A 230,686-nucleotide genomic window follows, 5' to 3' on the forward strand; every position below is an offset into this window, starting at 1 on the left:
CGCTTTAACGAAGTCTTCGTTATCCCAGGCGTTGATTTCGCCTTTACGTGCGACGTATTGCGCATGGGGCGCATTTGCGTGGATCTCAGGGATCAATGGACCGTTAGGTCCCTGCGGGACGGAAGCGGTCGTAATCACCGGCATCTTCGCCAGGCTAGCCATTTTTGCCAGTGCGGCGGCGCGAGCACGCAGTTCTGGCATCGGCATATCTCCAACAGTCTGGAAAAGCCCGCTCTGGTGGTCGATAAGTAACATCACTGAATCATTCACGTCGATGACCGGGCGTGAACCATTAAAATTTGCAGGACTGGACATAGTATTCTCCTTCAATTCAGATTTGGCCAAAACGGCCGGAGTTAAAATCGCGTACGGCTTCGGCGATTTCTTGCTTTGTATTCATGACAAACGGACCGTAACCAACAATCGGCTCATTCAACGGTTCGCCGGACAGCAGCAGCACGCTGGCATCGCTACTGGCTTCGATGTGTAGCGTTTTACCCTGCTGGCTCAGCACCACCAGTTGCGCTTCACTGACGGGGGTCATCCCGTTTACGGTGATATTCCCTTTCAGAACAACCAGCGCAGTGCTCCATCCTTCTGGCTGGGACAGCGTGACCTGGCGGTTAGCGTGTAAACGCATATCCCAGACGTTCAGCGGGGAAAAGGTGTGCGCCGGACCTTTGGTATCCTGATAACTACCCGCGATGACACGAACGTTACCGGCTTCATCGGGCAGGGCGACATCAGGGATAACGTCGCTGCGAATGCCCTGATAACCAGGTGCGGCCATTTTGTCTTTTGCTGGCAGATTCACCCACAGTTGCACCATTTCCAGTTCGCCGCCTTTTTGGGTAAATGCTGGCGAATGAAACTCTTCGTGTAAGATCCCCGCGCCAGCGGTCATCCACTGCACATCGCCTGGGCCGATAACGCCGCCACGCCCGGTGGAGTCGCGGTGTTCGACTTCGCCACTGTAAACAATGGTTACCGTCTCAAAACCACGATGCGGATGCTCGCCGACGCCGCGTTTTTCGCTACCCGGCGTGAAGGTATGTGGGCCGGCGTAATCCAGCAGCAGGAACGGACTTAACTGTTCGGCATGAGACTGGTAAGAGAACATCGAACGAACCGGGAACCCATCGCCAACCCAGTGGGGACGCGGTGCTGTGTAGACGCCTGTGACTTGTTTCATATTGCTCTCCTCAGTGGCGTTGTCTTGATGTGAATAAGCTTATATTCATGACAGCGAGCTGGGTAGTCGCTAAAATAGCTCTCACAGTCTCATAAATAGGACAATGAAATGACAAAGCTGGATCTCAATGATTTTGCGTGGTTTGTTCATGTTGTCGAAGAGGGGGGATTCGCGGCGGCCGGGCGAGCGCTCGATGAACCTAAATCAAAACTCAGCCGACGCATTGCACAACTGGAGGAGAGACTGGGTGTGCGCTTGATCCAGCGAACAACCCGACAGTTTAACGTGACAGAGGTCGGGCAGACATTTTATGAACACTGTAAGGCGATGCTGGTGGAAGCGCAGGCCGCGCAGGATGCCATTGCCGCATTGCAGGTTGAGCCGCGTGGCATTGTAAAACTGACTTGCCCGGTCACGTTGCTGCATGTGCATGTTGGCCCTATGCTGGCCAGATTTATGGCGCGCTATCCGGATGTATCGGTACAGCTTGAGGCCACGAACCGCCGGGTGGATGTGGTTGGAGAAGGTCTTGACGTGGCGATTCGCGTCAGGCCCCGTCCTTTTGAAGATAGCGACCTGGTCATGCGGGTACTGGCTGATAGGGGGCATCGGCTGTATGCCAGCCCGAAGCTGATTGATAAAATGGGGGAGCTACACGCGCCTGCCGAGTTGACCCAATGGCCGGGGCTGAGCCTGGCGGCAGGTAAACATCTGCATCGCTGGGAGTTGTTTGGCCCACAGGGCGCGCGTGCGGAAGTGCATTTTACGCCCCGCATGATCACCACCGATATGCTGGCATTACGTGAGGCCGCGGTAGCCGGTGTCGGCGTTGTTCAACTTCCGCAACTGATGGTCAAAGAGCAATTAGCGGCGGGGGAACTGGTGGCATTACTGGATGGCTGGGAACCTAAGCGAGAGATCATTCACGCTGTTTTTCCGTCCCGTAGAGGGTTGTTGCCCTCGGTTCGCGCATTGGTGGATTTCCTGACGGAAGAATATGCGCGAATGATCGAGGATTAAATACATAATTACGGCGCACAAAAAAGGCCGGTTAAACCGACCTTTTATTATCTGGACGCCAGTCTGGCGTGAAAACAATCAGCGACTACGGAAGACAATGCGGCCTTTGCTCAGGTCGTACGGGGTCAGTTCAACAGTCACTTTGTCGCCCGTCAGGATGCGGATATAGTTTTTACGCATTTTACCGGAGATGTGTGCAGTAACCACGTGACCGTTTTCTAACTCTACGCGGAACATGGTATTAGGTAACGTATCGAGAACGGTACCCTGCATTTCAATATTGTCTTCTTTGGCCATCTAATCCTCTGGGGTATCACTACCGTAATTTGAACCGGCAAGATAATGCCGAAGTTCTTTTAATAAGTAAAGATTTGTGCGTTTAAAACACAGCAAATCGGGTTTGGCGCATTACTCTAATCACACACGGCAAAGCCGCACTAAAAGCGCAACGTGTAAGGGAACGATGAGATAAACGATAGGCGTTGCCTGGCGCGAACTGTTCCTTAACGGCGGCGGGGTAATGGGCTAAACCAACTCTGCGGCACAATTATAACACCCCGACAAAAAATGTGCCGAAAACATTCACTCCTGAAGTGAAAATAACGTCCTGGGCACCCAAAAATGGCTGGGTAGCCGCTGTTGGCGCAGTCTGCTCAAGTGTTCAAGGTACTCCCGGCGGGGTGTTTCAATGGCACCCAGCGACGCTGTGTGGCTGTTTAGCACCTGGCAGTCGATAAGTTTTCCACCCTGACGGATAAATTCAGCGCAAAAAACAAGCAGGGCGGTTTTGGAAGCATTTTCCTGACGACTGAACATCGATTCACCACAGAAAAGCGTACCTTGCGACACGCCGTACATACCGCCCACTAATTCATTTTGTCGCCATACTTCAATGGAGTGCGCATGCCCCAGTTCATGCAGACGATGGTAAGCATCCACCACATCATGGGTAATCCAGGTACCTTCTTCCCGATCGTTTGCACAACCTTCAATCACTTGACCAAATGCGTAATTGAGCGTTACGCGGTAAGGTGAGTTTTTATGAAAGCGCTTCATGCTACGACTCACATGAAATGTCTCCGGCCACAGAATGGCGCGTGGATCGGGCGACCACCAGAGAATCGGGTCGCCTGGCGAAAACCACGGGAAGATCCCGCGCTGGTACGCCATTAGCAGTCGGGCAGGGCTGAGATCGCCGCCAAGCGCTAACAGACCGTTAGGTTCGCGTAGAGCGCCTTCCGGTGAGGGGAAGGCGATAGAATGACGAGATAGTTGCACCAGGCGCATGACAGCGAAACTCCACTACGCGAGTCGGATCGTTCAATAATAGCTTACAGACGTTGCTTAAACTGGTAATAACGACCCTGCCTGGCTAACAGATCTGCGTGATTACCTTGCTCAATAATTTGTCCGTTGTCCATCACTATTATTTGATCAAAACGCGACAGTCCGCGCAGGCGATGCGTGACCATCAGTACGGTTTTATCTCGCATCACATCGCTAATTAATTCAAGCATTTGGCTTTCTGTTGTCGCATCCAGACCTTCGGTGGGTTCATCCAACAGCATCAGCGGGGCATCGTGCAACAGGGCGCGAGCGATAGCCAGACGGCGTAACTCGCCTCCCGATAACTGACGACCACCTTCGCCTAACCAGGCGTTCAGTCCATCATCTTCCAGTAATTTTTCCAGACCCACGCGGCAGAGCATGCTGGACAACACCTCATCACTGGCGTGCGGCGCTGCCAGTAGCAGGTTATCGCGTAATGTCGCGCTGAACAGATGCACACGTTGCGGGACAACGCTGATGCTTTGACGCAGCGTGGATTCACTCAGGGTTGAAAGCGGGTGATCGTTGATCAGAATTTCGCCGCTTTGTGGGTCCCAGGCGCGTGTCAGCAACTGCAGAAGCGTGGACTTTCCGCAGCCAGTGCGCCCCAGAATCGCAATGTGTTCACCGGGCCTGGCCTGTAGGGAAAGGGTATCCAGCGCGTTTTGCGCCTGACCAGGATAGCGGAAAGAAACGTCACGCAGCGTGAGCGTGATCTGCTCCGAAACCGTAGACCCTGCTTCAGGGAAGGTGACTTCCGGCTGCTGTTCGGTGAGTTCGGTGATACGCAGAGCCGACGCGATCACCTGGCCGAGATGCTGAAACGCGCCGGTCACGGGAGCCAGGGCTTCGAAGGCGGCGAGCGCACAGAAAACAAACAGCGCAATCAGCGCGCCTGGTTGGGGATTCCCCCCCACGCCACCGGAGGCCATCCAGAGCATGACGATGACCGCAAAGGCACCAATCAGCAGCATCACGGCCTGGGATAACGCCGTTAATTCAGACTGGCGACGTTGCGCTTCATGCCACTGCAATTCGGTGGCTTCCATCTGTGCCCGATAACGCTCGCTGGCGCCAAAAATGGTCAATTCAGCCTGCCCCTGCAACCACGCGGTAAGCTGTTGTCGGTATTGTCCGCGTAGATGAGTCAGGTTTTGCCCGGTGCTTTTTCCGGCACGATAAAACACCGGCGGCAAAATAAATAATGTGAGCAGCATAATGCCGCCGAGTGTCATCGCAAGATACAGGTCAAGGACACTCAGCCCCAGCGTGACGACAACGATAACCACAAATGCGCCTACCAATGGCGAGATGACTCGCAGGTAGAGGTGATCCAGCGTATCGACATCCGCGACTACACGGTTAAGTAACTCGCCTTGCTGAAAACGAGCCAGTCCCGCAGGAGAGAGCGGCAGGAGTTTGCTAAACGTATAAATACGCAGGTGCTGCAGCACGCGGAATGTCGCGTCGTGGCTGACCAGTCGCTCGAAATAACGGCCTGCCGTTCGGGTGATCGCCGCGCCGCGAACGCCTGCGGCCGGGAGCATGTAGTTAAAACTGTAAATTCCGGTCACGCCGACGACAGCGGAGGCGGAGAGGAACCAACCTGAAAGCGTCAACAAACCGATACTTGCCAGCAATGTGACGATCGCCAGAACGATTCCCAGCGTTAACATCCATTTGTGACGTTTATACAGCGTCAGATAGGGTAGCAATGCGCGCATTTAGATATCCTCCAGACGGTGAGCCAGTAACGTCGCAAAAGCCCCGTTGGCTGCGCTAAGTTGAGCATAGGTACCTTGCTCGACGATTTGTCCGTCCTGCATGACCCAAATTGTGTCCCACTCGGCAAGATCTTCGAGTTGATGGGTGACCATCAGCGTGGTCTGGCGACGTGATGCCGCATTCAACGCCTGCATCACACGCTGTTCACTGTGCGCATCAAGGCTGGCCGCGGGTTCATCCAGCAGCAGTAACTGGCATGGATGAAGCAGGGCGCGGGCAACGGCGACACGCTGCGCTTGCCCGACAGAAAGTCGAGCCGCCTGATCGCCGACTGGCGTATCCACACCTTGAGGTAGCAGAGGTAAAAACTCACTGACCCAGGCGCTATCGAGTGCGGCCTGAAGCTGCTGCTCGCTGGCATCCGGGCGAGCCAGCAGCACATTATCCCGTAATGTTGCGGCAGGAAGTTGTGGGTTTTGGCCTACCCATGAGAGCTGTTTACGCCAGGAATCAGGCGACAAATCGCGAAGTTCAAAACCGTTAATCCGCAATGACCCCTGATAGGAGAGAAAACCGGACAGCACATTCAGAAGCGAACTCTTACCGGAGCCACTACGGCCAACCAACACCGCCCGCTGGCCGGCTGGCAGCGAAAAGTTGAGGGGGCCTGCAAGCACTTTCCCTTCCGGCGAGGTGATGATCAGATCTTCTGCTTCAATCGAGACTGACTCTTTTACCGCCAGTTCAATGTCGCCCCGCTCAGGGTGAGCCAGCGGTTTTTCCATGAACGTTTTCAGACTGTCCGCTGCGCCTATCGCTTGCGCTTTAGCATGATAAAACGTACCCAGGTCGCGCAGAGGCTGGAAAAACTCAGGTGCGAGAATGAGCGCCAGGAAGCCCGCAGCCAGCGTAACGCCAGTGCCATAGTGGCCGAAGTTGAGTTCGCCAAGGTAAGAAAAACCGAAATAAACGGCCACCAGAGCAATGGACAGCGACGTGAAAAACTCCAGTACGCCAGAGGAAAGGAACGCAAGGCGCAGTACTTCCATTGTGCGCTGGCGAAAATCTTGTGATGCCGCGCGGATGCTTTCTGTTTCCGCTTCACCGCGCCCAAATATTCTCAGCGTTTCCATTCCGCGCAAACGATCGAGAAAATGACCACTGAGTCGGGCAAGCGCCTGAAAATTACGGCGGTTAGCATCTGCAGCCCCCATACCGACCATCGCCATAAACAAAGGGATCAGCGGTGCGGTGCCAAGCAGGATAAGCGCAGCGACCCAGTTTGATGGGAAAATCGCCGCCACAATCAATAAGGGAACGCACACGGCAAGCGCCATTTGCGGCAGATAACGTGCATAGTAATCATGCATATCATCAATCTGTTCCAGTACCAGCGTAGCCCAGCTTCCGGCAGGTTTACCCTGAATCCATGCAGGGCCAGCCTGTTGCAGTCGGTCCAGAACCTGACGACGAATCTCAAAGCGAATGTGTTGCCCTGCGTGAAACCCTATCCGTTCACGTAACCAGACAACCCAGGCCCGCAGAATAAAAATCAAGACCAGCACGATAAACGGGAAAAGCAGGGCCTCACGTGGAATGTTTTCCATGATCATATGCTGCAGAATGCGAGCCATGAGCCAGGCCTGCGCGACAATTAACAGGCCGCTGACGAACCCCAACAGGCGTGAAATATTCAGCCAGCGTTGAGAAATGACACTTTGCTGTTTTAACCAGCGGGTAAGCTCTTTTTGACGGGTTTTATTCATTGCACGCTTAGCAGGTGAGTTATTGGAATTTTTGGGCAGGACAATGTTACAACGGGGCAAAAATAAAGGCGACTTATAGTCGCCTTTTTTACTTTTGTTACTGATTTGTAAAACTATTTGCAGGCGTCAGCCAGACCGTCGAGGTAACGCTCCGCATCAAGCGCTGCCATACAACCTGTACCGGCAGAGGTGATCGCCTGGCGGTAAATGTGGTCCATCACGTCACCGGCTGCGAACACGCCAGGGACACTGGTTTGCGTTGCATTACCGTGAATGCCGGACTGGACTTTGATATAGCCGTTTTCCAGTTCAAGCTGACCGTCAAAAATGGCCGTGTTCGGGCTGTGGCCGATCGCGACGAATAACCCTGCGACCTCGAGAGACTCAATGTTATCCGCGTTTTGGGTATCACGAAGACGCAGTCCGGTTACACCCATTTGATCGCCAGTCACTTCTTCCAGCGTGCGGTGGGTGTGCAACACGATGTTGCCGTTTTCGACTTTATCCATCAGACGTTTGATAAGGATTTTCTCTGCCCGGAAACTGTCGCGACGGTGGATTAAATGCACCTCAGAGGCAATATTCGCCAGGTACAATGCTTCCTCGACTGCGGTATTGCCGCCGCCGATAACCGCAACTTTTTGGTTGCGGTAGAAGAAGCCGTCACAGGTTGCACAGGCGGAAACGCCACGGCCTTTAAATGCTTCTTCCGAAGGCAGACCAAGGTAACGTGCTGAAGCGCCAGTCGCAATAATCAGCGCATCACAGGTGTATTCACCACTGTCGCCGGTCAAACGGAACGGACGGTTTTGCAGATCAACTTTGCTGATGTGATCAAAAATGATCTCCGTTTCAAATTTCGTCGCATGCTCGTGCATACGCTCCATCAGCGAAGGACCGGTGAGATCGTGCGGATCGCCAGGCCAGTTCTCTACTTCGGTCGTGGTCGTCAGCTGACCCCCTTTTTCCATACCAGTAATCAGTACCGGTTGCAGGTTCGCACGCGCAGCGTAGACCGCGGCGGTATATCCCGCAGGACCTGAGCCCAGAATAAGAAGTTTACTGTGTTTGGTCGTGCCCATGAGATCCCCATAGTTGTTGGCAGGCAATGAGCAGGATTGTAGGGAATTTGCCGACGTAAAAAAAGAGTATGACGATTTTGTTAACAATCTGTGTAATAGCGGAAACCGATGAGCGCGAAAATTGGCGACGCTGCGATAACGATTTCTACTTAAAATGGGTCACTTATAAGGTGATAAAATGACGATTTTCCATCACTCCCAATGAATAACTGGCATGTTGTACTAAAAATCGATGTTTTGCTTTGACAATCCCCTGCTGTTTTGCGAAAACATTCAAGGAAGAAAAAAACTGTGTCATGTGTATGCTGCATAATCATGCATGTAGATACCATGTTTACCGGGTTAGTGAAATCTACGCATGGTGTGGACAGATGCCATTCGTGATGTCGATAGCCGCCGACAGGCAACGGTCTTCTCACCGTAAACCCAGGCATTGCGCACCGTAAATCCACCTGGGTTTCGGGTTAATTATGATGGGTAGCGACTCTGAACATTGATGTTAATAGAGTCAGGCAGGAGTAGGGAAGGAATACAGAGAGACAATAATAATGGTAGATAGTAAGAAGCGCCCTGGCAAAGATCTCGACCGTATCGATCGTAACATTCTTAATGAGCTGCAAAAGGATGGGCGTATTTCTAACGTCGAGCTTTCTAAACGTGTGGGACTTTCACCAACGCCTTGCCTTGAGCGTGTGCGTCGGTTGGAAAGACAGGGTTTTATTCAGGGCTATACAGCGCTGTTGAACCCGCATTATCTGGATGCATCACTTCTGGTTTTTGTTGAGATTACTCTGAATCGTGGCGCACCGGATGTGTTTGAGCAATTTAACTCCGCAGTACAAAAACTTGAAGAAATTCAAGAGTGTCATTTGGTTTCCGGTGATTTCGACTATCTGCTGAAAACGCGCGTACCGGATATGTCAGCGTACCGTAAGCTATTAGGGGAAACCCTGCTGCGTCTGCCTGGCGTGAATGACACACGTACTTACGTGGTAATGGAAGAAGTCAAACAGAGCAATCGTCTGGTAATTAAGACGCGCTAACACGGAACAGGTGCAAAATCGACGCAGTTTGATTACACTCCTGTTAATCCATACAGCAACAGTGCCGGGGCGACCCGGTGCTGTTGTCCGTTTTAGCATCGGGCAGGAAAAGCCTGAAACCTGGAGAGCCGTTTTTGAGCCAGGAATACACTGAAGACAAAGACGTCACATTGACGAAGTTAAGCAGCGGGCGCCGCCTTCTGGAAGCGCTACTGATCCTTATTGCCCTTTTTGCCGTCTGGTTGATGGCTGCCTTACTCAGCTTTAACCCTTCGGATCCCAGTTGGTCACAAACCGCATGGCACGAGCCTATCCATAATCTGGGGGGAATCCCTGGCGCATGGCTGGCTGATACGCTGTTCTTTATTTTTGGCGTCATGGCCTACACCATTCCCGTCATTATTGTCGGCGGCTGTTGGTTTGCCTGGCGACACCAGGCCAGCGACGAATATGTCGATTATTTTGCCGTATCGCTACGCATTATTGGCGTACTGGCGCTTATTTTAACGTCATGTGGTCTGGCGGCGATCAATGCCGATGACATCTGGTATTTCGCTTCTGGCGGCGTGATTGGCAGTCTGCTCAGTACAACGCTGCAACCTCTGCTGCACAGCAGTGGTGGAACGCTCACGCTCCTGTGCATCTGGGCCGCAGGGCTGACGCTGTTTACCGGCTGGTCGTGGGTGAGCATCGCGGAAAAACTGGGTGGTTGGTTACTCAATATCCTGACGTTTGCCAGCAACCGTACTCGCCGTGACGACACCTGGGTCGATGATGATGAGTATGAAGACGACGAAGAGTCTGCCGATGCAGGTAACGTTAAACAGCATGAGTCGCGTCGGGCACGTATTCTCCGTGGCGCATTAGCGCGTCGTAAACGTCTGGCTGAGAAATTTACTAATCCGCTTGGGCGTCATACCGATGCGGCGCTGTTCTCTGGCAAACGCATGGATGATGAAGATGACATTCAATACAGCGCCCGTGGCGTTGCCGCCGATCCGAACGATGTCCTGTTTTCAGGCAATCGTGCGACAGTGCCGGAATATGATGAATTCGACCCGCTGTTAAATGGTCATTCTGTCACTGAACCTGTGGCAGCCGCTGCTGCGGCAACAGTGGCAGCACAAGCCTGGAGCGCGCCTGTTGATCCGCTGATGCAGACGCCGTCAGTACCCGACGCTATGCCTGTGCAACCTTCTCCTGCTGCAGCATGGCAACCCGTGACTGGACCACAAACGGCGGAACCCGCTGTCGTACCTGCGCCAGAAGGTTATCCGCAGCCAACCCAGTACGCCCATCCGGCGGTGCAACCTTATGAAGCGTGGCAACAGCCTGCACCGGTTGAGCCTCAGCCACAGTACGCTGTGCCGCCAGTTGCTGAACAACCGGTGATGCCGCAATCGCAAATGCCATGGCAGACGCAAGAAACCCCTGTGGCGGAACAAACCTGGCAACCCGAACCTGTTTATCAGCAAAACGCGCCTCTCCAGACGCAACCTGTCTATCAACCGGAAGTGGTTCAGCAGCAGCCTGTCGTTCACCAACAACCCGTTGTTGAGCAACCGCCTGTTGTGGAGCCAGAACCTGTCGTTGAAGAGACTAAACCCGCTCGCCCGCCACTTTATTATTTTGAAGAAGTGGAAGAAAAACGCGCGCGTGAACGTGAACAGCTTGCGGCCTGGTATCAGCCTATTCCTGAGCCTGTAAAAGAGCCGGAGCGGGTGAAACCTTCCATGCCATCAATGCCGACTCCAGCCGCCATACCACCGATTGAATCGGTCGCTGCCGTCGCACCGTTGGCTGCAGGTGTGAAAACCGCAGCGCTGGGGGCCGGGGCAGCGGCAAGCGCTGCTGCAGCGCCGGTGTTTAGCCTTGCGGGCAGCGGTGCGCCGCGCCCACAGGTGAAAGAGGGGATTGGTCCGCAACTGCCGCGTCCGAATCGTGTGCGTGTTCCGACGCGTCGTGAGCTGGCATCGTACGGTATAAAATTACCGTCGCAACGGATGGCTGAAGAGAAGGCGCGTGAAGAGCAGCTTGATACAGATGCGCAATATACTGACGACGAAATTGATGCCATGCAGCAGGATGAGCTGGCGCGTCAGTTTGCGCAGTCACAGCAGCATCGTTATGGAGAAGAGTATCAGGACGATACGAATCAGGATGAAGACGAAGATTCCGCGGCAGAAGCGGAACTGGCTCGTCAGTTTGCCTCTTCTCAGCAGCAGCGTTATTCCGGTGAGCAGCCCGCAGGGGCCAATCCATTCTCGCTTGATGACTTTGCATTTTCGCCGATGAAAGCGCTGGTGGATGACGGCCCGCATGAGCCGCTGTTCACGCCAGGCGTGATGCCTGAGGCGACGCCTGCGCCGCAATATCAGCAGCCGTCGCAGCCTGTCGCGCCGCAGCAGCACTATCAGCAACCGCCACAGCCTGTTGCACCGCAGCAGCACTATCAGCAGCCGCCACAGCCTGTCGCACCGCAGCAGCATTATCAGCAGCCGCCACAGCCTGTCGCACCGCAGCAGCATTATCAGCAGCCGTCACAGCCTGTCGCACCGCAGCCGCAGGACAGCTTGATCCATCCGTTATTGATGCGTAATGGTGATAGCCGCCCTGTGCAGCGCCCAACTACGCCGTTGCCATCGCTGGATCTGCTGACGCCGCCGCCGAGTGAAGTTGAACCCGTGGATACTTTTGCGCTGGAGCAAATGGCTCGTTTGGTGGAAGCGCGACTGGCGGATTTCCGGATTAAAGCGGATGTGGTGAACTATTCGCCAGGTCCGGTGATTACCCGTTTCGAACTGAACCTGGCGCCGGGCGTGAAAGCCGCGCGTATTTCTAACCTTTCACGTGACCTGGCGCGTTCGCTGTCAACCGTTGCGGTGCGTGTGGTGGAAGTGATTCCGGGTAAACCGTATGTAGGCCTGGAACTGCCGAACAAAAAACGTCAGACCGTGTATTTACGCGAAGTGCTGGATAACGCGAAATTCCGCGAAAACCCTTCTCCGCTGACCGTTGTACTGGGGAAAGATATCGCGGGCGAACCGGTTGTTGCCGATCTGGCTAAGATGCCTCACCTGCTGGTTGCGGGGACCACGGGTTCCGGTAAGTCCGTTGGGGTTAACGCCATGATCCTCAGTATGCTGTACAAGGCGCAACCGGAAGACGTTCGTTTCATCATGATTGACCCGAAAATGCTGGAACTTTCCGTTTATGAAGGGATCCCGCATCTGCTGACTGAAGTCGTTACGGACATGAAAGATGCGGCCAATGCCTTGCGCTGGAGCGTCAATGAAATGGAACGTCGCTATAAGCTGATGTCGGCGCTGGGTGTGCGTAACCTCGCGGGTTATAACGAAAAAATCGCTGAAGCAGCCCGTATGGGGCGTCCGATTCCTGACCCGTACTGGAAACCTGGCGATAGTATGGATGTCCAGCATCCCGTTCTGGAAAAACTGCCGTATATCGTCGTGCTGGTGGATGAGTTCGCTGACCTGATGATGACCGTCGGTAAAAAAGTTGAAGAACTGATCGCGCGTCTGGCGCAAAAAGCGCGTGCGGCAGGGATTCATCTGGTGCTGGCAACCCAGCGTCCATCGGTTGACGTGATTACCGGGTTGATTAAAGCCAATATTCCGACCCGTATCGCCTTTACTGTATCCAGTAAGATTGATTCACGCACCATACTCGATCAGAGTGGCGCAGAGTCGTTGCTGGGCATGGGGGATATGCTTTATTCGGGACCAAACTCCACCATGCCGGTGCGTGTACATGGCGCGTTTGTGCGTGACCAGGAAGTACATGCGGTTGTTCAGGACTGGAAAGCGCGTGGGCGTCCACAATATGTTGATGGCATCACCTCCGACAGCGAAAGTGAAGGCGGTTGTGGTGGCTTTGATGGTGGGGAAGAGCTGGATCCCTTGTTCGACCAGGCCGTCAAGTTCGTCACAGAAAAACGTAAAGCCTCAATCTCCGGCGTCCAGCGTCAGTTCCGTATTGGTTACAACCGTGCAGCACGCATCATTGAACAAATGGAAGCGCAGGGTATTGTCAGTGAGCAGGGGCATAATGGTAATCGTGAAGTGCTGGCTCCGCCGCCCTTTGATTGATTGCAAAGTTAAGTAATTCAGTATTTTCTACTTTCCTCATGCTGATTTTTGGCCTGGAATGGATAGCAGAGGGATCTCCCCGTCGGGAGTGACGTATTTTGAGGAATAACGATGAAAAGAATCGCAATCACCTGTGCATTACTGTCGAGCTTTGTGGTGAGTAGCGTTTGGGCTGACGCCGCCAGCGACCTGAAAAGCCGTCTGGATAAAGTCAGCAGCTTCCACGCCAGCTTTACCCAAAAGGTGACGGATGGCAGCGGCGCGGCAGTGCAGGAAGGTCAGGGTGATTTATGGGTTAAACGTCCAAATCTGTTTAACTGGCATATGACGCAGCCTGACGAGAGCATTCTGGTTTCCGACGGCAAAACGCTGTGGTTCTTTAACCCGTTTGTCGAGCAGGCGACTGCAACCTGGCTGAAAGATGCTACGGGAAATACACCGTTTATGCTGATTGCGCGTAACCAGTCCAGCGACTGGCAGCAATACAACATCAAACAAAACGGTGATGATTTTGTGCTGACCCCGAAAACCAGCAGCGGTAATCTGAAGCAGTTCACCATTAATGTCGGACGTGATGGGACTATCCATCAGTTCAGCGCTGTTGAGCAAGATGACCAGCGCAGCAGCTATCAGCTGAAATCTCAGCAGAATGGTGCAATTGAACCTTCGAAATTCACCTTTACCCCGCCACAAGGTGTAACGGTGGACGATCAACGTAAGTAGAGGCGTGTGAGTGGGCAATCTGTCGCTCGATTTTTCTGATAACACCTTTCAGCCCCTGGCCGCGCGAATGCGGCCAGAAAATTTAGCGCAGTATATCGGCCAGCAGCATTTGCTGGCTGCAGGGAAACCCTTGCCGCGCGCCATTGAGGCCGGACACCTGCACTCCATGATTTTATGGGGGCCGCCGGGAACGGGCAAAACGACGCTGGCTGAAGTGATTGCGCGTTATGCGAACGCCGATGTTGAACGCATTTCGGCGGTCACTTCAGGCGTGAAAGAAATTCGTGAAGCCATAGAGCGCGCACGTCAGAACCGCAACGCGGGTCGGCGTACTATCTTGTTTGTGGACGAAGTTCACCGGTTTAATAAAAGCCAGCAGGATGCGTTTCTTCCGCATATTGAAGATGGCACGATTACATTTATTGGCGCCACCACAGAAAATCCCTCTTTTGAACTCAACTCAGCATTATTGTCACGTGCGCGTGTCTATTTACTGAAATCGCTAACCACTGACGATATCGAGCAGGTGCTGGATCAGGCGATGGAAGATAAAGCCCGTGGTTACGGCGGCCAGGATATTGTTCTGCCGAATGAAACCCGTCGGGCGATTGCTGAGCTGGTGAATGGTGATGCGCGGCGGGCGTTAAATACGCTGGAAATGATGGCCGATATGGCCGAAGTGGACGGCAGTGGAAAACGCGTTTTACAGCCCGCGTTGCTGACGGAGATTGCCGGCGAGCGTAGTGCGCGCTTCGATAATAAAGGCGATCGTTTTTATGATCTTATCTCCGCATTGCACAAGTCGGTACGCGGCAGTGCGCCGGATGCGGCGCTTTACTGGTATGCCCGCATCATTACTGCGGGGGGCGATCCGTTGTATGTTGCACGCCGCTGTCTGGCAATTGCGTCTGAAGATGTAGGCAACGCCGATCCCCGTGCAATGCAGGTAGCGATTTCGGCATGGGATTGTTTCACTCGCGTTGGGCCAGCTGAAGGTGAGCGGGCCATTGCGCAGGCGATTGTTTATCTGGCTTGCGCGCCGAAAAGTAATGCGGTTTACACCGCCTTTAAAGCTGCACTGGCGGATGCCCGCGAACGCCCGGATTACGATGTGCCGGTACATCTGCGCAATGCGCCGACCAAACTGATGAAAGAGATGGGTTACGGTCAGGAATATCGCTATGCCCACGATGAGCCGAATGCCTATGCTGCCGGGGAGGAATACTTCCCACAGGAAATGGCACAAACGCGCTATTATCACCCTACAAACAGAGGTCTTGAGGGTAAGATTGGCGAAAAGCTCGCCTGGCTTGCCGGACAGGATCAAAATAGCCCTATAAAACGCTACCGTTAGTGTTATCGTTGCGGTAATGTTGTCGATGTATCCCTGTGACCGCAGGCTGTGGTCACTACCTCCTATTTTAATTCGATAAGCACAGGATAAGCATGCTCGATCCCAATCTGCTGCGTAATGAGCCAGACGCAGTCGCAGAAAAACTGGCAAGCCGGGGCTTTAAGCTGGATGTAGATAAGCTGCGCGCTCTTGAAGAGCGTCGTAAAGTTCTGCAGGTACAAACAGAAAACCTGCAGGCAGAGCGTAACTCTCGATCGAAATCCATCGGCCAGGCAAAAGCGCGCGGGGAAGATATCGAGTCTTTACGTCTGGAAGTGAACAAACTGGGCGAAGAGCTGGATGCCGCGAAAGCTGAACTTGATGCCCTGCAGGCTGAGATTCGTGATATTGCGCTGACCATTCCTAACCTGCCAGCGGACGAAGTGCCGGTGGGTAAAGATGAAAATGACAACATCGAAGTCAGCCGTTGGGGTACCCCACGTGAGTTTGATTTTGAAGTACGCGATCACGTTACCCTGGGTGAAATGCATACCGGGCTCGATTTTGCTGCGGCTGTTAAGCTGACCGGATCCCGTTTCGTCGTCATGAAAGGGCAGATTGCGCGTATGCATCGTGCGCTGTCTCAATTCATGCTGGATCTGCATACTGAACAGCACGGTTACAGCGAAAACTACGTTCCGTATCTGGTTAACCATGACACGCTCTACGGTACGGGTCAGTTGCCGAAGTTTGCCGGTGATTTGTTCCATACGCGCCCGCTGGATGAAGAAGCCGACAGCAGCAATTATGCGCTGATCCCAACGGCCGAAGTTCCGCTGACCAACCTGGTTCGCGATGAAATCATCGACGAAGACGCGCTGCCAATCAAAATGACTGCGCATACGCCATGTTTCCGTTCTGAAGCTGGCTCTTACGGTCGTGATACCCGTGGTCTGATCCGTATGCACCAGTTCGACAAAGTTGAGATGGTGCAGATTGTACGTCCTGAAGATTCCATGGACGCACTGGAAGAGATGACCGGTCATGCTGAAAAAGTGCTTCAGCTGCTGGGTCTGCCGTATCGTAAGATCATTCTGTGCACAGGTGACATGGGCTTCGGCGCATGCAAAACCTACGATCTGGAAGTCTGGATCCCGGCGCAGAATACCTATCGCGAAATCTCTTCCTGCTCTAACGTGTGGGATTTCCAGGCTCGTCGTATGCAGGCGCGTTGCCGCAGCAAATCCGACAAAAAGACCCGTCTGGTGCATACACTGAACGGTTCTGGTCTGGCGGTAGGTCGTACGCTGGTTGCTGTAATGGAAAACTACCAGCAGGCTGATGGCCGCATTCAGGTACCGGAAGTATTACGTCCGTACATGAATGGTCTGGAATACATCGGTTAAGTCATCTTTTCCTGTTAAAAAAGCGCCTGCGGGCGCTTTTTTTGTGCCTGATTGATACCGGACAATAACCCTTACCTCGTTAGTGGTAATACTACCTTCGAATGAAGGACAGTATTTATCTCTGTCTTTCCGCAAATTCACTATATACCAATCTTTATAACGACAGTATCGATATATAAATATCTATACAACGAGTTTTTCTTTTTGTTTATTGTGAGCAGCAGAGTGAGCCACTATGAAAACTAAGATCCCCGATGCCGTCCTGGCAGCTGAGGTGAGTCGTCGCGGTTTAGTCAAAACGACGGCGATAGGCGGACTGGCGATGGCCAGTAGCGCGTTTACCCTGCCATTTACCCGTATTGCAAATGCCGCAGAAGCCATCAATCCCGCACAGATTAATGAGAAAGTGATCTGGAGCGCGTGTACGGTGAACTGTGGTAGCCGCTGTCCTTTGCGAATGCATGTGGTGGACGGTGAAATAAAGTATGTGGAAACCGATAATACTGGCGATGACAATTACGACGGTTTGCACCAGGTTCGCGCTTGTCTGCGTGGTCGCTCCATGCGTCGTCGTGTCTATAATCCCGACCGTCTGAAATATCCGATGAAGCGGGTTGGTAAGCGCGGTGAGGGTAAATTTGAGCGTATCAGCTGGGATGAAGCCTACGACATCATCGCCAGCAATATGCAGCGTCTGATTAAAGACTACGGTAACGAGTCGATCTACCTCAACTACGGTACCGGTACGTTGGGCGGCACGATGACGCGCTCATGGCCACCGGGAAAAACGCTGGTTGCTCGTCTGATGAACTGCTGTGGCGGCTACCTGAATCACTACGGTGATTACTCTTCTGCGCAAATTGCGGCCGGTCTGAATTATACCTACGGTGGTTGGGCTGATGGTAACAGCCCGTCTGATATTGAAAACAGCAAGTTGGTTGTTCTGTTTGGTAATAACCCCGGTGAAACCCGCATGAGCGGTGGTGGGGTAACCTATTACCTGGAGCAGGCTCGACAGAAGTCAAATGCCCGTATGATCATTATCGATCCTCGTTATACGGATACGGGCGCGGGGCGTGAAGATGAATGGATCCCGATTCGCCCGGGGACGGATGCGGCGCTCGTCAATGGTCTGGCGTATGTGTTGATCACAGAGAATATGGTTGATCAGCCATTCCTCGATAAATACTGCGTGGGGTATGACGAGAAAACCCTACCGGCAGGCGCACCGAAGAATGGTCACTATAAAGCTTACATTCTGGGTCAGGGTAAAGATGGTATCGCGAAGACCCCGGAATGGGCGGCGCAGATAACCGGTATTCCGGCAGAGCGCATTGTTAAACTGGCGCGTGAAATTGGCAGTGCCAAACCGGCTTACATCAGCCAGGGCTGGGGACCACAGCGTCACGCTAACGGTGAAATTGCCACTCGTGCCATTTCTATGCTGGCTATTCTGACCGGTAACGTGGGTATAAATGGCGGTAACAGCGGCGCGCGCGAGGGATCTTACGATTTGCCGTTTGAACGTATGCCTACGCTGGAAAACCCTGTTGAAACCAGCATTTCGATGTTTATGTGGACAGATGCGATTGAGCGTGGCCCGGAAATGACGGCGCTACGTGATGGCGTTCGTGGAAAAGATAAGCTCGATGTTCCGATTAAAATGATCTGGAACTATGCCGGTAACTGCATCATTAACCAGCACTCTGATATCAACCGCACTCACGAAATCCTGCAGGATGATAAGAAGTGCGAAATGATCGTTGTCATCGACTGTCATATGACCTCTTCGGCGAAATATGCCGATATCCTGCTACCGGATTGCACGGCTTCTGAACAGATGGACTTTGCGTTGGATGCATCCTGCGGGAATATGTCCTATGTGATTTTCACCGATCAAGCCATTAAACCGCGTTTTGAATGCAAGACTATCTATCAAATGACCAGTGAACTGGCGAAACGCCTTGGCGTAGAGCAGCAGTTTACCGAAGGACGTACCCAGGAAGAGTGGATGCGTCATTTGTACGAACAGTCACGTAAAGCGATACCTGAACTGCCGACGTTTGAAGTCTTCCGTCAGCAAGGGATCTTTAAACAACGTGACCCGGAAGGGCATCACGTGGCGTACAAAGCGTTCCGTGAGGATCCGAAAGCCAATCCGCTCACCACGCCGTCGGGTAAGATCGAAATTTATTCTCAGGCACTGGCAGAGATCGCTGCGACCTGGGAACTTCCTGAAGACGATGTGATCGATCCCTTACCGATTTATACCCCGGGCTTTGAAAGCTTAAACGATCCGCTGGTAGAGAAATTCCCTCTGCAATTGACGGGATTCCACTATAAGTCTCGTGTTCACTCAACCTATGGCAACGTCGATGTCCTGAAAGCGTCCTGCCGTCAGGAGATGTGGATCAACCCGATGGATGCGCAAAGGCGTGGGATTAACAACGGCGACAAGGTCCGCATTTTTAACGACCGCGGAGAGGTGCATATCGAGGCGAAAGTCACGCCGCGTATGATGCCAGGTGTCGTGGCACTCGGTGAAGGTGCGTGGTATGACCCGGATGTGAAGCGTGTGGATCAGGGCGGCTGTATTAACGTGCTGACGACCCAGCGTCCTTCTCCTCTCGCCAAGGGGAACCCGTCACATACAAACCTTGTTCAGGTTGAAAAGGTGTAAGGAGTAACCGATGACAACCCAGTATGGATTTTTTATTGATTCCAGCCGTTGCACCGGTTGCAAAACCTGCGAACTGGCCTGCAAAGACTACAAAAATTTAACCCCTGACGTCAGTTTCCGTCGTATCTACGAATACGCTGGCGGCGACTGGCAAGAAGACAATGGTGTCTGGCATCAGAACGTTTTTGCCTATTACCTCTCCATTGCATGTAACCATTGCGAAGATCCGGCCTGTACCAAGGTTTGTCCAAGCGGTGCGATGCACAAGCGTGAAGATGGTTTTGTCGTTGTCGATGAGGATGTGTGCATTGGTTGTCGCTATTGCCACATGGCCTGTCCTTACGGTGCGCCGCAGTACAATGCTGCGAAAGGGCATATGACCAAGTGTGATGGCTGTCATGACCGCGTTGCCGAAGGTAAAAAACCGATCTGTGTCGAGTCTTGCCCGTTACGTGCACTGGATTTTGGTCCGATTGACGAGCTGCGCAAAAAGCACGGGAATCTGGCTGCCGTTGCGCCACTGCCAGGTGCGCACTTCACCAAGCCAAGCATCGTTATTAAACCTAATGCCAATAGCCGCCCTACCGGGGATACCACGGGTTATCTGGCCAATCCGAAGGAGGTGTAAGATGGGAAGTGGATGGCATGAGTGGCCGCTGATGATCTTCACTGTTTTCGGACAGTGTGTGGTAGGTGGTTTTATTGTCCTGGCGCTTGCGTTGATGAAAGGGGAGTTACGCGCTGAATCACAACAGCGTGTGATTGCCTGCATGTTTGGGCTGTGGGTGCTGATGGGTATCGGTTTTATTGCCTCGATGTTGCACCTGGGCTCGCCGATGCGTGCCTTTAACTCGCTTAACCGCGTAGGCGCTTCTTCGCTGAGTAATGAAATCGCCAGCGGCTCGATCTTTTTTGCCGTGGGGGGGATTGGCTGGTTATTGGCGATGATGAAAAAAATGTCGCCAGCGCTGCGTAATCTGTGGTTGTGCGCCACCATGGTTCTGGGCGTGCTTTTCGTCTGGATGATGGTGCGTGTGTATAACACCATTGATACCGTACCAACCTGGTACAGTGTTTGGACCCCGATCGGTTTCTTCCTGACGCTGTTTATGGGCGGGCCGTTGCTCGGTTATTTGCTCCTGCGCGTGGCAGGGATTGACGGGTGGGCAATGCGTCTGCTGCCTGCGATCTCCGTTCTTGCGCTGGTCGTAAGCGGTATCATGTCTGTCATGCAGGGAGCTGAACTGGCTACTATCCACAGTTCGATTCAACAGGCGTCTGCGCTGGTACCAGACTATGGTTCGTTGATGGCATGGCGTATTGTGGCACTGGCTTTAGCACTGTGCTTCTGGATTGTGCCGCAAGTGAAAGGCTACCAGCCTGCGATACCGCTACTTTCTGTTGCCTTTATTCTGCTGCTGGTGGGCGAACTGATTGGTCGCGGTGTGTTCTACGGTCTGCACATGACCGTTGGCATGGCGGTTGCCAGTTAAGATGAAAATACCGGATGGTGAGGGGGTATTCCCGCGCCATCCGGTGAATAAAAAATGCGGTTCATCCATGAAATTTTTCAACTGAACGCAGCGGGACATTTTTGTTTTAGATCAATTAAAACAAACAGATGTCCTTTTCTCTTTTTTATCCATTCACGTTAAGAATCAGTAATACAAATCGATAGTCCCGAAAGCACCTCAGCGCTCTAATTACGCCGATTGACAATGTTTTTGGCAGTGGCATGATGCGCATGAAATTTGAACTTCCTCACGGTTTTTATTCATGTCCACCTACACCCGACCCGTCATGCTGTTGCTGTGCGGGCTGCTTCTGCTGACTTTAGCGATCGCCGTTTTAAACACGCTCGTTCCGCTTTGGCTCGCCCATGAAAATCTGCCAACCTGGCAGGTGGGGATTGTTAGCTCGTCTTATTTCACCGGAAACCTGGTGGGGACGTTGTTAACCGGGTATTTAATTAAACACCTTGGCTTTAACCGCAGCTACTACATCGCATCGCTCATTTTCGCCGCAGGCTGCGTCGGGTTAGGCGTCATGGTCGGTTTCTGGAGCTGGATGAGCTGGCGTTTTATCGCGGGCGTCGGCTGCGCCATGATTTGGGTGGTGGTGGAAAGCGCGTTGATGTGCAGCGGGACTTCGCGCAATCGTGGACGCTTACTTGCCGCTTATATGATGGTCTATTACGTGGGGACGTTTTTAGGGCAGCTGTTGGTCAGTAAAGTCTCGACTGAGCTAATGAACGTTTTGCCGTGGGTCACGGGGATCGTTTTGGCGGGCATTTTACCTTTGCTGTTTACGCGGATCGTGAATCAGCAACCAGACGATCATAACCCGACCCCGATTGTATCAATGCTAAAACTTCGACAAGCCCGATTGGGCGTGAATGGCTGCATTATCTCGGGCATTGTGCTGGGTTCTTTGTATGGCTTGATGCCGCTTTACCTCAACCATCAGGGCGTCAGTAATGCCAGTATTGGTTTCTGGATGGCGGTTCTGGTCAGTGCCGGTATTCTGGGGCAATGGCCGATCGGGCGGCTGGCGGACAAGTTGGGTCGCCTGCTAGTACTCCGTGTTCAGGTATTTGTAGTGATCCTCGGCAGTATTGCGATGCTGAATCAGGCGGCAATGGCACCAGCGCTGTTCATGCTGGGCGCGGCGGGTTTTACCCTCTATCCGGTGGCGATGGCCTGGGCCTGTGAAAAAGTGGAACATCATCAACTGGTCGCCATGAATCAGGCATTGCTATTAAGTTATACCGTGGGCAGTTTGCTGGGGCCGTCATTTACAGCGATGCTGATGCAGAATTACTCGGATAGCCTGTTATTTATCATGATTGCCAGCGTATCGTTTATTTATTTGCTGATGTTGTTGCGTAAAACTGGGCGCACCCCGAATTCCGTGGCGCATATCTGAGTTCTAATCATCGAAGGCAACAGGTTCCCGTGTATACGTCACTGGACGTTTTATGAGAATCTATTGCCTCTGATAATCCACCGCCTTTCCTGAAAAATAAACTGTGCAGAAGGTTATAGTTTTGCACTCTGCTATTTCCGCTCCCTCATTTTACCGCGCATAATCCTTCGCCTCATTTTATTCATAATCAAAATAGTTTCCACGAAGGATCGCGTCATGGCGGGTGTGCAGGAAAAACAATTGCGATGGTACAACATCGCATTGATGTCGTTTATTACAGTTTGGGGATTTGGCAACGTTGTTAACAACTATGCTAATCAGGGATTGGTCGTTGTCTCCTCGTGGATCTTTATTTTTGCGCTCTATTTTATTCCCTACGCGCTGATCGTCGGACAACTGGGTTCAACGTTTAAAGATGGCAAAGGTGGTGTCAGTACCTGGATTAAACACACCATGGGTCCCGGGCTGGCTTATCTTGCCGCATGGACTTATTGGGTTGTGCATATCCCTTATCTGGCACAGAAGCCGCAGGCTATTCTGATTGCGCTCGGATGGGCACTGAAGGGAGATGGGTCTTTAATTAAGGAATACACCGTAGTGGCGTTACAGGGACTGACGCTGGTACTGTTCATCTTTTTTATGTGGATAGCATCCCGTGGCATGAAGTCGCTGAAAATCGTCGGTTCCGTTGCGGGTATCGCGATGTTCGTGATGTCTATTTTGTATGTTGTGATGGCGGTAACCGCGCCGGCAATCACCGATGTTCAGATGGCCACGACAAATATCACCTGGGAATCGTTCATTCCACACATTGATTTCACTTATATTACGACGATCTCAATGCTGGTATTTGCGGTCGGTGGTGCCGAGAAAATTTCGCCTTATGTCAACCAGACACGTAACCCGGGCAGGGAGTTCCCGAAAGGAATGCTTGTCCTGGCTGTCATGGTGGCGGTGTGCGCAATCCTTGGATCGCTGGCAATGGGAATGATGTTTGATTCCCAGCATATTCCTGATGATTTAATGACCAATGGTCAGTATTACGCGTTTCAGAAACTTGGCGAATATTATGGTATGGGCAACTCGCTGATGGTTATTTACGCGATAGCCAACACGCTGGGACAGATTGCCGCTTTAGTATTTTCAATTGATGCGCCACTTAAAGTTTTACTGGGTGATGCAGATAACAAGTATATTCCTGCCCGTTTGTGCCGTACGAATGCATCGGGTACGCCGGTGAACGGCTATATACTGACGCTGGTGTTAGTGGCGATTCTGATTATGTTGCCGACGCTGGGAATTGGTGACATGAACAATCTGTATAAATGGTTGCTGAATCTTAACTCAGTTGTTATGCCATTGCGTTATTTATGGGTGTTTGTGGCGTTTATTGCGGTCATTCGTCTGGCGCAGAAATATAAGCCAGAATATGTTTTTATCCGTAACAAGACGTTGGCGTTAACCGTCGGGGTATGGTGTTTTGTCTTTACTGCGTTTGCCTGTATTACCGGCATTTTCCCAAAAATGGAAGCGTTTACGCCTGAGTGGACATTCCAGCTGGCGCTGAATATAGCAACACCGTTTGTGCTGGTCGGATTGGGCTTAATTTTCCCGCTGCTGGCGAGAAGAGGGCGATAAGACGAAATAGGGTGGGTAACGGATAAGTTACCCACCGGAAGGATCAATACATTACTTTGTGACCGTATTGCTCAAGAATACCTTTCACGCGTTCCATGGTCTCTTTTTTCGGCGGCTTCACGCCATCCAGTTTGTACTCTTCACCCATTGCCACCCATTTGTGTTTACCCAACTCGTGGTACGGCAGCAATTCGATTTTTTCGACATTGCCCATATCGCGGGTAAATTCGCCCAGGCGGTGTGCGGAGTCGTCATCGTCAGACCAGCCAGGAACGACGACGTAGCGGATCCACACTTTGATGTCTTTGTTGGACAAGTAGCGCGCAAATTCCAGCGTACGATGGTTAGATACACCCACCAGATTCTGGTGAATTTCATCGTTCATCTGTTTGAGATCGAGCATGACCAGGTCAGTCACTTCCAGCAGTTCATCGATTACCGGATCGTAACGGCGGACGAAACCGTTGGTATCGAGACAAGTATGAATACCTTCTTTCTTACAAGCACGGAACCAGTCACGAACAAATTCAGCCTGTAGAATGGCCTCGCCGCCGGATGCCGTTACACCACCGCCGGATGCGTTCATAAAGTGACGATAGGTCACGACTTCTTTCATTAACTCTTCGACGGTCACTTCTTTGCCGCCGTGCGTATCCCACGTATCACGGTTATGGCAATACAGGCAGCGCATCAGGCAGCCCTGGAAGAAAGTAATAAAACGGATACCTGGGCCGTCTACGGTGCCACAGGATTCAAAGGAGTGAATGCGACCAATAACTGCCTTTTCAGGTGCAGTGATTGCTGTATTTTCTGTATCTTTACAATGGGTTAAGTTGCTCATATCGCTTTAAGTAACTCTAGTTAACTCTGGTTTATGGACACATTATGGACATTCTGGACACCGGATTCAGGGTGATTGCGTCCTGTAAAAAATCAGGGGCAAAGTGCGCATAGACCATTGTTTGCTGGATGGTCGAATGCCCAAGTATGCGTTGCAATGTGATTATGTTACCTCCATTCATTATAAAATGTGTGGCAAATGTGTGCCTCATTACATGAACGGCCTGCCCATCAGGTAGATCCGGTTTTACTTCCTTCAGGATTCGACGGACTGTGCTGTACTTGGCTTTAAACAAAAGCCCGGATTTCTTTCCCTTGATACGTAAAGCCAGCTCTGCAGAGATAGGAACAGTTCGCCGTTTGCCGTTCTTGGTTTTCATGAACGTCACCATGTTTTGAATAATATGCTCAGCCTTCAAACGGGATACCTCTCCCCATCGTCCACCAGTAGCCAGGCAGACCAGAGCAATATTCAGCTCATCTCCATCGAGTCTGGCCAGCAGTTCCTGAATTTCATCATCAGTCAGAAATGCCATTTCTGCTTCAGCTTCTTTCAGGCGCTTCACTTCACGCATGGGGTTATGGCCATGATATTCACCGGCATCAATCAGTTTGGTGAATAGACCGCTTAATATCGCCACATGTCGGTTCACACTAGCCGGCTTTAAACCTTCACCCATCAGTATGACGCGGTAGTCGATAATTGCCTTTTTCGTTAGCTGGTCCGCACGATATACACCCATTTCTGCAAAACGGTTGAGAATTGTGGTTAACCTGCCGCGCTCAATGTCGCCTCGCTCATGCAGTTTTCCATGATAGATCCACCATAAGTCCAGCAGTTCGTTCAGCTTTCTCCGGTCTGCAGGTTTTTCCAGCCAATCTTTATTGTGAAAATTAACCAGGATGTGACGCTCAAAGAGTTGGGCTTCACCCTTGGTGTTAAACTTCCGTCGGATACGTTTTCCATCTGCACCCTGCGGTCTTACGTCCACTTCATATCGACCATCATCAAGCTTTTTAACAGACATAAAGCCCTCCGATGATGCGTGTTTCTACGTCTTGTTTCTGTTCATGACAAAAGGTAACCGTACATTTACTGCATAGATAAGCGGCGTGAATGCTTAGCCAATCTTTTTGCCTGAGTGCTGCAAGGTTGTTTCGTCTTGCCCAGAGTGTGCGAGAACCGGTGCGATTTGCCCGGATGCGGGATCTGTTTCATCGAACAGAAACCAGTCGCGGTATTTTCGAAAACGAGGATGTTTAAGAAGCTTCATTCCAGCCTCTAGGGGCATCTTAGATTTTCCAGATTCGTAACCATGATAGGTTGTGTAATTAATATTAATTAAATCAGCAACTTCCTTGGTTTTCATTCGTTCTGACTCACGAATGAGCTTTAATTTTTCAGACTGGGCTATTGACATAAAATCCATAATCTCCAATTATATACAAAAGTTCCATATTTAGCCTTGTGTGGCTTAGTTTGGCTCTAGGTAAACAATTGGAGAATACCAAATTGACTCGTAAATCAGAATCGCCAGCGCAGGTTAAACCGCCGATTGAGGGATCGAAAACTCGCCGCAGAACGAAGGATGTGACCGAGGAAACTGCACTGAACTTATCGAACGTTGCCGCCCTGGTATCGAAGGAGGTGTTTGCAGCCTCTATTGGCAAAACACCGAAGGCAGTTGTTGAGATGGCCAAACAGGGGAAGCTGCCGGCGTTCTACATGTCAGATCCGCAAAAGCCGAACGGCAATGCTGAGTTATGGATAAATCTTGAGGAATGGAACAAATACGCTGCCCATCTTGTAGAGCAGGCTCCGGCAGAGTGGCATAACTGGAAAAACCGTATCAGCCATAGCAAATCAACGCATAAATAAAATCATCGTTGGATAACATCATGAAAACAAAATATGCCACGCTTATTCGTAATTTGTTGCAGAGCTATCAGGCTCAGGTAACGGTAATCGAAAAAGAAAATTATTCTGTCCACAGTGACGGTATTCAGTTAATGGAATTAAACCTCCAGTTAGCTAAATGTCTGGAGGGGATTTCAGCAACGGCACGATTCAATAACGATACGGTTGATTTCGAGGAATTGCATAAAATTACCCTGATGGCGTTTAAAGGTGACATTCCGACTGAACATAATATTCCGGCGCTTTCTTCATTGGCCTCCGGTGAAATACGTAAAAACAATTCTAACCTTAAACCACTTACTGCTGTTCAACGTTAAGGGAATACTATGAAACATTTAATGATTGACCTGGAAGCAATGGATGATAAATCCACTGCAGCAATTACAGCTATCGCAGCGATTTTCTTTAATCCAGAAACGGGGGAAGTTGGTAAAACATTTTATCGCCGTATCAGTCTGGAAGATGCAATGAGCAACGGCGGGACAGTCAGTGCGGAGGCTATTGAGTGGTGGTTGCGTCAGTCTTCTGAAATACGTTGTCAGTTGCTTGATGAGGATTGTCAGGATTTAGAATTAGCCATCTGTGATTTTTACGCGTTTGTCAGTGAGAATGCTGAACCATCGGCTGTTAAGCTATGGAACGGGTGCCCGTCGCTTCACAGTTCGGTATTGCGTCACGCCCTGAATAAGTTTGCAGGGCCGTGTTTCTCTTACGGTAATGAGCAATCTGTTATTACTGTTGTTGAACTGGCATCGACGCTGGGGCTTAATATGGATAATATTATTCCGTATACCTTCACTCGCAATGCGTATAATCATGCAATACATAACGTAAAAATAGTCTCTTATGTGTATGCTTATCTTATAAAAATAGCCAGTGTGAAATAACTATGCTCACAGTGACCTCTCATGCAAGTGAATGTGTCATAAATAAAGCGTTCACTCTGCTAAGCGAATATTACAGCGGCAAAAAGAATTATCAGCTTGTTAAACCACATTTTTATATAAAGATGAATGTATCTCTGCGCTGGCGCTTGCTCAGTAAAGATGATGGTAAAAGTTGGGAATTAATGACCCATGAACGTTATAACAAGCAATTCAGAATATAACTTTTTGCCTTGATGGCTGCTTTAATTACTGGGATTTCTATGAACGTCACCATTCAACAGGAAGTTGTCAGACGGTTAATTAATGACTTCTCCTTTAAAGAACGTGAACAGTATTTACAGCAGGGCGTTTGCCCTGCATGTCACAAGAAAGAACTGTTTACCAGTATCGAAAAGCCCTGGATGTTGAAGTGTGGCCGCGAGAATAAATGCGGTAAAGAAATACTGGTCAAAGAGTTGTACCGGGACATTTTTGAGGACTGGTCAAAGCGTTATCAGCCCACACCCGAAACACCAAATGCCACTGCAGAAGCCTATCTCCGCGAAGCCAGGGGACTGGATACTACGAAACTGGCTGGTTGCTATACCCAGGGTACTTTCCTCAAGAATGGTCTCGGCAGCGCCACGGTGAAATTTAAGCTGGCGAACGGCAGAGGCTGGGAGCGCATCATTGATCAACCAGACCGTTTTAACCAGAAAGCCAATTTTATTGGTAATTATGCTGGCTACTGGTGGGAATATCCCGGTCTGGATTTGTCCGGGCAGAAAGAGATTTGGATCACCGAGGGTATTTTTAATGCCATTGCGCTTAATGAAGCGGGAAAGGCCGCAGTGGCCACCCTCAGCAGCGTTAATTATCCGAAGGCATTGCTCGATATGCTGACTGAAATCCTCGGCGATAAGCCCCGTCCACGGCTGGTATGGGCATTTGATGATGATAAAGCCGGTCGCAGCCATATCATAAAATTTGCACGTCGCGCCCGGGATGCTGGCTGGGAAGTCTCTGCAGCGTTGCCTTCGGAAAATGGGTCATCCCTTGACTGGAATGACCTGCATCTGCGTGAACGGCTAGAACCACACAATATTACCCAGTATCGCCATTACGGACGTCTACTACTGGCAGAAAGCCCGGCAGCGAAGGCGCTGGAGATGTACAACCATAACAGCTGGCGCAGCTTTTATTTTACCTTTGGTTTTCGCACTTACTGGTTTGAACTGGACTTTGAAAAATACTCCAGGGCATACGACCGCATACAGGAGCTGGAGGGGATATTTGACGAGGAACTTGCCAAAGAAAAAGCCATTAAGGAATCGGGAAGCCTTGAAGAAATCGCGAATTGCGTGATGCAACCGCTGTATTACCAGGTATCAAAACCCACCGATGAGGCGTGGTATTACCTGCGTGTTATGGCTCCCAATATGCCAACTGTAAAAAGCACGTTTACCGCCAGTCAGTTGACCAGTTCTGCAGAGTTTAAAAAGCGTCTGTTGCATATGGCCAAAGGTGCACTCTTTACCGGCACTACTAAGCAGTTGGATATCATTTTTCGTTCTCTGCAAAACATCAAAGAGGTGAATACCATGAACTGGCTCGGGTTCAATAAAGACCATAATGCATGGATATTTAATGATGTGGCCATCAGTAAAGGACGTGTTTTCACGCTGAATGAGGAGGACTATTTTGATATTGAAAAGCTATCCATCAAAAGCCTGAGCCTGACCCCCTCATTAAACCTGAATGTGGATCTGCGTGATTTTGAAACGAACTGGGTTAATGACATCTGGACGGCGTTCGGAACCAAAGGCTATATCGCGCTGGCGTTCTGGCTGGGGTCTTTTTTTGCTGAGCAGCTGCGCCAGCGTAATAAGTCCTATCCATTCCTTGAGATAGTGGGCGAGCCGGGAACCGGTAAATCCACGCTGATAGAATTTCTGTGGAAGCTCTGCGGCCGTGAGGATTACGAGGGTTTTGATCCATCGAAATCAACGGCTGCCGCGCGTGGCCGTAACTTCTCTCAGGTATCAAATCTGCCTGTTGTTCTGATTGAAGGTGATCGCCAGTCGGTTGAAGGGAAGTCCAAAAACCTCCGGGCGTTTGATTATGACGAGCTGAAATCCCTCTATAACGGACGCGCATCCCGCGCCCTCGGCATCAAGACCAACAATAACGAGACATACGAACCACCGTTCAAAGGTGCAATAGTCATCGCGCAGAACGCCGATGTTGATGGCTCAGAGGCGCTGTTATCCCGTCTGATTCATATTGCAACTGACCGTTCTGGCCAGACGCCTGAGACAACAGCTGCTGCTGTACGTCTTGAGCAGATGCCGGTTCAGGCAGTATCAGGTTTTTTGATAAAAGCGACATCGATGGCTGATGAACTGCTGGCAGAGTACGACAAGCATCTGGCTATAGCTCAGCAGCAATTTAAGGCGCAGGGCATCATTAAATCTAACCGTATCAGTCTCAATCACGCGCAAATTCAGGCAATGCTGGCCGTTTTGCCACTGGTTGTGCCGGTACCTACTGATCGCATTCAGCAGACCTGGAAATACGCAGTAACGCTGGCAGAAGAACGTCAGAGAGCGCTCAATCAGGATCACCCACTGGTGCAGGAATTCTGGGAAATGTTTGATTACCTGGACGGTCAGGAATCAGCAGGAATGAACCACTCCGCCATATCTGAACCGAACGAAATTGCTGTCAACTTTAACCATTTTGAAGAGGTGGCCGCGCACTACCGGCAGCGCCTCAACTTTACGATGGTTGATATCAAAAAGCTGCTTAAGAACGGGAGTAAACGCAAATATCTGCGTACCTGCTCTGTGCGTAGTGACGTCAGCAAACAGTTCAATCAAGGAAAAGACACTGCATATCGGCGTTCTGAAACGTATTACTGTTGGGTATTTAGTCGGGAAAAATAATGGGGATATTATGAATATTTTTTGCAAACTTTATGAGGTTGGTAGTTTTCAGGTGCTTGTTGAAAAAATCATTGATGATGAAGATAAACCGGCGATTTTATTTCGCTGGCATCCTGAAGACGGATTAATTAAATCTACTGATTATAAAATCAGCTTTAATTCATTGCAGGCCAGAAATGTTGTTTTCCATAATATGAATTTAACATTTATCCGATTGATGATTGAGAAATGTCAACATCATATTGATTTGCTTAATGGGGGAAGTACGACACTAAACGATATTAACGTTGGCTGGATGGGGTTTGATCCAGCACAGGTTAGCGAGGATAAATAATGGACGAAATAACGAAAGAACGGCTGATTGACCTATATTCATTTGAAATGAATATATCGCCTGAAGAGGTGCAGAAACTCGCGAGAATGGCGTTAAGATTGTCAGACGAGCTACAGAAACGTTGCAAGGTTGATAACGCCGAACCTGTATATCAAATCAGAATGCGTCCGCCAGGGGATAGCCTATGGTTTTCATGGATTGATTGCGCGGAGGGTGCATATAATGCCGCGCTGCGTTATACCACTGAACCTGATATTGATGGATGTATTTATCAGGCACGTAAACTCTACGCCGCACAGCCGCCAGTTGGTAATTCCTGAGACTCTGCCATGCTCCGTTGCATTAAAGCCAGGGCTTATCATTGGCAAGGGCTGCAAAACAGAGACTTTGCTGACTGCGTTGCAGCGTTGGTGACCATAAATCGAAATTGACGTTTTGACGCCGGAAGAGCGTACAAAGCAGGAATTATAACATTGCTGGCCTGTCCAGTCCCTTCAGCCTTCCCATCAGCTCGACCTTTTTCTTTGGGTCGAGTGAGCCAATTAGCCCCACCAGTAAGTCATCTAATGATTTTCTGCTGGGGCTGAGAGTATGTTTAAACGATACCTGCAGAACGTATGTATGGCCGCAATTCACGTCACTGCAGGCACAATACGCTTCAGTGAGTTGAGGGTGAATGGGATTGGTTGATTTAATCACCGCTCTGGCCCCGCATTCTGGACACTTAATCCGCATTTTACGCTCCTTGCTATCACCAGATTTAATATTCATTTGCGCTTAAAATTTACCCCATTATGCATCAACTTGTTCCGATTGTGTAAAGATAATGCGCAAACTTGCGGGGATGTCACTGTCATTATTCACGGCGTCCCGGATGAGTTTTTGTATCGGGGTAACCTCATCCCGCTGGTATGCGTCCCGTGTTTTTGTGATATCCGGGAATGAGCTGTTGTTGTTCGGCATCATCCCGGCCAGTCCGGGCGGGAAACGATGGGCATTCAGGATGTCCTGCATCGAGATATTCTTGATGTTCACAAACTCATCTTTTGCGGTCATGTCACTGACGGGTAAAAGCTGTACACCTTTTTCTTTCCCGCCCGGGATGTTGATCATCATGGATTTGAAGTTGCCTACACCTTTGCCAGCCGCAATTTGTTGTTTCATCTCATCTTCCATTTCGTCCGTCATGTTCGGGTCAGTGGTGTACAGGATGTATCCGAGATGAGCGCCGTTTTTGTAATAACGGCGTCGGAAAATAGTGGCTTCATTGTTGAGCATGGCACTGTGGATGCCCCCGAGATAATCGGGTTTACCGTATACCTGCTGACGTGTGTCATAGAGTTTGATAAAGACAATATCTTTCTCGGCATACGTCAGCGCTCCGCTTTTCTGCAGGATGTAAAATTTCTGGTCCTTGCCGCGGCGCAGATAAAGTGAGGGCAGGGGATGCAGGCCAATCACTTTACCAAAAGCATTACGCAGTTTGAGCAACGCAACATCGCCAAATGTGAGCAGATTCATCACTGCAGCCTGAATATTTTCCTGCATCATGCCGCCACCGCTGACAAAATCGGCGGTGATCATGTTGGTTCTGGCTCGCAAAATACCACCATGCTGGCCGTTGATATCTGGCAATTCAGCAAGCGCCAGCCGGTTGACTGGCAGGGTGTAGAACTGGCTCGAACTGTCGTAATACACCGGTTTATATTCCAGCGGGTTGAGGATAGCCCGCTCCGGGTTGCCAAAGGTGATCATGCTCATTTTCTGCTGCGCCGGCGCGGTGTTTTCTGCCGTTACGGGTTTACGGTTCTTTTTGCTCATCCCAGAATCCATCTTGATTTGCGTTTATGTTCGGTATTCAGCGGCTCGTTCTGCATAGCGTGTGATATCGCCCAGAATGAGTCGGCGTGCCCGGTTTCCTGTGACCGCGTAGCGACGAACGTCATGGCGTTACCGCTGGCGGTGGTGGTGCGTTTGATGGCCATAAAGCTGGCCGCGATGTCCTTGTCTTCCCGGTCCCACTCGATGCGATTGCCGCCAACCACGTCGATCATCTTCAGTACCAGACGGTTTTTACTTTCCACGCTGTAGTGGATAGGTACGGCCTCCCGGGGCGCGAATGCGCTGACAATATCGAATACACCGGCACCGATGCCCGTGACGTCGATCCCGATGTAGGTGAGGTTGTACGCCTCTTTAATTTTTTTGATTTGCTCGGCCTGGAACTTGAATGACAGACCTGTCCAGACCCATTTTCGTAATACCCGATATTTTTCGGCGGCATACAGTGGCACTGCGATAACCACAAATGTGGCGTTGTCGGTAGTGCGGCTGGGGTCATAGCCTCCCCAGACTTCCCGGTTGCCGAAGGGGCGCGGGTCATCTGGCTTAAAGTCCTGCCACATTGCCGGGTCGGTACCGCATTTCATCAGCTGGTCGAAGCCAAAAACGGCATCTTTATCGTCAACGAACACACACATAAACAGCATGTCGAAGGCGGGGCCGCTGTAGCGGTCACGCAGGTCATCAATATTTGCCAGATTAAATCCGGCTTTTACCGCGTCTTCGATGGTGACAATCAAGCGCCATTGTTTATCCGGGCATAGCCTGCCACCGTCACGCAGTTCGGCCTCGGTCGGGAACTCAATGTGTTTACGTTCCGGGCGACCCCTACGCCATTCGTCCCCGGTCCAGAACGGATACGCCTCATGCGCTTTTGAGCTGGGTGTAGAGAAATAGGTGATGCGCCAGTGGTCATGCGTGGCCATCGCTGATGCAACGTCATTCAGTTTGCGGAATTTCGGGATCCAGAAATACTCATCGATATAGACGTTGGCGCTTTCTGACTGGGCTGTATTGCTGTTTGTTCCCAGAAAACTCATTTCTGCGCCGTTGCTCAGGCGTATCGGGTTACCGGTCAGTTCGATACCGAGAAATTTATGTGCTATCTGTACGATATAGCGTCGAAACACTTCGGCCTGACGTTTTGATGCGGACAGAAAAACCTGTGGCTTTCCATTGAGGATCGCGTCTTCCAATGCCTCACCGGCAAAATACCAGGTGGCACCGAGCTGTCGGGCTTTAAGGACATTACGGATTTTCTGATGCAGGTTTTCGCGCAGTGTCAGCTGGTACCCAAACAGTACCGACACCCACTCGTTAAAGCTGTCAGCGGTTATCTCACTGACATCATTTTTGCGCTTACGGCCTTTGCGTTGCTGGATGGTACCTTCATCTGTGAGGGTACCATCCGCGCATGATTTGCCACTCTCCTGCAGGTGCTGCAGCTGCAGCAGCTTCTCTTCCCGCTTTGCGCGCTGAGCCAGCAGTTTTACGTGATGGCCAACGAGCTGATCCAGCTCCTGCAGCTCGAGCTGCGATTTGCCGTCACGGTCTGTCAGTACCTGGATACGGCGTGATAATGCGGCCTCTACACCTTCCTCGCTCAGCAGGTCACGCCAGCTGAACTTCTCGGCCCAGTAGTAGATGATGCGCACGCTGGGTAGCCGTAGCTCCTCTTTGATCTCCTGCGGTGTCCACCGTTTGAGATACAGGGCGCGGGCGACGTCCCTGATTTCCTCAGAATATTTCTGCGCCATATTCCCTCTGGCTATTGTTCCTTTTTGACCATTCTGACGGGATGGCAAGAGATTACATTCCGCTAAATTCCGCTGCGTCCCGCTATCAATACGTAGCGAAACTCCCCGAGATCCCACTAAGTGAATTTCTTTTCTCGTTCCGTTTTACTGGTGTCCAGGGACGAAAAGGGACAGGGACGTTATGCCACGTTTACGCACAGACTGGATTTGTGTTGCTACCGCAGGGAAAACAGCGGACGGACGCGAAATCAAGGAAGAATGGCTGCAGGAAGCGGCCGATACCTATAACCCACAAACTTATACCGCTCTTATCTGGCCACGCCACGACACACTTGAGGCGCGAGCGTGGAGCTATAACTACGGTGAAGTTGCTGGGCTGAAAGCAGAACGTGTGGATGGTGTTCTCAAATTGTTTGCCCAGCTCATGCCAAATGACTGGCTGATTGCCACCAACGAATCCGGGCAGAAACTTTTTACATCTATTGAAGTTGTCGAGAACTTTGCCGGCACCGGGAAATATTATTTGTTTGGGCTGGCGGTTACAGATATTCCGGCCTCTCTGGGTACTGATCGCCTGATGTTTAGTATGGGCAGTACGCAATCTGCGCTGGAACAGGGAGGAGCAGAAATGTTTTCTCTCGGTGAACTCAGTGAAGTTAGCGAAGAAGCCAAAGCCCGGGAGAAGAACTTCCTCCAGCGCTTCTTCAGCCGCAACAAAGACAACCCACCTCAAACCAAGGACGAGGACGAAATGACCAAGGAACAGTTCGATGCGCTGATGGGGCGCATGGATACGCAGGATGCGGCGATTACCGGCATTCAGGAACAGGTGAAAGCGTTCAGTGCCGGTAATCAACCCGCCGATCCTCAAAAGCAGGAAATTAAGCCGGAAGACAAACCGACCACGGTTATCACGGCCGAGCAGTTTACTCAGTTGGAAGGGAAGCTGGATGGCCTTGTGCAGAAGTTTGAGCAGGTGGCCAGCGCGAACACCACCAAAAAACCGGATGAAAATCCAGGCGAAGAAAACAAAGTCTGGCTGTAAGGAACAGGGATGAAACCACAAACCGAAAAGCTCGTACAACAGGTACGTGACATTCTGGCCAAACAGTATGGCGCTGATCCAGCCGTGATTCTGGCGGGTAAATCATTTGCCATTACCGGGCCACAGGAAGAGCGTCTGCTGGGGGCGGTTCAGGAATCTGTTGATTTCATGAGCCTGATTAATATGCCTTTGGTGACTGATATTCAGGGGGAAAAGGTCTTTTCTGGTATGCAACAGACCATCACCGGTCGCAAAGCATCTGGCCGCTACCGCCGTAATATTAATCCTGCTGGTGCAAAATACACCTGCGCACCTACTGATAGTGGAGTGATTGTGCCATGGCATCAGGCTGATACCTGGGCGCGTATGGGCGATCAGTTCATGGCGCTGTATGCGCAGTTTGTGCAGCGCCAGATTGCACTCGACCAGTTGATGATCGCCTGGAATGGTACGTCTGTTGCTGACAGTTCTGATCCGGCCACCAACAAGCTGCTGCAGGATGTGAACACCGGCTGGCTGCAGTGGATGCGAACCAATCTGGCCAAAAATATTCTGACTGGCGGTAAGACTGCCGACAAAATCAAAGTCGGGACCGATGCAACGGCTGACTATACCAGTCTCGATCATCTTGCTTATGACCTGCGTCAGGGACTTGACCCCGTACACCGTCAGCGTACTGACCTGGTACTGATGGTCGGTGCTGACATTATCGCTAAAGAAGCGGATGCTGCCGGCAAGATGCATGGTCGTACTCCGACCGAACGTGCGGCCATGAAACAAATGGATCTGATGGGGTCATTCGGTGGTCTGCCGGCTGTCATTCCTCCACAGTTCCCAGCGCGTGGGTGTGTCATCACCACTTACTCTAACCTGTCGATTTATACCCAGACGGATTCGATGCGTCGTGGCTTCAAAGACGATGATGAGCTGGCAGGCCTGGTGGACTCCTACTACCGCAACGAAGCGTACGTGGTGGAAGACGAAACCCTGTTTGTGGGTATCGAACCGGCGAACGTCGTGCTGGAAGGCGACAAAGGCACAACCACTAATCCGTAAGGGGTGTTATGAGCCTGTTTCGTGATCATCAGCGCCGTGTTGAAGCGGCGCAGGCAATGGCTGCGGGTAACGTTGAGGCAGCAACCAATGCCCCTAACAGCCTGCATCTGCTGGTCACGGCACTGGCGGTGGATGTGCAACGGTTGCGCAGCCTGTCGCAGATTGGGCAGCGGATTGTGATGAAGCGTGACGAACTGCTACCACGATGGATGCCGTATGTGCGGGAATATCTTGCAGGCGACTCCGTCCATCTGCACCCGGTGTTCTCGTACTGTGTGATCTGGCTGTTCGACGTGGAAGATTTCAGCCTGGCACTGGACTGGGCTGACCTCGCCATTGAACAGGGGCAGGACACACCGACAAATATCCGCAGCGATTTTCCGCATTTTGTGGCGGATACAATGCTGGCATGGGCTGAGCGTGAAGCGGATAACGGCCGCGCGGTAGAACCGTACTTTTCACGCGTCAGTCAACGTGTCCTGGAGGAATGGCCGGTCAACGAGATTGTCAAAGCCAAGTATCTGCGGTTCTCTGGCCTGCAGCTGTTGCGCGGGAAAGATGGCAGACCATTAGCATCTGCCATCGATGATGATGCGCAGTTGGCCAAAGCAGATACGTTTCTGGCAGCGGCGCAGGATATGTACCCACAAATTCAGGTTCGTACGCTTCGGGACAAAATTGCACAGCGCCGGCGCAAGCTGACGCTGTAACGAGCACCGACCCACGGCGGCTCGCAGGGGAGACAACAGGCATCAGCCTAAATAGTCGTGGAGCCTGGTCTGAGCCGTCTTTTCCAGGGAGAACATATGTTTAACGGCAAGCCAATTGATTATCAGGATATTGCTGTCACTAACGATGGATTCTGGCCTGACCTGAATGTGAAAGACTTTCAGGACAGCCGGAACATCCCGGCAGATATCGCTGCTGGCACAGTGGCCGATGCTCTTGTCAGCGCGATGGCGCAGGTCAATGCCAGCCTGGTTGCGCGTCGTGATTACTGGACGGGGATGGGTATCGTTAAAGCCGCTGCCGTTTCGGGGCCGTCATATGAAGGGGAAAGTTACGTTGTCGCGCAGTACCGTAAAGCGGTATTTGCCCGGGCGAAAGCTGACCTGATGGGTGAATGGACCAGCGTTTTCCGGGTAAAAACAGATGCACAGCCGGGGGCAGAGGAAACCCGGGACAGCCTCCTGGCTGAAGCCAACTTTGCGTTGCGTAGCCTCAAAGGGCTGTCACGCGTGGGAGTGTCCATCATATGAGCCTGCTGGAGTCACTGACTGAGTTTGTAAGAAGCAACATGCCGGAACGCGCCATGGAAGGGTTTGACAGCCTCATGGATGAGGTGCGTTTCGTGCCGGCCGCGCGCGACCTCGGAGCGGGGCAGTACCGTCTGGCCATCATGCAATATACGGCCACGCTGGCATGGGAGCGTTTCCCGTACCGTATCTGTCCACCGCAACTGATTATGGCGCTGCTGCTGTCCTGGTACCAGAATGACGGGGCAACGGCGATGGATGCCATCAATGTGGACTGGGATCTGCCTGAACTGGATGTGGAAATCATCGATAACGAAACGGCCATCGTGGTGGTTACCGCTCAGATGGCTGAACCTCTCGATCTCCTGGAAGATGCGGACGGTGCTATTCCGCTGGACGGTCAGCGCTGGAAGCTGGCCGATGCGACGGTCTGGACGGCTGAACAAGCCACACTCTTTTTCGGTAACGGGAACGGGACATGGCCGGTGCAATCCGAGGTGAGTTAAACCCCACGCAACTGAAAGCGCTGCGTGATGCGCTGAAGTCACTGGAGCTGCCGCCGGCAAAGCGCCGCCGTCTGCTGTGGCGGCTGGCGAAATATGGCCTGGTGGCAGCAGCAAAGCGGAACGTACGCAATCAGCAGTCACCAGAAGGGGCTGCATGGGCACCGCGTAAAACAAAGCGCAGAGGCAAGATGCTGCGCAATTTGCCAAAGCTCATCCGCATCCGGGAAATGCCGGAGATTGATGCAGTCAGGCTTTATCTGAGCGGGGGATACTACCGCAACGGCACACGCGAAGTGCCTGCCGGCACGGTGGGATATGCACAGCAGAACGGTATGACGGCGACAATCAGTGCCCGTCAGTCATCCGGCAGCAGCCGCCAGTCAGGACCGGCAACACTGCGACAGGCAAAGCGTCTGCGCAAAGCCGGATTCAAGATGCGCAGCGGTAAACGCTGGCGAACGCCGGGTTACAAAGAAATTCAGTCGAAGGTCAGCGCTGCTCAGGCGGGGTTGTTGATTCGCAAGCTGGAGGGGACTCCGGCAAAACAGACATGGACCGTCACTCTGCCTGCCCGTGAGTTTCTGGGTATCGGGGAAACGGATTTTATGAACGCACTCGCTCGCCAGCTGCAGGCCATTGGTTTCGGCTGGGATGTGAATGCACAGGATATAAGGGGTTAAGGATGGCCTGGCCTGTTGTAGACGTCGATCAGCTTAATCAGCTGCAGGGCGAAACCAAAGAAATCGAACGGGTGATGTTGTTCATCGGTTCACTGAAAGCCACCGGTGGCGCGGCTACTGCAGCGATACTGACTGGTGGCGCACTGGCGACGGCAGACAAAGCCATTGCCAAATTTACCGCCGTGAGTGACGGTGCTCTGAAACTGACCATTGATGGTACCGAGAAAAGTATTACTGCAGTCGATTTATCTGCGGTTACAACACTGGCTCAGGTCGCTACGGCCTTACAGACAAAGCTCAGCACGTTGGCCACGGTTACATGGGATGATGCCAACAGCAAATTTCAGGTGACTACGCTGACCACCGGCGCGGCCGCAACCATTACCGTTACCAGTGCAGCATCATCGGGAACTGATCTGGGTCCTTTGCTGAAACTGACTTCTGCTGCCGGCGCGACAGTGGCTCAGGGAACGGACGGCGCATCCGTCCCCAATGCTAACAAGGTTATCCCGGTCAATACCCAAACTGACTTTGATCAGCTGTTGGGCAGTGGCGATAGTGTGCTGAAAACGGATCTTCAGGCGGCAATGCGCAACGCTGGCGATAACTGGTTTGGCTATGTGTGGATTTTGAATGAGTCCGATCCTTCGGTCACGTTTGCCAATGCGGCCGAAGCAGCGCAGCCGGTCTGTTCTGTTGAAGGTGTTCTGGTCAGTGACGATATCTCCAGTGAGGCAGATATTACGCTGGCCAGCGGCCTGATTGCTGACATCAATGCGAAATGGCAGCGCTGGGTTCACGTCTATCTTTCCGTTCAGGGTGTTCAGCCTACAGAGACCTGGGCAGACTATCTCTCCCGCGCCACTGCATACCAGCAGGGTGTGGCAGAAAGTAGCGTAACGCTGATTCCCCGCCTGTTTGGTGCAGAGCCGGGTGTGTATGTCGGTCGTCTGTGTAATCGTTCAGTCACCATTGCTGACAGTCCGTCACGCGTCAAAACAGGTCCTGTGGTGGGGCTTAACAGCACCGGCAAGCTACCGGTGGATAAGGACGGTATCGCGCTGGAGCTTGCCACATTGCAGGCGCTGAACAAGGCGCGTTTCTCCGTACCGATGTGGTACCCGGATTATGATGGATATTACTGGGCAGACGGCGTCACGCTTGATGTTGAGGGCGGCGATTTTCAGTCCATCGAGAACAAACGTGTTATCGATAAAGTCTGTCGTCGTGTTCGTTTGCTGGCCATCCCGAAAATCTCCGATCGTGCGCTGAACTCCACGCCGACCAGTATTGCGACGCATCAGCAGTATTTTGCAGGTCCTATGCGTGAGATGTCTAAAACGGTACGCATTCAGGGCGTGACGTTCCCGGGCGAATGTATGCCACCACAGGATGGTGATGTGCAAATCCTCTGGCGCAGCAAAACGCAGGTGGAGGTTTACATTGTCGTACGCACCTATGACTGCCCGAAAGGCATCAAGGCGTCAGTAATGCTGGATGTGAGTTTACAGGGAGGTAATGCCTGATGGGGAACCGTATTTCCGGTCAGTCCGTTGACTGCAACTTTGCCGGCGAACTGATCCACTTTGACAAAATTTCACTCGATATCACCGACAACACGGCTGCAGCGCAGACGCGCGGTGTGCCGGATGGATCAGTTTCCGGCGACGTGGCTGCAGACGGTGAGGTGGAGTTTTCTTCCCGGGTGCTGAAAGACCAGCTCACGCCGATGGCCGCGCGTGCCGGATCATGGCGAGCTATCCCTGAGTTTGACGCTATGTGGTACGCCAAAGCCGGTGATGAAGAACTGAAGGTGGAGGCGTTCGGCTGCAAACTGGTAGTGACCTCACTGCTGGATATCGATCCGAAAGGTGGCGCAACGCTGACGCACAAGGCGAAATTCTTCGTTACCTCGCCGGAGTTCATCAAGATCAACGGCGTGCCGTACCTGTCCAGTGACGATGTACGCAACCTGATTGGCTGAGGATGGACATGGATAAAGTCACCTCTTTCATTGCGTACTGGCTCAGCATCATGCTGGCTGCGCTCGGCGGCATGACGCTGCAGGAGTTTGCAACATGGTTTGGTGTATTCGGTGTGGCAGTCACGGCATTCGTCAACTGGTACTACCGCCGTAAGACGTTTCTGCTACTGAGAGACAACGGGCTGAGGCCGGAGGTGGGCCGTGAAATCTCTCGTTAAAGCCTGCTCGGTGGCCGCGGTGCTGGCGCTGGCCGCACTGATGCCGGATTTTCACTTGCTGAAAACGTCCCCGGAAGGATTGGCATTAATCGCCAATCTGGAGGGGTGCCGGCTGCGGCCGTATCAGTGCAGTGCTGGTGTCTGGACATCCGGCATCGGGCATACCGCTGGCGTGGCTCCGCAGCGTGAAATCACCGAGCGGCAGGCAGCAGCGGATCTGGTGAATGATGTGCTGACTGTCGAACGTCGCCTGGCTGTCTGTGTGCCGGTCAGCATGCCGCAGCCGGTTTATGACGCGCTGGTCAGTTTTTCGTTCAACGTGGGAACCGGTGCGGTCTGCCGGTCAACAATGGTCTCGTACCTGAAACGCCATCAATGGTATCAGGCCTGTGATCAACTGCCGCGCTGGGTATTCATTAATGGGGTACGCAGCGATGGGCTGGATAATCGCCGGCAGCGGGAACGGACATACTGCATGAAGGGGGCGCAATGAAAGCGATTTTCTTGACCCTGTCTCTGGGGTTTTGCGCCGGCTGGTTAGCCCGGGGCTGGTATCAGGATTCGGTTCAGTTGGCCATCAATCAGGCGGTCAAAGCCACCGGAGAACAGCTACGTGATGACCTGGTGGCGGTGTCTGCCGATTCAGCTTGGCAACTGGAGCAAAAACTCGAGGGACTGAAAAATGCCACACCAGTGGAAATCCGCACCGAGATTGTTAAGCCCGTGTTTACTAATGTCTGCGTCACTGATGATTTTGTCAGGATGTACAACAACGCCGCCAGTACGGCCGAACGTGCCTTATCAGGAAAACCTGCTGACACGCTGTCCCGAAAATCTGCCTCGACTGCAGGGGACAACGGGTCATGATTTGGCTACTGCTTTATTGCGCTATCAGGACATTTATCCTGTTTGTGCAGCTCGGCATAATTCTCTTGTTAATGAAATTCTTTTGCGAAGGAAAGCGAAAAATGAGTAAAGAAAATAATGTGATCACCCTGATTGTCTGCGGTACTGAGCTGAAGTTTGAACCAACGACGCCAGCCTACAACAAGTATATCAACGAGCTGATGCCGGATAACAAAGTGGCGCCGTCCCATAATTATCTGCGTCGTATTGTGACGACCGAGTGCAAAGAGGCACTGGACAAACTGCTGGAAAAGCCGGGAGTGCCCCTGCAATTGGCGGCGAAGGTGAACGAACAGTTCGTGCCTGAGCTGGAGATCGAAGTAAAAAACTGACGGCCCGGGTTCGGGCTATCGATGATAACGGGCTGGCGCAGTACCTGATATTGCGCCGCCACTGGTTGCCAGCGGACGGCGACGATCCTGACAGCATTGCTGCGGCCATCTGGCTGGATAACCGTCACTGGGAGAACATGCGCAAGGCCGTCGCAGGCGGCATCGCGCTGGCACTGAACGGTGACAAATGAGCGCACAACTCGATTTTACCCTCTCACTGATTGACAAAATCACCCGGCCGCTGAAACAGGCAGAGGCCGGGGTTAAGGGCTTTGCAGGCTCTTCCCGTCAGGCTTTTTCCAATATTGCAGTCGGTGGCGCAGGGTTGTTTGGTGTCGGGATGGGCATCAAGGCTGTACTCGAGCCGGCGCATGAGATGAATATGGCCCTCGGGGAAGTCCGAAGCCTCGGTACCGCCGAGAACGCGCTCAACTCGCTGCGTGACGCAGCGATGAACTTCTCTATTGAATACGGCGGCAGCGCCACCGACTTTGTTAAATCCTCTTACGATATCCAGTCGGCCATCTCTGGTCTTGCTGGTAACGACCTGGCTGCGTTCACCAATGCTTCAAACGTGCTGGCAAAAGCCACGAAAGCGGATGCCGGCACGATCACTTCCTATATGGGCACCATGTACGGCATTTTCAGTAAAGATGCCGCTGAAATGGGAAATGCCAAATGGGTGGAAGATATCGCCGGTAAAACGGCTATTGCGGTGAAGATGTTTAAAACGTCCGGTAACGAGATGGCTGGCGCGTTTACCGCACTCGGTGCGTCTGCGACATCTTCAGGTGCCGGGGTGTCTGAGCAGTTCGCCATTCTTGGCCAACTGCAGTCCACTATGTCGGGATCAGAAGCGGGCACCAAGTACAAAGCGTTTCTCGCCGGTGTTGGTGGTGCACAGAAAGCGCTGGGGCTGGCGTTTACTGATGCCAGCGGCAAGATGAAGAGTACCCCGGAAATTCTGGATCTTATTCGTGGTAAATACGGCAACCTCAGCAAGGTGGCCGATTCCGATCTCATCAAGAAAGCATTCGGCTCTGATGAAGCAGTGGCCATGATTAAGTTGCTCATCAATAACACCGATACGCTGAAAGGAAATATTGACGCTATCGGCAATACCAAAGGTCTGGACTATGCCGTCAATATGGCCAAAAACATGGTTGACCCGTGGGAACGTCTGACGGCCTATATGGACGCGATCCGAATCGTCATAGGCAGCACGTTGTTACCGACCATTTATCCGCTGCTTAACGGTGTGGCCGACACCGGCAAACAGTTTATGCGCTGGCAGGAATTGTTTCCGCATATCACTAAATCTATCGGTCTGGTGGTTATGGCCATTCTTGGCGCTGCAGCGGCCGGTGCCACACTCAATATTATGCTGGGTGTCGGTAGGCTGATGATGATCGCCTTTCGTGCCGCCTGGATAGTTATCACGCTGCCGGCGAAACTTTTTACTGCAGCTCTCTGGCTCTGTCGTGGAGCCATGACGGTGTTTCAGGCAACTCTGGTATTCATCCGTGGCGCAATGCTTGCCTACAGCATCGCCACAGGTGCAGCCGGTATTGCGACAAACCTGCTGCTTTGGCCGGTTCTGGCTGTGATTGCTGCCATTGTGGCGCTGGGCGTTGGGGCCTATTTGCTGGTTACGCACTGGGACAGCGTTACTGCTGCGTTTTCCGCTGGCTGGCAGTCTATTGCGGAAGGCTGGCAGGGTATCTGTGATTATTTTTCGGCGGTTTCACCGATGGCGGCCATTCAGGGCGTCGTATCTGGCATCGGTGAGCTGTTCTCCGGGTTATGGGACAGCGTGAAAGCGATGTTCAGCAATACCTGGTCATGGATTATCGACAAACTCAACATGATCCCGGGTATCAGTATCGATGCCGGCAGCGCATTACCGGCAGCGCCGGCTGTTGGCCCGGATTTACTGACTGGTGGTACCACTCAAGGCGTAGGGCGCAATGGTGTTCTCGCCTCAGGCGCGGTCAGTGGCGGTCAGACCACCATTGATCAGCGCAGAACGTATGGCAGCACGACTATACAGGTGCAACAGATGCCGACTCCAGGCCAGATGCGGGAATGGCAGGAGACACAGGGATGAGTGAGCCGCTTTACGTCGATCTGTTGATTACTGGCGGGGATATTGTTCTGAACGGGGGTAATGAACCGATGCTGTGTAATAACCGTTACAGCATTGGGCAGGATCTGGTTCACGCCATAATGGAAAGCGGTCTTGCCACCGCGCTGATTGCCGAGCGCAGCCCGACGCTGCGTAGTGATATTTTCACCCAGATGATTTTGCTTGTTGAAGACGATGAGCGCATCGTTCCGGGGACTGCAGTAGTCACAGAGGAAAGCGCCACACGGTTGTTTATCACTGCAGATACCTACGATTTCGGACCACTTTCACAGGGAATTGATTATGGAAATGCCGAAGCCTGATTTTCAGAAAGTCCTGCAGGATGCGGGAATGCCGGTCACTGAAGATGCTGTTCGTGCCGAGTTTAACCGGATTGTCACGGCAGAGGGCATGATAACAAACACCTCGCGCATGTCGCCGTTCTGGCGTCTGATTACTGCACTTATCACGACACCGGTGATGTGGATCATTAGTGCACTGATTAACGTTGTTATGAGCAATATGTTTGTTGCGACCGCCAGCGGTCAATTATTGCGTCTTCTGGCCTGGGGTCTGAATATCACCCCAAAACCTGCCAGTGCGGCCCTGGGCGTTATTCGCTTTACCAAAGCCTCAGCAGCACAGGTGGTTACCGTACCGGCAGGCACGATAGTTCAGACCGAGCGTATTAACGGCACTCTCTATCAGCTGTCAGTGACAGTCGATACAGCCATCCCTGCAGGTACCGTATCGGCTCTGATCCCGGTGCAGGCAACCGGAGCCGGAGCCGCCTGGAATCTTGCTCCCGGGTATTATCGTATTCTGCCAGTAGCTGTTACGGGTATTGCCAGTGTAGCAAATGAAGACGACTGGCTGACGACACCTGGTGGGGATGATGAGTCCGATGATGAACTGCGGGAACGCTGCCGCAACCAGTTCAATCTGGTGGGCAATTACCATACCGATGCGGTTTATCGTTCGATGATTGCTGGCGTAGCGGGTCTATCTGTGGATCGCATCTTTTTCAAACACGATGCCCCACGTGGTGCTGGAACAGCGAACGCCTATCTTTTGTTGGATAGTGGGCAGGCTTCACAACCGTTTCTGACAGCCGTTAACGATTTTATTACCACTCAAGGCCACCATGGCCACGGTGATGATTTGCAGTGTATGGCCATGCCGGAAACCCAGCATGATCTAACCGCGACAGTGTATGTTGTGAATCTGACTAATCTGACAAGTGATGAACAGGCAACACTGAAAACAGGAGTAATAAACCTTATTCGCTGCGCGTTCCGGGAAAATACAGACTATGACGTCGTTAAGACCTGGCCTTACAGTCGTTTTTCCTTTTCGCAGCTGGGACGCGAGCTGCATGAACAGTTTCAGTATGTCGATTCGGTGGTGTTTTCTCTCACAGATATTAGCAGTGATCTCGCCGTTCCTCGTCTGAAAACTCTGACAGTGAGTCTTGCCAATGCCTGATTTCTCGCAGCTGAAGCTGCCTTTCTGGATGAACAAAGGTGAACTGGCTAAATTGCTGGCCGCCTGCAAAAAATTCTGGTCACAGCTATATGACTGGCTGATATGGCCTGCAAAGCAGTTTGATCCGCTGATATGCCCACTTGCGATCCTGAATTTGCTGGCGTGGGAACGCGATATCACCCGGTTTAACGGTGAACCACTGGATTTGTATCGTAAACGTGTGGCGTTCGCATGGGTGAATGCCCGAGACGCGGGAAGTGTTGAGGGGTTCATTGCCATTTTTCATCGTCTCGGCATCGGGTATGTCGAGCTGCTCGAGCGCCAGACGGGTAAAGACTGGGATGTGATCACCATCCGTGTCAGCGACGGGCAGATAGCGTCTAACGGTGAGTTGCTGCGGGAAATTATCCGGCAGTACGGACGTACCTGCAGGCGTTATGACTACGAGGTGATCACCATCAATACGCTAGATATTCGGGCGGGTTGGTACACCGGCGATTATGTGGTTTATACCGCCTCAAAATAATGTAATTCAGGGAAGAAATTATGTCACAGACAGTCATTACTACAGCGTTTGAACAGCTTAAGGCCCAGCAGGCAGCATCTGGTGCTGCCGTAGTGCTGGATAGTTTTATTTTTGCCAATGTGCCGAATCTCGACATCACCTCACCGATTGATCCGGCTGAGGCCATCCCGCCAGCGGCGCAGATTGTGCATCGTGCCGATGTTACGCTGACCGGGGTGGTGAACGAAAACGCCGTGGTGTATTCCGTTACCCTCGGGACTGCCGTGGGTGATTTCGATTTTAACTGGGTAGGTCTGGTCAACAAGGCATCAAACACCCTGGCTATGATTGTGCATGCGCCGGTGCAACACAAAGTGGCTAACGCCTCCGGTGTGCAGGGTAACGTCCTGACTCGCTCGTTCCTGATGGAATATGTCGGAGCTAAGAAAGAAACGCAAATAACCATACCGGCTGCAACATGGCAGATTGATTTCACGGCGCGTCTTGCCGGGATGGATGAGCGGGTACGACTGGAGAACGTAGACATATACGGCCAGGGGGCTTTTCTGGGGGATGGTTTTCTGGTCAAACGCAGCGGAAATAATTACAGCGTCACTGCCGGTGTTGGTTATGTTGCTGGCTTACGTGTCTCTATTACTGCGGATCAGGCTCTGACTGTCACAACTAAACCGACGAAAGTTTGGGTAGACGCTTGTTTTACTGGCACGTTGACCAGTGTCTGGCAGGTACGAACATCAGCGACAGTCGCAGATACCCTGAGTGATTATGTAAAAAATGACGTCTCGCATTACGTTTTTGCTGTAGCAGAAATTAATGCTGATGGAACAGTTACGGATTTGCGTCCAAAAGGTTCATTGTCACAACAGCAGGCCAGCGATGATTATCTTCGTAAAGAGAATAACTTAGCAGATATATCTGATAAGTCTCAGGTAAGAAAAAATATCTCTTTGGATCGTTTTGTTCAGACTGGTGGCAATCCCAATATGCGTCTGATTCTTGATGACACATCCTGGTATGTCTATGACAACATTCTGAAGGAAAATGTCGCACTGGCGCTGAACATGGGTGGCACGGGTGCCACGGATGCAACAGGAGCCAGAACTAATCTTGGTCTGGGGAATTCTGCGACTAAAGACACAGGAACAACGGCAGGAACGGTGGCGGCCGGAGATGATTCACGTATCACCGGCGCATTGCAGAAAACAGGGGGGGATGTTACAGGAGTTCTGCGTCGAAAGGGCTTATATCCCAACATATTGCTTACTGATGACTCTCTCGACGATAACACCGTGGGGAAAACAGTCGGTATCGAACAAAATAAGGGCAATCTTTACATATATTTCCGCCGTGGTGATGGTTCATCAAATGCCGATCAGATTCACATTGTATTTCCTTCAGTTGGCGGAACAATAATCACGACAGGGAATCTGCCAACTCCAGGTGATATCAACGCTTATACAAAAGCCGAATGTGACGCGAAATATCAGCGCCAGACCCGACTCGGGCAAGAGTCAAGATATGGTAGCAATGAGAGTTATATAGCGGTTCCTACAGGATGTGTAATGACAGGTCTCGATGTCGGCGGCGGCTCATCATCAGAGACATATATTGGATATCGACCGTTACAGGTAAATATCAATGGCTCATGGGCGACAATAAATCAACTATAAGGCACAAAATGAAACTGAAACATTTTAAAAATTTCACCAGCTATCAACCTAATGGTGACCGGTTTTTTGAACTGGTTGGCCATTTTTATCCAGAGCAGGAAACTCAGAACGATATTGACAACCGGATATTTGGGGGGATTCAGTTTTTACAATCGGCAGACGGCGAGGACTGGTATCTGACGCAAAATGAATTCAGTACCGATACAGTAAAAATACAATACAACGCTATGGGGATTGTTACTGCCATTACAACAGATATCTCTGGATTATGGCCGTTTGATTGTTCTGTCGTAGAATTTTCGGCGAGTTCCATTCCTGAGAACGCTCAGGCTGACGGTAAATGGCAATATAGTAACGGTGTCATTTCTCTTGGCGTCGAATCTGCATAAGATTTTGTTATAGCAAAAGGATGAACGCTATATGTGGACAAAATCAACGATTAAGCTACCAGCAGTATTGGAGCAATTATCATGCTCTGTCATCCCTGTTCATGCCTGGATCCCCGAACTTGGTCAGCACAATAGTACCGGGGGTTACCTTAGCCCTCTTAATGCCATTCAGTATCTGGGAAAAAAATTGCTCGAAAGCGGAGCTGGTACCCATAACATCGTCATGATGGTGTGTGAAAACACCCATGATGAGCTGCTTTCATCACTTGATTCGGTGTCGTCTGTTCTGCCAATGCCGGAACTTAAACAGGTGCGCCGGCTGGCTCAGTCATTTGGCGAACTTGAACAGGTGAAAATGCAACTGCCAGATGTGACAGCCGCGCTTCCTGCGTCAGTAACGGTGGCAACGGATACAACGCGAGCAGCATTAAATGCGCTGCGTACTCAGGCAGCACAGGCTGAAGCAGCAGCCAGTGCTGGTATCAGCGATATAGCCTCCATGCTAACCAGTTTTGCCAGTGAAAGAGCCAGTGCGCTGGCCAGCATCAGTCAGGGATTAACGGACTTACAGAAAAAATCAGCGCCAGCCTGGTTTTTCAATATGAAAGGACCAGTGATGACGACAGCAGTTGAGCTGGTAAAAAATATTCCCCATCCGGACGCAGTACATACTGCAGCCATTCTGTTCACAGGAAGTGATCTCAGCGCACTGGAGGCAATGATTGGCTAACTCATACTCTAATATCATTCTCGCGCTCGATGGCGAGGCCATCATCATGAAGAATCTGCGCATCACGCTCGGTATGCAGTATCAGGACAAAGACCAGAGCGGCCAGACGTCCAGCACCACACATGCAGAGCAGGGGATTAAGGCCAAAGAACTGCAGGTAAGCGGTCTGATCCCTTTTGCGGAAGATAAGACGCTTACTCGACTTGCCACGATGGCCAGCACAACAACGGGTGGGGGGGCGATGAAAACATGGCGTGTGGCTAACCTGACGGCCAATGTTGTGGGCATTCGTCAGGTGGTCTTTGCCGGCAAGCTTGAGGCGGCAGAGCAGGACGGGAAAATGGCGTGGGCTGTTCAGTTTACGTTACGTGAAAAACATAGCGTACCAGAGAAACGCCAGGCGCGTAATGACGCGCGTAATGGCTCTGCAGCGGCAAAACAGACAGGTGAAGCATCGGCTGGCGCCGGTGCAAAAGAGTCCGACCAACAGCTGACATGGTTTGAGAAAACGGTGCTCAAGCCGGTGAATGATACGCTCGGAAAGGTGGTGGACTGATGCGGCCAATTAAACGCCTGTATCTCTCAGGAGAAGAAATCCCCCTGGTGGACAGCAATCTTGTCCTGGAACTGTCAGCCGGTGGGCGTGGTTTTATCACGGCCGTCACAGCAGAGGATTACACCGGTAAACTGGTGCGCCTCGATATTGGTTATCCCGAAATGATGTACCGCTGGTTTACTGGTTATGTGGAACGGTCGCAACCAGCCGAGAACGGCAGCGTAAAGCTGTTTGTGCGGGAGCTTGTTGGCACGCTGGACAGACAGGTTCCCTGTTCATTTCAGCATCCCACACTGCGTATTATCACTGACTGGCTGGGCAGTCACTCCGGGCTGATGTTCACACTCCCCACTGGGGCCGGGTATACCGACAAACCCATAGCCCATTTCACGCATGCAGGTACCGGCTGGCAATTGCTGGCCAGCCTCGGTCGCGCATTCAGTATTCCTGATTATGTCTGGTATCAGTTGCCGGACGGCAATATGTTCACTGGCAGTTATGCTCACAGTCTGCTGGCCGGAAAGCCGGTGGTAATCCCTGCTGAGTTTAATCAGGCAACCGCGGCCGGCGACAGTATGACGATCCCCATGGTACCGACATTACGTCCCGGGGCGATGGTGAACGGTCAGCGTATCACCATGGTCAGGCTGATGAACGACGATATGTTGCTGACCTGGACGCCGCTCGATGCCGGCGGCAAGCCCGTCAGTAAGCCGCTTATACAACGCCAGATGGAGAAGGCTTTCCCAGAGCTGGCAGGCGGTCTGCATGTACCACGTCGTGCAGTGGTTATCGCACACAGTGAACCCGTAAGCAGCGGTAATATCGCCAACGAGTTCCGACCGCGCTATGCCGTTGATCTGCAGCTGCAGGACGCAGATGGTAATCCGGTGCCAGATACACCGGTGTATAAAGCGGTACCCGTTCCGGTACCGATGGCCGGTCACGACAGTGGCCAGTTTCAGTTCCCGCCAGTTGGTACCCTAGTTGAAGTGGCATTCATGGACGGGCGACCGGATAAACCCTTTATTCGGCAAACCCTGCCAGACGGTACCAGCCTGCCGGATGTCAAGCCCGGCGAGCAGCTTCAGCAGCAGCGCGAAGGTGTGTCCAGCCGTGTGACAATGGAAGGGCACATGCAGCGTACTACAGACCAGACTATTGCTGAAACCTCTATGCACCGTGAGGTGAAAGCTGATACCGAACAGCGAACAATTACGCAGCGCGATACCGTCATCCATGCGGCAGATACGACTAAGGTCATGGGGCCGGCGAAGTTGCTGGCCGGTGCCATTCAGCAGGCCAGCACCGGTGATTATGCGATTGGCACCCAGGCCAATTACGTGGCGCACGTGGGGCAAAACGCTACAACCGAAATTGGTGGTAACCAGTCAGTGAAGGTGACCGGGAATATCAATACGGAAGCCGCAGCACTGACAGAGAAGATTGCAGGTCTGCGCAAATCGGTAGCCGCTGCAGGTCAACAGGTCATGGGGCCGACCGTTCATATCGGGAGTGAGAACGTTAACGCCCTGCAGATGCTACTTGAGACAATTGACCTGGTGAAAGAACTGGCCACCGCATGCGCCTCGCACACTCATCCATCTACTGGCACGCCAACCAACGCAACGTCATTCACCGGCACGGCCACGAAAGCCGGGGACACACGAACAAAGTATCAGGGAATCATCGCCTGACTTGTCACCCTTAGCCCGCTGAACGCGGGCTTTTTTACGCCTGTACGCCACGCAGAACAGCGCTCATCCACCTGTACCCATTGACCCACCTGCATACACCACAACGTCACAGCGAGGCGCTGACGAAATCTGGCGGCGATTTACGGCGGAAGCGGAAACGTCACGGAAACCGCGCTACACCGCACCCGCCTGCGCTTTTCGTGTTGAGAATTTTTTGCAATTGGGATTTTGTGCAATTCACCCCGTCAGACCGCGCCAGCACTGGGGGCATGGCGAAAAACAACAATTGCACGCTGTGCAAATGATTTCAGTGAATTTCAGTTGGCAGACCATATCGTAGGGAACCTCGAAATGGTTAACGTCAGATGCAGCGCGGGTTCATCACGGATTACGTGACTTTTTACGTAATGCCGATTTCGGAACAGAGCCAACAAAAAATACAGCGAGGCTAGCAATGGCGCGGGGTTACGGTCAGGTGTGTAACTGAAATCATCTTCACTGCCAGTGACGGGATACAGTTATTAGCGGGCGATACAATACTTAAACATTTATACCAACATTAACACCAACAAATCAGCACAAAAAACGACCATGGTGAGGATTTTCAAAAGTCACGGGGGAGCGTCGGAAAAACCACACAAACCACACAACTCTTAAAAAGTATAGTTATCTATATGATATATATAATAAATATTGATTCTTATAAACCACACAAAAGCCACACAAAAGCCACACAATGTGTGGGTTTCGGAACCACACAACTGTGATTTTTAATGTTCTGATATATATGAATATTATTTTCTGTGTGGGTTTTTGTGTGGGTCTGTGAGGGTATAAACCACACAAATATTTCAGCGATTATTCAATTGGTTAGATGTGTTTTGGATAGGGTTGTGTGGTTGTGTGGTTTTTCCGACGCGCGATCCAGAATGGGGGAAGGGGATAGATCCGAGTATTAACATTTCATCTTTATGCGGTAGATTACGATAGTTTGCGATTAGGTGGTTTTATCTGAACAATCGGAAGGGGGGGAGTGGTCATGATTGCTGATGATTTTGAATGCATAAAACTGCCCCGTATATATGGGGCAGTTTGGTAAGATATAAAGAGCTTTTCTTATAAAACGATCAGTTTATTCTATTGTTTGATACTTTTAACATCACTAAGTTGCACAGATATGTTTGACTTTTTTTCTACTTCACTACTAGATAATGTGTTTTTCTTCATGAAAACACGTTCAACGCATACGTAATTTAAAAAGCTTATTAACCCAAGTAAACATGCAGATAGTACAAGGCTGACATAGTATGATTTTCCGGGTATTATAATGCCACAAACCAAATTAAGAATAGGAGCGTGTAAAATGTATATACTATAACTGCCTTTTCCAGCATACGAAAGAGTTTTTGATTTAAGTATACCAAATATAGAATTATTAAAGATTACAATCAAAAAGAAAGCAAATATTGCGACAGCTACCGATAAGTTGTAAGCATTATCATGTTTTTTGAAAATGATTATCAATAACGCTATAACGGCTAACGCGGTTATTCTTTTCGGTAAAATTATATTTAGAAGTGCTGAATTGATTCTGGTAATTAATGCGGCAAGAAGTCCGAACAAGAAGCAAGAATAAACAACAACGTCATGTTTATCAATCTGATTGATTTTATGAAGCAGAGTGATTAAGACGAATGAGCCGATTAAAAACGAAATGGCAGTTTTTTTTCCGTGAATGAAATAAGACATAAATGGGAGTAGGAAATAGAATTTCCACTCAATGGCCAATGTCCAGAAAACTCCGGCATTAAGAACCCAACCTGGTATTGAATTATTAATGTTTGGTAGCGAGATAAAACCAAATGACAGCCATCCTATTAATAATTTTAAAAAGGGCAGTGAGGATTCTTTTTTTGTAAGGAGTAGTGCTACAATAAAAAGTAAAACAAATCCAGATAAAGCTGCGGGGACAAGGCGTCTTATTCTTGATTCATAGAATTTTTTAATGTTGAAATTATTGTCGGCATTTAATAGCTTACCGAAAAAAAGAAAGCCAGTAATCATAAAGAATATCATTACAGATGCTTGTCCGAAATATGTATAAATATTTCTTATTGACTGCGATTCGTAACTAAAAGCACCATTTGGTCCATATTGACCTGTGTAGTAAAAATTATATATCATTATCGAGTGATGAATGAAAACAAGTGTAGCTGCTATTCCTCTGATAGAGTCGAGATAAATATATTTCCCTAACCCATCATTATTCATTGCTGACGATATTTTAGGTATTTTTCCCAATATAAAATATACTAAGTAAGAAACTCCGATAGAAAGGACTATGCTTGTAATGCTGAGGTTTACAGTTGTCATCATGTAATATCATTTATTGAAAATGGCAGCGATTATACCATTGGTTATTCGTTTTTCTATGGTTTCTCGAAGCAAGAACATGCAAAATTTAATTTGAAAAAGTATAGTTGATAGTTGTTTTTTTAATCACTGGGATGTTTTTCTTTAAGTAAGATGCAAACATGTAGCGAAGATGTTTCAGTAAAAGAAAAGTCCCTATCTAAAGGGACTTAGTAGTTAATGTGGTCAATATATGGACGCCGTCTGAAATAAATCCTTTTATTTCATTGTGTTACCCTCTAGAAAAAGTCACCAATAACTGACATTGCGGTGTTTCTCCAGATGTGGCCCATCCGGGGCCTGTGTAAGTGCACAGTTGTTCACTGTGTCGAGTCTGTTTTGGCAGTCATCCATTAAGTATAGATAGCTGACGAAACAGGCTACGGGTAGGGGAACTACCTGTTAAAAAGGCCCCACTTACGTGGAGCCTTTATTGTACGCTTTTTCAGTCAGACTGGGAATTACATGGTCTGAGTGAAGGTACGAGTAATAACGTCCTGCTGCTGTTCTTTAGTCAGGGAGTTAAAACGTACTGCGTAGCCAGAAACGCGGATGGTCAGCTGCGGATATTTTTCCGGATGTTCCATCGCATCCAGCAGCATTTCGCGGTTCATGACGTTAACGTTCAGGTGTTGACCACCTTCGATGGACGCTTCGTGGTGGAAGTAACCATCCATCAGACCAGCCAGGTTGGTCTTACGAACTTCGTCGTCTTTACCCAGTGCGTTCGGAACGATAGAGAAGGTGTAAGAGATACCATCTTTAGCGTAAGCAAACGGCAGTTTAGCAACGGAGGTCAGAGAGGCAACAGCACCTTTCTGGTCACGGCCGTGCATTGGGTTAGCACCCGGTCCGAACGGCGCGCCAGCACGACGACCATCTGGGGTGTTACCGGTTTTCTTACCATACACAACGTTAGAGGTGATGGTCAGAACAGACTGAGTCGGGATAGCGTTACGGTAAGTAGTCAGTTTCTGAATTTTCTTCATGAAACGTTCTACCAGGTCAACCGCCATGTCATCTACACGAGAGTCGTTGTTACCAAACTGCGGGTATTCACCTTCGATTTCGAAGTCAACAGCCAGGCCGTCTTCGTCACGAATCGGTTTAACTTTCGCATATTTGATTGCAGACAGGGAGTCAGCAGCAACGGACAGACCTGCGATACCACACGCCATGGTGCGGATAACGTCACGGTCGTGCAGCGCCATCAGAGAGGCTTCGTAGCTGTACTTGTCGTGCATGTAGTGGATAACGTTCAGTGCGGTGACGTACTGTTTTGCCAGCCAGTCCATGAAGTGATCCATGCGGTCCATTACTTCGTCGAAGTTCAGAACATCGCCTTTGATCGGTTCAGATTTCGGACCAACCTGGATTTTCAGTTTTTCATCAACGCCGCCGTTGATTGCGTACAGCATGGTTTTCGCCAGGTTTGCACGCGCACCGAAGAACTGCATTTGTTTACCAACAACCATCGGGCTTACGCAGCAAGCGATAGCGTAATCGTCGTTGTTGAAGTCCGGACGCATCAGGTCATCGTTCTCGTACTGCAGAGAAGAGGTGTCGATGGACACTTTAGCGGCGAATTTCTTGAAGTTCAGAGGCAGTTTTTCAGACCACAGAACAGTGATGTTCGGCTCCGGAGAAGGACCCATGGTGTACAGGGTGTTCAGGAAGCGGAAGCTGTTTTTGGTAACCAGAGTACGGCCATCAACGCCCATACCACCGATAGATTCAGTTGCCCAAATCGGGTCACCGGAGAACAGTTCATCATATTCAGGAGTACGCAGGAAACGAACCATACGCAGTTTCATGACCAGGTGGTCAATCATTTCCTGAGCGTCTTGCTCGGTGATTTTGCCTGCTTTGATATCACGTTCGATGTAAGCATCCAGGAAGGTGGATACGCGACCGAAGGACATTGCTGCACCGTTCTGAGACTTAACAGCGGCCAGGTAGCCGAAGTAGGTCCACTGGATAGCTTCCTGAGCGTTGGTAGCCGGACCAGAGATATCGCAGCCGTATTTAGCTGCCATCTCTTTGATCTGACCCAGCGCGCGGTGCTGTTCAGCGATTTCTTCACGCAGACGGATAGTCGCTTCCAGGTTTACGCCGTTTTCCAGATCGGATTGCAGAGAAACGAACTGAGCGTATTTGTCTTTCATCAGGAAGTCGATACCGTACAGCGCAACGCGACGGTAGTCACCGATGATACGGCCACGGCCATACGCATCTGGCAGACCAGTCAGAACACCGGATTTACGGCAGTTCAGAATGTCTTTGGTATAAACATCGAATACACCCTGGTTGTGGGTTTTGCGGTATTCGGTGAAGATTTTTTTCAGCATCGGGTCCAGTTCGCGGTTATACGCTTTGCAGGAACCTTCAACCATTTTGATGCCGCCAAACGGGATGATCGCACGTTTCAGCGGAGCTTCAGTCTGCAGACCAACAATTTTCTCGAGCGCTTTGTTGATGTAACCTGCGTCGTGAGAAGTGATGGTAGAAGCAACGGAGGTGTCAAAGTCAACAGGCGCGTGAGTGCGGTTTTCCTGTTTAACGCCTTCCATTACGCTGTCCCACAGTGCAGTGGTCGCTTCAGTTGCGCCAGCCAGGAAGGACTCGTCACCCTCATACGGAGTGTAGTTTTTCTGAATGAAGTCACGTACGTTTACTTCATTCTGCCAATCACCTTTGGTAAAACCTTCCCAGGCTGTGGCTAACTTTTCATTAAGCTCGGACATGTAACACCTACCTTCTTAAGTGGATTTTTTATTTACTGCGTGTAATGAACATCAACAGATTAATGATGATCGTTACCACGCAGGTAAATGACCCAGTATGTCAACCCGACCAACAAACCGCCGCCGATAATGTTACCGATCGTAACCGGAATCAGGTTATCGGTGATGAAATTCATTACGGTCAGGTGAGAAAAATTCTCCGGAGAGGAACCGACAGCGGTCCAGAATTCCGGTGTAGCGAAATCGCGTATTACGATACCCATCGGGATCATAAACATGTTTGCGATACTGTGCTCAAAACCGCTGGCAACAAACATTGCGACCGGTAATACCATGATAAACGCTTTGTCCATCAGGCTGCGGCCTGAGTAGCTCATCCATACGGCCAGACAGACCATCAGGTTTGCCAGAATGCCCAGGCTAACAGCCTCAACAAAAGTATGGTGCACTTTATGATCGGCCGTTTGCAGAACGTTAAGCCCCCACGCGCCATTGGCGGTCATATACTCGCCAGACAGCCACATAAGTAACACGAAGATGAGGGCGCCAATCAGGTTGCCGACATAAACGTTAAGCCAGTTCTTGGCCAGCTGACCCCAGGTAATTCGACCGCTTGCCTTAGCGACGACAATCAGTACGGTGGAGGTAAAGAGATCAGCACCGCAGACAACACAAAGAATCAGCCCCAGGGAAAAGCAGATACCACCCACCAATTTTGCCATACCGAAAGGCATTGTTCCGGTACCGGTTGTGGCGGTGATATAGAAAACAAAGGCAATTGAAATGAATACACCGGCAGTAATTGCCAGATAGAACGTCTTAAGCGGATGTTTCGTTGCTTTATAGACGCCTGCTTCTTCGGCAACTTTGGCCATAGCAGCAGGTAGAATAAGATCAAAAGGGTTGTCAGCTTTCACACTAACTCTCTCTTTATTAAGTCGGCGACGAGATACTAACAAAGCATTATAGATGAGAATTTGATATAGATCATATCTCGCCTGGCTTATAGGCCCGTAAGACGCATGGTTTTTATGCGATTACGGTGTAACTTGTTGATTATCTAAATAAAAATAAATTTTAAAAATTATAAAGTGAGTTGAATTTTTTCTCTTACCCCCTTGATGAACGGTTAATTAAAATGGAGTAATTTGGATAAAAGTCAACATCAGTCAGCTAATTTTTTTAATATCAACTACTAATATTTAACCTTGTTTTTACATTTATTTTTAATTACGTAAAAATAAAAAAACGGGGCAGCAAAAGCGCCCCGTAATATAGCGTAGTCAATTGTTGAAGCCTACTCAGTGCAGGCTGTTTGCCACTATTTTGACCAGTGTGCCGCTTTCGCACGCTGCAGTTTTTCGTAGGCTTTCAGCAAGGACTGATGCGCCGGGAAGGCGTGCAGATCGCTGTCCACGGCCTGAAGGCCATAGAACGGCGCTTCTCCGCTCAAAGCCGCGCTTGCCGCTTCAACCGCCTCAGCACCGTACATACGAATAAACGCATTCAGATACTGCATCGGCTGGCGGTCTTCTTCCTGCGACAGCAGTAACAGCGTTTGCAGGCAACGGTAGAAGTTTGCACGTTCGGCGCTAAAGACAGAGGCATTGAATTCCATCGTCCATTCTGTCCAAATTAGTGCCTGCTCCAGGTCACCGCCGGCCAGCGCCAGCATCACTTTCAGTTCGCCGATACGCAGTGTGGACCAGCCGTTATCTGGACCGGTTGCCAGACCCAGCAGTTCGCGTACACGGGTAAAGTCATCAAAACCTTCTTCATCCAGCTGTTCGAGCAGATTGAGATAATCTTCTTTATCCCATTCGCTGCCCGGCAGAGAGAGGAGGGTTTCACGCAGATGGGTACCCATGCTGTTGTTAGCAAGCCACAGATCTTCGGCCGGATAGATGTCAGACATGCCCGGAACGATAATGCGGCAAGCGTACACGCCCAGGTGCTCATAGTCGGCGATGTAGACCTCTTTATCTTCAGCGTTGAAGATAGCCATCAGCGTCGCGAACTCTTCTTCCGTGGTGCCGGAGAAATTCCAGTCAACGAACGGATAATCAGCATCCTGCTTGAACAGATCCCAGGAAATCAAACCGCTGGAATCAATAAAGTGGGTTTCGAGGTTGGTGTGTTCAGCCACTTCTTCATCATCGAACGTCGGTGGGGTGAAGACATCCAGGTCCTTCAGACCGCGACCCTGCAACAGCTCAGTGACGGTACGCTCCAGCGCCACGCCGAAGTCCGGGTGTGCGCCAAACGAAGCAAAGCAGGTGCCATTGCCTGGATTGAACAGTACTACGCAGATAACCGGGTATTTACCGCCCAGTGAACCGTCATAGGCGAAAATCGGGAAGCCTTCAGCTTCCAGTTTAGCGATGGATTCGACAACCGCCGGATAGCGCGCCAGCACGTCGGCAGGAATTTCCGGCAGGCTAATGCTTTCCGCGATGATACGGTTTTTCACATAACGTTCGAAGACTTCAGACAGCCCCTGAACGCGCGCTTCATTCGGCGTGTTACCTGCAGACATTCCGTTAGAGACATACAGGTTACCGATAATATTCATCGGAATATAAACAGTCTGGTTATCAGACTGGCGGGTAAACGGCAGACCGCAGACACCGCGTTCTTCATTGCCGGATTGCAGGTCGATCAACATGCTGCCGGTCAGTTCATTTTCTGGATCGTAGAACGCGCGCAGACGCGCATCCAGCAGACCTGCAGGAATCTCATCATCTTCGGTCAGTGGGAACCATTTCTCGTTCGGATAATGTACGAACGGGCCGTTAGCGATAGTTTCACCCAGCCAGAAATCAGCAAAGAAGTAGTTAGTTGAAAGACGCTCAAAATATTCGCCCAGCGCGGAAGCCAGCGCGGCTTTTTTTGTCGCACCTTTACCGTTGGTGAAACACAGCGCGCATTCTTTATCGCGAATATGTACTGACCAGACGTTAGGGACGGGATTCAGCCATGAAGCTTCTTCAATATGGAAACCGAGGTCGAGCAATTTTTGCTGGAAGCGGGCGATGGAATCTTCCAGAGCGGCATCTTTGCCGGGGATAAATGTTTGCGTCATGAAAATCACTTTTGTCGTACGGAAAGCGCGCAATGATACGGGTTTTAGATGAATGGCGCTATCGCCGCCGCTTCTGCGGCATAAATAAAGGTATTGACTATGCTTTCACACAGTTCACAACGTTAAGAGCGTAAGTATGAAATCATTTGATTTGCACCGTATGGCGCTGGATAAGGTGCCAATGGACTTTCTTGGCGAGGTTGCGCTGCGTAGCCTCTATACCTTTATATTGGTTTTTCTTTTTTTAAAACTCACTGGGCGTCGCGGCGTGCGGCAGATGTCACTTTTTGAAGTGTTGATCATCCTTACGCTCGGTTCCGCGGCTGGAGATGTGGCGTTTTATGACGATGTCCCGATGCTTCCGGTGCTGGTGGTATTTATCACTCTGGCGTTGCTTTATCGACTCGTTATGTGGCTGATGTCGCATAGCGAAAAGCTGGAAGACTTACTGGAAGGTAAGCCAGTGGTCATCATTGAGGATGGTGAGCTGGCGTGGTCGAAACTGCATCGCGCCAATATGACGGAATTTGAGTTCTTTATGGAGTTGCGTCTTAACGGCGTTGAACAGCTCGGCCAGGTTCGGCTGGCGATCCTTGAAACGAACGGACAGATCAGCGTCTATTTCTTCGAAGATGAAAAGGTTAAACCCGGGCTCAGTATTCTTCCCAAACACTGTACGCAACGCTTTAAGGTTGTGCCCGACGAGGGGGACTATGCCTGTGTGCGCTGTAGTGAAGTGATTCAAATGCGCGCCGGAGATCATCAATTATGTCCGCGCTGTGCAAATCCAGAATGGTCGAAGGCCAGTCGGGCGAAACGGGTGACCTGACAGCAAAAATATCGGTTTTTAGCCGTCAATCCGATAGATTCTGTTGTGTGATCGATAGCTCATTTTTGCCCTGGCCAGTTTTACCCATTGCGGCGCGTGTCACTGAATGATAAAACCGATATCCACAGGAATAACTTGTACCCAATGTCTGTCATCGAATTATCGCAAACGACAGGATGTTGAGTGGATAACAACACAACGTGGTGAGGGGAAATGGCTCAGGTCTTCAATTTTAGTTCAGGTCCGGCAATGCTACCGGCGGAAGTACTTAAACTGGCTCAACAGGATCTTTGCGACTGGAATGGTCTTGGTACGTCGGTAATGGAAATTAGCCACCGCGGCAAAGAGTTTATCCAGGTCGCCGAGGAAGCGGAGCAGGATTTTCGCGATCTCCTTAGCATCCCCTCCAACTACAAAGTGTTGTTCTGTCATGGCGGTGGTCGTGGGCAATTCGCCGGTATCCCATTAAATATTCTGGGTGATAAAACGACCGCGGATTATGTCGATGCCGGTTACTGGGCCGCCAGCGCAATTAAAGAAGCGAAAAAGTACTGCACGCCAAATGTCATTGATGCCAAAGTCACGGTCGATGGCCTGCGTGCGGTTAAGCCGATGAGCGAGTGGCAGCTCTCCGATAACGCGGCATACCTGCACTATTGTCCTAACGAAACCATTGATGGCATTGCGATCGATGAAACCCCAAATTTTGCCAGCAATGTTGTGGTAACGGCCGATCTCTCTTCCACGATTCTTTCCGGCCCGTTGGATGTGAGTCGCTATGGCGTCATCTATGCGGGGGCGCAGAAAAATATCGGTCCTGCCGGGCTGACGATTGTCATCGTGCGTGAAGATTTACTGGGTAAGGCGCACGTATCCTGCCCGTCGATCCTGGATTACACCGTGCTGAATGACAATGACTCCATGTTCAACACGCCGCCAACGTTTGCCTGGTATCTTTCCGGTCTGGTCTTCAAATGGCTGAAAGAGCAGGGCGGCGTTAATGCCATGGACAAAATTAACCAGCAAAAAGCTGAGTTATTGTACGGCGTGATTGATAACAGCGACTTCTATCGCAACGATGTGGCGAAGTCTAACCGCTCACGTATGAACGTCCCGTTCCAGTTGGCTGACAGCGCGCTCGATAAGCTTTTCCTCGAAGAGTCCTTTGCTGCGGGTCTGCATGCGCTGAAAGGGCACCGTGTGGTGGGGGGTATGCGTGCTTCTATCTATAACGCTATGCCACTTGAAGGTGTGAAAGCGCTGACCGAATTCATGATCGATTTCGAGCGCCGCCGCGGTTAATCTGCTTTTATTTTTCATCCCCACAGCCAGTCTGTGGGGTTTTTATGTCTGTTTTTGAGAGTTGAGTTTCATGGAATCCCTGACGTTACAACCCATTGCGCGGGTGGATGGCACCATCAATCTGCCTGGCTCCAAAAGTGTATCTAACCGCGCTTTGCTGCTGGCTGCATTAGCAAATGGCACGACTGTCCTGACTAATCTGTTGGACAGCGATGATGTCCGCCATATGCTTAATGCTCTGAATGCGTTAGGGATTAGCTATACCCTTTCTGCCGATCGTACCCGTTGCGAAATTATCGGCAATGGCGGTGCATTACATGCCAATGCTGCGATCGAACTGTTCCTTGGCAATGCCGGTACCGCAATGCGTCCTCTGGCCGCTGCGCTGTGTCTGGGAAACAATGACATCGTGCTGACGGGTGAGCCGCGCATGAAGGAGCGCCCAATCGGCCATTTGGTAGACGCACTTCGCCAGGGCGGCGCCAGGATTGAATACCTGGAGCAGGAAGGTTATCCACCACTACGTCTGCAGGGTGGTTTTACCGGTGGACAGGTTGAGGTAGATGGCAGCGTTTCCAGCCAGTTCCTGACGGCGTTGTTGATGACCGCACCGCTTGCGCCGCAGGATACGACCATCGCGATTAAAGGCGAACTGGTGTCAAAACCGTACATTGATATCACACTGAATTTGATGAAAACATTCGGTGTGGAGATTGATAACCAGAACTATCAGCACTTTGTCGTGAAAGGCGGGCAGCGGTACCAGTCTCCCGGTGCGTACCTGGTTGAAGGTGATGCGTCATCGGCCTCTTATTTCCTCGCTGCCGGGGCAATCAAAGGCGGCACAGTGAAAGTGACCGGCATTGGCCGCAACAGCATGCAGGGTGATATTCGCTTTGCGGACGTACTGGAAAAAATGGGCGCGACCGTGACCTGGGGTGATGATTTCATCGCCTGTACACGCGGTGAATTAAATGCCGTTGATATGGATATGAATCACATCCCGGATGCGGCAATGACAATTGCGACCGCGGCATTATTCGCGAAAGGCACGACAACCTTGCGTAATATTTATAACTGGCGCGTCAAAGAGACTGACCGCTTGTTTGCGATGGCGACAGAGTTACGCAAAGTAGGGGCTGAAGTGGAAGAGGGGCATGATTTTATCCGCATCACTCCTCCTGCATCGTTAACCTTTGCGGATATCGCAACGTATAACGATCACCGCATGGCGATGTGCTTCTCACTGGTGGCGCTGTCGGATACGCCAGTGACCATTCTTGACCCTAAATGTACTGCCAAAACGTTCCCGGATTATTTCGAACAACTGGCACGTATTAGCACACCTGCCTGATTTTATTGCCGCACTCTCGGGTGCGGCACATCCTTACTTACGCTTTCTGACATCCCCGATTGCCCATTTATTCTACACTCAGCTTCAATGATTCTGTATTTTTCACGCAAAGATAACGTTCGCTGACGTTGGCGCGTATAATGCGCGGCGTTTACGTTAACGGTATGCCTGTTTAAGGAGAAAAAGATGACGGCAATTGCCCCGGTTATTACCATTGATGGCCCAAGTGGTGCAGGTAAAGGCACCTTGTGCAAAGCAATGGCGGAAGCATTGCAGTGGCATCTGTTAGATTCTGGCGCGATTTATCGTGTACTGGCGCTCGCAGCGTTACATCACCACGTTGATGTGACATCTGAAGATGCTCTGGTACCGCTTGCGTCACATCTTGATGTGCGTTTTATCTCAACAGACGGCAATCTGGAAGTCATCCTGGAAGGTGAAGATGTCAGCGGTGAAATCCGCACCCAGGAGGTGGCGAATGCGGCATCTCAGGTGGCTGCGTTTCCTCGTGTGCGCGAAGCGCTTTTACGTCGTCAACGTGCCTTTCGCGAAGCACCTGGATTGATCGCTGACGGACGCGATATGGGTACAGTCGTATTCCCTGATGCGCCGGTAAAAATTTTTCTGGATGCTTCCTCGCAAGAACGTGCGCATAGACGTATGCTACAGTTGCAGGAGAAGGGCTTTAGTGTTAACTTTGAACGCCTTTTGGCCGAGATCGAAGAACGCGACGATCGCGATCGTAACCGTGCTGTCGCGCCGTTAGTTCCCGCTGCTGATGCTTTAGTTTTGGATTCTACCCGATTAAGCATTGAGCAAGTGATTGAAAAAGCGTTACAATACGCGCGCCAAAAACTGGCACTCGCTTAAGTGCGACCGAATTTGCAGTACCCCCGTTGCAATGGAATGACAGCGGGTATGTTAAACAACCCCATCCGGCATGGAGCCAGGTGGACGTTAAATATGAAACCTGAAGATTAAACATGACTGAATCTTTTGCTCAACTGTTTGAAGAATCCTTAAAAGAAATCGAAACCCGCCCGGGTTCCATCGTTCGTGGCGTTGTTGTTGCTATCGACAAAGACGTCGTTCTGGTTGATGCGGGCCTGAAATCTGAGTCTGCTATTCCGGCAGAACAGTTCAAAAACGCAGCCGGCGAACTGGAAATCCAGGTTGGTGACGAAGTAGACGTTGCTCTGGATGCAGTAGAAGATGGCTTCGGTGAAACCCTGCTGTCCCGTGAAAAAGCTAAACGTCACGAAGCTTGGATCACGCTGGAAAAAGCTTACGAAGAAGCTGCTACCGTTACTGGTGTTATCAACGGCAAAGTCAAGGGTGGCTTCACTGTTGAGCTGAATGGTATTCGCGCGTTCCTGCCGGGTTCCCTGGTAGACGTTCGTCCGGTCCGCGACACGCTGCACCTGGAAGGCAAAGAGCTTGAGTTCAAAGTAATCAAGCTGGATCAGAAGCGTAACAACGTTGTTGTTTCCCGTCGTGCCGTTATCGAATCCGAAAACAGCGCAGAACGCGATCAGCTGCTGGAAAACCTGCAGGAAGGCATGGAAGTTAAAGGTATCGTTAAGAACCTCACTGACTACGGTGCATTCGTTGATCTGGGTGGCGTTGACGGCCTGCTGCACATCACCGACATGGCATGGAAACGCGTTAAGCATCCGAGCGAAATCGTAAACGTTGGCGACGAAATCACTGTTAAAGTGCTGAAGTTCGACCGCGAGCGTACTCGTGTATCTCTGGGCCTGAAACAGCTGGGCGAAGATCCGTGGGTAGCTATCGCTAAGCGTTATCCAGAAGGTACCAAACTGACTGGTCGCGTGACCAACCTGACCGACTACGGCTGCTTCGTTGAAATCGAAGAAGGCGTTGAAGGCCTGGTTCACGTTTCCGAAATGGATTGGACCAACAAAAACATCCACCCGTCCAAAGTTGTTAACGTTGGCGATGTAGTGGAAGTTATGGTTCTGGATATCGACGAAGAACGTCGTCGTATCTCCCTGGGTCTGAAGCAGTGCAAAAACAACCCATGGCAGCAATTCGCGGAAACCCACAACAAGGGCGACCGTGTTGAAGGTAAAATCAAGTCTATCACTGACTTCGGTATCTTCATCGGCCTGGACGGCGGCATCGACGGCCTGGTTCACCTGTCTGACATCTCCTGGAACGTTGCAGGCGAAGAAGCAGTACGTGAATACAAAAAAGGCGACGAAATCGCAGCAGTTGTTCTGCAGGTTGACGCAGAACGTGAGCGTATCTCTCTGGGCGTTAAACAGCTCGCAGAAGATCCGTTCAACAACTGGGTTGCACTGAACAAGAAAGGCGCAATCGTAAACGGTAAAGTGACTGCAGTTGACGCTAAAGGCGCAACCGTAGAACTGGCTGACGGCGTTGAAGGTTACCTGCGCGCTTCTGAAGCTTCACGTGACCGCGTTGAAGATGCAACTCTGGTTCTGAGCGTAGGCGACGACGTTGAAGCTAAATTCACCGGCGTTGATCGTAAGAACCGTGCAATCAGCCTGTCTGTTCGTGCTAAAGACGAAGCTGATGAGAAAGATGCAATCGCAACTGTTAACAAACAGGAAGATGCAAACTTCTCTAACAACGCAATGGCTGAAGCTTTCAAAGCAGCTAAAGGCGAGTAATATCGAGTGCTCAAAATCCTTTGTGCTATAAACGGCTCAAAGGATGACGAGTAGCTTGACAGATTGCAGGATTCGTCCTGTAATCAATGACAAAGGGCGGCTAAGGCCGCCCTTAATCAATGCAGCAGCTAATTTTGCCTTTAAGGAACCGGAGGAATCATGACCAAGTCAGAATTGATTGAAAGACTTGCAACCCAGCAACCTCATATTCCCGCGAAAGCGGTTGAAGATGCAGTTAAAGAGATGCTGGAACATATGGCCTCGACTCTTGCGCAGGGCGAGCGTATAGAAATCCGCGGTTTCGGTAGTTTTTCTTTGCATTACCGCGCACCACGCACCGGACGTAATCCGAAGACTGGCGATAAAGTGGATCTGGAAGGAAAATACGTTCCGCACTTTAAACCAGGTAAAGAACTGCGCGATCGCGCCAATATTTACGGTTAAGTTTTAAGCGAAACTTAAACGCGAGAAAAGCACCTGAACGGGTGCTTTTTTCATTTTAAAACACTATCCCCAATTAACCCGGATTGTTTGCCAGAACATATTCTGGAAAGCGCCTCGCAACAAATCCCCTTGTTACATTCCATCCGCAAAAATGGCGGAATGCTTACCACATAACGGCTAATTGCCACCAGACAATCAATCGGTTGTACCGCACACTTCCTGCAACAGGGAGGTGCAATATGAAAGTTACAACCGTTGGCACGTGTGCCTTGTGCGGCATATTCCCGTTGATATTGTTGCCAGTGTTGCCGGATACGCGCTGCCTCAGCGGCCTATTTTTCCTGGCCTGTATACTCAGCCTTATGCCTCGCAAATATGTGCAATGCGCCGGATTAACGCTGCTATTTTTCCTCTGGGGAGTTCTGGCCGCGAAAGAGGCTATTTGGGCCAGCAATACACTCCCGGCTAAAACGCAGCAGGCCATCATCAAGATCACCGGCACAGATAATAAGACGACGCACTACGGGCAAATTACGCACCTCCAGGGGCGGCGGATATTTCCTGCCCTGGGGATCGTGCTCTATGGGCAGTACTTACCCAGTGACGTCTGCGCGGGGCAGCGATGGGGGATGAAACTCAAAGTTCGGGCCGTACATGGGCAATTGAACGAAGGGGGATTTGATAGCCAGCGGTATGCATTAGCACAGCACCAACCTCTGACGGGGCGTTTTCTGCAAGCCACGCTCATCTCCCCACAATGTAGCCTGCGCGCGCGTTATCTCAGCTCGCTTAATACTGCTCTGACTGCATATCCCTGGCGACAGGTCATATTGGGGCTGGGAATGGGGGAGCGGTTATCCGTTTCACCAGAGGTGAAAAATATCATGCGTGATACCGGAACGGTGCACCTGATGGCCATTTCCGGACTACATATTGCCTTTGCTGCATTCCTGGTTGCGGGATTACTACGCGGCGGGCAATTCTTTATGCCGACAAGATGGATCCATTGGCAAATTCCGCTGATAGGTGGCATAGCCAGTGCGGCATTTTATGCCTGGCTAACAGGGCTACAACCGCCTGCATTACGCACAGTGGTAGCGCTGATGGTATGGGGAGCGCTCAGATTAAGCGGCAGGCAGTGGAGTGGTTGGCAGGTATGGACGTGCTGTCTGGCCGCCATTGTGGTGGTTGATCCTGTCGCTGTTCTTTCGCAGAGCCTGTGGCTATCTGCTTTTGCCGTTGCCGCGCTGATTTTCTGGTATCAGTGGGTTCCTGTGCCCGATTGGCCGCTATCGCGTGTCGTCCGCGTGCTCCTGGCGTTGGCTCATCTTCAACTGGGTATCACAATATTACTTTTACCTGTACAAATCGCCTTTTTTCACGGTATCAGCCTGACCTCGTTTCTGGCGAATCTGTTTGCGGTTCCGTTGGTCACGTTTGTTTCTGTCCCGTTGATACTCGCCGCAATGATTGTACATTTAACAGGGTTTGCAGTGATGGAGTCAGGGCTCTGGTATTTGGCTGACCGCTCGCTGGCGCTGCTCTTTTGGGCGCTCAACAGTCTGCCAGAGGGATGGCTCAACATTGATGAGCGCTGGCAGTGGCTTTCATTCTCACCCTGGTTAATGCTTATTGCATGGCGGCTAAATGTCTGGCGTACCCTGCCCATTGTTTGTTTCGCCGGGCTATTTTTGCTGAGCTGGCCGCTCTGGCGTACGCCGAGACCCGGAGCATGGCAAGTTCACATGCTTGATGTCGGGCAGGGACTGGCGATGGTGATTGCCCGTAATGGGAAAGCGATACTTTATGATGCCGGGTTGGCCTGGCCGGAAGGCGATAGTGCACAGCAGTTGATCATTCCCTGGCTACGTTGGCACAACCTCGAGCCAGAAGGCATTATTCTGAGCCATGAACATATGGATCACCGGGGTGGATTACGCTCATTACAGCGAACCTGGCCGTCACTGTGGGTAAGAAGTCCGCTGGAGTGGCAGGGGCACCTTCCTTGTTTTCGCGGGGATAGCTGGCAATGGCAAGGCCTGACGTTTAGCGCACACTGGCCCGTCCGAGGCAATAAAGAGCAGGGGAATAATCAATCCTGTGTGGTGAAAATTGAGGATGGAAACCACCGTTTTCTGCTGACCGGCGATATTGAATCTTTAGCCGAACAAAAAATGCTAAGCCACTACTGGCAGCATTTGCGGTCCGATTTTATTCAGGTCCCTCACCATGGCAGTAATACTTCATCATCACTGACGTTGATTCAGCGGGTAGGGGGACAAGCAGCGTTAGCCTCGGCATCACGCTACAATGCCTGGCGTCTGCCATCATGGAAGGTAAAGCAGCGGTATCAACAACAGCATTATCAGTGGCTGGATACGCCACATCAGGGGCAAGTTACGCTGGATTTTTATCAAAAAAATTGGCGGATACGCAGTCTACGGGATCAGATTTTACCTCGTTGGTATCATCAGTGGTTTGGCGTGTCGGAGGATAACGGGTAGAATATGCGGCTATTCCAACAAATGCTGGTTTTTTGAATGCATAACGATAAAGATCTCTCTACGTGGCAGACATTTCGCCGACTATGGCCAACCATAGCGCCTTTTAAATCGGGTCTAATCGTGGCGGGTATAGCGTTAGTCCTTAACGCGGCCAGCGATACCTTCATGTTATCGCTCCTTAAGCCATTACTGGATGATGGTTTTGGTAAAACTGATCGCTCGGTGTTGCTGTGGATGCCACTGGTGGTCATTGGACTGATGATAGTTCGTGGCTTAACCAGCTATGTCTCCAGCTACTGCATCTCATGGGTGTCAGGCAAAGTGGTCATGACCATGCGTCGCCGCCTGTTCGGCCATATGATGGGCATGCCAGTCGCCTTTTTTGATAAGCAGTCTACCGGGACGTTACTGTCACGTATTACCTATGATTCAGAGCAGGTGGCGTCTTCGTCTTCCGGCGCGCTGATCACCGTCGTGCGTGAAGGGGCCTCCATTATTGGCCTGTTTATCATGATGTTTTATTACAGTTGGCAGCTGTCGTTGATCCTGATAGTGCTGGCGCCGATTGTGTCAATTGCGATTCGAGTGGTTTCCAAACGCTTTCGTAGCATCAGTAAAAACATGCAAAACACGATGGGGCAGGTTACGACCAGTGCTGAGCAGATGCTGAAAGGCCACAAAGAAGTGTTGATTTTTGGTGGTCAGGAAGTGGAAACCAAGCGCTTCGATAAAGTCAGCAACAAGATGCGCTTGCAGGGCATGAAGATGGTTTCGGCTTCATCCATCTCCGATCCGATTATTCAGTTGATTGCTTCTTTGGCGTTGGCCTTTGTGCTCTATGCGGCGAGCTTCCCGAGCGTGATGGAAAACCTGACTGCCGGGACCATTACGGTTGTTTTCTCTTCAATGATCGCGCTGATGCGTCCGCTGAAGTCTCTGACCAACGTCAACGCCCAGTTTCAGCGCGGTATGGCGGCGTGTCAGACACTGTTCACGATTCTGGATAGCGAACAAGAAAAAGACGAAGGTAAACGCGTTATCGAACGTGCTACCGGCGATCTGGAGTTCCGCAATGTGACCTTTACTTATCCAGGGCGTGAAGTGCCTGCGCTGCGTAACATCAACCTGAATATCCCGGCGGGCAAAACCGTTGCACTGGTCGGTCGTTCAGGGTCAGGTAAATCCACCATTGCGAGTCTGATTACGCGCTTCTACGACATTGATGAAGGGCAGATTCTGATGGATGGGCACGATCTGCGCGAATACACTCTCGCCTCCTTGCGTGATCAGGTGGCGCTGGTCTCGCAGAATGTGCACCTGTTTAACGATACGGTTGCCAACAACATTGCCTACGCCCGGACCGACATGTACAGCCGCGAACAGATCGAAGAAGCGGCGCGGATGGCCTATGCCATGGATTTCATCAACAAAATGGATGATGGTCTGGATACGGTGATTGGCGAGAATGGCGTTCTGCTTTCCGGCGGCCAGCGTCAGCGTATCGCTATCGCGCGCGCCTTGCTGCGTGACAGTCCGATCCTGATCCTGGATGAAGCAACCTCGGCTCTGGATACCGAATCCGAACGTGCGATTCAGTCTGCACTCGATGAGTTACAGAAAAACCGTACTTCGCTGGTCATCGCTCACCGTCTTTCCACTATCGAACAGGCAGATGAAATCGTGGTAGTCGAAGACGGTCTGATTGTTGAACGCGGTACCCATAGCGAGCTGATCGAACAGCGCGGGGTTTACGCGCAATTGCACAAAATGCAATTTGGCCAATGATCGCGCGTATCTGGTCCGGTGAGTCGCCGCTGTGGCGATTATTACTTCCGCTCTCCTGGCTCTATGGCCTGGTGAGTGGGGGCATCCGTCTATGCTACAAGCTGGGGCTTAAACGAGCATGGCGTGCGCCGGTGCCAGTGGTGGTGGTCGGGAACCTGACGGCGGGCGGTAATGGTAAAACGCCCGTGGTGATTTGGCTGGTGGAACAACTGTTGCAACGAGGCATTCGCGTTGGCGTTGTGTCTCGTGGCTATGGTGGGAAAGCGCAAGCTTATCCGCTGTTGCTGACGTCAGACACCACCACAGCTGAAGCCGGTGATGAACCTGTCCTGATCTTCCAGCGAACCGGTGTGCCGGTTGCGGTCTCTCCGGTACGAGCAGATGCGGTAAAAGCCATACTTGCCCGGCATGATGTGCAGATGATTGTCACCGATGATGGGCTACAACATTACCCATTGGCGCGTGATGTTGAAATCGTGGTGATTGACGGCGAACGTCGGTTTGGCAATGGCTGGTGGCTTCCGGCGGGTCCAATGCGTGAGCGCGCCGGACGGCTTAAATCGGTGGATGCGATGATCGTCAATGGCGGTACCCCACAGCCGGGGGAAATCCCCATGCGCCTTGAACCAGGGCTGGCTGTGAATTTACGCACTGGTGAACGGCGGAATGTGGCGCAATTGCTCAATATTGTCGCCATGGCGGGTATTGGGCATCCTCCCCGTTTTTTTGCCACACTTGAAGCCTGCGGAGCGCATCTGCAAAAACGTGTCGCTCTGGCGGACCATCAGTCTCTGACCTACAGTGACGTCAGTGCATTGTCAGGCGAAGGACAAACGTTAGTGATGACGGAGAAAGACGCGGTGAAATGCCGTGGATTCGCCGATGATAACTGGTGGTATTTACCCGTTGATGCGCATTTGTCGGGTGAACAACCGGGTCAATTACTGGATAAGTTAACTTCGCTGACTCGCTAACGGAATCTGGCCGCGGCAGCGAATCATTTATGAGGCCATAAATGTCGTTGCCGCACCTTTCTCTGACGGATGCCCGTCATCTCCATCTTGCAGCCCAGGGCCTGCTGAAAAAAACACGTCGCCGGGCAACCCCTGCTGATATTCTCGCGACCATTTCGCGCATGTCTTTGCTCCAAATCGATACCATCAACATTGTGGCACGCAGCCCTTATCTGGTGCTGTTCAGCCGTTTGGGCAACTATTCACCGCAGTGGCTTGATGACTCACTTCTGCGCGGAGAGTTGATGGAATACTGGGCGCATGAGGCCTGCTTTCTTCCGCGCAGCGACTTTATGTTGATACGCCATCGTATGCTGTCTCCTGAGAAGATGGGCTGGAAGTACAAAGCGGCGTGGATGAAAGAGCATGCGCACGAGATTGAGCAACTACTACAGCATATCCAGCAGAATGGTCCTGTACGTTCGGCAGATTTTGAGCACCCGCGCAAGGGAACCAGCGGCTGGTGGGAGTGGAAGCCGCATAAGCGCCATCTTGAAGGGCTTTTCACAGCCGGAAAGGTGATGGTCGTCGAGCGGCGCAATTTCCAGCGCGTGTATGATTTAACCCATCGCGTCATGCCACAGTGGGATGATGAGCGTGGCCGGCTTTCGCAGGCAGAAGCGGAAGTCGTCATGCTGGATAACAGCGCACGCAGTCTCGGTATCTTTCGCGAACAGTGGCTGGCTGACTATTACCGTTTAAAGCGTCCTGCGCTAAACGCCTGGCGCGAAGCGCGCTCAGAACAGCGACGCATTATTCCGGTAGAGGTTGAAGGCCTGGGGACTCTGTGGCTGCATAGCGATCTGCAACCACTTCTTGAACAGGCACTGGCGGGGAAGTTAACGGCGACCCATACTACGGTTTTGTCACCTTTTGATCCGGTAGTCTGGGATCGGAAACGGGCGGAACAGTTGTTTGATTTTAGCTACCGACTGGAGTGTTACACACCCGCGCCGAAACGCCAGTATGGATATTTTGTTTTGCCCTTACTGCATCGCGGACAGTTGGTTGGACGAATGGATGCCAAAATGCACCGTAAAACAGGCGTCCTGGACGTCATCTCTCTTTGGTTGCAGGAGGGAGTCAAACCTGGCATGACTCTGCAAAAAGGGTTATTCCAGGCAATTAATGATTTTGCCCGCTGGCAACAGGCGACGCGTGTCACGTTGGGGAATTGTCCTGGTGGTTTATTTGCCGACTCTCGTCAGGGCTGGGAAATAGACCCAGACCGGTAAGCGATTATGTTAATATTTACGGATTCACAATCCGGTCCATCTGGAGGAACTATGGATCATCGTCTGCTTGAAATCATTGCCTGCCCGGTATGCAATGGCAAACTCTGGTACAACCAGGAAAAACAAGAACTGATTTGTAAACTGGATAACCTTGCTTTCCCACTGCGAGATGGCATTCCCGTTCTTCTGGAAACAGAAGCCCGCGTTCTGACTGCTGATGAGAGCAAATCATGAGTTTCGTGGTTATCATTCCCGCGCGCTATGCGTCAACGCGTCTGCCGGGTAAGCCGCTGTTGGATATCAACGGCAAACCGATGATCGTGCATGTGCTGGAGCGCGCGCGTGAATCGGGGGCGGAACGTATTATCGTTGCGACCGATCATGAAGATGTCGCGCGTGCTGTTGAAGCTGTGGGAGGCGAGGTGTGCATGACCCGCGCCGATCATCAGTCTGGTACAGAACGACTGGCTGAAGTCGTCGAAAAATGTGGTTTTAGCGACGATACCGTCATTGTCAACGTTCAGGGTGATGAGCCGATGATCCCGGCGGTCATTATCCGTCAGGTGGCAGAGAATCTGGCGCAACGCCAGGTCGGTATGGCGACGCTTGCCGCGCCAATTCACAGTACGGAAGAAGCATTTAATCCAAACGCGGTGAAAGTCGTGCTGGATGCCGAAGGGTATGCACTCTATTTTTCCCGGGCGACAATTCCCTGGGATCGCGACCGTTTTGCTAAAAGCCTGGAAACCGTGGGTGACACTTTCCTGCGTCATCTGGGGATTTACGGCTACCGTGCCGGTTTTATTCGCCGCTATGTGAACTGGCAACCCAGCCCGCTTGAGCAGATTGAAATGCTGGAGCAGCTGCGAGTGCTGTGGTACGGCGAAAAAATTCATGTTGCCGTCGCCAAAGAAGTCCCGGGAACGGGGGTTGATACGGCCGAAGATCTTGAGCGCGTTCGCGCTGAGATGCGTTAGTTTTTCTCACGATACTCCCCCCATAATGACGCGTATTTTTGGGAGGGGTGTCGTATCGTTACGCTTTTCCTCCACTTTTCTTTTCATCAATTGATCTCATCCGGGTGACATCTGTCTGCACGACGCTCATTATGAAAGCAGTAGCATTGATGAGGGCAATCCGAAATGGAACAGTTGCGTGCCGAACTCAGTCATTTACTGGGCGAAAAACTCAGCCGTATTGAATGTGTCAACGAAAAAGTGGATACGGCGCTGTGGTCACTGTACGACAGCCAGGGAAATCCGATGCCGCTCATGGCGAGAAGCTTCACCACGCCGGGTATGGCGCAGCAACTGGCATGGAAAACCACCATGCTGGCGCGCAGTGGTACGGTGCGCATGCCGGTCATTTATGGGGTATTAACCCATGAGGAGCACCCAGGCCCGGATGTCCTGCTGCTTGAGCGTTTACGCGGCGTCCCCGTGGAAGCACCTGCCCGAACGCCGGAGCGCTGGGATCATCTAAAAGATCAAATCGTAGAAGGTTTACTGTCATGGCACCGCCAGGATAGCCGGGGCTGTGTTGGCGCGGTGGATAACACACAAGAAAATCTCTGGCCATCCTGGTATCGTCAACGAGTTGAGGTGCTGTGGAGCACGTTAAATCAGTTTAACAACACCGGATTAACGATGCAGGACAAGCGGATTCTGTTTCGTACCCGTGAGTGTTTACCCGCTTTGTTTGAAGGGTTTAACGATAACTGTGTACTGATCCACGGTAATTTCAGTTTACGCAGTATGCTGAAAGATGCCCGTAGCGATCAGCTTCTGGCAATGGTGGGACCGGGCTTGATGCTCTGGGCGCCAAGAGAGTATGAGTTGTTCCGCTTGATGGATAATGCCCTGGCGGAAAGCCTGCTCTGGCAATACCTGCAACGCGCGCCAGTGGCGGAGTCATTCATCTGGCGGCGCTGGTTGTATGTGTTATGGGATGAAGTTGCGCAGCTGGTCAATACCGGGCGTTTCAATCGTTCCAATTTTGATCTTGCAACAAAATCATTGCTGCCGTGGCTCGCCTGACGATCCTTTCAACCACTGCCAGATCCTGCCCAGTGTTTCGTAGCCTGCGCGATCGCTATGCATCAACCAGACGGGAGAGGGAATAGCGCGCTCCCACGGGTTCAGCGGTGAATCTATCGCCAGTTGATTGGCTGGCGCAGGCAATGGATGCAGTCCGGCTTGCTGAAAGAAAATCATCGCACGCGGTAAATGCGATGCTGAGGTTACCAGCAGGAAAGGCGCATCGCCGATAGTCTGCTTAACCGCTGCCGCCTCTGCTTCGGTATCTTTTGGCTTATCCAGAACGATGATTTCACTGCGTGGAACCCCCAGCGATTGCGCCACGCGTGCGCCAGCTTCAGCGGTACTGACATTATTGGTTTTTGCTGCCGCGCCAGTAAAGATCAGCTTCGATCCCGGATTTGCTCGCCACAGGCGAATCCCTTCATTAAGGCGTGGAAGGCTATTACTGATAAGATTCGAACTTGGCGCCCATTGTGGGTTCCAGGTATAGCCTCCGCCCAGGACCACAACATAGTTCACTTTCTGTGTATCCTGCCAGGTTGGATAGCTGTCCTCAATCGGTTTCAGCAGGCTGTCGGCGACAGGCTGCAGGCTGAGCAGTAAAAGTGCGAGCCAGCTCAGGCTGATACAGACTTTCCCTGTTTTCTGAAAGCGACTCAACCAGACCAGCGCCAGCCCGATGCCCATCACGAGTAGCATCAACGGAAGCGGCAGCATCATACCGCCAATCACTTTCTTCAGCGTAAAAAGCATCCTTTTTGGTTCCTTTTTTAACCATACAGCCAGGGATCTGCAGGGATATTACACCAGGAAGGTTCATTCTCGGCGTGGGTGTGACAAAATAGCGGTTTTACTTAATCACCCTAAAGTAGTCAGCATGTGGAGAGCCCGATGCGGGATCGCAATTTTGATGACATTGCAGAGAAGTTTTCCCGTAACATTTACGGTACCACTAAAGGTCAACTGCGACAGGCTATTCTTTGGCAGGATCTGGATCAATTACTGACGACGTTCGGTGAAAAGAAACTGCACATTCTGGACGCTGGCGGCGGCGAAGGGCAGACGGCCATTAAAATGGCAGAATGTGGGCACTTCGTGACATTATGCGATCTCTCCGGCGAAATGATCGCCCGTGCACAACAGGCGGCAGAGGCAAAAGGTGTGAGCGGAAACATGCATTTCGTACAATGCGCCGCTCAGGATGTTGCTTCGCATTTGGAAAGCCCGGTTGATCTGATATTGTTTCACGCTGTGCTGGAATGGGTGGCAGAACCGGTCAGCATGCTGCAGACGTTGTGGTCGGTATTGCGTCCCGGCGGCGCGTTGTCGTTAATGTTCTACAATGCTAACGGCCTGTTGATGCATAACATGGTTGCAGGGAACTTTGACTATGTTCAGGTTGGGATGCCAAAACGTAAAAAACGTACGCTTTCGCCAGACTACCCGCGTGATCCTCAGCAGGTTTACCAGTGGCTGGAGGAGATCGGTTGGCAGATAACCGGTAAGACCGGCGTACGTGTGTTTCATGATTATCTGCGAGAAAAGCATAAACAGCGTGACGATTATGAGATGTTACTTGAGTTAGAAACGCGCTATTGCCGCCAGGAGCCGTATATCAGCCTTGGCCGTTATATTCATGTCACCGCGCGCAAACCGCAGATGCAAGGATAACTTATGAGTGAATTTTCCCAGACAGTCCCCGAACTGGTTGCCTGGGCCAGAAAAAATGACTTCTCCATCTCTCTGCCGGTAGACCGACTTTCGTTCCTGTTGGCTGTGGCCACGCTGAACGGTGAACGCCTTGACGGTGAGATGAGCGAAGGTGAACTGGTGGATGCGTTCCGCCATGTGAGTGATGCGTTTGAGCAAACCAGCGAAACCATCGGCGTGCGCGCCAACAACGCGATCAACGATATGGTGCGTCAACGTCTGCTGAACCGCTTTACCAGCGAGCAGGCGGAAGGAAATGCCATTTATCGTTTAACGCCGCTCGGGATTGGCATCACCGATTACTATATTCGCCAGCGTGAGTTTTCCACGCTGCGTCTGTCAATGCAGCTGTCAATCGTCGCCGGTGAACTGAAGCGTGCGGCGGATGCGGCAGATGAAGGCGGCGATGAATTCCACTGGCACCGCAATGTTTACGCTCCGCTGAAATATTCGGTGGCGGAAATTTTTGACAGCATCGATCTGACGCAGCGCATTATGGATGAGCAGCAGCAGCAGGTGAAAGACGACATTGCGCAGTTACTGAATAAAGACTGGCGGGCGGCGATTTCCAGCTGTGAACTCCTGCTGTCAGAAACCTCCGGTACGCTGCGTGAGCTACAGGATACGCTGGAAGCGGCGGGTGATAAGCTACAGGCTAACCTGTTGCGTATCCAGGATGCCACGATGACGCATGACGATCTGCATTTCGTTGACCGTCTGGTGTTTGATTTACAAAGCAAACTTGACCGAATTATTAGCTGGGGTCAGCAATCCATCGATTTGTGGATCGGCTACGATCGACACGTCCATAAATTTATCCGTACCGCGATCGATATGGATAAAAACCGCGTCTTTGCCCAGCGCTTGCGTCAATCTGTTCAGACCTATTTTGACGATCCGTGGGCATTAACCTATGCCAACGCCGACCGTTTGCTGGACATGCGTGACGAAGAGATGGTGCTGCGCGACGAAGAGGTCACCGGGGAGCTTCCACCGGACCTGGAATATGAAGAGTTTAACGAGATCCGTGAACAGCTGGCGGCGATCATCGAAGAGCAACTGGCTATCTATAAATCCAGGCAAACGCCGCTGGATCTCGGTTTGGTCGTACGCGAATATCTGTCGCAGTACCCACGTGCGCGCCACTTCGATGTCGCGCGCATTGTAATTGATCAGGCGGTACGTCTTGGCGTAGCGCAAGCAGATTTCACCGGACTGCCAGCCAAATGGCAGCCGATTAATGATTACGGAGCCAAGGTACAGGCGCATGTCATTGACAAATATTGAAAAAGTGATGCCGGTTAAGCTGGCGCAGGCGCTGGCGAATCCGTTATTTCCGGCGCTGGATAGCGCATTGCGTTCGGGTCGGCACATCGGTCTGGATGAGCTCGATAATCATGCCTTCCTGATGGATTTTCAGGAATACTTTGAAGAGTTTTACAGCCGCTATAACGTCGAGCTGATCCGCGCCCCGGAGGGTTTTTTCTACCTTCGTCCGCGTTCAACGACGCTCATTCCGCGTTCCGTCTTGTCTGAACTGGACATGATGGTGGGTAAAATTCTTTGCTACCTCTATCTCAGCCCGGAACGTCTGGCAAATGAGGGGATTTTTACCCAGCAGGAACTGTATGACGAGCTGCTGACGCTGGCTGATGAAGCTAAATTGCTCAAGCTGGTGAACAACCGTTCGACGGGGTCAGATGTTGACCGCCAGAAGCTGCAAGAAAAGGTGCGCTCTTCACTGAACCGTCTGCGCCGTTTAGGCATGGTGTGGTTTATGGGCCATGACAGCAGCAAATTCCGCATCACAGAGTCTGTCTTCCGCTTTGGCGCGGATGTTCGCAGCGGCGACGATCCGCGCGAAGCGCAGCGTCGATTAATTCGCGATGGTGAAGCGATGTCTGTCGAGAACCACCTGCAACTCAACGATGAGCCAGAAGAGAATCAGCCGGACAGTGGAGAGGAAGAATAATGATTGAACGCGGTAAATTTCGCTCACTTACGCTGATTAACTGGAATGGTTTTTTTGCTCGTACGTTTGACCTTGATGAACTGGTGACGACGCTCTCCGGGGGGAACGGTGCGGGTAAATCCACCACCATGGCGGCATTTGTTACGGCGCTTATCCCGGATTTAACCTTGCTGCACTTCCGTAACACCACGGAAGCCGGTGCGACCAGCGGTTCGCGCGATAAAGGTCTGCACGGTAAGTTGAAAGCGGGCGTGTGTTATTCCATGCTCGACGTGCTCAACTCGCGTCATCAGCGCGTCGTTGTCGGCGTACGTTTGCAACAGATTGCCGGGCGCGATCGTAAAGTGGATATCAAACCGTTTGCCATTCAGGGGTTGCCGATGTCGGTGCAGCCTACCGAACTGGTCACGGAAACGCTGAATGAACGTCAGGCCCGCGTCCTGTCTCTTCCTGAGTTGAAAGAGAAGCTTGATGCGATGGAAGGCGTGCAGTTTAAGCAGTTCAACTCGATAACTGATTACCACTCGCTGATGTTTGATTTGGGCATCATTGCCCGTCGTCTGCGCTCTGCGTCAGACCGTAGTAAATTCTATCGCCTGATTGAAGCGTCGTTGTACGGTGGTATTTCCAGCGCCATTACCCGTTCGCTGCGTGATTACCTGTTGCCGGAAAACGGCGGGGTGCGTAAAGCGTTCCAGGATATGGAAGCCGCGCTGCGCGAAAACCGCATGACGCTGGAAGCCATACGCGTGACGCAGTCTGACCGCGATCTGTTTAAGCACCTGATCAGCGAAGCGACCAACTATGTGGCCGCAGACTATATGCGCCATGCGAATGAGCGTCGTATCCATCTGGATAAAGCGTTGGAGTATCGTCGTGAATTGTACACCTCGCGTAAACAGCTGGCGGCGGAACAGTACAAGCATGTCGATATGGCGCGTGAGCTGGGCGAGCATTCTGGCGCGGAAGGCGATCTCGAAGCGGATTATCAGGCGGCCAGCGATCACCTGAATCTGGTGCAAACCGCACTGCGTCAGCAGGAAAAAATTGAACGCTATGAAGCGGATCTCGAAGAGTTGCAGATCCGCCTCGAAGAACAGAATGAAGTGGTGGCGGAAGCCGTTGACCGTCAGGATGAAAACGAAGCCCGGGCGGAAGCTGCCGAGCTGGAAGTGGATGAGCTGAAAAGCCAGCTTGCGGATTATCAGCAGGCACTGGATGTTCAGCAAACCCGCGCCATTCAGTATACGCAGGCGATTCAGGCCCTGAGTCGCGCCAAAGAGCTTTGTCATTTACCGGATCTCACGGCAGACAGCGCCGCAGAATGGCTGGAAACCTTCCAGGCTAAAGAGCAGGAAGCGACAGAAAAACTGCTGACGCTGGAACAAAAAATGAGCGTGGCGCAAACCGCGCACAGCCAGTTCGAGCAGGCTTATCAGCTGGTGGCGGCGATCAACGGCCCGCTGGCGCGAGGGGAAGCCTGGAACGTCGCGCGCGAATTGCTGCGCGAAGGTGTTGAGCAACGCCACCTGGCAGAGCAGGTTCAGCCGCTGCGTATGCGCCTGAGCGAGCTGGAACAGCGCCTGCGCGAACAGCAAGAAGCGGAACGTTTGTTGGCTGAGTTTTGTAAGCGTCAGGGCAAACATTTTGATATCGATGAGCTGGAAGCCCTGCATCAGGAGCTGGAAGCACGTATAGCCGCTTTGTCTGATAGCGTATCGTCTGCCAGCGAACAGCGCATGACGTTGCGTCAGGAGCAGGAACAGCTGCAATCCCGCATTCAGCACTTAATGCAGCGTGCGCCTGTCTGGCTGGCTGCGCAAAATAGCCTGACCCAGCTTAGCGAGCAGAGCGGCGAAGAATTTACCTCCAGTCAGGACGTGACGGAATACCTGCAGCAACTGTTGGAGCGTGAACGTGAAGCCATTGTTGAGCGTGATGAAGTTGGCGCGCGCAAAAATGCGGTTGATGAAGAAATTGAGCGTTTAAGTCAGCCGGGCGGGGCGGAAGATCAGCGCCTGAACGCACTGGCGGAACGTTTCGGCGGCGTATTGCTGTCTGAAATCTATGACGACGTTAGCCTTGAAGACGCGCCGTACTTCTCCGCGCTGTATGGTCCGTCGCGCCACGCCATCGTCGTACCGGATCTGTCGCTCGTGACTGAGCAACTCGCCGGTTTAACGGATTGCCCGGAAGATCTCTACTTCATCGAAGGGGATCCGCAGTCGTTTGATGACAGCGTCTTTAGCGTCGATGAACTGGAAAACGCGGTGGTGGTGAAAACCGCCGAGCGTCAGTGGCGTTACTCCCGGTTCCCGACGGTGCCTATTTTTGGTCGCGCCGCGCGGGAAAGCCGTATTGAAACCCTGCATGCTGAGCGTGAAGGGTTGTCCGAACGTTTCGCTACGCTCTCTTTTGACGTACAGAAAACTCAGCGTTTGCATCAGGCGTTTAGCCGCTTTATCGGCAGTCATCTGTCGGTGGCATTTGAAGCCGACCCGGAAGCGGAAATTCGTCAGCTCAATGCGCGCCGTATTGAGCTAGAGCGTGCGCTGACAAATCATGAAAATGATAACCAGCAAAGCCGTATGCAGTTTGAACAGGCGAAAGAAGGGGTTTCAGCCCTGAACCGCCTGCTGCCGCGATTGAACCTGCTGGCCGATGACACGCTGGCCGATCGCGTGGATGAGATCCGTGAGCGTCTGGATGAAGCTCAGGAAGCGGCGCGTTTTGTACAACAGCATGGCAACCAGTTGGCGAAACTGGAGCCAATGGTTTCGGTTCTGCAAAATGACCCTGAGCAGTTTGAACAGTTAAAAGAAGACTACGCGTATTCCCAGCAGGTGCAGCGCGATGCGCGTCAGCAGGCTTTTGCGCTGACCGAAGTCGTCCAGCGTCGGGCGCACTTTAGCTATTCCGACTCTGCCGAAATGCTCAGCGGCAATAGCGATCTGAACGAGAAACTCCGCGAACGTCTGGAACACGCGGAAGCGGAACGTACCCGTGCTCGTGAAGCGCTGCGCAGCCATGCTGCCCAGTTAAGTCAGTACAATCAGGTCATGGCGTCGCTGAAAAGCTCCTATGACACCAAGAAAGAGCTGCTTAACGATTTACAACGCGAACTGCAGGATATCGGCGTTCGTGCCGACAGCGGATCAGAAGAGCGTGCACGTATTCGTCGTGACGAGCTGCATGCGCAACTTAGCAACAACCGTGCGCGTCGTAACCAGTTGGAAAAAGCGCTGACCTTCTGCGAAGCAGAAATGGACAACCTGACCCGCAGACTGCGTAAGCTTGAACGCGATTATTGTGAGATGCGCGAACAGGTCGTCACCGCGAAAGCGGGGTGGTGCGCGGTGATGCGGATGGTGAAAGACAACGGTGTTGAACGTCGGTTACACCGTCGCGAGCTGGCTTATCTTTCTGGTGATGAGTTACGTTCAATGTCGGATAAGGCGTTGGGCGCACTGCGTCTGGCGGTAGCCGATAACGAGCACTTGCGTGATGTGTTGCGCATGTCTGAAGATCCAAAACGACCCGAGCGTAAAATTCAGTTCTTCGTGGCGGTTTACCAGCATCTGCGTGAGCGTATCCGCCAGGATATTATTCGCACTGACGATCCGGTTGAAGCCATCGAACAGATGGAGATTGAGCTGAGCCGTCTGACGGAAGAATTGACCTCCCGTGAGCAGAAGCTGGCGATCAGCTCTCGCAGCGTGGCAAACATCATCCGTAAGACGATCCAGCGCGAGCAAAACCGTATTCGTATGCTGAACCAGGGGCTGCAAAGCGTGTCATTCGGTCAGGTGAACAGCGTGCGTCTGAACGTGAATGTGCGTGAAACGCATGCCACCTTGCTGGACGTCCTTTCCGAGCAGCATGAGCAGCATCAGGATCTGTTTAACAGCAACCGTCTGACCTTCTCCGAAGCGCTGGCGAAGCTGTATCAGCGCCTGAACCCGCAGATCGACATGGGACAACGCACGCCGCAAACCATTGGCGAAGAGTTACTGGATTACCGAAACTATCTGGAAATGGAAGTCGAAGTTAACCGTGGCTCAGACGGTTGGTTACGTGCTGAATCCGGTGCGTTGTCTACAGGGGAAGCGATCGGTACCGGGATGGCCATTCTGGTTATGGTTGTTCAAAGCTGGGAAGATGAAGGCCGCCGGTTGCGTGGAAAAGACATTTCTCCATGCCGTTTGCTGTTCCTTGATGAAGCGGCACGACTTGATGCGCGCTCAATCGCGACCTTGTTTGAACTGTGTGAGCGTTTGCAGATGCAGTTAATTATCGCTGCACCGGAAAACATCAGTCCGGAGAAAGGCACCACCTATAAACTGGTGCGTAAAGTCTTCCAGAACACCGAACACGTTCACGTGGTAGGTTTGCGCGGCTTTGCGCCTCAGTTACCTGAGCCGTTGCCCGGAACCGAAGACGCCTCCTCGCAGGCAAGTTAAAGAACAAGGCGGCTAAAAGGCCGCCTTGTTCTTTTCTGAAAACGTAGAATGCCTGGCATAATTTCTTTAAACTTCTTTACATTAGGTCAGGCAAAAACGATTTGATGTTTATATACTGAAGGTAAGCCTGACGCGTAACCAGGCTTGCTCGTCATACTTCAGATTGTATTGGCGTTTTACAGGTTCGTCCCCGTGACAATAAACGGGAATGCAGACGGCCTGGCTATTCAAAGTATGATAAAGAAAACAGGGGGCAAGGGATGTTGCTTAATAAAATGTGTGGTCGTCGGCTGTCGGCAATCAGTTTGTGCCTGGCCGTAACATTCGCTCCACTGTTCAATGCGCAGGCCGATGAGCCTGAAATGATTCCTGGCGACAGCTCAGCGGCCGTCAGTGAACAACCCACTGCGCTATCACAGCCGCAGGCACAGTCTTTCGCAACAGCCGTCATGGCAGGTATTCAGTCGTTGCCGGATGGCGCGTCAGTGGATAAAGCCCGCACGGAATTGCAATCTCAACTTCCGGCAGGTTTTTCGCCGGTGTATATGAGCCAACTGGAACTGCTGTACGCCGCACGCGAAATGAAACCGATGTGGGAAAATCGCGATGCGGTAAAGGCCTTTCAGCAACAGTTAGCTGAGGTCGCCATTGCCGGTTTTCAGCCGCAGTTTACCACCTGGGTTGCGTTACTGACTGACCCAGGCGTAACGGGGATGGCGCGAGATGCCGTACTCTCCGACGCGATGATGGGCTATCTTCACTTTATTGCCAATATCCCCGTCAAAGGTAACCGCTGGCTTTATAGCGATAAGCCTTATGCCTTAACGACGCCGCCCATTTCGGTCATTAACCAATGGCAGGTGGCTCTGGATAATGGTCAGTTAACCTCTTTCGTTGCCAGCCTGACACCTCAGCATCCACAATATGCTGTAATGCATGCGTCGTTGCTGAAGCTGGTGGGGGATTCACGTCCGTGGCCTCAACTCACCAGCACCACGACCTTGCGTCCGGGTGAATGGAGTAAAGACATTCCCGCGCTGCGTGAAATTTTGCGGCGTACCGGGATGCTGGAGACCACGGTCAGCACATCAGCTTCAGAAGGACGTGGCGCTTACGATCGCCAGCTTGTGGACGCGGTGAAGCGTTTTCAGACATGGCAGGGGCTTGGGGCCGACGGTACGATTGGTCCTGCCACGCGCGACTGGCTGAACGTGACGCCGGCACAACGCGCGGGTGTGCTGGCACTGAATATTCAGCGTTTACGTCTGCTGCCAGGCGATCTTTCTACCGGCATCATGGTGAATATTCCGGCTTATTCTCTGGTCTATTATCAGAACGGAAACCAGGTATTGGCTTCCCGCGTAATCGTCGGGCGTCCTGATCGTAAAACGCCCATGATGAGCAGTGCATTGAATAACGTGGTTGTTAACCCACCGTGGAACGTCCCGCCGACGTTGGCCCGTAAAGATATTCTGCCTAAGGTCTGGAACGATCCGGGATATCTTGAGCGCCATGGGTATACCGTGATGCGTGGCTGGAACAGTAAAGAGGCAATCGACCCGTGGCAGGTGGATTGGGCAACCATCACGCCATCAAATCTGCCGTTCCGCTTCCAGCAGGCGCCGGGCGCGCGTAACTCATTGGGACGCTATAAATTCAATATGCCAAGTTCCGATGCGATTTATCTGCACGATACGCCGAATCACAATTTGTTCCAGAAGGATACACGGGCGCTAAGCTCCGGCTGCGTGCGCGTGAACAAAGCGTCTGAACTGGCGAATATGCTGCTGCAGGATGCGGGCTGGAATGATACGCGCATCTCAGATGCCCTGAAGCAAGGGGATACGCGGTACGTCAATATTCGCCAGAATATTCCCGTCAATCTCTACTATCTGACCGCATTTGTTGGGGCCGATGGTCGTACTCAATATCGTACAGATATTTACAATTACGATCTGACTGCGCGATCCAGTGCACAAATTGTGTCAAAAGCTGAACAATTAATCAGATAAATGAAGCAGTTCGAGGAAAATGATTGTCGTAAGTTACGATGGAAACGGGGCAAAATCGCTGTAAGCCCCGTGTTTCCTGGGGTTGGGAGCCTTGACGTAGACTACTTAGCCAGATAAGGTTTCCCGCGTGCGCTGAAGCATATACACGATAACATTGACCTGTAGACCTTAATACCATGGACAAATTTGACGCTAATCGCCGCAAATTGCTGGCGCTTGGTGGCATTGCCCTCGGCGCTGCCATCCTGCCTACGCCTGCGTTTGCAACACTCTCTACCCCACGTCCGCGTATATTGACTCTGAATAACCTTCATACTGGCGAGTCAATTAAAGCAGAGTTTTTTGATGGCCGGGGCTATATTCAGGACGAATTAGCAAAACTTAACCACTTTTTCCGTGATTTTCGGGCCAATAAAGTAAAGTCCATCGACCCTGGATTGTTCGATCAGCTTTTCCGCCTGCAAGGCCTGTTGGGTACAAGTAAACCTGTACAGCTCATCTCCGGCTATCGCTCCATCGATACCAACAACGAATTGCGTGCGCGCAGCCGTGGTGTGGCAAAGAAAAGCTACCACACGAAAGGGCAGGCAATGGATTTCCATATTGAAGGTATCGCATTAAGTAATATTCGCAAAGCAGCGTTATCTATGCGCGCAGGTGGTGTAGGATACTACCCACGCAGTAACTTTGTGCATATTGACACCGGGCCTGCACGGCACTGGTGATCTGTAAGCTTAATGAAACAGGAGCTGTATGAATTATCGTATTATTCCGGTCACTGCATTCGCCCAGAATTGCTCGCTGATTTGGTGTGAGCAAACCCGTCTGGCGGCGCTGGTCGATCCCGGCGGCGATGCCGAAAAAATCAAACAGGAAGTGGATGCCAGCGGCCTGACGCTAATGCAGATCCTGCTTACCCACGGTCACCTTGACCACGTAGGGGCAGCCTCTGAACTGGCACAGCATTATGGCGTACCGGTTATCGGCCCGGAAAAAGAAGATGAGTTCTGGCTGCAGGGTCTTCCTGCTCAGAGTCGCATGTTTGGTCTCGGTGAGTGTGAACCGCTGACGCCTGATCGTTGGTTGAATGAAGGCGATCAGGTCAGCATCGGCAACGTGACATTACAGGTGTTGCATTGCCCTGGTCACACGCCAGGTCATGTGGTTTTCTTTGATAAACAGTCGCAGTTACTGATTTCAGGCGATGTGATTTTCAAAGGTGGCGTAGGGCGCAGTGATTTTCCGCGTGGCGATCACAGCCAACTGATTGACTCAATTAAACGTAAGCTGTTGCCTTTGGGTGACGATGTGACGTTTATTCCAGGTCACGGGCCGCTCTCAACGCTGGGTTACGAACGGTTGCATAACCCGTTCCTGCAGGATGAAATGCCTGTCTGGTAATGATGATGTCAGATAAATGAAAAAGGCCGCTTATGCGGCCTTTTTCGTGCGTAGTCGCTTACAGTACAGCGACAATCGCCTCGCACAGTGGCGCCATGTTATCTGGCGTCATTCCTGCCACGTTTACACGTCCGGAAGCGACAGCATAAACACCAAACTCTTCACGCAGACGCAGAACCTGTTCTTTGGTCAGGCCGCTGAAGGAGAACATGCCGTTCTGTTTGATGATAAAGCTGAAGTCGCGGTTAGCGCCTTTTTCCTGCAGCGTATTCACGAACAGCAGACGCATACGCTGAATGCGTTGACGCATATCAGTCAGTTCCTGCTCCCAGATAGCGCGCAGCGCGTCGTTGCTGAGAATCGTTGCGACAACCGATGCACCGTGTGCCGGTGGGTTGGAATAGTTCGCACGAATCGCAGACTTCATTTGGCTGAATGCACGGTCAACGGTTTCGGTATCGGCGGCAACCAACGTACAAGCGCCTACGCGCTCATTGTACAGGCCAAAGTTTTTGGAGTAGGAGCTGGCGACAATCAGTTCTTTGTGCAGCGCGGCGAATGCGCGCAGACCTTCGGCATCTTCTTCCAGACCACGGGCAAAGCCCTGATAAGCGAAGTCGAACAGCGGCAACCAACCTTTTTCGACAGACAGCTGCGCCAGCGTTTGCCACTGCTCCAGCGTTGGGTCAATACCGGTTGGGTTATGGCAGCAACCGTGGAACAACACCACGTCACCCGCCTGGGCTTCAGCCAGGCTTGCCAGCATGGCATCAAAGTCTAATGAATGGTTTTCCGCATCGTAATAGTTGTAGTCGCGAACTTCCAGACCCGCAGAGTTAAAGACGCTCTTGTGGTTCGGCCAGCTTGGATTACTCACCCACACGCGTTTTGCGGTGGTATTTTTTGCCAGAAAATCAGCAGCCACGCGCAGTGCGCCAGTACCGCCAGGGGTCTGTGCGGTACGTGCACGTTTGTCGTTAATCAGCACGCTACCTTTACCAAACAGCAATTCCTGAGTGCAACGACCAAACTCTGGAATACCGTCAATGCCAAGGTAGTTTTTGGTCGTTTCATTTTCCAGTATATATTGCTCGGCTTTTTTAACGCTGGTCAGCACCGGCGTTTTGCCTGTCTCATCTTTATATACACCGATTCCCAGATTTATTTTTCCTGGGCGGTCATCGGCACGAAACAAATCAGCCAGGCCCAAAATTGGGTCGGCAGGAGCGGCAGTAATGTTCTCAAACATGACGAGGTTCCATTGTGGTTACAGAAGGGAAGTCCGCTATCAGGTTAACGGTAGATTTACAAAATGCCAACTGTTAGCGATAAAAAGCAGGGCTGTTTTTTGAAGACGCAAGAATCCGCTGGCAGACATAAAAAAAACAGGACCGAAGTCCTGTTTTTTAGGCATTTAACAAAGAGGTCTGCTATTAGAACTGGTAAACGATACCCAGTGCAACGGTGTCGTCAGAGTTCACGCCCAGTTTGTTGTCAGAGTCGATCTGGTTGATCTGGTAGTCAACATAGGTGGACATATTTTTGTTGAAGTAGTAAGTGGCGCCTACTTCAATGTAGTTCACCAGATCTTCGTTACCCACGCCTTCTACGTCTTTCGCTTTAGATTTGTTGTAGGAGATGGACGGACGCAGACCGAAATCGAACTGGTACTGAGCGACAACAAAGAAGTCTTCAGTTTTGTTGGCGAAGCCGCTGGTGGTCACGCCATTCTGGGTGGTAGAGAGGCGGGTTGCGTTACGGGTTTCGCCGTAGTTCGCTGCCAGGTAGATGTTGTTCGCATCGTATTTCACGCCGGTCGCCCACTGCTCAGCTTTTTTCCCGCCGTTAGCGTAGAAGGAGTTTTGCTGTGCGTTGGTACGGTCGGCAGCGCCGTATGCACCAACGATACCGAAGCCATCCATTTCGTAGCTTACAGAACCGCCAACGCCGTCGCCGTTAGAGCGGCCAGTGTTGCCATCACGCTCGTTTTTACCCAGATACTGAACGCCGAAGTTCAGGCCATCAACCAGACCGAAGAAGTTAGAGTTACGGTAGGTTGCAACGCCGCCAACACGACCCACGAAGAAGTTGTCGCTGTATGCGGTATCACCACCAAACTCTGGCAGCATATCGGTGTAGCCCAGCGCATCGTAAACGATACCGTAGTTACGACCGTAGTCGAAGGAGCCTGCATCGCCAAATTTCAGACCAGCGAATGCCAGACGGGTTTTGTTGCCGTTCTGAGCGTCACTACCGCCTTCAGAGTTGTTACCGGCAAAGTTGTATTCCCACTGACCGTAACCAGTCAGGTCGGAATTGATCTGAGTTTCCCCTTTGAAACCAAGACGAGCATAAGTCTGATCGCCATCGTTATCAGCGTTGTCAGAGAAATAGTGCAGACCTACGGTTTTACCGTACAGATCCAGCTTGTTGCCATCTTTGTTATAAACTTCTGCAGCGTTCGCTGCCCCGGCTACCAGCAGAGCAGGGATAACCACTGCCAGAATATTGCGCTTCATCATTATTTATTACCCTCATTGGTTTTTATATGACACCTGCCACTGCCGCCAATAAATTCCGTCAATCAAAATTTACGGAACTATTGATGAGAGTTTGGTGTCTTTATGTGTCTGACAGGCATCTTTCCATTCAAACTAGCGTTTCGCTACCGTCAAAGTGCTACAAAGATAAAGATTTGGTTTCAAAAAGAAAAAATGTGTAACCAAATGTTATTTTTGTGCAACTTTGTGAACAACTTCAAATTTCAGGTGTCTTTGCGCTAATTATCACCGCCTATATTTCTATTTATATGATTTTCTTATGTTTAATTTGTATAACGTTCTTTTTTTGCGCATCTCCAGGAAAGAAGCATTTTTACAAGTGAGTATTTTTGGACGTCCGGAATGCTGTGTGAGTGGTTAAAAAATGGTCTATTGGATCAGAAAATGCTAATCCACAATAAAATTAGTGATTATTTTTTGTTCTAATGTGTTGCAGGGAAATATTAAGTAACAGGAAGAAATGAACAGAAGGATTGCGTTTGTGTCGAAAAGCGCGTCCACATCACATAAAAAAAGATGGGGACAGCGATATGAAAAAGGCCAGCAGTGCTGGCCTTTGTATTAGAAATGAACGATTAGAAGCTGGCGTTACGCGGTGTACGCGGGAACGGGATCACATCACGGACGTTCTGTACGCCAGTGACGTAAGCGATTAAACGCTCAAAGCCCAGACCGAAACCGGAGTGCGGTACGGTGCCGTAGCGACGCAGGTCACGGTACCACCAGTAATCTTCTTTGTTCAGGCCCATCTCCAGCATACGGGCATCAAGTACGTCCAGACGTTCTTCACGCTGAGAACCCCCGATGATTTCACCGATGCCCGGTGCCAGTACGTCCATCGCGGCAACGGTTTTACCGTCTTCGTTAAGGCGCATGTAAAATGCTTTAATATCTTTCGGGTAGTTCTTAACCACGACCGGTGCTTTGAAGTGCTCTTCGGCAAGATAACGCTCATGCTCAGAAGACAAGTCCACGCCCCAGTAAACCGGGTTCTCGAACGTTTTACCGCATTTTTCCAGAATGCTCACCGCGTCGGTGTAATCTACCTGCGCGAAGTCAGCCTCAATGAAGCGCTCCAGACGTGAAATCGCCTCTTTATCGACACGTTCGGCGAAGAATTTCATGTCGTCCGGACGTTCTTCCAGTACGGCTTTAAAGGCGTATTTCAGCATGGCTTCAGCCAGACCCGCGACATCGTTCAGATCGGCGAATGCCACTTCCGGCTCCAGCATCCAGAACTCAGCAAGGTGACGGCTGGTGTTGGAGTTTTCTGCACGGAAAGTCGGTCCAAAGGTGTAGATTTTGGACAGTGCACAGGCGTAGGTTTCACCGTTCAACTGACCTGAAACGGTCAGGAAAGCTTCTTTACCAAAGAAGTCTTTGTCGAAATCGACTTTACCCTGATCGTTACGCGGCAGGTTTTCCAGATCCAGCGTAGAAACGCGGAACATTTCACCGGCACCTTCCGTATCAGAAGCGGTAATCAGCGGTGTGGATACCCAAAAGAAACCCTGCTCGTGGAAAAAGCGATGCAGCGCCTGCGCCAGCGTATGACGTACACGTGCAACGGCACCAATCATGTTGGTACGCGGACGCATGTGCGCTACTTCACGCAGATACTCGATACTGTGACGCTTTGCCGCCATCGGGTAAGTATCTGGATCTTCAACCCAGCCCGTGACTTCAACCTCAGTGGCCTGAATTTCAAAGCTCTGTCCCTGTCCTGGTGACGCAACGACTTTACCCGTTACGATAACAGAACAGCCCGTCGTCAGACGTAATACGTCCTGATTGTAATTGGGCAGAGAATTATTGATGACGGCCTGTACAGGATCAAAGCAGGAACCGTCATAAACGGCGAGGAAGGAGATGCCAGCTTTTGAATCTCGGCGGGTACGCACCCATCCGCGCACGGTGACTTCGCTGTCAACGGCTACGCGGCCCTGGAGTACGTCGGCTACAGGCACAACGCTCATAATATTCTCTCTGTTAATAGTCGGAAATATAAACACATGTCCACCCGTAATGGGGGGATACCTATGTTACCTGGCATCTGTAATCAGACAAGCAGAATTCGTAGCTGGAACGAAAGATTTCGGAAATAAACATGAAAAGGGGGTCGAAAAGACCCCCTGAAGAGATTAACTGGCTTTTTTGATATGCGGAAGATCAAAGGCTTTACGCAGCGCGCGGACAAACGCTTTATCATGACAGATGGTTTTACCTGGGCTGTCTGACAGTTTCGCCACCGGTTTGCCATTGCATTCAACCAGCTTAATAACAATATTCAGCGGCTTCACCTGAGGAATGTTGCAGGTTAAGCGCGTTCCGATGCCAAAACTCAGCTGTACGCGAGAAGAGAAGTGGCGATAGAGTTCAATCGCTTTCTTCAGGTCAAGATTATCCGAGAACACCAGCGTTTTGCAGAGCGGGTCAATCCCCAGTTTCTCATAATGGGCTATGGCTTTTTCACCCCATTCCACCGGATCGCCTGAGTCGTGGCGCAACCCCTGATAACGGGTAGCAAACTCAACGCCAAAATCACGTAAAAACGCGTCCATGGTGATGCAGTCGGTCAGGGCAATGCCGAGCTGGTCGGGATATTCATTCAGCCATGCGGCAAGCGCAACGCGTTGGCTGGTGGCAAGCTCGGGGCTGATCTGTTGGTGCGCCTGGAACCATTCATGCGCCTGGGTGCCCATCGGTGTTAACGACAGTCGGCGAGCAAGATCATAGTTACTGGTGCCGACAAACCACGGCTCTTGCTGGAGACGTTTAACAATCGCTTGCTGTACTTCGCGTGAAAAACGACGACGGGTGCCGAAATCCATGAGATGGAAGCGGGACATATCGACATCTTTCGTTAAAGCAGAGAATTCGACTAGTTTGCCTTCCAGTTCATCCAGCGCCTGCGGGACACCGGATTCCGGTGAACGGTAACGGTGCACCAGCTCGCTAATAACAGCCAGCAACGGAACTTCCCACATGATCACTTCACGCCATGGACCTGTTAAACGGATGTTCAACTTACCATTATCATTAGTGACGCAGACCTGATCCGGGTTATAGCGGAAATCGCGTAACCAGGTGAGGTAATCCGCTTTAAAGAAGGGCAGGCCGGAGAGCCACTGGTACTCGTCCTCCTGAAGTCGCAGGTGTTGCATAGCATTCACCTGCTCACGAATAGCGTCGGCATAAATACCGAGCAGGTCATCGCCACGGCAACGAAATTCAGCCGCTACTTGCACATCATAGTAGTGGTGAAAAACGGCTTGCTGCATATGCAACTTATAAGCGTCTGTATCCAGCAGCGAGTGCAGAACAGGAGATGCGAATTGTGTCATAGGTGCGCAGTAGCATCCTCTCACGGGAGCGTTTAGTACAATAAACAACTAAGAAAACCGCTGGAGTATACCCTGTTTAGCGATTTATTGAACCCCGATCACACCATAAGCACGCTTTATGGTCGAGGGCAATTCGTGCCTCGTGTTATTAAAATGTAGCAAAAAGGGTGTTTGTGCCTGAAAAGATGAACATTCTGCGTAGCGCGTTTTACACAACAGGAATAGACTGAAGCCGGAACTCTACAAAAGATGCTAAAGGTTTTTTTATGACACAACAGCCACAAGCCAAATACCGTCACGACTATCGTGCACCGGATTACCAGATTACTGATATTGACTTGACCTTTGACCTGGATGCTGAAAAAACCGTGGTCACTGCCGTGAGCCAGGCTGTCCGTCATGGTGCCTCTGATGCGCCTCTGCGTCTGAATGGCGAAGACCTGACCCTGGTGTCTATCCACGTGAACGACGAACCGTGGACAGAGTATCAGGAAGAAGAGGGGGCGTTGGTCATTAGCCACCTGCCTGAGCGTTTTACGCTGCGTATTGTCAATGAGATAAGCCCGGCGGCAAATACCGCGCTGGAAGGACTGTATCAGTCCGGCGACGCACTGTGTACTCAGTGTGAAGCGGAAGGTTTCCGCCATATTACCTGGTATCTTGACCGCCCGGACGTACTGGCGCGGTTTACCACGAAGATTATTGCTGACAAAACCAAATATCCGTTCCTGCTTTCTAACGGTAACCGTATCGCGCAGGGCGAGCTGGAAAATGGCCGTCACTGGGTGCAGTGGCAGGATCCATTCCCGAAACCCTGCTATCTGTTCGCGCTGGTAGCCGGTGATTTCGATGTACTGAGCGATACCTTTACGACGCGCTCCGGGCGTGAAGTGGCGCTGGAACTGTATGTCGATCGCGGAAACCTGGATCGCGCCCCGTGGGCGATGACCTCGTTGAAAAATTCCATGAAGTGGGATGAAGAGCGTTTCGGCCTGGAGTATGACCTCGACATCTATATGATTGTCGCGGTGGACTTCTTTAATATGGGGGCGATGGAGAATAAAGGTCTGAACATCTTTAACTCCAAGTATGTGCTGGCGCGTACCGATACTGCGACCGACAAAGATTACCTCGATATTGAGCGCGTCATTGGCCATGAATATTTCCATAACTGGACCGGAAACCGCGTAACCTGCCGCGACTGGTTCCAGTTGAGTCTGAAAGAAGGCTTAACCGTATTCCGCGATCAGGAGTTCAGTTCCGATCTCGGTTCCCGCGCGGTAAACCGTATCAGTAACGTGCGTACGATGCGCGGCCTGCAGTTTGCCGAAGACGCCAGCCCGATGGCGCATCCTATCCGCCCGGATAAGGTCATTGAGATGAACAACTTCTATACCCTGACCGTGTACGAAAAGGGTGCAGAAGTGATTCGTATGATCCACACCCTGTTGGGCGAGTCTAATTTCCAGAAAGGGATGCAGCTCTATTTCGAGCGCCACGATGGTAGCGCCGCGACCTGTGACGATTTTGTGCAGGCGATGGAAGACGCTTCCAACGTCGATCTGTCTCATTTCCGTCGTTGGTATAGCCAGTCCGGTACACCCGTGGTGACCGTGCGTGATGACTACAATCCAGGCACCGAGCAGTACACGCTGACGATCAGTCAACGTACGCCTGCTACGCCGGATCAGGCGGAAAAGCAGCCGTTGCATATTCCTTTCGCCATTGAACTTTATGACAACGAAGGCAAAGTGATCCCGTTGCAAAAAGGCGGACATCCGGTGAATTCCGTGCTTAACGTCACCCAGGCGGAACAGACGTTTGTCTTTGATAACGTCTACTTCCAGCCGGTTCCGGCGTTGCTGTGCGAATTCTCTGCCCCGGTGAAACTGGAATATAAATGGAGCGATCAGCAACTGACATTCCTGATGCGTCACGCGCGTAACGATTTCTCCCGTTGGGATGCGGCGCAAAGCTTGCTGGCAACCTATATCAAACTGAACGTAGCCCGCCATCAGCAGGGTCAACCGCTGTCTCTGCCAGCGCACGTTGCGGATGCTTTCCGTGCAATCCTGCTTGATGAGAAGATCGACCCCGCGCTGGCGGCTGAGATCCTGACACTGCCTTCGGTAAACGAGATGGCTGAGCTGTTCGAGATTATCGATCCGGTGGCAATCACAGAGGTGCGTGAAGCGCTGACCCGTACGCTGGCTGCGGAGTTAGCGGATGAGTGCCTGGCCATTTATAACGCCAATCATCTTGATGAGTACCGTGTCGAACACGCTGATATCGGCAAACGTACGCTGCGCAATGCCTGCCTGCGCTTCCTCGCCTTTGGCGAAACGCATCTGGCGGACACACTGGTGAGCAAGCAGTACCGCGAAGCCAATAACATGACCGATGCGCTGGCGGCGCTGTCAGCCGCTGTTGCGGCGCAACTGCCATGTCGTGATGCGCTGATGCAGGAGTATGACGATAAGTGGCACCATGACGGTCTGGTGATGGATAAATGGTTTATCCTGCAATCCACCAGCCCGGCAGATAACGTGCTGAATACGGTACGCGGCCTGTTGAAGCATCGCTCTTTCAGCATGAGTAACCCAAACCGTATCCGTTCGCTGATTGGTGCCTTCGCGGGCAGCAACCCGGCGGCGTTCCACGCGGAAGATGGCAGCGGTTATCAGTTCCTGGTCGATATGCTCACCGAACTGAACAGCCGTAATCCGCAGGTGGCTTCACGTCTGATCGAACCGCTGATTCGTTTGAAACGCTATGATACGAAACGTCAGGCGAAGATGCGTGCGGCGCTGGAGCAACTGAAAGGACTGGAGAATCTCTCCGGCGATCTGTTCGAAAAAATCACGAAGGCACTCGCCTGATAAGTTGGCCGGATAGTGACGCTGATGCGTCTTATCCGGCCGCTTACAACCGGCTTTGATGTCAGAAAATCATCTTAAACACGCCTGTTACCACCAATAATCCAATCAGAAAAATAATTAAAATAACCCACAGCAGTATTTTCATTAACTTTCCCTTTTTTGGTAAGTTCATGCTGAGTATAGGAAGATATTGGAAAATTTTCCTGGCAACGCGGGTAAGCAGGTTACCGGTTGTTGGATTGCGATAGTTTTCTCGTCGCCCGCCTGGAGCGGCAATGGGGTAAAAACAGGTGGCTTAGCAGCAAAATCGGCTTTTTGCCGTAACACATAAAATATTAGTATTATTAATAATGTGTTATTTACTAGGTATATGTTTTTCCGATTATTTATTTTGATTTCCAAAGGTGTATTGCCACGCGTAACTAAAAAAGTGAGGGCGACAAGTCGTAATCTCTGCGCATCATTTCTTACCTGAAAACCTCATGAATCGTCATTCTGTTTTTATCGCCACGGCATGCCTGCCACTTTATCTTCTTATGTCCGGGTGTGCGCCCATGCATGATACCCGTCAGTTGCTGTCACAGCAGACGCCTGCTGCGAAGATGGATTCTACGTTACCCGCGGCGTTAAAAAATGGCTGGCCCGATAGCCAATGGTGGAAGGCGTATCATGACCCGCAGCTGAATGCGCTGATTGACAGCACGCTTCGAAATTCTCCCGATATGCAGGTCGCAGAACAACGTATTCAACTGGCTGAAGCGCAGGCGAAGGCTGTTGAGGCGCAGGACGGTCCACAAATTGATTTTTCCGCAGACGTTGAGCGTCAACGTATGTCTGCCGAGGGGCTGATGGGCCCATTCGCGCTCACCGATCCCGCAGCGGGTACGACGGGGCCGTGGTACACCAACGGCACATTGGGCTTAACTGCGGGCTGGGATCTGGATTTGTGGGGCAAGAATCGGGCAGAGGTGACGGCGCGTATTGGCGCGGTAAAAGCGCGTGAAGCAGAGCGGGAGCAAACCCGACAGTTGCTGGCAAGCGGGGTATCCCGTCTGTATTGGGAATGGCAGACGCAGGCTGCGCTGAAAACGGTGCTGATGCAAATCGAAACTGAGCAACAAAACGTGATTACCGTGAATCGCGAGCTGTATCAAAATGGCCTCACCTCCTCGGTAGAAGGTGTTGAAACCGATATCGATTCGCGCAAAACGGAGCAGCAACTGAACGATGTCAGCGGAAAAATGAAGGTGATCGAAGCGCGGTTGAGCGCGCTGACCAATACACAATCTTCTTTGTTGACGCTCCATACCGCGATGATGCCGGTGGTGGAAAGCCAGTTGCCGTCCCGGTTAGGTTATTCGCTGCTGGCGCGCCGCCCGGATTTGCAGGCTGCTCACTGGTACATAGAATCCTCACTGAGCAGTGTTGATGCGGCAAAAGCGGCGTTTTATCCCGACGTTAATCTGATGGCCTTCCTGCAGCAGGATGCGCTACATCTGAGCGATCTCTTCCGTCATTCCGCGCAACAAATGGGCGTGACTGCCGGGCTGACGCTGCCCATTTTTGACAGTGGCAGGCTGAACGCCAATCTCGACATGACCAAAGCGCAAAGCAACCTGACGGTGGCTAACTACAACAAAGCCGTGGTGGATGCGGTAAATGATGTGGCGCGCACCGCAACGCAAGTGGAAACGCTGGCACAGAAAAACCAGCATCAGCATCAAATCGAGCATGATGCGCAGCGCGTTGTGGAACTGGCACAGGCACGGTTCAATGCCGGCATCATTGCGGGCTCCCGCGTCAGTGAGGCTAAAATTCCGGCGTTACGTGAGCAGTGTAACGGTCTGATTTTACAAGGTCAGTGGCTGGACGCCTCGATTCAGTTGACCAATGCACTGGGCGGTGGGTACCACGCATCCTGATTGTCTGGCCCGGCAGATTTCTGTTTCGGGCCAGCGTTACTGTGCTTTTCGTTTGTTTCGCTGTTTCATCCACCAGCGGGTAGCAACCACAATGCCCACGATCAGAACCAGCCATACTCCGTGTTTGATGTGCTGATCGAGGCTGTGCAGCCAGGGAGCAACCACTTCTCCGCCAATATAGCCGAGGGTGGTAAACAGCAACGCCCAGACAACGGCCCCCAAAATATTCAGCGGAATAAAGATTTTTGGCGGTAAGTGGCTGGCGCCAATCAACAAGGGACCAATGACGCGAAATCCGTACATAAAGCGTGTACCGACCACGAACAGGTAAGGGCGTCGTTGGATCATTTTCTGCGCGTAATGAATTTTTGCCCGATGGCGGGAGAATCGGCGTAAAATTTTGCCGCCATACCGACGTCCGAGGAAAAAGAGCAACTGATCGCCAATCATTCCCCCCAGTGCGACGGAGATGACCACCAGCGGAAATTGAAGTAATCCCTGATGGGCGGCGACACCGCCGAGCAGGGTGATGGTTTCCCCTTCGGCCAGACTGCCAATCACCAATGCAGCGTAACCGTACTGCGCAATAATGCTGTTTATATCCATACGTTTGTATGACCTCCACACTCCTTAGCATACACCCTATGAATTATTGATGCCGTAAAAGCCCACTCAGCGCATCGGTATTTTGGCTGTGTACATAAAATAATCAAAAGCTGAATTATACTTGAAGTGTTGAGGTCCGGAGCTGACAAGAAGGGGGCGGTATGAACCATGTCTGGGGGCTGTTTTCCCATCCCGATCGTGAAATGCACGTGATCAACAGCGAAAACGAAACAGTTTCGCATCACTATACCCACCATGTACTGCTGATGGCGGCCATTCCCGTTGTCTGCGCATTTATCGGTACGACACAAATCGGCTGGAATTTTGGCGATGGCAACGTATTGCAACTCTCCCTGTTAACCGGATTTGCGATGGCAATTCTGTTTTACGGTGTGATGCTGGCAGGCGTGGCTGTCATGGGGCGGGTCATCTGGTGGATGGCGCGCAATTATCCGCAGCGTCCGTCGTTGGCACACTGTATGGTCTTTGCAGGCTATGTCGCCACACCGCTGTTTTTAAGTGGCCTGGTGGCCTTGTATCCACTGGTCTGGCTTTGCGCGTTAGTGGGGACAGTCGCGCTGTTTTACACCGGTTATTTACTCTATCTCGGCATTCCGACGTTCCTGAATATCAGCAAAGAGGAAGGCCTTAGCTTTTCCAGTTCAACGCTGGCGATTGGTGTCCTGGTGCTGGAAGTTCTGTTGGCGATAACGGTGATCCTGTGGGGTTATGGCTATCGGTTATTCTGACGGATAAACCTGTCTGCGCTGCATTGCTGGTGCAAAAGCCAGCAATGCAGCATTTCGAGATGATTCTTCTGTAGCGGCGACGCTGTCGGGTGGTTATGATGCCTGAGCTAGCTTGAGATAATCCTTATCTCTGGCGGTGTGCGTTGTCACGTGCGTGAATCCTTATCAGAAATCTCATCATGCTGAAATTCCGAGTTTCATTATTAAGCCTTGCCCTGGTGCTGGCTGTTCCTTTTGCACCCCAGGCCGTGGCGAAAACGGCCACGACTGCAGCCGCTTCTCAACCTGAGATTGCGTCCGGCAGTGCGATGATTGTTGATCTGAACACCAACAAAGTGATCTATTCGAACCACCCGGATCTCGTGCGTCCGATTGCGTCGATTACCAAATTAATGACAGCGATGGTTGTGCTTGATGCGCGGCTGCCGCTGGATGAAAAACTGAAAGTGGATATTAGTCAGACGCCGGAAATGAAAGGCATCTATTCCCGCGTACGCCTGAACAGCGAGATCAGCCGTAAAAACATGCTTCTGCTGGCGCTGATGTCGTCAGAAAACCGTGCGGCGGCGAGCCTCGCGCATCATTATCCGGGCGGCTACAACGCGTTTATCAAGGCGATGAATGCCAAAGCGAAGTCGCTGGGGATGACCCAGACGCGTTTTGTTGAACCGACGGGGCTATCCATTCACAACGTTTCGACTGCGCGTGATTTAACCAAGCTGCTGATTGCCAGCAAACAATATCCGCTGATTGGTCAGCTCAGTACGACCCGTGAAGATATGGCGACCTTTGCCAACCCGGCTTATACGCTGCCATTTCGCAACACGAACCATCTGGTGTACCGCGATAACTGGAATATTCAGTTAACCAAAACCGGGTTTACCAATGCGGCGGGTCACTGTCTGGTGATGCGTACGGTAATCAATAACAAGCCGGTTGCGCTGGTGGTGATGGATGCCTTCGGTAAATATACGCACTTTGCGGATGCCAGCCGTTTACGTACCTGGATTGAAACCGGCAAAGTGATGCCTGTTCCGGCGGCGGCGTTGAGCTATAAGAAACAAAAAGCCGCGCAGATGGCGGCGACCGGTTCAACAACGGGTGAACAAACCGCGCAGAACGATTAACGCGTTGGCGACACCTTTTCCGGCCTGCACATGAGTATTGATGTCGGCCGGGCAAGTGCAGCGCCTTCGGCAACGAGTCCGATGGCGCTGACGCTTCTCACTCCTGCGATTCTTTCCAGAACTTCTGCTTACTTGTCTTACCGATACCCGGATTCATGCTGTTAGTAGGGTCATTTTCGCGATAAAAACGCGTCAGTGTTTCCGGTGCTTTGTACAGGTGTCCCACGTTATGCTCTGCCGGGTACTGTGCCCCGCGTTCATGCAGCAATTCCAGCATTTGCTCTTTCAGTGCATGCGCATCCACGCCTTTCTTCACAATATAATCCTGATGGAAGACGTAGCACATAAAGTGGCCGTAATAGAGTTTGTGGACTAATTTGCTGTCAATTTCCGCCGGCAGATGCTCGTACCATTCGGTGTCGTTACGGCGCAGGGCAATATCCAGCGCCAGAATATCTTCAACGTCATCTGCGTGAACGGCCTGATAACGGATAGCCGCGCCAGCCGCCGCGAAGCGGTGCAGAAATGCCTTGCTGCCTTCTTCTGGCGTACAGGCAAAGAAATCCCCCTCGGCAGTTTTGAAATACTCGGTCAGCCAGCTTTGCGCTTCAGCGACACCGCCGCCTGCCATTTTCAACAACAGGTGGTGCTCGTATTTATCGCGCCAGCTTTTCATTCTCGCCGGCAAATGGCTGGGGAATAGATGGCCAAATTTCTGCATAGCCCGGTCAGTAAAGTGCGGGCGGAAAATTTTCACTTTTTCCAGCATCGCATCGGTGCGACCTTTCAGGGTAAAGAAGAACGGCATTTTGTCGGTGCCGAGCTTGTCGATCATTAAAAACGTGTCTTTACCGTATTTCTCAGCAATATCGTAAATATCGCGGTGCATATATTCACCGGCGACCGGCAGGTGCTCAAACTTCGCCAGAATATGACGACGGATCTCGGTCAGCACCTCTGGCTGGTTCGTGCCGATATAAAAGACTTGCTGGTTTTTCTCGGCTTCAAAGGTATCCAGACGCACGGCAAAAACTGCAAGTTTTCCCGCGCAACCGGAGGACTCAAACAAGCGATCCGGGTCCGCGTTGTAGCGAGCAGGGGTGTCGGCTTCAATATCTCTGACGCGGGTAATGTAATCGTGATCGTGCGCGTGACGGCCATCGTGGTGTACATCATTCTCCTTGATACGTTCGTCATCAAGGTTGCTGAGGATCTGCTCCGGCGTCTGACCCAGTTCAATGCCCAGGTGATTGACCAGCTGTAATTTACCCTGTTCATCAATGCGGGCAAACAGCGACATCTCTGTATATGCCGGGCCGCGCTGTACCAGCGAGCCGCCGGAGTTGTTGCAAATACCGCCAATGACGGAAGCACCAATACAGGAAGAACCGATCACCGAATGTGGCTCGCGACCAAAAGGTTTCAGCGCTTTTTCCAGCGAATAGAGCGTGGTGCCGGGATATGCCAGAACCTGTTCGCCTTTGCCGATGACGTGCAGCTTGTCGAGGCGCAGCGTGCTGATAATGACAATGTCGCGATCGTAATCGTTGCCGCTGGGTGTAGAGCCTTCGGTCAGGCCGGTATTGGCGGCCTGCATCAGAATAATTTTATCCGCGTTCACGCAGGCGTTCAGGACGCGCCACAGTTCTAATAGTGTGCCAGGAAAAACGACGGCGAGCGCATCGCCCTGACCAGAGCGAAAGCCCTTGCGATAACGGGCGGTTTTAGCGGGATCGGTGAGCAGGTGAGAATGACCCACCAGACGGGTCAGATCATTCAGAAAAGCTTTATTATCAATTGTTGTAATGGAAGACATTCTCCACTCCTTGTGGTGGGACTCAATATCAGGAACAAGCATAGCGCTTTGTATGACAATACGCTTTCTCATTTAGCTTGTCTTTGGGTTGAGTTGCATTCATTCACTCTGGTTTTGAAAATTCAGAGAATAACCTTAGCTTTCTTTGTCTCTCCCGTTTAGGCTTACGGCAAACTGCGGTTTTTGTTATATTTTCGCTGCCTCAGCGGGAAAAAATAAAGAGAGAATCAACATGAAATGGCTATGTTCTGTAGGTGTCGCGGTGAGCCTGGCGTTGCAGCCAGCGCTGGCGAACTCCCTGTTTGGTGACCATCCTTTGACACCTGAAGCACGGGATGCGTTTGTTACCGATTTACTCAAGCAAATGACCGTGGATGAGAAAATCGGGCAGTTACGACTGATAAGCGTCGGGCCTGATAACCCGAAAGAAGCCATCCGTGAGATGATCAAAGACGGGCAGGTGGGGGCAATTTTTAACACCGTTACGCGCCAGGATATCCGTAAAATGCAGGATCAGGTGATGGAACTCAGTCGCCTGAAAATCCCTCTCTTTTTCGCGTATGACGTGCTGCACGGCCAACGCACCGTATTTCCGATAAGCCTCGGTCTGGCATCCTCTTTTAATCTCGATGCAGTCAGAACGGTCGGTCGCGTTTCCGCTTATGAAGCCGCAGACGATGGCCTGAATATGACCTGGGCGCCGATGGTCGATGTCTCTCGCGATCCACGCTGGGGACGCGCTTCCGAAGGTTTCGGCGAGGACACGTATTTAACGGCCACAATGGGCAAAACCATGGTGGAAGCGATGCAGGGGAAAAGCCCGGCTGACCGCTATTCCGTGATGACCAGCGTCAAGCACTTTGCCGCCTATGGCGCAGTGGAAGGCGGCAAAGAGTACAACACCGTTGATATGAGCCCGCAGCGTTTGTTTAACGACTACATGCCGCCGTACAAAGCCGGGCTGGATGCCGGCAGCGGTGCGGTAATGGTGGGGCTTAATTCGCTTAACGGCACCCCGGCAACCTCTGATGCCTGGCTGCTGAAAGACGTCCTGCGCGACGAGTGGGGCTTTAAGGGGATTACGGTTTCCGATCATGGCGCCATTAAAGAACTGATCAAGCACGGCGCCGCCTCCGATCCTGAAGATGCTGTACGCGTGGCGATCAAGTCCGGCATTAACATGAGCATGAGCGACGAGTACTACAGTAAGTATCTGCCCGGCCTGATTAAGTCAGGCAAAGTCACGATGGCAGAGCTGGATGATGCGACGCGCCATGTGCTGAACGTGAAATATGATATGGGGCTGTTTAACGATCCGTACAGCCATCTGGGGGCGAAAGAGACTGACCCACAGGACACGAACGCAGAAAGTCGTTTGCATCGCAAAGAAGCGCGTGAAGTGGCGCGTGAAAGCCTGGTGCTGTTGAAGAACCGTCTGGAAACATTGCCGCTGAGCAAATCTGCGACCGTTGCGGTTGTCGGCCCGCTGGCAGACAGCAAACGTGATGTGATGGGCAGTTGGTCAGCTGCGGGTGTTGCCGATCAATCTGTGACGGTGCTGACGGGCATTAAAAACGCGTTGGGTGAGAAAGGCAAAGTGGTCTATGCCAAAGGAGCCAATATCACTAACGATAAAGGCATTGTCGATTTCCTCAATTTGTACGAAGAGGCAGTGAAGGTAGACCCGCGCTCTCCACAGGCGATGATCGACGAAGCTGTTAATGCCGCGAAGCAATCTGATGTGGTCGTGGCGGTGGTCGGTGAGGCACAAGGCATGGCACATGAAGCCTCCAGCCGTACTGATATCACTATCCCGCAGAGCCAGCGAGACCTGATTGCGGCACTGAAAGCGACCGGTAAACCACTGGTACTGGTGCTCATGAACGGTCGTCCGTTAGCGTTGGTGAAAGAAGATCAGCAGGCCGATGCGATTCTGGAAACCTGGTTCGCGGGTACGGAAGGCGGTAACGCGATTGCGGATGTGCTGTTTGGCGATTACAACCCGTCAGGTAAGCTGCCGATGTCCTTCCCGCGTTCTGTCGGGCAGATCCCGGTCTATTACAGCCATTTGAATACCGGTCGTCCGTATAACGCCGATAAGCCGAATAAATACACCTCGCGCTACTTTGACGAAGCGAATGGGCCGCTGTATCCCTTTGGCTACGGCCTGAGCTACACCACCTTCACCGTGTCTGATGTGAAACTTTCATCGCCGACAATGAAACGTGACGGAACGGTAACTGCCAGCGTGCAGGTGACCAATACCGGTAAGCGCGAAGGTGCGACGGTCATTCAGATGTATTTGCAGGATGTGACTGCCTCAATGAGCCGTCCGGTAAAACAGCTGAAAGGGTTTGAGAAAGTCAATCTCAAGCCAGGCGAGACGCAGACTGTCAGTTTCCCGATTGATATTGACGCGCTGAAATTCTGGAACCAGCGTATGAAATACGATGCGGAACCGGGCAAATTTAACGTCTTTATCGGCGTTGATTCTGCACGGGTGAAACAGGGTGAGTTTGAACTGCTGTAATTGATTGCGAACAAAGGCCGGGTTCCCGGCCTTTTCTTTTTGCGCATCGGGCGCTGCCAGGCGTTACTTATCACCAGGTTACTGGGAATAATTTCCTTCTTTAGCCTCCCATTGGCAGGTTAATGCCAGATTTTTCAACTATGCTTTTTCCTCTGCGCCCTGAAAAGGGCAGTAAAAGGATGAGGAGAGCAGCATGAAAATCTCAACGGTATGGCCGGGTGCGTTGGCGCTATTAGCCGCAATGAGCGTACCCGTGCAGGCCGCATCGCCGGTGACGGTCGGTTCAAAAATAGATACTGAAGGCGCGCTGCTCGGCAACATTATTTTGCAGGTGCTTGAAAGCCACGGTGTCAAAACGGTCAACAAAGTGCAACTGGGAACCACGCCTGTGGTTCGTGGGGCGATTACGTCTGGTGAACTGGATATCTACCCGGAATACACCGGCAATGGCGCCTTTTTCTTTAAAGATGAAAACGATCCGGCGTGGAAAAATGCTCAGGCTGGTTTTGAAAAAGTCAAAAAGCTGGATGCGGAACAAAATAAGCTGGTCTGGTTAACACCTGCGCCAGCCAATAACACCTGGACCATCGCGGTACGCCAGGATGTTGCCCAAAAGAACAAACTCGTTTCACTTGCTGATCTGGGGCGCTATCTGAAAGAGGGCGGTACGTTCAAACTGGCGGCTTCCGCGGAATTTATTGAACGTGCCGATGCGCTACCCGCTTTTGAAAAAGCCTATGATTTTACGCTGAATCAGAATCAGCTTTTATCCCTGGCGGGAGGCGATACCGCAGTGACTATTAAAGCCGCAGCGCAGCAAACCTCGGGCGTCAATGCGGCGATGGCCTACGGGACCGATGGACCTGTTGCGGCACTGGGACTACAAACTTTAACCGATCCGAAAAGTGTTCAGCCTATTTATGCGCCTGCACCGGTCGTGCGTGAGTCGGTTCTGAAGGCCTACCCGGAAATGGGGGAATGGCTGAAGCCCGTATTCGCGAGCCTGGATGAAAAAACGTTGCAACAACTCAACGCCAGTATCGCCGTTGAAGGGCTGGATGCGAAAAAGGTCGCAGCAGACTACCTGAAGCAAAAAGGTTGGGTGAAGTAACCCGGTTTGCATCAGGTGAGGGCCGTGCCAAAAATATCGTTTAACCGGGTGCTGTTGCTGCTGGTTTTTTTGCTCATGGCCGCCGCAGCGCTTCCGTTTGTCAGTTATGCGCCTAACCGTCTGGTCTCCGGCGAAGGTCGCCAGCTCTGGGATATCTGGCCCGGTGCTGTATGGGGACTGGCGGCGGTATTGTTGTTGCTGGTGTTTTTGTGCGTGTTGCCAGGTAAATCTGGCGGCGTGTTAACGCTTATCGCGACGCAACTGTTGGTGATTGTGGCACTGTTTGCCGCGGGTAAAACGGCCACTTATCTTGCGCAGACGGGGAGTCCGCTGGCGAGAACCAGCCTCGGTAGTGGCTTCTGGCTGGCACTGGGGCTACTGCTGCTGGCCGCCAGCGATGCCATTCGTCGTATCACCGCACAGCCGCTCTGGCGTTGGGTTCTGCATACGCAAATTATCATTGTGCCGCTGGCGTTGCTGTTGTCGGGCACTTTCAATGACCTTTCTCTGCTCAAAGAGTATGCCAATCGTCAGGATGTCTTTGATGATGCGCTGGCGCAGCATCTGACGATTCTGGTAGGCACTGTCGTTCCCGCGCTGCTCATTGGCGTCCCGCTGGGCATCTGGTGCGCTTTATCCAGCGCGCGTCAGGGACCGGTCTTTGCCGTGCTCAACATAATACAAACCATTCCCTCGGTGGCGTTGTTTGGTCTGTTGATTGCGCCACTGGCGGGTCTGGTGACGTTCTTTCCCTGGCTAAGTACGTTTGGCGTTGCGGGAACCGGACTGACGCCGGCGCTGATTGCGCTGGTGCTCTATGCGCTCTTACCGCTGGTGCGCGGCGTCGTGGCCGGGTTGAATCAGGTTCCGCATGATGTACTGCAAAGCGCCCGGGCAATGGGCATGAGTTCGCGTCAACGTTTTTGGGCGGTACAACTGCCACTGGCATTACCGGTCTTCTTGCGCAGTTTGCGTGTGGTGATGGTGCAGACGGTGGGGATGGCCGTCATTGCCGCGCTGATCGGTGCCGGCGGATTTGGCGCGCTGGTCTTTCAGGGATTACTCAGTAGCGCTGTGGATTTAGTGTTATTGGGCGTGATCCCGGTAGTTGTGCTGGCAGTACTGATTGATGCGTTGTTTGATTTAGGCTTAGCCCTGCTGAAGGTGACAAACGATGATTGAATTTAGCCATGTCAGTAAAACCTATGGTCAACAAACGGCAGTCAACGATCTCAATCTGCACTTTCGTGAAGGCAGCTTTTCAGTGTTAATTGGTACGTCGGGTTCGGGGAAGTCCACCACACTGAAAATGATTAATCGGCTGGTTGAGCATGACAGCGGGCAGATCCGCTTTGCCGGTGAGGAGATCCGCAGCCTGCCCGTGCTGGAGCTACGTCGGCGTATGGGCTATGCCATTCAATCTATCGGGTTGTTTCCGCACTGGACCGTAGCGCAGAACATTGCCACCGTACCGAAATTGCGCAAATGGTCGCGTGCACGTATTGATGACAGAACGGACGAACTGATGGCGCTGTTGGGCCTGGAGGCGGAGTTACGTCACCGTTATCCGCATCAGCTTTCCGGTGGGCAGCAGCAACGGGTGGGGGTGGCGCGAGCGCTGGCGGCAGACCCTCAGGTATTGCTGATGGATGAACCTTTTGGCGCGCTGGATCCGGTGACACGCAGTGCTTTACAGCAAGAGATGACCCGCATTCACCGTCTTCTTGGACGCACGATTGTGCTGGTGACGCACGATATCGATGAGGCGTTGAGGCTGGCTGAACATCTGGTGCTTATGGATGCGGGCGAGGTTGTACAGCAAGGTACGCCATTATCGATGCTGACCGCGCCGGCGAATGAATTTGTACAAACCTTTTTTGGCCGAAGTGAACTGGGTGTACGGTTATTGTCGCTGCGGACAGTCGGCGACTTTATGCGACCCGATCCCCATCCGGGCGGCGAACCGCTGGTGGATGAGATGACGCTACGTGATGCGCTCTCAGTTTTCGTGGCTCGCGGTTGCGAAGTCTTACCGGTCGTTAACGCGCAAGGCGTTGCCTGCGGCACGCTCCATTTTCACGATCTGCTTTCGGAGATGCCGCACAGTGAAACGTCTGTCTGATCCGCTGCTCTGGCTGATTGTGCTTTTTTTGCTCCTGCTGATGGGCTTGCCCCACAGCCAGGCGCTGTTTGGCGCGTTGTTTCCGCAGTTGCCGCGTCCGGTTTATCAGCAGGAAAGTTTTATCGCACTGGCGCTGGCCCATTTTGGTCTGGTGGGGATTTCCAGCCTGGTGGCAGTCATTATCGGTACAGGGGCCGGGATAGCGGTAACCCGTTCGTGGGGAACTGAGTTTCGTCCACTGGTCGAAACGATAGCCGCAGTGGGGCAAACTTTTCCGCCGGTCGCCGTGTTGGCCATTGCGGTACCCGTCATGGGGTTCGGCCCGGAGCCAGCCATTATTGCGCTGATCCTTTACGGTGTACTGCCTGTCTTACAGGCAACGTTGGCAGGGCTTGGCGGGATATCGGCCAGCGTGATGGATATCGCCAGTGGAATGGGGATGAGTCGCGGGCAACGGCTGCGCAAAGTGGAGCTTCCACTGGCAGCTCCGGTCATCCTGGCCGGGATTCGCACGTCGGTGATTATTAATATTGGTACCGCGACAATTGCCTCAACCGTTGGGGCGAACACGCTGGGAACGCCAATAATCATCGGGTTGAGCGGATTTAATACGGCCTATGTGATTCAGGGGGCGCTGCTGGTCGCGTTGGCGGCAGTCATTATTGATCGCGGGTTTGAGCGATTAGCGCAACACCTTACCCGGCACGCAAAATAAAGGTATAGCCTGCCAGCATTACACCGCCGATACCGCCGATGGCCATCAGCAGGAAGAGGGTTATCACACCAATTTTAGCTGCGCTCATTATGTACTCCTTAAGTTAATAAAAGGATTGTACACGTTTGTTAATGGAATATTAAATACCGAGTGGATAAATATCGTGTCCCAGCGCACGCCATTCACTTAACTGTTGTTGCTGAGCGGATGTTTGGCTTTCTCCGCACCAGACAAGTAACGTTCGTCCCTCAAACAGCTCCGGTCGTAGTTGGGTTAACGAATGAGCCAGCACGTCAACTCGCCATCCCTGCTGGCTGGCGACCCAGGCTTCCAGCCACAGTCGGGTGGTATCATGAACATTCCAGCCAACGACCAGGGCATCTTTACCCTGTTTTTTGCGCGCGCTGTTAAGGCAAATCGCAATGTAATTAATGAGGACGCCATCCAGGATCCCCAGTAACGCCTGGAGGACAGGTTGCTGACATTGCAGGCGGCGGCGTAAAGGCGTGAACAAATGCGTGTTGAGCGTCTGTGCGGGATAATCCTGACCACGCTCTTTGATCCACAGCCTGAGGCTATGCAAATTATTATTTTGCAAATAGCTCAATAGCGTTTCTTGTTGTTCGCGCCAACCGTTATGTGCATCAATGCTCTCATTGCTGAGTAACGTTTTGACCTTACTGACCTGAACGCCATTGTTTATCCAGCGTTTTATCTCGCGGATCCTGTCGATGTCTGCATCGTTAAACAGGCGATGCCCACCGTCCGTCCGCTGCGGTTTTAGTAATCCATAACGCCTCTGCCACGCGCGTAAAGTGACAGGGTTGATATCACAAAGCAAAGCCACTTCACCTATTGTGTAAAGCGCCATCGTTGTCTCACTCTTGCTCGCGAGGTCCCAGTTTTACTTTAGACGCTCTTTTGCGAACCAGGTAGTTTTGTTTGTTTTTTGATCTATTAATGGGTGATATTGTAGTCATACTCGCGCTTTTGAGTGATCGTTCTCACAAATTCCTTTTTTTTTGCAACAGTTCAAAGAAAGTTAAGCGCAGCCCATGTATGTTACGCGCTTTTAAGCGATGTGTGGTTGGCGGGTATGTACGAGTTTAATCTGGTGTTGCTGCTGCTTCAGCAGATGTGCGTGTTTCTCGTGATCGCGTGGCTAATGAGCAAAACGCGTTTATTTATTCCGCTGATGCAAGTCACCATCCGACTGCCGCACAAACTCCTCTGCTATGTCACCTTTTCCATATTCTGCATTATGGGCACCTATTTTGGGCTGCACATAGATGACTCGATCGCCAATACCCGAGCCATCGGCGCGGTCATGGGCGGCTTGCTTGGTGGACCCGTTGTCGGTGGTTTAGTGGGGCTGACCGGTGGTCTGCATCGCTATTCGCTGGGTGGGATGACCGCACTGAGCTGCATGATCTCAACCATCGTGGAAGGCCTGCTCGGCGGGCTGGTACACAGCATGCTCGCCCGTCGTGGTCGTACCGACAAAGTGTTTAGCCCGCTGACAGCGGGCGCAATTACCTTCTTTGCCGAACTGGTGCAGATGCTGATCATTTTATTGATAGCTCGCCCGTTTGAAGATGCGTTTCGCCTGGTGAGTAACATTGCTGCGCCAATGATGGTGACCAATACCGTAGGCGCGGCATTGTTTATGCGTATCTTGCTCGACAAACGCGCCATGTTTGAGAAGTACACCTCGGCGTTTTCTGCCACTGCGCTAAAAGTGGCGGCCTCAACGGAAGGGATTTTGCGTCAGGGGTTCAACGAGGTGAACAGCATGAAGGTCGCCCAGGTGCTGTATGAGGAACTGGATATCGGCGCTGTGGCCATCACCGATCGCGATAAGCTGTTGGCGTTTACCGGTATTGGCGACGACCATCACCTGCCAGGCAAACCTATCTCTTCATCCTATACCCTCAAGGCGATTGAAACCGGAGAGGTGGTCTATGCCGACGGTAACGAAGTGCCTTACCGTTGCTCTTTGCATCCGCAATGCAAATTAGGCTCGACGCTGGTCATCCCGCTGCGGGGTGAAAACCAACGGGTAATGGGGACGATCAAACTGTATGAAGCGAAAAACCGCCTCTTTAGCTCGATCAACCGTACCCTTGGCGAAGGGATCGCGCAGCTGCTGTCGGCGCAGATCCTCGCCGGACAATATGAGCGTCAAAAAGCGATGCTCACGCAATCCGAAATTAAGCTGTTGCATGCGCAGGTGAATCCCCATTTTCTGTTTAATGCGCTCAATACCATCAAAGCGGTGATTCGACGTGACAGCGAGCAGGCAAGCCAACTGGTGCAATATCTCTCGACGTTCTTTCGCAAAAACTTAAAACGCCCGTCGGAGATTGTGACGCTGGCTGATGAAATTGAGCACGTTAATGCCTATTTGCAAATTGAAAAGGCGCGATTCCAGTCGCGTCTGCAAGTGACCCTGACGGTCCCGGAAGCGCTGTCGTACCAGCAGTTGCCGGCATTTACCCTGCAACCGATTGTGGAGAATGCCATTAAGCATGGCACTTCGCAGTTACTCGGTACGGGTGAAGTTTCTATTACCGCCCGACGCGAAGGGTTGTACCTGATGCTGGATATTGAAGATAACGCCGGGCTATATCGACCGACGACAGAAGCCAGCGGACTGGGCATGAATCTGGTTGATAAACGACTGCGGGAGCGGTTTGGTGATGATTTTGGCATCAGCGTAACCTGTGAGCCCGACTGCTTTACCCGAATCACTTTACGACTTCCTCTGGAGGAACAGGCATGATTAAAGTGCTGATTGTGGATGACGAACCGTTAGCGCGGGAGAATCTGCGGATCCTGTTGCAGGAGCAAAGCGACATCGAGATAGTGGGGGAGTGCTCGAATGCGGTTGAAGCCATCGGCGCAGTCCATAAATTACGCCCGGATGTGTTGTTTCTCGATATTCAGATGCCGCGGATTAGCGGGCTGGAGATGGTAGGGATGCTTGACCCGGAACATCGTCCCTATATCGTTTTTCTGACCGCTTTTGATGAATATGCCGTTAAAGCGTTTGAAGAACATGCCTTTGACTATCTGCTGAAGCCGATAGAAGAAGCGCGGCTGGAGAAAACGCTGATCCGTTTACGTCAGGAGCGAACGAAGCAAGATGTATCGGTACTCCCGGAAAATCAGCAGACGTTAAAATTTATTCCGTGCAGCGGTCACAGCCGAATCTACCTGCTGCAAATGGATGATGTTGCATTTATCAGTAGCCGCATGAGCGGTGTCTATGTGACCAGCAGCGATGGCAAAGAAGGGTTTACTGAGCTGACGCTGAGAACACTGGAGAGCCGAACGCCCTTGCTGCGTTGCCATCGACAATACCTGGTGAACATGGCGCAATTGCAGGAGATTCGCCTGGAAGATAATGGTCAGGCTGAGTTGCTGCTGCGTAATGGTCTGACGGTTCCGGTGAGCCGTCGTTATCTGAAGAGTCTAAAAGAGGCGATTGGATTGTAAAACTGATACACTGCGCGCCATTGCATCACAGACAGTTGAAGGCTCTATGCTAAGTAACGATATTCTTCGTAGCCTGCGCTACACCCTGAAAGCGAACAATAATGACATGGTGCGCATTCTTGCGCTTGCTGACATGGAGTCCACCTCCGCGAGTTTCGATACCTGGACGACGAAAGAAGATGAAGAGGGCTTTGTTCGTTGCCCTGACATCATTCTTTCCGGTTTTTTGAACGGCCTTATCTACCAGAAGCGCGGTAAAGATGATTCTGCGCCGGAACTGGCGCTTGAGCGTCGTGTTAACAATAATACGGTGCTGAAAAAACTGCGTATCGCCTTCTCGCTCAAAACCGATGATATTCTGGCTATCATGACTGAGCAGAAATTCCGTGTGTCGATGCCGGAAATCACCGCCATGATGCGTGCGCCGGACCACAAAAACTACCGCGAGTGCGGGGATCAGTTTTTGCGTTATTTCCTGCGCGGTTTGACGGTCAGAGAGCACACAAAGAAGTGATCACGATGCAGGTCTGATGGCGCGACGTTTATCAGGCCAATAAAAAACGCTGCCGAAGCAGCGTTTTTTTATGCGGATTATTTCACCTGTTGACCCGGCTTGGCACCTTCGTCAGGGCTTAACAGGAAAATATCTTTCCCGCCAGGGCCTGCCGCCATGACCATCCCTTCAGAAATCCCGAAGCGCATTTTACGTGGTGCCAGGTTGGCAACCATAATGGTCTGACGACCAATCAACGCTTGCGGATCAGGATAAGCTGAGCGAATACCAGAGAAGACGTTACGTTTCTCACCGCCCAGATCCAGCGTCAGGCGCAGCAGCTTGTCGGAGCCTTCAACAAACTCGGCGTTTTCAATCAGCGCCACGCGCAGATCGACTTTGGCGAAATCGTCAAAAGTGATCGTTTCCTGAATCGGATCATCCGCCAGTGGGCCAGTCACCGGTGCTGCAGTGGCTTTCACCTCTTCTTTAGAGGCCTCAACAAGGGCTTCAACTTGTTTCATATCGATGCGGTTGTAGAGCGCCTTAAAGGTGTTGACCTTATGACCGAGCAGCGGCTGTTGGATAGCATCCCAGTTCAGTTCGGTGTTGAGGAATGCTTCAACACGCTCGCTCAGCGTTGGCAGAACCGGTTTCAGGTACGTCATCAGTACGCGGAACAGGTTGATACCCATGGAGCAAATTGCCTGCAGATCGGCATCACGTCCTTCCTGTTTAGCAACAACCCACGGAGCCTGTTCGTCAACGTAGCGGTTCGCCACGTCGGCCAGCGCCATGATTTCACGAATGGCTTTACCGAATTCGCGGTTGTCCCATGCTTCGCCAATGACCGCAGCGGCGTCGGTAAAGGTTTTGTACAGTGCTGGATCGGCAAGTTCGGATGCCAGTACACCGTCAAAACGCTTACTGATAAAGCCAGCGTTACGGGAAGCCAGGTTGACCACTTTGTTGACGATGTCAGCGTTTACGCGCTGGACAAAGTCTTCCAGGTTCAGGTCGATGTCGTCAATACGGGAAGAGAGCTTCGCCGTATAGTAGTAGCGCAGGCTGTCGGCATCGAAGTGCTTCAGCCAGGTGCTGGCCTTAATGAAGGTCCCGCGAGACTTGGACATCTTCGCCCCGTTCACCGTCACATAACCGTGGACGAACAGGTTGGTTGGTTTGCGGAAGTTACTGCCTTCCAGCATGGCAGGCCAGAACAGGCTGTGGAAGTAGACGATGTCTTTACCGATGAAGTGATACAGCTCAGCATCGGAATCTTTCTTCCAGTACTCATCGAAGCTTACGGTATCGCCGCGCTTATCGCACAGGTTTTTGAAGGAGCCCATATAGCCAATTGGCGCATCCAGCCAGACATAAAAATACTTGCCCGGTGCGTTCGGGATTTCAAAACCAAAATATGGTGAATCGCGGGAGATATCCCATTGCTGCAGGCCGGATTCAAACCATTCCTGCATCTTGTTCGCGACCTGCTCCTGGAGTGCGCCGCTGCGCGTCCATGCCTGCAGCATTTCGCTGAAGGACGGCAGGTCAAAGAAGAAGTGTTCGGAGTCACGCATCTCCGGCGTCGCGCCAGACACGACGGATTTAGGCTCGATAAGTTCAGTCGGGCTGTAGGTCGCGCCACAGACTTCACAGTTATCGCCGTATTGATCCGGAGCCTTACATTTCGGGCAGGTGCCTTTAACAAAACGGTCCGGCAGGAACATGCCTTTTTCCGGATCGTAAAGCTGAGAGATCGTGCGGTTTTTAATAAAACCGTTTTCTTTCAGGCGTGTGTAAATCAGCTCAGACAACTCGCGGTTCTCTTCGCTATGCGTAGAGTGGTAGTTGTCGTAGCTAATGTCGAAACCTGCAAAATCAGTCTGATGCTCCTGACTCATTTCACCGATCATCTGCTCTGGCGTGATCCCAAGCTGCTGTGCTTTCAGCATGATTGGCGTACCGTGTGCATCGTCCGCGCAGATGAAATTTACCTGGTGGCCGCGCATTCGCTGGTAACGGACCCAGACATCAGCCTGGATGTGCTCCAGCATATGGCCGAGGTGGATAGAGCCGTTGGCGTACGGCAGCGCGCACGTTACCAGAATTTTCTTCGCGACTTGAGTCATAGTGGGCAATTACTTCTTTTGTAGTGAAAAGGGCTTTGATAGTACCAAAATGGTAATTACTGCGCCAAGCGATAAGGGCATTTATCCGTAAATGATTAATTGTTGAGGTTGGAGTAAACTACCCAGTGACAATCGAACTTTCAGAACAACAAAAAGGAGTCGGGATGAACGCACAATCCCAGGCCAAATCACCAGAAACCCTGCGCGCGATGGTCGCCGGAACGCTGGCGAATTTTCAGCATTCAACCCTGAAGCATAACCTGACGACGCTAAAAGCGTTGCATCACGTCGCCTGGATGGATGACACATTGCACGTTGAGCTGGTCATGCCGTTCGTCTGGCACAGCGCGTTTGAGGTATTAAAAGAGCAATGCAGTGCCGATTTACTGCGTATCACGGGCGCGAAAGCGATTGACTGGAAGCTGTCGCATAACATCGCGACGCTGAAACGCGTGAAAAATCAGCCGGGAATTAATGGCGTCAAGAACATCATCGCGGTCAGCTCCGGTAAAGGTGGGGTGGGTAAATCGTCTACCGCTGTTAACCTGGCGCTGGCACTCGCGGCAGAAGGCGCGAAAGTCGGTATTCTTGATGCTGATATTTATGGCCCCTCCATTCCGACCATGCTTGGTGCGGAAAACCAGCGTCCGACCTCGCCAGATGGCACGCATATGGCGCCGATTATGTCCCACGGTCTGGCAACCAACTCAATTGGTTACCTGGTGACGGACGATAACGCGATGGTATGGCGTGGCCCGATGGCCAGCAAAGCGTTGTTGCAAATGTTGCAGGAGACGTTATGGCCGGATCTCGATTATCTGGTACTGGATATGCCGCCGGGCACCGGTGATATTCAACTGACCCTGGCGCAAAACATTCCGGTTACCGGGGCTGTTGTAGTAACAACGCCGCAGGACATCGCGCTGATCGATGCGAAAAAAGGCATCGTCATGTTTGAAAAAGTGGAAGTGCCGGTGCTGGGCATTGTTGAGAACATGAGCATGCATATCTGCAGCAACTGTGGTCATCACGAGCCGATCTTTGGCACGGGCGGCGCGCAGAAACTGGCTGAGCAGTATCGCACGCAACTGCTGGGACAAATGCCGCTGCATATTTCCCTGCGTGAAGATCTCGACCGGGGTACGCCGACGGTTATTAGCCGGCCTGACAGCGAATTTACCGCTATTTACCGTGACCTGGCAGGGCGTGTAGCAGCACAGCTCTACTGGCAGGGCGAAGTCATCCCGGGTGAAATTGCGTTCCGCGCCGTTTAATCACTGCTGCAGATATTCACCGCATTAATATATTATTAATGCGGTGAATATATTAAATGAAAAATAACGATTTATTGTTTATCCCGACTGAATAAATCCCCGCGTTTATCTGAAAGAACGTTGTAATCCATCATTTAAATTGATCAAATTCACTCCATTAATCTACAATTTCAATTGGTCTGCGTGGATTCTTTCGCGCACCGTTCACTGAACAAACTGTGTTTATGCTGTTTTACGTTAACTACAGGAATAACGTTAAAAATGAAAAACCGTTTGCAGATGGGAATAATTGTTTTGGCTTATGGAATAGGCTCTCCTGTCTTCGCCTCTGAGACGGCTACATTGACCATTAGCGGAAAAGTGTCGGCCCCCACCTGCAGTACCGATGTGGTAGATCACCAGATGTTGCAACGCTGTGGTAACACAACCCGCTTTTCTAACACTACAGATGCCATTGCAATCACCCCTGTCAGGGGCGTGGTAACCGAAGTGGTGACTGTCCCGGGGGATGCAACCCGGCGGATTGTGTTAAATCGTTACGACTAAAAAACATCCTATTGTATAAGCTCATTATTTTTATGAATAATGAGCTTATATTTATTTATGCTAAATATGATTTTATGGACAGTTAATTTCATTAATTTATTAATTGTAGCCATAATGATAAGTGCAAATTATTTGTTGCAACTATATTGCTTGTTGTTATTTGTTTTAAATCAATAAAACAATGTCTTTACATTGCGATAACGATCTTCCTATGCGAATTTAATTCCAGGAGTTAACCACTCTTAACAAATAGAAATTAATTCATTAAGGAAGATACTATGAAACGTTCAATTATTTCTGCTGCTGTGCTGTCTGCTGTATTTATGAGCGCTGGGGCTTTTGCTGCTAATAGTGATACTGGGATATTAAATATTGTTGGCACAGTAGTTGGTACATCCTGTCAGTTTGTGTCAGGGAATAGTTCCGAAGATGTTGTTTTAAACCAGGTTGAAACGAATAAATTAAATGGTTTAACTGCTGGTGAGATCTACACACCGATCAAAGAACAAACTAAACACCTCAAAATTTATTGCCCAGATATTGAAGAAGGTAAAGTTCTGAATATTACTGTCAAAGCGCCAAATTTAGATGAGAATGGCGTTATTGGAAACACTTTAAATGATGGTGCTAAAGGTGTCGGTTTTGCTTTGAGGTATAAAAATAAAGCTGTTAATCATAGCTCAAATAGCATTGCCGTCGAAGTTGGTGAATTTGATTCAGATAAGACCTATATGATTCCACTGGATGTTTATTATGCCAAACAAAGTGATACATCTGTTACTTCTGGGGATGTGAACGCCACTGTCACACTACAGGCTGCATATAATTAGTTGTGTAGGCCGGCATAATTTGCCGGCCTTTTATAAGGTGGTCAACCATGAAAAAAATTTTTCTTTTTTCGCTGTTTTTTATTTCAACAGCAAATGCCGGTGTAGTCATTTACGGTACCCGCGTTATCTACCCCGCTGAGAAAAGTGAAGTACTGGTGCAACTGATGAACCAGGGTACGCGCTCTTCCCTGGTTCAGTCGTGGATTGATGATGGCGACACATCGTTACCGCCAGAAAAAATCCAGGTGCCTTTTTTGCTCACTCCGCCGGTGGCAAAAGTTGCAGGGGATTCAGGCCAGCAACTGAAAATTAAAAAAATGCCGAACAGGTTACCGAATGATAAAGAGAGCTTGTTTTATCTTAATGTCCTGGATATTCCACCAAACAATCCTGAAAGTGCAGGGAAGAACGTACTGAAATTCGCCATGCAAAATCGCATTAAACTTTTTTACCGACCTAAAGGTATCTCACCCGTTAATAAAAATACTTTTCAGAAGTTAATAATAAAACGAAGTGGCAACGACTTTATCATTAAAAATGATGCGGCCAATTGGGTTACCATCACCGAGGTGAAAGCCAGTAATGTTAAAATAAACAATGAAAGTATGATGCTCGCACCCTTATCCAGTCAGACTGTAAAATTAAAGAACGTGAATGCCAGTCAGTATAATCTGACCATTATTGACGATCACGGTAATTATATTAGCGATAACGTCAGCCTAAAATAACAGGAGCTGATTATGTTAAGGATGACTCCGCTTGCTTCGGCGATATTGCTGTTGCTATTTGGCATTGATGCCCACGCCACAGAAGAAACCTTTGATACCCATTTTATGATGGGCGGAATGAAAGGTGAGAAAGTCTCTGATTTTCGCCTGGATGATAATCAACCGTTACCGGGGCAATATGATGTTGATATTTACGTCAACAAGCAGTGGCGCGGCAAGTATGACATTACCGTTAAGGATAATCCAAATGACAGCTGCTTAGCGCGTGAAACCATCGCCCGGTTAGGGATTAACACTGACGCTTTTGCTAAAACGGACAATTGTCTGACGCTGAAGCAGACAGTGCAGGGGGGAAGTTATACCTGGAATATTGGCACGTTTCGTCTGGATCTCAGTGTTCCCCAGGCTTTTGTGGATGAACGGGAGAATGGCTATCTTCCCCCGGAAAACTGGGATCGTGGTATTAATGCCTTTTATACCTCGTATTACGCCAGTCAGTATTACAGCGATTATAAAGATTCGGGTAATAGCAAAAGCACCTATGCCCGTTTTACCAGTGGGTTAAATCTGCTGGGTTGGCAGTTGCATTCCGATGCCAGCTATAACAAAACCGATAACAGCAGCGGTGAGTGGAAAAGCAACACCCTGTATCTGGAACGCGGCATCCCGCAAATTTTGGGCACTCTGCGTACCGGGGATATGTATACCTCATCAGATATTTTTGATGCAGTGCGCTTTCGTGGCGTACGGTTGTATCGCGATATGCAGATGCTGCCAAACTCAAAGCAGAATTTTACGCCGCGGGTTCAGGGGATTGCGCAAAGCAACGCGCTGGTCACCATCGAACAGAACGGCTTTGTCGTTTACCAGAAAGAGGTTCCGCCTGGCCCGTTCTCTATTGCTGATTTGCAGCTGGCAGGTGGCGGTGCGGATCTTGACGTCAGTATCAAAGAGGCTGACGGATCGGTGACAACGTATCTGGTACCGTATGCCGCCGTGCCCAATATGCTGCAACCCGGCGTATCAAAATATGATTTTTCCGCCGGGCGGAGTCATATTGAAGGAGCCAGTGATCAAACCGACTTTGCACAAATAAGCTATCAGTACGGCCTGAATAACCTGTTAACGTTATACGGCGGTACGATGCTGGCGGATAACTATAATGCGTTCACGTTGGGTATCGGCTGGAATACGCGTATTGGCGCGATTTCCGTCGACGCGACCAAATCTCACAGTAAGCAGGATAATGGCGTATTTGATGGGCAGAGTTATCAAATTGCCTATAACAAATACCTGACGCAAACGGCGACCCGTTTTGGTCTGGCAGCGTATCGCTATTCATCACGGGATTATCGTACGTTTAACGATCATGTTTGGGCCAACAATAAAAGCAGTTACCAACGCGATGAAAATGACGTTTATGACATCGCGGATTATTATCAGAACGATTTTGGGCGTAAAAATAGCTTTTCTGCCAACGTCAGTCAGTCTTTGCCAGAAGGATGGGGATCGTTATCACTTAGTACATTATGGCGCGATTACTGGGGGCGCAGCGGCAGCAGCAAAGATTATCAGTTGAGTTATTCAAACAGCTGGCAGCGTCTCAGCTATACCTTTTCTGCCAGTCAGACGTATGACGAAGATCATCATGAAGATAAGCGCTTTAACGTCTTTATTTCCATTCCCTTTAACTGGGGGGATGATATTACGTCGCCGCGCCGACATCTGTATGTCTCTAACTCAACCACGTTTGATGACGACGGTTTTGCCTCTAACAATACCGGAATTTCCGGCACGGTAGGCAGTCGCGATCAATTTAATTACGGCGTCAATTTAAGCCACCAGCGTCAGGATAGCGAAACGACGGCGGGTGCCAACCTGACGTGGAATGCACCGGCGGCGACGCTCAACGGTAGTTACAGCCAGTCACCAAAATATTTGCAAAGCAGCGGCAGTATTTCTGGTGGCCTTGTGGCCTGGTCTGGCGGTGTTAATTTGGCTAGCCGCCTGTCAGAAACCATTGCGGTGATGCATGCGCCGGGTCTGGAAGGCGCCTATGTGAATGGGCAGAGATACCGCACCACCAATCGTAACGGCGTCGTGGTCTACGATGGCCTGACTCCTTATCGCGAAAACCACCTGACGTTGGACGTTTCCAGTACTGACAGTGAAACCGAGCTGCAAGGAAACCGGCGCAGTACCGCACCGTACCGGGGGGCGGTAGTACTGACAACGTTTGAAACCGACCAACGAAAACCGTGGTATATCCGGGCGCTGCGCCCTGATGGCTCACCTCTGACGTTTGGCTATGACGTTGAAGATAGCCACGGACACAATATTGGTGTGGTTGGACAGGGGAGTCAGTTGTTTATCCGCACCAATGAGATCCCACCTGTTGTTAGCGTAGCGGTAGATAAAGAAAAAGGACTTTCATGCTTAATCACCTTCGATAAAGCGATTGATGAAAGTAAAGTTTATAGTTGTCGGTGAGGGGTAAGTATGCGATTTATTATATTGTCAATTCTGTTTGTTTTAAGTTTTCAAGCCAGATCTTATTGTTTTAGCCTGAGTTCAAGTAGTGCGGCGACCCAGTCAATAACAATAGATTTAGATGAAGCAGTACTAAACGGTTCCACGGATACCAATAATTTATCTTTTAATTTTAATCCTGGTGTTAGCTTCACATGTATATCTGGGACTCAAAGTTTGACCGCATCTGTTGAAAATGAACAAAATCCCAATCAAGTTTTTAAGGTCGTTTTAGAGGATGGGATTCATTTTGTTTTCGTTTCTGTTGATTTGGTTATTTCTTCTATAGGAAAAAGTATTGAAATTCCACTTTTGAGTTCATTGCCAGCAGATAAAATAAATTCCTCAGGGATTACATATAAAGTTACATATAAGTTACTAAATTCCTACAGTGGAGTAATAACGGAAGCTAATGTTAACACTCAAAAGGAAATGAAAGAAGCTATAGGGTTCAAAGAAGGTGTTTTTTCATCAGGATATATGAAGCAGAAAGTAAATTTGAACTTCAAGTTTACGAATACAACATGTGAATTCTCAGATCAGGTAGTGTCTATTTCTCCAATTCCTCTAAAGGATGTACAGAATGATGAGTTCAAATATCCAGTGGGTGAATTTCCAGAGTTTAATTGCAATTCTAAATTGGGTTTCTCCACAAGTAATATTAGATATAAGTTTGCATCTGATTCGGCTCAGGAGAATGTCTTAATCAATGAATTAGATAAGAATTCTGGTGGGGCCGGAAATGTGGGTTTTCGAATTGCAATGAATAATAAAGAAGTTAACTTGAATAATAATTCTTTCACTCTAATCTCTCGAGGGGAAACGATGGCAAGTGATAGAATTCAACTTCCAATAAAATTCAAATATTCCTCATATGGAGATGGTAAATTCACATCTGGAACAGTATTAAGCAGAGTGAAGATAATTACATCATATGATTAACTAAAATAATAGGATTAACGCACTCCCCAATAAGAACGAGTGCGTGTCTTCTTACCTATGATAAAAAATCTCGCCGTCGTAGGCTTTAATGATCTTTGCATCGGCGTCATTGACCAGCACGTACGCGCCACCCATGTAGGTCCAGTGGGTGCCTGCGGTCGGTGCGGGCAGGTTGCGCAGGTTCCACTGTTTAATGGTGTATTCTTCGGTGAGATACAGTGGCGGAACTTTGTCACCGGGTTTGAAATGGGTGAAGTCAGCAATAAAGCTGCTCAGCTCATACTTATCGATACCGGTGGGGGCAGCTGTTGCAGCCGGCGCGGCCCAGACGACACTGCTCCCAAGCAAGAGTGCACCCAGCAACATTTTATTCTTCATACCCATCCTCTCTACTTATTCGGGGTCATCAAAATCAATCGTGTATCATTCCTGGCATACAGGACATCTGACAAGCACTATTTTGTGATTACTCCAATAAATTCGTAAAAAGTGTAAATGAAAGTGGTGGTATGCGGCAACGTTGACCCGTCATTTGACGCCAGAGCGCCACGAAGATGAAGGCTTCTTTGCAGGACTCCGGCTGAGTTCTATGCTTGATACGAAGGCAAATCGCGCGCCATCAGTCTCCATGCTTTCGGGGTCATCCCTGTTTCACGCTTAAACACGTGATTAAACGCGCTCACCGACGTATAACCCAGTGAGTGAGCTACTCCGGCAATTTGCTCTGACCCCTCACTCAACGCGTGTTCAGCAAGACGCATACGCCATTGTGTCAGATAGGCGATGGGCGTCATCCCCGCGATCATCCTGAATTTTTTGGCAAAGGTCGTGCGAGACATTGCGCAAGATTTCGCAAGGTCTTCAAGATGCCAGTTACGCGCTGGATCTTCATGCATCTGCTGCAATGCCGGGGTCATACGTTTATCCGCAAGTACTCGCAACCACCCGGAGGATAGCGTATCGCCGGTTTGCAGAAAGGCTCTCAGGATATAAATAAACAGTAACTGGGCCAACTGAGCGGATGCCAACTGTGAACCGGCTTGTACATTGCGTCGCTCCTGCACCAGTTGATCGAGTAACCAGCGAAAAGAGGTGGCCTGGTCAGATGCGGCAGGTATATGAATCCACGGAGGAAGAACATGCATGAGCAGTTTCCCACTTGTCGGATTGAGTAGTATATGACCCCCCATATGTTCAAAGCCATCACCCTCCCCAACATGAATATGCTGTTTACCTGCACCGGAAAAGACATTCATGGCGTCAATCGGTTCAACATCCGGGTGGCTTGCCAGAATAAACGATCGCTTTGCGCTCAGCAGACCGACATCGCCTGCGGAAAAACGAATCGGGGCAGATTCGCCGTCCAGAATGACCCAACAACTTCCTTTGATAATGGCGAAAAACTTGATTTTGTCCGGCGCAGGAAAGCGCAGCGACCAGCGGCCACCCGCGGTAAAACCCCCCGTTACCAGAGACTGAGCCTGCGTTAATTTGATAATGTCAGAAAAAGGATCGCGATACATTCCCGTACTCTCACGCAATTAATGCGTACGATTAGGTATTCATCGTACCAAGATTACCCCTTAAGCTGCTTAGAACAAAACGAATTCGACATAACGTAAAGAGGCTTAACTTTTATGAGCAAGGAAATCGTCCTGGTCACAGGGGGAACGGGGTTTATTGCACAGCATTGCATTATTGCCCTGTTGAAAAACGGTTATACCGTTCGAACGACAGTGCGTTCACTGAAACGTGAAGCTGAAGTGCGACAACAGTTGAAGCAAGGTGAGGTAGAGGAAAATGCCAATCTGACGTTTGTAGTCGCTGATTTGATATCCGATGAGGGCTGGGCAGATGCAGTCGCTGGCTGTGCTTACGTCATGCATGGCGCTTCGCCGACACCCACTGGTGATCAGGTAACAGAGGCTGACTGGGTGCAACCGGCAATTGAAGGAAACCTGCGTGTGCTGCGCGCCGCACGTGATGCGGGGGTAAAGCGTGTTGTACTGACGTCGGCATTCGGTGCGATTGGTGTGGGGCATCCCGTGGGGTACCGCCGCCCGTTTGATGAAACTGACTGGAGTGATGTCAGTGGTGATGTCTGGCCATATCAAAAATCAAAAACGCTTTCGGAGCGCGCAGCCTGGCATTTCATCGAGGAAGAAGGGCGTGGTCTTGAACTTTCGACTATTAATCCTGTTGCGGTATTAGGACCCGTGCTGGGAGCCGATTACTCGCATTCCACCCGGATAATTAAAAACATGCTGGAAGGTGAGTCGGGTTGCCCGAATATCAACTCTTGCTTTGTTGATGTCAGGGATGTGGCTAATTTACACCTACTGGCGATGACTCACCCGGCCGCTAAGGGAGAGCGATTTCTTGCAAGTTCCGGTAACAGTCTGACCCTACTGCAGGTGGCGCAGACGTTGTGCGATCGCATGGGGAGTGAGGCCCGCAACGTATCCACTCAGAGATTGAGTGATGACGAGGTACGTACCGCCGCCAACAAAAATCCCGTTATGCTGGGGATGGTCAAACTGCTGGGGGTCGATATGAATGTGACGCATGCGAAAGCCACAAACCTGCTAGGTTGGATGCCTCGCGCACCTGAAGAGGCCATAATCGCAACCGCGAAAAGCTTACTTGCGCTTGGTCTGGTGAAAATCAATTAAGCCTTCTTCTGATGATCTTTTGCCGTGTCATAGCGTTCAGGCATTAAGCACCCACAAGATGCGAATAATTTGCGTAGTGTGATGGAGAAGAAAAGAGAATCACACACGCATTCGTTCTCGGGTAGGGTATCGTCGGGTGGGGGCGATAGCAGGGCTGATGGGCTTGCATCAGCACGTCACTTCCCATAATCTTGCAAAAAGTAAGCTAATTTGTACCAAACGACTCGGGGTGCCCTTCCTTGTGAAGGCTGAGAAATACCCGTACCACCTGATCTGGATAATGCCAGCGTAGGGAAGTCTGACACTGCTCGTGTCCCTTCTTCGCGCGGGCAGGAGCTGAACTATGCAGCCTGACCTGCACAGCCGCACGCTTGCGGCTCACACGTTACATCATTTTAGAACGCTTTCCCCGCTGACACATTGTATGACCAACGAGGTTGTACAGAGCTTCACCGCCAATACTTTACTGGCTTTAGGTGCTTCACCTGCCATGGTGATTGAACCGCAAGAGGCCAGCCAGTTTGCGGCGATGGCCAGTGCGCTACTGATTAACGTCGGTACCCTCACTCAGAGCCGCGCGACGGCAATGCGCGCGGCGGTTGAACAGGCCCATCTGACTAAAACGCCCTGGACACTTGATCCTGTCGCCGTAGGCGCACTGGAATACCGTCGCCGTTTTTGCCTGGACTTACTCGCGCTTCGTCCTGCCGCCATTCGCGGCAATGCCTCAGAAATCCTCGCGCTGGCGGGAATGAACGGCGGTGGACGCGGCGTAGATACCACTGACACAGCCATCGCGGCGCTTCCGGCGGCGCAGGCGCTGGCGCGTCAGATTGGCACCGTGGTTGCGGTTACCGGAGACGTGGATTACGTCACCGACGGTCAGCGTATCGTGAGCGTGAATGGCGGCGATCCGCTGATGACACGCGTGGTCGGCACCGGATGCGCCTTGTCAGCGGTCGTGGCAGCCAGCTGTGCGTTGCAAGGCGATCGACTGGATAACGTCGCGTCCGCCTGTAGCTGGATGAAACAAGCCGGGCAAATCGCCACTGAACACTCGACAGGACCGGGCAGTTTTATTCCGGCATTTCTCGACGCCTTATATAACCTGAACGCGCAGGAGCCAGCATGAAACGGATTAACGCACTCACTATCGCCGGAACCGATCCCAGCGGCGGCGCAGGTATTCAGGCAGATTTGAAAACCTTCTCGGCGTTGGGCGCCTATGGCTGTTCGGTGATCACGGCGCTGGTGGCGCAAAATACGCGCGGGGTGCAGTCGGTTTACCGGATTGAACCTGACTTTGTCGCCGCGCAACTGGATTCCGTATTCAACGATGTACGCATCGACACCACCAAAATCGGCATGCTGGCGGAAACGGATATTGTTGAAGCGGTCGCCGAGCGTTTACGCCGTCATCAGGTACAAAATGTCGTGCTGGACACGGTTATGCTGGCGAAAAGTGGCGATCCGCTGCTTTCGCACTCGGCGGTAGAAACGCTCCGCACCCGTTTGTTGCCGCAAGTCTCCATTATTACGCCGAACTTACCGGAAGCGGCAGCGCTGCTTGGGGCATCGCATGCGCGAACAGAACAGGAGATGCTTGAGCAGGGACGAGCGCTGCGTGCGCTTGGCTGTGACGCTGTCCTGATGAAAGGTGGTCATCTGGATGACGCACAAAGCCCGGACTGGCTGTTTACTCGTGATGGCGAGCAGCGCTTCACCGCCCCCAGAGTCATGACTAAAAATACGCATGGTACGGGTTGTACGCTGTCGGCGGCGCTGGCGGCGTTGCGTCCACGCCATGCGAACTGGGCAGACACAGTGCAGGAAGCCAAGCTGTGGCTCTCCGCGGCGCTGGCTCAGGCAGATACGCTGGAAGTGGGTGAAGGGATCGGTCCGGTGCATCATTTCCACGCGTGGTGGTGATGACGATAAATGCGTATACTGGCTACAGTTTCGTTGGCCAGGAAAAAGATAAATGGAACAAGCGCATACCCAGCTTATCGAGCAACTGAATGAACGCATTTCAGCGGCGGATAACACGCCGCTGTATATGAAATTCGCTCAAACGGTGAAGAACGCGGTGCGCAGCGGGATGCTGGAACATGGCAATATTCTGCCCGGTGAACGCGACCTCAGCCAACTGACTGGCGTTTCGCGTATTACGGTTCGTAAAGCTATGCAGGCGCTGGAAGAAGAAGGCGTTGTTACCCGTGCCCGGGGCTACGGAACGCAGATCAACAACATCTTTGAGTATTCGCTAAAAGAAGCGCGCGGTTTTTCCCAGCAAGTGGTATTACGCGGTAAAAAACCGAATACCCTTTGGGTGAATAAACGCGTTGTACCTTGCCCGGAAGAGGTGGCGCAGCAACTGGCGATTGCCGTAGGTAGCGACGTTTTTTTGCTCAAACGTATTCGTTATGTGGATGAAGATGCCGTTTCAATTGAGGAGTCATGGGTGCCTGCGCCGTTGATACACGATGCAGATGCCATTGGGGTTTCGCTGTATGACTATTTTCGCAGCCAGCATATCTTCCCGCAGCGCACACGTTCTCGTGTCAGCGCCCGGATGCCGGATGCGGAGTTCCAGTCGCACATTCAGATGGACAGCAAAGTGCCGGTGCTGGTGATAAAGCAAGTCGCGCTCGACCAGCAGCAACGGCCCATTGAGTACAGCATCAGTTATTGTCGCAGCGACCTATACGTTTTTGTGTGCGAGGAGTAACGCGTCACGCGAAGGCGCACAATCGCCGCCGCGATGCCCAACCACCCACGATCCTACCGCATTGCCAAGCAGTACCGCATCGGCCAGAGACCAGCCAGACGCCAGCCCGGCCAGCATTCCTCCGGCGTGGCTGTCACCTGCGCCAATGGTGTCCACGACCGTCGTGGGAAACGCCGCAACACGCCCGGATGTAGGCTCACTGAAATACCACGCGCCGTCCTTGTCATGACGAATTACTACCGGTGCCGCAAAGCGTTTCACCCATTGTGCGCCAAAACCTTCGACATCGGCGCTTAGCCCGAAACGTTCGGCGGCAATGTCTGCCTCCTGGCGATTCAGGGATACCAGCGGTCGGCAGGCCATAATGCGCATCATCAATGCATCGGGAATGTCGCCAATGCGCGGACCAAAATCGATGAACGGCGTGATCTCCTTCAACCCTTCCAGCCATTGCACTAACAGCTCACCGCACGGTGAAGCCAACTGGTAACCCGAAAGATACACCAGGCTTTGACGCGGAATATTCAGCTGTGCCAGCCAGTCAGCATTCCACTGATTTTCTACGCCGCTAAAGGACATAAAGGTACGTTCACCATCCGGCTCCACCAGCGCGAGGCACCAGCCATTATCGCCTTCGGCATTGTCGATCAGGCTGTGCAATCCCTCTTTTGCCATCCGATTGCGGATAATATCTGACCACACGCCCTGGCCTAACGGTAGCGCATTGCTGGCATCAATCCCCAGTCGTTTGAGGGCGACAGCTATGTTCAGCGCGCAGCCGCCAACATTGACGCCTTGCTGTTTCAGTTCGATGTCACAACCGCGCCAGGGAAGGGCATACGCATCGGCAATCACATCGATAACCGCCGCGCCCACCACCGTTACCGGTCGCTGGGTGTGCAACTGCGGAAGAAGTTCTTGCAGGCGCATGCTGCTCATAACGCCTCCCGCTGTTCGCGCAGACGCAGGAGGGACGTGGCATAGCGATGAAAATCCAGTTGATTCACCGTATCCAGTTCCTGTTTCAACAGCGGATCAATCGCGGCGGGACCGTGCAATGCACCGCAAATGGCCGTCGCCATTGCGCCGATGGTGTCGGTGTCGCCACCGAGATTGGCGCACAGAATCGCACAGCGGTTTGGGTCTGTCTGCGCCAGTTCCACCATGGCGATAGCGCAGGCAACGGATTCAATGGTGCTGGTACCGGCTCCAATCACCTGGTACAACTGCTCGCTGGCAGATTCTGCGCCATCTGCGTTGCGCACGATTTTCAACGCCAGCTCAAGACGTGCCGAAAGCGATGCGCTAAAGGTAGTGATGCGTTTTTGTTGGGCGTAAAGCGCAATTGCGGGCAGCGCCTCAACGATCTCAGACCATTTTTTTCCGTCGATAGCACGTGAAATGGCCCACGCAACCACCACTGCACCGGCCACGGCCAGATCCGATTTATGCGTCGGGCTGGAAGCCAGTGCCACGTCATCAATAAAGGCATCAAGGTCATGTACGGGCAGCAGACAACCCAGCGGTGATACGCGCATTGCCGCTCCGTTGGTGACACCGTTGTTTTCCAGTTCGGCCACTGGCTTACCGTTGCGAATGGCGTTGAGCGCAATCTTCGAGGTGGGGCCGAGCACGTTTTTATTGAAGGCATCAAACTGTTCTGCCCAGGCCAGAATGTTGCGTCCGATGACGTCTGGCACGATCTCCCCGTCGCATTCGATCAAGGCATCGGCCAGACACAGCGCCATCGAGGTGTCATCGGTGAACTCTGCCTGGTTAAAATAGCAGGCTGCATTATTTTCTGCCGGTCCGGGTAGAAAGCGGTCGATCCACCCAAAATGGGCTTTCACACGGGTTCTTGGCCACAGTTCCGACGGCATGCCCATCGCATCCCCTAACGCCTGCCCGTAAAGAGCACCGAGAATACGTTCTGCTTTCATTTTACTTCCCCTTGTTTCAACGCTATATCGCGATCGTCCACCTTAACGGCGGTGATTTCTTTATCCGATTCGCGAAAGAAAATCATAAACAGTACGGCAATCACGGCGATCATGATCGCGCCAAATCCCCACATGCCTGCCCAGTTAAAGGTGAGGCCATTGACGGGCTCTTTATAGGCAAACATTTTTTCCATCATGACCCCGCCCAGGCGGTAGCCCAGCAGGCTGCCGAAACCCTGGCAACAAAGGGTGATAAGCCCTTGCGCCGCGGTTCGCATATGTACTGGCGCTTTTTTATCGACATAGATATAAGCCGTGACGTAGTAGAAATCGTAACTGACGCCGTGCAACAGAATGCCGAGAAACAGGAGCGCGTAGGTGAAATATTCTTCCGCGCCACCGTAAACGAAAAATCCGTAGCGGATAGCCGCGGTAATAAGACCAAGCAGTAATACCTTTTTAATGCCAAAACGTTTCGTGAAGAACGGCAGTGCCAGCATAAAGAAGATTTCGGAGAATTGGCCCAGCGTCATCCAGCCGGTCGCGTTTTTCATCCCCACTTCTGTCAGGTAGCCGTTAGCGAAGATGTAGTAAAACGCCAGCGGCATCGCAAACAGGAACGAGCAGAAGAAAAAGACGAGGAAGTTTTTATCACGCAGCAGGATCAGGGCGTCCAGACCCAGCATGACTTTGAAATCCATCTTGCCGGTACTTTTGGGTGGCGTATCCGGTAAAAAGAAGGCGAACACGCCGAGTAACGCCGAGCTTCCCGCGGTGATGAGCAGCGGAATGTTCGTTGGCGAGATGTCGTTATAGCCGAGCATTTGGGGCAAGAAGCCGCATGCCAGACCGGAAGCAATCCAGCCGATGGTCCCCATGACGCGGATGCGGGGAAAGTCACGCTCGACGTCGGGCACGTTGGCAAAGGCGATGCTGTTCGTGAGTGCAATGGTCGGCATATAGGTCAGTGAATAGGCCAGTAACAGCGGGAAGAATCCGCCGAATGTCGTCTGCTGTGCCGCGAAATACATCAGAATAGCGCCGACGAACATCAATACCGCCAGTACCTTCTGTGCGGAGAAAAAACGGTCGGTGAGCGATCCCACGAAGATCGGTGAGAGGATCGCGGCAATGGCGGTACAGGCATAGGACCAGCCAATTTCACCGGCGGTAAAGCCGCTTTTATTCAACCAGAGCCAGAGCGGCACAAACCATGCGCCCCAGATAAACCACTCCACAAACATCATGAACGACAGCTTAACTGTAGTTTTCATCTTTAAATCCTTCATGACAGGTAAGGTATGCCGTGATAGTACCATTTGATAATACCTTTAAAATACCTTTATGGTCTAAGTTTGACCGTCGTAACATAATTTTCCCCTGAATCGATCCAGCGGAAACCGCTGAAAAGTGCGCAAAAGATGGAAAAAATGCGCAGTCAGTACCAGGCTTATTGCTGCCCGCAACAAGGCGGGCAAGGACAATCCACTTCCGGTAGTTAACCGGAACTTACGGGAGCATAGCTATGACTGATATTGCGCAGTTGCTTGGCAAAGATGCCGACAACCTTTTACAGCATCGTTGTATGACCATTCCTTCTGATCAACTTTACCTGCCAGGACATGACTACGTCGATCGTGTGATGGTCGATAATAACCGCCCACCTGCCGTACTGCGTAATATGCAGACGCTGTATAATACTGGCCGACTCGCCGGGACGGGGTATCTGTCTATTCTGCCGGTGGATCAGGGGGTGGAGCACTCAGCCGGAGCTTCATTCGCCGCCAACCCGTTGTACTTTGATCCGAAGAATATCGTTGAGCTGGCTATCGAAGCGGGCTGTAACTGTGTGGCATCGACCTACGGTGTTCTGGCTTCGGTATCACGCCGTTATGCACACCGGATTCCGTTCCTCGTGAAAATTAACCACAACGAAACGCTCAGCTATCCGAATACCTTCGACCAGACGCTGTATGCCAGCGTGGAGCAGGCGTTCAACATGGGCGCGGTAGCGGTAGGCGCGACCATCTATTTTGGTTCAGAGGAGTCGCGTCGCCAGATTGAAGAGATCTCTGCGGCGTTTGAACGCGCCCATGAACTGGGCATGGTGACGGTACTGTGGGCTTACCTGCGTAATTCATCCTTCAAAAAAGACGGTGTGGATTACCATGTTTCCGCTGATCTGACCGGGCAGGCTAACCACCTGGCGGCAACGATTGGCGCCGATATCGTGAAGCAGAAAATGGCGGAAAATAACGGTGGCTATAAAGCCGTTAACTTCGGTTACACGGACGATCGCGTATACAGCAAACTGACCAGTGATAACCCGATCGATTTGGTGCGTTATCAACTGGCGAACTGCTATATGGGTCGGGCAGGGTTGATTAACTCTGGCGGCGCAGCGGGAGGCGAAACCGATCTCAGCGATGCGGTTCGCACGGCGGTAATCAATAAACGCGCCGGTGGGATGGGCTTAATCCTCGGTCGTAAAGCCTTTAAGAAAACCATGGCTGACGGCGTTAAGCTGATTAACGCCGTGCAGGATGTGTATCTGGATAGCAAAGTCACCATTGCCTGAATCCTCGCGGATTGCTTCGGGTTAACGCAACAGCGGGCAATCTGGCGGTAGGCGGCAACGCAACGCGGCGGGCAGGATTTCAATATGAAATGCCTGTCCACCCAGAGGCTCGCCGTCGAGGTTAAAGGTGATTTCATGCGGGGCGCGGATATCAAACCACGATGACGCGCCATCAATGATGTTGGGGTTGTCATCGGACTGCGTTAACGTTGAAAGCAGTGCCGGAAGCAACTCTTCTCCGGTAAATATTCGCAGTTGCAGCAAACCATCGTTAATCAGCGCGGTAGGGCAAAGTTGCTGTCCTCCGCCCGCCTGACGCCCGTTACCGATGCCGATCACCAGCGCATCACCCTGCCAGCGAAAGCCTTCACCACGAATTTCGCAACTGTCAGGCTTCAGCGTGTCCATACGCATTAATCCATGAATAAAGTACGATACGCCACCCAGTGCGGCTTTGAGTTTTTCCGGCGTTTCAGTGGTGATCCGTGTACCGAAACCGCCCGTCGCCATATTGATAAAACAGGTTTTATCGTTGACCTGCACCATATCGATTTCAACGGCATTCCCGGCGATGGCCAGCTTTAACGCTTTATCCAGCGCGTCGGGGATCCCGGCGCTGGTGGCGAAGTCATTCGCGGTTCCCAGCGGTAATATCCCCAGAGCAGGAACCGGGTTAGCCTGAGAATGAATTAATGCGGTAGAGACCTCATTGATGGTGCCGTCACCGCCGCCGGCAATCACCGTGGCAACACCCAGTTGAATAGCTTCATCAACGTAGCGCCCGGCATCGCCTTTTTCCCAGGTGACACGAACATGAATTTCCACACCTTCATCGCGAAGCAGGGCAATTGCGTCACGCAAAGGGAGATTATCAGCACTTTTTCCGTTCAGGATCAGTAAGCTGGCAGGGAATGCTATCATCCTTTTGCCTCACTTTTATCGTTTTAACAAGTGTATGCCAGGAATGGAATTATGGTCCAGGAACTGACCGAAAGCGGGGGCGTTTAGATAAAAAAGCCGCAAACGCGGCTTTCTGAAAGGACAAGAATTACTGCGGGAACCACTGGTCGCTGATTTTTTGATACGTGCCGTCTGCTTTGATCGCTGCCAGCGCGGTGTTCAGTTTCTCCAGCAGGGCTTTGTTATCCGGGCGAACGGCAATGCCCAGACCGGTGCCGAAGTATTCAGGGTCGGTCACTTTTGCCGTTGCTGTGCCTAACTGAGGATTGGTTTTCAGCCACTCATTGACCACTGCGGTGTCGCCAAACACGCCATCAATACGGCCATTCTTCAGGTCGATGATCGCATTCTGGTAGCTATCGTAAGCCACAGTTTTCACTTCAGGATGTTTGTCCTGCAGATACTTCTGGTGCGTGGTGCCGTTTTCCATCCCGATACGTTTGCCTTTCAGGTCGGCAAAGGTTTTATAGGTGTCTTTTTTGGCAATCACCAGCGCAGAGTTTGCATAGTAAGGCTGGGTAAAGGCGACCTGTTTGCTACGCTCAGGCGTGATGTCCATCCCGGAAATCACCGCGTCATATTTTTTGAATTTCAGCGCAGGGATCAGGCTGTCGAAAGCATGATTGGTGAAAGTACAGTCAGCCTGCATTTGTTTGCACAATGCCGTTGCCAGATCGATATCAAAACCAACAATCTTGTTGCTTGCATCCAGCGATTCAAATGGCGGATAGGTCGCTGATACACCGAAATTAATTTTATCAGCAGCTGAGGCGCCAGCGGCGAAAGTAGCAAGTAATGCTGCCAGTACTAACTTTTTCATGGTGGAACTCCCGTCTGTCAATCTTATGATTATTCACCGTGTCTGCGGCATGGATTTACAATGCCATTTAATGAATTTATATGCAATAAAAATGATTAAGTATTTTTAAGGGCATAAAAAAAGACGGACAGTTGTGAGACTTGTCCGTCTTGTGTTTTGCAGTTTATGCAGTTAGCAGGGTTTATCCAATCTAATTGCGGTGTTCAAACGCCAGCGCTTTGCGTTCGATTAAGCGCATCATCAGCGTCAGTAGACCGTTAACGATCAGATAAATGACACCCGCTGCGCCAAAGACCATGACGTCATAGGTGCGACCATATAACAACTGGCTATAGCCCATGACTTCCATCAGCGTGATGGTATACGCCAGCGAGGTACTTTTGAACACCAGCACGACTTCGTTGGAATAAGAGGAGAGGGCACGTTTAAAGGCGTACGGCAACAGAATCGCCAGCGTATCCTTTTTGCTCATCCCCAACGCGCCGCAGGACTGCCATTGGCCTTCCGGGATTGCACGGATCGCGCCATAGAACAGCTGCGTGGTGTATGCCGCACTGTTTAACGACAACGCAATCAACGCGCACAACCACGGTTCGGACAGCAGATGCCAGAGCACCGGGTACTCCTGCAACGCAGGAAACTGCCCCGGTCCGTAGTAGATCAGGAAGATTTGCACCAGCAGCGGCGTACCGGTAAACAGCGTGATATAGGCGCGAACCAGCCACACCAGCACCGGCGTTTTCAGCGTCAGAATAACGGTGAAAATCAGCGCCAGAACCAGAGCCACCACGATGGACGCGACCGTTAGCGTCAGGCTGGTATGCAACCCTTTCAGCAATTCAGGTAAATACTCAAGCATCAGCCCGGTCTCCGTTCAAAACGTGTCGCGCGCAGGTCAATGCGTTTGAGAATGTACTGACTCACCAGCGTAATCACCAGATAAATAGCCGCTGCGACGATGTACCAGGTAAATGGCTCCTGGGTACGGGTCGCAATACTCTTGGTCTGCAGCATCAGATCGTTCACGCTGATAAGGCTGACCAGCGCGGTATCTTTCAGGAGCACCAGCCATTGGTTACCCAGCCCCGGCAGAGCATGGCGCCACATTTGCGGCATGACCAGCCGAAAGAAGATTGCCGTCTTCGATAACCCCAGCGCCTGACCTGATTCCCATTGCCCGAGCGGAACGGCTTTCAGCGCGCCACGCAGCGTTTGCGACGCATAGGCCGCATACAGCAATGACAACGCAATGACGCCGCACAGGAACGGGCTGACATCAAAGTTTTCGATCTGCATCTGAATGGGGATCTGTACGACCCCGAGATTGATCGTAAAACCATCCGCCAGCGTTAGCAGGAGCTGAGAGGAACCAAAATAGATAAACAGAACGACCAGAATTTCCGGTAGCCCGCGCAGGATAGTGACCAGCGCTGACCCTGCCCATGCCACCGGACGCCATTTAACGGACTCCCAGACGGCAAAAAACATGGCGAGCGCGAGGCCAATGATCAGCGCACAAACGGCAAGGCCGACGGTCATCCCGGCGGCGCTTGCTAAAGGAAAAAATTCATTCATCAAATATTACTTCTGGAACCATTTGTTGTAGATGGTTTCGTACGTCCCATCTTTCTTCACTTTTTCCAGTGCAGCGTTAAATTTCTGCTGCAGCTCGGTGTTGCCCTGGCGTACGGCGATGCCCAGACCGGTACCGAAATAGTCTTTATCCGTGACTTTATCGCCGATGGCGGTCAGTTTCGGATTGTCTTTCAGCCATTCGGTCACCACTGCGGTATCACCAAAGACGCCATCGATACGACCGTTTTGCAGATCGAGTTTGGCATTTTGATAGCTGTCGTACGGCACGGTGGTCACTTCTGGATGTTTATCCATGATGAATTTCTGGTGCGTGGTACCGTTTTGTACGCCGACTTTCTTGCCTTTCAGCTGGTCAATGCTGGTGAATTTACCCTGTTGACCCACAAACAGTGCAGAGTTGTCGTAGTAAGGGGTGGTGAACAGCACCTGTTTTTCACGCTCTGGCGTGATATCCATCCCGGCCATTACCGCGTCAAAACGACGGAATTTCAGGCTTGGGATCAGACTATCGAATGCCTGGTTGGTGAAGGTACAGGTGGCGTCAATCTCTTTACACAGCGCATTTGCCAGATCAACGTCAAAGCCCACGATCTTGTTATTTGCATCGATGGATTCAAACGGAGGATAAGACGCTTCGGTTGCGAAACGAATGGTTTGGGCTGCGGTAGCGGAAAGGCTAAAACCTGCGATTAGCGCGGCAATCAGAACTTTTTTCATTGTCATTGTCCCGAAACTTAGTGAGAGAGATAGTTTTTAAATGCTTCGGTTTGCGGGTTGGCAAAGCAGCTCGCATCCCCAAACTCGACGATATGACCGTTTTCCATATACACCACACGACTGGCCGTTTTACGCGCAACTTCCACTTCGTGGGTGACGATCACCTGAGTAATCTTGGTTTCCGCCAGCTCACGGATGATGCTGACGATTTGTGCTGTAATTTCCGGGTCAAGTGCTGCGGTCGGTTCATCAAACAGCAGTACCTGCGGTTCCATCATCAACGCACGGGCAATCGCCACACGCTGTTGCTGACCGCCGGAGAGATGCAGTGGATAGCGATCGCTGTAAGGCTTCAGTCGCAGACGTTCCAGCAATTTCTCGGCACGAGCCAGCGCTTGCTCCTTCGACAGACCGAGCACGCGGCAGGGGGCTTCAATCAGGTTTTGCTGCACGGTAAGGTGCGGCCAAAGATTATATTGCTGAAAGACCATGCCCACGTTCTGACGCAGCTCACGAATGGCTTTATCCGAAGGGGATTTGGTGAAGTCAAAACGGTTACCTGCAATAGAGAGCGTGCCCGAACGCGGCATCTCAAGCAGATTGAGTACGCGCAGTAGCGAGCTTTTCCCGGCTCCACTTGGGCCAAGTAACACCAGTGTTTCGCCCTGAGGGCAATCCAGCGTGATATCGAACAGCGCCTGATGTGCGCCATAGAAGCAATTAATGCCGTTTAATTGAATACTCATTGACACTCGTATACTGGCAGTCTGATAGCTATTGAAGCCGCAGATACTACCTTTGACAGAATAGTTATGCAATATTTATGCGTTAAAAGTTAAATGCAAACCGCATTCTTATCTAAACATAGCACAAAATAGCGAGGTCACCAGTGGACAAGGATAATTGTCGGCATTCTATGCAGAATGCCAGACAATTTATGGGGATTATAAGGTAACTGATTGAATAAATGGGGTTAACGATTTTCGACAGACTGGCGTAGCGTCCCGGCTGGAGCGTGTACGCTGCCTCCCAGGTAACGGACATCGTCCACGACCCAACATTGACCTTCATGGATCATCAGAACTTCATCACGCCAGGTCTGGGTACCCTGTTTCAACTCCACGCGCAGCGGGATATTGCGTGCATCACTATTCGGAATCGTCGATGCACTGGCTACGCTGGCGCTATCCGGTAACGTGGCGCGGCTGGAGAAGGGATCGCTGTTAAACAGCTCGCGGTGGGCGTTATCACGGCTGGCATCGGTCAGCAGTTTCGCCAGGTTGTCACTCAAATAGGGGCGAAGTGCGGTGATGTCATTGCTACGGTGCTGAATGCGGTAATCATAGAATTGCTGGGCTACGCTGTCCGGCCCGCCTTCCACGCATGAACCGCTACGAGGACCGTTATCTTTATAGGCAGGGGTGACAGTCGTACAGGCGCTGAGAAGTAATGCACAGGGAACCAGCAGAGAGAGTTTCGGGTAGCGCATAATGATTTCCTTATAAGCGTTCTACAACTACGATAATGAATTATCTCTTTTCAATGATAGTGTAACAACCCTTCCCTGGACATCTTTGAGGCAGTGGCTACCAGCCTCTGATTCATTATATCCACATGTGACTGGTTATTGTCGGTCATCCATGCACCCTATACTGTATAGACTATCTGTGCTTTTGCATGCCCAATCTGTGCGGCAATAAAATTGGGATTGGCGCCAGCGGCGAGTGACCTGCAGGCATAAAGCGTCATCGGTACAAATTAACAAAGCGATCCGTCAGGCAACGGTGATTGCCAGTATGGTGCCTGTAGTTTATTGCTAACGAAAGTGAAGAAGATGTACAGGAGGATGGCGATGTCTCAGCCTTACAACTGTTTTCTTCACCTACAAAAGCCCCACAATTTATAAAATTAGCAGGGTTTTTGTATTGCATCAGTCAAAGAGAAATTTCTGAGACGTGACCTTTATCTATAGAAGCGTAGTACCAGAATTCATCATTGATTTCTGCCTGCTTCAACTTCTCGAGATGAATATTCTTCAGTACGCCACTCACTGTTACTGAAATCTGTGACGTAAGAGGTTCCTGGCTGATGATGACTAAATCACCTTTGGTATTACTGTATGCTGTAGCATTGTTAGTTAACTTTTTCTGCTTGCCTGTCGCGATAACGGAAAAGTCAAATCCTACATTTTTTTTGTTAATAGCTTGAACGCCATAGTAATCACCGTAAACGGCAGGGGCGTGGTAGGAATCAAACTGGGCGCCACTATTTTGTAATTTTACAAAGTAGTAGTTGGGGATATCGAATATTTGTTTCCCGGTAGCTATTTCATGATTAATGACCCTTTGCCTTACTCTTTCCTGTCCATCTATTTTCTCGTATGTATGGTACATTAAATTATAAGACTTAGTGAAAGTTATACCGCATAATATGGTGACTACGACAGTACCGATTACGCCAGTTCTAACACCACTTGTTAATAATCCATGTGCCAGAAAGGAAATAGCGAACAGGAAGAACATAAACGTACCGTTCATAACCCTGGGAGGATAGGTCGGTGATGCGAACATGATTAATGATGTTCCCAAACCGACGCATATAACCAATCTCGCATAAACTAGATTGCCCCTATCAATTTTTACACGAATCTGCTTATTAAAAATAACCAGCATAACAAGTAGAAATAGAATGGTATAGCAAATCAATATAAGGGCCAGATGGGTATGGACTCTCTCAGTAATGTGAAAAGAAATACGTTCAAAAATAGGGCGTGCATACCATGCCCCCTCACTGCTGGCGCGGACAAAATTACCTGGTGAGAGAATTAAGATGCAGGAGCCTAAGATTGTGCTGATGCTATAGATAATCATATTTAAAGAAACTGATTTTTCTCGCCATATTTTAAAAATAATAGCAAGTATAGAGAGTAGGGATACAAATGGAGATACGCTCTCAGTAGAACAACCAGCCATAAAACTAAGAAGGACAATCAGTGGGTTTGTTTTTTTTATGTTTTTTGCTGTGATGTTGTAAATGTGAAATAACCACGCTGCGACAAATAGATTTGTCCAAAGGTAATTTGCTGCACCTACGGTCCAAAATGTTGTCTGCCCTAAGTTTGGATTAGAAATCCAGTAGGTGAAAAAGACTAGTGGAAATAAAATAAAGTCATGTTTAGACCAACGTAAAGTACCCGAAGGGGTTTTTACAATGAAGTAGCAGAATGCAATCGTGGAAAGTCCGGCAGCAACGGAGTATATAAATTGTGATTGTGTGGAAAGAATAAGTGAACTGATATAATCAGCGACGAACCGACCACTCCAGCTCATATAGTGATGGAAATGGGCTGCAGGTGATAGACCTAACAGATAATAACGGTAATCATCAGAGTGAAAGGGGGTGAACCATTTAATGGTAAAAATAGCAATAAATGCTAACAATACGATCAGTATTTTGGGTAATGACTTTAACATGATTATAATTACTCCATAGCCCGTTTTTTGCTTTTCAGGATGTAACGAGTTCTCTGCTTAACTTCTGTGTAAATTCTATCTATGTACTCATCTAAAACACCCACAATTTTCTGCTATTGAATACTGGAAATACCAGAGAAGTTTTCATTTCACTTCCCTAAAAATAATAAGTTTTGAATATAAAAAACCACTAAGAAGGCTGAGGGCAGAGAAAAATATAAGAGTAACAATGGGTGGGAGCGAGCATGAGTCAGCAGTCCAGCCAATAGCCGCACTAAGCGTTCCCATAAATCCTACATAAAGTATATATCTGGTTGTTGATGCAGTGGATTTGAACGTAAATTTAGCATTAATAAAAAAACTAAAACTGACCGCCACTGAAAAACCGACCACGTTTGCGAGAGCTTGGCTTTTGTGTAATCCGTAGACACACAAGGAAAATATGATCCAATGTAGTGCCGTATTAAGGACACCAATTGAAGCGTATTTTGTAAATAATTTTAACATTGCGAAAATTCATGGTTCAAAATTTCGTAAAGTTTATCAGATAGACCCTGATGATCATTAGAGCCATGGGTCATTTTAGGACTATCTAAATAGCTGCGAAAATCAGTAGATCACTTAGAGGGAACTTAATCTGGATTGTGCGAACTGATCAATCGCCAAATCAAAACAAATCAGCAACCGAACTAAGCAATGCCGACCATAACATTAATTCCAGTGATGGTTTTTTCGTAAGCATTTTTGGGGTATGTATAGGGCAAAACATCTTTTTTTTGGCAGAAAAGAACATATGAAATTCGATACCATTCATATGGTATCAAAGTGGAATTTCTGTAATGTGCTGAAAAATAATGTGTATTTTGAATTTCTTTAGTTATTTTTTAAAATATACAATTACATCATGTTCAATGATAGTGTATCGGTTCGATAATGCTTTTGAGATCGTGCTCTTAGCGCAATAAGGAGATTTACCATGCAGTTTTCGACCACCCCTACGCTGGAAGGGCAGAGCATCGTGGAATACTGCGGTGTGGTCACCGGCGAAGCCATTTTAGGCGCCAATATCTTCCGTGATTTCTTTGCGGGAATTCGCGACATTGTCGGCGGTCGCTCCGGCGCGTATGAAAAAGAGTTGCGTAAAGCGCGTGAAATCGCCTTTCAGGAACTCGGAGAACAGGCGAAAGCGCTGGGTGCAGACGCGGTCGTCGGGATCGATATCGATTACGAAACCGTGGGTAAAGACGGCAGCATGCTGATGGTCAGCGTCAGTGGCACTGCGGTGAAAACCCGCCGATGAAGCGTTTGTTGTGGCTGCTGGCATTGACGCTGTTACTGGCAGGATGCGCGAGCGAAAAAGGTATCGTGGATAAAGACGGGTATCAACTGGATACCCGCCGTCAGGCCCAGGCGGCTTATCCACGCATAAAAGTGCTGGTTATCCATTACACCGCAGACGATTTTGACTCTTCTCTGGCGACGCTGACGGATAAAAACGTCAGTTCGCACTATCTGATCCCGGCCGTGCCGCCGCTCTACCACGGAAAACCGCGTATCTGGCAACTGGTGCCGGAAAAAGATCTGGCCTGGCATGCCGGTATCAGTTTCTGGCGTGGCGCCACGCGGATCAACGATACGTCGATTGGTATTGAGCTGGAAAACCGTGGCTGGCAGAAATCCGCGGGGATGAAGTATTTTGCCCCGTTTGAGCCCGCGCAGATCCAGGCGTTGATCCCTCTGGCAAAGGACATTATTGCCCGCTACGACATAAAACCACAAAACGTGGTGGCGCATGCCGATGTTGCCCCCCAGCGTAAAGATGATCCTGGCCCTTTGTTTCCGTGGCGCGAACTGGCGGCACAAGGTATTGGTGCATGGCCGGATGCGCAGCGCGTGACGTTTTATCTCGCCGGGCGTGCGCCCCATTCACCGGTAGAAACAGCATCACTGCTCGATCTGCTATCGCGCTATGGCTACGAGGTAAAACCGGAGATGACGCCACGTGAGCAGCAGCGAGTGATTATGGCGTTTCAGATGCACTTCCGCCCGGCCTTGTGGAACGGCGTGGCGGATGCAGAAACACAGGCGATTGCCGAAGCGCTACTGGAAAAATACGGACAGGGTTAACGCGGCAATTTACCGTGGTCGCGTAGCCAGGCCGCGGTACGTTCAATACCTTCATCCAGCGTGATCACTGGCTGGTAGCCTAACTCTTCCTGGGCGCGGGTGGTATCCAGAGTAAAGTCAAAGTTTAGCTTCGAAACCCCGTAGTGCGTGAGCTTCGGCTCTTTAGCCGATTTGTTGCCCAGCCGTTCCATACTGCGCGCAATCATGTCCAGCATCGGATAAGGAACGGAGCGAATGCGACAATCAATATTGAGTTCGTCGATAAGCTTTTGCACGATACTGCGCAGGGTGCGATGCTCGCCATTGGTAATGTTATACGCGCGACCCGACGGTAGCTTATCGCAGGCTTCCTGACTTGCCAGCCACATCGCGTGAACGGCATTCTCATAATACGTCATATCCACCAGCGCGCTGCCGCCATGCGGTAACAGGATGCTGCCGTAGTGGTGCATCATGTGCGCCAGACGAGGAATAAAGACTTTATCGTGAGGGCCGAACAGACTTTGCGGACGCAGAACCGTAAAGCGGGTTTGCGGGTTGGCCTGGGCCAGCAGTGCAATAACGTCTTCACCTGCGGCTTTACTGCGGGCAAATTCGTTGGCGAAGCGATGGGGACGGAAGTCCTCTTTGATATCGCGATGATGGTGATAATCAAAGTAGAGTGACGGTGAGGAGATATGAATAAAGTTACGCACGCCCCAGGCGACGGCCCATTCACCCAGACGGCGGGTCGCGCGGACATTGGCCAGATCGAAGGCTTCCTGCGTTCCCCACGGCGAGGTAAAACTGGAGCAGTGCCACAGCGTATCAATGCCTGCGAGCATGACTTTCGCCTGCGAAGAGACCAGCTCGGTCAAATCCGCATGCACAAATTCTGCACCCATTTTCTCCAGCAGCTTACCCATCGCTTCGTTGCGACCGGTGGCTCTGACGCTGATGCCTTTATTGCGTAAAAATTCTACCGCGTTTCGGCCCAAGCCGCTGGTGGCTCCGGTAACCAGTACCTTCATATCAATCCACTGTGTTGAATAAAACTTCGTGCGCATTCTTCCGTGAATCACGCCTGTATGCAATGGGAAACTTGAAAGAATACAGCCTCTTTTTGCCTTTAATCTGTGATTTGTTCTGCAAGTTTCGCGATGCGCCTGGCCATCCCCCTGAAAATGAACAGATGAGCCGGGATCATCAGCAGCCAGTAGAAAAGGCCCGGCATGCCATGAGGATGCCACCAGGCGCGAACGTCAATACGGCGGTGGCTGCCTTTATCTTCCAGCGTAAAACTCAGGCGACCCAGGCCCGGGGCCTTCATACCAAACAGCAATGTGAGCTGCTTTTCCGGCTCGACGATAATGACTTTCCAGCTATCAACGGTATCACCGACCTGTAAAAGTGGACGCTGCGGCCGACCTTTTGCCAGCTTATGTCCCACTAACAGATCCATCGCCGCGCGCGTTTTCCACAGAATATTGCCAAAGAAATAACCTTCTTTGCCGCCGAGTCGGTTCACCACCTGCCACAGTGCGCTGAGGCTGGCGGAAGTATTCACGCTAAAACCGGCCTGCTTGGCGAAATAGCCATATTCAGGACGCCAGCGTGCGAAGGCTTGTGCGTCGTAACCCCAATCACTGGAGTTGACCAGCTTCTCTTCTTCTTTGAGCGTACTGCGTACCGCATCATCGAAGGTGATCAGCTTTTGCGGGATCAGCGCACGGAGTTCGCTGTCATCGGCCAGCAGATCGTGTTTTAGCCCCTGTATCAGCGCTTTTGCCGTCGTCGGAGGAACCGAGGTGATCACATTTAAAAACCAGACGGAGATCCAGCGAGTGGGAAAGGGGATCGGGATGAGCAGGCGATGCTTGCCGCTAACTGCCATAAAATGCTCGAACTGTTGCTGGTAGCTTAATACCTGTGGCCCTGCGGCTTCGAGAATACGATGTTCGCTTGTGGGGTGATCCAGCAAGGCGACCAGATAGTGCAGCAAGTTTTCCAGTGCAATTGGCGTGGTGCGTGAACGTACCCAGCGCGGCGGCGTGAGTACGGGCAGGTTGTAGACCATGTCACGCATCACTTCAAACGCGGCTGAGCCTGCCCCTACGATGATTCCCGCCCGTAACTCCGTCACGGGCACACCGGAGCCGCGCAGGGTGTCTGCCGTTATCTGGCGGGCGCGCAGATGATCGGATTGCTCATGTTTAGGCGCCTGCAATGAACTGAGGAAAATCAGTTGCTTAACAGGCGTGTTACGCAGCGCATCACGGACATTCAGTGCGACCTGACGCTCGTGGGCGATAAAATCGCCGCCTTCGCCCATCCCGTGCACCAGATAATAGACCGTATCGACTCCGGTCAGCAGGGGAAGCAGGTTATCCGGCCAGTTGAGATCGATCTTATGGCAACTGACGTTGACCAGTTGTTGCTTTTCCAGCCGCTCAATGCGACGTGCCGCCGCCAGAACCTGATGCCCTTGCTGGCTGAGCGCTTGCACCAGATGCTGACCAATGTAGCCACTGGCACCCAGAACCAAAATCCGTTGCGGCACGCCCATCTCCTTAGCGGGTTAAAAAGGCGCGCCAGTGGGCGACGACTTCAGCAAGTTGTTCACGCGAGGCATCAAGATGCATCACCAGGCGCACGATCGGGGAGGCGTTAATCAGTACATCATGCGCTTTCATATACTCGCCCAGTGCGGTGGCATGCTCTTCACCGACGCGGACAAACAGCATATTGGTGTCGTGACGCATCACATCTGCGCCCGCTTCACGCAACTGCTCTGCCATCCAGGCCGCGTTGTCATGATCGTCCTGCAAACGCGCCACGTTATTTTTCAGCGCATACAGTCCGGCTGCCGCCAGAATTCCGGCCTGACGCATCCCGCCACCGGTCATTTTACGCCAGCGAATGGCACGTTTAATGTAGTCATGGCTACCGACTAACAGCGAGCCTACCGGCGTTCCCAGCCCTTTGGAGAGACAAATGGTGAACGAGTCGCAATATTGGGTAATCTCTTTCAGCTCGCAGCCGTAGGCGACAACGGCGTTAAAAATACGTGCGCCATCAACATGCAACGCTAGATTTCGCTCACGGGTAAATTCCCAGGCCTCCTTCAGATACTCACGGGGCAACACTTTACCGTTGTGGGTGTTTTCCAGACTGAGCAGGCGCGTACGGGCAAAATGGATATCGTCCGCCTTGATTTTGGCTGCCACTTTATCCAGTGGCAGAGAGCCGTCCGGGGCAGCATCAATGGGCTGCGGCTGAATGCTGCCGAGCACCGCGGCACCGCCTGCCTCGTACAAATAGTTATGTGCCCCCTGGCCTGCGATGTACTCCTCACCCCGTTCACAGTGGCTGAGTAACGCAACCAGGTTAGCCTGGGTACCGGTCGGTAAGAAAATCGCCGCTTCTTTGCCAGAAAGCTCAGCGGCGTATTGTTGAAGGGCATTGACGGTAGGGTCATCACCGTACACGTCGTCCCCGACCGGGGCGGTCATCATTGCTTCGAGCATGGCGCGGCTCGGCCGGGTAACGGTATCACTGCGTAAATCGATCACGGGCATTCCTTGTAATGTGAGGTAATGCCCTCTGTTTTACCTGAGCCAGTTGGTTTTCGCCAGTTCGATCACCTCATCGCCGCGTCCACTGATGATCGCGCGCAGCATATACAGGCTGAAACCCTTCGCTTGTTCGAGTTTGATTTGGGGGGGAATGGCCAGTTCTTCTTTCGCCACGACCACATCAACCAGTACCGGGCCATCGATAGACATTGCTCTTTGCAGCGCTTCATCAACCTCCGACGATTTTTCCACGCGAATACCGGTGATCCCACATGCTTCGGCAATGCGCGCAAAGTGGGTATCGTGCAGTTCGGTGCCGTCGGTCAGATAGCCACCGGCCTTCATCTCCATCGCCACAAACCCCAGTACGCTATTGTTGAAGACAATAATTTTTACCGGCAGCTTCATCTGTACGACCGAAAGAAAATCTCCCATCAGCATACTAAAGCCGCCATCGCCGCACATGGCGACCACCTGACGTCCAGGGGCTGTTGCCTGCGCGCCCAGCGCCTGGGGCATCGCATTCGCCATCGAGCCATGGTTAAACGACCCGAGCAGACGACGTTTGCCGTTCATTTTCAGATAGCGTGCTGCCCAAACGGTAGGCGTGCCGACATCACAGGTAAAGATCGCATCGTCGGCGGCAAAATGGCTGATTTGCTGTGCCAGATACTGCGGGTGAATGGCTTTTTCACTGGGTTTGGCTAAATCATCCAGGTCTTTGCGCGCATCACGATAGTGCTCCAGCGCTTTATCTAAAAACTGGCGGTCAGTTTTCTCTTCCACCAACGGCAGCAAGGCGCGAAGTGTGGATTTAATATCGCCCACCAGCGCCATATCGACCTTACTGTGCGCGCCAATGCTTGCCGGATTAATATCAATCTGAATAATTTTGGCGTCGGCCGGATAGAACGGGCGATAGGGGAATTGCGTACCGAGCAAAATCAGCGTGTCGGCATTCATCATGGTATGGAAACCCGATGAAAAACCAATGAGACCGGTCATACCTACATCGTACGGGTTGTCGTATTCCACATGTTCTTTCCCGCGCAGGGCATGAACGATGGGCGCTTTGATTTTAGCGGCGAACTCGACCAGCTCCTGATGGGCTCCAGCACATCCGCTGCCACACATCAATGCGATATTGCTGGAATAGCGCAGCAGTTGCGCCAGTTTTTTAATCTCTTCTTCTGCTGGCGTGACCACGGGTAACGGTGCGTGATACCAGTGAGTACTGGCGCTTTCCGGGGCTGGTTTTAATGCGACGTCACCCGGTAAAACCACCACCGAGACACCGCGGTTTAATACCGCTTTACGCATGGCAATGGCCAGCACCTGTGGGATCTGTTCAGGGCTGGAAACCAGCTCGCAATAGTGGCTACATTCGCGGAACAACTCTTGCGGGTGGGTCTCCTGAAAATAGCCGCTGCCAATCTCACTGGAGGGTATATGCGCGGCAATGGCCAGAACCGGCACGTGGTTACGGTGACAATCAAACAGGCCGTTAATCAGGTGCAGGTTGCCCGGACCGCATGAACCGGCGCAGACCGCCAGTTCCCCCGTCAACTGCGCTTCTGCGCCGGCGGCAAACGCGGCGACTTCTTCATGACGGGTCGGCATCCAGTCTATCGTCCCCATACGATTCAGACTGTCGCTAAGGCCATTCAGTGAGTCACCCGTAACACCCCAAATACGTTTCACACCCGCTTGTTCAAGGGTTTTAGCGATAAAAGCGGCAACCGTTTGTTTCATGGTTTTCCATCTCCTTTAATGTGATACCGGTTACAAGTTTAGATGAAGATAAGGGTTCTGCTTTTCATTCCCCCTTATTTTCGGCAGCTTACATTTCATGCAGATAAAGCGTAATTTGGCTGTAGGCATGGTAAAACAAGGAATAAATTCAAATGGTTACAAAACTATTAAACGCGCTAAACAGAGCGTTGACGCATGAAGACGCTGGCAAGCTTTTGTTACGCCTCGCAGTTGGCGGGCTGATGCTGTTTCACGGGTTACATAAACTTTTTGCAGGTATTGATGGCATCAGCGGCATGCTGGTTGCCAAAGGTTTTCCTGGCTTTATCGCTTATGGGGTTTTGCTGGGCGAGGTTCTGGCTCCGTGCCTGATTATTCTTGGGATTCTGACGCGTCCGGCAGCATTAGGATTGGCGTTTACGATGGTTGTCGCGTGGCTGATGGTTGGGATGGGGGAAACCGGGTCGCTGGATAAAACGGGCGCATGGGCGATTGAAAGTCTGGTGTATTTTTTTATTGGCGCACTGGCAGTGGCGTTTTTGGGCGCGGGGCGTTTCTCCGTCGTGAAAAATTCGGCCTGGCGGTAGGTTGCCATCCGGCTGTCAATGCAGAGGCGGGAAGGGATGAATATCTCTGCTCGCCTCTTAATGTCATCAAGCCGCTAGTCAATCTCACCGCTTCCCCACAGTTTCCGCCGACGCCCCACGGTGCGTTGCGTCAGTGCATTTGCCATGGCGGCACCTATTTCGGCGCAGACCACCAGTCCCTGAATAAAAGGACGGTCGTGCATTAACCACGGCAGGCCGCCAAAGGCGATGCGATTGCGGGCGCTCTCCGGTGCTTGCAGCGTGTAATCTTCACCGATATCCGGGATCTCATCGCCACAGGCGAGGAGCTGATGGCGTAACGTTGGAAATGGGATATCTTTGCTCTTCAGGGCTTTCTGCCCTCGGGCATCGATAAAGACATCAAATTCGCTACGCTGGTTATTGTGGTCGATAACCGTCATTTCCTGCTCATGCGTACGCGCATAATCCGGCCCCAGCGCCAGGATCTCTATCAGACCGGCGTCGTGCAGGGCCAGTAGCCGGCGGATGGACTCAGAAGGGATTGCTGCATAGTTATCGATAAACACGCGCGCCAGGCCACGCTTGAAGCGTTTTTCATCGGCATCGTCAAGATGAGGGACGATGGGTTCGATAACTTCGTGTAGACGCAGCAGGGTATAACGCCATGCGACGGTGTGCTGCTCTTGTTTGTTGCGTTCAACTTCCATCAGGTTGCGTTTCGCCCAGTCAAAAGGATCGTGGGTGATCCTGTCGGCAAAATAGACCCCGGAGAACGTATCGGCTGTCAGCGTCTGGAGCGCGACCTGCCGACTCCACTGGGGTGCTGCGTCTTGCAGTTGTTCCACGATAAGCTGGAAGATACGATCCAATAGGCCTTTTTGGCCCTGCGCTATAGCGTGTTCAACCGCCTGCCCGGTGGCGATATTGAGCGGTTCATAGGGGAGAGGACAGTAGAAATCGGCCTCTGGCAGGACGCCGGTGCGCGACATCAGGGTGAGCTTCAGATTTTGACTTCCGGGGCTGCGTACAAAATGAACAGAATTGTCAGTATCGGTGTGAAAGGTACCATGTTGACTGACCACGGCCACCGCCGCGTCGATAGCGCTGAGCGAGGTGCCCAGGATACCCACCCGGCAGGCATTAATCTTCGCCTCCATCAGGCCGGTCCACGGGTTGGGAAAAAATTTTCGCCCCGGGACATCCTTTTCAGGCCACAGATGACCGGTGGCAATCACCGCAAAATCTACCCTGACTGGTGCACAAGCGTGGTTGATCCACAGGGCGATGCCGTCCGGGGTCGCCTGCAGATCGGTGACTTCACTGGATTCACTTACACGGATCTCAAAACCGGTTTGATGCGCCTTATCGACGATGGCTAAAAAGCGATCGCGATAATAGTCGCCGAGGATCACCCGGGGTAAAAATTGCCGCTCATGCAAAGACGTGCGTTCAATATCAAATTGCGCCAGGTAGTCATCGCTTTGGTTCTGTAACCACGTCAGATAACTGATGTAAATCGGTGGGATCTCAATGCTGGCAATGTTTGCAAGCATATGTTCTGCGGCATTGTCGCTGCTGTAAGGCATGCCCACGCCGGCTTCCTTTGCTTGCTCATAGAGCTGTATCTCCAGCGGTTCACCGCGTTCAACCAGAGCATGAAACGTATAGATGCCTGTGGGGCCGACACCGATGATGGCCACTTTTTTCATGGGGTTCCTTTTTGGAAAGCGCAATCTTACGGTTGGCGTTTTGCTACGTCTGCGAAGAGTAAGTGTGGCCGATAAATTGACGGGGGAAGGGGTTATTTTGCTGAGGTGGGTAGGGAATCAGGAATTTAGCAACGCCTGGCCGCGTAAAAAAAAGGCCGCCCGATATCACCAGGCAGCCTTTTTTACATTACATACCGACGCATTACGCCAGCACTAAATCGCCCTGCGGATGGCAGGAACATGCCAGCACATACCCCTCGGCAATTTCTGCCTCTGTTAGCGTCATGGTACTGCTCACCGTGTAATTGCCGTCTACCACTTTGGTTTTGCAGCAACCGCAAACACCTGCGCGGCACGCGGCGACGATCGGCATTTTGTTGCTTTCCAAAGCTTCCAGCAGCGTGGTGCCTACCGGCGCATAAAACTCTTTCGCGGGCTGCAATTTGGTGAACTTCAGACCGCTGGTGGCGGCTTCCGCAACCGGGGTGAAGAACTGCTCTTTAAAGAAGCGTGTTACGCCAAGCGCTTTCACCTCTTTTTCGACCAGATCCATGTACGGCGCCGGGCCGCAGGTCATCACGGTACGTGAAGTCAGATCCGGTACGTTTTTCAGCAGTTCGGTGGTCAGTCGGCCGGAAACAAAGCCATGGGTCGCGTTGTTTTCAGCGACTAACGTCACCGGATACTCACGCCATTCGTCGGCAAATATCACATCCTGCGGCGAACGTACGTTAAAGATCACCTGCACATCGGCCTGCGGACGGTACTTTGCCAACCAGCGACGCATGGACATGATTGGCGTAACACCACAGCCAGCCGCCAGCATCAGGAACTTGTCTTCCGCTTTATCTTCACAGGTGAATTCACCCATGGCGTCGGACAGCCAGATATAGTCGCCGCGCTTCACGTCGCGGGTTAACCACTGTGAACCTGCACCGTCGTCAATCCGGCGGATGGTCAGCGTAATGTATTCGCTAACCCCCGGCGTTGAGGAGAGGGTATAGGCACGCAGCGTGTCCGCGGAGTGACGCACGCTAACCAGTGCATACTGCCCGGCACGGTAGGGATAATAATCGTGGCACAGCAACGAAATTGTCCATACATCCGGCGTTTCCTGATGGATGTGATGAACCTGCATCCGCCACGGGCACTGATGGGTTGGCATTGTCATGACTTAACTCCTTACGCGCTCAGCAGCTGCTTCATGTCTTCTTCAACGGTGGTCACAGAACGCAGACCGAATTTCTCGTTGAGTACAGCCAGCAGATCCGGGGTGAAGAAGCCAGGTGCCGTCGGACCGGTTACGATGTTTTTCACGCCCAGAGACAGCAGAGTCAGCAGAATAACAATCGCTTTTTGTTCGAACCAGGAGAGCACCAGAGACAGCGGCAGGTCATTCACGCCACAGCCCAGTTTTTCCGCCAGGGTGACCGCCAGGATGATGGCAGAGTAAGCGTCGTTACACTGACCCGCATCGACCAGGCGCGGCAGACCTTCGATATCACCGAACTCCAGTTTGTTGAAACGGTATTTACCGCAGGCCAGTGTCAGGATCAGGCAGTCGTCCGGTACGCTGGTAGCGAAATCGGTAAAGTAGTTACGTTCGCCACGCGCGCCGTCACAGCCGCCCACCAGGAAGATGTGACGCAGTTTTTCGCGGCTCACCAGGTCAATCAGCGTATCAGCAGCGCCCAGCAGTGTCTGACGACCGAAACCAACGGTGATCAGGTGCGGAATTTCGCTGTACGGGAAGCCAGCCATTTGCTGTGCCTGAGCGATAACCGGTCCGAAGTCGTCGCCTTCGAGGTGGCTGACACCCGGCCAACCGACAATGCTACGGGTCCAGATACGGTCGTCGTACGCGCCAACGGTCGGATCGATGATGCAGTTAGAGGTCATCACGATAGGACCTGGGAAACGGGCGAATTCAACCTGTTGGTTCTGCCAGCCGCTGCCGTAGTTACCGATCAGGTGTTTGAACTTACGCAGTTCCGGGTAGCCGTGTGCCGGCAGCATTTCACCGTGGGTATAGACGTTAACGCCGGTGCCTTCGGTTTGCTCGAGCAGGTTGTAGAGGTCTTTCAGGTCGTGACCAGAAATCAGGATGCACTTACCTTCGGTCGCTTTCACGTTAACCTGAGTCGGCGTCGGGTGACCGTATTTGGTGGTTTCACCGGCATCCAGAATGCTCATCACTTTAAAGTTCATCTGGCCGATTTCCATAGAGCACTCCAGCAGAGCGTTCATATCGGAAGGCCAGGTACCCAGCCATGCCATGATTTTGTGGTACTGAGCGTAGATATCATTGTCGTACTGACCGAGAACATGCGCGTGCTCCATGTAAGCTGCCGCGCCTTTCAGGCCGTACAGGCAAAGCAGACGCAGGCCGAGAATGTTCTCACCGATGGTTGCTTTGTCTTTATTCGGGGTAAATTCAGCCGCCTGACGTTGCAGATCACCCAGATCGGCGCTGACCAGTTGCAGATCAGCCATTGGGTTATCGACAGTCGCGTTAGCATCAATATTCAGACATTGTGCTTTCAGTGCATCGCGCATGGCGATGGCTTCACGGGCATAGCCGACAATGCGTGGGGAGTCGAAGTTAACGTTAGTCAGCGTGGAGAAGAATGCGCGTGGCGCAAAGTTATCAACTTCATGGTCGATGATGCCGTATTCACGCGCTTTAACCGCCCATGCAGACAGACCTTGTAGGGAGGCAATCAGGAGATCCTGCAGATCGGAGGTTTCCGCTGTTTTACCGCACATACCCTGCGCGTAAGAGCAGCCGTTTCCTGCCGGAGTACGGATGGTTTGTTCACATTGCACACAAAACATGGTCACACCTTTTTAAAGTTATATTTAATATACATGTTTAAGGTTATGCCTGTGCGCGAAGGGATTAAAGGGATTTCTGCTACAACTTGCAGGGAGATTGATTTAGCTCAATTTTGGCGGTAGATGACTACCGCCAGAGAGGTATGAGTCCAGGTCTCAGGCGGAGAAAAAAGCCATTAAAAGGGGGACTAACAGACTCAGAATAAAGCCGTGAACGATAGCCGCAGGTACCATCTCCAGACCGCCGCTGCGTTGTAACACCGGCAGGGTGAAATCCATTGATGTGGCGCCACAGAGCCCTAATGCGGTGGAGCGACTGCGGCCCACCAGGCCGGGAATCAGCATAATGGCAATCAGTTCGCGCGCCAGGTCATTAAAGAATGCGGCGCTACCAATCACCGGGCCGAAGGATTCCGTTAACAGAATGCCGGAAAGCGAGTACCAGCCAAACCCGGATGCCATCGCCAGGGCGGTTTTCAGCGGCAGACCGAGGATTAATGCGTTGATGACGCCGCCCAGCAGTGAACTGGCAACCACGACGACGGCCACAATCATCCCGCGACGATTCAGGACAATCTGCTTTAACGTCATACCGCTGTTACGTAACTGGATACCGACAAGGAACAATAAAAAGATCAATGTATATTCGCTGGCTTCGGTTGCGTGCTGCAGCATGGAAAATCCGGTGAGTCCAAGCAGAAAACCCAGCACGACGACGCCACAAAGTTGTAGCGACTCAAGCGCCATAGCAATGCGCGAAGGCAGCTTCTCCTGCTGGTGGTTATGCCGCCAGGGCAGTGAACGCTCCAGCCAGAGCAGCGCCGCAATATTACACAAGAGAATGACCGTCACGCTGACGGCGGAATAATGAAGAATGGATAACAGATTACTGGCGAGATTATCCAGGAACGCCAGGCTGATACCCATAAAAAAGAGAATAAGGTAGACGATCCAGCTCAACAGGCGATTGATGAGTTTTAATGCGGCCCTGTGCCGAAGCGGAATAAGATAACCCACAATAAGTGGGACCAGAATGATTAACAGTCCTGAAAACATGAACAACCGGTCCTTGCAGAGAAGTAAGGCGAAATGCGCCAACACACACTACTCAATGCAAAGAGGGGAGTAAAGTTGCAAATAAAAGGAAATATCGGATGAGAGAAAAAGACCTGATGAATTATCAGGTCTTTTTGCTAACTGTTAATCGCGCTTTTCCAACAGGGTGCGATAAATAAGGCCACCGAGGACCCCGCCGATGATCGGCATTACCCAGAACAGCCACAATTGTTCTAATGCCCAGCCGCCCTGGAAGATAGCAACGGCGGTACTACGTGCCGGGTTTACGGACGTGTTGGTCACCGGAATGCTGATCAGGTGAATCAACGTCAAGGCAAGACCAATGGCAATCGGTGCGAAACCGGCTGGTGCGTGTTTATCGGTCGCGCCGTGGATGACTAATAAGAAACCTGCGGTCAGAACAATTTCAATCACGATGGCAGAAAGCATGGAATAACCGCCAGGAGAATGTTCACCGTAGCCGTTCGAGGCAAATCCACTGGCAGTAGCATCAAAGCCTGCTTTACCGCTGGCAATAAGATACAGAACCGCTGCAGCCACAATACCGCCCACAACCTGAGCAATAACATAACCAATAACGTCTTTTGCCGGGAAACGACCGCCCGCCCATAAACCGAATGTCACTGCCGGGTTAAAATGGCCACCTGAAATATGACCAACGGCAAATGCCATGGTTAAAACGGTGAGACCAAAAGCCAGCGCAACGCCGGCAAAGCCAATCCCTAACTCCGGGAATGCTGCGGCCAGCACGGCGCTCCCGCAGCCACCAAAGACAAGCCAGAATGTACCGAAGAATTCGGCTGCTAATTTCCTGAACATAACCACCTCAATTAAAAGTTCCGGGATTGTTGTTATACCCGGTTATTCATCGCTAAAAGGGACGACGATTAAAGAACGCTTATTTTAGATAAAAACATCATCCCTTTTCCACTTAAATTAATAATAAAAATTTGATTTAAGCCAACATGATGATAATCCTTTTTGGGCGTTGAGATGAAACAAGCATAGTGCAATTACAATAAGCTGATGGTTGTATCCTGTAATAATATTCAGAGGAAACTTTAAGAAGAATATTCTTATATTTTTATTGTTGCGGATATATGTTTGCGTGATAGCGGGTGTTCTGCACGCCTTCTTACCGTTATACTCCTGATAACTTGAAGGAAAAAGTTAGCATTCCCGGAGGCTATATGATTCTCGAACGCGTTGAGATTGTGGGGTTTCGTGGCATTAACCGGCTGTCGTTGATGCTGGAGCAGAACAACGTGCTGATTGGAGAGAACGCATGGGGTAAGTCCAGCCTGCTGGATGCGTTAACCCTGCTGCTGTCACCGGAATCGGAGTTGTACCATTTTGACCGTGAGGATTTCTGGTTTCCCCCCGGTGATATTCAGGGCCGGGAACATCATCTGCACATCATCCTGACGTTTCGTGAATCTCAACCCGGTCGCCATCGGGTACGTCGTTATCGTCCGCTCGAAGCTTGCTGGTCGCCGTGTCATGACAACTATCACCGTATTTTCTATCGCCTGGAAGGTGAATGTGCGGATGACGGTAGCGTCATGACGCTACGCAGTTTCCTCGATGGCGAGGGGCATCCGTTGTCCCTCGACAACATTAACGAACTGGCCAGTCACCTTGTGCGCCTGATGCCGGTATTACGCCTGCGCGATGCGCGTTTTATGCGCCGGATCCGCAACGGTACAGTGCCGGATGTGGCTGAAGTGGAAGTGACCGCCCGGCAACTGGATTTCCTGGCGCGTGAGCTGGCGAACCGGCCACAAAATCTGACCGATGGGCAGATTCGTCAGGGGCTGTCGGCCATGGTACAACTGCTGGAGCACTACTTTTCAGAGCAGGGGGCGGGGCAGTCCCGTTATCGCCTGATGCGCCGTCGTTCCAATAACGAGCAGCGTAGCTGGCGTTATCTGGATGTGATTAACCGCATGATTGATAAACCTGGCGGGCGCACGCACCGCGTGATCCTGCTGGGGCTGTTTTCCACGCTGTTACAGGCCAAAGGATCGCTCAGGCTGGATAAAGACGCCCGCCCGTTGTTGTTGGTTGAAGATCCCGAAACACGTTTACATCCCATTATGCTGTCGGTCGCCTGGCAGTTACTGAATTTATTACCTCTGCAGCGCGTGGCAACCACCAACTCCGGCGAGCTCCTGTCACTGACGCCCGTTGAACATGTGGTTCGTCTGGTGCGTGAATCGTCCCGTGTCGCGGCCTGGAGACTGGGACCAGGGGGACTCAGCGCGGAGGACGGGCGGCGTATTGCCTTTCATATTCGTTTTAACCGCGCGTCATCGTTATTTGCCCGCTGCTGGCTGTTAGTGGAAGGGGAGACAGAAACCTGGGTGATTAACGAACTGGCTCGTCAGTGTGGCCACCATTTTGATGCCGAAGGGATTAAAGTCATTGAGTTTGCGCAGTCTGGCCTTAAACCGCTGGTGAGATTCGCCCGACGTATGGGCATCGAGTGGCATGTGCTGGTCGATGGCGATGAAGCCGGGAAGAAATATGCCGCCACGGTGCGCAGTCTGCTGAATAATGACAGGGAAGAAGAGCGCGAGCATTTGACCATGCTGCCTGCACTGGATATGGAACACTTTATGTACCGGCAGGGGTTTTCTGATGTTTTTCATCGCGTGGCGCAACTTCCGGAAAATGTGCCAATGAATATGCGCAAGATTATCTCGAAGGCCATCCACCGTTCGTCAAAACCGGATCTGGCAATTGAAGTGGCGATGGAAGCGGGTCGGCGCGGCGTTGAGGCCGTGCCGACCCTACTCAGAAAAATGTTTTCGCGTGTGCTCTGGCTGGCGCGAGGACGGGCGGATTAGTGGTGGAACAGCTGCGACAACTGCTCGTCTATATTGTCCAGTAATTGATAGCGACGGCGATATTCGGCGCGTTTTTTACTGGCAATATCTTCTATGTGCTTTCGCGCCAGCGAACGGGGAATATGATAATAGCCGCGGCTGTCACATTCCCCGCCAACAGATTCCCAAAAAGCGTTATAGTCAGAAAGAATAACCTTGTTTTTGTCATGGTAACGTGGACTGCGAAAGATATGCTGCTCATTACTTACCGCCATCACTTTTTCGATATTCAGCTGTTCGGCTAAACGACAAATCGCTTCCATAACAATACGTTTTGGGAAAATTCCGTGACAGGATTTAGTGGCTTTTTGTATTGCTTCGTGGGGCATTGTTCGGCTGCCCCCTTGTAATCCCCCAATAAAAAGCGTGCTTTTATCATCATATTCGCAGCAGGTAAACGTCATTTCAGCCAAAGTGTCGCCATCACTATTATGCATTAAAATAGTGCTTTCACCCTCTTTGTCCAGTGCAATGAATGAGGCAATGAGTAAGGTAAATATTTCATTATCTTTGCCTTCAATTTTCGCCAGTTGCAAGCCATCCTGGCTTAGGTAGTTGCTAAATTCCGTGGGTGAAAAAAAATGTCGGATGACATGATAATGAAAACGCACAGCATCCAGTTTCATTTTCCGACATAAGTTTAATGCGAGATAGGGGCGATGCAAACGAACCGGCAATCGGGGTTGACGGGCAAGGACGTTATCAAGATCCGGCCACTGTGCTAGCTCTGCCATCAATTCGCGAGTCAGTCGTGGTGTCAGTAATGAACGCCAGATAAACTTACGGCGAAAGCTTCGCTTATGCCATAGGTTACTGGGACGCAAATGACCGGTCATTAAACTGTAAAAAACGCTAAAACCTGTTGTTGGTTTGGCAGAATAAAAAGTGCTTTCAGTTAGTTGGCTCATAATAACAATCCAATTGATACCCTGGCACTAATTTCAGCACAGTGGATCTTAACCATTCATCAATAACTCTGTTATTCTTTGCATTTTTCAACGCTTATTTATCGTTGATGTATATCTCTCCACTCTGGTGGAAGTATTGGGGAAAGTTGGGACTTTTATGAAGCTCAAAGGAAAAATCAAAAAACGCTATTTTCTCATCGTCATCATCATTATTGTGGCGATAGTTTCACTTTGGAGAACGCTCAACGCACCATTACCCCATTACCAAACGTTAATTGTTCGTCCAGGCGATCTCCAGCAAAGCGTGCTGGCAACCGGGAAACTGGATGCGCTGCGTAAAGTTGATGTCGGGGCGCAGGTCAGCGGGCAGTTAAAAACGTTATCCGTGGCGATTGGCGATAAAGTTAAAAAAGATCAGTTGCTCGGGGTTATCGATCCCGAACAGGCACAAAACCAGATCAAAGAAGTTGAAGCGACACTCATGGAATTACGCGCTCAACGCTTGCAGGCCGAAGCCGAGTGGAAACTCGCGCGCGTGACGCTTTCTCGTCAGCAGCAGTTGGCGAAAACACAGGCGGTTTCACAACAGGATCTGGATACCGCAGCGACGGAGATGGCGGTCAAACAGGCCCAAATTGGTACTATTGATGCGCAAATAAAGCGAAATCAGGCTTCTCTCGATACGGCAAAAACGAACCTGGATTACACGCGAATTGTCGCGCCGATGGCTGGTGAGGTGACGCAAATTACCACCCTGCAGGGGCAAACCGTGATTGCCGCTCAGCAGGCGCCCAACATTCTGACGCTGGCGGACATGAGCACGATGCTGGTCAAAGCGCAGGTTTCTGAGGCCGATGTCATTCATCTGCAGCCAGGTCAAAAAGCCTGGTTTACCGTACTGGGTGACCCACAGACGCGCTATGAAGGTACGCTCAAAGATGTGCTGCCAACACCCGAGAAAGTGAACGATGCCATCTTTTACTATGCCCGTTTTGAAGTCCCGAACCCGAAAGGGATCTTACGTCTGGATATGACGGCCCAGGTCCATATTCAGCAAACGGACGTCAAGAATGTACTGACGATCCCGCTGGCCGCCCTTGGCGATCCGATTGGCAATAACCGTTATAACGTCAGATTGCTGCGCAACGGTGAAACCCGCGAACGGGAGGTCTCTATCGGCGCTCGCAACGATACCGACGTGGAGATCGTCAAAGGGCTGGAAGAGGGAGACGAAGTGATTATTGGCGAGGAGAAACCGGGAGCCGGGCAATGACGGCGTTGCTTGAACTGCGCAATATTCGCCGCAGTTACCCGTCAGGCGAAGGGCAGGTCGAAGTGTTAAAGGACGTTTCCCTGAGCATCCAGGCCGGTGAAATGGTGGCGATTGTCGGAGCCTCTGGCTCGGGGAAATCGACGCTGATGAACATCCTGGGGTGTCTGGACAAGCCAACCAGCGGGACGTACCGCGTGGCAGGCCGTGATGTCTCAACACTTGACGGCGACGCGTTAGCCCAACTGCGACGCGAACACTTCGGCTTTATCTTCCAGCGTTACCATTTGCTTTCCCATTTGACGGCGGTGCAAAACGTTGAGGTACCGGCGGTTTACGCGGGTACTGAGCGTAAGCAACGACTGGCCCGGGCTCAGGAATTACTTCAGCGGTTGGGGCTTGGCGATCGGGTGGACTATCAGCCTTCCCAGCTTTCAGGTGGGCAGCAGCAGCGCGTCAGTATTGCACGTGCGTTGATGAACGGCGGGCAGGTGATTCTTGCTGATGAACCGACCGGCGCGCTGGATAGCCACTCTGGCGAAGAGGTAATGGGGATTCTGCACCAACTGCGCGATCGCGGGCATACGGTGATTATCGTGACTCACGACCCGCAGGTTGCGGCGCAGGCCGAACGGGTGATTGAAATTCGCGATGGCGAAATTGTTCGCAACCCGCCGTCACAAAAGTCCTCCGCGGGTCGGGGTATTGCGGAACCGACGGTCGCGGTGACGTCCGGCTGGCGTCAGTTTACCAGCGGTTTTCGGGAGGCGTTAACCATGGCATGGCTGGCAATGGCCGCCAATAAGATGCGTACGCTCCTGACCATGCTGGGGATTATTATCGGTATTGCGTCCGTGGTCTCGATTGTGGTTGTCGGGGACGCCGCGAAACAACTGGTGCTGGCCGACATTCGCGCCATCGGGACGAACACCATTGATGTCTATCCTGGCAAAGATTTTGGTGACGACGACCCGCAATACCAGCAGGCGCTGAAATACGATGATTTGACGGCGATTCAGAAGCAGCCCTGGGTCAGCTCCGTTACGCCTGCGGTGTCGAAAAATCTGCGGTTACGCTATGGGAACATCGACGTGGCGGCCAGCGCTAACGGCGTCAGCGGAGACTACTTTAACGTTTATGGCATGACGTTTAGCGAGGGGAATACGTTTAACGCCGAGCAGCTCAATGGCCGGGCTCAGGTGGTGGTACTTGACAGCAATACCCGCCGCCAGTTGTTCCCCAGTAAAGCGAAAGTCGTAGGGGAAGTTATCCTCGTCGGAAATATGCCTGCTACCGTGATTGGCGTGGCTGAAGAGAAGCAGTCGATGTTTGGCAGTAGCAAGATCCTGCGGGTCTGGTTGCCTTACAGTACGATGTCCGGGCGGATCATGGGACAATCGTGGCTTAACTCTATTACCGTGCGGGTGAAAGACGGTTTCGATAGTGCTCAGGCAGAGCAGCAGCTTACCCGGCTCTTGTCGTTGCGACACGGTAAAAAAGATTTCTTCACCTGGAATATGGATGGCGTCTTGAAAACCGCCGAAAAAACCACACGTACATTACAGCTCTTCCTGACGCTGGTCGCTGTAATTTCACTGGTGGTTGGCGGGATAGGCGTAATGAACATTATGTTGGTCTCGGTGACAGAACGCACGCGCGAAATTGGTATTCGTATGGCGGTTGGCGCACGCGCCAGTGATGTGTTGCAGCAGTTCTTAATTGAAGCCGTACTGGTGTGTCTGGTGGGTGGGGCTTTAGGCATCAGTTTGTCGATGTTGATTGCTTTTACGCTACAGCTTTTTCTGCCCGGTTGGGAAATTGGCTTCTCACCCGTCGCGCTGTTAACGGCGTTCTTGTGCTCAACTGCGACCGGGATTTTGTTTGGCTGGCTGCCGGCGCGTAACGCGGCGCGGCTGGATCCCGTTGATGCGCTGGCGCGAGAGTAACACGCTGTATTGAATAAGAAATAAAAATGCCAGCTACGGGGCTGGCATTTTGTCTGCGGGATGTACACAATGAGACAGAAGTGCTATGCGACAGCTTCTGCTTCAATGACAGGCACAATGAGACTGGCATGATTGCCTTTAGGCCCCTGGTGAACATCAAACTGGACAGATTGTCCGGCTTTTAGCGTTCTGTAACCATCCATCTGAATGGTGGAGTAATGGGCGAAAATATCTTCGCCACCGCCTTCGGGGCAGATGAAACCAAACCCTTTGGCATTGTTGAACCACTTAACAGTACCCGTTTCCATGCTTCGACATCCTTCGTAAATCTTATATAAGTAAGATGGAATGAACCGGTGGCGGAGTGGGGGCTGTTCAAAACCTCGCCAACTCTCGAAACTACAATTTAGAGAAATCAGGCGGGGCGTCAAGCGCCAGACAGGTGGAATCGGATAAAAATGAATCAAAATTTGAAGCAGTTAACGCTATTGTCGGGAATGTGACAGATGTCGCGGATGACACTGATAGATGATAGTTATCTAATAATTGAGGTAGATTGATTGTGCGCATAGGTACTTGTCAGCGGCCACTCATTCTGCCGGTAACCGTAACTGAAAACGACGACTGACAATGGGCAAGACGAACGACTGGTTGGATTTCGACCTGCTGGCGGAAGACAAATTGCGCGACGCGCTAAAACCGCCATCTATGTATAAAGTGATATTAGTCAATGATGATTACACTCCGATGGAGTTTGTTATTGACGTGTTACAAAAATTCTTTTCTTATGATGTAGAACGTGCAACGCAACTGATGCTTGCTGTTCACTATCAAGGTAAAGCCATCTGTGGCGTCTATACCGCCGAGGTCGCTGAAACCAAAGTGGCGATGGTGAACAAATACGCGAGGGAGAACGAGCATCCGTTGCTGTGTACGCTGGAAAAAGCCTGAATGCAGGCATAAATATTGGGGGAGGTGCCTATGCTCAATCAAGAACTGGAACTCAGTTTAAACATGGCTTTCGCCAGAGCGCGCGAGCACCGACATGAGTTTATGACCGTCGAGCACTTGTTACTGGCGTTGCTCAGTAACCCGTCGGCCCGCGAAGCGCTGGAAGCGTGTTCTGTGGATCTGGTGGCGCTCCGTCAGGAACTCGAAGCCTTCATTGAACAAACCACACCCGTATTGCCTGCCAGCGAAGAAGAGCGCGACACGCAGCCGACGTTGAGTTTTCAGCGTGTACTGCAACGTGCTGTCTTTCATGTTCAGTCCTCCGGGCGTAATGAAGTGACCGGCGCAAATGTGCTGGTCGCCATCTTCAGCGAGCAGGAATCTCAGGCTGCGTATCTGTTGCGTAAGCATGAAGTCAGTCGCCTGGACGTGGTGAATTTTATTTCTCATGGCACGCGCAAAGACGAACCGAGCCAGTCATCTGACTCAGGTAATCAGCCAAATAGCGAAGAACAAGCTGGCGGGGAGGACCGTATGGAGAACTTCACCACTAACCTTAACCAGCTTGCTCGCGTGGGCGGGATTGATCCGCTCATTGGCCGGGAAAAAGAGCTGGAGCGCGCCATTCAGGTTCTGTGCCGCCGCCGTAAAAACAACCCGCTGCTGGTGGGGGAATCCGGTGTCGGTAAAACCGCGATTGCCGAAGGTCTGGCCTGGCGAATCGTTCAGGGCGACGTACCGGAAGTCATGGCTGACTGCACGCTCTACTCGCTGGATATCGGATCGCTGCTGGCCGGCACCAAATACCGCGGTGATTTCGAAAAACGCTTTAAGGCGCTGCTAAAACAGCTGGAACAGGATACCAACAGCATCCTGTTTATCGATGAGATCCACACCATTATCGGTGCAGGGGCGGCGTCGGGCGGCCAGGTAGATGCGGCAAACCTGATCAAACCGTTGCTCTCCAGCGGCAAGATCCGCGTGATTGGTTCAACGACCTATCAGGAGTTCAGCAACATTTTCGAGAAAGACCGTGCGTTAGCGCGTCGCTTCCAGAAAATTGATATTACTGAACCGTCGGTCGATGAAACCGTGCAGATCATCAACGGCCTGAAACCGAAATACGAAGCGCACCATGATGTCCGCTATACCGCAAAAGCGGTGCGTGCGGCGGTTGAGCTGGCGGTGAAGTACATCAACGATCGTCATCTGCCGGATAAGGCGATTGACGTGATCGATGAAGCCGGTGCGCGTGCGCGTCTGATGCCGGTCAGCAAGCGCAAGAAAACGGTCAACGTGGCGGATATCGAGTCCGTGGTAGCCCGCATTGCGCGTATCCCAGAGAAGAGCGTTTCGCAGAGCGATCGCGATACGCTGAAAAATCTGGGTAACCGTCTGAAAATGCTGGTATTCGGGCAGGATAAAGCCATTGAAGCGCTGACCGAAGCGATCAAAATGAGTCGTGCGGGTCTTGGTCATGAGCACAAACCTGTCGGTTCATTCCTGTTCGCCGGTCCGACTGGCGTCGGTAAGACGGAAGTGACGGTGCAGTTGTCCAAAGCGCTGGGTATTGAACTGCTGCGTTTTGATATGTCCGAATATATGGAGCGTCATACTGTCAGCCGTTTGATCGGTGCGCCTCCGGGGTATGTCGGTTTCGATCAGGGTGGTCTGCTGACGGATGCGGTGATTAAACATCCTCACGCGGTACTGCTGCTGGATGAAATTGAAAAAGCGCACCCGGATGTCTTCAACCTGCTGCTGCAGGTGATGGATAACGGTACGCTGACCGACAATAACGGGCGTAAAGCGGATTTCCGCAACGTGGTGCTGGTGATGACCACCAACGCCGGGGTGCGTGAAACTGAGCGTAAATCGATTGGCCTCATTCATCAGGACAACAGTACTGATGCAATGGGCGAAATCAAAAAAGTGTTTACGCCGGAATTCCGTAACCGCCTCGACAACATTATCTGGTTCGATCATCTCTCCACAGAGGTTATTCATCAGGTGGTCGATAAATTTATTGTCGAGCTGCAGGTCCAGTTGGATCAGAAAGGTGTTTCTCTGGAAGTCAGCCAGGAAGCACGTAACTGGCTGGCAGAGAAAGGTTATGACCGCGCAATGGGCGCACGTCCGATGACGCGTGTTGTTCAGGACAACCTGAAAAAACCACTGGCAAACGAACTGTTGTTCGGTTCGCTGGTGGATGGGGGTCAGGTAACCGTTGAGTTGGATAAAGAGAAAAATGAGCTGACGTATAGTTTCCAGAGTGCGCAAAAGCACAAGCCAGAAGCTGCACATTAAGTTCTAATCACTAATGAGCCGGGCGTAATGCCCGGTTTTTTTTGTGCACAGAAAACCCCCAGCTAGGCTGGGGGTTCCGGAAAGCTTTCAGCTTTGAGCCAGTTATTAAAACCCCTTTTGATTTGTTAAAACACCTTGCGGTCTGGCAACTGCAAGAGTCAAACAAGAAATCAAAAGGGGGTTCCAATGAGGGACGAAAAGAGCTTAGCGCACACCCGATGGAACTGTAAATATCACATAGTTTTTGCGCCGAAATACCGAAGGCAGGCGTTCTACGGAGAGAAACGTAGAGCAATAGGCGGGATCTTGAGAAAGCTATGTGAATGGAAAAACGTACGAATTCTGGAAGCGGAATGTTGCGCAGATCATATCCATATGCTTGTGGAAATCCCACCGAAAATAAGTGTGTCGGGTTTTATGGGATATCTGAAGGGGAAGAGCAGTCTGATGCTGTATGAGCAGTTTGGAGATCTGAAGTTCAAATACAGAAACAGGGAGTTCTGGTGTCGGGGTTACTATGTGGATACGGTAGGGAAGAACACGGCGAAGATACAGGAATACATAAAGCACCAGCTTGAAGAGGATAAAATGGGAGAGCAGTTATCGATCCCTTATCCGGGTAGCCCGTTTACGGGCCGTAAGTAAAGAAGTTGGATGCAAATGTCAGATCGTATGCGCCTGTTAGGGCGCGGCTGGTAACAGAGCCTTACAGGCGCATTTGAAAAACCTCCGGCTATGCCGGAGGATATTTATTCGCCTGAAGGCGACTTACCGTGGAGCTAAATGATGAAACTGGACAATATTCCATTCCATGTGACCGACTGGTCGCAGGTTATTCCCGAGCAGCATCCTGGTGAGTCTGGATATGCTACATGGAAAGTGGCTTTTGCCGGTGATGTCCGGGTGCGAATTGTCGAATATTCGCCGGGATATCTGGCCGATCATTGGTGTTCGAAAGGACACGTTCTGTTTTGTCTGGAAGGTGAGTTACGCACGGAACTGGAAGATGGCCGCACGTTCGATCTAAAGCCTGGTATGAGTTACCAGGTGGCCGATCATGCAGAAGCGCATCGCTCATCAACCGCAACGGGAGCAACGTTGTTTATTGTGGATTGATGGCGTAAACAGCAGGCAAAAAATAAGCCTGCGTAAGGGAGATTACGCAGGCTAAGGAGGTGGTTCCTGGTACAGCTAGCATTTATGGGTTATGTTTTTCAGCAGGCGGATAATACCCGTAATAAACGAAACGGTATGTGATCGATTTCTAAGAATCTTCCGAACGCTGAAAAATAACCGTAATTAACTATTTAGCATGCGGGTTGCGGGTGGACTCCCCCGCAAAATTACGCATTAACAATGCATAGTTCAGATCGATATCCTGCGGAACGGGCATCCACACGGTATAACCATCACCCGGTGCGACAGGCATGGCTTCGCCTTTGGCGTTTTCCATCTGCTCGAGGGTGAAATTCACGTTACCCTGCGGGGTCATCAGTTCCAGGCTATCGCCAACGGTAAATTTATTTTTTACCAGAACGGCTGCCAGTTCGCCTTTACGCTCGCCAGTGAACTCACCGACAAACTGCTGGCGCTCGGAAACAGAAAAACCGTATTCATAATTCTGATAATCATCATGCGTGTGACGGCGCAGGAATCCTTCGGTGTAACCGCGATGCGCCAGGCCTTCCAGCGTCTCCAGCAGACTGGTGTCGAACGGCTTACCGGCTGCCGCATCGTCAATGGCTTTGCGATACACCTGAGCAGTACGCGCACAGTAGTAGTAGGATTTGGTACGCCCTTCGATTTTTAACGAATGCACACCCATCTGGGTCAGGCGTTCTACGTGGGCAATCGCACGTAAATCTTTCGAGTTCATGATGTAAGTGCCGTGTTCGTCTTCGAACGCCGTCATATATTCGCCCGGACGCTGGGCTTCTTCGATCATAAACACTTTGTCAGTTGGCGCGCCAATACCCAGCGTCGGTTCGACGTTTTGCACCGGAATCGGTTCGTACTTGTGTACGATGTTACCGACGACATCCTCTTTGCCTTCCTGCACGTTATATTCCCAGCGGCAGGCATTGGTGCAGGTTCCCTGGTTCGGATCGCGTTTGTTGATATAGCCGGAGAGAAGGCAACGACCGGAGTAGGCCATACACAGTGCGCCGTGCACGAAGATTTCAATCTCCATATCCGGTACCTGGTTACGGATCTCTTCAATCTCTTCCAGCGACAATTCGCGGGATAAAATCACACGGGTCAGCCCCATCTGCTTCCAGAATTTTACCGTTGCCCAGTTTACCGCGTTAGCCTGTACCGACAGGTGAATATCCATGTCCGGGAAGTTTTCACGCACCAGCATGATAAGTCCTGGGTCAGACATGATCAGCGCATCCGGCCCCATTTCCACAACGGGTTTCAGATCACGAATAAAGGTTTTCAGCTTGGCGTTGTGTGGTGCAATGTTCACCACCACGTAGAATTTTTTACCCAGTTCGTGGGCTTCATTGATTCCGCGCTGCAAATTTTCGTGATTGAATTCGTTGTTGCGTACGCGAAGCGAGTAACGCGGCTGGCCCGCATAGACTGCATCTGCGCCATAAGCGAAAGCGTAACGCATATTTTTCAGCGTTCCCGCCGGGGAAAGGAGTTCCGGTTTAAACATAGTTTTCTCGTTCTGATGACAGGTCAGATCCATCTCACTTTATGAGACGGTTAGGGGAGTGTCCCCATATTAAGGGCGGGCATTGTAGCGCTGCGGGGAAGACAGGTAAAGAAAAACGCCGGGTAACAGCGGTGTGTAACCCGGCTGACATCATGATAATCAGGTCTTATCTTTTATCGTCTGACTTGGGCCATTGGTTTTGACTGACGCAATACCGGTTTCGCGCGATTGTTCGCTTGCATACAGTTGACTGCTACCTATGACCTGATGGTTCGCGGCTTTCAGGTTGAAATGAAATTTGCCATTCGTCGCCGTTTTTTTCTCGTAGCGTTCGCTCAGGGGACTGTTAACCTGCACAGACGCGATCCCCTTTTCTGCCGCCCCTTTTGTGGCGTAAAGCTCACTGGTCAGGATAATTTCTCCATTTCCTGCTTTAAGAACAAACCTGAATTGATTATCACTGCTTTTGCTTAACTCAAACCAACCAGCCATATGAACTCCTTGATTAAAAGTGTTATATCAAACAGTTATTAACGACAGCGTATTGCCAGTAAGAGTATGGGTGATATTTGGCGAGTTGCTAGTGAGGAAGGCTCTGCCGGGAAGCAGAGCCGTGAAAAAGGGGGGCTTTATGCAATCCTGCAGGCATCGGCTTCCCAACGGTATCCCACGCCATAGACGGCACGGATAAATGACTGCTCCGCATCCAGCGACTCCAGTTTGCGGCGTAAGTTCTTGATGTGGCTGTCAATGGTACGGTCGGTCACCACGCGGTAGTCATCGTAGAGATGGTTTAATAACTGCTCGCGGGAGAACACCTTGCCCGGTTCGTGTGACAGCGTTTTGAGCAACCGGAATTCAGCGGGCGTTAAATCGAGCATTTTCCCGCGCCACGAGGCCTGAAAACGTCCCTCATCGACGATCAACGGACTTGCGGCATCCAGTTGCTGCAGTTCGCGCTGAGGTTTGCAGCGGCGCAGGATCGTTTTCACTCGCGCCACGACTTCACGCGGGCTGTAGGGTTTACAGATGTAGTCATCGGCGCCGATCTCCAGCCCGAGCAGTCGGTCAATCTCTTCGATTTTCGCGGTGACCATCATAATCGGGACTTCGGAGAAACGGCGAATTTCCCGGCACAGAGTCAGGCCGTCTGTGCCGGGCAGCATCAAATCCAGCAAAATCAGATCGGGGGGCGTCTGGCGGACGTAAGGTAAAACCTGGTCACCGTGGTTGATGAGCGTAGGGGCATAGCTTGCAGCACGCAGGTAGTCGATAAGCAGTTGCCCCAGTTTGGGTTCATCTTCCACGATCAGAATGCGCGGCGTGTTTTCATCAATGGGTAACTCAGTCATACATCTCTCTGTAAATCGCGTTCCAGCGGTAACTCTACTGTAATGCTAACCCCGCCAAAAGGCGAATGGCTCGCTCGGATGAAGCCATTATGCGCCTGGACGATGTTGACGCAAATCGCCAGACCCAACCCGGAACCGCCACTGGCACGGTTACGGGAACCTTCGGTGCGATAAAATCGTTCAAACAGTTTTTGTAATTGCTCTTCACTAACGCCGGGCGCGGAGTCGGCAAAGGTTAATAACACCATGCGTTCACGCTGTTCGGCGCTGATGTGCAACCCGCCGCCGCTGTCGGTATAGCGCAGGCTGTTTTCCAGCAGATTGTTGAACAGTTGCATTAGACGATCACGGTCGCCAAAGACCGTCATGCTGTCCGGCAGAGAGAGTTGTATGGTTAACCCGCGGCTGGCAAAACGCTCGCGAAATGCACCGCTGGCGACTTCCAGCAAAGGAATAAGATCCAGTGATGTTTTTTGGTATGCCAGCGCACCTTCGTCGGACATAGAGAGCTGGTGAAGATCGTCGACCAGTTTGGTGAGCGTACCGACTTCGGCCTGCAACGAGGCTACCGATTCTGGCGTGAACTGGCGTACGCCATCCTGAATCGCTTCCAGTTCGCCACGTAAAACGGCCAGCGGTGTGCGCAGTTCGTGAGAAATATCGGCCATAAAATCGCGGCGCATCTGCTGGTTTTTCTCCAGTGTACTGGCAAGCTGGTTGAAATCTTGCGCCAGTTTGCCCAGTTCATCGGTGCTGCTGGATGCCACTCGGGTGGTGAAATCCCCGGCGGCCAGCTTGTGCGTGCCTTCTACCAGCCGTTTGACCGGAGCCAGCAGGCTGCGCGCCAGTGAAAAGGTTGCCAGTGCCGCTAACAGCGTCGAAAGCGCGACAATAAGCCAACTGCTTCGGCGCTGTTGTTTATCAAAATTGATATCCGTATTACGCGTTAACCGCTCGACGGGCGAAGCGATAACAGCGCCAACCTCCATGCCGTTGACCTTGATGGGGCGGCGCGTACCGTCGCGTGGGATCGGCGCGCGCGGGCCGACCAGCACACGGGCATTTTGATCAACGACCCAAAACTGCGTACGCCAGCCGTGCGGCGGCATGCCCGGACCGGGTTTGTCATCGTCATTGTCGTGTTCAAAAGAGCGTAGAATCTGAAAGACAAAACGATCGTTATTGCGCAAGAATCGCCAGTTGCCGTGCTGCTCATACTGATCGCCCAGCGCATCACTGAGCATCTGCAGCCGTTGCTCGTTGCCATGCTTAATGTAGTCAATAAAACCACGCTCGAAGCTAAAGCGTACGGCCCAGTGCATGCTGATCAGCAACACAATGCAGGTGGCGAAAATCGCCAGAAACAGTTTGCCGGTGATACCGGGCCGCCAGAACGTCATCAGGTGCTCCTTTTGCGCCGTGAGATCACTGCGTTGGTTTGCGTGTCATTGGGCACGCGGGCAAAAATAATGGCTGGTAGTGCAATAATGAGTGCGATACAAAGCCAGGTATACATAAAGACGGTATGGGTGGCGTCGCTGCCGACGGCGATATGTTGTTGACCAAACATCCCCAGGAGCAGCCCGGCGATGGTGACCCCGATACTCATCGATAACTGCATGATCATAGAGAGCAGGCTGTTACCGCTGCTGGCGAGGTCGTCAGGCAGATCTTTTAACGTCAACGTGTTCATGGACGAGAAACGGGTTGAATTGACCATCCCTTGTAAAAACAATACGAAGGGGAGAACGTAATACCAGCCGAGCAGGGCGGTCGTCATCAACAGCAGGCTGACCAGCGACAAGCCGAGCGTCGTGGCAACCAGAACGCGGCGATAGCCAAACCGATTAACGACCTGAACCACGATGCGTTTCATTCCCATACTGCCGAGCACCATTGGGATCATCATCAGCCCGGCATGAAACGGCGAAAAGCCCAGTCCAATCTGCAAAAATACCGGCGTCATAAACGGCAACATCCCGCTACCAATACGCCCGGCAAAGCTGCCAAACAGGCCTAACGAGAAGGTGGGGGTGCGAAACAGATTGAGACTAAACAGGGCGCGAGGGTTATGTCGGGCGTGTTTCAAATACAGCAGGATCGCCAGAACGCCGCAGATCACCAGCGCAGCCAGCGTTATGTCGGAGAGCCCGGTGCCTTTGCTGCCGTCCAGCGCCAGCGTCAGTACCGCCATGCCCACCGCCAGCATCATAAATCCTGAAAGATCGAACCGCCGGGTCTGCATGGTGTAGTTGGGCATAAGCAGGAGCGTTGCTATCGCTCCGACGATACCGACCGGAATGTTGATCAGGAAAATCCAGTGCCAGGAGACATATTCCACCAGAATCCCACCTAACGCAGGGCCGAGCAAAGGGCCAATTTGGCCCGGCAGGGTGACAAAAGTCATTGCCGCCATATATTGCTCGCGCGGGACGATCTTCATCACCGTTAACCTGCCGACCGGCACCATCATTGCGCCACCGATGCCCTGTAAGACGCGGGACATGACCAGCTCGTTGAGCGTACTGGACCCGGCGCAAAACAGCGATCCCAGCGTAAACAGGATAATGGCGGTGAAGAAAATATTCCGCACGCCGATTTTATCCGCCAGCCAGCCGCTGGCAGGCAGCATCACGGCGACGGTTAATACGTATGACACAATGACCATGTGCATATGCAGCGGGCTTTCCCCGAGGCTTTTGGCCATCGAGGGAAGCGCGGTGTTGACGATGGTGGTATCCAGCGATTGCATGAAAAAGCCAAATGCCACAATCCAAAGTTGCCAGCGGGTGCTGTCAGGAAGTTCTGTCATAAATCTGCTACCGGGTTGCTGTTTTTACGCGAAAAACGTAGACGCAGACGGTCGAAAAAGAGATACACCACCGGCGTGGTATAGAGCGTCAGAAGCTGGCTGACCACCAGTCCCCCGACAATGGTTATCCCTAGAGGCTGGCGCAGTTCAGAGCCATCGCCTGCAGATAATACCAACGGCAGCGCACCAAACAGTGCCGCCAGCGTAGTCATCATAATGGGACGAAAACGCAGCAGGCATGCCTGGAAAATGGCTTCTTCCGGCTTCAACTTGCCGTTTCGCTGCGCTTCCAGCGCAAAATCAACCATCATGATGGCGTTTTTCTTCACAATGCCAATTAATAGCATGATACCTATCAGCGCGATTAGGCTGAACGGGGCATTGAACAACTCCAGCGCCAGCAACGCGCCGACGCCCGCAGAGGGAAGCGTCGAGAGAATGGTCAGCGGGTGAACATAGCTCTCATACAGCATACCCAGTACGATATAGACCGTCGCGATGGCCGCGATAATCAGGATCACCTGCGAGTTCATCGTATCCTGAAAAACCTGCGCGGTACCGGCAAAACTGCCACGCACCGTTGAGGGGACGCCAAGCTGCGTCATGGTCCTGTTAATGGCCTCTGTTGCTTCGGAAAGCGAGGCGCCGGTTGGCAGGTTAAACGAAACGGTTGAGGCCGCTGACAGACCCTGATGATTCACCGACAGCGGGGCGTTAGCCGGTTGCCATTTGGCGAAATAGGATAACGGTATCGCCTTACCCTCATTATTGATGACGAACATTTTGTCCAGCGCGCTGATGTCCTGGGTGTAGCGTGGATCCACTTCCATCACCACTTTGTATTGGTTCATCGGCTGGTAAATGGTGGAGATTTGCCGTTGACCAAACGCGTTATTCAGCAGGCTGTTGGCGGCCTCAACGTCAATCCCGAGCCGTGACATGGTGTCACGATCGTAGGTCAGGGCCATCTCAGCGCCGTTATCCTGCTGATCAGAGTTGACGTCGGCCAGTTGGGGCAGGGTGGCTAACGCTTTGCGAATTTTCGGCTCCCATTCGCGCAGCGCCGCCAGGTCATCTGACAACAGCGTGTACTGGTAGCTGGCGTTGGCTTGCCGCCCACCGACGCGAATGTCCTGCACCGCCATCAGAAACAGATTTGCACCGGGCTCTTTCGCTAATTTTACCCGCAGGCGATCAATCACCTGCTGAGCCGTTTCATGACGCTCGCCACGCGGCTTCAACGTAATGAACATCATGCCGCTGTTGACGCGAGAACCGCCGGTAAAACCGGTGACGTTGTCCACCGCGGGATCGTCACGGATAATCTTCATAAAGTCCTGAAGTTTACCGCGCATGGCCTGAAACGAAATGCTCTGGTCCGCCTGGATCCCGCCCATCAATACCCCTGTATCCTGTTCCGGGAAAAAGGTTTTCGGGATGGAGATGTACAGCCAGATGTTCAGCGCAATGGTGCCGAGTAAAACAACACCGACCAGACGCGTGTGACGTAATACCCATTTCAGCGAAGTGCCGTAACTCTGTTGCAACGCAACCAGCACACGACCAAAACCCCGTTTGCGAGACTGTTCGCGCGGTGCGCTGGATTTGAGCATCCAGCCGCACATCATCGGCGTTAACGTCAGCGAGACAAGCAGAGAGATGCCAATTGCAACCGACAAGGTGACGGCAAACTCACGTAATAATCGTCCCGGCAGTCCCCCCATTAATAACAGGGGCAGGAATACCGCCACCAGTGACAGACTCATGGAAAGCACCGTAAAACCGACTTCACGTGTCCCCTGTAACGCTGCCTGTAGGGGCTTCATGCCCGCTTCCAGGTGACGGGCAATATTTTCCAGTACCACGATGGCATCATCGACCACAAAGCCCGTGGCAATGGTCAGCGCCATCAATGACAGGTTGTTCAGGCTGAATCCGCAAAGATACATCGCAGCAAACGTGCCGATCAGCGAGACAGGAACCGCCACGGCAGGAATGAGCGTCGCGCGTCCGGAACGCAGAAAAACAAAAACCACCAGAATTACCAGCGCAACCGAAATAACCAGAGTCTGTTCGACTTCTTCCAGGGAAGCGCGAATGGTTGGCGAGCGATCCTGGGCAATTTGTAAATCGATGGCCGCCGGGATCAGGGTTTGCAACTCCGGCAGTTTGGCCCGAATGCTGTCTACCGTCTGGATAATATTGGCTTCCGGCAGTTTGCGGATGATCAGCAAAATAGCTGGTTTGGCGTTGGTCATCCCGGCATTACGCACGTCCTGCACGGAATCGCTGACCGAGGCAACGTCACCCAGACGAACGGCTGCGCCGTTGTTGTAATGGATGATCAGCGGTTGATATTCTGCCGCCGTTTTTAGCTCGTCGTTGGTTTGTATCTGCCAACGATGAATTTCACTCTCAATCGCGCCCTGAGGTTTGCGCACATTCGCGTTGCTGATCGCGTTGCGCACGTCGTCAAGCGAGACGCCCTGGTTAAATAACGCCTGTGGATTTAGCCCTACGCGCACGGCGGGCAGGGAGCTGCCGCCGACATCAACATCACCGACGCCGTCGATCTGCGCGATGGTTTGCGCCAGCTGTGTGGAGGCGAAATCGTACAGTTCGCCCTGCGAGTAAGTCTCCGAAGTCAACGTCAAAATCATGATTGGCGCATCGGAGGGGTTGGCTTTTCGGTATGTCGGGCGGCTGGGCATTCCGCTCGGTAACAGGCTTTGTGCGGCATTAATCGCGGCCTGGACATCACGTGCCGCGCCGTTGATGTCACGGTCGAAAGCAAATTCCAGAATAATGCGCGTGCTGCCAAGCGAACTGCTTGAGGTCATTTCGTTTACGCCAGCGATACGTCCCAGTGAGCGCTCCAGCGGCGTCGCTACCGACGAAGCCATCGTTTCCGGGGAGGCGCCCGGCAACGAGGCGCTGACCATAATCACCGGGAAATCCACCTGCGGCAACGGGGCGACCGGCAACAGACGAAAACCCAGAATGCCGCACAGAGTGATAGCGACCGAAATCAAAATAGTCGCTACCGGGCGATGAATGAAAAGGGCGAAAAATTTCATTTACGCTTCCTCTTCCTGACGCGGGAAGCGGCTTTTCACGTACAGCGATAAACGGTCAAACAACAGATAAATCACAGGTGTGGTAAACAGGGTTAAGACCTGACTGACCAGTAAACCGCCCACCATGCCAATACCTAATGGACGGCGTAATTCTGCCCCTACACCGGTACTTAACATCAGCGGTAAAGCGCCGAGCAGCGCCGCCAGCGTGGTCATCAGGATGGGACGAAAACGTAGCAAGCAGGCCTGAAAAATCGCATCCCGTGGCGTCATACCTTGCTCACGCTCAGCGGCAAGGGCAAAGTCGATCATCATGATGGCGTTTTTCTTCACGATGCCGATCAGCAAAATGATGCCGATAATGGCGATGACGTCCAGTTCGCTACCGGCAATCATCAGCGCCAGCAACGCGCCGACACCTGCTGTTGGCAGCGTGGAGAGAATGGTAATCGGGTGAATAAAACTCTCATACAGGACGCCAAGCACGATATACATTGCGACGACCGCCGCCACAATCAGCCAGATGGTATTGCCCAGCGCGGCCTGGAAAGCCAGCGTGCTGCCCTGGAACTGGGTGGTGATATTGGCTGGCAGATTCAATGTTTTTTCAGCATCTAGTATCGCCTGTACCGCATCGCCCAGCGACTGATCGTCCGGTACGTTAAACGAGATGGTGGTAACCGGGAACTGATCGAGATGGTTAATCGACAGGGGCGAGAAACGTTGCTCAATGCTGGCGATAGCGCTTAGCGGCACGACGCCACCGTCACTGCTGGTCAGTCGAATTGTGTCCATCGCGGCAAGGCCGGGCGTATTGTCGGTGTCATGTTCTAACACCACACGATACTGGTTTGCCTGGGTGTAGATTGTTGAAATCAACCGCTGCCCGAAGGCGTTATACAGCGCGTTATCGACATCCGCCATGCTGATGCCTAAACGGCTGGCGCTGTCGCGGTTGACGTTCACATACGCCACCAGCCCTTGATCCTGCCAGTCGCTGCTGACATCAGAAAGCTGGGGCAACTGCCGCAGTTTTTCCAGCAGTTGTGGAACCCAGGTGCTGAGGGCATCAAGTGAAGTGGCTTGCAACGTAAACTGGTACTGTGTCCGGCTGACCTGCGTGTCGATGGTGAGATCCTGCGTGGGCTGGAGATAGAGGTCAACACCAGGAACTCTGTCCGCGGCGTCCTGCAGACGCGCGATCACTTTCTGTACCCGATCCGCGCGTTCATCCAGCGGTTTAAGGTTGATTTGCAGACGTGCGCTGTTTAATGCCGGGTTAGTGCCGTCAACACCGACAAACGCCGTCAGACTCTCAACGGCCGGGTCTTTGAGGATGACGTCAGATATCTGGCGCTGACGCTGGGCCATACTGGCAAATGAGCTGGACTGTGGCGCCTGCAGTGTGCCCTGAATAATGCCGTTATCCTGCACCGGGAAGAACCCTTTCGGGATAAAGACCCACAGCATCACGCTCAGGACTAGCGTGCCGAGTGCGACGCTAAGCGTCAGCCACGGATGGTTAAGCACTTTTGCCAGCCAGTGGCCGTACCCGGCGATAACCCGTTCAAACAACCTTTCCGACGCGCGGGAGAAACGGTTTTGTTTACGCAGCGATGCCTGATTGAGCATACGGGCACACATCATTGGCGTCAGCGTTAGCGATACGACAGCTGAAATCAGAATGGCTACCGCCAGCGTCACAGCGAACTCACGGAATAAACGCCCGACGATATCCCCCATAAACAGCAACGGGATCAACACCGCGATCAGCGAAAAGGTCAGTGAAATAATGGTAAAGCCGATTTCCCCAGCCCCTTTCAGGGCGGCGGTCAGCGGTTTTTCCCCTTTTTCGATATAGCGGGAAATATTCTCAATCACCACAATGGCATCATCGACGACAAAGCCTGTCGCGATGGTCAGCGCCATCAGCGTCAGGTTATTGATAGAAAAATCGAGGAACACCATCACCGCAAAGGTACCAATCAGCGATAACGGGACGGCCACCGCGGGAATAATCGTCGCGGGAATATTGCGCAGAAACAGGTAGATGATCATGACGACCAGCGCAATGGCCAGCATCAGTTCAAACTGGGTATCAGAAACCGAAGCGCGAATGTTGGTCGTACGATCCGAAAGCACCGTGACGTTGACCGATTTCGGCAGGCTTTCCGTCAGCTGCGGCAGCATCTGGCGAATACTGTCTGCAGTGGAGATGATGTTCGCGCCAGGCTGGCGCTGAACGTTCATCACGATGGCTTGTTGCTTATTGGCCCATGCGCCCAACCAGCTGTTTTCCGCGCCTTGCTCGACGGTGGCGACATCGCCCAGACGCACAGGCGCGCCGTTTTTATAGGCAATAATTAACTGCCGATACTCGTCGGCGGATTGCATCTGATCGTTGGCTGATAGCGTCACGGCGCGCGTGGGACCATCGAGGCTGCCTTTCGCGGAATTGACGTTGGCACCGGTGATGGCGGTACGGATGGTTTCGCTGGTCAAACCGAGCGCGGCAATCGCCTGGGCATTCAGTTTAACGCGGACAGCCGGACGTTGGCCGCCTGAGAGCGTCACCAGACCAACGCCGGACACCTGAGAGATTTTCTGCGCGACGCGCGTTTCCACCATATCCTCTACCTGTGTCATGGGCATGGCCGTCGAAGTGACCGCCAGCGTCATGATCGGAGGATCCGCTGGATTGACTTTGCTGTAGACCGGCGGATTAGGCAGATCGCCGGGCAATAAATTGGTGGCAGCGTTAATCGCGGCCTGAACTTCCTGTTCTGCTACGTCCAGTGGTAAGGTCAACTGGAACTGCAATGTCACGACTGAGGCGCCGCCGGAACTCTGTGACGACATCTGTTTTAAACCGGACATCTGCCCGAACTGACGTTCCAGCGGCGCCGTGACGGCGGAGGTCATCACATCCGGGCTGGCGCCTGGGTAGAGCGTCACCACCTGAATAGTGGGGTAATCCACTTCCGGCAAGGCGGCGATGGGCAGAAAGCGATAGCCAATAATCCCGGCGAGTAAAATCGCCACCATCAACAGGGTGGTCGCGACGGGGCGCAAAATAAACAGACGTGATGGACCGCCTGTGTTGCCTGGAGGTAACACCTGCATCAGGAGCGCGCTCCTTTATTGCCGTATTCACGCGATGTGGCTTTATTGTCCGTAGAAGCGGCAGTATGTGCCTCTACCACTTCAACTTTTGCACCTTCCGTCAGCCGGTCAATACCGTCAGTCACAACGCGATCGCCCACAGACAACCCGGCGGTAATCACCACTTTTTGACTATCCTGAATACCCGGTTTGACCAGATGCTTGCTGACTTTGTTTTCGGCGTTAAGCACCCAGACAAAGTGGCCTTCGTTGCCCATCTGTAATGCAGCTGCCGGGATCACCACAGCATTTTGCTCGGTATCGACCAGCATGCGGGCGTTAACAAACTGATTGGGGAATAATGCATCGTCCTGATTGTTGAAACGCGCTTTAACCTTGATGGTGCCGGTGGTGGCATCAATCTGATTATCGAGACTTAACAGAATCCCTTCGCTCAGTTTCTGCGAATTGGTGCGATCCCAGGCTTCGACTTTCAGCGGGTTTCCCGTTTTTTGCGCCCGCAGCACGGTGGCAATATCGCTTTCAGGCAAGGTGAATATCAGGTCGATGGGATGGGTTTGCGTAATGACGACAATCCCGGTGGTATCGCTGCTGGAAATTTGGTTACCGACATCGACCTGTTTCAGGCCTACGCGGCCATCTACAGGCGCGGTTACCCGGCTCCAGTCAAGCTGTAATTGGGCGCTGGCAACGCTGGCTTCATCCGCTTTGATCGTCCCTTGCGTTTCATTGACCAGCGCTTGTTGTGCATCCAGTTCCTGACGGGAGACCAGATTCGTTTTGACCAGTTGTTGATAACGAGCGAGGTCACGACGGGCATTTTCCAGCGTCGCTTTATCCTTCGCTAACTGCCCCTGTGCCTGAGCCAACGCCACTTTGAACTGGCTGGGATCAATTTCTGCCAGCAGATCGCCGGCTTTGACCTGTTGTCCTTCCTGAAAGTGTAACGCGATGAGCTGACCGTCCACCCGGCTACGCACTGTTGCCGTGTTAGCCGCAGTAATCGTGCCCAATCCTGTCAGGTAGCGCGGAACGGCTTGCTCACTGGCGGTAGCCGCCTGGACTGGCGCCAGCGGACCGGAGCGCATTCCCCGACGGCCTGAGCCCGGCGTGTGCTGCGCTTGTTTAGTGGCGCCAGGCGCACTTCCCTGGGACTCGCTGCGGCTTTGCCAGAACCAGGATGCGGCGATGGCTGCCACGACAATCACGATTGCTATCACCCAGCGGGATTTGTTACTGCCTTTCATTGTTATAAGTTTCTCATCCTGAAACGATTCGCGGAATGATACTAGTTTAGCCAGCGAACACGGGAGAAAAATGGAGGAATTATGAAACACTGTCGGGATTCGTCTGAATGCTGACGCGGCTTTGCGAGGAATTACGCAACAATCAGCGCTGAAAATAACGAATGCGTAATAGTACGTTAGAGTGCTGGCACGGCAAAAAGGAGGAAAGCCAAAGATTTCAGCGGGACGCTGGAACGGGAAAGCCCCTCCCGAGGAAGGGGCCAAAATAAGGAAAGGGTTATGATGAAGCACGTCATCATACTGGTGATACTCTTAGTGATTAGCTTACCGGCTTACTAAGACACCAGGGGGAGGGGAAACCCTTCTAAGCCTTCGGTTCTAATTGCTGTCTGTGATTCATTAAAAACAATGGCTTGCGGGTGGTTTGGTTGTTTGTTGGGCACAAATAATCACGCAAAGTCTCCCAAAATCTCTATTTTGTGCGCATTGGCACCCCGCACAGCACCCCTGGAGATTTTTAAGAATGGCTTTTTATACGATAGAGAAAAGACTGAGAAAGGATGGTACACCCCGCTACAGGTGCACTGTCGGCATCAAGGAGGGTGGTGTATACAAGTACCGCGAAAACCAAACCTTTGCAAGGCAGGCTCTAGCTAAATCGTGGGGCGCTCAACGGGTTGCTGAGCTTGAAACTAAGGGTGTCCCAGCCACTGATACCACCGTGACACTATCGTCGCTTATAGAGCGATTCATGAAGCATCCCGACCTTAAGCCACACAAAACAAAAAAATGCCAGCTCCAGATTATTCAGGGGCTTGAAATTGGAGGGTTAGAGATTTCGAAGATCGCAACCAATCAATACATTGAGCTGGGGAGGTGGTTACGCGCTCAGGGTCGAAGCCCAAAAACGGTTACGAACTACTACAGTAACATAGCAACGGTGCTGGCTGCGGCTCGTCCGTTTTTTGGTATTGATGTCGATGACAGGCCATTGCGAGACGCTCGTGAATATGCAAAAACTAAAAAAATAAGCGGTTCATCGAATAAAAGAAACCGACGCCCAACCAGAGAGGAAATATTATTGTTAGAGTCTGAGTTAAAAAGGAGGGAGGGCGAATCACTCAAGAAAATACCTTATTACGAGATATTCAGGCTTTCGATTTTGAGTTGTATGCGTATTGGTGAAATATGCCGGATATTAAAATCTGATATAGATGAAAGCCAGCGGTCAATATTAGTGAGAGATAGGAAAGATGCAAAGAAAAAGCAAGGAAATCATATGTTTGTTCCTTTGCTTGGTGATGCGTGGAATATTTTGGAGTCTCGGCCTGATTCTGATGATGGCAGGCTGTTTCCTTATAAATCAAAAACAATATCAGCGCAGTTTGCAATCATGTGTAAAAAGGTGGGGGTAACGGGTCTCAGATATCATGATTTACGTCGCGAGGGTGCGAGCCGTTTATTTGAAATGGGGTTTAGTGTTGAGGATGTAGCCCAAGTAACGGGACACAAGAATCTGCACACCCTTTGGACGGTATACCGCGAAATATACCCTCAAACCCTCCATGACCGTTTCAATGAGTTGCAAAATCGCAAAACCCAACACGATTGACACCACAAATAAAACTATGCTTCCCTAAAAAAGAGCCGGGAAACTGGCTTGCTGCCCCCCTCAGTGCATTCCGAGTTCGGATCATGGTCGGGGTAGAGCTGCGATTAGCGTTGACGGCTGTCACTGGCCTGGTTGCGGAGTCGTGGTAAGGGAAGCGGGGTATTCGGAACGGCGCACCCCGCGAGTTACTGTTGCTAGGCAGTGTCCTTCACGCATTGAGTTGCGGGAACTGGGACCGCAGCAGGGTGGTACTCGCCGAGAGTTGACAGGCTGGCTCTAAATCCACTCACTTGGTTCGACACGCATGGTGTAGGAATTGAGCTGGAAACTTCGTATACGGACCCTCCAGAGACGAGATTTTCAGTTGGACAGAGGTGACATAGGTTTGTTTTGTCTCATTTTTTTTGAGCCAAATCTCTAAACCTTTGTCACTTCTGTTTCTTGAGCCGTTTCTCTGAGGCGCGATATCCAAACCAGCGCTTGCCGTCGAGAGTCGGGAAAATAATTTTTTCACACACGTAAACACACCCCGGCCATGGAGCCACATCAGCGAGAGCTGATGATGAGTAGTAAACCTACCGACGCTCGCAATTTGCAGCGTCATGCAAAGTCAGCAGAACGGCGCGAAGCCAGAAGACTAGCTCTGTCAGATGAGCAAAGGCTTCAGGTTCGCGAGATGCGCAAGCTTGGCTTTGCTCCCCGCAAAGGTGCGCCAACCCAAAAGCACTTCGAGCGCTACACCGCATTCGTAGAAGCTCAGGCCGCGCATGCTCGTGCAGCCGCTATCAATGCTGAAATCGCCGTATTCAACGACAACGGCGGTGTGATGCTTGATATCTTTGAGCAGCTCAACAATCCCAAAATAAAACCAACCGCCCGCGCAGCGTTTATCGGTAACGCGCTAAAGGCCGTGGCTCTTGGCGCAACGCTTTCAGACAAGATGCGCATTGATGCAGCGGCAGGAAGCAACTCACTTCCCGAAGATGATCGCATCGACAGTGTTCTGGCTAAGCTCGGAGGTGGTGAGTGAATTTCACAACCCCTGAATATCGCCAAAAGCTGATAAGAGCAGCCCACTTAATTGCTCGGCAATCCCGCGCTGTTGTTCGTGACAATCTTGATTTGCTTGAGGCCGCTGTAAGCGTCAAGGAGCACTGGAAGATTGATGATTTCAAGCCGTACGCATATCAGGCGCAGTGGTTTGAATCCGGTGGCAAGTACCGTCTCCGCTATCTGTCAGCGGCTAACCGAATTGGAAAAACGTTCTCCGCAGCGGCTGAGTTCAGCTATCACGCAACCGGATGTTACCCGACATGGTGGAAGGGCTATCGCGCACCCGTAGAAACTATTGGCCTGTCGCGCATCATGTGGGCTATTGGTGTGTCGTCTGAATCAACGCGCAAGGTTCTTCAGAAGGAGTTGATTGGCACTGACGATGCCCGTCAGCGAAACATGTTTGGCACTGGTTCTATCCCTCGCGAGCGTATCAACTTCGACTCTCTGGTGTGTGACGGCGAGACGCTTAAATCACTGCGCGTTTATCACATATCAGGTGAAGAAACGACCATTCACTTTTATTCATCCAAGCAGGATGAGAAGGTCTTCATGGGTCAGGCGATCATCTTTGCATGGATTGATGAGCAGTCTGAGAAAGAGGATGAGCTTGTATCGCAGGCCAACACCCGCACACAGACCACCAAAGGGCAGACAGTAATCACTGCAACGCCGGAGGTCGGTATTACTGACCTGTATAAACGCTGCTCTGAGGACACCACGGGCAAGGTCTATTTCCAGAACGCCACGCTATACGATGCCCCGCACTTTACCCAGGAGGATATCGACGATTTCATAGCAACCACGCCATATCATCAGCGAGAAATGCGTTCCAAAGGGATTCCGATAATGGGTGTGGGTGCAATCTACCCGTACCGCCAATCAGACATAACTTGTGCGCCGTTCGCTATTCCTGATAGCTGGCGTGTACTGGCGTCGCTGGACTTTGGTTACACCGGAGTATCAGACCCGTCAATCATTGTGTTCACTGCGTACGATCCAACCACGGGCAAAAAGTATATTTTTCAGGAGTGGAGCAACCACAACCGGGTAACGCCGCTTGTCACTGAGCTGGATGTGTACGCGAACGCCCATATGCCTGATTACATGGCATGCAAAATCACTGGAAACGCGCCGCGCGATTGGGTTGATCAGGTATCTGTGCGCCCACCTGAACTGCGCGAGTTTTCCGGGCTTGGTCTCCCTTCAATTTCGGTTGTCGCGCCGGGTGATGGTGATGGACGTCAGCCGGGAACACAGCAAACCCGCTCTGAAATCATGCGTGGTAACGGGGTAAAAATGACTCCGAACGTGTGGAAGATGCACGAAAGCCAGCTTCCAGACGAACCAATACGCAATAGCAAAGAAGGTTCAATAATCCTGCTGCAGCAATGGTTTCAGGACGGAGACCTCAAAATATTCAGCAACTGCACCGAGACTTTACGCGAGCTTGGTCGCTACAACTGGGTAAAAGACGGCAAGCGCACCATTCCATCTCCTAATAACGATCACTTTATGGATGCCATTCGATACGGAGCCACACGTGTTGAGTTCGATGGCGTAACCATGTTGCAGGCTAAACGCAAAATTCAACCACCTGTTGATCACTCCAAATCACCTTACAAACGCTCAATGCAGGCATACAGCAAAGCGGGAGCCAAAAGACTGTGAACAAAAACGAACTGTTAGCCGAGCTGCAATCGCAGTTTCAGGCGGCTGAAACATTCAAGCAGGCCGTAACCGGACGATACACGCTTTCGTATGAGGCGTATCGCGGCGAGATTCCACCTAAAACCGACGATAACGACATTCGCGCTTCTCGTGTGATGTGGGAATCGTTCGAGAGCATTTACCCAACGGTGCTGGCGCTGTTTACGAACAGTAACCGTAGCCCGGTATCGTTTGATAGTGACGATCTGACCAGTGGCAAGCTGGCAAAGGCGATCACCAAAGCAGTACACACTGCCGCAATGAAGGTGAATAACTCAAAGCTGCTCTACATGGCTGCAATCAAAGAGATTTTGATAACCGGTAATCAGGTCGCTTGCGTTGGTTATGATGAAAAGTTGTTTGAAACGGAAAAGTACGATTTTGACAACTCTCCGGCTCATGAGCTGGTGGTGAAAACTGCCGTCATCATGAAAGCGGGGTACAACATTGACCAGGAAATCACAGTCAATGACGACCAGACTGTAACCGGGTGGATTAAAGGGACTCGTACAATCAAGTTTCCTGTCCTCAACCTGATCGCCTTCTCTGATTTCTACATACACCCCAAAGCGACAAACATCGATGATGCGACGTATTCAGCCTATCGTGAGTTGATCACCGTCGCTGAGGGAATATCGCGCGGATACCCGCAAAGCAAACTGGCTAAAGGTGAAAAGGCAGCGCCCGATTCTACGGCGGGAACCAGTAAGCAGTTGCTGGTTGTCGGGAGCATGAATTCAGATATCGACGCGCCTGACCTGACGTTTAGCGAGTACAACCGCGAAATCACAATCACCCATCACTACTGGCGTGGATGCTATCAGGGGAAAACGCCCAAGTTATGGCACGTTGTCAGCACCGATACAGACATTCTGTTGCAGGAGCAGGTTGATGTTAACCCGCTTATTCTGGGCGGCATGTCGATTATCTCCGGTTCTGCATGGTCTGAATCGCTTTATGACATGTGCATCACGGCGCAAACCAACAAAACACGCGCCATGCGAGCTATTCAGCGCAGCGCAGACGGCGCGGCATATGGGGAATACACCTATCAGGAAAACAGTATTGAGGCTGACGGTCTCGCGGTGTTCCTGAATGAACGTGGTCCCGGTGCGGCCTATAACGTGCGCAGCCCCAACGCTATTCAAAAGCTACAGGGTACTGATGTTCCTAACGCCATGCAGCTCCTCAACGAAGAGATTAACGAGGATGTGCAGGCGACCATTCAGGGAAGCGCTGGACAGGCTCAGGCACTGGAGGAAAACAGCCAGGCATCCGGCACAGCCATAGCGCTGACGCAGGACAAGCAGGAGCTGAACGAAAACCAGATAGCAGAGACTATCGCGGAAACGTTCATTATCCCGATGTACCGCAAGTTGCTGATGGTCATGCAGGAAATCGGTGCATCCGTGAAGCTCGGTTCGGATCACATCCCGCTCAAGCTGATTCGCTCTGATATTGGCCTGACTGCTGACATTAAATCTGTCTATGACGCCGCCAAAGCTGCTTCTAACGTCAAATCCGCATACGAGAACGCCGCCCAACTCGGCACGCTCCCGAAAAACTTCCAGCCTGAGAACGTCTACAACATCTACTCCGATTATCTCAGGGTAGCTACCGGACAGGAGGACGTGAGCCGCTACATCACCGCACCTGAAGACATGCCACAGCCATCAAAAGCAGAGCAGCTCCTTACAGCCCTGATCACTATCGGTAAGGCTCGCGAACAAATCGCCGCAACTGGGCTGGCTGAGGCCAAAGTCAGCGACATGAAGGCGGACGTTGCCAAGAAACTCAATGAGGCGCTGAAAGACCTTGCCACCATCAAACAGATGGATGCGGAAACCAAAATCAGCATGGTGGACACCCTGCTCAAGGCTCAGGAAATGGAGCAGAACGCAGCAAACGAAGTAACCCAAAACGCGCAGGAACAAGAGCGCATCGACAACACCCAAGAGGCATGAAATGGAAAATGAAAACATCAACACCGAAAACAAAGCGCCTTCCGTGGGAAGAAACGGACGGGCAGGTCTTGCGGCGTTACTTCTCAAGTCTCAACAAAGGCCAGCAGAGAAGGAAGGCGAGCCAGGCAATACAACGAGAGCAGGAGAATCACCTGGAGAGTCAGCGGAAATCTCTATCGGTATCACCGACGATAGCACCACAACTCCGGGAAGCGTTAAACCAGGCGAAGAAATTGACGACGTAGAGTTTTACGAGTTTTCAGGCACCAAATACACACCGGAGCAGGTTGAAAGCGCACTCCGAGAACTGGAGACAAACCAGCGATACAACCAATCAGTGGCGCCGCTGGCTGACTCTGTGAACGAGCATGGTGAAAAGTTTGAACGCGCAATGCTGCTGGCATCAACTGAGTGTGACAAGGAGATTGAGCAACTGGAGGCGCGTCTTGCTTCGGGGAAGCTGACGTCACAGCAGTATCAGGCGGCACATATTCAGCTACGCGACGCGAGAGGGAGAAAGCGAGAGCTGGAAGATATTGCCAACGCAGAGAAAGCCCTTCGTGATAACGCCATTAACCAGACGCGCAAACATAACGCCAAGCAAACCGTCATGGCTCTGACAAAGGCGGGATGGAAGCGTGAGCACATCATCGCCGTGGATGCTCTGGCTAAAAAGGTAATGCCGGAAACGGCATACGCTGACGCAATTAGCCCGGCATTCATGGAAATCATGCGTGACGCCCTGATTTATCGCGCAGGCCGTGAAGAGGCAGCTAAAAAACTCCAGAAGAAAACAACAACCGCGCTAAAAACGCCGCGCACTCAGCAGGTAGCGCATCAGAAACAGCAGCCTAAAAAGACATTGGGTCAATTGGTGGGGTTAAGAAAATAAATGGGACTGATCACGGGAAAGGGTAGCAGCACCTCAACATCAACAAGCCACACAACATCATGGCTTGCGGATGCGCTTGAGCCGATGGTGACGGATTTTATTAACAGCTACAGCGGAATTAATTACGAAAACAGCATTGTTTCCGGCCTGACTCCGGCAGAGCAGGAGGCGCTGGAGCGAGCTGGAAGCGGAAAAGCCATTGATGCAGGTACATCTATCGCCAAAGGGGGCGCAAGCCTCGTGGAAGAGGCGTTAAGCGGTATTGAGGGGCTATTGCACGGCAATGGCAAAACGCAATTCATGAGCGGAGTTACCGGGCTATACAACGGCGCAAGTGATTTTATGGCAGGCCAAGATAGCGCTATTGAACAAAGCGTCTATAGCGAGATGGGGCAGCAGTTCGGGCAATCTGCTCAGTCCAACATGGCATCAACCTCGGTTAGTGGCTCCAGTGCCGAGCAGAACGCGACAAACAGCATTCTCGCCTCCGGCGCTAACAGCATGGTTCAGCAGGAAAGCAACCTTGCTGCAAAAATCCTCTCCGGCTCCATTGGCCTGACAACTGGCGCGATGAAAGGTGGGGTTGGTCTTCTGGATCAGCTTATGAGTGCTGGTGGTTCCATCTTCCAGACGGGCGCAAAAATGGCATCGAGCGGAGAGAAGAACCAGTTTAACGCCGGGATATTTGAACAATGGTTCAATCAGCAGACCGCCAACAACAACCGTAAAAATGACATGATTAACAACAACATGGATTTGATTGATTTCTCTGTGTTGATGCAAGAAATCTTGCCAACGGCGGGTATTGATACAACAACCGACACGACGTCGAAAACGAATGGATCAGGGGGTGGGTTGTGGTAATGGCGTCAATTGGCGAGATGCTTTCAACGGCAGCAACCAGCGCCGTTGGGGCTGCTGAGGGTGGCATGGATGCCGCCATGGAGTTTATGGGCATGGGAGACACGGCGGCAGAGGCTAAGCAGGTTGTTGGGGGAGCCGCCAAGGTATCCACGGCTGATCCGGGATTATCTGTGGGGCTAAGTGCTGATGACATTGCAGGCATTGATTCTGCGGCGGCCGGAGTGGGATCGTCTGCGTGGGGGTTGTCTGATTGGGCTGGGGAAGCTCTAAAGCCAGTGATGGCAACAATCATGCAGTCAGCGATGCGGCCTCATGTTCAGCAGAGAGCCCCAATGGGTAGCTCTGGTCATGGTGTGCAGGCGAGCGCGAGCTCAAACGGGGCTGTAATAAACGAGATTGAGGGTATGGCAGGTGGCGACCCGCTGCAGGGGCTGACCGGATTTAAAAACCTGCTGTAACAGAGCAATCATCTATAAAACTGCGTTGGCCGGCTGGCCTGCGCAGAATAAAAAACTGGATAACCATGAATATTAACCAGCAGTTTGATCAGTTATTTGAACAGTACAACGCGCGAGCAAGCGAGATTCTGGCGTCGCATAACACAAGCGGAACCACGGCAGAGAATGATCCAATTAAATATCAGTGGGCGAAACAGGAGGGGTATCAGCAGGAGTACGACCCGAACTCCAATGAAATCATGTGGACGAAAGCACCGGAGGCAAATTACAGCGTACCAGACCTCATGAAGTTTCGCGGATCTATGTCACCTGAAACGATGGCAGAAAACTACCCCATGTTTGGGCTTAAAACAGACAGGATTGACGGGCTGTTACAGGAAATATACCAAGAGGTTTTAGACGGAAAAATAACGCAACAGCGCGGGGAAGAGTTGATTTATCAGCTCATGTCAGACACCTACAAGGACGCAAAAAAACAAGGCAGGCCAAAAGGCGCTGGGGTTAGGTCGTCCAGTGTTCAGCAAACCGCAAGCAAAGCAATGAAGGGACAGAAAATAGTGGAGAGTGACAAATAATGACAGCCACAACCGACCTGAAGCAGCAGCGCAAAAGTGAAAACCTACAAACCAACATTACCGCGACGCAGGGACAAAGCCTGACACCAAATCAGGGAAGCGTTGTACCAAGCGTGATCCAGACTCAGAGTCTGATAGAGCAGGCTAGGGCGGCATATAACGGCATTCCCAACATCAACCCACCGAGCGAGGAAGAGATTCAGCATCAGATGTGGATGACGTCAGGGATTATGGGGTTGGTTGCCGCACTGGTAACGGGCAATGCTGCTGGTGGTATTGCAGCAGGGATGACTGCGGCACTTGCGGTGCACGACCATGGTTATGATCTCCGACAGCGTGGCGAGTACATCATGGAGTTGCATAGCAAGGGATTTAGCACCCCGGCAATTCTGAACTGGTACAAAACGGGCGATAACAAGGAGCTGGACAAAGAAGGCGAGCAAATGCAACGCCTCGCTGATTCCGAGCTTAATCGACAGGAGCGCGAAGAGGATCGCGATCAAAGAGCGGATTTCCATAAAGACCAGATGGAACAGGGGCGTTTAGCGAGAGAGCAGTCGGCGGTTTTCCATAATGACCAAATGAGGCACGAGGGAGTAATGGAAGGTATTGCGCTACAAAATGCACAAAGCGCCAGAATTGCAGCTATTGCGAAAATGGGTGAGCGTGCAGGTGCACAAACGGCGGCAACGGTGGGAACGCCAACGCTACAAAATGCCTCGTTTGATCCAGGTAAGGTAGCAGTTCCAGCAGAACTCACCGACCCGCAGGAACGGGCGGCATACATTGCCGCGGCGGGGCAGGCTTTTCACGGCGCAATGTTGAAAGGTGCGATACAGCAGATAGCCGCTGCTAAAAACCTTAGAACAAGCGAAAGTCAGCAAACGGGCATGTATGACAAGATATTAGAGGCGGCGCAGAAAGTGTCTCACACCCCCGATAACAAAGCGGGTGATGAGCAGTTGCTTATGCAATTCCAGGTAGGTGAATCGCCTAATGTGTCACCGCGAACTACGCAGATTGAGCCGCTTATGAAGTCGCTTAGTACGGGGCGCATTGATGCGGCTGAAAACTGGATTAATAGACATACAGGGGGAGGGTTGACGGATTCAGAGCGAGAACAGGCAAGGGATTTAACAAGACAGAATGCGACAGCTCAGGCCGAAAGCCATATGCAGCATGTTAGGAACGTTGTCACAACGGGGGGATTTGATTTGAGTAACCCAGAGATTATGGGATCGCTGGTGGCTGCATTTCATGTTTCACCGGAAACAATAAAAGGGCTTGCGGATGGATCGCTGACCCCAGAGACTGCCGCAAAACAGGCGGTTGACAAGGTTTCACCAGTAACTGTGGGGTTTGGTGATATCAAAAGTGGCGGAAACAAAAAACAAGAGGGTAGCTGGTAATGACCCGGAATGTGATCTTGCCAAATGGCTTTAAAATGACAAATGTGCCGGATGATGCCAGTCAGGAGGAAATTGCAAAGCATGCAGTGGAAAAGGGGTACGCCACACCAACGGATTTCGCGAATTATCCTGAAATCTATAAGGCGGTAGGTGGCAAGGGCGATGCGACGCAAGCGAAGATGGCAGCAAGCATCAACGATTACGCGCATAGTGTACCAGTTGAATTGCAGCATGACGTTCGTGACGTGGCGGCGGGGTTTGTTGTACCGGGCGCACGAGGGTTGTCATGGGCGGCACGTGTGGGGGTTGACTCGGCGCTTAATGCAGCTACGGCAGGGGTGCAATCCGAGGCTGAAAACATCGTTGATGGAAAAAATAATGATGTAGCTACAAACATGGCGACGGCAGCGGTTTTGCCTGGAGTTATCCATGCGGTAGGAAAGTTAGCCGCACCTGTATTAGAGCGATTTACACCGTCTGCAGTTCAATACCTAAAGGGGCGTTTGGGACATGTAGAGGAGCCAGAGGATATTGCAAACGCTGAAAAGTATGTTGATGAATCCCCGGTAACGGAGGTTAGCAGAGAGCAAGAGGCAGAAAAGGCGATAAAGGCGGAACAGAGTCAAACGGATCGTGTTGACGCGCTAACAGCTCAACAGGTGCAATGGTTGGATGAATATAACCAAAAAATAGCACATAGGCTGGTGGGCGTAGAGGCTGAGAGCTATGCGCTTAACGGGCTGAAAGAAACCGATACAGCAGAAAAGGGGATGACAGCTAAGCAGGCATTGCAGCAGTTCAGGGAGTTTACAGAAGACTACGAAAACCCACACCTGCCTTTTCCCGGGGATGAGCGACCTGAGCTATCTGGCTACGGTCAATTTGAACAAGTCATGAGATCAAACCATGACCCGCTTAACGAGATGATCACCAAAATGGATTCAGGTGAAGAGGTGTCGGCACAGCAGTTTTACAACGCCCTTGCATCGTATATCCATGGCACAAAATTTGATTTAGAGCGATTTCTTGAAACGTCACCACACGTCAATATCAAGCGACTACTTGAGGCGGTAAAAGATGCGCCAGACACCTTGCAATGGCTTGATGCTAAAGGGATATTAAACCCTGAAATGAGGCAGTATGTTTCAGCAAAGCAGGCGGCAGCACATCGAGCCGGGGTGTCTGATGCCTACACCGCAGCAATGGAAAGGCTGGATAAAGAATTGTCTAAAGAGAGAGCGCTTACATCAGCAGAATATCAGGAAGCTCGAGCGGCAGGCGAGCGTAATGTACAGACAGCTTTAGACCATAAAATCAAACTGTTAGACAAGATGCAAAAAAACGTTCAGTCGGTTATGAATGACGCTAAAGGCATTAAAGCCAATGGAGTTAAATGGTCTGATATGCCAGAAGATGAGCGGGCTATTTATTGGGCTATGACACACACGCATGACGCCGCTAAGCGGGGCGCAAAGGCCATGCGTCTTTATGAACAGTTAGAGGCTATTCGCGCGTCATTGCCGGGGGTGAGGGCTGAGACAATGACTGATAAGGCGCTGGATAATACGGCAGCACAGGTGGGAGCTGGATTTATGCTTGGTGGTCCGGTTGGGGCTATTGCTGCTCCAATTGGCAGGGCTGCAGCGCAAAAAGTGACGCGCTCAGTGGTGCGTCGCGTGGTTGGGAGGGCGCAAAGAGCAGAAATAGAGGCAGCAGCAAAGAAAATAAATTGACAACCAATAAAAACCAATGATCTAATCACGTCGATTTATATCTAAACCACACCCCGGCCATGGAGCCACAAGGAGGCCTATATGACATGGCATTCCTATTTTCATACGAGCATGAAGGCGTAAAAGACGAGTTCGCTGAAACTGTCGCCAACATTGCCCCTCGTGATTTTATTTTCCAATCAATGATTGGGATGAAAAAAATCGACAACCGTCTACATAAATGGCAAATCGATTTTGATGAGCCAGCATCAGAGAACGCCTACAAAGAAGGCATGAAATGGTCAGAGGTTGACGGATCGGAAACCCCGACTATTGTGCTTGAAAACCATTGTCAGAAGATGGCTGTTGCCGTCGAAATGACGTCTGAATCAATGCTCCAAGCATATTGGGCATCAGGTGACGTATATGACCGTGAAACAGAAAAAAAACTACGCAAGCTGAAGCGCGATCGCGAAGTGGCATTTTTGACGAATGGGAAATACGTTCAGGCAGATGATAAAAACAATATCCCAGGGAAAACGGGCGGCTTTAAATCAATGGTGTCCTCTGAAGATGGCGGAACCACTGTGATTGCTGACCCGCTGTCTGGGCAAAAAACCTACTTTACCTCCACCTCAACCACTCCAACAGAAGATGACATCATTACAGCTCTTGGCGCTCTTTGGGTAACAGGCGCACACCCTGAAGTGATCATGGTCAACAACACCATGGCTACAACTATTTCCGCAATGCAGGAAGAAGGTGGCGCTCGCCTGAAGGTGTTCGACGGTGAAGACGACAAAGGGATTAACTTTGAAGTAAACACCATCACCGATCCACTAGGCCAAACGGTAAAGGTTATCTACAACCGATATATGCCGTCCAATACGGTTTACATCTTCAACTCTCAGGACTGGCAGCGAGCTGTATTCCGCGCGCCGGATACAAAAGAAACCCCAGAAGATGGCGACTACAAAAAAATCGTAGTTGTTTCAGATGAGTCGTTGGAGCACAGAAACCCGTGGTGTTCTGCGGTTATTGAGGGAAAGCCAACAGCGTAGTTAATTCGGTCTCTGTGACTCCCGCGCAAGCAAGCTGGACGGCGGGAATGAGCCTTTCTGGGTTCATGTTTACCGCCACATGCAACGAGCCTGACGACGGGAGTTATAACTACGCTTGGGCGTGGCAGGCATCGCCAGGAGCCACGATTGACCCGACATCACAGGGAACAAATCACTGCAAATTTAGCAGCACAGCATCAATGACGGCGGGTAGCTACTTTCTTACCTGCGTTGTAACGGATAAGAGCGGCAACGTAGTACAGAACGCAAATCAGTCGTGCAAAGTGACCGTAACGGCTTAGGGGAATAAATGAAGGGTGGGATCACAATTATTGAATTAGCTGCTATCTGCTACGCAGGTGTTGCGGCACTTCGTGAGGCAACAGGGGGGGGGTGATCAACCCGATTTTGTGGATCTGGAACCTGACGCGCAAGGGGTGGTTATCGACTACATCACCCAGGCGCTAACCGGGCGACCAATCCCGCAAACCCCGGAGGGCAACGTTGTGAGAAAAATCATGAATGTTGTCAGAGACGATAAGAAAACCCTCAAATACGCATAAGGAATTTAACAATGAAAGAATTACAGCCACATCAGCAGCGTGTTGTGTGTGAGTCAGAAGAACTGCAGGAAAAGATCACCAAGCTGGAAAATTTTGTATCTACCAATCCGGCATACCAAAAAATGCAGACAGATGATCGGGTTTTGCTGTCGGCACAGTTAGCGGCAATGACGGCGTATAACCGCATTCTGCAAGCTCGCATCATGAAATTCTGATTCAGATATTAACCACAAGGGCGGCGCTTGCCGCCTTTTTTACAGGTGAATTATGAGCACCACATACAACGACCTGGTATCAAACATTAAATCATGGTCAGGCCGTACCGACAGCCAGACCATCAACGCAATTCCGCAATTTATCGCCGCAGCTCAAACCAAGCTGGATGGCGAGCTGAAAATTAGCGCTATGAGTAAATCAGCAACCTATAACACCGACACCACCAGTGTTGATGTATCTGAGTTTATGACCATTGACAGCATTACCGTTGCTGGGTTGGTGGGAACCGCCACCACTTACGCGGATATCACTGCGCTGCGCGTGGCGCTGGCGAACCGTCCAGAGTTGGCGGGGTACGATTTTCACTACGCCACCAACGGCAACAGCATTGAGCTGGTAAGACCCGCACCGTTAACTATTACCGGCTATCAAAAACCCCCGCGCATTTCTCAAGGCGTTCAGACCAATGCCTACACCGACTCAGCAGAAAACGCGCTGCTCTGGTACAGCCTGGCGTATTGCGCGATGTTCTCACGCGATAGTGACGCCGCTAATTCATGGTCAGCAATGGCAGATAAAGAGGTTCAGGAGCTAAACGCTATCCGTGACCAATTCCAGAAAACCGGAACAGCAAAGGTAAAGCGCCGTGGATACTTCTAAGCAGAAAGCACACCCCATTCTGTACGCACTGGCGTTTATTGGGTTTTCTGGCGTATGCACTATCGGTGCGTTCTGTGCCCGTGTGGGAGGCGCACAGGAACAGCTAACGCAGGTTGTAGCTACTCAGGCCAAAGAGGGCGACACGCTGGCTACTCTGGTGAAGTTTGAAGCGGTTGATCAATACAAAATCGACACGTTGGAAAAGCACGTTGATCGCCTGGAGGATAAACGCTAATGCCTTTGGAAAATGCTACATACATAGACACCTTAGTGCCTGATTGGCCTACCGGACCATCAGACCCGGTAAACATTGGCGACGATAATCTAAGGATGATTAAAAAGGTGCTGCAAAACACCTTTCCCGGCACTAACGCCCCGATAACTGGAACGCCGGAGCAAATCAACAACATCACTCTTAACACGCCGTGGATTGATAACAGTGCCACGGCTGGAGCGCTGAGCAATTTCAATCTAACCGACCCGAAAAAAGCAGATGGAACACTGGCGGCGGTGGCGGTGGCTACACCAACAATCGCCCAGGCTAACGCGAATACCAATCTCGCAATGAGCATTGCCCTGTTTTTTCAGATTCAATACCCGGCGGGGGCTGAATTCCGCAGCTACACAGACAGTCGCAACCCGGCTGATATTTTGGGATTTGGTACATGGGAGGCGGTAACAGGCTTAATTGCTGGTGTGGGGGCTGCAACTGATAGTCAGGGTTACATACAAAACTACTCGGCAGGCTATCAGGCCGGATACTGGCGCGTACAAAATTCACAAATTGTAGCCAGTACGCTTAGTTTGACTATGGAGGCTTTGCCCCCGCACCAACACGATTATGACTTCATTCAAAACTCGGGATCGGGAATGCAGATCGACGCAACCTATGATGCGTTTCAGAAAATTGAGCAGCAAACATCTAGTGTGTCAGCGGGTACGCCAGTAGGTACTGTCACAATCGGTGCTGGAACGGCTACGGACAGCACAGCATTCTTCAACCCGTATTACGGGTGCTATATCTGGAAGCGCACCGCATGACAAAACCGACAGTACAGCAATTGGGTGCTGTCGGGCTAATGCTCGACGGCGACCCTACAATGTTGCCTGACCAGGCGTTTACTGATGTGCTTAACGTCCGGTTCAATGGGCGAGAAATTGAGAGTTACCAGGGGAACTATCACGAACCATATTACACAACCCCTGCTGGCGAGGGGGAGTGGGGGGTGTGGGCGCAGCAAGTCATATCGGTGATTTTTGATGGCTTTAGCAATGGAGCGCGTCTTGTTTTTATGCTCACCAAAACATCAAGCGGAGATGCTGTAGTGTGGTCTGTGGTATCTCAAAACATGAATACACCAGACCTGAAAGGTTATTACCCGGATGCGATGACCAATTGGCCTATAGATAATCAATGGGCTACATACAAAGGGCAGATAAATAACTGTGTGTTTTTTGGTATGTCAGAACAGGCACCATTGGGTAAGGCTTACGACTGGACGGGGTTTGATTCATTGCCGGGATGGGGGGAGCAAACGGGAGGCGATCAGGTTGTTGTTACTCGGCGATGGTCTTGCAAGAAAGTGATTCCATTCGATAACCGGCTATTAATGCTAAATACGGTTGAGGAGTCTGCGGGTGGTGTTGATGTGCCATTGCCCAACCGGGTTCGCTGGTCTGGATTTGCTCAGGAAAACGCATTTCCAATCAACTGGGATGATACGGCAGCAAACAGAACGCCAGAGGACTACGCCGCGGCTGTTATTGATGGATATGCGGGTTGGCAGGATATTGCCACGCAAAGCCAGATAATTGACGCTTGCGAGAATGGCGGAACTCTCTACGTGTACACCGAGCGCGAGACATTCAGCATGACACCGTCCGGTAACGACCAATCACCATTTATCACAAAAACAGTTTATTCAGATCTAGGATGTCTTGATCTCGGGTGCGTTGTTAACTGTCATGGTTACAACTATGTATTCACCGGATCAGATGTTGTGCGTCATGACGCCGTTAGCTGGAAATCAATTGCGGATGGTTATGTCCGTGATTTTATATCAGATGCTGCTAATAACTCTGGAATGGGCAAGGTGCGCATGGTTGGTTATCCAGAGCTATCAGAGATATGGGTGATGATTCCAGGTGACCAGCAGGAAGCTGGGGATTACGCAAAGTCTATCGCGCTAACCTACAACTACGTAAAAAATACATGGAGTAAAAAAACTCTACCTTACATCCTTGATGTGGAATTTGTACCTATTGCGCCTGATAGTTCGACATACCCGGTAATGTGGGACGACGACAACACTATGTGGGACGACGCTACTGAGGTGTGGGATTCCACTACGGCTAAAATCTCACAGGGTGTTTTGGTCGGTTCGTGTGCTGCTGGTGGTATTTATGTTTTGAATATCGGAAGTAGCGAATCACGCTGGGTATACAGCAATGGAGCATACGCTATGAAGGTGCAGCCATTGCAGGCGTATGTAGAGCGCCGGGGCTTAGACTTTAATACTGGTTATCGGAGCATGATTACCGAAACATACCTTAACGGCAGGGGAACCAATGATGTAACGCTTTACGTTGGCAGGGCTGATAATCCTGATGCGGGTTATACGTGGGATAACCAGACTATGAACCTAACAGGACAGCGCCGCGCAACATGGCGAGCGGAGGGGGAGAGCCACGGTTACCGCCTGGAGATTGCTGGACAGGGTTCCATTCCAGTGGGGATCACATTTAAGACAGTGAGCACCGGACAATGACACCAGAGCAAGCCAAAGCACTACAAAAACAGAACGCCCGTCTACGGTCAAAGCAAACCCCGCGCCGCAGTTCTCAGCAAGCGATATCAAGCGAAACACAAAGCGAAGTAACGGAACGCGCACCAAACCTGTACCGAGTACCACAAATCAACGTACCGGATGATCTGCAGGGAGTTGCCAGGCTGATTCAGAAGGAACTGCAAAAGATAGAGGCCAGCCAATCAATACTGCTTTCGCTTTGGGAGAAGGTCAAAAGCCAGACGGACGCTAAATCCACCATTCAGTTTTCGAAAGGGATAGATATATATACTCCGAACGCTGACCAGGCAATAAGGATGTTCAGGGATGACCAAACAGAATGGAACTATATGGAATGGCGTAAAAAGGATGATGGAACCCGCGATGCTTATATGGGGATCATGCCGGACAGTCGAGACATGCAGATCAGCACTGATTACTCAAACATAAACGTAAGCGCCACAAATGGTGAAGTAATTTATGATTACATGAAGCGCTTTTACACTGACGGGAAGGCAAACAACATTTCATGGTTCTATCCGGAAAACAGCACACAAGAGCCGATTACATGCCTAACTCGCGGAACAGTAATCAATGATCCAAGCCGGGACGACTACCTAACCGGGGATATGAACTACGCGCCAATGAATAGCGTGTATTTTGCATACCCATTGGGTAACACAACAAACGGCGGACCATTTTTAGGGGCAACGCTAGACATAGCATCGCTATCCAACGGATACCGGGCGCAAATGACATTTGGATATAGCAACAATGGAATATGCTACAGGACGCACAACGGAGACAGCGGAACATGGGCGCAGTGGGATATAGTAGCGACAGAGGCTTCACTGGAAGATATGAGGTTAAAGGTAAAAGCGGAGGTTTACGCAGAGTTGTTAGCGCTTAACCCTGGTATAGTGGTTCCGGTTGTTGAAAATACCCCGCAGGAGTAATCCGGTTCAAAGGAGGGACGCATGGAACAAGGAGCGGAGAGAGAAAACGCCGTGGCAGAGCTGATGGCTATGATGTTTGAATTACATCGTCTTCTAAAGGCTGGAGAAGTAAACCGGGCAATAATGCTGCTTGAATACGGAACGGAAGGAATCAAGCGCATGAGCAATTAGCACACATGATCACAAAACAACCTCATAACCCGCGCATGATGTGCGGGTTTTCTTTATGGGGGGTTGGGACGTATAGACAATTAGCACACATGATCACAAAATACCCGCCATAACCCGCGCATTATATAGGGGTTTTATTGGTAGAGGATAGGTAGTGTGAGTAGCGAGAAGCGTCGGCATTACGATGAAATGAAACAGCTGTTGAGCGAGGACATACTAAAAGGGAGGAAGGCATTTTCGTGGCGAAGGATTCTGCTTAGATGCTGGAGAGATCCCCCCAATAAATACATTGTGTGGTGGAGAATCGCCAGTTGTCTTTTCTTTCAAGGTGGAAGGGTGAGATCAAAGTGGGCAAGAAAAATTAATCGCATGCTTGTTTCAAAATACAACACTGAAATCATGCTCGGGGCTAAGATTGGCGGCGGGCTGCGCGTTTATCATTTTAATGGCGCTGTGATTAATGCTGGTGTGACGATTGGGAAAAATTTTCGAATAGGGCAAAACACAACGATAGGCGAAAAACACGGAATAGTAAGAATAAAAATAGGTGATAACGTAGAGATTGGAGCTAACAGTTGCATCGTCGCAGACGAACTAACCATCGGGGATAATGTAATTATTGGAGCGATGTCGTTTATTGATAAGGACATTCCATCAAACTGCACCGTGTACACTAAAAAGACGAACGTCATAAAGATGCGAAGCTAAAACGCAACTGCGAAAGATTCCCCCTACTCGGGGGATTTTTTGTTTTTGCACTAGTTAAAAATGGGTATGACCAAAATTAACTAATCGTTTCGTTGTTGGTTTAGTGCTGTTTTTGACTTAAAGTTAACTAGTTTAGGATTGGGACTTAAAATTAACTCGAAGGGTTAAAATATGGCAGCGGTTGTTTTTGGGTATCTTAGGGCATCAACTGACGACCAAGATGCAGAACGTGCAAAAGGTGATTTGGTGAAGTTCGCCAATGAGCATGAGTTACGCTCTCCGATTTGGCATGTGGAAAATGAATCCGGGGCAAAACTTGAAAGGCCGGAATTGTTCAGGATTTTGGAGGCGGCGCAAAAGGGTGACATTTTGCTCATTGAGCAAGTGGATCGGCTTTCGCGCTTGAATACCGATGATTGGTTAAAGCTAAGAAAGGCAATTAGCGAGAAAGGGATCAGGGTTGTTGCCCTCGACCTTCCTACTTCTCATATGCTGGTGGCTAGCGGAGATGAATTTACCGGGCGCATGCTGGACGCTATAAATAGCATGATGCTGGATATGCTGGCGGCAATAGCCAGAAAGGATTATGAGGACAGACGCCGCAGACAAAAACAGGGGATAGCAAAAGCGCAAGCTGAGGGTAAGTATAAGGGGCGCGGCGCGGATCTCGACAAACAGGCAGCTATCATAGCCCTGCTAAAGGCAGGCCGCAGCTATAGCCAGATTGAAAAGGCTATGGGCGTTAGCCGTCCAACGATAGCGAAAGCGGCAAAAGTTGCGAAAAGTGCTGAATTAAATCAATAACCAAAAAATGATTATATTTGGCTTGTAGGTATAACCAAAAAATGATTATTATAGTCATATCGAAACGGCGAAGGGTTTATGAAACTTACTGAATATATTGATAAATATTTTGATGGAAACAGAGCTGAGTTTGCTCGCGTGAATGATGTTTTGCCGCAGGCGATAACTAAGTGGATTAACGGCGATTACATCGTTGTTGATGGGGTTCTCTACAGCCCGCGCCGCGAACTAAAAGAGAAAGAACTTAAAAAATAAAAGTGAAGCTGGAGCGTTTTTATTAGCCCTCTTCGCGAGGGCTTTTTATTGCCCAAAATCAGCCAAAGGAGCAATGAACGTGAAAACCTTAATCCAGCAGTCAAATTACGTATGCGCATCAATCCTCCGCTCTCAGGCGGGTTCTTACTTCCGCACTCACAGCGGTGTTACCACTGAGCAACTCCAGCGCTTCCAGAATGCTGCAGCGCGTCTGCGTGGCAAAAACACCACTGGCGTATGGTTTGATCTGTGGCTTAACGCAGAGGGCGAGTTGGTGGCTCGTAGCTTTGAGGTGATGCGATGAAAACAGATCGTGAGTTCTGGTTTCGCATTGGTCAGCAGATGAATCAGGACAAACAAAAAAAACAGGCCAATGAGCGCGAACGCCAGCACATAGCAAAAGCCGGTGAATCAGCTCAAGTAATCAACCCTGAAATAGCACCACGCTTAAGAGCTGCGCTGGAGGCTGCTAAAAATGGCAAAGCATCAGACTAAAGCAGAGAAAGAACACGTTAATAAGGTGGCAGAGCTGGGGTGCGTGGCTTGTTATGTCCAGGAGGGAGTGTGGGGAACCCCGGGGGAGATTCACCACATCAGAGATGGGCAAGGAGTATCACAGCGTAGTGGATGGTATGAGGTGTTGTGTCTTTGTCTTGGTCATCATCGCCACGACGATAAGAGGGCTGGAAAAATAGCCATACATGGGAACTCGGGATACAAGAACTTTACAACTAACTACGGCTCAGAACGTGAGTTACTAAAACTCACAGTAAGTAACATCTGACAAAAAATTAAAGCAGGATTTCCTCAATAACAAAAGCTGGTACGCGCTATCTCATACGCACTTTAACAATAGAGGTGCGAATGGTATGAGCGGGGAAACATTTAATCACATTATAAAATCAATGGAGTCACATCGGCTCATTGCTTTGCGGGAATTCTGCATGCCGAGAAATAGAGATAACTCGGTAGTGATTAATGCAATCAACAATGAATTAAGGGAGCGAAATGAAAAAAATAATTAATGCGGTGAAAAGAGTAATCAATGCAAATCGCAGAATTGCGGAGTGTGAATCATGGGCTAAATATCTTGAGAGTGAGGTCGCTTATCTTAATAGAAAATCAGTTCAAGATAATATTTCTATAGCTGAACTGGTTCGTGAAAACGAGTTAATTTCAGGCGCTAACACTCGTTTAATTAAAGAGATTGCAGCCGTTAGGAATATAGCAAATCAAGTCCGGGATAGGCAGCTATCCACCGCTGCCACTCCGGCGGAGCATGAGTTTTTGAGAGTGTGTACGGCTATCTATGATAGCGGCAAGGTAATCAAAGGGCGTAGGTTCGCAGCCATGATGGGTGCGGCACTCAAAGAGCGACGGAGCGCGATTAAAGGTCGTTTTGGGGGTGGTAATGGCATTGGTGAGTTGTGGGAATGCAGGTCTGGCGCAAAGGGTAATTAGGCTTCTAAAAGAAAAGCCGTTGCTAAATAGTGAAATAGCAAACCTATTAAATATAGATGAGGGTAAATTATTCAAGGACTCAAAGACGTTTCTTAGGCGGGCTTGTTCATATGATATTGAGGCTGGACCAATATTTATAACTGACAGGGGGGCTAAGGATAGGTTGTACACGCTAAAGCGATACGAACCAAAAAAGGCACTGGCAACATCTAAGTTAAAAAACCACATAAGTTTCAGTCTTAATAAAAAACCGAATGGAAGTGATAGAAGACTATATTTAGCAGCCGCAAAAGAGCGGCGAGGGTTAATTAATTCAAATAATTACAGTGAAGAGGCTGAGAGAGCGCTGTGCGAAAAATATCACTTATTTTAATTTTTCTAATATCGGGTTGTAGCGTAGCTAAAAGCGAGTCGGGCAAGAACGAGGCTGTTGCTCTTGGGGAAGGGTGTTCAGTCAACGTCCAGGCCGACTCATATCAGGTTGCTTGCGCAAGCCATGACCCGGCAAAGGTAGTGAATGCATTAAAAACTATCAACACAAAGATTGAGGGGAATCGTAAATGAAAATTGTAGCCGGGTTATCGAAGGTGTCTCTGAAATCTCGTGCCATTGAAGTGGCCATCAGAAATGGAGCTGGTACTCGTTCTGTTGATTCATGGGTTGGCTGGTTCGAGGGGCAGTCATGTGATTACAGCGGGGGTAGCGATAAATCCCGCTGTGAAGGGTGTTTGGATAAATCCCACTGCGAAGGCGTTAAGGGGTGAGTTTCGTCACTGTGCGGGGATTAGGTTCCCCGCGCTACGGAAAAAAAGCCGTAGCACTCATTAACCAGCGTATAGCCAAGTTCGGCAGCATCCGCGCCTATTACGATCACATTAACCAAGTGAGTAAAAGTGAGCATCAAAAACCAAATTCACGCCCTGCTTATTAAGCATCGCCAACTGAACATGAAGCAAATCATCAGTGAAATAGGCTGCATTCGCGACTCAGCAAGACCCGCTCTTTGTCATCTCAAAGCGGAGGGGATCATAACCGTAACGCGCATCGGTAGCCGTGGTGAAAAGCTCTATCGACTGGAGAAAGCGGAACCGCTAAGCATCGCAGCCAAAACCACCATAGAGCTCTGCAAAGAGAACTGGCGGGGCTACCACATCCACAAAATTTTCGGCAGCACATCACGCGCCGCGGCTTAACGGAGGTCGCCCCATAAGGGGCGATAACAGAATGGCAAAGCTAACGATGTCCCGCTTTAGAGTTTTGCGCCGCATTATGGACGGCGAGCGTTTGGTAATGGGGATGCCGTCTGGTCGCGTGTATTGGGCTGTAGGTGGTGAAGGGTGTACTCGTGTTGCTAGGGGAATGATTAACGAGGGGTTATTACGGCATCCTCCGGCGTTCGCGTCATCTTACGAGGTGCAGTTGAGTGTATCCAGTAAGGGTTTAGCTGCATACAAAGAGGTTATTGCTAATGGGGATATTGATTAAATGACCAATAACAAACTAACAGACGAACTGCACTACGGCGACAACGTTTTGTGGTTCCTGAGTGAGCTAGCTTCATTTGAGCCAGATGACATTGATGATAATGACTTCGATGTTTACGGTGAACACGAGAGTGGTGCTGAGGGCACTGCATCAGTTGGTATTGTTGAGCTCGCGGCTGATGCCGTCAAGTTGATAGCTAAACTTCAGGCAGAGCTACAGGAGCGCCGCAGGGCTGATGGCCTCAAGCATCTGCCAGAGGTGTATGAGATTGACGGGGAGTTTACCCGGGATATCTGTGCACTGGCTAACGCAAGGGGGCGTAAAGTGCAGGGTTACGTAAAGGTGGAGGTTGCAAACCGGTTTTTCAAAGGTGATAAATCTTGATGAACAATACGCTGTTTTACTTGTTAGCTGAGTTCAACACGATCACCCCAACACTGGATGAGGTATCAAAAAAGTACCTTGGCATTGAACCCAGCACAGCAAACTACCGAGCCGGGATAGGCAAGTTACCGCTCCCAACTTTCAGAACGGTAGAGAGCCAGAAGGCTCCCCGTCTTGTTCATCTGGAAGATCTGGCAGAGATGGTAGACACCGCAAGAAGGGAAGGCCGCAAGCTATTTGAACAATTCAACGCATAACCCACAAACCCGCGCAATGCGGGTTTTTTGTTGCTTGTTCAGCACCCCTCAAGGCATCCCATTCAATATTAACTAATTGATTAATATAATTAATAATGGGAAAACCCTCCCTAACCCTCACTCCTGAAAATAAGCCACAGCAACGGTGATGTCAATACACGCACTTTTCAGCATGCGAGCCGCTTAGCGGAAAACCACTTCCGCCCAGCGAGCCAGTCCGGCGGTGACAGAACCAAAATCATCACCACCGGCAATCGGAATGCCCGGTAGCTGCTCAGCCAGCGCTTTTTTGATCAACGGTGAGCGTGCGCTGCCGCCAGTCAGATAGATAACATCCGGTTTTTCCTGGGCGTTATCCAGCGCCAGTTGCACCTGTTCCAGAATACGCGCCAGTGGTTGATTCAGCGCGGACTCCAGTCCCTGTTGACTGATAGCCGTTGCCAGCTCGTCGCTGATAAACGGCAAGGCTGCGGTGACGCTTGTCTGACCGGAAAGTGCGATTTTGCTCTCTTCCGCACTGCGCACCAGGCGGTAGCTCAGACGCTCGCGCCAGACTTTGAGCAGCAGGGCCACTTTGTCGGCTTCACGCGCGTCGCGGATCAAATCGTTTAATAAACGTCCGTTGGCCGTGCTGTAGAAATCACTTTGTGCGGGCACGTCGTTAATTGCGACTGCGTTCCACCAGGGCAGAATAGGCAAGGCGATGCCTTTTTCCGTTTCTCCTCCCATGCCGAGCAGCGGCATCAGGTGTTTAAACGCCAGCGCAATATCCAGATCGTTACCGCCCACGCGGCATCCGCTGTGCCCCAGCAGGCTGTTTTCGCGATCGGCTCGCTGGTGCCATTGCGGGCCCATCAGCAGCAATGAGCAGTCGGTAGTCCCGCCGCCGATATCCACGACCAGTACACGTTTTTCATCCTGCAGTGTCGCTTCGTAATCCAGCCCAGCCGCGACAGGCTCGTACTGAAAGACCACATCCTGAAAACCGGCACGTTTCGCCGCGCGTTCAAGAATGCCCTGAGCCTGGGCGTTGGCATCATCACCGCCTAAACCCTGGAAGTTAATCGGGCGGCCAATCACAGCCTGCGTAATCGCTTCGGGGAGCTGATGTTGCGCCTGGTTACGGATGTGCAGCATCATCGCGCAGACTAAATCCTCAAACAGGGCAACCTGCTGTGGTTTCAGGCCGCTGGCGCCCAAAAATGATTTGGGTGATTTAACGAAGTAGACCTCTTCGGGATCGTCGATATATTGCCCCAGTGATGCCAGACCAAACTGCACGCTATTGGCGTGAACATCGATATCTTCTTCGCGGTTGAAGCGCATCGCACGGCGCAGCAACGCTTGTGTCTCGTCATCGGTTGTGGGCACATCATGATGACGATATAACCACTCGCTTACCGCTTCACGCGTTGGGGCGCAAAGCATCGAAGGTAAAAGCGTGCTGTTATTTTCCATTTTGAGCAAATGTGGCTGCCCGTCGCGCATGACGGCCACTGAACAGTTTGCCGTACCATAGTCAAAACCAATAAACACAGTAAAAATCCCCATGCCAGTGAAGAAGGGGCGAGACTTTAGCGAAATGTCGCTGTTCCGACAACTGGAATATGAAAGCAAGGCGTATCGTTCGGATACCGTTTATGCTGTAGGTTTGCTGCGAAAGGAAATGTACATGTTAACGCTGAGCTGGCAGCCTCCCTACGACTGGCCCTGGATGTTAGGGTTTCTGGCCGCCCGTGCGGTGGAGGGCATTGAAACCGTGGGGGAGGGGCATTATGTGCGAAGCCTGGCCATCGGTGAGCACCGTGGGCTGGTGAGTGTCGTCCCCGACCTGGCAACCAACAGGCTGCAGATTACGCTGAGTCCGGGCCTACAGCCGGTTGCCTCCGAGTGCCTGATAAAAATTGAGCGGTTGTTTGATCTTAATTGCTGCCCACAACACATTGCCACTGCGCTGGGTAGCCTCGGTGACGCTCGGCCAGGGCTCAGGTTGCCAGGGGCGGTGGATGCCTTTGAACAGGGCGTTCGGGCGATTTTAGGGCAGTTAGTCAGCGTGGCGATGGCGGCAAAATTGACCGCGAAGGTGGCTCGCGCCTATGGTGAAACGCTTGTAGACGCGCCGGACTATGTTTGCTTTCCCGGACCCGAAATACTGGCCGTCGCCGAACCGTTGCATCTGAAAGCCTTAGGTATGCCGCTCAAACGTGCCGAAGCGCTGATTCATCTGGCTCGGGCGGCACTGGATGGCACACTCGAAACGGTTGCTCCGTCGGATATCGAGCAAGGTGTGAAGCATTTGCAAACTTTCCCGGGGATTGGGCGCTGGACCGCCAACTACTTTGCGCTGCGCGGATGGCAGGCGAAGGACGTTTTTTTGCCGGATGATTATCTGATTAAACAACGCTTTCCAGGGATGACGCCTGCGCAAATCCGGCGATATGCAGAGCGCTGGAAGCCGTGGCGTTCCTATGCGCTGTTGCATATCTGGTATACGGAGGGCTGGCAACCGTCAGTTGATAGCGAAGTTGCTGGTATTGAGTAACAGATCCAACGGTTGGGCATCGGCAATGATATCGCCGTAAATCATATCGATGCCAATACCAGAAAGAGAATCCATGATGAGCGGCATTTGCACGGGGCCAGCGATGGTTTTGATGTCAAGGCGCTGGGCATGGCTCTGAATAATGGAAACCCACATTTCGTCCGTCAGGTTGCCGTGGGCGCTGGTGCTGAGCTCGCTGTCGAGTAAAAGGTAATCGGCAATGTGGGACTTCAGATTATCGAAGACCTCTAAATCGCGTCCTATCTGACTTAAAATAATTCGGCAACCCGCCTGACGCAGTCGGTGAATCGCGGATACCGCCTGCGCAGAATGGTTCTTAATCACTTCCGCCGGAATGTTCAGATGTAACAACCGCGGCGGGAGCGGACTCTGTTCCAGGTGCTCCAGCAGGGAATCCACAACATGCGGATTGAGCAAACCGGTTGCAGAAAGGGGCAGGGCGATGCTGAGTCCCTTACTGGCGACAGCCGGAGCAGCATGCTGGAAAAACTCATTAAATACCCGACGGTCGAGCGCCTGATTCAGCGCGGGATCGCTCAGTCCGGTGCGGAAGGCCTGTTCATCGATAAACTCGCCTTCGCGTGTGCCTAAGCGCAGTGAGAGTAGCCAGAAGCTAAATGTTTCAGGAATGCGCGGGGAGGCGACAGCCCGGGCGATCATTAACATAGGGTTGTGGGTGATCATGTCGCGTTGCTCATCCAGAGACAGCATCCCTCGCTTGGCATGAGCCTGGCTCTGTTGCGGCTCATAGACGCACACGCGTCCGCGGCCGCTATTCTTGGCTGCGTAACAGGCGACATCCGCCTGAGACATCACCTCGGTCGCGACATGGTTTTTCGCATCGATTAAGGTAATCCCGGCGCTGGCGCCGATTCGGTGTAAGCGGCCTTCCCACATAAAGTGGTAATCGTTGATGGCGCTAATGATTCGACCCGAGATAAAGCGGGCGCTTTCAATATTACAATCTGGCAGTAACAGACCGAACTCATCACCGCCAAGGCGCGCCAGTACATCGCTCGAACGCAGCATGCTGAGCATTAACGAAGACAGTTCACGCAGCAGCGCATCGCCTGCCGCATGACCGGCGCTATCGTTAACGGCTTTAAAACGATCCAGGTCGATAAAGACCAGCGCATGACGCTGATGGGAATCATGTACCGTATGCAGCAATTGTTTCAGGTGGTTCTCAAAACTGACTCGGTTGGCAAGCTGAGTGAGATCATCATGCGACGCGCTGTAACTGAGCTGACGCAACATTTTTCGCGACTCGGTGACATCCTGAATCACCAGCACCGAGCCGATGCTGCCGCCATCAAGGGTACTGAGCGGTGTAATGCTGTACTGAATATCGTAACTGCTGCCGTTGCGACAGTGCAGAACGACTTCTTGCTCTATGGCCGAGCGTGACATGTCGGCGCTGTAGATGTTTTCCATCAGCGGGCCGTTATCGCCAAAGGTAATGTGCAGCACTGTCAGCAGCGGCATGCCTGTCGCGCTTTCCTGCTGCCAGCCGCTCATCTTCTCGGCAACCGGGTTCATAAAGGTGACGTTCATCTCCACGTCGATACAAATCACCGCTTCGCCGATGGAGTCCAGCGTAATGTGCAAACGCTCTTTTTCCTGGTACAGCGCTTCGTTAAGCTGCTTCACTTCGGTCATGTCCAGATTGATCCCGAGTAAGCGTTCAACTTCGCCGTCTTTATTCAGTACCTGATTCGCCAGCGAGCGGATATGCCGCACACCGTCGTTTACGGCAATACGGAATTCGAGCTTAAAGGGTTTGCGCGCAGCCAGGGAGTCACGAATGACATTTTCAGCATGATCGCGATCTTCGGGTACCACGCAGTCGTACCAGACTTGCCAGCTGGGCTTGATATGCGCCGGGACTTCATAAAGGTCGAACATACGCTTATCCCAACTGATCACGTCAGGCTGGAGCTCCCACTCCCAGATCCCAATCCCGCCCGCCTCATTGGCGAGCGTAATGCGTTCCATCAACCGTTTATTCATCCACTCGGTGTGCTTCAGGTCGTTGATGTCTTCAACCTGCGCAATGAAATAGAGCGGGGTATTATCGCTATGGCGCACCAGTGAAACGGCCAGCAACGCCCAGACCACGTCGCCTTCACGGGTGTAATAGCGCTTCTCCATGGAATAGGTATTGATTTCGCCACGCGTCAGCATGTTCAGCTGTTCGAGGTCGTTATTGAGATCTTCCGGCCAGGTCAATTGCTGAAAGGTCAGCGCCCGTAGCTCATCCTGGCTGTAGCCGAGAAACTGACACAAGGCTTTGTTGGCCTGTAGCCATTGTCCCTCGGTTCCCACTAACGCCATGCCGATGGCAGAGTATTCCATGGCATTACGAAAGCGCGTTTCGCTTTCAGAGATGTGTTTACGTTCCGCCCGGAACGAATACATCACCATGGTCATCATGTTGGCCGGCAACAGAATCATTAAAAACGGTAGCCACGGCATGCTCGATGCGACATTCGCTTTTGGGGTGAAGAGCAGCGAAGGATTCGCCGCCAGCATCAGCGAGACCATCATGACGGTACTGAGGAAAATTAAAAAAGCCTCCATGCGTGGCAGGCGAACGGCGCTCCACATCAGCAGAACGATAACGCAGGTGAATGGCCATGGAACGTACATCATGGAGAGCCAACTGAACGTTAACGTCACCAGCAGCGTAATAAGGGTCTCAAGCAGTAAACGTGGATTGCGGTGGCGAAGCAGATAATGCGGTTTAAACAGTAAACCTAATGGTACCAGCGCGATAGCGCCGATGGATTCAGAAAGTACCCAAATGAGAAATGTGTTTAGCGATGTTTCTGCCGGGAGCAGTAACCATAATAACGCGCCCCCTAGCAACGGCGGGACGACGGCGCTGCCGATGGCCAGGCGTACCCAGTCATTAAGATTTTGTAAGGGATTGTACCAGGGCAGCAGCTTGCGCAATAACATTGCGCCCGCAATCGCTTCAATAATATTGATGCTCGTGTAGGTGAAGTTGAGCGACCCCGTAGGGAAAAACAGTAAAGAAGCGCCGATGCTGCCGAATGAGCAAGCCACTGCGATGCCCGGCCACATCCGTCCTGCATGACGGTAAAATGCCACCATCATGATTGATGTCGGGAACCACAGCGGCGCCAGCTGCGTACCGAAACGCGACAGTTCCAGGGAGAACAGCGTAAAGATAAATACCGCCAGGCCTAAACTGGCCAGACGCAGTAGCGGATGGGGTAAGGTAACTAAAACATGTTGAGATTGTTTATTCATTACCACTCTACCCGAATAGCTGATGTCGCGCTGGAGGAGATGCCGGACGCATCATGTTTAACGTGTGATTATGCTAGTACAAACATTTTACAATTTATACGCCAGCTGCTCATAAATTAACACGCTCAAGCTATTAATTACTAAGGTGGGCGAATAAATATTGTCCCTGCTTTAAAACTGACCATTTTAATTTGCGACAGGGAAGCATTGGTGCAGCATGGGCTGGCATCGCGCCGCTGAAATCCCTATAATTGCCGCGTTTGGCGTTTCGACGCCGCCCTTCCTTACATCCAGGTTAATCAGGTCGCTAAATTTATGACTGATCAGTCTCATCAGTGCGTCATTATCGGCATTGCCGGCGCATCGGCTTCCGGCAAGAGTCTTATTGCCAGTACTCTTTATCGCGAATTGCGTGAACAAGTGGGTGACGAACATATTGGCGTTATTCCCGAAGACAGCTATTACAAAGATCAAAGCCATCTGTCGATGGAAGAGCGTGTAAAAACGAACTACGACCATCCGAACGCGATGGATCACAGTTTGTTGTTTCAGCATTTGCAAACACTTAAACGTGGCTCAGCAATTGAATTACCGGTTTACAGCTATGTTGAACACACGCGCACCCAGGATACGATTCATATTGAACCCAAAAAAGTGATTATTCTGGAAGGCATTTTGCTGCTGACCGATGCACGTTTACGGGACGAGATGAACTTCTCTATTTTTGTTGATACGCCTCTGGACATCTGCCTGATGCGTCGTATCAAGCGTGACGTCAATGAGCGAGGCCGCTCAATGGATTCGGTGATGGCGCAATACCAGAAAACCGTCCGTCCGATGTTCCTGCAATTTATTGAACCTTCTAAACAATACGCCGATATCATTGTGCCGCGCGGAGGCAAAAACCGCATCGCCATCGATATTCTGAAGGCGAAAATCAGTCAGTTCTTTGAATAAGTTCAGCGAATTGTGTACCGTTCAGTGATAACCTGGTTCACCCTTATCGCGCCTGGCGTTAAGGGTTTGAAGCACGAAAGGAGAAAGTGCCATGCGTTTATGTGATCGAGATATTGAAGCCTGGTTGGACGAAGGTCGTCTATCGATCAGTCCACGTCCTCCTGTCGAGCGAATCAATGGCGCAACGGTAGATGTGCGCCTGGGTAACAAATTCCGCACGTTCCGCGGTCATACGGCACCGTACATTGATCTGAGCGGACCTAAAGATGAAGTTAGCGCCGCGCTGGACCGCGTCATGAGTGATGAAATTGTCCTCGACGATGGCGAGGCCTTTTTCCTGCATCCGGGTGAACTGGCGCTGGCCGTCACGCTGGAGTCTGTCACGCTGCCGTCCGATCTTGTGGGCTGGCTGGATGGGCGTTCTTCACTGGCGCGTCTGGGTCTGATGGTGCACGTTACCGCGCACCGTATCGATCCGGGCTGGTCAGGTTGCATTGTTCTTGAATTTTACAATTCCGGGAAATTACCGCTGGCCCTGCGCCCAGGCATGCCGATTGGCGCGCTGAGCTTTGAGCCGCTTTCCGGTCCGGCTGCGCGACCTTACAACCGTCGCCAGGATGCGAAGTATCGTGACCAGCAGGGCGCGGTAGCCAGCCGGATTGATAAAGACTGATCGTTTGTCAGTCCATTGGGGATAGCATGAGACGATTTCTGACGACGCTGATGATTCTTCTGGTCGTGCTGGTGGCCGGTTTTTCTGCGTTAGTACTGTTGGTGAATCCGAATGATTTCCGCGCGTACATGGTGAACCAGGTCGCTGCGCGTAGCGGATATCAGTTGCAGCTGGATGGTCCACTGCGTTGGCACGTATGGCCTCAGCTGAGCATCCTCTCCGGGCGAATGGTATTAACGGCTGAAGGCGCCAGTGAACCGCTGGTACGTGCCGATAACATGCGCCTTGATGTCGCGCTATGGCCGCTGTTGAGCCACCAGCTCAGCGTCAAACAAGTCATGCTCAAAGGCGCGGTTATTCAACTGACGCCGGAAAGTGAAGCGGTCCGCCGGGAAGATGCGCCCGTTGCCCCGAATGACAATATGTTGCCAGATCTGGCAGAAGACCGTGGCTGGTCGTTTGATATTGCGCATCTGCGCGTGGCGGACAGCGTGCTGGTCTTCCAGCATGAAGACGACGAACAGGTGACGGTTCGCGATATTCGCCTGGAGATGGAACAGGATAGCCAGCATCGCGGCACATTTGATTTCTCCGGTCGCGTGAACCGCGACCAGCGTGACCTTGCGTTATCGTTTAACGGCACTGTCGATGCTTCCGACTATCCGCATAACTTAGCGGCCAGTATTGAAAAGCTGGACTGGCAGTTACAGGGTGCTGACTTACCGTCGCAAGGGATACGGGGCCAGGGAAAACTACAGGTTCAATGGCAGGAAGATAAAAAACAGCTCGCCTTTAGCCACATTAATTTGACCGCGAATGACAGTTCGCTCGCCGGGCAGGCTCTGGTTTCGCTTGCGGATAAACCGGAATGGTCCGTTGACCTGAAATTTGGTCAGCTCAATCTGGATAATCTGATCGTGCAAGACGACCCCGTGACGGCGACAAACGGTGGGGCACAGCAAGGTCAAAGTCAGCCGACGCTGGCACGCCCGATCATCGCTTCTCAGGTTGATGCGGTTTCTTATCAAGGACTCAAAGGGTTTTCTGCGGATATCGCATTGCAGGCGGATAAAGTGCTCTGGCGGAAGATGGCATTTGAAAATGTCTCTGCAAAAATAGCCAATCAGTCCGGTCTGCTGAATATTACTGAGTTGCAGGGGAGAAGCGACGGCGGCCTGATCTCGCTTCCCGGTACGCTGGATGCCAGAAAGTCGCAGCCGCGCGCGGTCTTTCACCCACGCCTGGAAGGTGTTGAGATTGGCACTATCCTGAAAGCCTTTAACTACCCGATTGCCCTCACCGGCAAACTGTCCATGACGGGCGATTTTTCTGGTGCCGATATAGACGCTCAGGCGTTTCGCCATAGCTGGCAAGGGGAGGCGCAGATTGAAATGAGCGACACCCGGATGGAAGGGATGAACTTCCAACAGATGGTGCAGCAGGCCGTTGAGCGCAGCGGTGGCGATGTGAAATCTCAGCAAGATCTTGATAACGTCACCCGCTTGGATCGTTTTGCTACCAACCTGACGCTGGATAGTGGCAAGGTGACGCTGGACGACATGGAAGGGCAGTCTGCGATGCTGGCGCTTTCGGGTAAAGGCTGGTTAGACCTTATCGAACAAGAGTGTGACACACAGTTTAACGTTCGTGTGCTGGACGGTTGGAATGGCGAAAGCAAACTGACGGATTTCCTGAAAGCCACACCGGTTCCGCTCAGGGTCTATGGCAAGTGGCAGTCGCTGAACTACAGCCTGCAGGTCGATCAACTGCTGCGTAAGCATATGCAGGATGAAGCGAAGCGCCGGTTGAACGACTGGGCCGATCGCAATAAAGACAGTCGCAACGGCAAGGACGTTAAAAAGCTGCTGGATAAACTCTGATCCATAACCGGACAACGGCGCGCTGGCGTCGTTGTCCGGCACATCACTTACACTTCGTAATCCATCTCTTCTTCACTGTGCAGGGGTATCAACTGGACTTTTTGCACCCGATGGTTTTCAACCTGCAAGGTTTTAAGCAGATAGTCGCCTACCTGTACTTCTTCTCCGGTTTTCGGGATGCGCTGCAAATACTCCATTAATAGCCCAGCGATGGTGTGATATTCCCGTTTCTCATCTAAAGGGATTGGGACATACTGCACCAGATCTTCCAGCGGCATATGCCCGTTAGCGGTCCACGAACCATCGGCATTTTTCTGTATATCATGGCGGGCGTCGATCTCTTCAACCTCATTAGGCAGGTTTCCGGCGATGGTTTCCATCACGTCGCTTAGCGTCACAATCCCTTCTACGGAACCAAACTCATCGGCCACAAAAGCAAAGTGCGTACGGGCGTTACGGAACTGCTCAAGTGCCGGAAGCAGCGGCAGCGTTTCCGGGAACACCAGCGGCTGGCGGATTAACACGCGTAAATTGAGCGGTTCGCCGCGTAGCGATTGTTGCAGAAGGTCGATGACATGCACCACACCAAGCAGCTCTTCCTGCTCATCCTCTCCGGTCACGACCAGACGCGTGTGCTGGTTTTTATCTAACAAGGCGCGGATTTCCGCTTCGGGAGCATTGAGATCAATGTGTTCAATATCATGACGTGAAGTCATGATGCTGCTGACGGTACGCTGATTAAGGTTCAGTACGCGCTCTATCATTCTGCGTTCCTGCGGGGCAAAAATTTGACCCTCATGATGATCCGCCAGCATCGCTGCCGTTTCAGCATCCAGTTCAGCGTCCTCTTTTTGTCCGCTCAGCAAACGCATCACCGCCTCGGCGGTGCGCTGGCGCAGGGTATGATTCGCAGAGAGAAAACGGCGGCGGTTAAAGATTGCCAGCTGGTTCAATGCTTCAATCATGACCGAGAATCCGATGGCGGCATACAGATAGCCTTTCGGGATGTGGAAGCCAAACCCATCTGCGACCAGGCTGAAGCCGATCATCAGCAGGAAGCTCAGACACAGAATCACAATGGTCGGGTGGCTGTTAACAAATCGGGTTAACGCCTTGCTGGCCAACAGCATCAGGCTAATGGCAATAATGACGGCCGCCATCATGACGGGCAAATGATCGACCATCCCTACGGCGGTGATCACCGAGTCGAGCGAGAAGATGGCGTCCAGCACCACAATTTGTGTGACCACGCCCCAGAACTTTGCCCCTTTGCGCTGAGTGGGGTTGTCACTGTCTTTCCCCTCCAGCCGTTCATTAAGCTCCATCGTGGCTTTGAAAAGCAGGAAAAAGCCCCCGAAGAGCATAATCAGGTCTCGCGCGCTGAAACTGAACTGTCGAATGCTAAACAGTGGCGCTGTCAGCGTGACCAGCCATGATATTGATGCCAGCAGCAGCAGGCGCATGACCATCGCCAATAACAGCCCGGTAATACGCGCCTTATCCCGCTGGGCTGGAGGTAATTTCTCCGCGAGGATGGCAATAAAAACAAGATTATCAATGCCAAGAACGAGTTCTATCACGATTAACGTGACGAGTCCGGCCCAGATTGACGGATCGGCAATCCATTCCATAGTAAATGCTATACCCATAGTTGTATGACAATTGTCACAATTCGATCATGGATAAAGCTGGCGCAAAATGCAATGGCGAGAAGGGATTTCTCTGCTGTTTATATTGCTACAGACGCATGAAAAATGCCCTTAAAATTACGACGCGAAATTATTTTATTAATACGGTTATATTTAGGAAATACCTCGGGTTGAATGTTTATATATAAATACTGTCAACATCAATAAAATCCTAAAAATATACTTTTTCTGCGCTTAATATTAATCTTAAAAGCAACAGATCTGCGGGTTGTTACCTTGTCTGTCATTCTGTTAGCTGCAACAATTCTTTCCGCAATTATCAAAAGAGAAATATTCCTCATCTTCTGGCGACGTTATTTATGGCGCGTTGCTGGTATGAATAGGATGAAAATAAAGGAGAAGATAAAAATATAAATTAATCAGTGCATTGGTAGCTAATGAAGCCAGGGGCGGTAGCGTGTCTGGTCGCCTGATGACAATCCTGAATTATTCTGTCAAGCATCTGTGGATGAATTTGAGTTTTTTAGGAGTGATGCCAGTTAATCTTTTATTAAATTAACGGCAAAGTAAATGTGTACAGGCGAACTCGCTATTTAGAGTGCACATGATAATGACTCTGGAAAAGTGATAAATAATCAATGATGAAATCTAAACGTAAATTGATACCCGTATTGGTATCGGTAATTTTGATAAACGGTTGCACCGTCCTTCCGGGCAGCAATATGTCTACGATGGGTAAAGATGTGATTAAACAGCAGGACGCTGATTTTGATATCAATCAGATGGTGAATGTTTATCCACTGACCCCAAGACTGGTTGAACAATTACGTCCGCGGCCAAATGTTGCACAGCCCAATATGTCATTGGATCAGGAGATCTCTGGGTATCAGTATCGTGTCGGCCCTGGCGATGTCCTGAACGTGACCGTCTGGGATCATCCCGAACTCACCACGCCTGCGGGGCAGTATCGCAGTTCAAGCGATGCAGGTAACTGGGTGCAGTCCGATGGCTCCATGTTTTATCCCTACATTGGCAAAGTCAACGTGTCAGGGAAAACGTTAGCAGAAATTCGCAGTGATATTACCGGGCGCTTAGCGAAGTACATCGCAGACCCGCAGGTGGACGTTAATATCGCCGCTTTCCGCTCGCAAAAAGCCTACGTTTCCGGGCAGGTGAATAAATCCGGCCAGCAGGCCATCACCAACGTTCCGTTAACCATTCTTGATGCCATTAACGCCGCCGGAGGGCTGACTGAAGCCGCTGACTGGCGCAACGTGGTGTTGACCCATAACGGGAAAGAGCAACGCATTTCCCTGCAGGCGTTGATGCAAAATGGCGACCTGAGCCAGAACCGTCTGCTCTATCCCGGCGATATCCTGTTTGTCCCACGTAACGACGACCTGAAAGTGTTCGTGATGGGCGAAGTGAAAAAACAGAGCACCCTCAAAATGGACTTCAGCGGTATGATGCTGACCGAAGCGCTGGGCAATGCGGAAGGTATCGATCTGACCACCTCCAACGCCAGCGGCATCTTCGTCATCCGACCGTTAAAAGGCGAGGGCGGGCGCAACGGCAAGATTGCCAATATCTACCAGCTTGATATGGCCGATGCGACCTCATTAGTGATGGCGACGGAATTCCGACTCCAGCCATACGATGTCGTGTATGTCACGACCGCGCCGGTTGCTCGCTGGAACCGTTTGATCAATCAGTTGCTGCCGACTATTAGCGGTGTTCGTTATATGACGGATACGGCCAGCGACCTTCACAACTGGTAATCATCATGTTCAATAAAATCCTGGTGGTTTGCGTGGGGAACATCTGCCGTTCCCCGACGGCAGAGCGCTTATTAAGGCAATTTCACCCAACGCTCACGGTCTCTTCTGCAGGCCTTGGCGCGTTAGTTGGCAAAGGCGCAGATCCTTGCGCCGCCAGCGTGGCACAGGCGCATAACCTGTCTCTGGAAAATCATTGCGCACGTCAAATCTCGGGACAGATGTGCCGGGAATACGACCTGATCCTGACAATGGAAAAGCGCCACATTTCCGCGCTGTGCGAAATGGTGCCGGAGATGCGCGGCAAAGTGATGCTGTTTGGTCACTGGGACAGCGAGCGTGAAATCCCCGATCCCTATCGTAAAAGCCGCGATGCGTTTGACGCGGTGTACGCCTTACTTGAACGCTCCGCCCGTCAATGGGCTCAGGCACTGAACGCAGAGCAGGGAAATCAATGACAGAAAAAATAAAACACACTGCCGCGCCGGTAACGGGCAATGATGAAATTGATATCGGCCGTCTGGTCGGGACGGTGGTGGAAGCGCGCTGGTGGGTGCTTGCCATTACCGCCGCCTTCGGGCTGTGTGGCGCGATCTACACGCTGTTTGCCACCCCGATCTACAGTGCGGATGCGCTGGTGCAAATTGAGCAAAACACCGGAAATTCTCTGGTCCAGGATATTGGCTCGGCGTTATCGAACAAGCCGCCCGCGTCCGAAGCAGAAATTCAGCTCATTCAGTCTCGACTGGTGTTAGGGAAAACGGTGGACGATCTCAATCTGGATATCGCGGTCACGAAAGAGACATTTCCGCTCGTCGGCGCGGGTTGGGATCGCCTGATGGGTCGCCAGAACGAAACGGTCAACGTGACGACGTTTACGTTGCCAACGTCGATGAATGAACAGACCTTCACCCTTACCGTGTTGAATGACAAACGTTATCAGTTGAACAGTGACGAGGGATTTAACGCCAAAGGTCAGGTTGGGGAGTTACTGAATCACGACGGCGTAACGATGCAGGTTGGGGCCATCCATGCCCGTCCGGGGAGTGAATTTACCGTCAGTAAGTTCTCCACGCTGGGGATGATCAATAACCTGCAAAATAATCTGAGCGTGACGGAAACCGGGAAAGATACGGGCGTATTAAGCCTGACGTTTACCGGAGAGGACCGCGAAAAAATCCGTCAGATCCTCGACAGTATTACCCGCAACTATCTGGAACAAAACGTGGCGCGGAAATCCGAAGAGGCAGCGAAAAGTCTGGCGTTTCTGGCGAAACAGCTGCCGGAAGTGCGTAACCGTCTGGACGCTGCTGAAAACCGGTTGAACGCGTTTCGTCAGGATAAAGATTCGGTCGATTTGCCGCTGGAAGCCAAAGCGGTGCTGGATTCGATGGTCAATATTGACGCTCAGCTCAATGAACTGACATTCAAAGAGGCTGAAATCTCCAAACTGTTTACCAAAGCGCATCCGGCCTATCGCACGCTGTTGGAAAAGCGTCAGGCGCTGGAGGACGAGAAAAGCAAGCTGAACGGACGCGTAACCGCGATGCCGAAAACGCAGCAGGAAATTGTCCGTTTGACTCGCGATGTCGAATCTGGTCAGCAGGTTTACATGCAATTGTTGAACAAACAGCAGGAGCTGAAGATCACCGAAGCCAGTACGGTAGGCGATGTTCGCATTGTAGACCCTGCGATAGCGCAACCCGGCGTGCTGAAACCGAAAACCACGCTGATTATTCTTGGCAGCATTATTCTCGGCCTGATGCTTTCTGTGGTGAGCGTGCTTTTGCGGTCGTTGTTTAATCGTGGAATAGAAAGCCCGCAGGTACTGGAAGAGAACGGTATCAATGTCTATGCCAGTATTCCGCTTTCCGAGTGGCAAAAGGCGCGCGATAACGTTCAGACCATCAAAGGGGTAAAGCGCTATAAGCAGAGTCAGCTGTTAGCGATTGGGAATCCAACCGACCTGGCGATAGAGGCCGTGCGCAGCCTGCGAACCAGTCTGCACTTCGCCATGATGCAGGCGCGAAACAATGTACTGATGCTGACCGGGGTCAGTCCATCGATTGGGAAAACGTTTGTCTGCGCCAACCTGGCCGCGGTGATTAGCCAGACCCACAAACGCGTGCTGCTGATCGACTGCGATATGCGTAAAGGCTACACACACGAACTGCTCGGGACCGATAACGTCAACGGCCTGTCCGATATTCTCATCGGCAAAGGCGACATCACTTCCTGCGCAAAACCGACCTCAATCCCGAATTTTGATCTGGTGCCTCGCGGCCAGATCCCGCCTAACCCTTCAGAACTTCTGATGAGCGAACGCTTTGGTGAGCTTATGGCCTGGGCCAGCGCACATTATGACCTGGTGCTCATTGATACCCCGCCAATCCTCGCCGTGACCGATGCCGCGATTGTTGGCCGTCACGTCGGAACCACGCTGATGGTCGCGCGTTACGCCGTCAATACGCTGAAAGAGGTGGAAACCAGTCTGGGGCGGTTTGAGCAGAACGGGATTCAGGTGAAAGGGGTGATCCTCAACTCCATCTTCCGGCGCGCCAGCGGGTATCAGGATTACGGTTACTACGAATACGAGTACACGTCTGATTCGAAATAAATAGCGCCGTCAGGCAACACTATCTGGAAGAAGAAAATGACAACAGACAACCCGCTAATTTCAATTTATATGCCGACCTGGAATCGTCAGCAACTGGCGATTCGGGCGATAAAATCGGTGCTGCGCCAGGACTATCCTCATTGGGAAATGATCATTGTGGATGACTGTTCTTCCTCATGGGAACAACTGCAGCAGTTTGTCGAGGAGCTGAACGACCCGCGTGTCAGCTACACGCATAATGCCATTAACGCCGGAGCCTGCGCGGTACGCAATCAGGCCATTATGCAGGCCAGTGGGCAATACATTACCGGTATTGATGACGACGACGAGTGGACACCTGACCGCCTGAGCGTTTTCCTTAAATATCGCCATCAGTTGGTCACGCGCGCATTTTTGTATGCCAATGATTATGTTTGCGAAGGCGAAGTCTATTCGCAGCCAGCCAGTCTGCCTCTCTATCCCAAGTCGGTCTATTCGCGACGTAAGTTCTATAAACGCAACATCATTGGCAATCAGGTCTTTACCTGGGCCTGGCGTTTTAAAGCCTGCCTGTTCGATACAACGCTGAAAGCCGCACAGGATTACGACATTTTCCTGCGCATGGTGGTGGCGTATGGCGAACCCTGGAAGGTCAAAGAGGCAACGCAAATCCTGCATGTTAATCACGGTGAAATGCGCATCACTTCTTCGCCGCATAAGTTTTCCGGTTATTTCCAGTTCTACCGCAAGCACAAAGGCAAATTTGACCGGGCCAGCAAAAAATATCAGCTGTTTACCCTCTATCAGATCCGTAATAAACGGATGAACTGGCGCACGTTGTTGACGCTGCTTTCTGTACGTAACGGCAAGCGACTGGCCGATGGACTGCGAGGGCGTTAAGGATGATGGAAGATTTACGCGCGAACGGCTGGAGTCTGCGTCCCTGCTGCATGGTGGTGGCCTATCGGATTGCCCATTTTTGCTCCGTCTGGCGTAAAAAGAATGTGCTGAACAATCTCTGGGCCGCACCAATGCTGGTGATGTATCGCTTGATCACGGAAGGCCTGTTTGGCTATGAGATTCAGGCTGCCGCATCGATTGGGCGTCGTTTCACCATCCATCATGGCTATGCGATTGTCATCAACAAACACGTTGTGGCGGGGGATGATTTTACCCTGCGCCATGGCGTGACCATTGGTAATGTCGGGGAAAAAGATATGCGCTGCCCGGTGATTGGTAACGGTGTCGAGCTGGGTGCGAATGTCGTTCTGCTCGGCGATGTCACTATTGGTCATAACGTCACGATTGGCGCCGGCAGCGTCGTGCTTGACAGCGTCCCCGACAACACGCTGGTGGTGGGGGAAAAAGCACGGGTGAAGGTAACGAAATGAATATCTTACAGTTTAATGTTCGACTCGCAGAAGGCGGCGCGGCCGGTGTGGCGTTAGATCTGCACCTGCGGGCTCTGGAAAAAGGGCTGTCGTCGCGCTTTGTGTATGGTTATGGCAAAGGGGGTAAGAAGAGCGTAAGCCACGATAGCTATCCACACGTCATTAAGCACACGTCGCGTCTGACATCAGCCGCAAACATGGCGCTGTTTCGCCTGGCCAACCGCGATTTGTTTGGCAATCTCGACAATTTGTATCGCACCGTTACCCGAACGTCTGGCCCGTTGGTACTGCATTTTCATGTCCTGCATAGCTACTGGTTGAACCTGGAAGAGGTGGTGGCATTTTGCCAGAGCGTGAAAGCGCATAAACCGGATATCACCTTCGTCTGGACGCTGCATGACCACTGGAGCGTCACCGGGCGCTGCGCGTTCACCGATGGCTGTGAAGGCTGGAAAACGGGCTGTCAAAAATGCCCGACGCTGACCAACTATCCCCCGGTAAAAATCGATAAAGCCCGACAGCAACTCCCCGGTAAACGCCAGATGTTTCGCGCCATGCTGGCGTTGGGTTGCCAGTTTATCTCTCCCAGCCAGCATGTAGCCGACGCATTTAACGCGCTGTACGGCGCAGGTCGTTGCAGCATTATTAATAATGGTATCGATATCGCCACAGAAGCCATGCTTGCTGACTTGTCCCCAAAAGAAGAACGTCGCAGCAGACCGAACATTGCGGTGGTGGCGCATGACCTGCGTTATGACGGGAAAACCTGTCAGCGGCTGGTACGGGAAATGATCGCGCTGGGCGACAAGGTCGCGCTGCATACCTTCGGTAAATTTTCCCCGTTCACGGGTGACAATGTGACCAACCACGGGTTTGAAACCGATAAACGCCGGTTAATGAGCACCCTCAATCAGATGGATGCGCTGGTGTTCAGTTCGCGGGTCGATAACTACCCGCTGATTTTGTGCGAAGCACTCTCAATCGGAGTGCCGGTGATCGCCACGCACAGCGAAGCGGCGCAGGAAGTGCTGGCTAAGGTGGGCGGTAAAACGTTTAGCGATGCGGAGGTTCTGCAACGGGTACAACAGAATAAGTCAGAGATCGCGCAGGCGGTATTTGGCACGTCGCTTGCGGCATTCAGCCAGCGCAGTCGGGTCGCATACAGTGGGCAACAGATGCTGGAGGAGTATGTCTCGTTCTATCAGAGTCTGTAGCTATCTGGTGTTACCGCTGCTCTATCTGCTGGTTAACGTCAAGCTCGCGCAACTGGGTGAAAGTTTTCCTGTCACTGTAGTCACTTTTTTACCGCTTCTGTTGCTGCTGTTCATCGAGCGCATCAATATCAAAAAGCTGCTGATTGCGTTGGGTATTGGCGGCGGGCTGACGGCGTTTAACTATCTCTTCGGCCAGTCGCTGGATGCCAGCAAGTATGTGACGTCCGCAATGCTGTTTGTCTATACCGTGATCATTATTGGCATGGTATGGAGTATTCGCTTTAAAACCATTTCGCCACATAACTACCGTAAGATCTTACGCTTCTTCTGGCTGGTGGTGGGGGTGGTGGTAGGTCTGGCGGCGGTTGAAATGGCACAGATTATTTTCAGCGGCGGCAGCAGTTTAATGGAAGCTATTTCGAAATATCTTATTTACAGCAATAGCTATGTTCTGAACTTTATTAAGTTTGGTGGTAAGCGAACCACTGCACTTTATTTTGAGCCGGCATTCTTCGCTCTGGCGTTAATCTCAATTTGGCTCAGTATCAAACAGTTTGGTATCAAAACACCTAAGTCCGATGCTATGATTCTTGTCGGGGTAATATTATCAGGATCGTTTTCAGGGGTAATGACGTTCATTTTATTTTATCTGTTAGAGTGGGCGTTTCAGTATCTCAATAAAGAAGCGATAAAAAAGAAGTTGCCGCTGGCGATTATCTCACTGAGCGTGTTTTTGGTTGGGGTTATATTTGCCTTCCCTTACATCGCAACCCGTGTCGGTGATTTAGGGACTGAAGGTTCGTCATCGTATTACCGTATCGTTGGCCCGCTGGTCATGGTGGGATATTCATTACTGAATGTTGACGGTGTCGTTAGATTTGGGTCGCTTTATGAATATGTTGCATCATTCGGAATTTTTAACGGTGCAGACGTGGGTAAAACAATAGATAATGGTTTGTATCTGCTGATTATTTATTTCTCATGGTTCGCCGTATTGTTAACGCTATGGTACATGGGGAAAGTCCTGAAAATGACGTTGAATGCGTTTGGTGATAATCAGAATTATCGGGTGCAACTTTATCTTTTTACACCGCTGTCACTGTTTTTCACAGGGTCAGTATTTAGCCCGGAATACGCTTTTTTAATTGTGTGCCCGTTTATTTTACGCAAGGCGCTGAATATCGCGAGGTAATTCATATGCTGCTCAGTATTATCACCGTTGCCTTTCGCAACCTGCAGGGCGTTGTCGATACACACGCGTCATTGGCGCATCTGGCGCAGGCAGGCGATATCCGGTTTGAATGGATTGTTATTGATGGCGGTTCCGTTGATGGCACGCAGGACTTTCTCGAAAAGTGCAACGGAGAGTATGGGTTACGCTATGTCAGCGAACCGGATAACGGTATCTATGATGCGATGAACAAAGGTATTGCCATGTCGCGTGGACGGTTCGCTTTATTTCTTAACTCCGGCGATATTCTGCATAAAGAGGCGCCAGACGCGGTTCGTCAATTGAAAACGCAAAGCGATAACGCGATGGTGATCGGTGACGCATTACTGGATTTTGGCAATGGACACAAAATTAAGCGCCGCGCCAAACCCGGCTGGTATATTTATCACAGCTTACCGGCCAGTCATCAGGCTATCTTTTTTCCGTTAACCGGGCTCCACACCTGGCGTTATGACTTGCAATATAAAATATCATCAGATTACGCACTGGCAGCCAAATTGTATAAATCCGGTTTTGTGTTTAAAAAAATAACAGGACTGGTGTCAGAGTTTTCTATGGGTGGTATCTCTACGACGAATAATCTGGAGTTGTGTCGGGATGCCAAAAAAGTCCAGCGCCAAATATTACATATGCCAGGTTTCTGGGCTGAACTCTCTCAATATTTACGCTTGCGAACAACCGGCAAAGCCCGAGCGTTATATGGCAAAACCTAAGAGATAATTATGCAGGAGTTAAACGGCTTCTCGGTACCAAAAGGTTTTCGCGGTGGGGGTGTCATTAAAGTGCAATTATGGTGGGCGGTACAGGCAACATTGTTTCGCTGGTCGCCACAGGTAATGTATCGCTGGCGCGCATTTTTATTACGGCTGTTTGGCGCAAAAATAGGAAAGAACGTCGTTATCCGACCTTCGGTAAAAATTACCTATCCGTGGAAATTAACCCTGGGAGATTACGCCTGGGTGGGGGATGACGCGGTTTTATATACGCTGGGAGATATTTCTGTCGGTAGCCATTCGGTTATTTCACAGAAAAGTTATTTGTGCACCGGGAGTCATGATTATGCCAGTCAACATTTTGATATTAACGCCACGCCGATTGTGATTGGCGATAAATGCTGGCTGGCGACAGATGTTTTTGTCGCGCCTGGCGTGACGATCGGTAATGGCACCGTCGTCGGCGCGCGCAGCAGCGTATTTAAATCGCTACCGGCAAACGTCATTTGTCGGGGGAATCCGGCAGTTGTTTTGCGTGAACGTATCGAGAAAGTTACTCCCTGAGGGGATCATTTAAGAGGTAATAACATGTCAAAAGTCGCTCTCATTACTGGTGTAACCGGGCAGGATGGTTCTTACCTGGCAGAACTTCTGCTGGAAAAAGGTTATGAAGTTCATGGTATCAAGCGTCGTGCGTCCTCGTTCAACACCGAGCGCGTGGACCATATCTATCAGGATCCACATTCAGGCAATCCCAGATTCCACCTGCACTATGGCGATTTGACGGACTCTTCCAACCTGACCCGTATTTTGCAGGAGGTTCAGCCGGATGAAGTCTATAACCTGGGTGCCATGAGCCACGTGGCGGTGTCATTTGATTCACCAGAATATACCGCTGACGTTGATGCGATAGGCACGCTGCGCCTGCTCGAAGCGATCCGTTTTCTTGGACTCGAAAAGAAAACCCGTTTCTACCAGGCATCCACCTCTGAACTGTACGGTCTGGTCCAGGAAATCCCACAGAAAGAGAGCACGCCATTTTACCCGCGCTCGCCTTACGCCGTCGCCAAACTGTATGCCTACTGGATCACCGTTAACTACCGTGAATCCTATGGCATGTACGCCTGTAACGGCATCCTCTTTAACCACGAATCCCCGCGTCGGGGTGAAACGTTCGTGACGCGCAAAATCACCCGTGCCATTGCCAACATTGCGCAGGGGCTGGAGTCATGCCTGTACCTTGGCAACATGGACTCGCTGCGTGACTGGGGACACGCGAAAGATTACGTCCGGATGCAGTGGATGATGCTGCAACAGGAAAAACCGGAAGATTTTGTCATTGCCACCGGTGTGCAGTACTCCGTACGCCAGTTCGTGGAAATGGCCGCCGCACAGTTGGGCATCAAATTGCGCTTTGAAGGTCAGGGTGTGGAGGAAAAAGGCATTGTGGTTTCCGTTACTGGGCACGATGCGCCAGGGGTGAAACCGGGTGATGTGATGGTGGCGGTTGACCCTCGTTATTTCCGTCCGGCTGAAGTGGAAACGCTACTGGGCGATCCGGCCCGGGCGCACGAAAAATTGGGCTGGAAGCCAGAAATCACGCTGCGCGAAATGATCGCTGAAATGGTCGCTAACGATCTGGAGGCGGCGAAGAAGCATTCGTTGCTGAAATCTCACGGCTATGAGGTCGCCATCGCGCTGGAGTACTGAGGATGATGAAACAACGTATTTTTGTCGCGGGTCATCGCGGGATGGTGGGTTCGGCCATCGTCAGACAACTGTCCCAGCGCGATAACGTTGAACTGATACTGCGCACCCGCGATGAGCTTAATCTGCTCGATGGCAGTGCGGTACATCAGTTCTTCGCGACCGAACGCATTGACCAGGTTTATCTGGCAGCGGCAAAGGTGGGCGGTATTGTGGCAAATAATACTTATCCTGCTGATTTTATTTACGAAAATATGATGATTGAGAGCAACGTCATTCATGCGGCGCACAGCAATAACGTGGATAAGCTTATGTTCCTCGGCTCATCCTGCATTTACCCGAAGCAGGCTGCGCAGCCGATGGCGGAGAGTGAGTTGCTATGCGGCCCCCTGGAGCCGACGAACGAACCCTATGCCATCGCCAAGATTGCCGGGATCAAGCTATGCGAGTCCTATAACCGCCAGTATGGCCGTGATTACCGCTCGGTGATGCCGACCAACCTGTATGGGCCGCACGACAACTTTCATCCGAGCAATTCACATGTGATCCCGGCGTTATTGCGTCGCTTTCATGAGGCTTGTCAGCAAAATACGCCGGATGTGGTGGTATGGGGAAGCGGCACACCGATGCGCGAGTTTCTGCATGTGGATGATATGGCGGCGGCCAGCATTCATGTGATGGAGCTGGATCGTGAGGTCTGGCAGGAATACACCCATCCGATGCTGTCTCACATTAACGTGGGCACCGGGGGGGACTGCACCATCCGTGAGCTGGCGCAGACGATCGCGCGCGTTGTGGGTTACAAAGGACGCGTGGTGTTTGATGCCAGCAAACCGGACGGCGCGCCGCGCAAATTACTCGACGTCACGCGTTTACACCAGCTTGGGTGGTATCACGAAGTGTCGCTGGAGGCTGGCCTTGCCAGTACCTGGCAGTGGTTCCTTGAGAATCAGCATCGGTACCGGGGGTAAGCATGTTTTTACGTCATGAAGATTTTGCCACCGTCGTGCGTGGCACTCCGCTTATCGCCATCGATTTGATTGTGGAGAACGCGCAGGGAGAATTTCTGCTGGGTAAACGCCTCAATCGCCCGGCGCAGGGGTACTGGTTTGTGCCCGGCGGTCGGGTGCAAAAAGATGAACCCCTGTGCACGGCCTTCGAACGCCTGACGGACGCTGAACTGGGGTTACGTTTACCTCTGTCCGCCGCTGGGTTTTATGGCATCTGGCAGCACTTTTATGACGACAATTTCTCGGGCGAGGATTTCTCCACCCACTACATCGTCCTCGGTTTTCGCCTGCAGGTGCAGGAAAACGATCTGCATCTGCCTGACGACCAGCATGAGGCTTACCGCTGGTTAACGCCTGCGGAACTGCAGATAAGTGAGAACGTGCACGACAACAGCCGGGCGTATTTTATGCCGGAGCGTCAGGCCGGGGTGCCAGGTTTATGAAGATCCTCGTGTATGGCATTAACTATTCTCCCGAGCTGACCGGCATCGGTAAATACACCGGCGAAATGGTGGAGTGGATGGCGCGTAAAGGGCACGAGGTTCGCGTGATCACCGCTCCGCCTTACTATCCGCAGTGGAAAGTCAACCCTCGCTATTCTTCATGGCGTTACCGTCGGGAAGAGGGAGAAGCTATCGTCTGGCGTTGCCCGCTGTATGTGCCAAAACAGCCATCGACACTTAAACGTCTGCTGCATTTGGGCAGCTTCGCGCTGAGCAGTTTTTTCCCGCTGATGGCGCAGCGTCGCTGGAAGCCGGATCGCATTATTGGCGTGGTACCGACGCTGTTTTGCACGCCAGGTATGCGCCTGCTGGCGAAACTCTCCGGGGCACGTACGTTGCTGCATATTCAGGATTATGAAGTCGATGCCATGCTCGGGCTTGGCATGGCGGGCAAAGGCACGCGGAGTTCGGTGGTAAAACTGGCCAGCGCCTTTGAATGCAGCGGCCTGCATAACGTCGATTATGTATCGACCATTTCGCGCTCAATGATGAATAAAGCCCGGCAAAAAGGCGTCGCCGGGGAAAAGGTTATCTTCTTCCCGAACTGGTCTGAAGTTGACCGTTTTCGCGATGTGACCGCTGCTGAGGCGCTGGCGTTGCGCCAACACCTGGGCTTGCCGGAAGATAAAAAGATCATTCTTTACTCGGGCAATATCGGTGAAAAGCAGGGGCTGGAGAGCGTGATTGACGCGGCATCCCGCTTAACGCATCAGCCATGGCTGTTCGTGATTGTCGGGCAGGGCGGTGGCAAAGCGCGACTGGAGAAAAGTGTCAGCGAGCGCGGCCTTAGCAACGTGATGTTTCTCCCACTGCAGCCTTATGACGTACTGCCTGCGCTTTTGAAGATGGGCGATTGCCATTTAGTTGTACAAAAACGCGGTGCAGCGGATGCGGTGCTCCCCTCCAAACTGACCAATATCCTCGCTGTTGGCGGCAATGCGGTGATCACCGCCGAAAAACAGACCGAGCTGGGCCAGCTTTGCACATGCCATCCGGGGATCGCTGTTTGCGTAGAGCCGGAGTCGGTGGACGCGCTGGTGAGCGGTATTGAGCAGGCGCTGGTGATGCCAGAAATCAACACGGTGGCACGTGATTATGCCGGACGTACGCTGGATAAAGACAACGTGCTAAGCCAATTTATTGCAGATATACGGGGATAAAAGATGAGTCACTCCACACTCTTTCCGGTCGTGATGGCCGGTGGATCGGGTAGCCGCTTGTGGCCACTGTCCCGCGTACTCTATCCAAAGCAGTTTCTCTGTCTGAAAGGCGATCTCACCATGCTGCAGACGACGATATGCCGTCTGAACGGCGTGGTGTGTGAAAGCCCGGTGGTTATCTGTAATGAACAACACCGCTTCATCGTGGCGGAGCAGTTGCGACAACTCAATAAGTTGACGGAAAACATTATTCTTGAGCCTGCCGGGCGCAATACGGCACCGGCCATTGCACTGGCCGCACTGGCGGCAAAACGCCAGAACCGACAGGACGATCCGCTACTGCTGGTACTGGCGGCGGACCATGTGATTGCCGATGAAGACGCCTTTCGCGAGGCGGTGCGCCATGCCATACCGTATGCCGAAGCGGGCAAACTGGTCACGTTTGGTATCGTGCCCGATCAGGCGGAAACCGGATACGGTTACATTCGTCGCGGTGATATTTCACCCGCGCACACCGATGCCGTCGCGTTTGAGGTGGCACAGTTTGTTGAAAAACCCAATCTGGACACCGCACAGACCTATGTAGAAAGCGGTGATTATTACTGGAACAGCGGCATGTTTCTGTTCCGTGCCGGTCGCTATCTGGAAGAGCTGAAAAAGTACCGCCCCGATATTCTTGAGGCGTGTGAGCAGGCCATGAGTACGGTCGATCCCGATCTGGATTTTATCCGCGTTGATGAGCAGGCGTTTCTCGCCTGCCCGGAAGAGTCGGTGGATTACGCCGTCATGGAGCACACGGCGGATGCGGTCGTGATGCCGATGAACGCAGGCTGGAGCGATGTCGGCTCCTGGTCATCGCTGTGGGAGATCAGCGCCCATACCGCGGAAGGCAATGTGCACCACGGCGACGTGATCAGTCACAAAACGGAAAACAGCTATGTCTATGCGGAATCCGGCCTCGTGACGACCGTGGGTGTGAAAGACCTGGTGGTGGTGCAGACCAAAGACGCCGTGCTGATTGCCGATCGCAACGCGGTACAGGATGTTAAAAAAGTGGTGGAACAGATTAAGGCTGACGGGCGCCATGAGCACCATATTCACCGCGAAGTCTACCGGCCGTGGGGCAAGTATGACTCCATTGATTCAGGCGATCGTTACCAGGTGAAACGCATCACTGTGAAGCCGGGCGAGGGATTATCGGTACAGATGCACCATCACCGTGCTGAACACTGGGTGGTGGTGGCCGGAACGGCGAAGGTCACTATCGACAACGACATCAAACTGCTCGCTGAAAACGAGTCTGTCTATATTCCGCTGGGGGCGACGCACTGTCTGGAGAACCCCGGAAAAATCCCGCTTGATCTGATTGAGGTGCGATCCGGTTCGTACCTTGACGAGGATGATGTGGTGCGATTCGCAGATCGCTACGGGCGCGCTTAACACCACCTCATCGTTATCCATTTCGAGAAAAATATCTCCTGTCGGGAGAGGGCTAACTGTTGCCTGAAGAAGGGTAAATCATGACGAAATTAACCTGTTTCAAAGCCTACGATATTCGCGGCAGGCTGGGCGAAGAGATGAATGAAGAGATCGCATGGCGCATTGGCCGTGCCTTTGGCGAATATCTTAAACCGAAAACCGTGGTACTGGGCGGTGATGTGCGTCTGACCAGCGAAGCGTTGAAGCTGGCGCTGGCGAAAGGGCTGCAGGATGCGGGAGTGGACGTGCTGGATATCGGCATGTCAGGCACGGAAGAGATTTACTTCGCCACTTTCCACCTCGGTGTTGATGGCGGAATTGAAGTGACGGCCAGCCATAACCCAATGGACTACAACGGGATGAAGCTGGTGCGTGAAGGGGCGCGTCCCATCAGCGGCGACAGCGGTCTGCGCGATGTGCAGCGTCTGGCACAGGCCAATGACTTCCCACCCGTCAATCCGGAAAAACGCGGTAGTTACAACATACTTAACCTGCGTGATGAATATGTTGACCACCTTCTGGGATACATCGATATCAGGAATCTGAAACCGCTGAAGCTGGTGCTTAATGCCGGCAACGGGGCGGCAGGTCCGGTGGTGGATGCCATCGAAGCCCGCTTTAAGGCGCTGGGTGCGCCGGTCGAATTTATCAAAATCCACAACACCCCGGACGGCAACTTTCCGAACGGTATCCCCAATCCTCTGTTGCCGGAGTGTCGTGCAGATACCCGCAATGCGGTGATTGAACACCGCGCGGATATGGGGATCGCCTTTGACGGGGATTTCGACCGCTGCTTCCTGTTCGATGAAAAAGGGCAGTTTATTGAGGGCTACTACATTGTTGGCCTGCTGGCAGAAGCGTTTCTGGAGAAACACCCCGGCGCGAAAATCATCCACGACCCGCGCCTCTCCTGGAACACCGTGGAGGTGGTGGAGGCAGCGGGCGGTAAACCCGTGATGTCCAAAACCGGGCATGCGTTTATCAAAGAACGGATGCGACATGAGGATGCCATTTACGGCGGAGAGATGAGCGCTCATCACTACTTTCGTGACTTTGCGTACTGCGACAGCGGGATGATCCCGTGGTTGCTGGTCGCTGAACTGCTGTGCCTGAAGGGACGGTCGCTGGGAGAACTGGTGCGGGACCGGATGGCAGCCTATCCGGCCAGCGGGGAGATCAACAGCACGCTGGCAGAGCCTGAGGTCGCGATCGGTCGCGTGGAACAGCATTTTGCGCGTGAGGCGCTGGCGGTGGACAGAACGGATGGTATCAGCATGTCGTTTGTTGACTGGCGCTTTAATTTACGCGCGTCCAATACCGAACCGGTGGTGCGCCTGAACGTGGAATCGCGTGGAGATATTCCGTTGATGGAAGCCCGAACGCGCACTCTTCTGGCATTGCTGAATCAGTAATGCCGGTCCTTCCCCTGTCTGGCAATGAGGCAGGGGTGACTAACAGGAACCACGATGACACATCTCAAAAAGCGCGAACGAACGAAAACCAATGCGTCGCTAATTTCGATGGTGCAACGCTTTTCAGATATCACCCTCATGTTTGGCGGGCTGTGGGTGATCTGCGAGTTGAGCGGTTTACCCTTCCTGTATATGCACCTGCTGGTGGCGCTGATCACGCTGGTGGTTTTTCAGATGTTGGGCGGAATTACGGATTTTTACCGCTCCTGGCGTGGCGTCAAACTGTCTACTGAGCTGGTACTGCTATTGCAAAACTGGACGCTGAGTCTGATTTTTAGCGCCGGGCTGATTGCCTTTAATAACGATTTCGATAATCGGTTTGCCGTCTGGCTGGCGTGGTATCTGCTTTCAAGTGTGGGTCTGGTGCTGAGCCGCGCGTGTATTCGCTACGCTGCAGGATGGTTGCGTAATCGCGGATATAACACCCGCCGGGTGGCGGTGGCAGGCGACCTGCCTGCCGGGCAAATCCTGCTGGATAGCTTTCGTCACGAACCGTGGCTGGGCTTTGAGGTGGCGGGTGTGTATCACGATCCCCGACCGGGTAAAAACACGCAGGATTGGGCCGGGAATCTGCAACAACTGGTGGATGACGCTAAGGCCTCACGTATTCACAACGTCTATATCGCTATGTCGATGAACGAAGGGGCGCGCGTCAAAAAACTGGTGCGTGAACTCGCTGACACCACCTGTTCGGTGATCCTGATTCCCGATGTGTTTACTTTCAATATCCTGCATTCACGGATTGAAGAGATGAACGGCGTGCCGGTTGTCCCACTGTATGACACGCCGCTGTCGGGGATTAATCGTTTGCTGAAGCGCGCGGAAGATATCGTATTAGCGTCGCTGATCCTGCTGCTGATTTCCCCTGTGCTGTGTGGCATTGCGTTGACGGTGAAACTGACCTCGAAGGGACCGGTGATTTTTCGCCAGACGCGCTATGGCATGGATGGTAAGCCGATCAAAGTCTGGAAGTTTCGCTCCATGAAGGTGATGGAAAACGATGCAGTTGTCACGCAGGCGACGCAAAACGATCCGCGTGTGACCCGCGTGGGGAATTTTTTACGCCGCACGTCGCTGGATGAATTACCCCAGTTTATCAACGTGTTGACCGGCGGGATGTCTATCGTCGGTCCACGCCCGCACGCGGTGGCGCATAACGAGCAATATCGACAACTTATCGAAGGTTACATGCTGCGCCATAAGGTCAAACCGGGTATTACCGGCTGGGCGCAAATTAATGGCTGGCGTGGCGAAACCGATACGCTGGAGAAAATGGAAAAGCGCGTGGAATTTGACCTTGAGTACATTCGTGAATGGAGCGTGTGGTTCGATATCAAGATCGTATTTCTGACGGTGTTTAAAGGCTTTGTGAATAAAGCGGCGTATTAATATGAGCTTACGTGAAAAAACCCTCAACGGCGCTAAATGGTCAGCCATCGCCACGGTGATCATCATTGGGCTTGGGTTGATCCAGATGACCGTGCTGGCGCGCATTATGGATAGCCATCAGTTTGGCTTGTTAACCGTATCGCTGGTGATCATTGCCCTGGCCGATACGCTGTCAGATTTCGGCATCGCCAATTCAATTATTCAGCGCAAAGCGATCGGTTATCTGGAGCTGACCACATTGTACTGGCTGAATGTCGGGTTAGGTATCGTGGTGTGCGTGGCGATGTTTTTGCTCAGCGATGTGATTGCCGGAGTGCTCAACAACCCGGATCTGGCGTCGCTGATGAAAACCTTGTCGCTGGCATTTGTGGTGATCCCGCACGGACAGCAGTTTCGCGCGCTGATGCAAAAAGAGCTGGCATTCAACAAAATCGGCATGATTGAAACCACCTCCGTGCTGGCCGGGTTTACCTTTACCGTGGTCAGCGCCCACGTTTGGCCGTTAGCGATGACGGCGATCCTGGGCTATCTGGTGAACAGCGTGCTGCGAACACTGCTGTTCGGCTATTTTGGTCGCAAAATTTATCGTCCGGGACTGCATTTTTCCCTCGCTAGCGTGTCGGCAAACCTGCGTTTTGGCGCGTGGCTGACGGCAGACAGCATCATCAATTACGTCAATACCAATCTTTCCACGCTGGTGCTGGCCAGAACCTTGGGGGCTGCCGTCGCGGGGGGATTTAACCTCGCCTGGAACGTGGCGGTGGTTCCTCCCATCAAACTCAACCCGATTATTACTCGCGTGCTTTTCCCGGCGTTTGCCAAAATTCAGGATGACACTGAAAAACTGCGGGTCAATTTCTACAAACTGTTGTCGGTGGTGGGCATTCTCAATTTCCCGGCGCTACTGGGATTGATGGTGGTGTCGAATAACGTGGTACCGCTGGTGTTTGGCGAGAAGTGGAACGGGATTATTCCCGTGCTGCAACTGCTGTGTATCGTGGGTCTGCTGCGCGCGGTAGGCAATCCGATAGGGTCGCTGCTGATGGCAAAAGCGCGGGTCGATATCAGCTTCAAATTCAATGTGTTTAAAACCTTTCTGTTTATTCCGGCCATTTTCATCGGCGGCCATCTGGCGGGCGCCTATGGTGTGACGCTGGGCTTTCTGCTGGTACAGGTCATCAACACGATCCTCAGCTATTTCGTGATGATCAAACCGGTGCTTGGCGCCAGTTATCGCCAGTACATGCTCAGTCTGTGGCTGCCATTTTATCTCTCCTTGCCAACGCTCATTGTGAGCTATGTGTCAGGCATTGTGCTGCAAAACCAACTGTCCTTG

Annotated in this window: 208 protein-coding genes, 2 pseudogenes and 1 riboswitch (2 of these 211 running past the window's edge); of the genes and pseudogenes, 146 read left to right on the forward strand and 64 right to left on the reverse strand. The window is 51.5% G+C overall.

Annotation, left to right across the window (positions count from 1 at the left end):
* Together N7268_RS13395 and N7268_RS13400 are read right to left on the reverse strand one after the other, a co-directional pair.
* Nucleotides 1–315 carry the 5' portion of an isochorismatase family protein gene (locus tag N7268_RS13395; RefSeq protein ID WP_005123590.1) on the reverse strand. 363 nt of this gene lie to the left of the window's left edge, so 315 of the gene's 678 nt are visible here — the first part of the coding sequence; the start codon lies at nt 313–315; the stop codon falls past the left edge of the window.
* Between the two features lie 16 nt (nt 316–331).
* Nucleotides 332–1,192, reverse strand: coding sequence for a pirin family protein (locus N7268_RS13400; RefSeq protein WP_260863284.1), 861 nt, complete (start codon nt 1,190–1,192; stop codon nt 332–334).
* 108 nt (nt 1,193–1,300) lie between these two features.
* Between N7268_RS13400 and N7268_RS13405 the strand changes: the two genes are divergently transcribed.
* Nucleotides 1,301–2,212, forward strand: a complete 912-nt coding sequence (locus N7268_RS13405; protein WP_260863285.1) for a LysR family transcriptional regulator — start codon at nt 1,301–1,303, stop codon at nt 2,210–2,212.
* Nucleotides 2,213–2,290: 78 nt separating this feature from the next.
* On the opposite strand, the gene infA is transcribed toward N7268_RS13405, so the two are convergent.
* The 6 genes and pseudogenes from infA to trxB all read right to left on the reverse strand — a co-directional run bounded on the left by infA (nt 2,291) and on the right by trxB (nt 8,114).
* A complete protein-coding gene (gene infA, locus N7268_RS13410; protein ID WP_002211347.1) occupies nt 2,291–2,509 on the reverse strand; it encodes a translation initiation factor IF-1 in 219 nt (72 codons plus the stop codon).
* Nucleotides 2,437–2,794 (reverse strand): annotated as a pseudogene (locus N7268_RS13415) (hypothetical protein). Before N7268_RS13415 ends, infA begins: the two are co-directional and overlap by 73 nt.
* The gene (aat, locus tag N7268_RS13420) at nt 2,795–3,499 is read right to left on the reverse strand and encodes a leucyl/phenylalanyl-tRNA--protein transferase (RefSeq protein ID WP_198904717.1); all 705 of its coding nucleotides are present in this window, start codon (nt 3,497–3,499) and stop codon (nt 2,795–2,797) included.
* A gap of 44 nt (nt 3,500–3,543) precedes the next feature.
* Complete coding sequence (gene cydC / locus N7268_RS13425) at nt 3,544–5,265, reverse strand: heme ABC transporter ATP-binding protein/permease CydC (RefSeq protein WP_260863286.1); 1,722 nt, start codon at nt 5,263–5,265, stop codon at nt 3,544–3,546.
* A complete protein-coding gene (gene cydD, locus N7268_RS13430; RefSeq protein ID WP_260863287.1) occupies nt 5,266–7,032 on the reverse strand; it encodes a heme ABC transporter permease/ATP-binding protein CydD in 1,767 nt (588 codons plus the stop codon). It lies immediately after the preceding gene.
* A gap of 113 nt (nt 7,033–7,145) precedes the next feature.
* Complete coding sequence (gene trxB, locus N7268_RS13435; protein WP_260863288.1) at nt 7,146–8,114, reverse strand: thioredoxin-disulfide reductase; 969 nt, start codon at nt 8,112–8,114, stop codon at nt 7,146–7,148.
* 548 nt (nt 8,115–8,662) lie between these two features.
* On the opposite strand from trxB, the gene lrp reads away from it, so the two are divergent.
* The 10 genes from lrp to N7268_RS13485 all read left to right on the forward strand — a co-directional run bounded on the left by lrp (nt 8,663) and on the right by N7268_RS13485 (nt 23,971).
* Nucleotides 8,663–9,157, forward strand: a complete 495-nt coding sequence (lrp, locus tag N7268_RS13440; protein ID WP_002439523.1) for a leucine-responsive transcriptional regulator Lrp — start codon at nt 8,663–8,665, stop codon at nt 9,155–9,157.
* Between the two features lie 134 nt (nt 9,158–9,291).
* On the forward strand, nt 9,292–13,266 hold the full coding sequence (gene ftsK / locus N7268_RS13445; RefSeq protein ID WP_260863289.1) for a DNA translocase FtsK: 3,975 nt from the start codon (nt 9,292–9,294) through the stop codon (nt 13,264–13,266).
* Between the two features lie 111 nt (nt 13,267–13,377).
* Nucleotides 13,378–13,989, forward strand: a complete 612-nt coding sequence (gene lolA / locus N7268_RS13450; RefSeq protein WP_040233939.1) for an outer membrane lipoprotein chaperone LolA — start codon at nt 13,378–13,380, stop codon at nt 13,987–13,989.
* 10 nt (nt 13,990–13,999) lie between these two features.
* Entirely contained in the window at nt 14,000–15,343 is a 1,344-nt protein-coding gene (gene rarA, locus N7268_RS13455; RefSeq protein ID WP_198904711.1) for a replication-associated recombination protein A, read from the forward strand.
* A 92-nt stretch (nt 15,344–15,435) separates the two neighbouring features.
* A complete protein-coding gene (serS, locus tag N7268_RS13460) occupies nt 15,436–16,728 on the forward strand; it encodes a serine--tRNA ligase (protein ID WP_260863290.1) in 1,293 nt (430 codons plus the stop codon).
* Between the two features lie 235 nt (nt 16,729–16,963).
* Nucleotides 16,964–19,408: a dimethylsulfoxide reductase subunit A gene (dmsA, locus tag N7268_RS13465; protein WP_260863291.1), complete on the forward strand. Its 2,445-nt coding sequence runs from the start codon at nt 16,964–16,966 to the stop codon at nt 19,406–19,408.
* Nucleotides 19,409–19,418: 10 nt separating this feature from the next.
* Nucleotides 19,419–20,036 (forward strand): dimethylsulfoxide reductase iron-sulfur subunit DmsB, encoded by a 618-nt coding sequence (gene dmsB / locus N7268_RS13470; protein ID WP_260863292.1) that lies wholly within the window; start codon nt 19,419–19,421, stop codon nt 20,034–20,036.
* Between the two features lies 1 nt (nt 20,037).
* Entirely contained in the window at nt 20,038–20,901 is an 864-nt protein-coding gene (locus N7268_RS13475) for a dimethyl sulfoxide reductase anchor subunit family protein (protein ID WP_260863293.1), read from the forward strand.
* Nucleotides 20,902–21,184: 283 nt separating this feature from the next.
* Nucleotides 21,185–22,333, forward strand: coding sequence for an MFS transporter (locus N7268_RS13480; protein WP_260863294.1), 1,149 nt, complete (start codon nt 21,185–21,187; stop codon nt 22,331–22,333).
* A gap of 216 nt (nt 22,334–22,549) precedes the next feature.
* Nucleotides 22,550–23,971 carry an amino acid permease gene (locus N7268_RS13485; RefSeq protein ID WP_260863295.1) on the forward strand — a complete coding sequence of 474 codons (1,422 nt, stop codon included), beginning with the start codon at nt 22,550–22,552 and terminating at the stop codon, nt 23,969–23,971.
* A gap of 43 nt (nt 23,972–24,014) precedes the next feature.
* On the opposite strand, the gene pflA is transcribed toward N7268_RS13485, so the two are convergent.
* From pflA to N7268_RS13500, 3 genes are all read right to left on the reverse strand, one after another.
* Complete coding sequence (gene pflA / locus N7268_RS13490; protein ID WP_260863296.1) at nt 24,015–24,812, reverse strand: pyruvate formate lyase 1-activating protein; 798 nt, start codon at nt 24,810–24,812, stop codon at nt 24,015–24,017.
* Nucleotides 24,813–24,843: 31 nt separating this feature from the next.
* The gene (locus tag N7268_RS13495) at nt 24,844–25,839 is read right to left on the reverse strand and encodes a tyrosine-type recombinase/integrase (protein WP_048231798.1); all 996 of its coding nucleotides are present in this window, start codon (nt 25,837–25,839) and stop codon (nt 24,844–24,846) included.
* Between the two features lie 93 nt (nt 25,840–25,932).
* Nucleotides 25,933–26,232, reverse strand: coding sequence for a helix-turn-helix transcriptional regulator (locus tag N7268_RS13500; protein WP_048231841.1), 300 nt, complete (start codon nt 26,230–26,232; stop codon nt 25,933–25,935).
* A gap of 170 nt (nt 26,233–26,402) precedes the next feature.
* On the opposite strand from N7268_RS13500, the gene N7268_RS13505 reads away from it, so the two are divergent.
* The 6 genes from N7268_RS13505 to N7268_RS13530 all read left to right on the forward strand — a co-directional run bounded on the left by N7268_RS13505 (nt 26,403) and on the right by N7268_RS13530 (nt 31,194).
* Complete coding sequence (locus N7268_RS13505; protein WP_231586489.1) at nt 26,403–26,690, forward strand: Cox family DNA-binding protein; 288 nt, start codon at nt 26,403–26,405, stop codon at nt 26,688–26,690.
* A gap of 20 nt (nt 26,691–26,710) precedes the next feature.
* Entirely contained in the window at nt 26,711–27,046 is a 336-nt protein-coding gene (locus N7268_RS13510; protein WP_219371948.1) for a hypothetical protein, read from the forward strand.
* A gap of 9 nt (nt 27,047–27,055) precedes the next feature.
* Nucleotides 27,056–27,616 carry a 3'-5' exonuclease gene (locus N7268_RS13515; RefSeq protein WP_048231794.1) on the forward strand — a complete coding sequence of 187 codons (561 nt, stop codon included), beginning with the start codon at nt 27,056–27,058 and terminating at the stop codon, nt 27,614–27,616.
* A 260-nt stretch (nt 27,617–27,876) separates the two neighbouring features.
* Nucleotides 27,877–30,540, forward strand: a complete 2,664-nt coding sequence (locus N7268_RS13520) for a toprim domain-containing protein (protein WP_260863297.1) — start codon at nt 27,877–27,879, stop codon at nt 30,538–30,540.
* A 10-nt stretch (nt 30,541–30,550) separates the two neighbouring features.
* Nucleotides 30,551–30,874, forward strand: coding sequence for a hypothetical protein (locus N7268_RS13525; RefSeq protein WP_260863298.1), 324 nt, complete (start codon nt 30,551–30,553; stop codon nt 30,872–30,874).
* Nucleotides 30,874–31,194, forward strand: a complete 321-nt coding sequence (locus tag N7268_RS13530; RefSeq protein WP_048231789.1) for a hypothetical protein — start codon at nt 30,874–30,876, stop codon at nt 31,192–31,194. The genes N7268_RS13525 and N7268_RS13530 overlap by 1 nt, the downstream gene beginning before the upstream one ends.
* Before the next feature lie 145 nt (nt 31,195–31,339).
* Here the strand turns inward: N7268_RS13530 and N7268_RS13535 are convergent, their stop codons facing one another.
* From N7268_RS13535 to N7268_RS13545, 3 genes are read right to left on the reverse strand one after another with little or no spacing between them, the layout of a single operon-like run.
* Nucleotides 31,340–31,645, reverse strand: coding sequence for an ogr/Delta-like zinc finger family protein (locus tag N7268_RS13535; protein ID WP_075553269.1), 306 nt, complete (start codon nt 31,643–31,645; stop codon nt 31,340–31,342).
* A gap of 21 nt (nt 31,646–31,666) precedes the next feature.
* A complete protein-coding gene (locus N7268_RS13540; protein WP_048231787.1) occupies nt 31,667–32,695 on the reverse strand; it encodes a phage portal protein in 1,029 nt (342 codons plus the stop codon).
* Nucleotides 32,692–34,473, reverse strand: coding sequence for a terminase large subunit domain-containing protein (locus N7268_RS13545; RefSeq protein WP_048231785.1), 1,782 nt, complete (start codon nt 34,471–34,473; stop codon nt 32,692–32,694). Before N7268_RS13545 ends, N7268_RS13540 begins: the two co-directional genes overlap by 4 nt.
* A 181-nt stretch (nt 34,474–34,654) precedes the next feature.
* Here N7268_RS13545 and N7268_RS13550 point away from each other — a divergent pair, with 181 nt between their 5' ends.
* The 22 genes from N7268_RS13550 to N7268_RS13660 all read left to right on the forward strand — a co-directional run bounded on the left by N7268_RS13550 (nt 34,655) and on the right by N7268_RS13660 (nt 51,634).
* Nucleotides 34,655–35,518, forward strand: a complete 864-nt coding sequence (locus N7268_RS13550) for a GPO family capsid scaffolding protein (protein ID WP_048231782.1) — start codon at nt 34,655–34,657, stop codon at nt 35,516–35,518.
* Between the two features lie 9 nt (nt 35,519–35,527).
* Complete coding sequence (locus N7268_RS13555) at nt 35,528–36,574, forward strand: phage major capsid protein, P2 family (protein WP_048231780.1); 1,047 nt, start codon at nt 35,528–35,530, stop codon at nt 36,572–36,574.
* An 8-nt stretch (nt 36,575–36,582) separates the two neighbouring features.
* Nucleotides 36,583–37,284, forward strand: a complete 702-nt coding sequence (gpM, locus tag N7268_RS13560) for a phage terminase small subunit (protein WP_053065173.1) — start codon at nt 36,583–36,585, stop codon at nt 37,282–37,284.
* Nucleotides 37,285–37,380: 96 nt separating this feature from the next.
* The gene (locus N7268_RS13565; protein ID WP_048231778.1) at nt 37,381–37,833 is read left to right on the forward strand and encodes a head completion/stabilization protein; all 453 of its coding nucleotides are present in this window, start codon (nt 37,381–37,383) and stop codon (nt 37,831–37,833) included.
* Entirely contained in the window at nt 37,830–38,336 is a 507-nt protein-coding gene (locus tag N7268_RS13570; RefSeq protein WP_048231776.1) for a phage tail protein, read from the forward strand. Before N7268_RS13565 ends, N7268_RS13570 begins: the two co-directional genes overlap by 4 nt.
* Nucleotides 38,309–39,016: a phage virion morphogenesis protein gene (locus tag N7268_RS13575; RefSeq protein ID WP_048231775.1), complete on the forward strand. Its 708-nt coding sequence runs from the start codon at nt 38,309–38,311 to the stop codon at nt 39,014–39,016. The genes N7268_RS13570 and N7268_RS13575 overlap by 28 nt, the downstream gene beginning before the upstream one ends.
* 2 nt (nt 39,017–39,018) lie before the next feature.
* Nucleotides 39,019–40,542 carry a DUF2586 family protein gene (locus tag N7268_RS13580; RefSeq protein WP_219371947.1) on the forward strand — a complete coding sequence of 508 codons (1,524 nt, stop codon included), beginning with the start codon at nt 39,019–39,021 and terminating at the stop codon, nt 40,540–40,542.
* The gene (locus N7268_RS13585) at nt 40,542–41,000 is read left to right on the forward strand and encodes a phage protein (protein ID WP_048231771.1); all 459 of its coding nucleotides are present in this window, start codon (nt 40,542–40,544) and stop codon (nt 40,998–41,000) included. Before N7268_RS13580 ends, N7268_RS13585 begins: the two co-directional genes overlap by 1 nt.
* 8 nt (nt 41,001–41,008) lie before the next feature.
* Nucleotides 41,009–41,218 carry an HP1 family phage holin gene (locus tag N7268_RS13590; protein WP_231586486.1) on the forward strand — a complete coding sequence of 70 codons (210 nt, stop codon included), beginning with the start codon at nt 41,009–41,011 and terminating at the stop codon, nt 41,216–41,218.
* Entirely contained in the window at nt 41,202–41,711 is a 510-nt protein-coding gene (locus N7268_RS13595) for a lysozyme (protein ID WP_048231767.1), read from the forward strand. Before N7268_RS13590 ends, N7268_RS13595 begins: the two co-directional genes overlap by 17 nt.
* Complete coding sequence (locus N7268_RS13600; protein ID WP_048231766.1) at nt 41,708–42,085, forward strand: hypothetical protein; 378 nt, start codon at nt 41,708–41,710, stop codon at nt 42,083–42,085. The genes N7268_RS13595 and N7268_RS13600 overlap by 4 nt, the downstream gene beginning before the upstream one ends.
* A gap of 101 nt (nt 42,086–42,186) precedes the next feature.
* Nucleotides 42,187–42,456 carry a putative phage tail assembly chaperone gene (locus N7268_RS13610; RefSeq protein WP_048231765.1) on the forward strand — a complete coding sequence of 90 codons (270 nt, stop codon included), beginning with the start codon at nt 42,187–42,189 and terminating at the stop codon, nt 42,454–42,456.
* A 50-nt stretch (nt 42,457–42,506) separates the two neighbouring features.
* Complete coding sequence (locus N7268_RS13615) at nt 42,507–42,647, forward strand: DUF6890 family protein (protein WP_171847541.1); 141 nt, start codon at nt 42,507–42,509, stop codon at nt 42,645–42,647.
* On the forward strand, nt 42,644–44,563 hold the full coding sequence (locus tag N7268_RS13620; RefSeq protein ID WP_048231763.1) for a phage tail tape measure protein: 1,920 nt from the start codon (nt 42,644–42,646) through the stop codon (nt 44,561–44,563). The genes N7268_RS13615 and N7268_RS13620 overlap by 4 nt, the downstream gene beginning before the upstream one ends.
* A complete protein-coding gene (locus N7268_RS13625; RefSeq protein ID WP_048231761.1) occupies nt 44,560–44,904 on the forward strand; it encodes a DUF2590 family protein in 345 nt (114 codons plus the stop codon). Before N7268_RS13620 ends, N7268_RS13625 begins: the two co-directional genes overlap by 4 nt.
* Nucleotides 44,882–46,066 (forward strand): baseplate J/gp47 family protein, encoded by a 1,185-nt coding sequence (locus N7268_RS13630; protein ID WP_153983880.1) that lies wholly within the window; start codon nt 44,882–44,884, stop codon nt 46,064–46,066. Before N7268_RS13625 ends, N7268_RS13630 begins: the two co-directional genes overlap by 23 nt.
* On the forward strand, nt 46,059–46,592 hold the full coding sequence (locus N7268_RS13635; protein WP_048231759.1) for a phage tail protein: 534 nt from the start codon (nt 46,059–46,061) through the stop codon (nt 46,590–46,592). Before N7268_RS13630 ends, N7268_RS13635 begins: the two co-directional genes overlap by 8 nt.
* Nucleotides 46,593–46,612: 20 nt before the next feature.
* Nucleotides 46,613–48,262, forward strand: a complete 1,650-nt coding sequence (locus N7268_RS13640) for a phage tail protein (RefSeq protein WP_053065172.1) — start codon at nt 46,613–46,615, stop codon at nt 48,260–48,262.
* Between the two features lie 8 nt (nt 48,263–48,270).
* Complete coding sequence (locus N7268_RS13645; RefSeq protein ID WP_231586485.1) at nt 48,271–48,651, forward strand: tail fiber assembly protein; 381 nt, start codon at nt 48,271–48,273, stop codon at nt 48,649–48,651.
* A 187-nt stretch (nt 48,652–48,838) separates the two neighbouring features.
* Nucleotides 48,839–49,381 carry a hypothetical protein gene (locus N7268_RS13650; protein WP_260863299.1) on the forward strand — a complete coding sequence of 181 codons (543 nt, stop codon included), beginning with the start codon at nt 48,839–48,841 and terminating at the stop codon, nt 49,379–49,381.
* A gap of 46 nt (nt 49,382–49,427) precedes the next feature.
* Complete coding sequence (locus N7268_RS13655; RefSeq protein ID WP_048231835.1) at nt 49,428–49,937, forward strand: hypothetical protein; 510 nt, start codon at nt 49,428–49,430, stop codon at nt 49,935–49,937.
* Nucleotides 49,937–51,634: a phage baseplate assembly protein V gene (locus N7268_RS13660; RefSeq protein ID WP_260863300.1), complete on the forward strand. Its 1,698-nt coding sequence runs from the start codon at nt 49,937–49,939 to the stop codon at nt 51,632–51,634. Before N7268_RS13655 ends, N7268_RS13660 begins: the two co-directional genes overlap by 1 nt.
* 1,137 nt (nt 51,635–52,771) lie before the next feature.
* Here N7268_RS13660 and N7268_RS13665 read toward each other — a convergent pair.
* From N7268_RS13665 to ycaO, 4 genes are all read right to left on the reverse strand, one after another.
* Complete coding sequence (locus tag N7268_RS13665) at nt 52,772–54,010, reverse strand: acyltransferase family protein (RefSeq protein ID WP_153983835.1); 1,239 nt, start codon at nt 54,008–54,010, stop codon at nt 52,772–52,774.
* Nucleotides 54,011–54,507: 497 nt separating this feature from the next.
* The gene (pflB, locus tag N7268_RS13670; protein WP_260863301.1) at nt 54,508–56,790 is read right to left on the reverse strand and encodes a formate C-acetyltransferase; all 2,283 of its coding nucleotides are present in this window, start codon (nt 56,788–56,790) and stop codon (nt 54,508–54,510) included.
* A 59-nt stretch (nt 56,791–56,849) separates the two neighbouring features.
* The gene (gene focA, locus N7268_RS13675; RefSeq protein WP_003831909.1) at nt 56,850–57,707 is read right to left on the reverse strand and encodes a formate transporter FocA; all 858 of its coding nucleotides are present in this window, start codon (nt 57,705–57,707) and stop codon (nt 56,850–56,852) included.
* A gap of 404 nt (nt 57,708–58,111) precedes the next feature.
* A complete protein-coding gene (gene ycaO / locus N7268_RS13680; protein WP_260863302.1) occupies nt 58,112–59,872 on the reverse strand; it encodes a 30S ribosomal protein S12 methylthiotransferase accessory factor YcaO in 1,761 nt (586 codons plus the stop codon).
* Nucleotides 59,873–60,008: 136 nt separating this feature from the next.
* On the opposite strand from ycaO, the gene N7268_RS13685 reads away from it, so the two are divergent.
* The 13 genes from N7268_RS13685 to N7268_RS13745 all read left to right on the forward strand — a co-directional run bounded on the left by N7268_RS13685 (nt 60,009) and on the right by N7268_RS13745 (nt 75,031).
* Nucleotides 60,009–60,701 carry a DUF421 domain-containing protein gene (locus N7268_RS13685; protein WP_260863303.1) on the forward strand — a complete coding sequence of 231 codons (693 nt, stop codon included), beginning with the start codon at nt 60,009–60,011 and terminating at the stop codon, nt 60,699–60,701.
* A 213-nt stretch (nt 60,702–60,914) separates the two neighbouring features.
* The gene (gene serC, locus N7268_RS13690; RefSeq protein WP_198904700.1) at nt 60,915–62,003 is read left to right on the forward strand and encodes a 3-phosphoserine/phosphohydroxythreonine transaminase; all 1,089 of its coding nucleotides are present in this window, start codon (nt 60,915–60,917) and stop codon (nt 62,001–62,003) included.
* Nucleotides 62,004–62,073: 70 nt separating this feature from the next.
* Entirely contained in the window at nt 62,074–63,357 is a 1,284-nt protein-coding gene (aroA, locus tag N7268_RS13695; protein ID WP_260863304.1) for a 3-phosphoshikimate 1-carboxyvinyltransferase, read from the forward strand.
* Nucleotides 63,358–63,543: 186 nt separating this feature from the next.
* Complete coding sequence (gene cmk / locus N7268_RS13700; protein WP_137382818.1) at nt 63,544–64,227, forward strand: (d)CMP kinase; 684 nt, start codon at nt 63,544–63,546, stop codon at nt 64,225–64,227.
* A 113-nt stretch (nt 64,228–64,340) separates the two neighbouring features.
* Entirely contained in the window at nt 64,341–66,014 is a 1,674-nt protein-coding gene (gene rpsA, locus N7268_RS13705) for a 30S ribosomal protein S1 (RefSeq protein ID WP_198904698.1), read from the forward strand.
* 159 nt (nt 66,015–66,173) lie between these two features.
* The gene (ihfB, locus tag N7268_RS13710) at nt 66,174–66,458 is read left to right on the forward strand and encodes an integration host factor subunit beta (RefSeq protein WP_003035780.1); all 285 of its coding nucleotides are present in this window, start codon (nt 66,174–66,176) and stop codon (nt 66,456–66,458) included.
* A gap of 239 nt (nt 66,459–66,697) precedes the next feature.
* The gene (locus N7268_RS13715; RefSeq protein ID WP_260863305.1) at nt 66,698–68,962 is read left to right on the forward strand and encodes a ComEC family protein; all 2,265 of its coding nucleotides are present in this window, start codon (nt 66,698–66,700) and stop codon (nt 68,960–68,962) included.
* Between the two features lie 36 nt (nt 68,963–68,998).
* On the forward strand, nt 68,999–70,747 hold the full coding sequence (gene msbA / locus N7268_RS13720; RefSeq protein WP_260863306.1) for a lipid A ABC transporter ATP-binding protein/permease MsbA: 1,749 nt from the start codon (nt 68,999–69,001) through the stop codon (nt 70,745–70,747).
* Nucleotides 70,744–71,721, forward strand: a complete 978-nt coding sequence (lpxK, locus tag N7268_RS13725) for a tetraacyldisaccharide 4'-kinase (protein WP_260863307.1) — start codon at nt 70,744–70,746, stop codon at nt 71,719–71,721. Before msbA ends, lpxK begins: the two co-directional genes overlap by 4 nt.
* A 41-nt stretch (nt 71,722–71,762) precedes the next feature.
* The gene (gene ycaQ, locus N7268_RS13730; RefSeq protein ID WP_260863308.1) at nt 71,763–72,995 is read left to right on the forward strand and encodes a crosslink repair DNA glycosylase YcaQ; all 1,233 of its coding nucleotides are present in this window, start codon (nt 71,763–71,765) and stop codon (nt 72,993–72,995) included.
* Nucleotides 72,996–73,046: 51 nt separating this feature from the next.
* On the forward strand, nt 73,047–73,229 hold the full coding sequence (gene ycaR / locus N7268_RS13735; protein WP_000350058.1) for a protein YcaR: 183 nt from the start codon (nt 73,047–73,049) through the stop codon (nt 73,227–73,229).
* On the forward strand, nt 73,226–73,972 hold the full coding sequence (gene kdsB, locus N7268_RS13740; RefSeq protein ID WP_260863309.1) for a 3-deoxy-manno-octulosonate cytidylyltransferase: 747 nt from the start codon (nt 73,226–73,228) through the stop codon (nt 73,970–73,972). Before ycaR ends, kdsB begins: the two co-directional genes overlap by 4 nt.
* A gap of 165 nt (nt 73,973–74,137) precedes the next feature.
* Nucleotides 74,138–75,031 carry a YcbJ family phosphotransferase gene (locus N7268_RS13745; protein ID WP_260863310.1) on the forward strand — a complete coding sequence of 298 codons (894 nt, stop codon included), beginning with the start codon at nt 74,138–74,140 and terminating at the stop codon, nt 75,029–75,031.
* On the opposite strand, the gene elyC is transcribed toward N7268_RS13745, so the two are convergent.
* Nucleotides 75,008–75,787, reverse strand: coding sequence for an envelope biogenesis factor ElyC (elyC, locus tag N7268_RS13750; RefSeq protein ID WP_260863311.1), 780 nt, complete (start codon nt 75,785–75,787; stop codon nt 75,008–75,010). The genes N7268_RS13745 and elyC overlap by 24 nt on opposite strands.
* A 138-nt stretch (nt 75,788–75,925) precedes the next feature.
* Between elyC and cmoM the strand changes: the two are divergent.
* The 7 genes and pseudogenes from cmoM to N7268_RS13785 all read left to right on the forward strand — a co-directional run bounded on the left by cmoM (nt 75,926) and on the right by N7268_RS13785 (nt 86,589).
* Nucleotides 75,926–76,716 (forward strand): annotated as a pseudogene (cmoM, locus tag N7268_RS13755) (tRNA uridine 5-oxyacetic acid(34) methyltransferase CmoM).
* The gene (mukF, locus tag N7268_RS13760; protein WP_260863312.1) at nt 76,709–78,031 is read left to right on the forward strand and encodes a chromosome partition protein MukF; all 1,323 of its coding nucleotides are present in this window, start codon (nt 76,709–76,711) and stop codon (nt 78,029–78,031) included. Before cmoM ends, mukF begins: the two are co-directional and overlap by 8 nt.
* Nucleotides 78,012–78,716: a chromosome partition protein MukE gene (gene mukE, locus N7268_RS13765; protein ID WP_198904688.1), complete on the forward strand. Its 705-nt coding sequence runs from the start codon at nt 78,012–78,014 to the stop codon at nt 78,714–78,716. Before mukF ends, mukE begins: the two co-directional genes overlap by 20 nt.
* Entirely contained in the window at nt 78,716–83,176 is a 4,461-nt protein-coding gene (gene mukB, locus N7268_RS13770; protein WP_260863313.1) for a chromosome partition protein MukB, read from the forward strand. The genes mukE and mukB overlap by 1 nt, the downstream gene beginning before the upstream one ends.
* A gap of 260 nt (nt 83,177–83,436) precedes the next feature.
* The gene (ldtD, locus tag N7268_RS13775) at nt 83,437–85,188 is read left to right on the forward strand and encodes a L,D-transpeptidase (RefSeq protein ID WP_260863314.1); all 1,752 of its coding nucleotides are present in this window, start codon (nt 83,437–83,439) and stop codon (nt 85,186–85,188) included.
* 176 nt (nt 85,189–85,364) lie between these two features.
* Entirely contained in the window at nt 85,365–85,913 is a 549-nt protein-coding gene (locus N7268_RS13780; protein WP_198904685.1) for a YcbK family protein, read from the forward strand.
* Nucleotides 85,914–85,941: 28 nt separating this feature from the next.
* Nucleotides 85,942–86,589 carry an MBL fold metallo-hydrolase gene (locus tag N7268_RS13785; RefSeq protein WP_260863315.1) on the forward strand — a complete coding sequence of 216 codons (648 nt, stop codon included), beginning with the start codon at nt 85,942–85,944 and terminating at the stop codon, nt 86,587–86,589.
* A gap of 58 nt (nt 86,590–86,647) precedes the next feature.
* On the opposite strand, the gene aspC is transcribed toward N7268_RS13785, so the two are convergent.
* The 4 genes from aspC to pncB form a co-directional block, all read right to left on the reverse strand.
* On the reverse strand, nt 86,648–87,838 hold the full coding sequence (gene aspC / locus N7268_RS13790) for an aspartate transaminase (protein WP_260863316.1): 1,191 nt from the start codon (nt 87,836–87,838) through the stop codon (nt 86,648–86,650).
* Nucleotides 87,839–88,022: 184 nt separating this feature from the next.
* Nucleotides 88,023–89,111 (reverse strand): porin OmpF, encoded by a 1,089-nt coding sequence (ompF, locus tag N7268_RS13795; protein ID WP_260863317.1) that lies wholly within the window; start codon nt 89,109–89,111, stop codon nt 88,023–88,025.
* A 614-nt stretch (nt 89,112–89,725) separates the two neighbouring features.
* Nucleotides 89,726–91,126 (reverse strand): asparagine--tRNA ligase, encoded by a 1,401-nt coding sequence (gene asnS / locus N7268_RS13800; RefSeq protein ID WP_198904681.1) that lies wholly within the window; start codon nt 91,124–91,126, stop codon nt 89,726–89,728.
* A 165-nt stretch (nt 91,127–91,291) separates the two neighbouring features.
* Entirely contained in the window at nt 91,292–92,494 is a 1,203-nt protein-coding gene (gene pncB / locus N7268_RS13805; protein WP_260863318.1) for a nicotinate phosphoribosyltransferase, read from the reverse strand.
* 266 nt (nt 92,495–92,760) lie between these two features.
* Between pncB and pepN the strand changes: the two genes are divergently transcribed.
* Nucleotides 92,761–95,373: an aminopeptidase N gene (gene pepN / locus N7268_RS13810; protein WP_260863319.1), complete on the forward strand. Its 2,613-nt coding sequence runs from the start codon at nt 92,761–92,763 to the stop codon at nt 95,371–95,373.
* Between the two features lie 482 nt (nt 95,374–95,855).
* Nucleotides 95,856–97,295 (forward strand): multidrug resistance outer membrane protein MdtQ, encoded by a 1,440-nt coding sequence (mdtQ, locus tag N7268_RS13815; RefSeq protein WP_260863320.1) that lies wholly within the window; start codon nt 95,856–95,858, stop codon nt 97,293–97,295.
* 36 nt (nt 97,296–97,331) lie between these two features.
* Here the strand turns inward: mdtQ and N7268_RS13820 are convergent, their stop codons facing one another.
* Complete coding sequence (locus N7268_RS13820) at nt 97,332–97,901, reverse strand: DedA family protein (protein ID WP_260863321.1); 570 nt, start codon at nt 97,899–97,901, stop codon at nt 97,332–97,334.
* Between the two features lie 161 nt (nt 97,902–98,062).
* On the opposite strand from N7268_RS13820, the gene N7268_RS13825 reads away from it, so the two are divergent.
* Both N7268_RS13825 and pbpG read left to right on the forward strand, forming a co-directional pair.
* Nucleotides 98,063–98,650, forward strand: coding sequence for a Yip1 family protein (locus N7268_RS13825; RefSeq protein WP_198904661.1), 588 nt, complete (start codon nt 98,063–98,065; stop codon nt 98,648–98,650).
* Nucleotides 98,651–98,829: 179 nt separating this feature from the next.
* Nucleotides 98,830–99,777 carry a D-alanyl-D-alanine endopeptidase gene (gene pbpG / locus N7268_RS13830; RefSeq protein WP_260863322.1) on the forward strand — a complete coding sequence of 316 codons (948 nt, stop codon included), beginning with the start codon at nt 98,830–98,832 and terminating at the stop codon, nt 99,775–99,777.
* Between the two features lie 97 nt (nt 99,778–99,874).
* On the opposite strand, the gene dld is transcribed toward pbpG, so the two are convergent.
* A complete protein-coding gene (gene dld, locus N7268_RS13835) occupies nt 99,875–101,593 on the reverse strand; it encodes a D-lactate dehydrogenase (protein WP_260863323.1) in 1,719 nt (572 codons plus the stop codon).
* A 232-nt stretch (nt 101,594–101,825) separates the two neighbouring features.
* Between dld and bglX the strand changes: the two genes are divergently transcribed.
* The 5 genes from bglX (at nt 101,826) to N7268_RS13860 (ending at nt 108,071) form a co-directional block, all read left to right on the forward strand.
* Nucleotides 101,826–104,123 carry a beta-glucosidase BglX gene (bglX, locus tag N7268_RS13840; protein ID WP_260863324.1) on the forward strand — a complete coding sequence of 766 codons (2,298 nt, stop codon included), beginning with the start codon at nt 101,826–101,828 and terminating at the stop codon, nt 104,121–104,123.
* 193 nt (nt 104,124–104,316) lie between these two features.
* Nucleotides 104,317–105,234, forward strand: a complete 918-nt coding sequence (locus tag N7268_RS13845) for an ABC transporter substrate-binding protein (protein WP_260863325.1) — start codon at nt 104,317–104,319, stop codon at nt 105,232–105,234.
* A gap of 75 nt (nt 105,235–105,309) precedes the next feature.
* Nucleotides 105,310–106,416, forward strand: a complete 1,107-nt coding sequence (locus tag N7268_RS13850; RefSeq protein ID WP_260863555.1) for an ABC transporter permease — start codon at nt 105,310–105,312, stop codon at nt 106,414–106,416.
* Nucleotides 106,409–107,356, forward strand: coding sequence for an ABC transporter ATP-binding protein (locus N7268_RS13855; protein ID WP_260863326.1), 948 nt, complete (start codon nt 106,409–106,411; stop codon nt 107,354–107,356). Before N7268_RS13850 ends, N7268_RS13855 begins: the two co-directional genes overlap by 8 nt.
* Nucleotides 107,340–108,071 carry an ABC transporter permease gene (locus tag N7268_RS13860; protein ID WP_260863327.1) on the forward strand — a complete coding sequence of 244 codons (732 nt, stop codon included), beginning with the start codon at nt 107,340–107,342 and terminating at the stop codon, nt 108,069–108,071. The genes N7268_RS13855 and N7268_RS13860 overlap by 17 nt, the downstream gene beginning before the upstream one ends.
* On the opposite strand, the gene N7268_RS13865 is transcribed toward N7268_RS13860, so the two are convergent.
* Both N7268_RS13865 and mlrA read right to left on the reverse strand, forming a co-directional pair.
* Nucleotides 108,052–108,159 (reverse strand): protein YohO, encoded by a 108-nt coding sequence (locus N7268_RS13865; RefSeq protein WP_003027354.1) that lies wholly within the window; start codon nt 108,157–108,159, stop codon nt 108,052–108,054. The genes N7268_RS13860 and N7268_RS13865 overlap by 20 nt on opposite strands.
* 51 nt (nt 108,160–108,210) lie before the next feature.
* The gene (gene mlrA / locus N7268_RS13870) at nt 108,211–108,942 is read right to left on the reverse strand and encodes an HTH-type transcriptional regulator MlrA (protein ID WP_260863328.1); all 732 of its coding nucleotides are present in this window, start codon (nt 108,940–108,942) and stop codon (nt 108,211–108,213) included.
* Nucleotides 108,943–109,167: 225 nt separating this feature from the next.
* On the opposite strand from mlrA, the gene N7268_RS13875 reads away from it, so the two are divergent.
* The 3 genes from N7268_RS13875 to N7268_RS13885 are packed head-to-tail and all read left to right on the forward strand — an operon-like array spanning nt 109,168 to nt 112,083.
* Nucleotides 109,168–110,853, forward strand: a complete 1,686-nt coding sequence (locus tag N7268_RS13875; RefSeq protein WP_260863329.1) for a sensor histidine kinase — start codon at nt 109,168–109,170, stop codon at nt 110,851–110,853.
* A complete protein-coding gene (btsR, locus tag N7268_RS13880) occupies nt 110,850–111,569 on the forward strand; it encodes a two-component system response regulator BtsR (protein WP_198904652.1) in 720 nt (239 codons plus the stop codon). Before N7268_RS13875 ends, btsR begins: the two co-directional genes overlap by 4 nt.
* A 46-nt stretch (nt 111,570–111,615) precedes the next feature.
* A complete protein-coding gene (locus N7268_RS13885; protein ID WP_260863330.1) occupies nt 111,616–112,083 on the forward strand; it encodes a DUF1456 family protein in 468 nt (155 codons plus the stop codon).
* A gap of 77 nt (nt 112,084–112,160) precedes the next feature.
* On the opposite strand, the gene metG is transcribed toward N7268_RS13885, so the two are convergent.
* Nucleotides 112,161–114,194 (reverse strand): methionine--tRNA ligase, encoded by a 2,034-nt coding sequence (gene metG / locus N7268_RS13890; protein ID WP_260863331.1) that lies wholly within the window; start codon nt 114,192–114,194, stop codon nt 112,161–112,163.
* A gap of 164 nt (nt 114,195–114,358) precedes the next feature.
* Between metG and apbC the strand changes: the two genes are divergently transcribed.
* The 6 genes from apbC (at nt 114,359) to N7268_RS13920 (ending at nt 121,043) form a co-directional block, all read left to right on the forward strand.
* Nucleotides 114,359–115,468 (forward strand): iron-sulfur cluster carrier protein ApbC, encoded by a 1,110-nt coding sequence (gene apbC / locus N7268_RS13895; protein WP_213133893.1) that lies wholly within the window; start codon nt 114,359–114,361, stop codon nt 115,466–115,468.
* Nucleotides 115,469–115,729: 261 nt separating this feature from the next.
* Nucleotides 115,730–116,014 (forward strand): YehE family protein, encoded by a 285-nt coding sequence (locus N7268_RS13900; protein ID WP_260863332.1) that lies wholly within the window; start codon nt 115,730–115,732, stop codon nt 116,012–116,014.
* Between the two features lie 278 nt (nt 116,015–116,292).
* Nucleotides 116,293–116,844 carry a fimbrial protein YehD gene (gene yehD, locus N7268_RS13905; protein ID WP_260863333.1) on the forward strand — a complete coding sequence of 184 codons (552 nt, stop codon included), beginning with the start codon at nt 116,293–116,295 and terminating at the stop codon, nt 116,842–116,844.
* A 47-nt stretch (nt 116,845–116,891) separates the two neighbouring features.
* Entirely contained in the window at nt 116,892–117,572 is a 681-nt protein-coding gene (locus tag N7268_RS13910) for a fimbria/pilus periplasmic chaperone (protein ID WP_260863334.1), read from the forward strand.
* Nucleotides 117,573–117,584: 12 nt separating this feature from the next.
* Entirely contained in the window at nt 117,585–120,062 is a 2,478-nt protein-coding gene (locus tag N7268_RS13915) for a fimbrial biogenesis outer membrane usher protein (RefSeq protein WP_260863335.1), read from the forward strand.
* A 9-nt stretch (nt 120,063–120,071) separates the two neighbouring features.
* The gene (locus N7268_RS13920) at nt 120,072–121,043 is read left to right on the forward strand and encodes a hypothetical protein (RefSeq protein WP_260863336.1); all 972 of its coding nucleotides are present in this window, start codon (nt 120,072–120,074) and stop codon (nt 121,041–121,043) included.
* Nucleotides 121,044–121,094: 51 nt separating this feature from the next.
* Here the strand turns inward: N7268_RS13920 and N7268_RS13925 are convergent, their stop codons facing one another.
* Nucleotides 121,095–121,427: an RcnB family protein gene (locus N7268_RS13925; protein WP_260863337.1), complete on the reverse strand. Its 333-nt coding sequence runs from the start codon at nt 121,425–121,427 to the stop codon at nt 121,095–121,097.
* 203 nt (nt 121,428–121,630) lie between these two features.
* On the reverse strand, nt 121,631–122,566 hold the full coding sequence (locus N7268_RS13930) for an AraC family transcriptional regulator (protein ID WP_260863338.1): 936 nt from the start codon (nt 122,564–122,566) through the stop codon (nt 121,631–121,633).
* Between the two features lie 114 nt (nt 122,567–122,680).
* Between N7268_RS13930 and N7268_RS13935 the strand changes: the two genes are divergently transcribed.
* The 4 genes from N7268_RS13935 (at nt 122,681) to N7268_RS13950 (ending at nt 126,443) form a co-directional block, all read left to right on the forward strand.
* Complete coding sequence (locus tag N7268_RS13935) at nt 122,681–123,715, forward strand: SDR family oxidoreductase (protein ID WP_260863339.1); 1,035 nt, start codon at nt 122,681–122,683, stop codon at nt 123,713–123,715.
* A gap of 215 nt (nt 123,716–123,930) precedes the next feature.
* Nucleotides 123,931–124,027: riboswitch (TPP riboswitch) on the forward strand.
* A 31-nt stretch (nt 124,028–124,058) separates the two neighbouring features.
* Nucleotides 124,059–124,847: a hydroxyethylthiazole kinase gene (gene thiM, locus N7268_RS13940; RefSeq protein ID WP_260863340.1), complete on the forward strand. Its 789-nt coding sequence runs from the start codon at nt 124,059–124,061 to the stop codon at nt 124,845–124,847.
* On the forward strand, nt 124,844–125,644 hold the full coding sequence (gene thiD / locus N7268_RS13945) for a bifunctional hydroxymethylpyrimidine kinase/phosphomethylpyrimidine kinase (protein WP_260863341.1): 801 nt from the start codon (nt 124,844–124,846) through the stop codon (nt 125,642–125,644). Before thiM ends, thiD begins: the two co-directional genes overlap by 4 nt.
* A gap of 52 nt (nt 125,645–125,696) precedes the next feature.
* On the forward strand, nt 125,697–126,443 hold the full coding sequence (locus N7268_RS13950) for a GntR family transcriptional regulator (RefSeq protein WP_260863342.1): 747 nt from the start codon (nt 125,697–125,699) through the stop codon (nt 126,441–126,443).
* Here the strand turns inward: N7268_RS13950 and N7268_RS13955 are convergent.
* Genes N7268_RS13955 through N7268_RS13965 form a run of 3 tightly spaced genes read right to left on the reverse strand, consistent with a single transcriptional unit; the run spans nt 126,417 to nt 129,657 of the window.
* The gene (locus N7268_RS13955; protein ID WP_260863343.1) at nt 126,417–127,382 is read right to left on the reverse strand and encodes a PfkB family carbohydrate kinase; all 966 of its coding nucleotides are present in this window, start codon (nt 127,380–127,382) and stop codon (nt 126,417–126,419) included. The two genes, N7268_RS13950 and N7268_RS13955, sit on opposite strands and share 27 nt — an antisense overlap.
* Nucleotides 127,379–128,383: an ADP-ribosylglycohydrolase family protein gene (locus N7268_RS13960; protein WP_260863344.1), complete on the reverse strand. Its 1,005-nt coding sequence runs from the start codon at nt 128,381–128,383 to the stop codon at nt 127,379–127,381. The genes N7268_RS13955 and N7268_RS13960 overlap by 4 nt, the downstream gene beginning before the upstream one ends.
* Nucleotides 128,380–129,657: a nucleoside permease gene (locus N7268_RS13965; RefSeq protein WP_260863345.1), complete on the reverse strand. Its 1,278-nt coding sequence runs from the start codon at nt 129,655–129,657 to the stop codon at nt 128,380–128,382. Before N7268_RS13965 ends, N7268_RS13960 begins: the two co-directional genes overlap by 4 nt.
* Before the next feature lie 251 nt (nt 129,658–129,908).
* On the opposite strand from N7268_RS13965, the gene fbaB reads away from it, so the two are divergent.
* On the forward strand, nt 129,909–130,961 hold the full coding sequence (gene fbaB, locus N7268_RS13970; RefSeq protein WP_260863346.1) for a class I fructose-bisphosphate aldolase: 1,053 nt from the start codon (nt 129,909–129,911) through the stop codon (nt 130,959–130,961).
* A gap of 21 nt (nt 130,962–130,982) precedes the next feature.
* Here the strand turns inward: fbaB and yegS are convergent, their stop codons facing one another.
* The 9 genes from yegS to N7268_RS14020 all read right to left on the reverse strand — a co-directional run bounded on the left by yegS (nt 130,983) and on the right by N7268_RS14020 (nt 139,034).
* On the reverse strand, nt 130,983–131,882 hold the full coding sequence (yegS, locus tag N7268_RS13975) for a lipid kinase YegS (protein WP_260863347.1): 900 nt from the start codon (nt 131,880–131,882) through the stop codon (nt 130,983–130,985).
* A gap of 127 nt (nt 131,883–132,009) precedes the next feature.
* Nucleotides 132,010–132,741 carry an arginine ABC transporter substrate-binding protein ArtJ gene (artJ, locus tag N7268_RS13980; protein ID WP_198904624.1) on the reverse strand — a complete coding sequence of 244 codons (732 nt, stop codon included), beginning with the start codon at nt 132,739–132,741 and terminating at the stop codon, nt 132,010–132,012.
* Nucleotides 132,742–132,931: 190 nt separating this feature from the next.
* Nucleotides 132,932–133,600 (reverse strand): arginine ABC transporter permease ArtM, encoded by a 669-nt coding sequence (gene artM, locus N7268_RS13985; protein WP_003840185.1) that lies wholly within the window; start codon nt 133,598–133,600, stop codon nt 132,932–132,934.
* Nucleotides 133,600–134,316, reverse strand: coding sequence for an arginine ABC transporter permease ArtQ (artQ, locus tag N7268_RS13990; protein ID WP_198904623.1), 717 nt, complete (start codon nt 134,314–134,316; stop codon nt 133,600–133,602). The genes artM and artQ overlap by 1 nt, the downstream gene beginning before the upstream one ends.
* A 6-nt stretch (nt 134,317–134,322) precedes the next feature.
* The gene (gene artI / locus N7268_RS13995) at nt 134,323–135,054 is read right to left on the reverse strand and encodes an arginine ABC transporter substrate-binding protein ArtI (RefSeq protein WP_198904622.1); all 732 of its coding nucleotides are present in this window, start codon (nt 135,052–135,054) and stop codon (nt 134,323–134,325) included.
* A gap of 17 nt (nt 135,055–135,071) precedes the next feature.
* Nucleotides 135,072–135,800, reverse strand: coding sequence for an arginine ABC transporter ATP-binding protein ArtP (gene artP / locus N7268_RS14000; RefSeq protein WP_198904621.1), 729 nt, complete (start codon nt 135,798–135,800; stop codon nt 135,072–135,074).
* Nucleotides 135,801–136,027: 227 nt separating this feature from the next.
* On the reverse strand, nt 136,028–136,543 hold the full coding sequence (locus N7268_RS14005) for a lipoprotein (RefSeq protein WP_260863348.1): 516 nt from the start codon (nt 136,541–136,543) through the stop codon (nt 136,028–136,030).
* A gap of 445 nt (nt 136,544–136,988) precedes the next feature.
* Nucleotides 136,989–138,527 carry a DUF6056 family protein gene (locus N7268_RS14015; RefSeq protein WP_260863349.1) on the reverse strand — a complete coding sequence of 513 codons (1,539 nt, stop codon included), beginning with the start codon at nt 138,525–138,527 and terminating at the stop codon, nt 136,989–136,991.
* A gap of 144 nt (nt 138,528–138,671) precedes the next feature.
* Entirely contained in the window at nt 138,672–139,034 is a 363-nt protein-coding gene (locus N7268_RS14020; protein ID WP_260863350.1) for a GtrA family protein, read from the reverse strand.
* Nucleotides 139,035–139,503: 469 nt separating this feature from the next.
* On the opposite strand from N7268_RS14020, the gene N7268_RS14025 reads away from it, so the two are divergent.
* Both N7268_RS14025 and N7268_RS14030 read left to right on the forward strand, forming a co-directional pair.
* Complete coding sequence (locus N7268_RS14025) at nt 139,504–139,827, forward strand: heavy metal-binding domain-containing protein (protein ID WP_001160725.1); 324 nt, start codon at nt 139,504–139,506, stop codon at nt 139,825–139,827.
* Nucleotides 139,824–140,654, forward strand: coding sequence for an N-acetylmuramoyl-L-alanine amidase (locus N7268_RS14030; RefSeq protein WP_260863351.1), 831 nt, complete (start codon nt 139,824–139,826; stop codon nt 140,652–140,654). Before N7268_RS14025 ends, N7268_RS14030 begins: the two co-directional genes overlap by 4 nt.
* On the opposite strand, the gene N7268_RS14035 is transcribed toward N7268_RS14030, so the two are convergent.
* The 4 genes from N7268_RS14035 to poxB form a co-directional block, all read right to left on the reverse strand.
* A complete protein-coding gene (locus N7268_RS14035) occupies nt 140,651–141,664 on the reverse strand; it encodes an NAD-dependent epimerase/dehydratase family protein (protein WP_260863556.1) in 1,014 nt (337 codons plus the stop codon). The two genes, N7268_RS14030 and N7268_RS14035, sit on opposite strands and share 4 nt — an antisense overlap.
* A 98-nt stretch (nt 141,665–141,762) precedes the next feature.
* Nucleotides 141,763–143,193, reverse strand: a complete 1,431-nt coding sequence (locus N7268_RS14040; protein WP_260863352.1) for an SDR family oxidoreductase — start codon at nt 143,191–143,193, stop codon at nt 141,763–141,765.
* Between the two features lie 10 nt (nt 143,194–143,203).
* Nucleotides 143,204–144,205: a low-specificity L-threonine aldolase gene (ltaE, locus tag N7268_RS14045; RefSeq protein ID WP_260863353.1), complete on the reverse strand. Its 1,002-nt coding sequence runs from the start codon at nt 144,203–144,205 to the stop codon at nt 143,204–143,206.
* Between the two features lie 36 nt (nt 144,206–144,241).
* Nucleotides 144,242–145,960: a ubiquinone-dependent pyruvate dehydrogenase gene (poxB, locus tag N7268_RS14050; RefSeq protein ID WP_260863354.1), complete on the reverse strand. Its 1,719-nt coding sequence runs from the start codon at nt 145,958–145,960 to the stop codon at nt 144,242–144,244.
* 152 nt (nt 145,961–146,112) lie between these two features.
* Here poxB and N7268_RS14055 point away from each other — a divergent pair, with 152 nt between their 5' ends.
* Entirely contained in the window at nt 146,113–146,547 is a 435-nt protein-coding gene (locus N7268_RS14055; protein WP_260863355.1) for a DoxX family protein, read from the forward strand.
* 74 nt (nt 146,548–146,621) lie between these two features.
* Here the strand turns inward: N7268_RS14055 and N7268_RS14060 are convergent, their stop codons facing one another.
* The 5 genes from N7268_RS14060 to aqpZ all read right to left on the reverse strand — a co-directional run bounded on the left by N7268_RS14060 (nt 146,622) and on the right by aqpZ (nt 152,969).
* Complete coding sequence (locus N7268_RS14060; RefSeq protein ID WP_260863356.1) at nt 146,622–148,238, reverse strand: FAD-NAD(P)-binding protein; 1,617 nt, start codon at nt 148,236–148,238, stop codon at nt 146,622–146,624.
* 202 nt (nt 148,239–148,440) lie between these two features.
* The gene (gene hcr / locus N7268_RS14065; RefSeq protein ID WP_260863357.1) at nt 148,441–149,409 is read right to left on the reverse strand and encodes an NADH oxidoreductase; all 969 of its coding nucleotides are present in this window, start codon (nt 149,407–149,409) and stop codon (nt 148,441–148,443) included.
* An 11-nt stretch (nt 149,410–149,420) separates the two neighbouring features.
* The gene (gene hcp / locus N7268_RS14070; RefSeq protein ID WP_260863358.1) at nt 149,421–151,073 is read right to left on the reverse strand and encodes a hydroxylamine reductase; all 1,653 of its coding nucleotides are present in this window, start codon (nt 151,071–151,073) and stop codon (nt 149,421–149,423) included.
* 156 nt (nt 151,074–151,229) lie between these two features.
* On the reverse strand, nt 151,230–152,129 hold the full coding sequence (locus tag N7268_RS14075; protein ID WP_198904611.1) for a lysine exporter LysO family protein: 900 nt from the start codon (nt 152,127–152,129) through the stop codon (nt 151,230–151,232).
* A 144-nt stretch (nt 152,130–152,273) separates the two neighbouring features.
* Nucleotides 152,274–152,969 (reverse strand): aquaporin Z, encoded by a 696-nt coding sequence (gene aqpZ / locus N7268_RS14080; RefSeq protein ID WP_198904607.1) that lies wholly within the window; start codon nt 152,967–152,969, stop codon nt 152,274–152,276.
* A gap of 371 nt (nt 152,970–153,340) precedes the next feature.
* On the opposite strand from aqpZ, the gene N7268_RS14085 reads away from it, so the two are divergent.
* Nucleotides 153,341–154,999 (forward strand): ATP-dependent endonuclease, encoded by a 1,659-nt coding sequence (locus N7268_RS14085; RefSeq protein ID WP_260863359.1) that lies wholly within the window; start codon nt 153,341–153,343, stop codon nt 154,997–154,999.
* Here the strand turns inward: N7268_RS14085 and N7268_RS14090 are convergent.
* Nucleotides 154,996–155,946, reverse strand: a complete 951-nt coding sequence (locus N7268_RS14090) for a VirK/YbjX family protein (RefSeq protein ID WP_260863360.1) — start codon at nt 155,944–155,946, stop codon at nt 154,996–154,998. The genes N7268_RS14085 and N7268_RS14090 overlap by 4 nt on opposite strands.
* Before the next feature lie 157 nt (nt 155,947–156,103).
* On the opposite strand from N7268_RS14090, the gene macA reads away from it, so the two are divergent.
* Together macA and macB are read left to right on the forward strand one after the other, a co-directional pair.
* Entirely contained in the window at nt 156,104–157,219 is a 1,116-nt protein-coding gene (gene macA / locus N7268_RS14095) for a macrolide transporter subunit MacA (protein WP_260863361.1), read from the forward strand.
* The gene (macB, locus tag N7268_RS14100) at nt 157,216–159,162 is read left to right on the forward strand and encodes a macrolide ABC transporter ATP-binding protein/permease MacB (protein WP_260863362.1); all 1,947 of its coding nucleotides are present in this window, start codon (nt 157,216–157,218) and stop codon (nt 159,160–159,162) included. The genes macA and macB overlap by 4 nt, the downstream gene beginning before the upstream one ends.
* Nucleotides 159,163–159,245: 83 nt before the next feature.
* Here the strand turns inward: macB and cspD are convergent, their stop codons facing one another.
* A complete protein-coding gene (gene cspD, locus N7268_RS14105) occupies nt 159,246–159,470 on the reverse strand; it encodes a cold shock-like protein CspD (RefSeq protein WP_005128369.1) in 225 nt (74 codons plus the stop codon).
* Nucleotides 159,471–159,604: 134 nt separating this feature from the next.
* Between cspD and N7268_RS14110 the strand changes: the two genes are divergently transcribed.
* The 5 genes from N7268_RS14110 to N7268_RS14130 all read left to right on the forward strand — a co-directional run bounded on the left by N7268_RS14110 (nt 159,605) and on the right by N7268_RS14130 (nt 163,536).
* Nucleotides 159,605–159,694, forward strand: a complete 90-nt coding sequence (locus N7268_RS14110; RefSeq protein WP_260863557.1) for a hypothetical protein — start codon at nt 159,605–159,607, stop codon at nt 159,692–159,694.
* Nucleotides 159,695–159,792: 98 nt separating this feature from the next.
* Nucleotides 159,793–160,113, forward strand: a complete 321-nt coding sequence (gene clpS / locus N7268_RS14115) for an ATP-dependent Clp protease adapter ClpS (RefSeq protein WP_198904602.1) — start codon at nt 159,793–159,795, stop codon at nt 160,111–160,113.
* 30 nt (nt 160,114–160,143) lie between these two features.
* Entirely contained in the window at nt 160,144–162,420 is a 2,277-nt protein-coding gene (gene clpA / locus N7268_RS14120; protein ID WP_260863363.1) for an ATP-dependent Clp protease ATP-binding subunit ClpA, read from the forward strand.
* Nucleotides 162,421–162,606: 186 nt separating this feature from the next.
* The gene (gene tnpA / locus N7268_RS14125; RefSeq protein WP_260863364.1) at nt 162,607–163,065 is read left to right on the forward strand and encodes an IS200/IS605 family transposase; all 459 of its coding nucleotides are present in this window, start codon (nt 162,607–162,609) and stop codon (nt 163,063–163,065) included.
* 141 nt (nt 163,066–163,206) lie between these two features.
* The gene (locus N7268_RS14130; RefSeq protein ID WP_260863365.1) at nt 163,207–163,536 is read left to right on the forward strand and encodes a DHCW motif cupin fold protein; all 330 of its coding nucleotides are present in this window, start codon (nt 163,207–163,209) and stop codon (nt 163,534–163,536) included.
* 187 nt (nt 163,537–163,723) lie between these two features.
* On the opposite strand, the gene yegQ is transcribed toward N7268_RS14130, so the two are convergent.
* The 8 genes from yegQ to N7268_RS14170 form a co-directional block, all read right to left on the reverse strand.
* Complete coding sequence (gene yegQ, locus N7268_RS14135; protein ID WP_260863366.1) at nt 163,724–165,085, reverse strand: tRNA 5-hydroxyuridine modification protein YegQ; 1,362 nt, start codon at nt 165,083–165,085, stop codon at nt 163,724–163,726.
* A gap of 159 nt (nt 165,086–165,244) precedes the next feature.
* Complete coding sequence (locus N7268_RS14140; RefSeq protein ID WP_198904599.1) at nt 165,245–165,577, reverse strand: YegP family protein; 333 nt, start codon at nt 165,575–165,577, stop codon at nt 165,245–165,247.
* A 137-nt stretch (nt 165,578–165,714) separates the two neighbouring features.
* On the reverse strand, nt 165,715–166,437 hold the full coding sequence (gene baeR, locus N7268_RS14145; RefSeq protein WP_115258084.1) for a two-component system response regulator BaeR: 723 nt from the start codon (nt 166,435–166,437) through the stop codon (nt 165,715–165,717).
* The gene (gene baeS, locus N7268_RS14150) at nt 166,434–167,837 is read right to left on the reverse strand and encodes a two-component system sensor histidine kinase BaeS (RefSeq protein WP_260863367.1); all 1,404 of its coding nucleotides are present in this window, start codon (nt 167,835–167,837) and stop codon (nt 166,434–166,436) included. Before baeS ends, baeR begins: the two co-directional genes overlap by 4 nt.
* A complete protein-coding gene (locus N7268_RS14155) occupies nt 167,837–169,249 on the reverse strand; it encodes an MFS transporter (protein WP_260863368.1) in 1,413 nt (470 codons plus the stop codon). The genes baeS and N7268_RS14155 overlap by 1 nt, the downstream gene beginning before the upstream one ends.
* Entirely contained in the window at nt 169,246–172,326 is a 3,081-nt protein-coding gene (gene mdtC, locus N7268_RS14160; protein ID WP_260863369.1) for a multidrug efflux RND transporter permease subunit MdtC, read from the reverse strand. The genes N7268_RS14155 and mdtC overlap by 4 nt, the downstream gene beginning before the upstream one ends.
* Nucleotides 172,327–175,449 carry an MdtB/MuxB family multidrug efflux RND transporter permease subunit gene (locus N7268_RS14165; RefSeq protein WP_260863370.1) on the reverse strand — a complete coding sequence of 1,041 codons (3,123 nt, stop codon included), beginning with the start codon at nt 175,447–175,449 and terminating at the stop codon, nt 172,327–172,329.
* Nucleotides 175,449–176,696, reverse strand: a complete 1,248-nt coding sequence (locus N7268_RS14170; RefSeq protein ID WP_260863371.1) for an MdtA/MuxA family multidrug efflux RND transporter periplasmic adaptor subunit — start codon at nt 176,694–176,696, stop codon at nt 175,449–175,451. Before N7268_RS14170 ends, N7268_RS14165 begins: the two co-directional genes overlap by 1 nt.
* A 279-nt stretch (nt 176,697–176,975) precedes the next feature.
* Between N7268_RS14170 and N7268_RS14175 the strand changes: the two genes are divergently transcribed.
* The 32 genes from N7268_RS14175 (at nt 176,976) to N7268_RS14325 (ending at nt 200,712) form a co-directional block, all read left to right on the forward strand.
* The gene (locus tag N7268_RS14175) at nt 176,976–177,035 is read left to right on the forward strand and encodes a type I toxin-antitoxin system Ibs family toxin (protein ID WP_136345439.1); all 60 of its coding nucleotides are present in this window, start codon (nt 176,976–176,978) and stop codon (nt 177,033–177,035) included.
* A gap of 184 nt (nt 177,036–177,219) precedes the next feature.
* Nucleotides 177,220–178,308, forward strand: coding sequence for a tyrosine-type recombinase/integrase (locus N7268_RS14180; protein WP_260863372.1), 1,089 nt, complete (start codon nt 177,220–177,222; stop codon nt 178,306–178,308).
* 562 nt (nt 178,309–178,870) lie between these two features.
* Complete coding sequence (locus tag N7268_RS14185; RefSeq protein ID WP_260863373.1) at nt 178,871–179,338, forward strand: hypothetical protein; 468 nt, start codon at nt 178,871–178,873, stop codon at nt 179,336–179,338.
* Nucleotides 179,335–181,032 carry a terminase large subunit domain-containing protein gene (locus tag N7268_RS14190; RefSeq protein WP_260863374.1) on the forward strand — a complete coding sequence of 566 codons (1,698 nt, stop codon included), beginning with the start codon at nt 179,335–179,337 and terminating at the stop codon, nt 181,030–181,032. The genes N7268_RS14185 and N7268_RS14190 overlap by 4 nt, the downstream gene beginning before the upstream one ends.
* Nucleotides 181,029–183,035: a hypothetical protein gene (locus tag N7268_RS14195; RefSeq protein ID WP_260863375.1), complete on the forward strand. Its 2,007-nt coding sequence runs from the start codon at nt 181,029–181,031 to the stop codon at nt 183,033–183,035. Before N7268_RS14190 ends, N7268_RS14195 begins: the two co-directional genes overlap by 4 nt.
* Nucleotide 183,036: 1 nt before the next feature.
* Nucleotides 183,037–183,927, forward strand: a complete 891-nt coding sequence (locus tag N7268_RS14200) for a hypothetical protein (protein ID WP_260863376.1) — start codon at nt 183,037–183,039, stop codon at nt 183,925–183,927.
* Nucleotides 183,928–184,791 (forward strand): hypothetical protein, encoded by an 864-nt coding sequence (locus N7268_RS14205; RefSeq protein WP_260863377.1) that lies wholly within the window; start codon nt 183,928–183,930, stop codon nt 184,789–184,791. It abuts the gene before it with no gap.
* Complete coding sequence (locus tag N7268_RS14210) at nt 184,791–185,249, forward strand: hypothetical protein (protein WP_260863378.1); 459 nt, start codon at nt 184,791–184,793, stop codon at nt 185,247–185,249. Before N7268_RS14205 ends, N7268_RS14210 begins: the two co-directional genes overlap by 1 nt.
* 65 nt (nt 185,250–185,314) lie before the next feature.
* Nucleotides 185,315–185,824, forward strand: coding sequence for a hypothetical protein (locus tag N7268_RS14215; RefSeq protein WP_260863379.1), 510 nt, complete (start codon nt 185,315–185,317; stop codon nt 185,822–185,824).
* Nucleotides 185,824–187,233, forward strand: a complete 1,410-nt coding sequence (locus N7268_RS14220; protein ID WP_260863380.1) for a hypothetical protein — start codon at nt 185,824–185,826, stop codon at nt 187,231–187,233. The genes N7268_RS14215 and N7268_RS14220 overlap by 1 nt, the downstream gene beginning before the upstream one ends.
* A complete protein-coding gene (locus N7268_RS14225) occupies nt 187,233–188,966 on the forward strand; it encodes a hypothetical protein (protein ID WP_260863381.1) in 1,734 nt (577 codons plus the stop codon). Before N7268_RS14220 ends, N7268_RS14225 begins: the two co-directional genes overlap by 1 nt.
* 86 nt (nt 188,967–189,052) lie before the next feature.
* Nucleotides 189,053–190,006 carry a DUF5309 domain-containing protein gene (locus N7268_RS14230; protein WP_260863382.1) on the forward strand — a complete coding sequence of 318 codons (954 nt, stop codon included), beginning with the start codon at nt 189,053–189,055 and terminating at the stop codon, nt 190,004–190,006.
* A gap of 374 nt (nt 190,007–190,380) precedes the next feature.
* The gene (locus N7268_RS14235) at nt 190,381–190,569 is read left to right on the forward strand and encodes a hypothetical protein (RefSeq protein WP_260863383.1); all 189 of its coding nucleotides are present in this window, start codon (nt 190,381–190,383) and stop codon (nt 190,567–190,569) included.
* Nucleotides 190,570–190,580: 11 nt separating this feature from the next.
* Nucleotides 190,581–190,784, forward strand: coding sequence for a crAss001_48 related protein (locus N7268_RS14240; protein ID WP_260863384.1), 204 nt, complete (start codon nt 190,581–190,583; stop codon nt 190,782–190,784).
* 52 nt (nt 190,785–190,836) lie between these two features.
* Nucleotides 190,837–191,445 carry a hypothetical protein gene (locus N7268_RS14245; protein ID WP_260863385.1) on the forward strand — a complete coding sequence of 203 codons (609 nt, stop codon included), beginning with the start codon at nt 190,837–190,839 and terminating at the stop codon, nt 191,443–191,445.
* Nucleotides 191,432–191,680: a hypothetical protein gene (locus N7268_RS14250; RefSeq protein ID WP_260863386.1), complete on the forward strand. Its 249-nt coding sequence runs from the start codon at nt 191,432–191,434 to the stop codon at nt 191,678–191,680. The genes N7268_RS14245 and N7268_RS14250 overlap by 14 nt, the downstream gene beginning before the upstream one ends.
* The gene (locus N7268_RS14255) at nt 191,680–192,486 is read left to right on the forward strand and encodes a phage baseplate protein (protein WP_260863387.1); all 807 of its coding nucleotides are present in this window, start codon (nt 191,680–191,682) and stop codon (nt 192,484–192,486) included. Before N7268_RS14250 ends, N7268_RS14255 begins: the two co-directional genes overlap by 1 nt.
* Nucleotides 192,483–194,213 carry a hypothetical protein gene (locus tag N7268_RS14260; RefSeq protein WP_260863388.1) on the forward strand — a complete coding sequence of 577 codons (1,731 nt, stop codon included), beginning with the start codon at nt 192,483–192,485 and terminating at the stop codon, nt 194,211–194,213. The genes N7268_RS14255 and N7268_RS14260 overlap by 4 nt, the downstream gene beginning before the upstream one ends.
* Complete coding sequence (locus N7268_RS14265) at nt 194,210–195,187, forward strand: hypothetical protein (RefSeq protein WP_260863389.1); 978 nt, start codon at nt 194,210–194,212, stop codon at nt 195,185–195,187. The genes N7268_RS14260 and N7268_RS14265 overlap by 4 nt, the downstream gene beginning before the upstream one ends.
* A 21-nt stretch (nt 195,188–195,208) precedes the next feature.
* The gene (locus N7268_RS14270) at nt 195,209–195,358 is read left to right on the forward strand and encodes a hypothetical protein (protein WP_260863390.1); all 150 of its coding nucleotides are present in this window, start codon (nt 195,209–195,211) and stop codon (nt 195,356–195,358) included.
* A 336-nt stretch (nt 195,359–195,694) separates the two neighbouring features.
* On the forward strand, nt 195,695–196,066 hold the full coding sequence (locus tag N7268_RS14275; protein ID WP_260863391.1) for a colanic acid biosynthesis acetyltransferase wcaB: 372 nt from the start codon (nt 195,695–195,697) through the stop codon (nt 196,064–196,066).
* Between the two features lie 171 nt (nt 196,067–196,237).
* Complete coding sequence (locus N7268_RS14280) at nt 196,238–196,870, forward strand: recombinase family protein (protein ID WP_260863392.1); 633 nt, start codon at nt 196,238–196,240, stop codon at nt 196,868–196,870.
* 78 nt (nt 196,871–196,948) lie between these two features.
* Entirely contained in the window at nt 196,949–197,125 is a 177-nt protein-coding gene (locus tag N7268_RS14285; RefSeq protein ID WP_260863393.1) for a hypothetical protein, read from the forward strand.
* 79 nt (nt 197,126–197,204) lie between these two features.
* Nucleotides 197,205–197,429 carry a hypothetical protein gene (locus tag N7268_RS14290; protein WP_260863394.1) on the forward strand — a complete coding sequence of 75 codons (225 nt, stop codon included), beginning with the start codon at nt 197,205–197,207 and terminating at the stop codon, nt 197,427–197,429.
* A complete protein-coding gene (locus tag N7268_RS14295) occupies nt 197,426–197,620 on the forward strand; it encodes a hypothetical protein (protein WP_260863395.1) in 195 nt (64 codons plus the stop codon). Before N7268_RS14290 ends, N7268_RS14295 begins: the two co-directional genes overlap by 4 nt.
* The gene (locus tag N7268_RS25210) at nt 197,601–197,909 is read left to right on the forward strand and encodes a Ref family recombination enhancement nuclease (protein ID WP_409929190.1); all 309 of its coding nucleotides are present in this window, start codon (nt 197,601–197,603) and stop codon (nt 197,907–197,909) included. The genes N7268_RS14295 and N7268_RS25210 overlap by 20 nt, the downstream gene beginning before the upstream one ends.
* 224 nt (nt 197,910–198,133) lie before the next feature.
* Complete coding sequence (locus tag N7268_RS14300) at nt 198,134–198,586, forward strand: hypothetical protein (protein WP_260863396.1); 453 nt, start codon at nt 198,134–198,136, stop codon at nt 198,584–198,586.
* Nucleotides 198,537–198,959 carry a hypothetical protein gene (locus N7268_RS14305; protein WP_260863397.1) on the forward strand — a complete coding sequence of 141 codons (423 nt, stop codon included), beginning with the start codon at nt 198,537–198,539 and terminating at the stop codon, nt 198,957–198,959. Before N7268_RS14300 ends, N7268_RS14305 begins: the two co-directional genes overlap by 50 nt.
* A 520-nt stretch (nt 198,960–199,479) precedes the next feature.
* The gene (locus N7268_RS14310; protein WP_260863398.1) at nt 199,480–199,779 is read left to right on the forward strand and encodes a hypothetical protein; all 300 of its coding nucleotides are present in this window, start codon (nt 199,480–199,482) and stop codon (nt 199,777–199,779) included.
* A gap of 31 nt (nt 199,780–199,810) precedes the next feature.
* Nucleotides 199,811–200,071, forward strand: coding sequence for a hypothetical protein (locus tag N7268_RS14315; protein WP_260863399.1), 261 nt, complete (start codon nt 199,811–199,813; stop codon nt 200,069–200,071).
* Nucleotides 200,072–200,455, forward strand: a complete 384-nt coding sequence (locus tag N7268_RS14320) for a hypothetical protein (RefSeq protein WP_260863400.1) — start codon at nt 200,072–200,074, stop codon at nt 200,453–200,455.
* On the forward strand, nt 200,455–200,712 hold the full coding sequence (locus N7268_RS14325; RefSeq protein WP_260863401.1) for a pyocin activator PrtN family protein: 258 nt from the start codon (nt 200,455–200,457) through the stop codon (nt 200,710–200,712). The genes N7268_RS14320 and N7268_RS14325 overlap by 1 nt, the downstream gene beginning before the upstream one ends.
* A 183-nt stretch (nt 200,713–200,895) precedes the next feature.
* On the opposite strand, the gene yegD is transcribed toward N7268_RS14325, so the two are convergent.
* Nucleotides 200,896–202,248: a molecular chaperone gene (gene yegD / locus N7268_RS14330; RefSeq protein ID WP_260863402.1), complete on the reverse strand. Its 1,353-nt coding sequence runs from the start codon at nt 202,246–202,248 to the stop codon at nt 200,896–200,898.
* A 136-nt stretch (nt 202,249–202,384) separates the two neighbouring features.
* Between yegD and alkA the strand changes: the two genes are divergently transcribed.
* A complete protein-coding gene (gene alkA / locus N7268_RS14335; protein WP_260863558.1) occupies nt 202,385–203,254 on the forward strand; it encodes a DNA-3-methyladenine glycosylase 2 in 870 nt (289 codons plus the stop codon).
* Here alkA and N7268_RS14340 read toward each other — a convergent pair.
* Nucleotides 203,222–206,551, reverse strand: a complete 3,330-nt coding sequence (locus N7268_RS14340; protein ID WP_260863403.1) for a diguanylate cyclase — start codon at nt 206,549–206,551, stop codon at nt 203,222–203,224. The genes alkA and N7268_RS14340 overlap by 33 nt on opposite strands.
* Nucleotides 206,552–206,866: 315 nt before the next feature.
* Between N7268_RS14340 and udk the strand changes: the two genes are divergently transcribed.
* From udk to asmA, 3 genes are all read left to right on the forward strand, one after another.
* Nucleotides 206,867–207,508, forward strand: coding sequence for a uridine kinase (gene udk / locus N7268_RS14345; RefSeq protein ID WP_003036776.1), 642 nt, complete (start codon nt 206,867–206,869; stop codon nt 207,506–207,508).
* A 91-nt stretch (nt 207,509–207,599) separates the two neighbouring features.
* Nucleotides 207,600–208,181 carry a dCTP deaminase gene (gene dcd, locus N7268_RS14350; protein WP_260863404.1) on the forward strand — a complete coding sequence of 194 codons (582 nt, stop codon included), beginning with the start codon at nt 207,600–207,602 and terminating at the stop codon, nt 208,179–208,181.
* A 26-nt stretch (nt 208,182–208,207) separates the two neighbouring features.
* Nucleotides 208,208–210,061 carry an outer membrane assembly protein AsmA gene (asmA, locus tag N7268_RS14355; protein WP_260863405.1) on the forward strand — a complete coding sequence of 618 codons (1,854 nt, stop codon included), beginning with the start codon at nt 208,208–208,210 and terminating at the stop codon, nt 210,059–210,061.
* 47 nt (nt 210,062–210,108) lie between these two features.
* On the opposite strand, the gene N7268_RS14360 is transcribed toward asmA, so the two are convergent.
* Nucleotides 210,109–211,692, reverse strand: a complete 1,584-nt coding sequence (locus tag N7268_RS14360; RefSeq protein WP_260863406.1) for a TerC family protein — start codon at nt 211,690–211,692, stop codon at nt 210,109–210,111.
* Nucleotides 211,693–212,348: 656 nt separating this feature from the next.
* Here N7268_RS14360 and N7268_RS14365 point away from each other — a divergent pair.
* The 17 genes from N7268_RS14365 to wzxC all read left to right on the forward strand — a co-directional run.
* Nucleotides 212,349–213,488: a polysaccharide export protein gene (locus N7268_RS14365; protein WP_260863407.1), complete on the forward strand. Its 1,140-nt coding sequence runs from the start codon at nt 212,349–212,351 to the stop codon at nt 213,486–213,488.
* Nucleotides 213,489–213,493: 5 nt separating this feature from the next.
* Entirely contained in the window at nt 213,494–213,943 is a 450-nt protein-coding gene (gene wzb, locus N7268_RS14370) for a low molecular weight protein-tyrosine-phosphatase Wzb (protein ID WP_198904586.1), read from the forward strand.
* Complete coding sequence (gene wzc / locus N7268_RS14375; RefSeq protein WP_260863408.1) at nt 213,940–216,102, forward strand: tyrosine-protein kinase Wzc; 2,163 nt, start codon at nt 213,940–213,942, stop codon at nt 216,100–216,102. The genes wzb and wzc overlap by 4 nt, the downstream gene beginning before the upstream one ends.
* Before the next feature lie 36 nt (nt 216,103–216,138).
* The gene (wcaA, locus tag N7268_RS14380) at nt 216,139–216,981 is read left to right on the forward strand and encodes a colanic acid biosynthesis glycosyltransferase WcaA (protein WP_198904584.1); all 843 of its coding nucleotides are present in this window, start codon (nt 216,139–216,141) and stop codon (nt 216,979–216,981) included.
* A gap of 2 nt (nt 216,982–216,983) precedes the next feature.
* Nucleotides 216,984–217,472 (forward strand): colanic acid biosynthesis acetyltransferase WcaB, encoded by a 489-nt coding sequence (wcaB, locus tag N7268_RS14385; RefSeq protein ID WP_260863409.1) that lies wholly within the window; start codon nt 216,984–216,986, stop codon nt 217,470–217,472.
* Nucleotides 217,469–218,686, forward strand: a complete 1,218-nt coding sequence (wcaC, locus tag N7268_RS14390; RefSeq protein WP_260863410.1) for a colanic acid biosynthesis glycosyltransferase WcaC — start codon at nt 217,469–217,471, stop codon at nt 218,684–218,686. The genes wcaB and wcaC overlap by 4 nt, the downstream gene beginning before the upstream one ends.
* Entirely contained in the window at nt 218,661–219,878 is a 1,218-nt protein-coding gene (wcaD, locus tag N7268_RS14395) for a colanic acid polymerase WcaD (protein WP_260863411.1), read from the forward strand. The genes wcaC and wcaD overlap by 26 nt, the downstream gene beginning before the upstream one ends.
* Nucleotides 219,879–219,883: 5 nt before the next feature.
* Complete coding sequence (gene wcaE, locus N7268_RS14400) at nt 219,884–220,630, forward strand: colanic acid biosynthesis glycosyltransferase WcaE (RefSeq protein ID WP_260863412.1); 747 nt, start codon at nt 219,884–219,886, stop codon at nt 220,628–220,630.
* Between the two features lie 9 nt (nt 220,631–220,639).
* Complete coding sequence (wcaF, locus tag N7268_RS14405; protein WP_260863413.1) at nt 220,640–221,194, forward strand: colanic acid biosynthesis acetyltransferase WcaF; 555 nt, start codon at nt 220,640–220,642, stop codon at nt 221,192–221,194.
* 24 nt (nt 221,195–221,218) lie between these two features.
* Nucleotides 221,219–222,340, forward strand: coding sequence for a GDP-mannose 4,6-dehydratase (gmd, locus tag N7268_RS14410; RefSeq protein ID WP_260863414.1), 1,122 nt, complete (start codon nt 221,219–221,221; stop codon nt 222,338–222,340).
* A gap of 2 nt (nt 222,341–222,342) precedes the next feature.
* A complete protein-coding gene (locus tag N7268_RS14415) occupies nt 222,343–223,308 on the forward strand; it encodes a GDP-L-fucose synthase family protein (protein ID WP_260863415.1) in 966 nt (321 codons plus the stop codon).
* A gap of 2 nt (nt 223,309–223,310) precedes the next feature.
* Nucleotides 223,311–223,790: a GDP-mannose mannosyl hydrolase gene (locus tag N7268_RS14420; protein ID WP_260863416.1), complete on the forward strand. Its 480-nt coding sequence runs from the start codon at nt 223,311–223,313 to the stop codon at nt 223,788–223,790.
* On the forward strand, nt 223,787–225,010 hold the full coding sequence (wcaI, locus tag N7268_RS14425) for a colanic acid biosynthesis fucosyltransferase WcaI (protein WP_260863417.1): 1,224 nt from the start codon (nt 223,787–223,789) through the stop codon (nt 225,008–225,010). Before N7268_RS14420 ends, wcaI begins: the two co-directional genes overlap by 4 nt.
* Nucleotides 225,011–225,013: 3 nt before the next feature.
* Nucleotides 225,014–226,450 (forward strand): mannose-1-phosphate guanyltransferase, encoded by a 1,437-nt coding sequence (gene cpsB, locus N7268_RS14430; protein WP_260863418.1) that lies wholly within the window; start codon nt 225,014–225,016, stop codon nt 226,448–226,450.
* Between the two features lie 80 nt (nt 226,451–226,530).
* Entirely contained in the window at nt 226,531–227,901 is a 1,371-nt protein-coding gene (gene cpsG, locus N7268_RS14435) for a colanic acid biosynthesis phosphomannomutase CpsG (RefSeq protein ID WP_260863419.1), read from the forward strand.
* 54 nt (nt 227,902–227,955) lie between these two features.
* On the forward strand, nt 227,956–229,350 hold the full coding sequence (wcaJ, locus tag N7268_RS14440; protein ID WP_260863420.1) for an undecaprenyl-phosphate glucose phosphotransferase: 1,395 nt from the start codon (nt 227,956–227,958) through the stop codon (nt 229,348–229,350).
* Between the two features lies 1 nt (nt 229,351).
* Nucleotides 229,352–230,686: the 5' portion of a colanic acid undecaprenyl disphosphate flippase WzxC gene (wzxC, locus tag N7268_RS14445; protein ID WP_260863421.1), read on the forward strand. 144 nt of this gene lie beyond the right edge of the window; 1,335 of the gene's 1,479 nt are visible here — the first part of the coding sequence; it begins with the start codon at nt 229,352–229,354; its stop codon lies off the right edge, out of view.

This window comes from Citrobacter sp. Marseille-Q6884 (assembly GCF_945906775.1).
Lineage (GTDB): Bacteria > Pseudomonadota > Gammaproteobacteria > Enterobacterales > Enterobacteriaceae > Citrobacter.

What these genes read in the sequence shown, in the direction of transcription:
- N7268_RS14305 (WP_260863397.1), top strand. Translation starts at nt 198,537, where the DNA reads ATGGCATTGGTGAGTTGTGGGAATGCAGGTCTGGCGCAAAGGGTAATT.
- N7268_RS14320 (WP_260863400.1), top strand. Translation starts at nt 200,072, where the DNA reads ATGACCAATAACAAACTAACAGACGAACTGCACTACGGCGACAACGTT.
- asnS (WP_198904681.1), bottom strand. Translation starts at nt 91,126, where the DNA reads ATGAGCGTTGTGCCTGTAGCCGACGTACTCCAGGGCCGCGTAGCCGTT.
- wcaD (WP_260863411.1), top strand. Translation starts at nt 218,661, where the DNA reads ATGTCTCGTTCTATCAGAGTCTGTAGCTATCTGGTGTTACCGCTGCTC.
- N7268_RS14015 (WP_260863349.1), bottom strand. Translation starts at nt 138,527, where the DNA reads ATGTTAAAGTCATTACCCAAAATACTGATCGTATTGTTAGCATTTATT.
- N7268_RS14130 (WP_260863365.1), top strand. Translation starts at nt 163,207, where the DNA reads ATGAAACTGGACAATATTCCATTCCATGTGACCGACTGGTCGCAGGTT.
- N7268_RS13920 (WP_260863336.1), top strand. Translation starts at nt 120,072, where the DNA reads ATGCGATTTATTATATTGTCAATTCTGTTTGTTTTAAGTTTTCAAGCC.
- serS (WP_260863290.1), top strand. Translation starts at nt 15,436, where the DNA reads ATGCTCGATCCCAATCTGCTGCGTAATGAGCCAGACGCAGTCGCAGAA.
- ompF (WP_260863317.1), bottom strand. Translation starts at nt 89,111, where the DNA reads ATGATGAAGCGCAATATTCTGGCAGTGGTTATCCCTGCTCTGCTGGTA.
- N7268_RS14220 (WP_260863380.1), top strand. Translation starts at nt 185,824, where the DNA reads ATGACAGCCACAACCGACCTGAAGCAGCAGCGCAAAAGTGAAAACCTA.
- cpsB (WP_260863418.1), top strand. Translation starts at nt 225,014, where the DNA reads ATGAGTCACTCCACACTCTTTCCGGTCGTGATGGCCGGTGGATCGGGT.
- N7268_RS13875 (WP_260863329.1), top strand. Translation starts at nt 109,168, where the DNA reads ATGTACGAGTTTAATCTGGTGTTGCTGCTGCTTCAGCAGATGTGCGTG.
- cydC (WP_260863286.1), bottom strand. Translation starts at nt 5,265, where the DNA reads ATGCGCGCATTGCTACCCTATCTGACGCTGTATAAACGTCACAAATGG.
- N7268_RS13550 (WP_048231782.1), top strand. Translation starts at nt 34,655, where the DNA reads ATGCCACGTTTACGCACAGACTGGATTTGTGTTGCTACCGCAGGGAAA.
- N7268_RS13640 (WP_053065172.1), top strand. Translation starts at nt 46,613, where the DNA reads ATGTCACAGACAGTCATTACTACAGCGTTTGAACAGCTTAAGGCCCAG.
- N7268_RS14060 (WP_260863356.1), bottom strand. Translation starts at nt 148,238, where the DNA reads ATGAAAAAAGTGGCCATCATCGGTGTCGGCCCCACAGGCATCTATACG.
- msbA (WP_260863306.1), top strand. Translation starts at nt 68,999, where the DNA reads ATGCATAACGATAAAGATCTCTCTACGTGGCAGACATTTCGCCGACTA.
- N7268_RS13480 (WP_260863294.1), top strand. Translation starts at nt 21,185, where the DNA reads ATGTCCACCTACACCCGACCCGTCATGCTGTTGCTGTGCGGGCTGCTT.
- N7268_RS13540 (WP_048231787.1), bottom strand. Translation starts at nt 32,695, where the DNA reads ATGAGCAAAAAGAACCGTAAACCCGTAACGGCAGAAAACACCGCGCCG.
- N7268_RS14090 (WP_260863360.1), bottom strand. Translation starts at nt 155,946, where the DNA reads ATGAGCCAACTAACTGAAAGCACTTTTTATTCTGCCAAACCAACAACA.
- N7268_RS14055 (WP_260863355.1), top strand. Translation starts at nt 146,113, where the DNA reads ATGGTTACAAAACTATTAAACGCGCTAAACAGAGCGTTGACGCATGAA.
- N7268_RS14170 (WP_260863371.1), bottom strand. Translation starts at nt 176,696, where the DNA reads ATGAAAGGCAGTAACAAATCCCGCTGGGTGATAGCAATCGTGATTGTC.
- wcaA (WP_198904584.1), top strand. Translation starts at nt 216,139, where the DNA reads ATGACAACAGACAACCCGCTAATTTCAATTTATATGCCGACCTGGAAT.
- N7268_RS13915 (WP_260863335.1), top strand. Translation starts at nt 117,585, where the DNA reads ATGTTAAGGATGACTCCGCTTGCTTCGGCGATATTGCTGTTGCTATTT.
- infA (WP_002211347.1), bottom strand. Translation starts at nt 2,509, where the DNA reads ATGGCCAAAGAAGACAATATTGAAATGCAGGGTACCGTTCTCGATACG.
- mukF (WP_260863312.1), top strand. Translation starts at nt 76,709, where the DNA reads ATGAGTGAATTTTCCCAGACAGTCCCCGAACTGGTTGCCTGGGCCAGA.
- baeR (WP_115258084.1), bottom strand. Translation starts at nt 166,437, where the DNA reads ATGACTGAGTTACCCATTGATGAAAACACGCCGCGCATTCTGATCGTG.
- N7268_RS13660 (WP_260863300.1), top strand. Translation starts at nt 49,937, where the DNA reads ATGCGGCCAATTAAACGCCTGTATCTCTCAGGAGAAGAAATCCCCCTG.
- hcr (WP_260863357.1), bottom strand. Translation starts at nt 149,409, where the DNA reads ATGACAATGCCAACCCATCAGTGCCCGTGGCGGATGCAGGTTCATCAC.
- wzc (WP_260863408.1), top strand. Translation starts at nt 213,940, where the DNA reads ATGACAGAAAAAATAAAACACACTGCCGCGCCGGTAACGGGCAATGAT.
- trxB (WP_260863288.1), bottom strand. Translation starts at nt 8,114, where the DNA reads ATGGGCACGACCAAACACAGTAAACTTCTTATTCTGGGCTCAGGTCCT.
- N7268_RS13900 (WP_260863332.1), top strand. Translation starts at nt 115,730, where the DNA reads ATGAAAAACCGTTTGCAGATGGGAATAATTGTTTTGGCTTATGGAATA.
- dmsB (WP_260863292.1), top strand. Translation starts at nt 19,419, where the DNA reads ATGACAACCCAGTATGGATTTTTTATTGATTCCAGCCGTTGCACCGGT.
- N7268_RS14185 (WP_260863373.1), top strand. Translation starts at nt 178,871, where the DNA reads ATGAGTAGTAAACCTACCGACGCTCGCAATTTGCAGCGTCATGCAAAG.
- tnpA (WP_260863364.1), top strand. Translation starts at nt 162,607, where the DNA reads ATGAGGGACGAAAAGAGCTTAGCGCACACCCGATGGAACTGTAAATAT.
- ldtD (WP_260863314.1), top strand. Translation starts at nt 83,437, where the DNA reads ATGTTGCTTAATAAAATGTGTGGTCGTCGGCTGTCGGCAATCAGTTTG.
- N7268_RS13510 (WP_219371948.1), top strand. Translation starts at nt 26,711, where the DNA reads ATGAAAACAAAATATGCCACGCTTATTCGTAATTTGTTGCAGAGCTAT.
- pflB (WP_260863301.1), bottom strand. Translation starts at nt 56,790, where the DNA reads ATGTCCGAGCTTAATGAAAAGTTAGCCACAGCCTGGGAAGGTTTTACC.
- wcaB (WP_260863409.1), top strand. Translation starts at nt 216,984, where the DNA reads ATGATGGAAGATTTACGCGCGAACGGCTGGAGTCTGCGTCCCTGCTGC.
- N7268_RS13545 (WP_048231785.1), bottom strand. Translation starts at nt 34,473, where the DNA reads ATGGCGCAGAAATATTCTGAGGAAATCAGGGACGTCGCCCGCGCCCTG.
- N7268_RS13960 (WP_260863344.1), bottom strand. Translation starts at nt 128,383, where the DNA reads ATGAAAGCAGAACGTATTCTCGGTGCTCTTTACGGGCAGGCGTTAGGG.
- gpM (WP_053065173.1), top strand. Translation starts at nt 36,583, where the DNA reads ATGAGCCTGTTTCGTGATCATCAGCGCCGTGTTGAAGCGGCGCAGGCA.
- asmA (WP_260863405.1), top strand. Translation starts at nt 208,208, where the DNA reads ATGAGACGATTTCTGACGACGCTGATGATTCTTCTGGTCGTGCTGGTG.
- N7268_RS13535 (WP_075553269.1), bottom strand. Translation starts at nt 31,645, where the DNA reads ATGAATATTAAATCTGGTGATAGCAAGGAGCGTAAAATGCGGATTAAG.
- dcd (WP_260863404.1), top strand. Translation starts at nt 207,600, where the DNA reads ATGCGTTTATGTGATCGAGATATTGAAGCCTGGTTGGACGAAGGTCGT.
- N7268_RS13400 (WP_260863284.1), bottom strand. Translation starts at nt 1,192, where the DNA reads ATGAAACAAGTCACAGGCGTCTACACAGCACCGCGTCCCCACTGGGTT.
- poxB (WP_260863354.1), bottom strand. Translation starts at nt 145,960, where the DNA reads ATGAAACAAACGGTTGCCGCTTTTATCGCTAAAACCCTTGAACAAGCG.
- N7268_RS14020 (WP_260863350.1), bottom strand. Translation starts at nt 139,034, where the DNA reads ATGTTAAAATTATTTACAAAATACGCTTCAATTGGTGTCCTTAATACG.
- N7268_RS13570 (WP_048231776.1), top strand. Translation starts at nt 37,830, where the DNA reads ATGAGCCTGCTGGAGTCACTGACTGAGTTTGTAAGAAGCAACATGCCG.
- artI (WP_198904622.1), bottom strand. Translation starts at nt 135,054, where the DNA reads ATGAAAAAAGTTCTGATTGCCGCGCTAATCGCAGGTTTTAGCCTTTCC.
- N7268_RS14270 (WP_260863390.1), top strand. Translation starts at nt 195,209, where the DNA reads ATGGAACAAGGAGCGGAGAGAGAAAACGCCGTGGCAGAGCTGATGGCT.
- N7268_RS13635 (WP_048231759.1), top strand. Translation starts at nt 46,059, where the DNA reads ATGCCTGATTTCTCGCAGCTGAAGCTGCCTTTCTGGATGAACAAAGGT.
- N7268_RS13495 (WP_048231798.1), bottom strand. Translation starts at nt 25,839, where the DNA reads ATGTCTGTTAAAAAGCTTGATGATGGTCGATATGAAGTGGACGTAAGA.
- N7268_RS13565 (WP_048231778.1), top strand. Translation starts at nt 37,381, where the DNA reads ATGTTTAACGGCAAGCCAATTGATTATCAGGATATTGCTGTCACTAAC.
- dmsA (WP_260863291.1), top strand. Translation starts at nt 16,964, where the DNA reads ATGAAAACTAAGATCCCCGATGCCGTCCTGGCAGCTGAGGTGAGTCGT.
- N7268_RS14030 (WP_260863351.1), top strand. Translation starts at nt 139,824, where the DNA reads ATGAAGCGTTTGTTGTGGCTGCTGGCATTGACGCTGTTACTGGCAGGA.
- rpsA (WP_198904698.1), top strand. Translation starts at nt 64,341, where the DNA reads ATGACTGAATCTTTTGCTCAACTGTTTGAAGAATCCTTAAAAGAAATC.
- N7268_RS13500 (WP_048231841.1), bottom strand. Translation starts at nt 26,232, where the DNA reads ATGTCAATAGCCCAGTCTGAAAAATTAAAGCTCATTCGTGAGTCAGAA.
- pncB (WP_260863318.1), bottom strand. Translation starts at nt 92,494, where the DNA reads ATGACACAATTCGCATCTCCTGTTCTGCACTCGCTGCTGGATACAGAC.
- N7268_RS13865 (WP_003027354.1), bottom strand. Translation starts at nt 108,159, where the DNA reads ATGAGCGCAGCTAAAATTGGTGTGATAACCCTCTTCCTGCTGATGGCC.
- hcp (WP_260863358.1), bottom strand. Translation starts at nt 151,073, where the DNA reads ATGTTTTGTGTGCAATGTGAACAAACCATCCGTACTCCGGCAGGAAAC.
- aqpZ (WP_198904607.1), bottom strand. Translation starts at nt 152,969, where the DNA reads ATGTTCAGGAAATTAGCAGCCGAATTCTTCGGTACATTCTGGCTTGTC.
- N7268_RS13610 (WP_048231765.1), top strand. Translation starts at nt 42,187, where the DNA reads ATGAGTAAAGAAAATAATGTGATCACCCTGATTGTCTGCGGTACTGAG.
- N7268_RS13520 (WP_260863297.1), top strand. Translation starts at nt 27,877, where the DNA reads ATGAACGTCACCATTCAACAGGAAGTTGTCAGACGGTTAATTAATGAC.
- dld (WP_260863323.1), bottom strand. Translation starts at nt 101,593, where the DNA reads ATGTCTTCCATTACAACAATTGATAATAAAGCTTTTCTGAATGATCTG.
- N7268_RS13935 (WP_260863339.1), top strand. Translation starts at nt 122,681, where the DNA reads ATGAGCAAGGAAATCGTCCTGGTCACAGGGGGAACGGGGTTTATTGCA.
- macB (WP_260863362.1), top strand. Translation starts at nt 157,216, where the DNA reads ATGACGGCGTTGCTTGAACTGCGCAATATTCGCCGCAGTTACCCGTCA.
- N7268_RS13485 (WP_260863295.1), top strand. Translation starts at nt 22,550, where the DNA reads ATGGCGGGTGTGCAGGAAAAACAATTGCGATGGTACAACATCGCATTG.
- artQ (WP_198904623.1), bottom strand. Translation starts at nt 134,316, where the DNA reads ATGAATGAATTTTTTCCTTTAGCAAGCGCCGCCGGGATGACCGTCGGC.
- N7268_RS14155 (WP_260863368.1), bottom strand. Translation starts at nt 169,249, where the DNA reads ATGACAGAACTTCCTGACAGCACCCGCTGGCAACTTTGGATTGTGGCA.
- thiM (WP_260863340.1), top strand. Translation starts at nt 124,059, where the DNA reads ATGCAGCCTGACCTGCACAGCCGCACGCTTGCGGCTCACACGTTACAT.
- ycaQ (WP_260863308.1), top strand. Translation starts at nt 71,763, where the DNA reads ATGTCGTTGCCGCACCTTTCTCTGACGGATGCCCGTCATCTCCATCTT.
- lolA (WP_040233939.1), top strand. Translation starts at nt 13,378, where the DNA reads ATGAAAAGAATCGCAATCACCTGTGCATTACTGTCGAGCTTTGTGGTG.
- N7268_RS13600 (WP_048231766.1), top strand. Translation starts at nt 41,708, where the DNA reads ATGAAAGCGATTTTCTTGACCCTGTCTCTGGGGTTTTGCGCCGGCTGG.
- N7268_RS14025 (WP_001160725.1), top strand. Translation starts at nt 139,504, where the DNA reads ATGCAGTTTTCGACCACCCCTACGCTGGAAGGGCAGAGCATCGTGGAA.
- gmd (WP_260863414.1), top strand. Translation starts at nt 221,219, where the DNA reads ATGTCAAAAGTCGCTCTCATTACTGGTGTAACCGGGCAGGATGGTTCT.
- artJ (WP_198904624.1), bottom strand. Translation starts at nt 132,741, where the DNA reads ATGAAAAAGTTAGTACTGGCAGCATTACTTGCTACTTTCGCCGCTGGC.
- N7268_RS14365 (WP_260863407.1), top strand. Translation starts at nt 212,349, where the DNA reads ATGATGAAATCTAAACGTAAATTGATACCCGTATTGGTATCGGTAATT.
- N7268_RS14085 (WP_260863359.1), top strand. Translation starts at nt 153,341, where the DNA reads ATGATTCTCGAACGCGTTGAGATTGTGGGGTTTCGTGGCATTAACCGG.
- N7268_RS13620 (WP_048231763.1), top strand. Translation starts at nt 42,644, where the DNA reads ATGAGCGCACAACTCGATTTTACCCTCTCACTGATTGACAAAATCACC.
- N7268_RS14420 (WP_260863416.1), top strand. Translation starts at nt 223,311, where the DNA reads ATGTTTTTACGTCATGAAGATTTTGCCACCGTCGTGCGTGGCACTCCG.
- cspD (WP_005128369.1), bottom strand. Translation starts at nt 159,470, where the DNA reads ATGGAAACGGGTACTGTTAAGTGGTTCAACAATGCCAAAGGGTTTGGT.
- mukB (WP_260863313.1), top strand. Translation starts at nt 78,716, where the DNA reads ATGATTGAACGCGGTAAATTTCGCTCACTTACGCTGATTAACTGGAAT.
- N7268_RS14215 (WP_260863379.1), top strand. Translation starts at nt 185,315, where the DNA reads ATGAATATTAACCAGCAGTTTGATCAGTTATTTGAACAGTACAACGCG.
- N7268_RS14245 (WP_260863385.1), top strand. Translation starts at nt 190,837, where the DNA reads ATGAGCACCACATACAACGACCTGGTATCAAACATTAAATCATGGTCA.
- N7268_RS13475 (WP_260863293.1), top strand. Translation starts at nt 20,038, where the DNA reads ATGGGAAGTGGATGGCATGAGTGGCCGCTGATGATCTTCACTGTTTTC.
- macA (WP_260863361.1), top strand. Translation starts at nt 156,104, where the DNA reads ATGAAGCTCAAAGGAAAAATCAAAAAACGCTATTTTCTCATCGTCATC.
- N7268_RS14295 (WP_260863395.1), top strand. Translation starts at nt 197,426, where the DNA reads ATGAAAACAGATCGTGAGTTCTGGTTTCGCATTGGTCAGCAGATGAAT.
- N7268_RS13555 (WP_048231780.1), top strand. Translation starts at nt 35,528, where the DNA reads ATGAAACCACAAACCGAAAAGCTCGTACAACAGGTACGTGACATTCTG.
- artM (WP_003840185.1), bottom strand. Translation starts at nt 133,600, where the DNA reads ATGCTTGAGTATTTACCTGAATTGCTGAAAGGGTTGCATACCAGCCTG.
- wcaE (WP_260863412.1), top strand. Translation starts at nt 219,884, where the DNA reads ATGCTGCTCAGTATTATCACCGTTGCCTTTCGCAACCTGCAGGGCGTT.
- serC (WP_198904700.1), top strand. Translation starts at nt 60,915, where the DNA reads ATGGCTCAGGTCTTCAATTTTAGTTCAGGTCCGGCAATGCTACCGGCG.
- clpS (WP_198904602.1), top strand. Translation starts at nt 159,793, where the DNA reads ATGGGCAAGACGAACGACTGGTTGGATTTCGACCTGCTGGCGGAAGAC.
- thiD (WP_260863341.1), top strand. Translation starts at nt 124,844, where the DNA reads ATGAAACGGATTAACGCACTCACTATCGCCGGAACCGATCCCAGCGGC.
- wcaC (WP_260863410.1), top strand. Translation starts at nt 217,469, where the DNA reads ATGAATATCTTACAGTTTAATGTTCGACTCGCAGAAGGCGGCGCGGCC.
- N7268_RS13685 (WP_260863303.1), top strand. Translation starts at nt 60,009, where the DNA reads ATGAAATCATTTGATTTGCACCGTATGGCGCTGGATAAGGTGCCAATG.
- N7268_RS13925 (WP_260863337.1), bottom strand. Translation starts at nt 121,427, where the DNA reads ATGGGTATGAAGAATAAAATGTTGCTGGGTGCACTCTTGCTTGGGAGC.
- N7268_RS13845 (WP_260863325.1), top strand. Translation starts at nt 104,317, where the DNA reads ATGAAAATCTCAACGGTATGGCCGGGTGCGTTGGCGCTATTAGCCGCA.
- pbpG (WP_260863322.1), top strand. Translation starts at nt 98,830, where the DNA reads ATGCTGAAATTCCGAGTTTCATTATTAAGCCTTGCCCTGGTGCTGGCT.
- mdtQ (WP_260863320.1), top strand. Translation starts at nt 95,856, where the DNA reads ATGAATCGTCATTCTGTTTTTATCGCCACGGCATGCCTGCCACTTTAT.
- N7268_RS14300 (WP_260863396.1), top strand. Translation starts at nt 198,134, where the DNA reads ATGAAAAAAATAATTAATGCGGTGAAAAGAGTAATCAATGCAAATCGC.
- N7268_RS13955 (WP_260863343.1), bottom strand. Translation starts at nt 127,382, where the DNA reads ATGAGCAGCATGCGCCTGCAAGAACTTCTTCCGCAGTTGCACACCCAG.
- N7268_RS14210 (WP_260863378.1), top strand. Translation starts at nt 184,791, where the DNA reads ATGGCGTCAATTGGCGAGATGCTTTCAACGGCAGCAACCAGCGCCGTT.
- N7268_RS13950 (WP_260863342.1), top strand. Translation starts at nt 125,697, where the DNA reads ATGGAACAAGCGCATACCCAGCTTATCGAGCAACTGAATGAACGCATT.
- kdsB (WP_260863309.1), top strand. Translation starts at nt 73,226, where the DNA reads ATGAGTTTCGTGGTTATCATTCCCGCGCGCTATGCGTCAACGCGTCTG.
- N7268_RS25210 (WP_409929190.1), top strand. Translation starts at nt 197,601, where the DNA reads ATGGCAAAGCATCAGACTAAAGCAGAGAAAGAACACGTTAATAAGGTG.
- N7268_RS13825 (WP_198904661.1), top strand. Translation starts at nt 98,063, where the DNA reads ATGAACCATGTCTGGGGGCTGTTTTCCCATCCCGATCGTGAAATGCAC.
- N7268_RS14255 (WP_260863387.1), top strand. Translation starts at nt 191,680, where the DNA reads ATGCCTTTGGAAAATGCTACATACATAGACACCTTAGTGCCTGATTGG.
- mlrA (WP_260863328.1), bottom strand. Translation starts at nt 108,942, where the DNA reads ATGGCGCTTTACACAATAGGTGAAGTGGCTTTGCTTTGTGATATCAAC.
- yegS (WP_260863347.1), bottom strand. Translation starts at nt 131,882, where the DNA reads ATGATAGCATTCCCTGCCAGCTTACTGATCCTGAACGGAAAAAGTGCT.
- lpxK (WP_260863307.1), top strand. Translation starts at nt 70,744, where the DNA reads ATGATCGCGCGTATCTGGTCCGGTGAGTCGCCGCTGTGGCGATTATTA.
- mukE (WP_198904688.1), top strand. Translation starts at nt 78,012, where the DNA reads ATGTCATTGACAAATATTGAAAAAGTGATGCCGGTTAAGCTGGCGCAG.
- N7268_RS13780 (WP_198904685.1), top strand. Translation starts at nt 85,365, where the DNA reads ATGGACAAATTTGACGCTAATCGCCGCAAATTGCTGGCGCTTGGTGGC.
- cmk (WP_137382818.1), top strand. Translation starts at nt 63,544, where the DNA reads ATGACGGCAATTGCCCCGGTTATTACCATTGATGGCCCAAGTGGTGCA.
- wcaF (WP_260863413.1), top strand. Translation starts at nt 220,640, where the DNA reads ATGCAGGAGTTAAACGGCTTCTCGGTACCAAAAGGTTTTCGCGGTGGG.
- N7268_RS14265 (WP_260863389.1), top strand. Translation starts at nt 194,210, where the DNA reads ATGACACCAGAGCAAGCCAAAGCACTACAAAAACAGAACGCCCGTCTA.
- mdtC (WP_260863369.1), bottom strand. Translation starts at nt 172,326, where the DNA reads ATGAAATTTTTCGCCCTTTTCATTCATCGCCCGGTAGCGACTATTTTG.
- apbC (WP_213133893.1), top strand. Translation starts at nt 114,359, where the DNA reads ATGAACGCACAATCCCAGGCCAAATCACCAGAAACCCTGCGCGCGATG.
- pepN (WP_260863319.1), top strand. Translation starts at nt 92,761, where the DNA reads ATGACACAACAGCCACAAGCCAAATACCGTCACGACTATCGTGCACCG.
- N7268_RS14260 (WP_260863388.1), top strand. Translation starts at nt 192,483, where the DNA reads ATGACAAAACCGACAGTACAGCAATTGGGTGCTGTCGGGCTAATGCTC.
- baeS (WP_260863367.1), bottom strand. Translation starts at nt 167,837, where the DNA reads ATGACGTTCTGGCGGCCCGGTATCACCGGCAAACTGTTTCTGGCGATT.
- N7268_RS13665 (WP_153983835.1), bottom strand. Translation starts at nt 54,010, where the DNA reads ATGATGACAACTGTAAACCTCAGCATTACAAGCATAGTCCTTTCTATC.
- ihfB (WP_003035780.1), top strand. Translation starts at nt 66,174, where the DNA reads ATGACCAAGTCAGAATTGATTGAAAGACTTGCAACCCAGCAACCTCAT.
- N7268_RS14005 (WP_260863348.1), bottom strand. Translation starts at nt 136,543, where the DNA reads ATGCGCTACCCGAAACTCTCTCTGCTGGTTCCCTGTGCATTACTTCTC.
- N7268_RS14280 (WP_260863392.1), top strand. Translation starts at nt 196,238, where the DNA reads ATGGCAGCGGTTGTTTTTGGGTATCTTAGGGCATCAACTGACGACCAA.
- N7268_RS13655 (WP_048231835.1), top strand. Translation starts at nt 49,428, where the DNA reads ATGAAGAATCTGCGCATCACGCTCGGTATGCAGTATCAGGACAAAGAC.
- pflA (WP_260863296.1), bottom strand. Translation starts at nt 24,812, where the DNA reads ATGAGCAACTTAACCCATTGTAAAGATACAGAAAATACAGCAATCACT.
- aroA (WP_260863304.1), top strand. Translation starts at nt 62,074, where the DNA reads ATGGAATCCCTGACGTTACAACCCATTGCGCGGGTGGATGGCACCATC.
- cpsG (WP_260863419.1), top strand. Translation starts at nt 226,531, where the DNA reads ATGACGAAATTAACCTGTTTCAAAGCCTACGATATTCGCGGCAGGCTG.
- N7268_RS14035 (WP_260863556.1), bottom strand. Translation starts at nt 141,664, where the DNA reads ATGAAGGTACTGGTTACCGGAGCCACCAGCGGCTTGGGCCGAAACGCG.
- N7268_RS13575 (WP_048231775.1), top strand. Translation starts at nt 38,309, where the DNA reads ATGGCCGGTGCAATCCGAGGTGAGTTAAACCCCACGCAACTGAAAGCG.
- N7268_RS13585 (WP_048231771.1), top strand. Translation starts at nt 40,542, where the DNA reads ATGGGGAACCGTATTTCCGGTCAGTCCGTTGACTGCAACTTTGCCGGC.
- N7268_RS13580 (WP_219371947.1), top strand. Translation starts at nt 39,019, where the DNA reads ATGGCCTGGCCTGTTGTAGACGTCGATCAGCTTAATCAGCTGCAGGGC.
- N7268_RS14325 (WP_260863401.1), top strand. Translation starts at nt 200,455, where the DNA reads ATGAACAATACGCTGTTTTACTTGTTAGCTGAGTTCAACACGATCACC.
- N7268_RS13965 (WP_260863345.1), bottom strand. Translation starts at nt 129,657, where the DNA reads ATGAAAACTACAGTTAAGCTGTCGTTCATGATGTTTGTGGAGTGGTTT.
- N7268_RS14180 (WP_260863372.1), top strand. Translation starts at nt 177,220, where the DNA reads ATGGCTTTTTATACGATAGAGAAAAGACTGAGAAAGGATGGTACACCC.
- N7268_RS13625 (WP_048231761.1), top strand. Translation starts at nt 44,560, where the DNA reads ATGAGTGAGCCGCTTTACGTCGATCTGTTGATTACTGGCGGGGATATT.
- elyC (WP_260863311.1), bottom strand. Translation starts at nt 75,787, where the DNA reads ATGCTTTTTACGCTGAAGAAAGTGATTGGCGGTATGATGCTGCCGCTT.
- N7268_RS13745 (WP_260863310.1), top strand. Translation starts at nt 74,138, where the DNA reads ATGGAACAGTTGCGTGCCGAACTCAGTCATTTACTGGGCGAAAAACTC.
- N7268_RS14360 (WP_260863406.1), bottom strand. Translation starts at nt 211,692, where the DNA reads ATGGAATGGATTGCCGATCCGTCAATCTGGGCCGGACTCGTCACGTTA.
- cydD (WP_260863287.1), bottom strand. Translation starts at nt 7,032, where the DNA reads ATGAATAAAACCCGTCAAAAAGAGCTTACCCGCTGGTTAAAACAGCAA.
- bglX (WP_260863324.1), top strand. Translation starts at nt 101,826, where the DNA reads ATGAAATGGCTATGTTCTGTAGGTGTCGCGGTGAGCCTGGCGTTGCAG.
- N7268_RS14415 (WP_260863415.1), top strand. Translation starts at nt 222,343, where the DNA reads ATGATGAAACAACGTATTTTTGTCGCGGGTCATCGCGGGATGGTGGGT.
- wzb (WP_198904586.1), top strand. Translation starts at nt 213,494, where the DNA reads ATGTTCAATAAAATCCTGGTGGTTTGCGTGGGGAACATCTGCCGTTCC.
- udk (WP_003036776.1), top strand. Translation starts at nt 206,867, where the DNA reads ATGACTGATCAGTCTCATCAGTGCGTCATTATCGGCATTGCCGGCGCA.
- N7268_RS13405 (WP_260863285.1), top strand. Translation starts at nt 1,301, where the DNA reads ATGACAAAGCTGGATCTCAATGATTTTGCGTGGTTTGTTCATGTTGTC.
- N7268_RS13855 (WP_260863326.1), top strand. Translation starts at nt 106,409, where the DNA reads ATGATTGAATTTAGCCATGTCAGTAAAACCTATGGTCAACAAACGGCA.
- wcaJ (WP_260863420.1), top strand. Translation starts at nt 227,956, where the DNA reads ATGACACATCTCAAAAAGCGCGAACGAACGAAAACCAATGCGTCGCTA.
- btsR (WP_198904652.1), top strand. Translation starts at nt 110,850, where the DNA reads ATGATTAAAGTGCTGATTGTGGATGACGAACCGTTAGCGCGGGAGAAT.
- N7268_RS14340 (WP_260863403.1), bottom strand. Translation starts at nt 206,551, where the DNA reads ATGAATAAACAATCTCAACATGTTTTAGTTACCTTACCCCATCCGCTA.
- N7268_RS13530 (WP_048231789.1), top strand. Translation starts at nt 30,874, where the DNA reads ATGGACGAAATAACGAAAGAACGGCTGATTGACCTATATTCATTTGAA.
- N7268_RS13590 (WP_231586486.1), top strand. Translation starts at nt 41,009, where the DNA reads ATGGATAAAGTCACCTCTTTCATTGCGTACTGGCTCAGCATCATGCTG.
- N7268_RS13930 (WP_260863338.1), bottom strand. Translation starts at nt 122,566, where the DNA reads ATGTATCGCGATCCTTTTTCTGACATTATCAAATTAACGCAGGCTCAG.
- wcaI (WP_260863417.1), top strand. Translation starts at nt 223,787, where the DNA reads ATGAAGATCCTCGTGTATGGCATTAACTATTCTCCCGAGCTGACCGGC.
- N7268_RS13515 (WP_048231794.1), top strand. Translation starts at nt 27,056, where the DNA reads ATGAAACATTTAATGATTGACCTGGAAGCAATGGATGATAAATCCACT.
- fbaB (WP_260863346.1), top strand. Translation starts at nt 129,909, where the DNA reads ATGACTGATATTGCGCAGTTGCTTGGCAAAGATGCCGACAACCTTTTA.
- aat (WP_198904717.1), bottom strand. Translation starts at nt 3,499, where the DNA reads ATGCGCCTGGTGCAACTATCTCGTCATTCTATCGCCTTCCCCTCACCG.
- N7268_RS14200 (WP_260863376.1), top strand. Translation starts at nt 183,037, where the DNA reads ATGGAAAATGAAAACATCAACACCGAAAACAAAGCGCCTTCCGTGGGA.
- N7268_RS14240 (WP_260863384.1), top strand. Translation starts at nt 190,581, where the DNA reads ATGAAAGAATTACAGCCACATCAGCAGCGTGTTGTGTGTGAGTCAGAA.
- N7268_RS14285 (WP_260863393.1), top strand. Translation starts at nt 196,949, where the DNA reads ATGAAACTTACTGAATATATTGATAAATATTTTGATGGAAACAGAGCT.
- N7268_RS14315 (WP_260863399.1), top strand. Translation starts at nt 199,811, where the DNA reads ATGGCAAAGCTAACGATGTCCCGCTTTAGAGTTTTGCGCCGCATTATG.
- ycaR (WP_000350058.1), top strand. Translation starts at nt 73,047, where the DNA reads ATGGATCATCGTCTGCTTGAAATCATTGCCTGCCCGGTATGCAATGGC.
- N7268_RS13910 (WP_260863334.1), top strand. Translation starts at nt 116,892, where the DNA reads ATGAAAAAAATTTTTCTTTTTTCGCTGTTTTTTATTTCAACAGCAAAT.
- N7268_RS13885 (WP_260863330.1), top strand. Translation starts at nt 111,616, where the DNA reads ATGCTAAGTAACGATATTCTTCGTAGCCTGCGCTACACCCTGAAAGCG.
- N7268_RS13785 (WP_260863315.1), top strand. Translation starts at nt 85,942, where the DNA reads ATGAATTATCGTATTATTCCGGTCACTGCATTCGCCCAGAATTGCTCG.
- ycaO (WP_260863302.1), bottom strand. Translation starts at nt 59,872, where the DNA reads ATGACGCAAACATTTATCCCCGGCAAAGATGCCGCTCTGGAAGATTCC.
- N7268_RS14230 (WP_260863382.1), top strand. Translation starts at nt 189,053, where the DNA reads ATGGCATTCCTATTTTCATACGAGCATGAAGGCGTAAAAGACGAGTTC.
- clpA (WP_260863363.1), top strand. Translation starts at nt 160,144, where the DNA reads ATGCTCAATCAAGAACTGGAACTCAGTTTAAACATGGCTTTCGCCAGA.
- N7268_RS14075 (WP_198904611.1), bottom strand. Translation starts at nt 152,129, where the DNA reads ATGTTTTCAGGACTGTTAATCATTCTGGTCCCACTTATTGTGGGTTAT.
- N7268_RS13715 (WP_260863305.1), top strand. Translation starts at nt 66,698, where the DNA reads ATGAAAGTTACAACCGTTGGCACGTGTGCCTTGTGCGGCATATTCCCG.
- N7268_RS14165 (WP_260863370.1), bottom strand. Translation starts at nt 175,449, where the DNA reads ATGCAGGTGTTACCTCCAGGCAACACAGGCGGTCCATCACGTCTGTTT.
- N7268_RS13645 (WP_231586485.1), top strand. Translation starts at nt 48,271, where the DNA reads ATGAAACTGAAACATTTTAAAAATTTCACCAGCTATCAACCTAATGGT.
- N7268_RS13850 (WP_260863555.1), top strand. Translation starts at nt 105,310, where the DNA reads ATGGCCGCCGCAGCGCTTCCGTTTGTCAGTTATGCGCCTAACCGTCTG.
- alkA (WP_260863558.1), top strand. Translation starts at nt 202,385, where the DNA reads ATGTTAACGCTGAGCTGGCAGCCTCCCTACGACTGGCCCTGGATGTTA.
- aspC (WP_260863316.1), bottom strand. Translation starts at nt 87,838, where the DNA reads ATGTTTGAGAACATTACTGCCGCTCCTGCCGACCCAATTTTGGGCCTG.
- yehD (WP_260863333.1), top strand. Translation starts at nt 116,293, where the DNA reads ATGAAACGTTCAATTATTTCTGCTGCTGTGCTGTCTGCTGTATTTATG.
- N7268_RS13820 (WP_260863321.1), bottom strand. Translation starts at nt 97,901, where the DNA reads ATGGATATAAACAGCATTATTGCGCAGTACGGTTACGCTGCATTGGTG.
- metG (WP_260863331.1), bottom strand. Translation starts at nt 114,194, where the DNA reads ATGACTCAAGTCGCGAAGAAAATTCTGGTAACGTGCGCGCTGCCGTAC.
- N7268_RS14205 (WP_260863377.1), top strand. Translation starts at nt 183,928, where the DNA reads ATGGGACTGATCACGGGAAAGGGTAGCAGCACCTCAACATCAACAAGC.
- N7268_RS14140 (WP_198904599.1), bottom strand. Translation starts at nt 165,577, where the DNA reads ATGGCTGGTTGGTTTGAGTTAAGCAAAAGCAGTGATAATCAATTCAGG.
- N7268_RS14225 (WP_260863381.1), top strand. Translation starts at nt 187,233, where the DNA reads ATGACCCGGAATGTGATCTTGCCAAATGGCTTTAAAATGACAAATGTG.
- N7268_RS13525 (WP_260863298.1), top strand. Translation starts at nt 30,551, where the DNA reads ATGAATATTTTTTGCAAACTTTATGAGGTTGGTAGTTTTCAGGTGCTT.
- lrp (WP_002439523.1), top strand. Translation starts at nt 8,663, where the DNA reads ATGGTAGATAGTAAGAAGCGCCCTGGCAAAGATCTCGACCGTATCGAT.
- artP (WP_198904621.1), bottom strand. Translation starts at nt 135,800, where the DNA reads ATGAGTATTCAATTAAACGGCATTAATTGCTTCTATGGCGCACATCAG.
- yegQ (WP_260863366.1), bottom strand. Translation starts at nt 165,085, where the DNA reads ATGTTTAAACCGGAACTCCTTTCCCCGGCGGGAACGCTGAAAAATATG.